General features: G+C 46.3%; 198 protein-coding genes (2 of these 198 only partly in view). 105 read left to right on the forward strand and 93 right to left on the reverse strand.

Features of this window, described 5'->3' with window-relative positions:
* From ASG33_RS04200 to ASG33_RS04220, 5 genes are all read left to right on the forward strand, one after another.
* Positions 1–276: the 3' portion of a CocE/NonD family hydrolase gene (locus ASG33_RS04200; RefSeq protein ID WP_056280722.1), read on the forward strand. Its footprint begins 1611 nt before the window's first position; only the last 276 of its 1887 coding nucleotides appear in the window; its start codon lies beyond the left edge, outside the window; it ends in the stop codon at positions 274–276.
* Positions 277–288: 12 nt separating this feature from the next.
* Positions 289–2391 (forward strand): prolyl oligopeptidase family protein, encoded by a 2103-nt coding sequence (locus ASG33_RS04205; protein WP_056280724.1) that lies wholly within the window; start codon positions 289–291, stop codon positions 2389–2391.
* 79 nt (positions 2392–2470) lie between these two features.
* Complete coding sequence (locus ASG33_RS04210) at positions 2471–4321, forward strand: T9SS type A sorting domain-containing protein (RefSeq protein ID WP_056280726.1); 1851 nt, start codon at positions 2471–2473, stop codon at positions 4319–4321.
* A gap of 238 nt (positions 4322–4559) precedes the next feature.
* Positions 4560–6683, forward strand: a complete 2124-nt coding sequence (locus ASG33_RS04215; RefSeq protein WP_056280728.1) for a bifunctional rhamnulose-1-phosphate aldolase/short-chain dehydrogenase — start codon at positions 4560–4562, stop codon at positions 6681–6683.
* A gap of 66 nt (positions 6684–6749) precedes the next feature.
* Entirely contained in the window at positions 6750–8033 is a 1284-nt protein-coding gene (locus ASG33_RS04220) for a TIM barrel protein (RefSeq protein WP_056280730.1), read from the forward strand.
* Positions 8034–8184: 151 nt separating this feature from the next.
* Here ASG33_RS04220 and ASG33_RS04225 read toward each other — a convergent pair whose 3' ends face one another.
* Both ASG33_RS04225 and ASG33_RS04230 read right to left on the reverse strand, forming a co-directional pair.
* Complete coding sequence (locus ASG33_RS04225) at positions 8185–9204, reverse strand: GntR family transcriptional regulator (protein ID WP_056280732.1); 1020 nt, start codon at positions 9202–9204, stop codon at positions 8185–8187.
* Positions 9205–9314: 110 nt separating this feature from the next.
* A complete protein-coding gene (locus ASG33_RS04230; protein ID WP_056280734.1) occupies positions 9315–10655 on the reverse strand; it encodes a DUF6600 domain-containing protein in 1341 nt (446 codons plus the stop codon).
* Positions 10656–10959: 304 nt separating this feature from the next.
* Here ASG33_RS04230 and arfB point away from each other — a divergent pair, with 304 nt between their 5' ends.
* On the forward strand, positions 10960–11367 hold the full coding sequence (gene arfB / locus ASG33_RS04235) for an alternative ribosome rescue aminoacyl-tRNA hydrolase ArfB (protein WP_056280735.1): 408 nt from the start codon (positions 10960–10962) through the stop codon (positions 11365–11367).
* A gap of 22 nt (positions 11368–11389) precedes the next feature.
* Positions 11390–12631, forward strand: coding sequence for an MFS transporter (locus ASG33_RS04240; protein WP_056280737.1), 1242 nt, complete (start codon positions 11390–11392; stop codon positions 12629–12631).
* A 3-nt stretch (positions 12632–12634) separates the two neighbouring features.
* Here ASG33_RS04240 and ASG33_RS04245 read toward each other — a convergent pair whose 3' ends face one another.
* From ASG33_RS04245 to ASG33_RS04265, 5 genes are all read right to left on the reverse strand, one after another.
* The gene (locus ASG33_RS04245) at positions 12635–12970 is read right to left on the reverse strand and encodes a DUF6984 family protein (RefSeq protein ID WP_056280739.1); all 336 of its coding nucleotides are present in this window, start codon (positions 12968–12970) and stop codon (positions 12635–12637) included.
* Positions 12967–14010 carry a hypothetical protein gene (locus ASG33_RS04250; protein WP_056280741.1) on the reverse strand — a complete coding sequence of 348 codons (1044 nt, stop codon included), beginning with the start codon at positions 14008–14010 and terminating at the stop codon, positions 12967–12969. The genes ASG33_RS04245 and ASG33_RS04250 overlap by 4 nt, the downstream gene beginning before the upstream one ends.
* 279 nt (positions 14011–14289) lie before the next feature.
* On the reverse strand, positions 14290–17724 hold the full coding sequence (locus tag ASG33_RS04255; RefSeq protein WP_056280742.1) for a HEAT repeat domain-containing protein: 3435 nt from the start codon (positions 17722–17724) through the stop codon (positions 14290–14292).
* A gap of 36 nt (positions 17725–17760) precedes the next feature.
* Positions 17761–18099 (reverse strand): HigA family addiction module antitoxin, encoded by a 339-nt coding sequence (locus tag ASG33_RS04260; protein ID WP_310589170.1) that lies wholly within the window; start codon positions 18097–18099, stop codon positions 17761–17763.
* 6 nt (positions 18100–18105) lie between these two features.
* Entirely contained in the window at positions 18106–18384 is a 279-nt protein-coding gene (locus ASG33_RS04265; RefSeq protein WP_056280744.1) for a type II toxin-antitoxin system RelE/ParE family toxin, read from the reverse strand.
* A 163-nt stretch (positions 18385–18547) separates the two neighbouring features.
* Between ASG33_RS04265 and ASG33_RS04270 the strand changes: the two genes are divergently transcribed.
* Together ASG33_RS04270 and ASG33_RS04275 are read left to right on the forward strand one after the other, a co-directional pair.
* Positions 18548–19852: a hemolysin family protein gene (locus ASG33_RS04270; RefSeq protein WP_056280746.1), complete on the forward strand. Its 1305-nt coding sequence runs from the start codon at positions 18548–18550 to the stop codon at positions 19850–19852.
* 17 nt (positions 19853–19869) lie between these two features.
* A complete protein-coding gene (locus tag ASG33_RS04275) occupies positions 19870–20280 on the forward strand; it encodes a hypothetical protein (protein ID WP_056280747.1) in 411 nt (136 codons plus the stop codon).
* Here the strand turns inward: ASG33_RS04275 and ASG33_RS04280 are convergent, their stop codons facing one another.
* From ASG33_RS04280 to atpA, 7 genes are all read right to left on the reverse strand, one after another.
* Positions 20281–20970, reverse strand: a complete 690-nt coding sequence (locus ASG33_RS04280) for an SDR family NAD(P)-dependent oxidoreductase (protein WP_056280749.1) — start codon at positions 20968–20970, stop codon at positions 20281–20283.
* Between the two features lie 22 nt (positions 20971–20992).
* Positions 20993–21856, reverse strand: coding sequence for a UTP--glucose-1-phosphate uridylyltransferase GalU (galU, locus tag ASG33_RS04285; protein ID WP_056280752.1), 864 nt, complete (start codon positions 21854–21856; stop codon positions 20993–20995).
* Positions 21857–22000: 144 nt separating this feature from the next.
* Positions 22001–22996, reverse strand: coding sequence for a mevalonate kinase (locus ASG33_RS04290; protein ID WP_056283243.1), 996 nt, complete (start codon positions 22994–22996; stop codon positions 22001–22003).
* A 178-nt stretch (positions 22997–23174) separates the two neighbouring features.
* Positions 23175–23702 (reverse strand): YceI family protein, encoded by a 528-nt coding sequence (locus ASG33_RS04295; RefSeq protein ID WP_056280754.1) that lies wholly within the window; start codon positions 23700–23702, stop codon positions 23175–23177.
* A 125-nt stretch (positions 23703–23827) separates the two neighbouring features.
* The gene (locus tag ASG33_RS04300; RefSeq protein WP_056280756.1) at positions 23828–24559 is read right to left on the reverse strand and encodes an outer membrane lipoprotein-sorting protein; all 732 of its coding nucleotides are present in this window, start codon (positions 24557–24559) and stop codon (positions 23828–23830) included.
* Positions 24560–24658: 99 nt separating this feature from the next.
* On the reverse strand, positions 24659–25543 hold the full coding sequence (gene atpG, locus ASG33_RS04305) for an ATP synthase F1 subunit gamma (RefSeq protein WP_056280758.1): 885 nt from the start codon (positions 25541–25543) through the stop codon (positions 24659–24661).
* A gap of 85 nt (positions 25544–25628) precedes the next feature.
* A complete protein-coding gene (gene atpA, locus ASG33_RS04310; protein WP_056280760.1) occupies positions 25629–27206 on the reverse strand; it encodes a F0F1 ATP synthase subunit alpha in 1578 nt (525 codons plus the stop codon).
* Between the two features lie 302 nt (positions 27207–27508).
* Here atpA and ASG33_RS04315 point away from each other — a divergent pair, with 302 nt between their 5' ends.
* The 5 genes from ASG33_RS04315 (at position 27509) to ASG33_RS04335 (ending at position 32666) form a co-directional block, all read left to right on the forward strand.
* Entirely contained in the window at positions 27509–28267 is a 759-nt protein-coding gene (locus ASG33_RS04315) for an FKBP-type peptidyl-prolyl cis-trans isomerase (protein WP_056280762.1), read from the forward strand.
* Between the two features lie 14 nt (positions 28268–28281).
* Complete coding sequence (locus tag ASG33_RS04320; protein ID WP_056280764.1) at positions 28282–30405, forward strand: carboxy terminal-processing peptidase; 2124 nt, start codon at positions 28282–28284, stop codon at positions 30403–30405.
* Positions 30406–30559: 154 nt separating this feature from the next.
* Positions 30560–31339, forward strand: coding sequence for a 3-hydroxyacyl-CoA dehydrogenase (locus tag ASG33_RS04325; RefSeq protein ID WP_056280766.1), 780 nt, complete (start codon positions 30560–30562; stop codon positions 31337–31339).
* Between the two features lie 497 nt (positions 31340–31836).
* Positions 31837–31995: a hypothetical protein gene (locus ASG33_RS25715; protein ID WP_157474572.1), complete on the forward strand. Its 159-nt coding sequence runs from the start codon at positions 31837–31839 to the stop codon at positions 31993–31995.
* 131 nt (positions 31996–32126) lie between these two features.
* Positions 32127–32666 carry a 5' nucleotidase, NT5C type gene (locus ASG33_RS04335; RefSeq protein ID WP_056280771.1) on the forward strand — a complete coding sequence of 180 codons (540 nt, stop codon included), beginning with the start codon at positions 32127–32129 and terminating at the stop codon, positions 32664–32666.
* Positions 32667–32678: 12 nt separating this feature from the next.
* Here the strand turns inward: ASG33_RS04335 and uvrB are convergent, their stop codons facing one another.
* Both uvrB and ASG33_RS04345 read right to left on the reverse strand, forming a co-directional pair.
* Complete coding sequence (gene uvrB / locus ASG33_RS04340) at positions 32679–34697, reverse strand: excinuclease ABC subunit UvrB (RefSeq protein ID WP_056280772.1); 2019 nt, start codon at positions 34695–34697, stop codon at positions 32679–32681.
* Positions 34698–34773: 76 nt separating this feature from the next.
* Entirely contained in the window at positions 34774–35625 is an 852-nt protein-coding gene (locus ASG33_RS04345; RefSeq protein WP_056280774.1) for a cupin-like domain-containing protein, read from the reverse strand.
* Between the two features lie 208 nt (positions 35626–35833).
* On the opposite strand from ASG33_RS04345, the gene ASG33_RS04350 reads away from it, so the two are divergent.
* The 7 genes from ASG33_RS04350 to ASG33_RS04380 all read left to right on the forward strand — a co-directional run bounded on the left by ASG33_RS04350 (position 35834) and on the right by ASG33_RS04380 (position 42482).
* Positions 35834–36643: a helix-turn-helix domain-containing protein gene (locus ASG33_RS04350; RefSeq protein ID WP_056280777.1), complete on the forward strand. Its 810-nt coding sequence runs from the start codon at positions 35834–35836 to the stop codon at positions 36641–36643.
* Positions 36644–36710: 67 nt separating this feature from the next.
* Positions 36711–37097, forward strand: coding sequence for a glyoxalase/bleomycin resistance/extradiol dioxygenase family protein (locus ASG33_RS04355; protein WP_056280778.1), 387 nt, complete (start codon positions 36711–36713; stop codon positions 37095–37097).
* A gap of 69 nt (positions 37098–37166) precedes the next feature.
* A complete protein-coding gene (locus tag ASG33_RS04360) occupies positions 37167–37505 on the forward strand; it encodes a hypothetical protein (RefSeq protein ID WP_056280780.1) in 339 nt (112 codons plus the stop codon).
* A gap of 21 nt (positions 37506–37526) precedes the next feature.
* Complete coding sequence (locus tag ASG33_RS04365; RefSeq protein WP_056280782.1) at positions 37527–38063, forward strand: YceI family protein; 537 nt, start codon at positions 37527–37529, stop codon at positions 38061–38063.
* Positions 38064–38194: 131 nt separating this feature from the next.
* Complete coding sequence (locus tag ASG33_RS04370; RefSeq protein ID WP_082489082.1) at positions 38195–40462, forward strand: TonB-dependent receptor domain-containing protein; 2268 nt, start codon at positions 38195–38197, stop codon at positions 40460–40462.
* A gap of 30 nt (positions 40463–40492) precedes the next feature.
* Positions 40493–41887 (forward strand): HmuY family protein, encoded by a 1395-nt coding sequence (locus tag ASG33_RS04375; protein WP_056280784.1) that lies wholly within the window; start codon positions 40493–40495, stop codon positions 41885–41887.
* Positions 41888–41906: 19 nt separating this feature from the next.
* On the forward strand, positions 41907–42482 hold the full coding sequence (locus ASG33_RS04380) for an HmuY family protein (protein ID WP_082489083.1): 576 nt from the start codon (positions 41907–41909) through the stop codon (positions 42480–42482).
* On the opposite strand, the gene ASG33_RS04385 is transcribed toward ASG33_RS04380, so the two are convergent.
* A complete protein-coding gene (locus tag ASG33_RS04385) occupies positions 42483–43106 on the reverse strand; it encodes a YdeI family protein (RefSeq protein ID WP_056280787.1) in 624 nt (207 codons plus the stop codon).
* 19 nt (positions 43107–43125) lie between these two features.
* Positions 43126–43719, reverse strand: a complete 594-nt coding sequence (locus ASG33_RS04390) for a GNAT family N-acetyltransferase (protein ID WP_056280789.1) — start codon at positions 43717–43719, stop codon at positions 43126–43128.
* A gap of 315 nt (positions 43720–44034) precedes the next feature.
* Here ASG33_RS04390 and ASG33_RS04395 point away from each other — a divergent pair, with 315 nt between their 5' ends.
* From ASG33_RS04395 to ASG33_RS04410, 4 genes are all read left to right on the forward strand, one after another.
* Positions 44035–44457, forward strand: a complete 423-nt coding sequence (locus tag ASG33_RS04395) for a hypothetical protein (protein WP_056280790.1) — start codon at positions 44035–44037, stop codon at positions 44455–44457.
* A gap of 162 nt (positions 44458–44619) precedes the next feature.
* Positions 44620–45768 carry an efflux RND transporter periplasmic adaptor subunit gene (locus tag ASG33_RS04400; protein ID WP_056280792.1) on the forward strand — a complete coding sequence of 383 codons (1149 nt, stop codon included), beginning with the start codon at positions 44620–44622 and terminating at the stop codon, positions 45766–45768.
* A gap of 30 nt (positions 45769–45798) precedes the next feature.
* A complete protein-coding gene (locus ASG33_RS04405; protein WP_056280794.1) occupies positions 45799–48954 on the forward strand; it encodes an efflux RND transporter permease subunit in 3156 nt (1051 codons plus the stop codon).
* Between the two features lie 65 nt (positions 48955–49019).
* Positions 49020–50465 (forward strand): efflux transporter outer membrane subunit, encoded by a 1446-nt coding sequence (locus tag ASG33_RS04410; protein WP_056280795.1) that lies wholly within the window; start codon positions 49020–49022, stop codon positions 50463–50465.
* A gap of 76 nt (positions 50466–50541) precedes the next feature.
* Here ASG33_RS04410 and ileS read toward each other — a convergent pair whose 3' ends face one another.
* Positions 50542–53988 (reverse strand): isoleucine--tRNA ligase, encoded by a 3447-nt coding sequence (gene ileS, locus ASG33_RS04415; protein WP_056283248.1) that lies wholly within the window; start codon positions 53986–53988, stop codon positions 50542–50544.
* A gap of 177 nt (positions 53989–54165) precedes the next feature.
* On the opposite strand from ileS, the gene ASG33_RS04420 reads away from it, so the two are divergent.
* Positions 54166–55332, forward strand: coding sequence for a PepSY domain-containing protein (locus ASG33_RS04420; RefSeq protein WP_056280797.1), 1167 nt, complete (start codon positions 54166–54168; stop codon positions 55330–55332).
* Here ASG33_RS04420 and ASG33_RS04425 read toward each other — a convergent pair whose 3' ends face one another.
* The gene (locus tag ASG33_RS04425) at positions 55333–56148 is read right to left on the reverse strand and encodes a family 16 glycosylhydrolase (RefSeq protein ID WP_056280800.1); all 816 of its coding nucleotides are present in this window, start codon (positions 56146–56148) and stop codon (positions 55333–55335) included.
* 142 nt (positions 56149–56290) lie between these two features.
* Here ASG33_RS04425 and ASG33_RS04430 point away from each other — a divergent pair, with 142 nt between their 5' ends.
* The 8 genes from ASG33_RS04430 to ASG33_RS04465 all read left to right on the forward strand — a co-directional run bounded on the left by ASG33_RS04430 (position 56291) and on the right by ASG33_RS04465 (position 64262).
* Complete coding sequence (locus ASG33_RS04430; protein ID WP_056280802.1) at positions 56291–57304, forward strand: bile acid:sodium symporter family protein; 1014 nt, start codon at positions 56291–56293, stop codon at positions 57302–57304.
* 11 nt (positions 57305–57315) lie between these two features.
* Positions 57316–57945: a DUF4230 domain-containing protein gene (locus ASG33_RS04435; protein ID WP_056280804.1), complete on the forward strand. Its 630-nt coding sequence runs from the start codon at positions 57316–57318 to the stop codon at positions 57943–57945.
* A gap of 23 nt (positions 57946–57968) precedes the next feature.
* Entirely contained in the window at positions 57969–59345 is a 1377-nt protein-coding gene (locus ASG33_RS04440; RefSeq protein WP_056280806.1) for a glutamine synthetase family protein, read from the forward strand.
* A 29-nt stretch (positions 59346–59374) separates the two neighbouring features.
* Positions 59375–59836 carry an IS200/IS605 family transposase gene (gene tnpA / locus ASG33_RS04445; RefSeq protein ID WP_056280808.1) on the forward strand — a complete coding sequence of 154 codons (462 nt, stop codon included), beginning with the start codon at positions 59375–59377 and terminating at the stop codon, positions 59834–59836.
* An 854-nt stretch (positions 59837–60690) separates the two neighbouring features.
* Positions 60691–61464, forward strand: a complete 774-nt coding sequence (locus ASG33_RS04450; RefSeq protein ID WP_056280810.1) for a glucose 1-dehydrogenase — start codon at positions 60691–60693, stop codon at positions 61462–61464.
* A 129-nt stretch (positions 61465–61593) separates the two neighbouring features.
* Positions 61594–62982, forward strand: a complete 1389-nt coding sequence (locus ASG33_RS04455; protein ID WP_056280812.1) for an aldehyde dehydrogenase family protein — start codon at positions 61594–61596, stop codon at positions 62980–62982.
* A gap of 5 nt (positions 62983–62987) precedes the next feature.
* Positions 62988–63689, forward strand: a complete 702-nt coding sequence (locus ASG33_RS04460; protein ID WP_056280813.1) for a glutamine amidotransferase-related protein — start codon at positions 62988–62990, stop codon at positions 63687–63689.
* Between the two features lie 57 nt (positions 63690–63746).
* Entirely contained in the window at positions 63747–64262 is a 516-nt protein-coding gene (locus ASG33_RS04465; protein WP_056280816.1) for a phosphoribosyltransferase family protein, read from the forward strand.
* A 148-nt stretch (positions 64263–64410) separates the two neighbouring features.
* Here ASG33_RS04465 and ASG33_RS04470 read toward each other — a convergent pair whose 3' ends face one another.
* Together ASG33_RS04470 and ASG33_RS04475 are read right to left on the reverse strand one after the other, a co-directional pair.
* Positions 64411–66357, reverse strand: a complete 1947-nt coding sequence (locus ASG33_RS04470) for a KUP/HAK/KT family potassium transporter (RefSeq protein ID WP_056280818.1) — start codon at positions 66355–66357, stop codon at positions 64411–64413.
* 86 nt (positions 66358–66443) lie between these two features.
* Positions 66444–67793 carry an Nramp family divalent metal transporter gene (locus ASG33_RS04475; protein ID WP_409012508.1) on the reverse strand — a complete coding sequence of 450 codons (1350 nt, stop codon included), beginning with the start codon at positions 67791–67793 and terminating at the stop codon, positions 66444–66446.
* Between the two features lie 154 nt (positions 67794–67947).
* Here ASG33_RS04475 and ASG33_RS04480 point away from each other — a divergent pair, with 154 nt between their 5' ends.
* The 11 genes from ASG33_RS04480 (at position 67948) to ASG33_RS04530 (ending at position 79790) form a co-directional block, all read left to right on the forward strand.
* Positions 67948–68610, forward strand: coding sequence for a metal-dependent transcriptional regulator (locus tag ASG33_RS04480; RefSeq protein ID WP_056280822.1), 663 nt, complete (start codon positions 67948–67950; stop codon positions 68608–68610).
* 13 nt (positions 68611–68623) lie between these two features.
* Complete coding sequence (locus ASG33_RS04485; protein ID WP_056280824.1) at positions 68624–69706, forward strand: LptF/LptG family permease; 1083 nt, start codon at positions 68624–68626, stop codon at positions 69704–69706.
* 2 nt (positions 69707–69708) lie between these two features.
* Positions 69709–70632, forward strand: coding sequence for a DMT family transporter (locus ASG33_RS04490; RefSeq protein ID WP_056280826.1), 924 nt, complete (start codon positions 69709–69711; stop codon positions 70630–70632).
* An 85-nt stretch (positions 70633–70717) separates the two neighbouring features.
* Entirely contained in the window at positions 70718–71668 is a 951-nt protein-coding gene (locus tag ASG33_RS04495) for a glycosyltransferase family 2 protein (protein ID WP_056280828.1), read from the forward strand.
* Positions 71661–73097, forward strand: coding sequence for a DUF6056 family protein (locus ASG33_RS04500; RefSeq protein WP_056280830.1), 1437 nt, complete (start codon positions 71661–71663; stop codon positions 73095–73097). The genes ASG33_RS04495 and ASG33_RS04500 overlap by 8 nt, the downstream gene beginning before the upstream one ends.
* A complete protein-coding gene (locus ASG33_RS04505) occupies positions 73072–74781 on the forward strand; it encodes a hypothetical protein (protein WP_056280832.1) in 1710 nt (569 codons plus the stop codon). Before ASG33_RS04500 ends, ASG33_RS04505 begins: the two co-directional genes overlap by 26 nt.
* A gap of 72 nt (positions 74782–74853) precedes the next feature.
* Positions 74854–75813, forward strand: a complete 960-nt coding sequence (locus ASG33_RS04510) for a glycosyltransferase family 2 protein (protein WP_056280834.1) — start codon at positions 74854–74856, stop codon at positions 75811–75813.
* Positions 75803–77263 (forward strand): MBOAT family protein, encoded by a 1461-nt coding sequence (locus ASG33_RS04515; RefSeq protein WP_056280836.1) that lies wholly within the window; start codon positions 75803–75805, stop codon positions 77261–77263. The genes ASG33_RS04510 and ASG33_RS04515 overlap by 11 nt, the downstream gene beginning before the upstream one ends.
* A 91-nt stretch (positions 77264–77354) precedes the next feature.
* Positions 77355–77735: a co-chaperone GroES family protein gene (locus ASG33_RS04520; RefSeq protein WP_056280838.1), complete on the forward strand. Its 381-nt coding sequence runs from the start codon at positions 77355–77357 to the stop codon at positions 77733–77735.
* 101 nt (positions 77736–77836) lie between these two features.
* Positions 77837–78859, forward strand: coding sequence for an aldo/keto reductase (locus tag ASG33_RS04525; protein ID WP_056280840.1), 1023 nt, complete (start codon positions 77837–77839; stop codon positions 78857–78859).
* 1 nt (position 78860) lies between these two features.
* A complete protein-coding gene (locus ASG33_RS04530; RefSeq protein WP_056280842.1) occupies positions 78861–79790 on the forward strand; it encodes a polysaccharide deacetylase family protein in 930 nt (309 codons plus the stop codon).
* 62 nt (positions 79791–79852) lie between these two features.
* Here the strand turns inward: ASG33_RS04530 and ASG33_RS04535 are convergent, their stop codons facing one another.
* Positions 79853–80044: a cold-shock protein gene (locus tag ASG33_RS04535; protein ID WP_031526203.1), complete on the reverse strand. Its 192-nt coding sequence runs from the start codon at positions 80042–80044 to the stop codon at positions 79853–79855.
* 109 nt (positions 80045–80153) lie between these two features.
* Between ASG33_RS04535 and ASG33_RS04540 the strand changes: the two genes are divergently transcribed.
* From ASG33_RS04540 to ASG33_RS04615, 16 genes are all read left to right on the forward strand, one after another.
* Positions 80154–81134: a YheT family hydrolase gene (locus ASG33_RS04540; protein WP_056280844.1), complete on the forward strand. Its 981-nt coding sequence runs from the start codon at positions 80154–80156 to the stop codon at positions 81132–81134.
* Between the two features lie 151 nt (positions 81135–81285).
* Positions 81286–83193, forward strand: a complete 1908-nt coding sequence (gene serA / locus ASG33_RS04545; protein ID WP_056280846.1) for a phosphoglycerate dehydrogenase — start codon at positions 81286–81288, stop codon at positions 83191–83193.
* 28 nt (positions 83194–83221) lie between these two features.
* A complete protein-coding gene (locus ASG33_RS04550; protein ID WP_056280848.1) occupies positions 83222–84295 on the forward strand; it encodes an aminotransferase class V-fold PLP-dependent enzyme in 1074 nt (357 codons plus the stop codon).
* A gap of 59 nt (positions 84296–84354) precedes the next feature.
* The gene (locus ASG33_RS04555; protein WP_056280850.1) at positions 84355–85248 is read left to right on the forward strand and encodes a hypothetical protein; all 894 of its coding nucleotides are present in this window, start codon (positions 84355–84357) and stop codon (positions 85246–85248) included.
* A gap of 85 nt (positions 85249–85333) precedes the next feature.
* The gene (locus ASG33_RS04560; protein ID WP_229238555.1) at positions 85334–86383 is read left to right on the forward strand and encodes a family 43 glycosylhydrolase; all 1050 of its coding nucleotides are present in this window, start codon (positions 85334–85336) and stop codon (positions 86381–86383) included.
* 14 nt (positions 86384–86397) lie between these two features.
* A complete protein-coding gene (locus tag ASG33_RS04565) occupies positions 86398–87564 on the forward strand; it encodes a cellulase family glycosylhydrolase (RefSeq protein ID WP_056280852.1) in 1167 nt (388 codons plus the stop codon).
* 132 nt (positions 87565–87696) lie between these two features.
* Positions 87697–88722, forward strand: a complete 1026-nt coding sequence (locus ASG33_RS04570) for a T9SS type A sorting domain-containing protein (protein ID WP_082489084.1) — start codon at positions 87697–87699, stop codon at positions 88720–88722.
* Positions 88723–88838: 116 nt separating this feature from the next.
* On the forward strand, positions 88839–89324 hold the full coding sequence (locus tag ASG33_RS04575; RefSeq protein WP_056280854.1) for a lipocalin family protein: 486 nt from the start codon (positions 88839–88841) through the stop codon (positions 89322–89324).
* 143 nt (positions 89325–89467) lie between these two features.
* Entirely contained in the window at positions 89468–90709 is a 1242-nt protein-coding gene (locus ASG33_RS04580; RefSeq protein WP_056280856.1) for an MFS transporter, read from the forward strand.
* A gap of 50 nt (positions 90710–90759) precedes the next feature.
* Positions 90760–91281, forward strand: a complete 522-nt coding sequence (locus ASG33_RS04585; RefSeq protein ID WP_229238556.1) for a gluconate 2-dehydrogenase subunit 3 family protein — start codon at positions 90760–90762, stop codon at positions 91279–91281.
* A 55-nt stretch (positions 91282–91336) separates the two neighbouring features.
* Positions 91337–93049: a GMC oxidoreductase gene (locus ASG33_RS04590; protein ID WP_056280858.1), complete on the forward strand. Its 1713-nt coding sequence runs from the start codon at positions 91337–91339 to the stop codon at positions 93047–93049.
* A gap of 229 nt (positions 93050–93278) precedes the next feature.
* A complete protein-coding gene (locus ASG33_RS04595; RefSeq protein WP_056280860.1) occupies positions 93279–93950 on the forward strand; it encodes an RNA polymerase sigma-70 factor in 672 nt (223 codons plus the stop codon).
* A gap of 42 nt (positions 93951–93992) precedes the next feature.
* A complete protein-coding gene (locus ASG33_RS04600) occupies positions 93993–95000 on the forward strand; it encodes a FecR family protein (RefSeq protein ID WP_056280861.1) in 1008 nt (335 codons plus the stop codon).
* 20 nt (positions 95001–95020) lie between these two features.
* A complete protein-coding gene (locus ASG33_RS04605) occupies positions 95021–98506 on the forward strand; it encodes a SusC/RagA family TonB-linked outer membrane protein (protein ID WP_056280863.1) in 3486 nt (1161 codons plus the stop codon).
* Positions 98507–98532: 26 nt separating this feature from the next.
* A complete protein-coding gene (locus ASG33_RS04610; RefSeq protein WP_056280865.1) occupies positions 98533–100038 on the forward strand; it encodes a RagB/SusD family nutrient uptake outer membrane protein in 1506 nt (501 codons plus the stop codon).
* 155 nt (positions 100039–100193) lie between these two features.
* Positions 100194–100688 (forward strand): hypothetical protein, encoded by a 495-nt coding sequence (locus ASG33_RS04615; RefSeq protein WP_056280866.1) that lies wholly within the window; start codon positions 100194–100196, stop codon positions 100686–100688.
* Between the two features lie 68 nt (positions 100689–100756).
* Here the strand turns inward: ASG33_RS04615 and xylA are convergent, their stop codons facing one another.
* The 3 genes from xylA to ASG33_RS04630 all read right to left on the reverse strand — a co-directional run bounded on the left by xylA (position 100757) and on the right by ASG33_RS04630 (position 104882).
* On the reverse strand, positions 100757–102085 hold the full coding sequence (gene xylA / locus ASG33_RS04620; RefSeq protein WP_056280868.1) for a xylose isomerase: 1329 nt from the start codon (positions 102083–102085) through the stop codon (positions 100757–100759).
* A gap of 135 nt (positions 102086–102220) precedes the next feature.
* Complete coding sequence (locus ASG33_RS04625) at positions 102221–104338, reverse strand: peptidylprolyl isomerase (RefSeq protein ID WP_056280870.1); 2118 nt, start codon at positions 104336–104338, stop codon at positions 102221–102223.
* Between the two features lie 118 nt (positions 104339–104456).
* A complete protein-coding gene (locus ASG33_RS04630) occupies positions 104457–104882 on the reverse strand; it encodes a hypothetical protein (protein WP_056280872.1) in 426 nt (141 codons plus the stop codon).
* A 208-nt stretch (positions 104883–105090) separates the two neighbouring features.
* Here ASG33_RS04630 and ASG33_RS04635 point away from each other — a divergent pair, with 208 nt between their 5' ends.
* Both ASG33_RS04635 and ASG33_RS04640 read left to right on the forward strand, forming a co-directional pair.
* Complete coding sequence (locus ASG33_RS04635) at positions 105091–105393, forward strand: SCP2 sterol-binding domain-containing protein (protein ID WP_056280874.1); 303 nt, start codon at positions 105091–105093, stop codon at positions 105391–105393.
* A 66-nt stretch (positions 105394–105459) separates the two neighbouring features.
* Complete coding sequence (locus tag ASG33_RS04640) at positions 105460–106908, forward strand: Gfo/Idh/MocA family protein (RefSeq protein ID WP_056280876.1); 1449 nt, start codon at positions 105460–105462, stop codon at positions 106906–106908.
* Positions 106909–106910: 2 nt separating this feature from the next.
* On the opposite strand, the gene ASG33_RS04645 is transcribed toward ASG33_RS04640, so the two are convergent.
* Positions 106911–107630, reverse strand: coding sequence for a pyridoxine 5'-phosphate synthase (locus tag ASG33_RS04645; RefSeq protein WP_056280878.1), 720 nt, complete (start codon positions 107628–107630; stop codon positions 106911–106913).
* 302 nt (positions 107631–107932) lie between these two features.
* Here ASG33_RS04645 and ASG33_RS04650 point away from each other — a divergent pair, with 302 nt between their 5' ends.
* The 6 genes from ASG33_RS04650 (at position 107933) to nadB (ending at position 114345) form a co-directional block, all read left to right on the forward strand.
* Positions 107933–108382 carry a GatB/YqeY domain-containing protein gene (locus tag ASG33_RS04650; protein ID WP_056280880.1) on the forward strand — a complete coding sequence of 150 codons (450 nt, stop codon included), beginning with the start codon at positions 107933–107935 and terminating at the stop codon, positions 108380–108382.
* Complete coding sequence (locus ASG33_RS04655) at positions 108379–108912, forward strand: CvpA family protein (RefSeq protein ID WP_056280882.1); 534 nt, start codon at positions 108379–108381, stop codon at positions 108910–108912. The genes ASG33_RS04650 and ASG33_RS04655 overlap by 4 nt, the downstream gene beginning before the upstream one ends.
* 102 nt (positions 108913–109014) lie before the next feature.
* On the forward strand, positions 109015–110067 hold the full coding sequence (rlmN, locus tag ASG33_RS04660) for a 23S rRNA (adenine(2503)-C(2))-methyltransferase RlmN (protein WP_056280884.1): 1053 nt from the start codon (positions 109015–109017) through the stop codon (positions 110065–110067).
* A gap of 86 nt (positions 110068–110153) precedes the next feature.
* The gene (locus tag ASG33_RS04665; protein WP_056280886.1) at positions 110154–111575 is read left to right on the forward strand and encodes an inorganic phosphate transporter; all 1422 of its coding nucleotides are present in this window, start codon (positions 110154–110156) and stop codon (positions 111573–111575) included.
* Between the two features lie 154 nt (positions 111576–111729).
* Positions 111730–112725, forward strand: a complete 996-nt coding sequence (gene nadA / locus ASG33_RS04670) for a quinolinate synthase NadA (RefSeq protein WP_056280887.1) — start codon at positions 111730–111732, stop codon at positions 112723–112725.
* 30 nt (positions 112726–112755) lie between these two features.
* The gene (nadB, locus tag ASG33_RS04675) at positions 112756–114345 is read left to right on the forward strand and encodes an L-aspartate oxidase (RefSeq protein ID WP_056280889.1); all 1590 of its coding nucleotides are present in this window, start codon (positions 112756–112758) and stop codon (positions 114343–114345) included.
* On the opposite strand, the gene ASG33_RS04680 is transcribed toward nadB, so the two are convergent.
* On the reverse strand, positions 114335–115684 hold the full coding sequence (locus tag ASG33_RS04680; protein ID WP_056280891.1) for a vanadium-dependent haloperoxidase: 1350 nt from the start codon (positions 115682–115684) through the stop codon (positions 114335–114337). The genes nadB and ASG33_RS04680 overlap by 11 nt on opposite strands.
* Before the next feature lie 569 nt (positions 115685–116253).
* Here ASG33_RS04680 and ASG33_RS04685 point away from each other — a divergent pair.
* From ASG33_RS04685 to ASG33_RS04700, 4 genes are all read left to right on the forward strand, one after another.
* Positions 116254–119391 carry a TonB-dependent receptor gene (locus ASG33_RS04685; RefSeq protein WP_056280896.1) on the forward strand — a complete coding sequence of 1046 codons (3138 nt, stop codon included), beginning with the start codon at positions 116254–116256 and terminating at the stop codon, positions 119389–119391.
* A gap of 11 nt (positions 119392–119402) precedes the next feature.
* On the forward strand, positions 119403–121283 hold the full coding sequence (locus ASG33_RS04690) for a RagB/SusD family nutrient uptake outer membrane protein (protein WP_056283260.1): 1881 nt from the start codon (positions 119403–119405) through the stop codon (positions 121281–121283).
* A 93-nt stretch (positions 121284–121376) separates the two neighbouring features.
* The gene (locus tag ASG33_RS04695) at positions 121377–124760 is read left to right on the forward strand and encodes a VCBS repeat-containing protein (RefSeq protein ID WP_056280898.1); all 3384 of its coding nucleotides are present in this window, start codon (positions 121377–121379) and stop codon (positions 124758–124760) included.
* Entirely contained in the window at positions 124738–126054 is a 1317-nt protein-coding gene (locus ASG33_RS04700; RefSeq protein ID WP_409012509.1) for a vanadium-dependent haloperoxidase, read from the forward strand. The genes ASG33_RS04695 and ASG33_RS04700 overlap by 23 nt, the downstream gene beginning before the upstream one ends.
* Before the next feature lie 37 nt (positions 126055–126091).
* On the opposite strand, the gene ASG33_RS04705 is transcribed toward ASG33_RS04700, so the two are convergent.
* The 4 genes from ASG33_RS04705 to ASG33_RS04720 all read right to left on the reverse strand — a co-directional run bounded on the left by ASG33_RS04705 (position 126092) and on the right by ASG33_RS04720 (position 128384).
* On the reverse strand, positions 126092–126364 hold the full coding sequence (locus ASG33_RS04705) for a Txe/YoeB family addiction module toxin (RefSeq protein ID WP_056280901.1): 273 nt from the start codon (positions 126362–126364) through the stop codon (positions 126092–126094).
* Positions 126364–126624 carry a hypothetical protein gene (locus ASG33_RS04710; RefSeq protein WP_082489144.1) on the reverse strand — a complete coding sequence of 87 codons (261 nt, stop codon included), beginning with the start codon at positions 126622–126624 and terminating at the stop codon, positions 126364–126366. The genes ASG33_RS04705 and ASG33_RS04710 overlap by 1 nt, the downstream gene beginning before the upstream one ends.
* A gap of 140 nt (positions 126625–126764) precedes the next feature.
* Complete coding sequence (locus tag ASG33_RS04715; protein WP_056280904.1) at positions 126765–127532, reverse strand: patatin-like phospholipase family protein; 768 nt, start codon at positions 127530–127532, stop codon at positions 126765–126767.
* Between the two features lie 3 nt (positions 127533–127535).
* The gene (locus tag ASG33_RS04720; protein WP_056280906.1) at positions 127536–128384 is read right to left on the reverse strand and encodes an MBL fold metallo-hydrolase; all 849 of its coding nucleotides are present in this window, start codon (positions 128382–128384) and stop codon (positions 127536–127538) included.
* A 111-nt stretch (positions 128385–128495) separates the two neighbouring features.
* On the opposite strand from ASG33_RS04720, the gene ASG33_RS04725 reads away from it, so the two are divergent.
* Entirely contained in the window at positions 128496–130817 is a 2322-nt protein-coding gene (locus tag ASG33_RS04725; protein WP_056280908.1) for a GH92 family glycosyl hydrolase, read from the forward strand.
* 148 nt (positions 130818–130965) lie between these two features.
* The gene (locus ASG33_RS04730) at positions 130966–132114 is read left to right on the forward strand and encodes an FAD-dependent oxidoreductase (protein WP_056280910.1); all 1149 of its coding nucleotides are present in this window, start codon (positions 130966–130968) and stop codon (positions 132112–132114) included.
* A gap of 4 nt (positions 132115–132118) precedes the next feature.
* Here the strand turns inward: ASG33_RS04730 and ASG33_RS04735 are convergent, their stop codons facing one another.
* Entirely contained in the window at positions 132119–132301 is a 183-nt protein-coding gene (locus tag ASG33_RS04735; RefSeq protein WP_056280911.1) for a hypothetical protein, read from the reverse strand.
* 126 nt (positions 132302–132427) lie between these two features.
* On the opposite strand from ASG33_RS04735, the gene ASG33_RS04740 reads away from it, so the two are divergent.
* Complete coding sequence (locus tag ASG33_RS04740) at positions 132428–133441, forward strand: low specificity L-threonine aldolase (protein WP_056280914.1); 1014 nt, start codon at positions 132428–132430, stop codon at positions 133439–133441.
* Positions 133442–133457: 16 nt separating this feature from the next.
* Here the strand turns inward: ASG33_RS04740 and ASG33_RS04745 are convergent, their stop codons facing one another.
* From ASG33_RS04745 to ASG33_RS04805, 14 genes are all read right to left on the reverse strand, one after another.
* A complete protein-coding gene (locus ASG33_RS04745) occupies positions 133458–133859 on the reverse strand; it encodes a DUF1398 domain-containing protein (protein ID WP_056280916.1) in 402 nt (133 codons plus the stop codon).
* A 79-nt stretch (positions 133860–133938) separates the two neighbouring features.
* A complete protein-coding gene (locus tag ASG33_RS04750; RefSeq protein ID WP_056280919.1) occupies positions 133939–134631 on the reverse strand; it encodes a DUF421 domain-containing protein in 693 nt (230 codons plus the stop codon).
* Positions 134632–134750: 119 nt separating this feature from the next.
* Entirely contained in the window at positions 134751–135161 is a 411-nt protein-coding gene (locus ASG33_RS04755; RefSeq protein ID WP_056280921.1) for a hypothetical protein, read from the reverse strand.
* Positions 135162–135533: 372 nt separating this feature from the next.
* Complete coding sequence (locus ASG33_RS04760; RefSeq protein WP_056280923.1) at positions 135534–136478, reverse strand: DUF4249 domain-containing protein; 945 nt, start codon at positions 136476–136478, stop codon at positions 135534–135536.
* Position 136479: 1 nt separating this feature from the next.
* Entirely contained in the window at positions 136480–138882 is a 2403-nt protein-coding gene (locus ASG33_RS04765; protein ID WP_056280926.1) for a TonB-dependent receptor, read from the reverse strand.
* An 89-nt stretch (positions 138883–138971) separates the two neighbouring features.
* Positions 138972–139742 (reverse strand): hypothetical protein, encoded by a 771-nt coding sequence (locus ASG33_RS04770; RefSeq protein WP_056280928.1) that lies wholly within the window; start codon positions 139740–139742, stop codon positions 138972–138974.
* Positions 139743–139880: 138 nt separating this feature from the next.
* Positions 139881–140720 (reverse strand): SMP-30/gluconolactonase/LRE family protein, encoded by an 840-nt coding sequence (locus ASG33_RS04775; protein WP_229238606.1) that lies wholly within the window; start codon positions 140718–140720, stop codon positions 139881–139883.
* Positions 140721–140873: 153 nt separating this feature from the next.
* Positions 140874–141680: an AraC family transcriptional regulator gene (locus ASG33_RS04780; RefSeq protein ID WP_056280932.1), complete on the reverse strand. Its 807-nt coding sequence runs from the start codon at positions 141678–141680 to the stop codon at positions 140874–140876.
* Positions 141681–141761: 81 nt separating this feature from the next.
* Positions 141762–142649: an oxidoreductase gene (locus ASG33_RS04785; protein WP_056280933.1), complete on the reverse strand. Its 888-nt coding sequence runs from the start codon at positions 142647–142649 to the stop codon at positions 141762–141764.
* Positions 142650–142824: 175 nt separating this feature from the next.
* Entirely contained in the window at positions 142825–143001 is a 177-nt protein-coding gene (locus ASG33_RS25720) for a hypothetical protein (protein ID WP_157474575.1), read from the reverse strand.
* Positions 143002–143016: 15 nt separating this feature from the next.
* Complete coding sequence (locus ASG33_RS04790; protein WP_056280935.1) at positions 143017–143562, reverse strand: DUF6934 family protein; 546 nt, start codon at positions 143560–143562, stop codon at positions 143017–143019.
* A 105-nt stretch (positions 143563–143667) separates the two neighbouring features.
* Positions 143668–144459, reverse strand: coding sequence for a penicillin-binding transpeptidase domain-containing protein (locus ASG33_RS04795; RefSeq protein ID WP_056283265.1), 792 nt, complete (start codon positions 144457–144459; stop codon positions 143668–143670).
* Positions 144460–144589: 130 nt separating this feature from the next.
* On the reverse strand, positions 144590–145741 hold the full coding sequence (locus ASG33_RS04800; RefSeq protein ID WP_162242724.1) for an ankyrin repeat domain-containing protein: 1152 nt from the start codon (positions 145739–145741) through the stop codon (positions 144590–144592).
* 112 nt (positions 145742–145853) lie between these two features.
* Entirely contained in the window at positions 145854–146078 is a 225-nt protein-coding gene (locus ASG33_RS04805; RefSeq protein ID WP_056280940.1) for a SymE family type I addiction module toxin, read from the reverse strand.
* A gap of 152 nt (positions 146079–146230) precedes the next feature.
* Here ASG33_RS04805 and ASG33_RS04810 point away from each other — a divergent pair, with 152 nt between their 5' ends.
* Entirely contained in the window at positions 146231–146437 is a 207-nt protein-coding gene (locus ASG33_RS04810) for a helix-turn-helix transcriptional regulator (protein ID WP_056280943.1), read from the forward strand.
* Positions 146438–146454: 17 nt separating this feature from the next.
* Here the strand turns inward: ASG33_RS04810 and ASG33_RS04815 are convergent, their stop codons facing one another.
* The 12 genes from ASG33_RS04815 to ASG33_RS04870 form a co-directional block, all read right to left on the reverse strand.
* Positions 146455–147105, reverse strand: a complete 651-nt coding sequence (locus tag ASG33_RS04815; protein WP_056280945.1) for a hypothetical protein — start codon at positions 147103–147105, stop codon at positions 146455–146457.
* 75 nt (positions 147106–147180) lie between these two features.
* Positions 147181–148176, reverse strand: a complete 996-nt coding sequence (locus ASG33_RS04820) for a glycosyl hydrolase family 18 protein (protein WP_056280947.1) — start codon at positions 148174–148176, stop codon at positions 147181–147183.
* Between the two features lie 25 nt (positions 148177–148201).
* Positions 148202–149314 carry a Gfo/Idh/MocA family protein gene (locus ASG33_RS04825; protein ID WP_056280950.1) on the reverse strand — a complete coding sequence of 371 codons (1113 nt, stop codon included), beginning with the start codon at positions 149312–149314 and terminating at the stop codon, positions 148202–148204.
* Between the two features lie 216 nt (positions 149315–149530).
* Positions 149531–149941: a PIN domain-containing protein gene (locus ASG33_RS04830; RefSeq protein WP_056280952.1), complete on the reverse strand. Its 411-nt coding sequence runs from the start codon at positions 149939–149941 to the stop codon at positions 149531–149533.
* 4 nt (positions 149942–149945) lie between these two features.
* A complete protein-coding gene (locus ASG33_RS04835) occupies positions 149946–150194 on the reverse strand; it encodes a DUF6364 family protein (protein ID WP_031526125.1) in 249 nt (82 codons plus the stop codon).
* A gap of 101 nt (positions 150195–150295) precedes the next feature.
* Positions 150296–150673: a hypothetical protein gene (locus ASG33_RS04840; protein WP_056283269.1), complete on the reverse strand. Its 378-nt coding sequence runs from the start codon at positions 150671–150673 to the stop codon at positions 150296–150298.
* A 297-nt stretch (positions 150674–150970) separates the two neighbouring features.
* Complete coding sequence (locus ASG33_RS04845; protein ID WP_056280954.1) at positions 150971–152212, reverse strand: MFS transporter; 1242 nt, start codon at positions 152210–152212, stop codon at positions 150971–150973.
* Positions 152213–152362: 150 nt separating this feature from the next.
* Positions 152363–153133, reverse strand: coding sequence for a 3-ketoacyl-ACP reductase (locus ASG33_RS04850; RefSeq protein ID WP_056280956.1), 771 nt, complete (start codon positions 153131–153133; stop codon positions 152363–152365).
* Positions 153130–154275 (reverse strand): Gfo/Idh/MocA family protein, encoded by a 1146-nt coding sequence (locus ASG33_RS04855; RefSeq protein ID WP_056280958.1) that lies wholly within the window; start codon positions 154273–154275, stop codon positions 153130–153132. Before ASG33_RS04855 ends, ASG33_RS04850 begins: the two co-directional genes overlap by 4 nt.
* 42 nt (positions 154276–154317) lie before the next feature.
* A complete protein-coding gene (locus tag ASG33_RS04860) occupies positions 154318–155142 on the reverse strand; it encodes a sugar phosphate isomerase/epimerase (protein ID WP_056283272.1) in 825 nt (274 codons plus the stop codon).
* Between the two features lie 120 nt (positions 155143–155262).
* Positions 155263–156645, reverse strand: coding sequence for a glycoside hydrolase family 88 protein (locus ASG33_RS04865; RefSeq protein WP_056280959.1), 1383 nt, complete (start codon positions 156643–156645; stop codon positions 155263–155265).
* Between the two features lie 87 nt (positions 156646–156732).
* Positions 156733–157659: an AraC family transcriptional regulator gene (locus tag ASG33_RS04870; RefSeq protein WP_056280961.1), complete on the reverse strand. Its 927-nt coding sequence runs from the start codon at positions 157657–157659 to the stop codon at positions 156733–156735.
* 154 nt (positions 157660–157813) lie between these two features.
* Here ASG33_RS04870 and ASG33_RS04875 point away from each other — a divergent pair, with 154 nt between their 5' ends.
* Entirely contained in the window at positions 157814–159586 is a 1773-nt protein-coding gene (locus ASG33_RS04875; protein WP_056280963.1) for an ABC transporter ATP-binding protein, read from the forward strand.
* A 127-nt stretch (positions 159587–159713) separates the two neighbouring features.
* Here the strand turns inward: ASG33_RS04875 and ASG33_RS04880 are convergent, their stop codons facing one another.
* The 3 genes from ASG33_RS04880 to ASG33_RS04890 all read right to left on the reverse strand — a co-directional run bounded on the left by ASG33_RS04880 (position 159714) and on the right by ASG33_RS04890 (position 164352).
* Positions 159714–162260: a penicillin-binding protein 1A gene (locus ASG33_RS04880; protein WP_056280965.1), complete on the reverse strand. Its 2547-nt coding sequence runs from the start codon at positions 162258–162260 to the stop codon at positions 159714–159716.
* A 77-nt stretch (positions 162261–162337) separates the two neighbouring features.
* The gene (gene msrB, locus ASG33_RS04885; protein WP_056283273.1) at positions 162338–162733 is read right to left on the reverse strand and encodes a peptide-methionine (R)-S-oxide reductase MsrB; all 396 of its coding nucleotides are present in this window, start codon (positions 162731–162733) and stop codon (positions 162338–162340) included.
* Between the two features lie 71 nt (positions 162734–162804).
* Complete coding sequence (locus tag ASG33_RS04890; protein WP_056280967.1) at positions 162805–164352, reverse strand: DUF5723 family protein; 1548 nt, start codon at positions 164350–164352, stop codon at positions 162805–162807.
* Between the two features lie 348 nt (positions 164353–164700).
* Between ASG33_RS04890 and ASG33_RS04895 the strand changes: the two genes are divergently transcribed.
* Positions 164701–166131: a circularly permuted type 2 ATP-grasp protein gene (locus ASG33_RS04895; protein ID WP_056280970.1), complete on the forward strand. Its 1431-nt coding sequence runs from the start codon at positions 164701–164703 to the stop codon at positions 166129–166131.
* Between the two features lie 105 nt (positions 166132–166236).
* Positions 166237–166968, forward strand: a complete 732-nt coding sequence (locus tag ASG33_RS04900; RefSeq protein ID WP_056280972.1) for an esterase family protein — start codon at positions 166237–166239, stop codon at positions 166966–166968.
* A gap of 48 nt (positions 166969–167016) precedes the next feature.
* On the opposite strand, the gene pheS is transcribed toward ASG33_RS04900, so the two are convergent.
* On the reverse strand, positions 167017–168057 hold the full coding sequence (gene pheS / locus ASG33_RS04905) for a phenylalanine--tRNA ligase subunit alpha (RefSeq protein WP_056283276.1): 1041 nt from the start codon (positions 168055–168057) through the stop codon (positions 167017–167019).
* Positions 168058–168398: 341 nt separating this feature from the next.
* Between pheS and ASG33_RS04910 the strand changes: the two genes are divergently transcribed.
* A complete protein-coding gene (locus tag ASG33_RS04910) occupies positions 168399–168797 on the forward strand; it encodes a LytTR family DNA-binding domain-containing protein (RefSeq protein WP_056280973.1) in 399 nt (132 codons plus the stop codon).
* 179 nt (positions 168798–168976) lie between these two features.
* Here ASG33_RS04910 and ASG33_RS04915 read toward each other — a convergent pair whose 3' ends face one another.
* Positions 168977–169681 (reverse strand): porin family protein, encoded by a 705-nt coding sequence (locus ASG33_RS04915; protein WP_056280975.1) that lies wholly within the window; start codon positions 169679–169681, stop codon positions 168977–168979.
* A gap of 165 nt (positions 169682–169846) precedes the next feature.
* On the opposite strand from ASG33_RS04915, the gene radA reads away from it, so the two are divergent.
* A complete protein-coding gene (gene radA / locus ASG33_RS04920) occupies positions 169847–171223 on the forward strand; it encodes a DNA repair protein RadA (protein ID WP_056280977.1) in 1377 nt (458 codons plus the stop codon).
* A gap of 6 nt (positions 171224–171229) precedes the next feature.
* Here radA and ASG33_RS04925 read toward each other — a convergent pair whose 3' ends face one another.
* Together ASG33_RS04925 and ASG33_RS04930 are read right to left on the reverse strand one after the other, a co-directional pair.
* Entirely contained in the window at positions 171230–172144 is a 915-nt protein-coding gene (locus ASG33_RS04925) for a DUF58 domain-containing protein (RefSeq protein WP_056280980.1), read from the reverse strand.
* 12 nt (positions 172145–172156) lie between these two features.
* Positions 172157–172609 (reverse strand): septal ring lytic transglycosylase RlpA family protein, encoded by a 453-nt coding sequence (locus ASG33_RS04930; protein WP_031526096.1) that lies wholly within the window; start codon positions 172607–172609, stop codon positions 172157–172159.
* A 239-nt stretch (positions 172610–172848) separates the two neighbouring features.
* Between ASG33_RS04930 and ASG33_RS04935 the strand changes: the two genes are divergently transcribed.
* Together ASG33_RS04935 and ychF are read left to right on the forward strand one after the other, a co-directional pair.
* Positions 172849–173196: a DUF3276 family protein gene (locus ASG33_RS04935; RefSeq protein WP_031526095.1), complete on the forward strand. Its 348-nt coding sequence runs from the start codon at positions 172849–172851 to the stop codon at positions 173194–173196.
* A 161-nt stretch (positions 173197–173357) separates the two neighbouring features.
* Complete coding sequence (gene ychF / locus ASG33_RS04940) at positions 173358–174458, forward strand: redox-regulated ATPase YchF (RefSeq protein ID WP_056280982.1); 1101 nt, start codon at positions 173358–173360, stop codon at positions 174456–174458.
* 68 nt (positions 174459–174526) lie between these two features.
* Here the strand turns inward: ychF and ASG33_RS04945 are convergent, their stop codons facing one another.
* On the reverse strand, positions 174527–175807 hold the full coding sequence (locus ASG33_RS04945; protein WP_056280984.1) for a DUF5103 domain-containing protein: 1281 nt from the start codon (positions 175805–175807) through the stop codon (positions 174527–174529).
* Positions 175808–175905: 98 nt separating this feature from the next.
* On the opposite strand from ASG33_RS04945, the gene ASG33_RS04950 reads away from it, so the two are divergent.
* Complete coding sequence (locus ASG33_RS04950; RefSeq protein WP_056280985.1) at positions 175906–176484, forward strand: Uma2 family endonuclease; 579 nt, start codon at positions 175906–175908, stop codon at positions 176482–176484.
* A 42-nt stretch (positions 176485–176526) separates the two neighbouring features.
* Here the strand turns inward: ASG33_RS04950 and ASG33_RS04955 are convergent, their stop codons facing one another.
* Complete coding sequence (locus ASG33_RS04955) at positions 176527–178470, reverse strand: ATP-binding cassette domain-containing protein (RefSeq protein ID WP_056280988.1); 1944 nt, start codon at positions 178468–178470, stop codon at positions 176527–176529.
* A 136-nt stretch (positions 178471–178606) separates the two neighbouring features.
* Between ASG33_RS04955 and ASG33_RS04960 the strand changes: the two genes are divergently transcribed.
* From ASG33_RS04960 to ASG33_RS04980, 5 genes are all read left to right on the forward strand, one after another.
* Entirely contained in the window at positions 178607–179215 is a 609-nt protein-coding gene (locus tag ASG33_RS04960; protein ID WP_056283279.1) for a bifunctional precorrin-2 dehydrogenase/sirohydrochlorin ferrochelatase, read from the forward strand.
* Between the two features lie 276 nt (positions 179216–179491).
* Positions 179492–182848 (forward strand): SusC/RagA family TonB-linked outer membrane protein, encoded by a 3357-nt coding sequence (locus ASG33_RS04965; RefSeq protein WP_056280990.1) that lies wholly within the window; start codon positions 179492–179494, stop codon positions 182846–182848.
* Positions 182849–182887: 39 nt separating this feature from the next.
* Positions 182888–184360, forward strand: a complete 1473-nt coding sequence (locus ASG33_RS04970; RefSeq protein WP_056280992.1) for a RagB/SusD family nutrient uptake outer membrane protein — start codon at positions 182888–182890, stop codon at positions 184358–184360.
* 12 nt (positions 184361–184372) lie between these two features.
* Complete coding sequence (locus tag ASG33_RS04975; protein WP_082489085.1) at positions 184373–185302, forward strand: putative zinc-binding metallopeptidase; 930 nt, start codon at positions 184373–184375, stop codon at positions 185300–185302.
* Between the two features lie 5 nt (positions 185303–185307).
* Entirely contained in the window at positions 185308–186612 is a 1305-nt protein-coding gene (locus ASG33_RS04980) for a DUF4302 domain-containing protein (protein ID WP_056280994.1), read from the forward strand.
* A gap of 78 nt (positions 186613–186690) precedes the next feature.
* Here the strand turns inward: ASG33_RS04980 and ASG33_RS04985 are convergent, their stop codons facing one another.
* The 4 genes from ASG33_RS04985 to ASG33_RS05000 all read right to left on the reverse strand — a co-directional run bounded on the left by ASG33_RS04985 (position 186691) and on the right by ASG33_RS05000 (position 193415).
* Positions 186691–188061 carry a RagB/SusD family nutrient uptake outer membrane protein gene (locus ASG33_RS04985; RefSeq protein WP_056280996.1) on the reverse strand — a complete coding sequence of 457 codons (1371 nt, stop codon included), beginning with the start codon at positions 188059–188061 and terminating at the stop codon, positions 186691–186693.
* A gap of 31 nt (positions 188062–188092) precedes the next feature.
* A complete protein-coding gene (locus ASG33_RS04990) occupies positions 188093–191185 on the reverse strand; it encodes a TonB-dependent receptor (RefSeq protein WP_056280998.1) in 3093 nt (1030 codons plus the stop codon).
* Between the two features lie 207 nt (positions 191186–191392).
* The gene (locus ASG33_RS04995) at positions 191393–192172 is read right to left on the reverse strand and encodes a glycosyltransferase family 2 protein (protein WP_056281000.1); all 780 of its coding nucleotides are present in this window, start codon (positions 192170–192172) and stop codon (positions 191393–191395) included.
* A complete protein-coding gene (locus ASG33_RS05000) occupies positions 192165–193415 on the reverse strand; it encodes a glycosyltransferase family 4 protein (RefSeq protein WP_056281001.1) in 1251 nt (416 codons plus the stop codon). Before ASG33_RS05000 ends, ASG33_RS04995 begins: the two co-directional genes overlap by 8 nt.
* 128 nt (positions 193416–193543) lie before the next feature.
* Between ASG33_RS05000 and ASG33_RS05005 the strand changes: the two genes are divergently transcribed.
* On the forward strand, positions 193544–194452 hold the full coding sequence (locus ASG33_RS05005; protein ID WP_056281003.1) for a class I SAM-dependent methyltransferase: 909 nt from the start codon (positions 193544–193546) through the stop codon (positions 194450–194452).
* On the opposite strand, the gene ASG33_RS05010 is transcribed toward ASG33_RS05005, so the two are convergent.
* A complete protein-coding gene (locus ASG33_RS05010; RefSeq protein WP_056281006.1) occupies positions 194453–194947 on the reverse strand; it encodes an ORF6N domain-containing protein in 495 nt (164 codons plus the stop codon). It abuts the gene before it with no gap.
* A 127-nt stretch (positions 194948–195074) separates the two neighbouring features.
* Here ASG33_RS05010 and ASG33_RS05015 point away from each other — a divergent pair, with 127 nt between their 5' ends.
* Positions 195075–196340: a nucleotide sugar dehydrogenase gene (locus ASG33_RS05015; RefSeq protein ID WP_056283286.1), complete on the forward strand. Its 1266-nt coding sequence runs from the start codon at positions 195075–195077 to the stop codon at positions 196338–196340.
* A 6-nt stretch (positions 196341–196346) separates the two neighbouring features.
* Here ASG33_RS05015 and ASG33_RS05020 read toward each other — a convergent pair whose 3' ends face one another.
* The 4 genes from ASG33_RS05020 to ASG33_RS05035 all read right to left on the reverse strand — a co-directional run bounded on the left by ASG33_RS05020 (position 196347) and on the right by ASG33_RS05035 (position 200329).
* Positions 196347–197153 (reverse strand): FkbM family methyltransferase, encoded by an 807-nt coding sequence (locus ASG33_RS05020; RefSeq protein WP_056281007.1) that lies wholly within the window; start codon positions 197151–197153, stop codon positions 196347–196349.
* A 10-nt stretch (positions 197154–197163) separates the two neighbouring features.
* Positions 197164–198066: a glycosyltransferase gene (locus ASG33_RS05025; protein ID WP_056281009.1), complete on the reverse strand. Its 903-nt coding sequence runs from the start codon at positions 198064–198066 to the stop codon at positions 197164–197166.
* Positions 198066–198680: a methyltransferase domain-containing protein gene (locus tag ASG33_RS05030; protein WP_056281011.1), complete on the reverse strand. Its 615-nt coding sequence runs from the start codon at positions 198678–198680 to the stop codon at positions 198066–198068. The genes ASG33_RS05025 and ASG33_RS05030 overlap by 1 nt, the downstream gene beginning before the upstream one ends.
* A 125-nt stretch (positions 198681–198805) precedes the next feature.
* Positions 198806–200329 (reverse strand): lipopolysaccharide biosynthesis protein, encoded by a 1524-nt coding sequence (locus tag ASG33_RS05035; protein WP_056281014.1) that lies wholly within the window; start codon positions 200327–200329, stop codon positions 198806–198808.
* 52 nt (positions 200330–200381) lie between these two features.
* On the opposite strand from ASG33_RS05035, the gene wecB reads away from it, so the two are divergent.
* On the forward strand, positions 200382–201482 hold the full coding sequence (gene wecB, locus ASG33_RS05040; RefSeq protein WP_056281015.1) for a non-hydrolyzing UDP-N-acetylglucosamine 2-epimerase: 1101 nt from the start codon (positions 200382–200384) through the stop codon (positions 201480–201482).
* Positions 201483–201515: 33 nt separating this feature from the next.
* A complete protein-coding gene (locus ASG33_RS05045; RefSeq protein ID WP_056281017.1) occupies positions 201516–202160 on the forward strand; it encodes a hypothetical protein in 645 nt (214 codons plus the stop codon).
* Here the strand turns inward: ASG33_RS05045 and ASG33_RS25870 are convergent, their stop codons facing one another.
* Positions 202161–202580, reverse strand: a complete 420-nt coding sequence (locus ASG33_RS25870) for a GNAT family N-acetyltransferase (protein WP_162242725.1) — start codon at positions 202578–202580, stop codon at positions 202161–202163.
* Between the two features lie 802 nt (positions 202581–203382).
* Here ASG33_RS25870 and ASG33_RS05055 point away from each other — a divergent pair.
* From ASG33_RS05055 to ASG33_RS05065, 3 genes are all read left to right on the forward strand, one after another.
* Positions 203383–204003 carry a response regulator transcription factor gene (locus ASG33_RS05055; RefSeq protein ID WP_056281021.1) on the forward strand — a complete coding sequence of 207 codons (621 nt, stop codon included), beginning with the start codon at positions 203383–203385 and terminating at the stop codon, positions 204001–204003.
* A 90-nt stretch (positions 204004–204093) separates the two neighbouring features.
* Positions 204094–204624 carry an RNA methyltransferase gene (locus tag ASG33_RS05060; protein WP_056283289.1) on the forward strand — a complete coding sequence of 177 codons (531 nt, stop codon included), beginning with the start codon at positions 204094–204096 and terminating at the stop codon, positions 204622–204624.
* 89 nt (positions 204625–204713) lie between these two features.
* A complete protein-coding gene (locus ASG33_RS05065) occupies positions 204714–205145 on the forward strand; it encodes a hypothetical protein (RefSeq protein WP_056281023.1) in 432 nt (143 codons plus the stop codon).
* Between the two features lie 35 nt (positions 205146–205180).
* Here the strand turns inward: ASG33_RS05065 and pgeF are convergent, their stop codons facing one another.
* Positions 205181–205963, reverse strand: a complete 783-nt coding sequence (gene pgeF / locus ASG33_RS05070; RefSeq protein ID WP_056281025.1) for a peptidoglycan editing factor PgeF — start codon at positions 205961–205963, stop codon at positions 205181–205183.
* A 202-nt stretch (positions 205964–206165) separates the two neighbouring features.
* Here pgeF and ASG33_RS05075 point away from each other — a divergent pair, with 202 nt between their 5' ends.
* A complete protein-coding gene (locus ASG33_RS05075; RefSeq protein WP_056283291.1) occupies positions 206166–207152 on the forward strand; it encodes a glycosyltransferase family 2 protein in 987 nt (328 codons plus the stop codon).
* Positions 207153–207204: 52 nt separating this feature from the next.
* Here ASG33_RS05075 and ASG33_RS05080 read toward each other — a convergent pair whose 3' ends face one another.
* Positions 207205–207720 (reverse strand): DinB family protein, encoded by a 516-nt coding sequence (locus ASG33_RS05080; protein WP_056281027.1) that lies wholly within the window; start codon positions 207718–207720, stop codon positions 207205–207207.
* A 222-nt stretch (positions 207721–207942) separates the two neighbouring features.
* Between ASG33_RS05080 and ASG33_RS05085 the strand changes: the two genes are divergently transcribed.
* Positions 207943–209172: a metallophosphoesterase gene (locus ASG33_RS05085; RefSeq protein WP_056281029.1), complete on the forward strand. Its 1230-nt coding sequence runs from the start codon at positions 207943–207945 to the stop codon at positions 209170–209172.
* Positions 209173–209198: 26 nt separating this feature from the next.
* Here ASG33_RS05085 and ASG33_RS05090 read toward each other — a convergent pair whose 3' ends face one another.
* Entirely contained in the window at positions 209199–209387 is a 189-nt protein-coding gene (locus tag ASG33_RS05090) for a hypothetical protein (RefSeq protein WP_056281032.1), read from the reverse strand.
* A gap of 175 nt (positions 209388–209562) precedes the next feature.
* Between ASG33_RS05090 and ASG33_RS05095 the strand changes: the two genes are divergently transcribed.
* Positions 209563–211023, forward strand: a complete 1461-nt coding sequence (locus ASG33_RS05095) for a gluconokinase (RefSeq protein ID WP_056281034.1) — start codon at positions 209563–209565, stop codon at positions 211021–211023.
* A 3-nt stretch (positions 211024–211026) separates the two neighbouring features.
* On the opposite strand, the gene ASG33_RS05100 is transcribed toward ASG33_RS05095, so the two are convergent.
* The 8 genes from ASG33_RS05100 to ASG33_RS05135 form a co-directional block, all read right to left on the reverse strand.
* Positions 211027–212640: a PepSY domain-containing protein gene (locus ASG33_RS05100; RefSeq protein ID WP_056281036.1), complete on the reverse strand. Its 1614-nt coding sequence runs from the start codon at positions 212638–212640 to the stop codon at positions 211027–211029.
* Positions 212641–212642: 2 nt separating this feature from the next.
* A complete protein-coding gene (locus ASG33_RS05105; RefSeq protein ID WP_056281039.1) occupies positions 212643–212924 on the reverse strand; it encodes a hypothetical protein in 282 nt (93 codons plus the stop codon).
* The gene (locus ASG33_RS05110) at positions 212914–213225 is read right to left on the reverse strand and encodes a hypothetical protein (protein WP_056281040.1); all 312 of its coding nucleotides are present in this window, start codon (positions 213223–213225) and stop codon (positions 212914–212916) included. Before ASG33_RS05110 ends, ASG33_RS05105 begins: the two co-directional genes overlap by 11 nt.
* Before the next feature lie 87 nt (positions 213226–213312).
* Positions 213313–215712, reverse strand: coding sequence for a TonB-dependent receptor (locus ASG33_RS05115; protein WP_056281043.1), 2400 nt, complete (start codon positions 215710–215712; stop codon positions 213313–213315).
* 190 nt (positions 215713–215902) lie between these two features.
* On the reverse strand, positions 215903–216313 hold the full coding sequence (locus tag ASG33_RS05120) for a cytochrome c (RefSeq protein ID WP_056281045.1): 411 nt from the start codon (positions 216311–216313) through the stop codon (positions 215903–215905).
* Positions 216314–216320: 7 nt separating this feature from the next.
* Positions 216321–217496 (reverse strand): PQQ-dependent sugar dehydrogenase, encoded by a 1176-nt coding sequence (locus ASG33_RS05125; RefSeq protein WP_056281047.1) that lies wholly within the window; start codon positions 217494–217496, stop codon positions 216321–216323.
* Positions 217497–217592: 96 nt separating this feature from the next.
* The gene (locus ASG33_RS05130; protein ID WP_056281049.1) at positions 217593–218606 is read right to left on the reverse strand and encodes an aldo/keto reductase; all 1014 of its coding nucleotides are present in this window, start codon (positions 218604–218606) and stop codon (positions 217593–217595) included.
* Between the two features lie 233 nt (positions 218607–218839).
* Complete coding sequence (locus tag ASG33_RS05135) at positions 218840–221122, reverse strand: GH92 family glycosyl hydrolase (protein ID WP_056281051.1); 2283 nt, start codon at positions 221120–221122, stop codon at positions 218840–218842.
* A gap of 249 nt (positions 221123–221371) precedes the next feature.
* Here ASG33_RS05135 and hslU point away from each other — a divergent pair, with 249 nt between their 5' ends.
* Positions 221372–222766: an ATP-dependent protease ATPase subunit HslU gene (hslU, locus tag ASG33_RS05140; protein WP_056281054.1), complete on the forward strand. Its 1395-nt coding sequence runs from the start codon at positions 221372–221374 to the stop codon at positions 222764–222766.
* Positions 222767–222902: 136 nt separating this feature from the next.
* Here the strand turns inward: hslU and ASG33_RS05145 are convergent, their stop codons facing one another.
* The 4 genes from ASG33_RS05145 to fmt all read right to left on the reverse strand — a co-directional run bounded on the left by ASG33_RS05145 (position 222903) and on the right by fmt (position 226452).
* Complete coding sequence (locus ASG33_RS05145) at positions 222903–223997, reverse strand: alpha/beta hydrolase (protein WP_056281056.1); 1095 nt, start codon at positions 223995–223997, stop codon at positions 222903–222905.
* A 42-nt stretch (positions 223998–224039) separates the two neighbouring features.
* On the reverse strand, positions 224040–224537 hold the full coding sequence (locus tag ASG33_RS05150; RefSeq protein WP_056281058.1) for a dihydrofolate reductase: 498 nt from the start codon (positions 224535–224537) through the stop codon (positions 224040–224042).
* 491 nt (positions 224538–225028) lie between these two features.
* Positions 225029–225490, reverse strand: coding sequence for an IS200/IS605 family transposase (gene tnpA, locus ASG33_RS05155; RefSeq protein WP_056281060.1), 462 nt, complete (start codon positions 225488–225490; stop codon positions 225029–225031).
* A gap of 41 nt (positions 225491–225531) precedes the next feature.
* Complete coding sequence (gene fmt / locus ASG33_RS05160) at positions 225532–226452, reverse strand: methionyl-tRNA formyltransferase (protein WP_229238557.1); 921 nt, start codon at positions 226450–226452, stop codon at positions 225532–225534.
* 232 nt (positions 226453–226684) lie between these two features.
* On the opposite strand from fmt, the gene greA reads away from it, so the two are divergent.
* The 4 genes from greA to ASG33_RS05185 all read left to right on the forward strand — a co-directional run.
* A complete protein-coding gene (gene greA, locus ASG33_RS05165) occupies positions 226685–227167 on the forward strand; it encodes a transcription elongation factor GreA (RefSeq protein ID WP_056281065.1) in 483 nt (160 codons plus the stop codon).
* A gap of 586 nt (positions 227168–227753) precedes the next feature.
* Complete coding sequence (locus tag ASG33_RS05175; RefSeq protein ID WP_056281068.1) at positions 227754–228824, forward strand: M20/M25/M40 family metallo-hydrolase; 1071 nt, start codon at positions 227754–227756, stop codon at positions 228822–228824.
* Positions 228825–228988: 164 nt separating this feature from the next.
* Positions 228989–230041, forward strand: coding sequence for a PA0069 family radical SAM protein (locus ASG33_RS05180; protein WP_056281069.1), 1053 nt, complete (start codon positions 228989–228991; stop codon positions 230039–230041).
* 109 nt (positions 230042–230150) lie between these two features.
* Positions 230151–230686: the start of an exo-beta-N-acetylmuramidase NamZ domain-containing protein gene (locus tag ASG33_RS05185; protein ID WP_056281071.1), read on the forward strand. Its footprint extends 730 nt past the window's final position; 536 of the gene's 1266 nt are visible here — the first part of the coding sequence; the start codon lies at positions 230151–230153; its stop codon lies off the right edge, out of view.

Below are 230686 nucleotides of genomic sequence, written 5' to 3' on the forward strand. Positions count from 1 at the left end.
AGATTCCGGAACAGCTTTCAAAAGCCTGAGCCGCTGGTTGCCGGTCAGGTTACCGACATTAAGTTCCGATTACAGGATGTACTTCATACTTTCAAAAAAGGGCACAAGATCATGGTGCAGGTTCAAAGTACTGCATTCCCCCTTTTCGACAGGAATCCCCAGAAGTATGTCGAGAATATTTACAAAGCTGCTGATACTGATTTTACAACTGCCACGCAGACTGTCTACCACCAGGCAGACGCGGCGAGCGCACTGGAAGTTGATATAATCAAATAACACTCCACATTCATGAAATTTAAATTAATGGCAATGAGTCTTACTGCTGCAAGCCTGAGCCTGTCCGCGCAGGAAATTACATATCCGCAGACCAAAAAAATAGAACATACCGACGAGTACCACGGGACCAAAGTTGCAGACCCTTATCGCTGGCTGGAAGACGACCGCTCTGATGAAACTGCGGCTTGGGTGAAGGCGCAGAATGAGGTTACTTTCGGGTATTTGAACAAGATCCCATTTAAGGCGAAGATTTTCGCAGATCTTGAAAAAGCATACAATTATCCAAAGTATTCGGCCCCTTCAAAGAAAGGAGAGTACTTCTATTTCTACAAAAATGATGGTCTGCAAAATCAGGCTGTTTTGTATCGTCAGAAAGGCTTGAATGGAACGCCAGAAGTGGTAATTGATCCGAACAAGCTTTCAACAGACGGTACTACCAGGCTTGCTGCATTCAGCTTGTCGAAAGATGGCGGGCATGCAGTGGTAGGTTTATCAAAAGGAGGCTCCGACTGGCAGGAATATGGCGTAATGGACATGAAAACGCTTTCCATGTTGTCTGACAAGGTGGAATGGGTGAAGGTGTCCGGTGCAGCCTGGCAGGGGAATGGGTTTTATTATAGCAGATATCCAAAACCGGATGGAAGTGCATTGGCTTCCAAGAATGAAAATCACCAGGTATATTTTCATACTGTGGGCACGCCACAAAGTGCAGACAGGCTGGTTTACAAAGACAGTAAAAACCCGCAGCGTTTCCATACAGTAGGTACCACCGAAGATGAGCAATATGCGATTCTCAGTATCAGCGATCGGGGTAAGGGAAAAGATGGGAATGGGGTTTGGGTCTTGAAAAAAGGAGAGACCAAATTCACACCAATCAAGGAAGAAATTACAGATTTCAGCTATGGCGTAATCGATAATATAGGTGCTGACTTTTTAATTGAAACCAATGAAGATGCGCCTAATAGCAAGGTAATGTTATTTGAAACAAAGACTGGAAAGTGGAAAGCCATTTTGCCGGAAAAACCCGAACCTTTGCAGGGCGCAGGAACAGCGGGAGGAAAGCTTTTCGCAACTTACTCCAAAGATGTGACTACAAGAGCTTACGTATATGATCTTTCCGGTAAGCTGGAAAATGAGGTGGCACTGCCTTCTCTTGGATCTGCAAGCGGATTCGGCGGCGAGCGGGGCGATAGCTTTGTTTTTTACACATTTACCTCATTCAATTACCCGCCGACCATTTTCAGATACGATATTGCCTCTAAAAAGAGCGAGGTATTCCGCGAGCCGGAAGTTGCATTCAAACCAGCGGAGTATGAAACAAAACAGGTATTTTATCCCAGCAAAGACGGCACGAAGATCCCCGCATTTATTACCTACAAAAAAGGATTGAAGCTGGATGGTAGTAACCCGACCATTCTTTACGGGTACGGTGGCTTCAATGTAAGTTTACCCCCTTCATTCAGTCCCACTCGCATTCCTTTCCTGAACCAGGGCGGCGTTTATGTACAAGCCAATTTGCGTGGCGGAAGTGAGTATGGTGAAAAGTGGCACGAACAAGGAATGAAGCTCAAAAAGCAGAATGTTTTTGACGATTTCATTGCTGCGGCGGAGTACCTGATCAAAGAAAAATATACCTCACCGGAAAAACTGGCCATTCAGGGTGGTTCTAACGGAGGCTTGCTTGTAGGGGCGGTAATGAACCAGCGGCCTGAGCTGTTCAAAGTAGCATTTCCGGCAGTGGGAGTAATGGATATGCTGCGGTTTCACAAGTTTACGATTGGCTGGAACTGGATCGCGGATTATGGCAGCAGCGATAATGCAGACGAGTTCAAAGCACTTTATGCATACTCACCTTTACACAATATCAAAGAAGGCGGAAAATATCCTGCAACAATGATCACTACCGCCGACCACGATGACAGGGTAGTGCCCGCGCATTCATTCAAGTACGCCGCCGAGTTGCAGGCAAAAGCTGGCGCTTCATCAGCAAATCCGTTGTTGATCCGCATTGACACCAACTCCGGCCACGGCGCCAGCAACACCAAAAAAGCGCTGGAAACACAAGCGGATATCTATGCATTTATGTTCGCGAACATGGGGCTGGTCTGGAAGTAGAGGAGTAGAAATGTAACTGGTTGTTATTTAGTGTCATGATATTCCCATTGAGGGACTACTCTTACTCTATCATGCCATTATGAAAAAACTTTTATCGTTCATTCTGCTATTATCTTCTTTTAGTACCTACTCACAAACATTAGAACAGGACAGGCTTGCACTCGTTGCATTTTTCAATGCAGCTGATGGTGAACGGTGGTTCTTTCAGCAGCGACCGTCTGATTATCCTGTGTGGCAAGTTCCAGGTAATCCGGGAGACAGCCCCTGCGGTTGGTATGGCGTGGAATGTGAGAACAACCGGGTTGTAAGTTTGACTTTAGCAGCTGAGGATCTTTCGGGCACGATTCCAAAAGAAATAGGAAATCTTACCGCATTGAAGTCACTTATTATACCAGGAGGTGGCGTTTTGGAAGGTCAACGTCCATCTCTGTACGGAACGTTGCCGGCAGAGTTTGCAAATCTGGTCAATTTAGAAACACTTGATCTGCGGAAAAACTTTTTTGACCAGGTTAACTCGGATATTATTTTCGACCTCCCTAACTTAAAATCACTATCATTTTCCGCTACCTGGCCAATTCCTGATGAGATAGGCGACCTGTCAAACCTGGAAACTTTGGTAATAGATAATGAATATGTCAACAGCTATAAAGCTAATTTGGGAGACTTTCCGATTGGAATATGCAGACTTCCCAAACTTACTTCATTAAGTGTGTCCGGTACGCACTTTCAAAGCGCTATTCCCAATGAAATTGGACAAATTACCAGTCTGACTTCGGTGTTTTTGAATGGGGCTGCTGATATTGGTACAATACCTCCTGGTATCGGCAATCTGTCAAATCTTACATCCCTTCAGATTATTGATCTTCCCGGAGGAAGCGTGATTCCAGATGAGATTGGGAATCTGATCAATTTGAGAACCTTAAACCTAACCTTATTGCTCAACTCCGGAGCTATTCCGTCGAGTATCGGGAACTTAGTAAATCTCGAACAATTGACTTTATCAGGCAATGGACACACAGGTACAATACCTTCATCCTTCAATCAGTTGACAAAAGTTTCTTCGTTGAGTTTGATTAACAATCATCTTACTGGCCCAATACCAGATCTTTCGGCAGTGGGCTTTCGTAAAATAGTTGTAAGCGTTAATGATTTTACCTTTGACGGTATAGAAAGCAACGAAACCAGATTCGCTTATTATTCAAATCAAAAGAAGATACCCGTAACGAAGAGGAATGGAATATTGTCTGTAAATGCAGGAGGAACACTGTCCAAGAATACTTACAAATGGTACAACTTTGGCAGCCTGGTAGAAACCAAAGTCGGAGACAGTACATTCACGCCTGCGGAAACGGGAAATTACCACGTCGAGGTTACAAATTCTGTTGCGACAGGATTAACGCTGATCAGCGAAAACGTAGAAAGCTCCCTCCCGGTCACGCTCATTTATTTTAAGGGAAAGCAGGAAAAAGCCAGCAATGTAATATCCTGGAAAACTGCTTCCGAAACTGGAAACAAAGGATTCGAAATTGAAAAAAGCTCGGATAGCCGCACATTTGAAAGTGTGGGCTTCATAGACGGGGGAGGAGATAGCAGGGAAGACAGAAGTTATCATTATACCGACCTCAATCCATTCCGTATTACTTACTACCGCCTGAAACAACTGGACTATGACGGCAGGAGCGATTATTCTAAAATAATAATGGTTAAAAACGAGCCGGAATTAAGCGTCTATCCCAACCCGGCACGCGACTATATTACAGTTTCAGGGCTGTCAAAACATGAAGAACTTTCTATCTTTAACATGCGTGGTGAACTTGTTTTAAAGCAACAAACAGGGATTTCAAAGCCTGTAAATATCAGCGGCCTGCCTGTTGGTGTTTACACCTTGAAAATAGGTGACAGAACAAAAAATATGGCGATTTCGAAATAACTACTAAGGATATTGTCCCTCAAAATGGTCTGCTTCATCAAAGGGGCAGGCCATTTTTATTAACTTCTTAATCTCCCATTAAATCTCAATTTATTTCTACATGCAGGATACAACAGGACGGTGTGCATAGCTAAGTTTTCTAATCTTGTGCACCTTTCCAGAGTAAGAACCGTCCGGTCAAAACCTTTCTGGAAAGTGCTATTCACCTCAAATCGACAAAATAATTAACATAAAATATATGAGCAGTTCTAAAGTGAGCCAGTATCGGTATGTAAGCTATTTGTGGGATGATGAAAAAGCAGCTTCGCTCGGCGATGACCAGGTGGCGCTTCTTCTGTACCGTTCCAACCTGTTGGGAGCAGACCTCCGGCTAACCAATTATGCTGGTGGTAACACAAGCTGTAAAACCATTGAAAAAGATCCTCTTACAGGCAATCCGGTAGAGGTAATGTGGATCAAAGGCTCAGGTGGCGATATAGGTACATTGACAAGAAGCGGGCTGGCTGGTCTGTATGTCGACAGGTTGCATAGTCTTAAAAATATATACAGAGGTCTTGAATTCGAAGACGAGATGGTGGAGCTTTTTAACCATTGTATCTATGATCTTAAATCAAAAGCGCCTTCCATCGATACGCCGCTGCACGGCCTTCTTCCATTCAAACACATTGACCATCTTCACCCCGATGCATTGATCGCGATCGCTGCTTCAAAAGAGGGCGAGGCGATTACAAAAGAGCTTTTCAATGGCGAACTGGCGTGGGTACCCTGGCAGCGTCCGGGCTTCGATCTTGGATTGAAGCTGGAGCAGGCACTGGCTGAAAATCCGGGTATACGCGGCATCGTTCTGGGCGGACATGGTTTGTTTACCTGGGGAGATACTGCTTACGAATCTTACATCAATACATTAGATACGATCGAAAGAGCTTCTGAATACCTGAATGAGAACTATGGCAAAAGCCGCCCGGTTTTCGGAGGACAGAAACTCCAGAGCGAACCACAGGAGCGCCGTACGGAGATTGCAGGTAAACTAGCCCCTTATCTTCGCGGACTGGCTTCTGAAAAGCAGGCGATGATCGGCCACTTTACCGACGATGAGCGTGTGCTGGAATATATCGCCAGCAATGATCTTGATAAACTGGCGCCACTTGGTACCAGCTGTCCCGACCACTTCCTTCGGACGAAAATCCGCCCGTTGGTACTGGATCTTCCATTGGAAAAGCTGGCGGCCGCAGATCAGGAGATACTTGATCACATCCGTCCGCAATTTGAAGCTTACCGTGCCGATTACCAGGCTTATTACGATCGCTGCAAGCACGATAACAGTCCGGCAGTACGTGACCCGAACCCGGTGATTATTTTACTGCCAGGTGTAGGAATGTTTTCTTTTGCCAAAGACAAACAAACTGCCCGCGTTGCCGCTGAGTTTTATATCAATGCAATAAATGTAATGAAAGGCGCTGAGGCGATTTCTTCTTACGTTTCACTTCCTGAGCAAGAGGCTTTTGACATTGAATACTGGTTGCTGGAAGAGGCGAAACTGCAGCGTATGCCAAAAGAGAAATCGGTGTCGCGCAAAGTGGCGTTTGTTACCGGGGGATCAGGCGGTATTGGAAAAGCGATTGCACAAAAACTGTTGCAGGAAGGAGCCTGCGTTGTGATTTCAGATATCGATGAAAACGCATTGGCAGAAACCAAAGCAGAGTTTGACGCGAAATTCGGTAAAGACTTCTCTGATACTACCATCGCCAACGTGCTTGATGAAGAGCAGATCAAAGCTGCATTGCACGCGACCAAGTTGAAATACGGCGGGGTCGATATCGTGGTAAACTGCGCAGGACTTTCTATTTCAAAACCACTTGCCGAGACTACTATCAAAGATTACGATATCCTGCAGGATGTTTTGGTGAAAGGCCAGTTTCTGGTTTCGCAGGAATCAGTTGCAATTATGCGTCAGCAAGGGTTGGGAGGAGATATTGTCAACATTGCAAGTAAGAACGGGATTGTTTCCGGTCCAAATAATGTGGCTTATGGAACCGCCAAAGCGGCTCAGCAACATATGTCGCGCCTGCTGGCAGCTGAGCTGGGCCCGGACAAGATCCGAGTGAATGTAGTTAACCCTGATGCGGTAATTGCAGGAAGCAAGATCTGGGAAAGCGGCTGGGCAGCTGGTCGTGCGAAGGCTTACGGTATCAAAGTGGAAGAACTTCCGGCATATTATGCCAAGAGAACTGTTTTGAATGCAGAGATCCACACCGAGGACATTGCTAATGGTGTGTACATTTTCGTGAGCGGATTGCTTAGCAAAAGCACCGGAAATGTGATCAATGTGGACGGTGGGGTACCTGCTGCATTCCTGAGATAAAATTGAGTGAAATGCGCCGGGGCCGAGAAGCCCCGGTTTTTTTGTTCCATATAAAAGCGCTTATCCATGAGAATTGAACAATATCAGATCGACGAGCACAACGACAGCTTGCTTGCAAAGCACGATAATCAGCTGGCGTACACAAAAAACATACTCGCTGAGGAAGGGATTAATGCAGGCGAAGTAGTAAAGGCATTATCCGATTTTCAGGTAGCTATACCAAGCTGGGCTTTGGGCACCGGGGGAACGCGTTTCGGCCGCTTTTCAGGTGTTGGAGAGCCGCGTTCTTTGGAGGAGAAAATAGAGGATGTGGGCTTGCTGCATACATTAAACCGTTCAAGTGGATCCATTTCGCTGCACATTCCCTGGGATATACCTGAAAGAGCACAATCCATAATGGACCTGGCTTCTTCCGTTAACCTCAAATTTGACGCTGTCAATTCCAATACATTTCAGGATCAGAAAAACCAGGAGCTTTCCTATAAGTTCGGTTCGCTCTCGCATGTAGACCCGAAAGTGCGGAAACAAGCTGTTGAACACAACATTGAAGTAATTAGGTATGGCAAAGAATTAGGTTCAAAAGCGCTGTCGATCTGGCTTTCTGACGGGTCTACCTTTCCTGGACAATCCAACTTTGTGCAATCTTTCCAGAATACACTTGAATCTTTGCAGGAAATATACACTGCATTGCCCGACGACTGGAAGGTATATGTGGAATACAAAGCTTACGAGCCTAATTTTTATTCAACCGTAATCCAGGACTGGGGCAGCTCGCTTCTTTTCTGCCAGAAACTGGGCCCAAAAGCCGATGTACTGGTCGATCTGGGGCACCATCTGCCGAATGCAAATATCGAACAGATCGTTGCTACGCTGATGATGGAGGGTCGCCTGGCAGGTTTCCATTTCAACGATTCCAAGTACGGCGATGACGATCTGACTGTGGGCAGCATTCGCCCATATCAATTGTTCCTGATTTTCGTAGAACTCGTGGCAGGAATGCAGCGCGCTAACCGTGCTGCGGATACGTATGCCTGGATGATCGACGCGAGCCACAATGTGAAAGATCCACTTGAAGACCTGCTGCAATCGGTAGAAGCGATCCTGATCGCGCAAGCACAGGCGTTGCTGGTTGACCGCAGCAAGCTGGAACAGGCAAGAATGGAAAACGACGTTGTACTCGCCCAGCAGATCCTGCAAAACGCATTCAGAACGGACGTAAGGCCACTGGTCCGCGAATCAATGCGTCAGAACGGCGGCGCCCTCGATCCGATCGGTTTGTTCAGGAATTTGAATGTAAGAAATGAATTAATGAACGAAAGAGGTAAACTGACCGTAGCGACGGGGTTGTAAGTTTTCAGCTGAGTTTTTTGTCACCCTGAGCGGACCGGGCCGCCGGGCGGTCGAAGTGCATGCCCTTCGAATAGCTTTTGTGCCTGCCCTTCGACTGCGCTCAGGGTGACAAGTCTTCTGCTTTGTCACCCTGAGCGCAGTCGAAGGGACCTCAAAGCGACTTTCTCTTAATCAACGTAAACGGATTTTTAATCACCGCTCTTTTATTCTCATTAATCAGCTCGGCGGCAGTTCTTCCCATTTGCTCATGATCAGTTGAAATGGTGGTGATACCGTCCAGGAGAATTTCTTTCAATGGGGTTTCATTGTAAGAGATGATCCCGATGTCTTTTCCGACTGTCAACTGCTGCTCGCGCGATTTCTTGATCAGGTTAACCAGGTCATTTTCTTCTATTACCACATACGCAGTATCTTTCACAGCCTTGTTATCCTCATGAAAATCGTACATGATCTCATGCTGGAATTCATGCTGGATACAAAAAATCCGGAATCCTTTGATGATTTCTTTCGGATAGCGGATCAGGGTTGGGAAGATCAGTACCAGCTTTTTATAGACTTTGAGCAAGTCTACCGCTTCATTCAGCGCCAGTACAATATCTTTCTCAAAGTTCTGGTATACAGACGAATGCTTTTTGCTGTTTAGTTCCAAATCCCTGTCAAGTAATATCAGCTTCTCCGGCGGGATCATTTTAAGTGTTTCAATGGCATCTTCTGCTTTTTCGTAGAAATGCGGCATGATCACGTAATAGTCGTACTCTCCCAAGCTGTTCTTGATCAGGTTCCGGAAAATGTTTGCATTGGAATGGTGGATATGCAGATCCACATTTACGTTCTTTCCCAGATTTTCAACAAATGCATTATAGACCTGCTTTTTGTAGTTGCTAATCTTGTTGAATACCAGTAAAATCCGGACTGATGTTTCAATGTCAACGCGATTGATGAAATATCCTTTTCCGCGAACCGAGATCAGTACCCCGTCTTTGATCAGGTGTTTGTAAGCTTTTTCAACAGTATCCCGCGAGAGCAGGTATTCCTCGCTGAGCTGGTTAATGGAAGGGATTTTGTCGCCTCTTTTCAGCTTTCCTTTGCTGATTGCCTGCAAGAGCGACTTGATGATCTGGATGTACTTGGGGGCACTTTCTTTGAATTCAATGTCAAATTGTATTTCCATTAAAAAGTGGGTTTAGAATAGGCTAAAAGTAACGATTTTATCCTGCATCCAATAGAAAAAACCCGCCAAAATCTATGATTCTGACGGGTTTTCAAATACACTAACACCACTTATCTTGGCCCTCTTCCGCTTCTTTCAGAGGCACCCCGCGGTGCACTTTCCTGGGAAGAACGACCATTATTTCTGGGCTCGGGAGCACTTCTTTCCTGGCGGCTCGAACGCTGCGGCGCTTCATAAGATCCGCGGCCCGGATTGACCGGCGCATCATTTGAGCGGCTTGGTCTGGCACTTCTTTCAGAACCGAATCCTGGATTAACCTCCCTGCTGCTGCGATCAGGCTGACGGGGCGCTTCGTACCGGTTATTGCTGCGGTTGTCAGAAGGAAATGACGGCTCAGCTTCCCTGGTCCGGCCTCTTCTCATATTATCAGGAGCTTCCACCGGATTACGCGGCGCATTGTTGATACGGTCGCCGGGACTACGATCAACAGGGCTACGGTCACCGCGATCCGAATTGTCGCTGATCCTTGCATTATTAATGCGTTCATCACGACGATCAGCATTTTCGTTGACCCGACCGCTGCTGATGCGGTCATTTCTGTCAAAATCGTTATTCCCACGATCCCTGCTGCTGTTATCATTATCGCCCCTTCCATTGCGGTTGGCATCAATGACAGATCCGCGGCGGTTCGGTTCGTATCTTGCACCCCGGTCGTCACCACGTGAATCGTACCGGTTATCACCTCTGCTGTTCCCGGCTACAATCACCCTGCCGCGGCCACTCGGTGTTGCATCAATTGTACGCACAGGTACGCTTCTTCGCGTCACACGCTCAATCTCATCCCGGCGCGGCCCATACACATAAGTGCGGTTGTTGCTGCGATAATAATTGTTGATAATCACAGTTTGATTGTAAACGTTTGTGACTCTCCGGCGCGGCGGGCAGTAGTTGTACCAGTTGCGGTAAGTGACATAACGTTGTGGTACAAACACCCACCAGAAGGAAGGAATGTTTACCGACACATTGATATTCACCCCGGGACCCAGCGGCGCCCAACCATAATAGCCTCCACCCGAACGCCAGTTTACCCAGGCAGGCCCCCATTCGTAATCAGGTACCCAAAACCAGCCCACGTAATCGTCGAAAGACCACCGGCCATAGTGGAACGGTGCCCAGCCCCAGTCGTAGTCGGACACCCATGTGTTACCATATTCGGTAACTTCCCAATATCCGTTGGTGGAGTAGGGTTGAAAACCTCTTGGTACGTCAGGCACCCAAATGGAGCCGAACTGCGGATTGCGCACCCACCTTCCGTAGGGTGACAATTCTTCGTAAAATGTTTGAAAAGAAATGCTTACCCCGGGTTGAGCCTGGGTTTTATTGGACACCGTAACACCGCCTAACATGAAAATGCACAGGCCGAGAATCCGAAGTATGCGCGTGGTGCTCATGGCTGTATGTTTAAATTGTTTTCTGTTTTTAAAAATCGTTTCTTGGACATCAATTTTTGCTGCCGGTTTAATGCTATTTGACAGACTACCGAACAGGCTTCAAGGTTGCTTTCAGCATTTTAATGTCAATTTTTGCAACCCTAGGGAAGGTACTTAATGTAAATTCTTCTTCCACAGCTTATTAGTAGCATTTTTAATGAAATGAATCTGTTAGCCAGACAGGTAATCTGACAATTGAACAAGCAGATAGCCCTATTTAGCCAAAAAACATTAACAAGCGTTAACAATATTTCTCCTCCTGATAATGATAAATCCGGACACACTTCACAATGAATTGACCTTCCAGACAGCCCGCAGCGGTGGCGCCGGAGGACAAAATGTTAATAAAGTAGAAACAAAGGTGGAACTGAGATTTGATATCCTGCATTCGACGGTACTTACTGACGAACAGAAGCAAATGCTCATCGAAAAACTTGCCTCCAAGTTAACGAATGACAAAGTCCTGGTATTATACCACCAGACCGAGCGCTCGCAGCTGGCCAACAAGGACAAAGTAATCGCCAAGTTTGATCAGCTGATCAAACAGGCATTTACAGTTAAAAAAAGCCGGAAACCTACCCGGCCCACCAACGCTTCCAGGCTGGAAAGGTTGAAAGACAAGCAGCGCAATGCGATCGTAAAATCGCTGCGGAAGAAAACTTTTGAAGATTAAGACTGCTCAACACATACCGATAATGCACTCCGTTACAACTGTTCAGCCCAAAATAAGCGCTGTTCTTACATTGCCCGTGATTGTAGCCTCACTCGGCTATTTCGTGGATGTTTACGACCTGCTGCTGTTCAATATCGTGCGTGTTCCAAGTCTCAAAGATTTGGGCCTGAGCGAAGAAGAAATCTCCCGGATCGGTGCCAATATTTATAACTGGCAGCAGGCGGGATTGCTGATCGGTGGCTTCATGTGGGGAGTTCTGGGCGATAAGCTGGGGCGGCGATCAGTGCTGTTTGGCTCAATACTGACCTACTCGCTCGCAAACATTGCCTGCGGTTTTACCAGTAACGTAGAGATTTACTCCTTGTTACGTTTCATCGCAGGACTTGGCCTGGCTGGTGAGCTGGGTGCGGGTATCACATTGATAGCCGAAATCCTGCCGCGGGAGCTCAGGGGATACGGAGCCTCGGTGGTAGCGAGCGTCGGACTTGCCGGAGCAATTGCGGCTTTCTTTGCCGTTAAGCTTACGGACTGGCGCACGGCGTACTTTATAGGTGGCGGAATGGGGTTGATCCTGTTGGTTATGCGTTTCAATGTGCTTGAATCCTCGGTTTTTAGTAAAAGTCTGGAAAAGCGGGGAGCCAGGCGGGTACCCTGGTGGACGTTGTTCATAAGCTGGTCGCGGCTGATAAGGTACCTTCGCTGCATGGGGATCGGGCTGCCAACGTACATGGTAATCGGTATTTACTCCACCTTTGGTAACGAATTCGCTAAGGCACTTGGAATACCAGGTGAAGTGCAGGCGGGGACCTGCGTGCTGTATACTTACATTGGTGTAGTCACCGGCGACTTTTTCAGCGGTATTCTGAGTCAGTGGTTGAAATCACGGCGCACAGCTATTCTGGTTATGATCACAATGACTTTGGCCGGGGTAGGGTGGCTGCTTTACGGGGGTATCAGGTCGGCAGAAGTATTGTATATCTGCTACGTCTGGCTTGGATTTTCAATCGGGTACATTGCGATGTTCCTGACCACGACTGCGGAGCAATTTGGCACCAATCTCCGGGCTACTGCCACTACCTCGGTAGCGAACAATGTGCGCGCTACGGTACTGATTACATTGCCCCTGTTCCAATTGCTGAAGCCTTCCTCCGGTGTATTGCATTCCGGAGCGATTGTAGGCGGCATTTGTTTTACCCTGGCTTTATTGTCGCTTTGGAAAATGGAGGAAACCTACGGCAAAGAGCTTGACTATGAGGAGCTGTAACCCTTACTTCACTGCCGGAGTGCCGAAAATCAGCTTGTCCGGGGTGGGATATACAAGCAGTTTTGTAAAATCAGTTTTCCAGAAATCCAGGTCGAGTAACCTGTTGTTCTCATCTTTTGTGAGCGTAATTACAACCGGAGTTCCATCCTGGTCCACGTATTCGACCTGTATCAGATCTCCGGCATATGCATCCACATTGCCGCCCAGACTGATACTTCCCATTACGCCGCCTTCGTATTCATCTACATTTTCATCGACCGGAAAATCGTCAGGGTTGAGGTTGATGTGTGTAAGCAAAAATGTAATAAGGTCTTTTTCGTTTTGACGGATCTGTCTCATTTAGTGGGGGTAGAAATGGTTTTATTGCGCCACTGTTCAGCCTTTCTTCCTACAAACCAGAATGAAAGTGCAAGTATTGCAAAGAAAATGCCTTTGTTGGTACGGTCCCAGAAGTACTCAAAATACCGGGTGTAAATGTTTAGCAGAAAGAAGATCAGGCACAAGTCGCGGAGGACATACAAACCTTTTTGAAATGCATAATAGAGCATTCCGGCGAGCATCAATGTAAATGCAGCTGCCCAATACCAGAAATGGCCTTGTTTCAGCAATTTCCAACCCTCCCAATCGTCATAGTTCCCGAATATAGAAAGTGTCCAGGCCGCGAGTAGGAAGAGAAAAAGGCCGATGCTATAAGTGACTTCCTGTAAAAACTTCATTGAGCCGGAGCGCTTCAAAAGGAAGGAAGAACCCCAGACAGCCAGTCCGAAAACTGTCATCCGCAGCGGATAATTCATTCCCAAAAACCGGAAACTGCCCTTTGACCAGTAATGGGTTTGCGCGCCCCACCAGCCGGCAAGTGAAATAATCATCACCGTCCAGAGCAGGGTTGAGCGTAATAGAACAGCTATGCCGCCATAAACAACCGCCGCAATCAGCAATGGCAGTGCGTAGTTGCTTTGCGCATCGGCGAAACTGCGCGTCCAGTAGGTGACAGCAATGGCGACTGTGAGGATGATCGTAATATTGTAGGCTTCGTTGCTTGCGCGTGCCTGTGGAAAGCGGATTTGTCTTCTTTTGGCAAGAAAAACAAACAATGCAGTCAGGAGAGAAAAGCCTATCCCGAAAATATTCTCGGAAATACCCCATTTCTGTCGCAGCATTTCCAGCCACTTTTCATCGATAACCAATGCGCCGAAAGCCAGCAGGCCACACGAAATGGCTGAGATCAATGCGTAAATGGCGATTGCATCCACATTCGAATTGCGCAGCTGGTAACTTCCCCGCAGCTGTTCTGCCTGTTCCCTGGATATCTGGTTACTTTCCTCCCAGAAAAGAATGGCTTTGTTAACAGTTTCGGCTTCTTTTTTATCTAATTCCATTCCGGTTTTTAGTGCATCATTTTACAAAGTCTGTGCCGATGAACTGTCAGAAGCATCACTATTGTAATACCTATTTAGCAAAAATGATAAATTTCTGCCAAGCCGCACTTGCAATCAATAGCACAATTGGTTGAAATCCACTGAATTCGTCGAAGTTTTGATCAAACCCGTCGAAAGTTCAGCCCCATTGGACGAATGTTTTTCAAGCACTCATAAGTAAAAAGCAAAAAAGGCTGCCAAGGATAACCTGACAGCCTCTTTTGCTTTTTTCAATCTCTTTTATCTCTTCAATCCCGACAAAAATTCAACTACATCTCGGATTTCCCTTTTTGACATAATTGTTCCCATTGGCGGCATGCTTGAAGGTACATTCTCCCTTTTTGCGATACGCGCCGTGGCAATTTTGAGCGGCTCGGCTTCGGAAGTTTTTAGTACCAGTTCATGCTCATTTTCCTGCGCCAGTACGCCTGCAGCTGTTGTGCCGTCCTTCAAAGTCAGGATTACCATTCCGTAACCTGGTGATAAACGCGCGCTCGGCTCGATCAACGCCTGCAATATCTGCTCGCGTGAAAGTACGTTTCCGATGTTCGAAAGAGATGGCCCAACTTCGCCACCTTGTCCGCCTATCGAGTGACAGCGCACGCATTCTGCGGCTGAGCTTGTCAGGAAGTACCGACGGCCCAGCTGCGCATTTCCGCCAAATAGTGCATCCTGGTAATCGGCAACGGTAGCACCTTTGGAACGCATTGGAGCCAGTTTCGAAATCAATGCGGTCGATTTTGTTGAGTCAATGGCCTCTCCAAGATCAAGCGCGAGACTTGGCGGAAGTTTCTTGGCTTCCATTCTGCCGATCAGATCATTCAGGATTGTTTCGGTTTTAGCGACTGGCAGGCTGCCCAGTACTTTCAGCATCTGCTGTTGCTCTCTCAAGCTGCCTTTTTCAAAGATCTGGTTTGAAATGTCAGTCAATGTTTCCTTTGACATATTCACACTTCCTACCATTCCCAATGCAGCAGTACGAACATCGGCGTCAGCATCTGACATTCCTTTTTTCATTACCGCGTCCATTCCTGTATAATTCAGCTTATTCAATGCAACCAGCATTGCCGCGCGCACCTTTGAATCCTTATTCTCATTCAGGATTTTTACCAAACTTTCATTGCTGTCAGAAATGTTCAGGTTTGTCAGGATCTGCGAAGTAGCAATTAATATAGTCGGGTCGCTTTCCTCCAAAAGGTCAGCAATGATCGGCTGTACTTTGGCTTTAATAGCAGCTGGATCTCGGGTGATAACGCCCCGGTAACGTCCATCCACACGGTCCATTACTGACGGACTTGCCCAGCTACCCAATGTTGCCAGCGCTTCTGCCCTTATTTCCTTGTCAACATCTTTTCTTTTCGTAAATGCGATCAGATCGTTCAGTTGAGCCTCTCCGCCCACTCTTAACGCCGCATTGATTGCGCGGCGAAGTAGCGGCTCAGACTTAAATCTTTTCTCGTTTAAAGTACCTGCAAGCGCCTGCAATGCACCCGGGATAGAAAGATCATCATTGATCGCACGCGCTGCCTCTGCTACGATGTACTCATCCTTATCCTGCAGGAAAATACTGATACCATCATTTTTCATCCTGCGAAGTACCAGTACCGCAGCAGTACGCACCGATTTTTCAGGATTGTTGGCCAATGCAAGGATCGGCTGGGCTTCTCCAATGCGCGATAATGCAAGCACAGCAGCGTGGCGCAGGTACACATCTTCATCATTGTTAGCCTTGATCATGCTGATCAGCGGCGCAACTCCGTCTTTGTACTTGATCCTTCCGATCGCCTGCGCAGCATAAAACTGTACACGCGGGTTTTTACTCGACAGCATTGGTACCAGCATCGGGCCGGCTTCCGCAATGCGTGCATCGCCCAGTACTTTGGCTGCCTGTACGGTAACCTCTTCGTCAGAATCTTTCAGTAATGTCATCAATACATTGGCGTAAGATATATCCTCTCTTGCCAATTGCCCCATTCCCCAAATCCCGTGAATGCGACCGAACTGATTTTCTTTTTGTGCAATTGCTTTGTTCAAAACCGCCGCGCCTTTCGCGCCGCGTGAAGCCAGCTCGAACTGCGACTTCTGCCTGATCCGCATATCCTGATTTGATAACAGCTTCAATAACATATCGTCATTTTGCTGTGCATAATCAAGCTGCATGAATTTCTTGGTCTCTGCGCGAAGTGCTTTCAGGTCGTTCTTTTCTTCTGTTACATCCAGTTTCCAAACGCGCCCGTAGTTTTTGGTATCCCATCCATTGATCCAGTCGGCTACGTACAAGGCGCCATCAGGACCGAAACGGATGCCGGTTGGAAGAATACCCGACAAAATATTTTTCTCTCCATTCAGCACGAAAGATGCGCCTTTTGGTTTGAGCCCGAAAGCCCAGATCGGCGAGCGGGCCGGGTTACCTACGAATTCTACAAGGAAAAACTTGTTCTTCCATTCAGAGCCGAGCGCAGTTCCCGGGTTGTATTGCATTCCTGTTGGTCCATTGTGGAAATTCTGGATAGGAGGGATAATGTAAGCCGCCTGACCTTCCCAGCGTGGTTTGAAGAGTTGTTCGTCCATCCACACTTTATAGCTGTTGTTTTTCGGATCGGTATACTTTCCGTACTGCCAGTTGGAGCGCCAACCTGCATCAGATCCTTCCACTACGTGCACCAAACGCTCGCTTTCGCCCGGGTGGTCACCGTCGTTGTCCGAGCTGATCAGGTTACCATATTCGTCGAATACGAATTCATGCGTATTTCTCAAACCGTGTGCAAAAACTTCAAAGTCACTTCCATCCGGATTGGAACGTGCAATGATACCCGAGTTCGGATGCTCGTGTTTTACACCTTCTTTGGTCGTAATGTTGGCACCAATATCACCAATGTTCCAGTAGATTTTTCCGTCTGGCCCCTCAATCGGGTTGGACATACCGTGACCACCGAAACCGATATGTACCCCGTATCCGTGACTGATTGAAGTCTTTTCATCGAGGACACCGTCGCCGTTTGTATCCCTTAATCTCCAAAGATCAGGCGCGATGGCAACGAATGCATCTTTGGCGCGGATCAGCACACCGCCTGCAACGTCTGACACTTCTTCAAAAAAGTCGTCAAGAATGCGCGTCGATTTGTCGGCAATACCATCATTGTCGGTATCCTGAATTTTCCAGACCTCGTCTTTTTCAACTGCAAGATCTTTCCAGTCGTGAGATCCGTCGCCATTCAAATCTTTCAGCCAGCTATTTTCCTTGCTTTTTTCGGGTGCAAAAGTACTGCGTAAAAACGCGCGGCGCTCTTCTACAGTTTGCAACCCAATGGAAGCGGTCATCCAGTTCTGGTGACCGCGGATATCGAATTCTGAGTTCTTCTGGCGGTTGGTACGGTTGAGGTATACTGCACCCCAATCGTCAACTGCAATCGCAACCGGGTCGGGAGCGAGGGAATCGGAAGCCCAGAGATCCAGTTTGAGTCCGTCTGCGAGCTTAACCGAGGTTTTTTCACGAATTTCTTTGGCCCTAGCCTTTCCTGTGGCCGCATCTTCTTTCACAATCACTGCCGTGCTGTTGGTCTTGGTAGTTTTACCGAAAGATCCGGAAGGCGACATTTTCATACACGAAACCACCACAACAGTAGTCCCGGCCAGGAGTAGTAAAGGTTTTTTTAGTTTGATTTTAGAGATCATTGAGCTGGTTCATTAACTATTATTCTTGATTTTCTTTTATGATGCAGATCTAAACTGCTCTCTGCCGCCAGGTAGAAAGTGTTTTATATCTGCTCGATTTATTTTCTTTTCTGCATGCCAAAGTTCGTAATCTCTTTGGAGCTTCAACCAGAATTCAGGAGTAGAGCCAAATGCTTCCGATAAGCGTACTGCCATCTCGGAACTAACTCCCTGATGCTCATTTAAGATATTTGAGAGTGTTTTTGCCGTTATACCAAGCCCTTCGGCAATCTGACGAATCGTGAGATCGTGTCCAGTCTCTTGCTTAATTCCTTCGATTACATCCCTTATCATTGAGCCTGGATGTGGAGGCATCATACCGCGTTTCATCATCATTTTAACTTAGTGGTAATCGAGATAATCTACTTCAGAGGCATTCCCATCTTCAAACCGAAAGATAATCCTCCAATTACCGTCGACTCTAACAGACCAGAAATCTCGTAAAGAGCCCTTTAACGGGTGCAATGCCCAGCCAACAACGTCCATGTCTTCGATCGAGCCGGCTTCATCTAATCGGTACAAAATTCTTCTTATCCGTTCAATGTGGTGTGCTTGCAACTTGGCTGGATTATCGTTTTCAAAGAATAATCTCAAACCTTTATGCCTGAAATGAATGATCATGCTATGTTCAAAAGTAACACATAAGGTTATGTGTTACAATCAAAAGAAAAAGTTAGAAAAGGATTCTGCTCAGTTTGCATGCGGGCGTCTTCAATTTCTCAATGGAACAATTTTTTGTTAACATGCAGGATAAACGAACATAAAAACGTCTACTTCCAAGTTAATGGCTATACAGGTTTTAATTACGTTGGTGCTTGTGCTCCTCAATGGTTTTTTTGTTGCAGCTGAGTTTGCAATCGTCAAGATCCGGGCTTCCCAGTTAGAGCAAAAGGCGCAGGAGGGGAATAAAATGGCGATTTTGTCTAAACAAATCGTAGCCAACCTAGACGGATACCTGGCCGCTACCCAGTTCGGGATCACACTGGCAAGCCTTGGATTGGGCTGGATAGGAGAGCCTGTTGTTTCCAAAATCCTGATCGGCGCAATGGAGCTAGTCGGTATCTCACTGGATCCTGTGCTCGCACATCAGATCGCATTGCCAACCGCATTTGCTATTATCACCGTACTCCATATTGTTTTCGGCGAGCTTGCGCCTAAGTCCATCGCCATTCAGCGGCCGGAGGCAACTACATTGGTTTTGTCGTATCCATTGCACATCTTCTTTTTGATTTTCAGGCCAATCGTCTGGATGCTTAACGGCATTGCCAACTTTATCCTGAAAACAATCGGTATCACACCATCCCACGGAAGCGACGTGCATAGCAGCGACGAGCTCCGGTATCTGGTCCAGCAGCAAAAGGAAAGCGGAATGATCGAAGCTGCCGATTACGACCTGATCAAGAATGCATTCGATTTTTCAGAGCGGCTGGCGCGGCAGGTTATGATTCCGCGTCCGCAGATCGTAGGCGTTGATATCAACGATTTTGATGAAGAAAAGCTGGAAAAGATCATTGAAGAAGGCTACTCAAGAATTCCGGTTTATGAAGATACCCTCGATCAGATCGTGGGCGTGCTGCATTTAAAAGATCTGCTGTTGAAAATGCGGCAGGGAAAAGATATCGTACTCCAGGAGCTGGTAAGACCGATTTCCACCGTACATGGTTCAAAACCGATTGGTGCATTACTTCGGGATTTTCAGGTTAACCGTCAGCAAATGGCCGCTATTGTCAATGAATATGGCGGGATCGACGGGATTATCACAATGGAAGATATACTGGAAGAACTGGTCGGCGAAATCCAGGATGAATACGATAATGAAACACCGATCATCAAAAATGAGGGTGATAAGAGCTTCATTGTACTCGGTTCCATTTCCATTGAAGACCTGAACGAACGTTTGCCGCACGATTTGTCAAAAGGAAGTGAATACGAGACTTTGGCAGGTTATCTGATCTGGAAATTTGGCAGGATACCTTCTGTCGGCGAGAAATTCAAGACCCGCAATTATGAATTTACTGTCTTAAAAAAACAGCGGAGTACGATTACGCAGGTGAAAATTGCATTGCTGGATAATCAAAGTGTCATTTGATATACTAACCTGAAACTATGAAAAGCTACGTACTTATTGTTTGTGTCCTGCTTGCGGCAATATTGTATGTCCCGAAAGCGAATGCGCAGAAGTCGAAGAAGGGGGATAGTTTCCCAACATACGAGCAAATCCGGGGAGACCGGCGCGAGATATTTGACCACGTTGCTCCCGTGCAGGTGGTCGACCAGAATGTTGCCGGGGAAACAGGAAAGCTGCACGTTCCGGTTACATTGCGGCGCTTTGATGCATTTGGATACCCGCCTGACAGCACGATCTATTACTTAAACGGGAGAAAGATCAAAAGCCAGAAAGCGGCAGAGGCGGAGCTCAGGGAAAAAGCCGGGAATGTGGAGCGGGTCTCGATCGGTGAAGTTGACAAAAAAGGAATGCGTGTGATCGAGATTGATTACGAGCTTAAAAAACAGTAATCAAGCCTGATGGTATAGTTTCAACACCGTTTCTTTCATTTTACTTCCGGTTTCGCTCAGGATAAACGCGATACTTTCGGCCATATCTTTCGGAGAGATCCACTTCGTAAAATCAGAACCAGGCATTGCTTCCCGGTTATCGGGCGTGTCAATGATACTTGGAACAACGACCGAAGCGGAGATATTGCTTTTCTTGCTTTCTGCATTGATCACATCCGCCGTTTGAAAAAGCAACGATTTTGATAAAGCATAAGCAAAACTGCCCGCGCCCTGATCAGGTACAAGCGCCGGCCGGGCACCGACCAGAATGAACTGTCCTCCACCATTTTCCTCAAAATGCGCTTTAAGAGGTTTAATCAGGTTGAATGCGGTCAGAAAATTCATGCTGATCATCTTCTCAATATCCTGCAATGTGGTCGCTTCCAGCTTTCCGGGAGCAAATCCGCCGGCCAGTAAAACGGCTGCATCGATCCTGCCAGCTTTCGCTACTGCATTTGCAGCAAACGCTTCTGCCTGTTCAGGCTTAGTGAGATCAGCTTCGTAAGTTGAAACAAAAGCCGGATCAAAGTCGCCGGCTTTTGTTGTGTTTCTCAAATTGATATGCAAACCATAACCCAGACTGATCAGTTTCCCGGCAACTACTTTGCCCAGGTTGCCCGTTGCTCCGCTTACAATGATGTGTTTTCCCATGATCAATCAGAATAGTTCTGGTTTATTTTTCAAGAATGCGGATCAGGAATTCGCGGAAAGGCTCTGCAAACTCTTTTCTTTTTAATGCAAATTCAACGGTTGTTTTGAGATAATCCAGCTTGTCACCGATATCGTGACGCTTACCTTCAATGTGGTGCGCATAAATATTTTCACGCTTCAAAAGTAGCAGCAGTGAGTCTGTTAGCTGAATTTCGTTGTTCTTCCCTTTGGGAGTTTGCTCAATGGTATTAAAAATCTCAGGAGTCAGAATGTAGCGGCCTGCAATCGCCAGGTTCGAAGGAGCAGATTCGATCGCGGGTTTCTCAACCAGCGTAGAAAGCTCCATGATGGAGTCGCTTAACGTTTTTCCGCCTACAATTCCGTACCGGTTAACCTTATTGGCCGGTACCTGTTCCACTGCGATTACCGAACCTCCGTATTGCTCGTAAGTGTCCATCAGCTGCTGCGTGACAGGAATAACCGAATCCATGATCGTATCCCCAAGCAAAACCGCAAACGGTTCATTGCCCACGTGGTGACGTGCATAATAAATTGCATCGCCCAAGCCATTTGCTTCCTTTTGGCGGACAAAATGCACATTTGCCATATCTGCCAATCGGCGCATTTCATTAAACCAAAGCAGGTCTTCTTTTTCTTCCAGCCTCGTTTCCAGCTCTACGTTCCGGTCAAAATGGTCTTCGATGGCCCGCTTACCCTTTCCCGAAATGATCAGAATATCTTCTATACCGGAATCAACAGCCTCTTGAACTACATATTGGATGGTCGGGATGTCGATAATGGGAAGCATTTCCTTCGGCATCGATTTGGTAGCTGGTAAAAACCGGGTTCCAAGTCCGGCAGCAGGTATTACGGCTTTGCGAATCATATGTTGGCTTTCGGCCGTCGGCTTTCGGCTTCCGGCTTTTTTAAGTGATAAATTTCTGCCTATGCAGGCGTATTCTCTATGAAATTATAAGTAAAAGCTTCGAGCCAGATATTCTTAGCTGATAGCTGATAGCTGATAGCTGATTTAAACTACGAACGGCTTTATGACACGTGCGTTATGCTTTTTTAATTGTACAAAAAGCTGGTTGAGCATATCGTCGTCGCGGTAAATGCCAATGATTGTGCCTCCGGATCCGGCAAATTTAGCTGACGCGCCACAAGCTCTGGCCGCATTGATCAGCCTTTTATTTGAGTCGGGTACATTGTAAATCTGACAGCGAAGATCAAAGTTTTCATTCATCAACTGGTGCAGGTCATCGGCCCTGCCTTCCAGCAAAGCTTGTCGTCCCTGTTCAGCTTTTCCGGCAATCTGCCCCAGGATATCGATAACGTGCGCTTCTCCGCGGTCGAATCTTGTGCGGACATCGCTGTGTACCTTGCCCGAAACCTTGCTGAGATTGGTGTTATAGGCGACGTAAAGTTTGGGCAGGAGTTCCGGATTAATGCGTTCATAAAGTCCGTGGCCTTTTTGTTCGATCATTGTTTTGTCGAAATCCATATACACACAACCTTCGTAACATTGGATAACACGATCCTGCAACCCTGCGGTAATGCCCAGTTCTTCGGTTTCGGTGACCATAACAAGCTGCGGCAGGATTTCCAGTGGGATTTCAACCTTATAGAACTGCATCAAAGCGCGGAAAAGCGCAACGACAATCGCGCTGGAACCCGACATCCCCACTTGTCTCGGAATGGATGAGCGGTAGCGCACTGTGAAGTTCCTGTTCGGCAGCCTGATTCCCTGCTCTTCGCAGTAATCGCCAAACTTCTTGATGCCTGCTTTGATTAATGGAATACCGCCATTATAACCCAGCATGCTTACTGTGTCACGCAGGTGGAAAATGCTACGGAATGTGCTCAGATCCTGCGGCTGGGCTTCTATATGTAGTTCCGGAGATTCGTAGAGCGAAATGGAGGCACCGAAGTTCCTGACCGAAATGGAAATTGTTTTTCCGAAAAAACCGTCAGATGGATTGCCCAGTAGCCCTGCCCGGGCGTAAGCGCGTGTCTCAATGATCAAGGTGAAGTCTTTTTTTGCCAAAAGTAATAACTTATTGACGATACAAAGACGTTTTACCCCTATACGAAATTTGCAATACGGTAAAATCCGTGTTTGGCTATCTCAACAGGCTGAAAATAAAAAAAGCGGGACAAATAAATGTCCACGCTTGTTGAAGAGACTGGTTTACTGATATATCTTATTGCTTAACTACTTGGATGTTAGCGATCAATTTAACTTCATCACCAACAACCACGCCGCCAGCTTCTGTGACTGCACTCCATTCCAGGCCAAATTCCTTACGGTTGATTTTGCCTGTTACTTCAAAACCGGATTTATTATTTCCGTAAAAGTCTGTCATGTTACCACCGTACTCTACCGCAAATTCAAAAGGCTTGGTAATCCCTTTTACAGACAGATCTCCTTTAAGTGTGTAGCTCTCAGATCCTGTTTTGGCAAGTTTGCCGGTAAAGGAAAGTTTAGGGTGTTTTTCCGATTCGAAAAAATCACCTGACTTCAAGTGCTCGTCGCGTTGCGCCTGGTTGGTGTCAACGCTCGCAGTATCTGCTGAAAAGTTAACAGTCGCTCCGTCAAAGTCCTCGGTCTCAGTTTCAACTGATCCTTCAAAGGTTCTGAAATAACCTGTAACTGTTGAAATTACAAGGTGTTTTACCTTAAACTGAATTTCTGAATGTGTTGGGTCAATCACCCATTTTGTGGTAGCCATAACGGTAGTGTTTTTGATGTATGTAATAACATTTAATGTATATACATGTAAATACGAATAATAGTTTCAAACACACAAAAAAATCCCGAACAATGTCCGGGATTTTTTTGTGATGTCTTACCAGGTCACTTCGGCATTTCGAAAATCGCGGGGTCAATTTTTGGGTTCACTTCGAGCGTCTTGATGTGCAATGCCATCTTAGTGCCAGGCATTGCGGATGTTGAAACCTCCGAAGTAAAGGGGTAGTATATTCCATCCACCTGCCGGAAGTCAGACTGCATGTTTTCAGATTCAATATCCTGGCCGTTAATATTCGTCTTCGCCACAATTTTCAGGATGTAAAATGTGTCTTTGGAGATATAGTTAACCCTTTTTACACCATTTTTCAAGGTCATCGTCACCTTGTATACCTTCGCACCAGCTAAATCTTCCTCTCCATCCAATGTCAGCTGGTAGCCTTTCTGTTTGTAGTTATATAAACCTGTAATGTCAGTTTCCGACGCCATTGACTTCACCGCTTCTTCGGGCAATGCAGTTGGTTTTGTCTCGCCTGTCATCGGGTTAATCGTCCAGCCGGTATTTCCATTGATAGCCTGCACAATAGTAGAACCTTGTACCACAGTCTCGCTTCTGAAAGCCTGGTTCTGAACGATAGTGGTATTGATAGGTACTTTCATGTTCATCACATCCATTTCGGCCGTGATTTTCATGCTTTGCAATTTGGACAGCTTATCCTCACCACCCATTGCATTAATATGTTTCGAAACAATCTCATCCACGCTCTGCGCCTGAACACTCGTAAAAATGCCAGAGAGAATCAGGAGCAGGAATATGGTTTTAACTAGTCTGTTCGTCATGATTTACATGGTTGTTGTTGTTAGTGGTTAAATATAGCAACAAAAAAACGAGCGAACAGTGCTTGTTCGCTCGTTTGAATTAGTGCAGTTTACTGCTATTTAGTTCTTCAATGCTTCGGCACCACCTACGATTTCAAGGATTTCCTTGGTAATCGCCGCCTGGCGGGTACGGTTGTAAACCAGTCTGAGATCTTTAAGAAGTTCCTGCGCATTTTCAGTTGCTTTGTCCATTGCCGTCATCCGCGCGCCCTGTTCAGAAGCGTTGGATTCCAAAACAGCACGGTACAGCTGGATTTTCAATGACTTTGGAATAAGCTCGGTTAAAATCTCTTCCTCAGTAGGTTCGAAGATATAGTTAACCTCAGCTTTTGTCGTTTTAGCGCTTTTATCTTCATTTGGGATCGGCAGGTACCGGTCTGCGTGAATGATCTGCGTAGCTACGTTTTTAAATTCATTGTATACAAGGTCCACTGCATCAAAGCGTCCATCGGTGAATGCTTTCATGATCTCTTCGGCTGCCAGTTTTACATTTGTAAAGCTTAGTCTTCCAAAAAGGTCTGTGTAACCAATATTAACAAGAAGTCCGCGACGGCTCAGCGACTCAGCGCCTTTCTTGCCAATTGCGAAAATCTCAACATTTCCTTTGCGTGCCTGCTCAGCATACCTCTGCTCGATCAGCGCAAGTGTTGCTTTAATGATGTTGGTGTTGAATGCACCGCACAGTCCGCGATCGGAGGTGATCACTACGATCAAAACCTTCTCCACCGGACGTACTGTTTTCAATGGGCTATCCCCGGAACTTTCGGCTCCGGCAGAAACAGTTGCGAGCATTTCACTCAGTTTCTGGGCATAAGGGCGCATTTGTAAGATACCATCCTGAGCCCTGCGCAGTTTTGCCGCAGCAACCATCTTCATTGCTTTGGTGATCTGCTGCGTAGAGTTAACCGACACAATGCGGCTACGTACTTCTTTTAAGCTTGCCATTATTTGGAAGTTTAAAACATATCCGGTCGATGCCGGGGGTTGATATTTGGAAAAGGGAGCAGAGATCCTGCTCCCTTTTTAAGACTTAGTGATATTTAACAGCAACTTCTCTGGCTACTTTTTCGATCACGTCAGTAACGCTGTTGTCCAGCTTACCTGCACGCAATGCAGCAAGTGCCTCTTTGTGCTGGCCGCTAAGAACGGTGAGGAAGTCTGTCTCAAACTCTTTCACTTTGTTCACGTCCACTGAATCCAGCAATCCTTTTGTAGAAGCATATACGGTAGCAACCTGCATTTCAACAGGAACTGGTGCATACTGAGGCTGTTTCAAAACTTCCTGGTTACGACGACCACGGTCGATCGCAAGCTTGGTAGCAGCATCAAGGTCAGATCCGAATTTCGCAAAAGCTTCAAGCTCGCGGAACTGCGCCTGGTCCAGTTTAAGGGTACCAGATACTTTCTTCATTGATTTGATCTGAGCATTACCACCCACACGTGATACCGAGATACCTACGTTGATCGCAGGACGGATACCAGAGTTGAACAGGTTGGATTCAAGGAAGATCTGCCCGTCAGTAATCGAAATTACGTTGGTAGGAATGTAAGCAGAAACGTCACCAGCCTGTGTTTCGATAATTGGAAGAGCTGTGAGTGAACCACCACCTTTTACCACATTTTTCAATGAAGGAGGAAGGTCGTTCATGTTTCTTGCGATGCTGTCATCAGCGATCACTTTTGCAGCACGTTCCAAAAGGCGGCTATGGAGATAGAATACGTCTCCTGGATAAGCTTCACGGCCCGGAGGGCGACGAAGCAGCAGGGAAACTTCGCGGTAAGCTACCGCTTGTTTTGAAAGGTCATCGTAAATAACCAAAGCAGGACGACCTGTATCACGGAAATATTCACCGATCGCAGCACCTGTAAATGGCGCATAAAATTGCATTGGCGAAGGATCAGAAGCACCAGCTGCAACGATTACGGTGTAATCCATTGCACCATACTTGCGAAGTGTAGCTTCGATTCCTTTGATAGTGGAAGCTTTCTGACCGCAGGCTACGTAAATACAGTAAACCGGCTCGCCTTTGTCGAAGTATTCTTTTTGATTGATAATCGTATCGATTGCCACAGCTGTTTTACCAGTCTGACGGTCACCGATAATCAGCTCGCGCTGACCGCGGCCGATGGGGATCATCGCGTCGATCGCTTTGATACCTGTCTGCAGAGGCTCAGTTACCGGCTGACGGTAAATAACACCAGGCGCTTTACGCTCGATAGGCATTTCGTAAACTTCCCCCAGAATAGGGCCGTTTCCGTCAATAGGTTCAGCGAGGGTATTTACAACACGGCCTATGATTCCGTCACCCACTTTTACAGAGGCGATTTCTTTCGTACGCTTTACTGTTGCACCTTCCTTAATGTCGCTGAAATCTCCAAGCAATACGGCGCCGACATTATCTTCTTCCAGGTTAAGAGCCAAGGCTTTCAGCCCTGTTTCGAACACAAGCAGCTCACCTGCCTGTACCTGAGAGAGACCATAAATACGGGCAACACCGTCACCAACCTGAAGAACTGTCCCTACTTCTTCGAGCTCTGCTTCTGATCTGGCGCCTGCGAGTTGTTCGCGCAGGATAGCCGAAACTTCATCCGGTCTAACAGATACCATAGTATAATTGACTTATTTAGAGTATAGTAGTAAGTTTTTGAAAACTGCCGCAAAGGTAGTGTTTAATTTTGGTAAAAACAGTATGTTCTGAATAGTATAATTAAGGAGAAAGTACGGTCCCGTAAAATTAGATTATTCCAAGTATCAAGCCTGAATGCCCTTTTAGACACGATTTACCGTTTGTAAGCTATAAGGAACATTTTTAAAACTTTTTTAGGTACTAATTGTGTTTTTGTTGTAATTGAATTCGTTAATACCACTTACATCTGAAAAGTTTATTTTATCGTCCATCAATCAGTATAATGTACAAATTAGAAAAAACCATTTTGGCAGCGTTGTTATTAGGCGCATTTGTAACAACGGAAGGCAACACACAGACTATCAAGAAAACGACCAAACCAGCTGCGGCTGTAAAGAAGGCGCCGGCAGCACCAGCAAAAGCAGCAACAACGCCTTTAGTACTCAAAACTCAGATGGATTCTTTGTCAGCGGCAATTGGAGTAAGCTTTGCCAATTCGCTATCCTCACAGGGAGTGTCAGGCATCAATACCGAGGTACTTACGAGAACAATCAATGCAGCGCTCAAAGGTAGCAAAACTACGTTCTCACCTGAGGATGCCAATGCATTTATAGGAAGCTATTTTCAAAAAATGATGGAAGAAAAAGGAGCAGTTGTTCGGATTGAGGGAGAAAAATTCCTGGCAGAAAACAAGAAAAGAACAGGTGTGACAACCACTGAAAGCGGATTGCAATATGAAGTGATCAAAACCGGCGACGGTCCGAAACCTGCTGCAACTGATAAAGTAAAAACGCATTACCACGGAACTCTGACCAATGGAACGGTTTTTGACAGTTCGGTCGACAGGGGGGAACCCGTTGAGTTTCCGGTAAATGGCGTGATAAAAGGTTGGACGGAAGCACTTCAATTAATGCCGGTCGGATCAAAATGGAAGCTATACATTCCTTATCAGCTTGCGTACGGAGAGCGGGCCGCGGGACCTCAGATACCAGCTTATTCAGCATTGGTTTTCGAGGTCGAATTACTAGAAATAATTAAATAGGAAAACGTGCGATAATGAGAAAGTACTTAATCACTCTTATACCGGTTGTGTTGCTCGGATGGCAGCGGGGCCCTGTTCAGGATCATACGGCAACAGTACCTGCTGTTGGAACGTCATCAATGGAAGATGACATCAAGCCAATCCCTGCTCAATACAAGGCGGAGGAGTTGACTACACGTATTTTGTCAAGTTATCATTATAGAAAAACCAAGCTGAACGATTCGTTATCCGAGGCGATTTTCGACAAGTATATCGACGGAATCGACCATGGTAAGCTGTATTACCTGGCCGAGGATATGAAGCAATTCGAGCAGTATAAAGATCAGTTTGATGATTATCTGCAGAAGAGAGAGCTGGATGTCCCCTTCCAGATCTATAACGTTTTCAGAAAGCGCTACAAGGAAAGAAGCGAGTATATCCAGAATTTGCTAGGTCAGGCGAAACCTTTTGATTTTACAACAGACGAATCAATGGACACTGACCGTGAAAAAGCAACTTGGGCAAAAAGTACTGACGAGCTGAATGACACTTGGAGAAAATACCTGAAAAGCGAGGCACTTGACCTTAAACTCTCCGGAAAAGCGGATACTGCAGTAATTACCACCCTGCGTGATCGGTACAAAAACCGCGACCGCGCATTGGGCCGTATCCGTACCGAGCAGGTTTTTCAGATGTATATGAATGCGTATGCAGAGTCAATGGATCCGCATACCAGCTATATGGCGCCTACCTCTGCGGATCGTTTCAAGCAGGAAATGAGCCAGTCACTTGAAGGTATCGGTGCACTGCTTGGAGAAGAAGATAATTACATCAAGATCAAAGATGTAATTCCTGGCGGACCAGCATTCAAAGGAAAGCAGCTTAAGAAAGAGGATAAGATTGTGGCGGTAGCGCAGGGTGACGAGGGTAAAATGGTGGATATCATCGGCTGGTTCGTTGACGACGCTGTGAAGCTGATCAAAGGGCCAAAATCTACCGTGGTTCGTCTGCAGGTAATCTCCGCCGACGCATTGCCAGGAACTCCTCCTAAAGAATACCGTCTTGTTCGTGAGAAAATTAAACTGGAAGAGCAACGCGCCAAGAGCGAAATCGTTTCGATCAACAACGCGAACAAAACTTTCAAAATCGGTGTGATCGACATTCCATTGTTCTATCGCGATTTTGAAGGAGCTCAACACAGAGAAAAGGAATTTTCAAGTACTACGCGTGACGTACAAAAGCTGATTACCGAGTTGCAGGCTTCTAATGTAGATGGTATCGTGATCGACTTGCGTAATAATGGTGGTGGCTCGTTGACAGAGGCTGTTTCTCTTACTGGCTTGTTTATTAACAGAGGTCCTGTTGTTCAGGTGAAAGAAGGTCAGGGCGAGATTGAGGTTCAGTCAGACAATGATCCTGCTATTGCTTACGATGGACCAATGGCGGTAATGGTAAACCGGTTTAGTGCTTCTGCTTCCGAAATCTTTGCCGCAGCTATTCAGGATTACAAACGCGGAATTATTGTTGGTGAGCAGACTTACGGTAAAGGAACGGTTCAAACTTTGATCGATCTTAACCAATGGGTACCAAAAGAAACTGACCAGCTTGGTCAGGTGAAATTGACGGTTGCTAAGTTTTACCGAATCAATGGAAGCAGCACGCAGCTAAAAGGCGTTATGCCAGATCTGGAATTACCAACCGCATTTAAAGAAAATGAATACGGTGAAGGTTCTCAGCCAAGTGCATTGCCATGGGATCAGATTCCATCATCGAAATACGAGGTTACCAATAGCGTTAATCCAAAGATGATCGAGCAGCTGCGCGATAAGTACAAGCATCGGTTGAAAACGGATGATGAATTGAAAACACTTGCAAAAACGTTGCAGGAGTTCAAGGAAGCCCGCGAAAACAAGGTGGTATCACTGCAGGAATCGAAACGTAAAATCGAAAGAGACGAAGCCGAGAAAAAAAGAGCGGCAATGAAACAGCTGGGAGAAGATGCAACTGACGGAGACGAAGATGAAGACTCGAAAGCGGTAGAAGCTCCAAAAGAGGCGAAAAAGAAAAAAGACATATATCTGACCGAAACCGGTCGCATGCTGGCTGATCTGATCGTGATATCAAAAGAGCCAAGCCTTGCAGGCGCTAAAAAGAAGTAAAAAGTACCATTCCATGAACTGAGAAGAGGGCGATTCCATACGGAGTTGCCCTCTTCGTTTTTAAGGTATAATGAGAAAAATTCTTAGATTCGTACTTCTCACAAGCATGTGATAGAAGCAGTTAATGCGCTTGGCAAGACTAAATGGAATAAGCATGCAGCTCAAAGACACAACAGCATTGGTTACCGGCGGCGCCTCCGGACTAGGAGAAGCGACAGTACGCTTATTCGTACAGGCAGGTGCTAATGTGGTGATCCTGGATCTCAATGAAGCGGCCGGACAAAGCCTCGAAGCGGCATTCGCCGGTCAGGTTGTGTTTGTAAAAACGGACGTTTCCAGTGAAAGCGAAGTGCAGAATGCGTTGGACTTAGCGCTGGGAAGATTTGGTAACATTCACATAGTTGTCAATTGTGCGGGTGTTGCTCCCGCCCGAAAGATCGTCGGCAAAAATGACGGTGTTTACGGACCGCATTCCCTGGAAATTTTTGAAAAAACAATTCGCACCAACCTCATTGGTACCTTCAATGTGATGCGCCTGGCTGCATTTGTTATGGAGAAAAATGAGCCGAATGAAGAAGGCGAACGCGGCGTTATTATCAATACAGCGTCTGTTGCGGCTTATGATGGACAAATGGGGCAGGTAGCTTATGCGGCAAGTAAAGGCGGCATTGTCAGTATGACATTGCCGGTAGCACGTGATCTTGCCAGGTCGGGGATTCGCGTCATGGCGATTGCTCCGGGCCTTTTTGAAACGCCTCTGATGCTCGGATTACCGGAGGAAGCCAGGCTTTCGCTTGGACAGCAGATTCCATTTCCATCCCGTCTCGGAAGGCCATCGGAATATGCGTTGCTAGCTAAATCAATCGTTGAGAATCCAATGCTCAATGGAGAAGTAATCCGCCTCGACGGGGCGATCAGAATGGCGGCCAAATAATGCAGGCACTTTTCAACATATTAACTACGCGGCCAACACTTTTAAAGTGGCTCTTTCTGGTGGTTTTATCTACCGGGAGCTCCCTCTTTCGGGATGCAGCATACAGCGGTGCTTTCCGCACAGAGCAGGTATATACAGCGGAAGCGCGGCAAACTGCTGGTATAACCATCAGCCTTTTCCGCTCAGCTACTTCTGTTAGAGCTTCCGTAAAAGCAGGAATAAACAGGTTTAGCTTAGCTTTCTTATTTCAATTTGCAAGAGCAACAAACACGCGGTACAAGCTGCTTGCTGTTATCTTTTTGTCCATTCTCTACAAACTCCGGCAGATCAACTCGCAGCTATACTGCCGAATTCTCCACCTGCCGGTTCCGGTTTTTTCCAGATCCTGAACAATCTGTATTGTTCTGTTGCTACGCCTGGCATTCTCGCCAGCGCGTACACATTTATGCCGTTTTCAGTTTTGGAAACGGTAAGTATCCATTTATAAAATCTGGGGAATGAATGCGGGAAAATATTTTAGCAGCGCAAGAAAATGGTTGCGCCGACTGGCTATGGCCTATATGCTTGGTTTTGCGAATGCAATCAATCAGGAGACAAAAATGATGGACGATCCATTCTTTAAAACAGAGCAGGTATTACCGGATGACAAAGATTAGCCGGATGTAAATCGCAGCGCCCGGATCAGAATGGTAGCAAGTTCGGGCGCTCAATTTTATCACCTGAGTTGCAGAATTGTTTAATAGTACCTGCACCTTATGTACTTTTGGACAAGAAACATAGCTTATAAATGAACAGGAAATCGATTGCAGTAGATATGGACAATGTCCTCGTTGACATTGAAATTAATTGGATTAACGCTTACGAGAAGGCTTTTGGAGTAAGAGTAAGCCGGGAAGCAATGCTCGGTATCCCCGAAGATCAGGCATTTCCCGATCCGGTAGCTGCCTGGGGTTTGCTGTACCAACCTGGATTTTTCCGTAACGCTCCGGTGATCGCGGGCGCTCAGGAGGCTATCCTGAAATTGCAGGAAAACTATGAGATTTACATCGTATCTGCCGCGATGGAGTTCCCGAATTCACTTCTTGAAAAACACGATTGGCTGGGTGAACATTTTCCGTCCATTCATTGGAGAAACATTGTTTTTTGCGGTGATAAAAGCGTGATCAACACTGATTACCTGATCGACGATCATTTGAAAAACCTAGACTTCTGCAAGGGAACGCCGATCCTTTTCTCGGCATCACATAATGCGGGTATCGATAAACATCGCCGGGTAAACAGCTGGGCGGAAGTATTGGAGTTGTTTGAAGAGGAGAATGCTAAATAGAATCTAGCATTCTCATTGTTCTTCTTTTACCTTTTCTTTGAGCTGTAACAACTCGTCGCGCAGCCTGGCAGCTTCCAGGAAGTCCATGTCTTTGGCTGCAGCTTCCATTTTTCGCTGGGTTTCTGCGATGAGTTTTTGCAGATCGTTTTTACCCATATACTGTACCACCGGATCAGCTGCGATCCTAATTTCCTGCGGTTCTACGTACACTTTCCGCACTTTGGAATCAGCCACCGAGGTTTGCTCCATAATCGCTTCTTTCGATTTTAGGATCGTTTTTGGTACAATGCCATTCTCAAAGTTGTACTCCATCTGAATGGCGCGGCGACGGTTTGTCTCATCGATCGCAAGCTGCATCGACCCGGTCATTACATCAGCATACATAATTACCTTCCCGCGGTCATTACGCGCCGCGCGGCCGATCGTCTGGATCATAGAGCGCGTATCACGCAGGAATCCTTCCTTATCCGCGTCCATAATGGCTACGAGTGATACTTCCGGTAAATCCAGACCTTCGCGCAAGAGGTTTACGCCCACAAGTACATCAAATATACCCAGCCGAAGCTCCCTCAAAATCTCAACCCGGTCCAGCGCTTTTACCTCCGAGTGGATGTACCGGCATTTGATACCAACGCGGTCCAGGTATTTGCTTAACTCCTCGGCCATTCTTTTCGTTAGCGTGGTTACCAGAACGCGATCGCCCATTTTGATCCGCTCAGTGATTTCTTCGAGCAGATTATCGATCTGGTTCAGACTTGGTCTGACCTCGATTTCCGGATCCAGTAGTCCGGTAGGGCGGATAATCTGTTCTACCACTACACCTTCCGATTTCCTGAGCTCATAATCCGCCGGCGTGGCACTTACGAAAATCGTCTGCGGTGTCATATCTTCAAACTCCTGGAATGTAAGCGGCCGGTTGTCCAGTGCAGAAGGAAGCCTGAAACCGTATTCTACCAAAGCCTCTTTCCTGGACCGGTCGCCGCCCCACATCGCGCGGATCTGCGGCATAGTCACGTGGCTTTCGTCCACTACCATTAAAAAATCGTCAGGGAAATAGTCTAGCAGGCAGAATGGCCGCTGGCCTGGCAGTCGCCTGTCGAAATAGCGCGAGTAATTCTCGATACCCGAGCAGTAACCCAGCTCGCGCATCATTTCCATATCAAATTCAGTACGTTCCTTCACGCGCTCCGCTTCTGCCAGTCTGCCTTCTTTGGTGAAGAACTGAATTTGCTGCACAAGATCATTCTGTATTTCTGAAATCGACTGCGTAAGTACATCGCGGCCCGTTACAAACAGGTTGGCAGGAAATATGGCCACTGCTTTTTCTGACGAGATCTTTTTTCCTGTTTCCGGCTCAATGCGCTGGATCTCCTCAATTTCATCTCCAAAAAAGATAAAGCGATAAGCAAAATCAGCATACCCCGGATAAACGTCAACAGTATCGCCTTTGACGCGGAAATTACCCCGGTTGAATTCCAGTTCGGTCCTGCTGTAAAGGATTTCCACCAGTCTGAACAAAAACTGGTTCCTGCTAAAAATATCGCCCAGCTTTGCACTTACAATGCTCTTCTTGTATTCGTGCGGGTTACCGGCACCATAAATGCACGAAACCGACGCCACGACAATAACATCGCGTCGACCGCTCATCAATGAAGAAACCGTATGCAGCCGCAGCTTTTCGATTTCCTGATTGATCATCAGGTCTTTTTCTATATACGTGTTGGTAGTGGATATAAAAGCTTCCGGCTGGTAGTAGTCATAATAACTGATAAAGTACTCGACTGCATTATTGGGGAAAAACTGCTTGAATTCGCCGTAAAGCTGTGCTGCCAGGGTTTTATTGTGGCTGAGCACCAGGGTAGGTTTGTTGACGCGGGCTACTACATTGGCGACCGTAAATGTCTTGCCCGATCCGGTTACCCCTAGTAACGTTTGTGCTGGTTCGCCAGCTTGTAATCCTTGAACAAGTTGTTCGATTGCGTCGGGCTGATCACCCGTAGGTTGGTATTGGGAAGTGAGTTCGAAGTTCATAACGCATATTAGGCCGTACCGGAAATAACGCATTTCAAAGATAGATTAGTTTCTTTGAAATGCGTCCGGAACTGCCTTATGCTTGTCTTAGAACACTTTCAGCGTTTTCAACAGCCTTTTTCTCTTTCCAGTGCTGCCATTCAAGGCCCAGCAGCTTGGTCATACTTTTATCCACAAACGTGTGACGAACCAGGTTCATGCCGCCTTTCACAGCCGTGAAAATGGAGTTGTTGGCTCTTAATGCAAGACTGAAACCACCATCGACATAACGGATATAATGCCACCACAATGAAGGAATAAAGATCGTTTCGCCGTGGTACAATGTAGTTTCATGGCCCACTGCGCCTTTCAATGCAGGAAAACGCTCGTAGTCCGGATTAAGCGGATCTACTTTGCTCATTACCGTAAAAGGGTGGTGGTATAACCTGCGGCTTTCTTCCGGAGAAAACAGGATGATCTGCTTGCGTGTTTGGAACTGCGTCAGGAATACATTGGAGCAGTCCATATCGTAGTGCAGACTGGTAATGGATCCCTCACCTCCGAAGAATACAAACTTGTAAGATTTTAAGAATCCATCCATGATCGTCGGAAAACGGATATCGTTTGCCAGCTCAGGGATTTTTTTGAAAATATCAAAAAGGAAAATACGAAGGTCGGTTGGTCCCTTCTCGATCAACGAGAGATACTCACCAAACTTCATTGTTTTCGCAATCTGGAAATATTTATCTGCATCGTGAAGATGGTTGTCAACCAGGGGAACATCCAGATTACCGTGATTCTCTCTCAACCACTCAAATGTCCATTTCTGAACTGCCGGCCAATCTTTTGCCAAATCCGTAAAAACCACCGGCTTGCTTGGTTTCAGGTAATTTTCGATAAATTCCTCGCGTGTTAACCCACTACGCTTTTCTATTGGCACTAATTTCATACAGAAACTGAGTAAATAGGTAATCAATTAGACTATAATACTGTAAACTCAACGTTTTCAGCGGCCTTGCCGATACATTTTACCTTATCTTACGCCTGGTCAAATGTATTAAAGAGAATTCAAAAATATAAATTTCAATTCATTTAATAATCATATTCTTTATTCTATATAGAATTTATAGACTAATAAGATCAAAGGCCCGGCTTCCATGCATTACTACACCATTTTACCCCCTCCCGACCTTGCCGCCTATATCAGGTGTTTCTGGGTATTGGAACATGAAGTGAGTGCCTGCAAGCCCTATTTCCATAAAACAATGGCCGATGGTTGCGCCGAGCTGATCTTCCATTACCAGGGCAGATTTGACGAAATAGCACAATCCGGCAAGACAGCGCTTTCCTTCACATCCGGGTTAAGCGGACCTTCCTCACAGTTCCGCAGGTTTTGTATAGGCGAAAGTTTCGGGATATTCGGCGTGTACCTGTTTCCTTTTGCATTGCCGGGTTTATTCAAAATCCCTGCCTGCGAGCTGGTCAATGAAATGCCTGACCTGCAAACACTGCTTGGTAAAAAAGGGGAGGAGCTGGAAGAACAGATGATGCTCGCGGAAAACAACGAGGTGAGGGTTGCGATCATGTGCCGCTTCCTGCGGAGGTGTTTGCTTAAAAGCGCACAACCGGAACCTGCTGCTTTCGCGATGATCAACCAGGTAATTCAAAATAACGGACTTACCAGCGTGGCCGGGCTTGCGGCGCAGAACAATTTATCGATCCGGCAGCTTGAACGTAAGTTCAAAACATTTTCAGGTTTCAGCCCGAAGCTTTTTTCGCGCATTGTACGCTTTCATACCGCAATGAATGCATATGGAGACAGAAACAAATCGCTGACCGAAATCGCTTACGAAGCTGGCTATTATGATCAATCGCATTTCATCCACGAGTTCAAGGCATTTTCGGGAGAGCATCCGGGCAGCTATTTTTCAGGAAATTCAGAAGCGACAGAGTACCGCGACGTTTAATGTCGTGTTTTTCCAATTTCCTGTTTTAACACTGACCTAGTTTTGTCCCAAACATAAACCAATAATCATGAGCACTGTAAAAATTCCAAATGGCCACCAGGCGGTGATGCCTTATTTAATGCTGGACAAAGCCGTTCGTTTTCAGGATTTTGTCACCCAGGTTTTGGACGGCGAAGTTGTGTCAACCCATTTTCAGGAAGACGAGCCAACGCTGATCAAGCATGCAGAGGTGCGGATAGGAGAGAGTACCATTATGTTTTGCGACAGTCGCGGCGAGTGGCCTGCCCAGCCTGCTAACCTGTTTGTGTACGTTGAAAATGCAGATGAAACCTATGCGAAAGCGCTTGAATCGGGTGCCACGAGCATGATGGAACCAGCAGATCAGGATTATGGAAGAAGCTGCGGCGTAACAGATCCCTGCGGAAATGTGTGGTGGATTACTTCTGTGATCTGAGCGCGCATCTTTTGCCTTAAAGCTGTCTTTATCGCTATATTGAGCCGCGGTAAGACAGCTTCCTTTTTTATGATCAACTACGATAACAAAGTTTTTATACCACTTTCAAACACTGAAAACGGCGAGGTGGATTTGAGTATGCAGTTTGTTTACAAGCAAGCCGGCAACATCGTTACTTCCACGTACTCAGGCGGCAGAATAATCAGCGGGCACCTGATCGCATTGGTGGACGAAGCCGGTCACCTGGATATGCGCTACCACCAGGTGAATGACAAAGGCGAGATTACAACGGGCATCTGCAAATCAACTCCCGAGCAACTGCCGAACGGAAAATTGCGTATGCATGAAAAATGGCAGTGGACTTCCGGTGACCTCTCTTTCGGGGAATCGCTTCTGGAAGAATTATAATGCCTTAGACTTGCTTGTATCATGCGCGCTTTGAAGATCTGGTTACTTGTTTTGTTACTTACTGCATTGTTCACCAATCTGCATGCGCAGGCTTCCAGAATAGTATCCGGAAGCACAAAATTCAGTGTCAAATATATTCTCGGTACCTGCAACGGGACTTTTGCTGCTCCGACAGGAACAGCAGTTTTCAATGAAAAAAGCCCGGAGAATGCCGCATTTGACATTAAGATTGCGGCCAACACCTTTGATACAAAGAATAATTCCCGCGACAAGGATATGAAAAGCGAGAAGTATTTTCACGTTGAAAAGTATCCGGATATCCATTTCAAATCGTCCCGCGTCGGGAAAAAGGAGGGTGGCTATCTGGCTACCGGTACGCTTACAATCCGCGACGTTTCCAAAACAGTTACCCTGCCTTTTGAAGCAAAAAAGAATGCTGACGGCAGCTACAATCTTACCAGCACATTCGAGGTCAACCGGCTCGACTACAGACTCGGTGAAAAGGACTGGAAACTAAAAGATATTGTAACAGTCACATTACAGGCAGTCGCCAAATAAAGTAACTTCTTTAAAATGGCAGCTTCGTTCAGGAGCTGTAAATGCACCAGCTTAAATATTTTTCTCATTAATTGTATTTAGTCTAAATAATACATTTTATTTGTATTCATAATTAGTCTAAACAAGCTCCGATGAGATCAATCTTTACTGTCTTGTGCTTGCTGGTCAGCATCGCCAATACCTATGCGCAGGTGGGAAATGGCGTGATCGAGGGCAAACTGATCTTAAAAGACGGACTTCCGGCTTCATCTGTAAGCCTGTTTCTCAAAGGGACCAGCTACGGTACCCAGTCTGACAGTGCAGGTTTTTTCAGTTTGAAGGCACCGGCAGGCAGCTACCAGCTTGTGGTAAAAAGCATTGGGAAAGCGGAAAGAATGATCAAAGTGCAGATTGAAGCGGGGAAGACCATTCAGCTCTCTGACATACAATTAGCAGAAACTCCGCTTGCATTGATGGAAATGGTTGTGACAGGCCAGTCTGAACCTCAATCACTTAGGAATTCGGTTTACCAGGTTCGTACCATTGACAGCGAGCGGATCAGAATGCGCGGGGCTACCACTTTGCAGGCTGTTCTGAATACGGAGCTGGGAATCCGGTTTTCAAATGACCTTACCCTCGGTACCAGCGACATTCAGTTAATGGGCATGTCCGGACAAAATGTGAAGGTCCTGCTCGACGGGATTCCGATGGTGGACCGGGGCAGCACGCGTGAGAGTTTAGGCCAGATCGATATCAACAGCATCGAACGTATAGAGATCGTCGAAGGACCGATGTCGGTGATGTACGGGACCGACGCGCTGGCCGGGGTTATTAATCTTATTACCAAAAAGAACCACTCCGGTTCCAATATGATCGTAAGTGCGCGTTTGCAGGAAGAAACAGCCGGCAAAGAATACGATCCGCTTACGGAGAGGGGTGCTCACAATCAAAGTCTTGGACTGACCTGGCAGAGCCAGAACCTGCAATTTTCAGGCAATGTGACACGGAACAATTTTGGCGGCTGGCAGGGGAATGCGGTCGGGCGGGAAAAAGAATGGCTGCCTAAGGAGCAGATGCTTTATACGGCAGGAGCCAGGTATCAGGGCAGCAAATGGAATGTTTGGTACCGGTTCAATGGGGCTGATGAAACAATCCGGTATTTCGGAAGACGAAATGTTGAATTAACGGCTGTTGATAAAGATTATATCAGCAAACGCTGGTTTCATCAGGTACAATCTGAATATAAGGTAAGTGAAAAGCTCAACCTCAATGCGGTGATGTCTTACACCGATTATTCACGCAGGACACTCACTACCAACGTCGATGCAAATGACCGGCGCACTCTGTCGCTTGACGCAGGCGCTCAGGATAAGTCTGTATTCACGACCACATTCTTCCGGGGAACTGCTTTTTACAAGGTATCCCACGGATTTTCGGTGCTGGCCGGGGTTGATTTCTCAAACAATGCAAGTTCCGGGGCGAGAATTTCAGGTTCGCCGACTATCGGAGAATATGCTTTGTTTATAGCGCCGGAAGTGAAAATAGGAGAGGTACTCCGGCTTACTCCCGGATTGCGCTTTCTTCAAAATTCTGTCTACGACGCGCCGCCGGTTATTCCTTCGCTGAATGGAAAGCTGACGATTTCAAAAAACCTTGATTACCGTTTCGGTTACGCCCGCGGCTTCCGTTCTCCTGCACTCCGCGAGCTGTATTTTGATTTTGTAGATGCATCCCATCAAATCTTTGGAAATACAAACCTCAAAGCCGAATACTCCGACAGCTTTAATTCATTCCTGGTCTGGCAGGCTGCCAGCAAAGCGCATCTCCGCGTAACGTCAACAATAGGCGGTTTTTACAACATTTTTCACGACCAGATTGGCTTTGCCACTGACCCGAAGGATGCCAGCAAGACCACTTATCTCAACATCCATCTGTTTAAAACCACCGGCTTTACGATTGACAATAAACTATTTACCAAACACATTCAGGCAAGTATCGGAGCGAGTTATGTGGGAAGATACAACCAGTTTTCTGCCGATCCGGAGCTTTACGGTGAACTGCCGCAGTTTGAATGGTCGCCTGAAATCAATGCGAACCTGCTGTACACTTTTACCAAAATCCGTGCGGGGATCAACCTTTTTTACAAGTACACCGGCAAGCTCCCCAACTACGAGTCAGCTGATTTGATCAGCGTCAACCTGGCTGAAACGGCAGGCTATCACATGGCGGACATTACTATCAACAAAGCTTTCGGCAAATACGTGAACCTGCTCGGAGGCGTGAAAAACCTGCTCGGGGTAACCACACTCAACAATACCTCAACAGATACGGGCAACGCGCATAGCACCGGCGGGGCAGTGCCTATGTCTTATGGACGCTCGTGGTTTCTCGGATTGAATTTTCAGTGGTCAAAAAATTAACATATACCCTTTTACATAACTCCAACCAAAATGAAGAAAATAGTTAAGTCCCTGTTGCTGATCGCCTTTCTGGGAAGCTTTAATGCATGTAATGATGACGAGCCGCCACTTCCTGATAATGTAGCCGGTTTTGAAAGTGCTGAAAAAGGGTTTGAAGGAGAGGAGACCGAGATCAGGATCACGCTTTCGCGTGCCGTGGACGTAGTTACGCCGGTCACAGTTTCAGTTACGCCCACACAGCTTACGTATGGTAATGAATTTACGACCACTCCGGCCGAAGTCAACAATGCAATTTCCCTGTCGGTACCTGCCGGGCAGTCTGCGGTATCTTTTAAAGTGACCAAAAAAGCGGGCATTCTGCTGGACGGTGATGAGCATATTGCATTCAGGATCACCTCAGTAGGAGCACCTGCATTGGCAGGCACTGCTACCGATCTCAAACTTAGCTTCAAGGCAATTGTTTCCGAAGGTACCAGTATTCAGCTCAACGGGATTGCCGACGATGAACCGGGAAGCAGCGCGGCTAATGCTGTATTCCTCGATCTGAGCAGCAATACCCAAACCGCGGTGCTGCGCGACAGCTGGGATCTTGGTTTTTACAGCGGCACTGATTTCCGCGTGATCATCAATGGAACAAATGGCGCTTCTGCATTAATGGTTAACAAATCGGATATCAATGCAGTTACAGCCGGTGATTTTGTTGCGGATTCGCTGGCAGTTGGTCAGGGAAAGGGCAAGCTAACGCTGGTTGACGATGCCAAAGGCGATTTGACCAAAACTGTAATCAAAGAAATTTCAGCTACTGATGCGGACAATAAAGTGTACATCCTCAACCGAAAAGGCGGTACTGCGAACGTACTTCCCGCTGACCAACTCTACAAAATCCGCATTGTACGAAAAGGAACGGGCTATTCTGTCCAATATGCCAAATTGAATGAGACCACATTTAAAACGATTGATGTAAACAAGGACGCGACTTCCAACTTCGAATATGTATCTCTTGGAAAAGGCGCTGCGGTCGAAGTCGAGCCCGCGAAAGATAAATGGGATTTACGATGGGGATATAGCATGTACTATACCAACTTCGGCACCGGCCTGATTCCCTATGGATTTTCAGACCTGGTTTTCACAAACAAACATGCGAACGTAGAAGCTGCCGAGGTACTCACTGCCACTGCGACCTACGATGCATTTGCCGAAAGTAACCTCGCGGGAATTACCTTTTCCAAAGATGCTGACGCGATCGGTTCCAAATGGCGGGTAACTTCCGGCGGGCCTGAGGGCGTGAAAACAGATCGTTTTTACCTGATCAAAGACCCGGCAGGAAATATCTACAAACTCCGGTTTGTGAACTTCCATCCAAACGATGGCGGTGTGCGCGGAAAGCCGAAGCTGGAATACAAGCTGGTTAAAAAGGGAGCTTAATCAATTCAAATCGTTAGCTATGAAAATGCTTTTAATATCAATATCCATTCTTGTTTCTGTATTTCAAATGAAGGTAACAAAGCGGGCAGAGCCCATTGTTGCAGGTAATGCAGCAGCAATAGTGGTGGTCAAAGACCTTGACGCAAATGCTAAGCCTTACGTTTATTTCAGCTTTGCGAGCGGAAAAGATGTGCCCGCGAGCGAAGCCAAAACCAGGAACTGGGACATTGCTTTCAGTAAAACGACCATCGCTGTTAACGGAGGAACCAGCGGCCCGGGAGAAGGCGGCGCAATGGTGGTGGAAAAACCATTTACCTCATTGACCGAGGCTCCCAAAGAAGGTTACAAGTCCGACAGTGAGGCGGGATATGCAATACCCGGCGGCAGCGGTAATTCGTGGTACAAATACGATATGGGCGTGCACGCGATCCTGCCGATTGTCGGGAGGACGATCCTGCTGAAAACGGCTGAGGGTAAGTATGCCAAAATCGAGATTATCAGCTACTATAAAGGGGCGCCGGAAGAAGTACCGACAGAAGAGTCCAGTTACTATACTTTCAGGTATGTACTGGCTGATGCTAATGGTAAGTTCTAGCTATTTGCGCTCGTATTTCCAATTTCTTGATTTACCTTCCCCTATCCACTCAATAGCAGTTTCGACGCGCTTCATGCGCGTCGTTTCTGTTTTTGCCTCTTCCAGCCACATCACATATTCCTTTTTGCCGGACTGGCTGAATGCATTGAAGTAAGTTTTTGCCTGGGGGTTTTCTTCCAAAGCTTCCAGCAGGTAGTCAGGTATCACCAGCTCCTTTTTCTCTTTCACTACTCCGCCGGCATTTTTGATCTTGACACCTTTGTCAATCAGCTCCATTGCTTCTGTAACAAACCCGGTCAAATGCTCTTCCGCAGGCAAGCTTTCCAGGCTGGTAATGCGACCGAGATGTCCCATTGAAGTTTTTTCAGTATCAGAGGCAAGTAATCCGTTCGGATCGGACAGGCGGGTGGCGAGCCAGAAGCTGAATGCGCAATGCTGTTTAAAGGAAGCCATACTGCACAATATGCTCCCATTATATTCGAAATGGGGGAAGCTCCATTTCATGGTTTCTTTTACATCCGGGCAAGCCGCGTGCACAATGCTGCGCAGGTATTCCAGTATCGGGATTGCAAAAGGCGCAGACTTGACGATGTAGGCGTCGATGCGGGGATCTGTGTGGTTCATTCTTTTTAATGCGTGTTAGTTAATCCACCCAGCCCACCGCGAAAGCGGCAATCAATGCGATCACGAGCAGCGCGAGCAGCAGATAAAGTACTCTTTTCAGTACATTATTTTTCCGGGGTATATAAATGAATTTGTATTTGACCTCGTCGATATCCTCTATGGTTTCCACGTTTTTCATTCCTGCTTTTTCCAGGACGCGAACAGAAGCCGCATTGTCTACATTTACGAATGCGATCACATTGGCTGCGTGGAGGTGGTTTTTTGCAAAATGGATCAGGCCAGAGGCAATTTCAGTCGCAATTCCTTTGCCCCAATGTTCAAATCGTATCCGGTAACCGATCTCAATATCAGGTCCGCTTTTGTCCAGCTTCGCTACTCCGATGAGCTCGGCCGACTCGGGTATTTCAATCAGGTACCTGCCCAGGTAGGTGTCGGGCCCGTATTCGCCGACAATCGTCCGGAGCATTTCATCCGACTGAATGCGATTGAGCGCATAACCTGTCACAAACTTCATCACCGCGTCATTGTTGCTGAGCAGGTAGTACTTTTCACTATCCGCAGCAGTCAGTTTGGTAAGCACAAAACGCCCGATCCTGATTGGCCTCACATCCATAAAACGGCATTATTTTCAACGTCCGGACACCATTGCACAGGCTTGTTCAGGCACTTTTGGAACTTGGATAAGAAATTTTGTGGAATCATGAAAAGTTGATGAAAATTTTGGAGAAAACCAGTTTTAACATACTTTTTATTCTAAAACAAATTTGTTAACACTCATTAACAAGGATGAAAATTTGGTTTCTACATTTGAATTGTTACATTTGACCTATTACGTACTGATATTAACATTCCGTATTCATTGTTCCAATTAATCTTGAATTCATTATAAAAGTATGAATTTTTTAATGTACTGATTACAATCAGCATCATGATAAAAAGAGCTTTTGTATTGTTTTTCTGCCTTGCGCACTTCCTTGTTTCTCCTGTACTGGCGGAACAATCGGGCTCGGTGTGCAAACTGGAACTTGGTACCAGCAACTTCTCCATTCATATTGGTTTATCGGCCGAAGAAGACGATAACTTCGTCATTGAGGACGATACTTTGCCCAAAAATCAGGCAATTGTCAGGGCTGATGAGTTTGAATGGAAAGAGAGTTTAGCGGACCTGTTACGCCACCGGCATTCTACTTACAGGTTCATTACGATTGTTGCCCAGCAGGCTACCCTCGAATATCACATTACCCAGATCTCCAAGGTTGTCCGGGAGTCTGTTACATTGCCTTCCATTGCCAAAGGTACCCTTGTGCTACCTGGCTACTACGGTTTTCTTCACCGTCTCTGCCCGTTCTGACGTCTCTTTTCAGCTCCCTATAATTTCCGTTTGATACACAACGGACAGGATCACCGCGTGGCTTCCGGCCGCCTGGTCCTGTGATCATTTACTATGTGCCCTGCCGGGCGCCTGGCTATTTCTATTCACCCCAACCACATTACCACCATTTCAACTACTCTCATGAAAAATTTAAAATGGCCGCTTTTCCTGTTTATCAGCGCATTTGCATTTGGCTGTGCATCGAAAAGTGAAACCACTTCGGGAATGAGCGACAGCGTTCGGACCATTCCGGTAACCGAACTGAAACCACAGAAAACAGACCTGCACCGCGAATACGTCGGTGATATACACGCAGTCAGAAACGTTGAGATATATGCCCGCGTGAAGGGATACCTGGAAGAAGTATATGTTGACGAAGGCAAGGAAGTGAGAAAAGGACAGATACTTTTCCGGATTAACAATGAAGAATATGAAGCCCAGCTTGCCAAGGCAAAAGCGAATCTGCAGAGCGCCATCGCAGAAGCAAAAGGAGCTGAGCTGGAAATGAAGCGGGTTAAGGTATTGGTGGATAAAAACGTAGTCGCTAAATCTGAAATGGAAGTGGCAGAAGCCAAGCTGGCTGCTGCACATGCCCGGATTGAAGAGGCGCGTTCCGAAAAATCCAATGCATCAATCCAGCTGGCCAGGACCGAGATTAAAGCGCCTTTCGACGGGATTATTGACAGGATACCGCATAAAATGGGCAGCCTGATCGACGAAGGGACACTTTTGACCACGTTATCGGACACAAAGGCTGTTTTCGCCTATTTCAATGTATCTGAAAACGAATACCTCGAATATGTGCGTGCAAGAGGCGCTACCAACAAAGGCGCGATCGTTGAGCTCGAACTTGCCGACGGATCTTTCTTCAAACACAAAGGGACTATTGAAACAATGGAAGGTGCCTTTGATGAAGGTACAGGCTCCATTGCGTTCCGCGCGCGTTTTTCAAACCCCGACAAGCTTTTGAAGCACGGTTCGACAGGTACCATCAGGCTCACTAACACGGTTGAGAATGCAATCCTGATCCCTCAGAAAGCGGCATTTGAAATTCAGGATAAGAACTTTGTCTATGTTCTGGGGAAAGACAATAAAATCAAGACGCGAAGCTTCGTGCCGAAATCAAGGCTCGCAGGCTATTATGTTGTAAAGTCAGGACTGGAATCAGGTGAAACGATTGTGTGCGAAGGACTTCAGGGATTGAAGGACGGAGCGACGATCAATCCGAAAACCATTACAATGGACAGCCTCAAAACAGGGGCAAGCAAGATCGAGCTTACAGCCCGGTAGGATCTATTTGTTTCACCTGAATTAACAATCATGTTTCAAAAATTCATAGAGAGACCAGTGCTGTCACTGGTTATCTCCATTTTTATAACCCTCCTCGGGCTTTTAGCATTTACAAGCCTCCCCGTTTCGCAGTTTCCGGATATTGTGCCGCCTTCGGTGGTGGTAACTGCGACTTATACCGGTGCCAACTCCGAGGTTTGCGTGGATGCAGTAGCAGTACCGCTCGAAAAAGCGATCAACGGTGTGCCGGGCATGACTTACATGACCAGTGTATCCGGTAACGATGGTGTTACCACCATTACCATTTCATTTAATGTGGGAGTAGATCCCGACCTCGCTGCTGTAAACGTTCAGAATCGGGTACAAACTGTTATTGACGAGCTTCCCGAAGAAGTAATCAAGGCTGGTGTGACTACGGAGAAAGAGGTGAACAGTATGCTGATGTACCTGGACATTATGAGTTCAGATACATCCATTGCCGAGGATTTCGTGTACAACTTCGCCGATATCAACATTCTTAAAGAGCTGAAAAGGATTGACGGTGTGGGCCGTGCTCAGATTATGGGCAGCAAGGATTATTCGATGCGCGTTTGGCTCAAACCCGACCGGATGAACAGCTACAATGTGTCTGCTGATGAAGTCGTACAGGCGATCCGCGACCAGAACGTGGTTGCAGCTCCCGGGAAAACAGGTGTGGCGTCGGGTCGTGAGCAGCAGGTTTTACAGTATGTTTTAAAATATACCGGAAAGCTTTTCGAACCTGAGCAGTACGATAATATTGTACTGAGGTCAAATCCGGACGGTTCGATGCTGAAATTGAAGGATGTCGCCGACATTGAATTTGGTACGCTGGAATATGATATGGCCTCCAAATCCAATGGAAAACCGTCTGCTTCGATTATGATCAAGCAGCGGCCCGGCTCCAATGCGCAGGAGGTAATCCAGAACATTAAAGACAAGGTTGCCGAGCTGAAAACGACCACTTTCCCGCCGGGAATGGACTACTTTGTTTCGTACGACGTTTCGCGGTTCCTCGACGCTTCTATCCACGAGGTTGTACGCACACTGATCGAGGCATTTATCCTCGTAATCATCATCGTATACCTGTTTTTACAGGATTTCAGATCGACTATCATTCCTGCATTGGCAGTGCCTGTTGCACTGGTAGGTACCTTCGCTTTCATGCAGCTGTTCGGGTTTTCGATCAATTTGCTGACGCTGTTTGCATTGGTACTGGCAATCGGTATTGTGGTAGATAATGCCATTGTCGTCGTCGAGGCAGTGCATGCAAAAATGGCTGAAAAGCATCTGGATGCACGCGAGGCGACCATTGAATCCATGAAAGAAATGAGCGGCGCTATCATCGCGATTACACTGGTAATGTCTGCGGTGTTTGTCCCTGTTGCATTTATGTCAGGTCCTGTCGGCATATTTTACCGGCAGTTCTCCATTACGCTGGCTATTTCCATTGTTATATCGGGTATTAATGCGTTGACGCTTACTCCGGCACTTTGTGCATTGATGCTGAAAAACACGCACGGTCAGCCTTCGAAGAACACGCTTCTTGACCGCTTCTTCCGTGGTTTCAACAACGGTTATAATGGCATTTCAAACAAGTACCGTAACCTGCTTTCGGTAATTGTAGGCAGAAGAATGATCACGATCGGACTGCTGCTTGCATTTTGCATCGGTACCTACGGAATCAATACAATACTGCCGACCGGCTTTATCCCGACAGAAGATCAGGGTGTGATTAACGTGAATGTAACCACACCGGTGGCGGCTACTGTGGAGCGTACCGAGGCTGTTTTGGATGAAATTCAAAAAGTAGCACAGTCGCTTGAACCAGTAGAATCTGTGTCTTCACTTTCGGGATACAGTCTGATCACGGAATCAGCAGGTTCGTCTTACGGAATGGCAATGATCAACCTGAAACCCTGGGACCAGCGTACAGCTTCCGTTCAGGAGGTTATTGCGCAAATGGAGCAGAAAACGAAGCATATCACGGATGCAGACATTCAGTTTTTCCCGCCGCCGACCGTTCCTGGTTTTGGTAACTCAAGCGGATTTGAGTTGCGGGTCCAGGATCGTACGGGAAGCGACGACCTTCAAAAAACAGCTGAGATAACCAACCAGTTTGTGAAGGATTTGATGGCCGCGCCCGAGATCGCCAGTGCATTCAGCAGCTTTGATGCAAGCTTTCCTCAATATATGATCCACGTGGATGCGGACATTGCCTCTAAAAAGGGAGTGTCTGTGGATAAGGCGATGAGCACACTGCAGACGCTGATAGGAAGCCTTTATGCCTCCAACTTCATTCGTTTTGGTCAAATGTACAAGGTGATGGTGCAAGCCGATCCTAGTTTCCGTCGCAGTCCGGAAGATATCCTGAAACTATACGTCAAGAACAACCGGGGAGAAATGGTACCGTTCTCGACATTCATCCGCCTGGAAAGAGTTTACGGACCTGAGCTCCTGACGCGCTACAATATGTACACTTCGGCGATGATCAATGGAGACGCAGCGCCGGGATACAGTAGCGGCGATGCGATCAAAGCCGTGGAAAGAGTAGCAGCAACCAGCCTGCCGAAAGGATTTACATACGATTGGTCGGGTATGACGCGTGAAGAAATCCTTTCCGGGAATCAGGCGATTTACATTTTCGGTATCTGTCTGATCTTCGTTTACCTGCTGCTGGCTGCCCAGTACGAAAGCTTCCTGCTTCCATTGCCTGTAATACTTTCATTGCCTACGGGCGTTTTCGGTGCATTCCTGGCTTTGAAGTTGATGGGATTGGAAAACAACATTTACGCGCAGGTTTCGCTCGTCATGCTGATCGGTCTCCTAGGTAAAAACGCGATTCTGATCGTTGAGTACGCGATTATCAGGCAAAAAGAAGGGCGCTCCGTGATCGACGCAGTACTCGAAGGCGCCACCGAAAGGCTTCGTCCCATCCTGATGACCTCATTTGCATTTGTAGCCGGTTTGATCCCGCTCGTGGTAGCATCAGGTGCAGGGGCCATCGGTAACCGTTCCATTGGTACTGCCGCAGCAGGTGGTATGCTCATCGGTACGGTGTTCGGGGTCATTATTATCCCCGGATTGTACGTGCTCTTTGCAAGCATGGTCAAGCCCAAAAAGACTAAAAAGGTAAGTTCAGACCACGAGGAGCCGGTTCTTGGCTAACGAAAAACAGACGTCGGCAGCCGGCATTACGCTGGCTGCCTTTTCATACATTTTACAAAATATTAATGAAAACCTCCCATAGGCTACATTCCGTGTTGCTGATAGTCAGCACACTATTGATATTATCAGGATGCAAGCTCACCAAACCCGTAGAGCAGGCAGCCAAAATCGGCACGCCGCAGCACTTTGCCGACCAAACGGATTCTACTGGCATTGCGGCTATTCAATGGAAATCCTTTTTCAAAGACCAGCATCTGATCGCATTGATCGATACTGCATTGCAGGGCAACCTGGATCTGCAGATGGCATCTCAGCGCATTGAAATGGTGCGTACCAATATCCTGATCGCCCAGGGTGCGCTACTCCCTTCCGTTTCGGCAGAAGTGACGGGCGGCGGGCGGAAGTTCGGTGATTATACGATGGACGGAGTCGGTAACTATGATACCAATTTCTCGGGGAACATCGATGCAGACCGAAAAATCCCATTGCCTTTCCTGCCTGACTACTTTGTGGGACTGCGCAGTTCCTGGGAAATTGATATCTGGGGAAAATTACGTGCTCAGAAAAAGGCTGCCTATCACAGGCTGCTTTCCACAGAAAAGGCGCGCCACGCTATTGTTACAGGCTTAATAGCCCAAATCGCGAACTCCTACTATGAGCTTGTTGCACTCGATACCGAGCTGGATATTATCCGTAAGAACATCAACCTGCAACAAACTGCGGTGGAAACGGTGAAGATCCAGAAAGAAGCCGGCCGGGCCAATGAGCTGGGGGTACGTCAGCTTACGGCACAGCTTCTGAATACACAAAGTCTTGAATTTGAAGTGCAGCAAAAGATCATACAGGAAGAAAACAATCTGAACCTGCTGCTCGGCCGCTTTCCACAACCGATTGTGCGTGGCAATGCGCTGGATCAGGCTTTTCCTGCAACGATCAGCGCGGGTATCCCTGCTACAATGCTGAGAAGAAGGCCGGATATCCAGCAGGCACAACTCGACCTGCTCGCCAACTATTCAGAGCAGCAAGCCGCCCAGCTGGCTTTCTTACCCTCACTGAATATTACCGCATTCCTTGGTTTCAGTTCATTCAAGAGCAATTTGCTGTTCTCCCCGGGTTCGCTGGCTTACAGCGCATTGGGCGGACTGGCTGCGCCACTGGTTAACAGAAAGGCATTGAAAGCCGGACAAAGAAGGGCAGAAGCTGCGAGCAGGGAAGCCTTGCTGGCTTATAACAAGTCGGTGTTAACGGGCTTTCAGGAAGTAAGTACCAGCTTGAAAAAGATAGAGAATACGAGAAAAATCAGTGATTTGAAGCGACAGGAGGTAGAGGTGCTGCAACAATCCATTGTCACTTCAAAAGATCTTTTCCAAACCGGATATGCATCTTACCTGGAAGTGATCACAGCGCAAAGAAGTGCGCTGGAAGCCGAATTGAACCTTACCAATGTTCAAAAAGAGCAATTTCTTGCATTGATTGAGCTGTACCGCTCGCTAGGCGGGGGTTGGGAATAGTTGGTTAAAAAGTAAGGCTATCGATGCTGCCATCGATAGCCTTACTTTTTGTATTAAACTGATCTTATTACTACATTCACGAAGCAACTTCAATCTTGACCTTCAGCAGGAATTCATCCATTTCAATCTCGCTGGCTTCTCCGTTCAGGTCTCCAACCAAATTCAGGTCGAGTGCCTGTACTTCCTGGCAAATGTATTCCTTATTAGCAGTTACCGCGCTTGCCAGCAATGCATCGTTGTTTTGCAATGTAATGCGGATCTTGTCAGTGACTTCAAAACCGCTGTCTTTGCGCAGGTTTTGAACACGGTTTACGAAATCCCGCGCGATACCTTCCAAACGAAGTTCATCGGTTACGGTAATATCCAGTGCAACCGTGAGGCCGCCTTCGCTCGCTACCAGCCAGCCCGGCACATCTTCTGCTATAATTTCCACATCGGTCAATGCAATGTCGAGCGGGCCGCTTGCGCCTTGTAGCGTAATGCCGGAGTTGCTCTCGATCGTCTTGATCTCTGTCTCGTTCATCGCCGAAATCGCCGCAGCTACTTCCTTCATTTTTGGTCCGAATTTGGGACCAAGTGTTTTGAAGTTTGGCTTGATCTTCTTTTTCAGGATACCGCTGTCATCGTGCACAAACTCGATGGTTTTTACATTCACTTCCGTGAGGATAATGCCCGATACCTGCTCAATCTGGCTCTTTGTCTTTTCACTCAAAACAGGAATCAGTATTTTCGAAAGCGGCTGACGAACTTTCAGCTTATGTCCTTTCCGGATGGAATGCACCAGTGAGCTGATCCGCTGCGCAAGCTCCATTGATTCTTCCAGGTCGGCATCCACATATTCCGTCTCGATCTTGGGCCAGTAAGTCAGGTGAACTGAATCATACTTGTAAGCAGAATCGTGCTGCACTGCAAGTTCGCGGTCTCCGTCCGTCAGGCTTTTGTACAACCATTCTCCAAAGAATGGGGCAATTGGTGACATTAACTGCGAAACAGTGACCAAACAATGCTGCAAAGTCTCGTAAGCAGCCAGCTTGTCGTCGGTAAGGCCCGTACCTTGTTCCTGCGATGGATTCCAGAAGCGGCGACGGTTTAGACGGATATACCAGTTGGACAGCTGATCTGTTACAAAATCCTGCACCAGACGCCCCGCTTTTGTCGGGTTATAATCATCAAACTGCGCGCCTACTTCTTTGATCAGCGTATTCAGTTTGGATAAAATCCAGCGGTCTAGCTCCGTTCTTTTCTCAATCGGAACAGAATTAGCCTCATGGAACTCATATCCGTCCAGGTTGGCATACAATGCAAAGAAGTTGTAGGTATTGACCAGCGTTCCGAAGAATTTCCGCTGTACCTCGCCAATTCCATCGATATTGAATTTCAGGTTATCCCAGGGCTCTGCATTGGTAATCATGTACCAGCGCGTCGCGTCAGGACCATATTGAGCCAGCGTCGAGAATGGATCAACTGCATTTCCGAGGCGCTTGGACATTTTATTTCCATTTTTGTCCAAAACCAAACCTGTCGAAACCACATTCTTGAATGCAACAGAATCGAAGAGCATTACAGCAATCGCGTGCAGGGTAAAGAACCAGCCGCGTGTCTGGTCCACACCTTCTGAGATAAAGTCGGCAGGATAGCTCTTGTCGAATATCTCCTGATTGTCAAAGGGATAATGCCACTGCGCATAAGGCATCGCACCTGAATCAAACCAAACATCAATCAGATCCGGCTCGCGGTGCATGACGTGGCCTTGCTTCGAAACCAGTACCACATTGTCCACATACGGTCTGTGCAAATCAGCCTCGCCGTTTTCCAGTTTCAGCAGGTATTCGGAGTTATGCCACGCTTGTTCTTTGGTCAAATGGCCTGAAATGGCTGCTTCTTCCAGCAGATCTTTCAACTCTGCTACTGATCCCACGCACACTTCATCGCCGTAATCGTTCCGCCAGATCGGCAGGGGAGTACCCCAGTACCGGGAGCGCGACAGGTTCCAGTCAACCAGGTTTTCGAGCCAGTTACCAAAGCGGCCGGTACCGGTGCTTTCAGGTTTCCAGTTGATCGTTTTATTGAGTTCAACCAAACGGTCTTTCAATGCCGTTGTACGGATGAACCAGCTATCGAGCGGGTAGTAGAGCACGGGTTTGTCAGTCCGCCAGCAATGCGGATAAGGGTGCTCGTACTTCTCCACTTTGAATGCTTTTCCTTCTTCTTTGAGCCTGATCGCGATCAACACGTCAGTAGCCCTGAACTCAGGATCATTCTGCTCTTCTTCGGAGTAATATTCAGGCTTGACAAAACGGCCAGCGTAATCTGTAATTTCTTTAACAAAACGGCCTGTACGATCTACAATAGGTACTTCCTTGCCATTTTCATCCTTTACCATGATCGCCGGAATTCCATTGGCCTGCGCCACCCGGAAGTCGTCAGCACCGAAAGTAGGTGAGGTATGTACTACACCAGTACCATCTTCGGTAGTCACAAAATCGCCCAGGATCACGCGGAATGCTGGTTTATCATTTGGGCCGACGGTTGGCTGGATGTACGGCATTAATTGTTCGTACTCAATGCCTTCGAGGTCTTTTCCTTTGAATTCTTTCAGGATAGTCCACGGAAGTTGCTTTTTGTCACTGGCTGCGTATCCTTCGAAATCACCGTTCTGACTTTTTTCGCTGAAATATTTTCCAATCAAATCCTTCGCAAGCACCACTGTCGCAGGCTCGTGGGTGTATGGATTGAAGGTTTTTACCAAAACATAGGTAATGTTACCGCCCACAGTCAATGCAGAGTTCGCTGGTAATGTCCAGGGTGTGGTGGTCCATGCGAGGATCCGGATATCCTGGTCAGCCGCGTCGGCGAATACCGGCCACTTACCGGCCTCTTTCACCTTGAACATCGCCACAATGGTGGTATCCTTTACATCCTTATAAGTACCCGGCATGTTCAGCTCATGCGAAGAAAGGCCTGTGCCAGCTGCGGGTGAATAAGGTTGAATGGTGTAACCTTTGTAAAGCAAGCCTTTGTCATACAGCTTTTTGAGCAAATTCCAGAGGCTCTCGATGTACTCGCTTTTATAGGTAATATAAGGATCGTCCAGATCCACCCAGTAGCCCATCTTTTCAGTCAGATCATTCCATTGATCTGTGAACTTCATGACCGTCTGGCGGCATCTTTCATTATATTCTTCAACAGAAATCGTTTTTCCGATATCTTCTTTGGTAATCCCAAGCTCCTTTTCGACTTGTAATTCGACAGGCAAACCGTGAGTATCCCAGCCGCCTTTGCGTTTTACCTGAAATCCCTGCAATGTTTTGTACCGGCAAAAAATATCCTTGATCGCCCGCGCCATGACGTGGTGAATGCCCGGCGTTCCATTCGCGGAAGGCGGTCCTTCAAAAAAAGTAAAAGTAGGTGCGCCTTCGCGGGTGTTTACAGACGCTTCGAAGATCTCCCGGTCTTTCCAGAATTTCAGTACTTCGTCACCGATTTGCGGATAACTCAGATTTTTATATTCGTTGTATTTCATATAAGCTGTTAGCGTCCGGCCGCGGCCCTGGCTGTTCAAGTAAATGGCATTATAATAACCCTCTACGGATTTTAAGAGTGCAAAATTACTACTTTTTTTCTGCTAAAAGGATGCTGCATTTGGAATGAAACCTTACATTCGTATCTTGATTCAGTCTAATTAAGATCGCAGGCTTCCATGAAAAAACTGTTAGGCAAACTTCACCTTTACCTGGGCCTTGTTTCGGGGGCGCTTGTTTTTGTGATTTCGGTTACGGGATGCATTCTTGCATTTGAGCAGGAAATCAAGAGTTTTACCCAGCCTTACATGTTTATTGACTTGCCGAAGCAGGGCAAGCTGCTATCTCCTTCGGTGCTGGCGGCTGAGGCCGAAAAGTTTCTTCCCGGCAAGAAGGCAAATGGCGTGCTTTATGATGTTCCTGGAAGAAATGCGCAGGTAGGCTTCTACAATCTGGATCCTGAATATTATTATGTCGTTTATCTCAACCCTTTTACCGGAAAAGTAGCGAAGGTTTGGAATGAAGACGGTGACTTTTTCCACTTTATACTTCACGGGCATTACTATTTGTGGCTGCCCGAAAAAATCGGCCAGCCTGTTGTGGCATCGGCTACTTTGGTCTTTTTCGTGATGATGATCACCGGACTGGTGCTTTGGTGGCCCAAAAACAAGGCGGCTTCAAAGCAACGGTTTTCTGTTAAATGGAATGCGGCCTGGCGCCGGAAAAACTACGATCTGCACAATGTGCTGGGTTTTTACATTATGTCAATCGGCGTGATCCTTTCATTGACCGGGCTGGTCTGGGGGTTCCAATGGTTTTCTCAGGCAGTTTACACCGCTACGGGTGGCGAAGGTTCTGATGTTTACTATAACCCTGCTTCCGATACACTTGCAGTTTCCAGGGTAGGCGCGCCAGTGCAGGCTGTGGACCATGCCTGGAACAGGCTGCGGGCACAATATCCCAAATACTCCAGCCTGAACATTTCGATTCCGCACCTGAGGTCGGAGTCCATTTTCTCTTATGTGAATTTCCGCGAGGGTACTTATTATAATGTGGATTACCATTATTTTGACCAGCATACCCTGAAAGAAATCAAAGCGACAGGGCCTTATTCAGGCAACTATAAAGATGCCAATTTCGGGGAAACACTGCGCCGGATGAACTACGATATCCACGTAGGCGCCATTTTGGGGCTGCCGGGCAAAATACTGGTGTTCTTCGCGAGCCTGATCTGTGCATCGCTGCCGGTCACCGGATTTCTGATCTGGTGGGGCAGAAGAAATAAGGCTCCGAAACCTGTGAAACGGAGCCTGAAAAGGATTAAGCCCGACCTGGTAAGCAGGTAATTACTTCTGCTGATAAACCCGCACATAGTCAATCTCGTACCTGGCAGGGAACTCTGTGCCTGCGGGATCGCCTCCATTGTCACCTCCGATCGCCATTCCGACCAGAATATAATGCGGCTGATGAAAAGGTGAAACCTGCTTATTGGCGAGGTTCATTTTCGGGTCGGTATCCTGAGAAGCCAGCAATATGTCGTCAACATACAGCTTGATCGATTTTTCGTCCCAGTCCATTCGCCAGGTGTGGAATTTGTTTGACCAATCAGGATCATTGAATTCCTTCACAGGCTTCCTGACAGAGTTCCAAACGGGCTTGTACCTTTCTTTGGAGCCCCACGCAATGTTTGCCAGCAACATACCGCGGTAATATTCCATGATATCGATCTCGCCATTGTCAGGCCACTCGCCAGTTGTTCCGAGTGTCCAGAAAGCGGGCCACAAACCGGCTCTGGTGTCTATTTTGGCACGCATTTCAAATCTCCCGTACTGAAAGCTTTGCTTGCCCCGGGTAATCAGACTGGCGGAGGTATATTCAGAAACTTCGCGGCTTTCGTTCCATTTCTTGCTTCCTGCCTTGTAAGCCGGATTTTTCACCTGTTCTTTTTTGGCCTCAATGATCAGGTAACCGCCTTTACAATAAGCATTCTGCGCCTGGTAGAATTGCAGCTCGTGGTTTCTCACAAACCCTTCTTCCGCTTTCCAGTTTTTGTCGTCTGGCGCGCCTTCACTGTCAAATTCATCGGCCCAGACCAGCTTCCATTGGGCAAAACAAGGAGCGGCTAACAAGAGGAAAATAGCGCTGAGAAGTATATTTTTCATATTTGGATTGAGTTTGGAACCAGTATTGCTGGTTTGGGCGTAAATCTAATAAGCAGAAGCGGGATTTTGTTTAATCAACTTTTATCCTTCTTTTGCGGGCAGCGCAGGAAGTCCGGAGAAATCCGGAGATGAATAACCAACTATGAGTAAAATACTTTCAACAGCTAAAAAGGCGGGATTAGATGGTTTCATGCTCGCATTGCTCAGCATGATATTCCTTGCCTGGCTCTGGCCGGCGCCGGGGATGAAAGATAGTCCGGTACCACTTTCGGATATCTCCACGTATGCAGTCTCCATTATTTTCTTTTTTTACGGACTCAGGTTAAGTCCCGACAAGCTGAGGGAGGGGCTGACGAACTGGCGGCTGCATATCATGGTGCATTTATCCACTTTTGTCCTTTTTCCATTAGTTGCACTGGCGTGTCGCCCGTTGTTCGCAAGTGACGAAAGCCGCACGCTCTGGCTGGGTATCTTCTTTCTTACTTCCCTGCCTTCTACGGTTTCGTCTTCTGTGGTAATGGTTTCCATTGCAAGAGGAAATATTCCCGCGGCAATTTTCAATGCAAGTATTTCAAGTCTGATCGGTGTTTTTGTCACCCCGCTCTGGATGGGAATGGTAATGGATACCGGCCCTGGACATTTTGATCTGTTTTCGGTAGTAGGAAAGCTCGCATTGCAAGTATTATTACCGGTATTCGCGGGTATCCTGCTTAACAAACGATGGGGACATTTTGCCGAAAAGAACAAAACATACATTCGTTATTTCGACCAGTCCTCTATTTTGCTAATCGTGTACACTTCATTTTGCGAATCTTTCGGGGAACACCTGTTTAGTTCGCTTGGATTGAAAGAAATCGTATTTTTAGGAATGGGAATGCTGGCGCTGTTCTTCGCGATCTATTTCCTGCTGACATTCATCAGTAGTCTGCTGAGGTTTAACCGGGAAGACAGGGTTACTGCTGTTTTTTGCGGGTCAAAAAAGTCGCTGGTACAAGGCGCGGTAATGTCCAAAGTGCTGTTTGCGGGTCCTCAGGCCGGTATTATGCTGCTCCCGATCATGATCTATCATGCATTGCAGCTGATCGCCGCCAGCATTATCGCTCAAAAAATGGCGAAAGAAGCTGAGGATCAGGACAGGTTAGAAGTTTCGAGATAAAACAGAATTCAATGCGATTGTTATCCTGGGTAGTGCGTTTGTTGGTTTTGGTCCTGCTGATAGCCGGAATTCAATCGTTGTGGTCCAATTTCCGCTCCGGTAACTGGGCACCTGACTGGTTTGGGTTTGGAATGGAAGATCAAACAGAGACTACGCACACGATTGTTTTGCAGGAGATCAGCGCAATGGGAAAGCTGGAACTGGTGAAGTATAACTTCAAAGATGTGGTCGAGCGGGAGGTAGTGAAAACCTGGCTTCCGAATGCAAAAGCAGTATTAATCGTGCAGGGGGAGGCAATTGGTTGCATAGACCTGACGCAGGTGGAGATCGCGGATATTTCTTCCGAAGACGAAACGCTGGTCGTCAATATGCCGGAACCTGAACTTTGTGTTTTCAAGATCGACCATAGCAAATCCAAAATCTACAATACCGAATTTGCATTCAGTGAAGAGGGGAAGCTGGTGGAAGAAGCATATAAGGAAGCCGAGAAACAGATCCTGAAATCGGCGCAGGATATGGGTATTTTGGAGCAAACCAAAGAAAATGCCCGCAAGATACTGACCCCGGTTCTTGAAAAGGCTTCTGGAAAAAAGGTAGTATTGAAATTTCCAATGAATGTCAAGATTGATAAATTACGCTAGCTGATTCCCTTAACCCCTTTTCAATGGAAAAACGAGGATTTCTTACAATAGAAGAACTGAGGAAAAGAATTGGTGAGGGCTTGATAGAGACGGTTATAGTTGGTTTTACAGACCATTATGGGCGGTTAATGGGAAAGCGCGTCGACGCGGAGTATTTCCTGGACTCCATGCTGGAAGACGGTACCCACGCCTGCAATTACCTGCTTACCACAGACGTGGCCATGGAGCCGGTGCCGGGTTATCAGTATGCCAATTGGGAGCTGGGTTATGGCGATTTTCACCTCGTACCCGATTTCAATACCCTGCGCATCGCCGACTGGCTGGAAAAAACTGCGCTGGTAATCTGTGACGTGTACAATGAAAAGTCCCACATTCCTGAATCAATAGCACCGAGATCCGTTCTCAAAAAACAGCTGGACCAGCTCGCAGGAGACGGAATGCAGTGTTTCGCGGCTTCCGAGCTCGAATATTATCTGTTGGAAAATACTTATAAACAAGCTTTTCAGCAGGGTTATCAGAACCTGTCGCCAGCGGGGTATTACCTGGAAGACTATCATATTTTGCAGGGAACACGGAATGAAAAATTCACTTCAGTTGTAAGAAGGCACCTTAAAAATTCGGGCATTCCGGTGGAAACCTCCAAAGGAGAGTGGGGTCTCGGCCAGCACGAACTGAATGTGAAATATGCGGATGTACTTTCCATGGCCGACAACCACGTGGTATATAAGCAATGCATGAAGGAAGTCGCTGATGCAATGGGGCTTTCGGTAACGTTCATGGCCAAATTTGCAACAGACCAGGCCGGATCTAGCAGCCATATTCACATGAGTTTGTGGCAGGATGGAGAGAATGCATTTGCAGGAGATCAGGAGTTTGGCCCGGTAAAAGGATCTGACTTGTTCCGCTGGTTTCTCGGCGGCTGGATAAAGCACGTACCGGATGTGATGCCATTTTACGCACCAACAATCAATTCATATAAACGTTTTGTAGACGGATCCTGGGCGCCGACGCGCCTGGCTTGGAGCTATGATAACCGGACAGCCGGGTTCAGAGTGGTAGGGAGCGGGAAGAGTTTGCGTATCGAGTGCCGCATTCCGGGTGCCGATTGCAATCCTTATCTGGCATTCGCCGCCTCTCTGGCTTCGGGCTTGGCCGGGATCAAAAACAAGGTAGAGCCACCGGAGTGTTTTGTCGGCGATATTTATGCTGCTGCGCATTTACCGCGGGTACCCTATACTTTGGCAGAAGCAGTAAATATGTTCGAGCACAGCGAATTTGCCAAAAATGCTTTCGGACAAGAAGTAGTGGCACATTACACGCATTTCTTTCGCACGGAACAAAGAGCATACGATACTTCGGTCACAGACTGGGAACGAAAGCGCTACTTCGAGCAGATATAGTTTTCGATATTTAACACACACTTCATTTAATGGCAGATACCTTTTCACAGATTTACCTGCATTTTGTTTTTAGCGTTAAAAACAGGCAGAGCTTAATACCCCAGGAACATAAGGAAGAGTTGCACAAATACCTGACGGGACTGGTACAGAGTCGTAAGGCAAAAATGCTGGCTGTGCATTGTATGCCTGATCACGTGCATATTTTTGTAGGTTTCAAGCCAGTGATTTCCATCTCTGACTTTGTGAAAGAAATCAAGGTAGAGAGCAACGAGTTTATCAACGCGAAAGGCTGGTCAAAGTTTAAGTTTGCGTGGCAGGAAGGCTTTGGTGTTTTTTCGTATTCCCATTCACATATAGATTCGGTAGTGAAGTATATTTTGAACCAGGAGGAACATCATCGTGAAAAGCCTTTCCAGGAGGAGTACAAGGCATTTTTAGAAAAGTTTCAGATCTCGTTTAAGAGCGAGTATTTGTTTGAATTTTTTGATTGAATACCAAGTTCAGTTTTCCGCATACATGCAAATCAATTGATCCGTAAATTGAGTAAACGATGTTGCGTGGATAATGAAAAGGTGCAGAAGTGTTCTTTTATCAATAAACAAGATGCTCCCCGGTGCATTCTCAGCCCCAGCGGGGCTTCCTGTTTATAGAAAACGGTAGTCCGGTTGATGTTTGGGCTCCCGCGGAGCCTCCTAACATATCGAATGCAAGATAGACAGGAGGCTCCGCAGGAGCCTAGGGCTTGATTGTCACGGGGGGCTTTTCTATAAACAGGGGGCTCCCTCTGGAGCCTCTTATGACTTGTAGCGGAACATTTTATAAACAGGGGCCTCCTCTGGAGTCTTATTCGACTTTTGGAGGAATGTTTCTGTAAGCCCGGTGCTCCACGAGCACTTGCAGCCCCAGCGGGGCTTCCTGTTTATAGAAGGCAGATTTGCCGTTGATGTTTTGGGCTCCGGCGGAGCCTCCTAACATGTCAATGCGGGATAGACAGGAGGCTCCGCAGGAGCCTAGGGCTTGATTGTCACGGGGGCTCTTCTATAAACAGGGGGCTCCTCTGGAGCCTCTTAAGACTTGTAGCGGAATATTTTATATAAAGGGGGCTCCTCTGGAGCCTTATTCGACTTTTGGAGAAATGTTTCTGTAAACCCGGTGCTCCACGAGCACTTGCAGCCTCAGAGAGGCTTCCTGTTTATAGAAAACGAATTTGTCGTTGATGTTTTGGGCTCCGCAGGAGCCTCCTGACAACAAACAATATGGAACATACCCAACTTCTACCGCGATCGATATAACATATTTTGCACTCAATTACTTAAAGATTATACATCCATAAATACACAAACCAATGCGTTTAGAAGGTAAAATTGCCCTTATCACAGGCGGAAGCGGCGGAATTGGCCGTGAGACTGCCATTTTGTTTGCCAAAGAGGGTGCCCAGATCGTGGTTACCGATGTAAATGACCAGGCCGGGCAGGAAACTGCCGATGCGATCGTAAGTGCAGGGGGAGAAGCCTTTTTCCTTCATTCCGATGTATCCAAAGCCGCAGACTGCGAGGCGGCAGTGGCTTTCGCAGAAGAGAAATTCGGTAAGCTGAACATTATCTTCAACAACGCGGGGATTATGCACAGTGATGACGACAATGCGGTTACGACAGAGGAATCTGTGTGGGACTTAACGATGAACATCAATGCAAAAGGTGTATTTTTGGGTTGTAAATATGGAATTCCGGCTTTGCAACGCGCAGGCGGGGGATCAATTATTAACACTGCATCTTTTGTCGCCATTCTGGGCGCGGCTACTCCGCAGGTTGCTTACACGGCAAGTAAAGGCGCTGTGCTTGCATTGACCCGCGAGCTGGCGATTATTCACGCACGGGAAAATATCCGCGTGAATGCATTGTGTCCGGGACCGCTTCGTACAGAGCTTTTGATGAAATTTCTGAATACCGAAGAGAAGAAACAGCGCCGCCTCGTACATATCCCGATGGGAAGGTTTGGGGAAGCAAAAGAAATGGCCTACGCCGCATTGTTCCTGGCTTCCGACGAATCCTCATTTGTTACCGGTACTGACTTTCTGGTAGATGGTGGGATCACATCCGCTTACGTAACTCCTGTTTGAAAAAAGGAGGAAAGGGAGGATGGAGGAAGGGGAGGAAGTGAAAAGCTATATACCAGCTATTTTTTCAATTTCTTATCTTTCTTCCATTCTCCATCCTCCCTTTCCTCCGTCCTCCCTTTCTAAAAAAAAATGATTCAAAAAACGATAAGTCCGATTGATGGTTCTGTGTATGTGGAGCGTACATTGGCCGATGATGCTGCTGTTGAAAAGGCCCTGGAAACCGCAGTGGTGGCGCAGAAGTCCTGGCGTAAAACTTCATTGGAACAACGTGCCGCGATTTGTTTGAAAGCGGTTGAATATTTCCTTGATAATGCCGACGAAATTGGATTGGAACTCACCTGGCAAATGGGCCGGCCGATCAGGTACACAGCCAATGAGATCAGAAAAGGTTTTCAGGAACGTGCCAGGTACATGATTGCTGTTGCCGAAACTGCATTAGCTGACGTTGAGGTGGAGCAATTGCCCGGATTTAAAAGATTTATCCGTCGTGATCCGCTGGGTGTCGTGTTTGTGGTGGCGCCTTGGAACTATCCTTACCTCACTTCGGTCAACTCTGTCATTCCGGCAATTATGTCCGGGAATGCGGTGATCCTCAAACATGCGCAGCAAACGCCGCTTTGCGCTGAACGTTATGCAGCCGCATTCGAGTATGCAGGATTACCGGCAGGTGTTTTTCAATTTTTGCATTTAAGTCACACGCAGGTTGCGCAGGTGATTGGGGATAGTCGCATTGACTACGTCGCATTTACCGGGTCGGTTGAAGGCGGACAAGCGGTACAACGCGCTATCAACGAAAGGTTTATCGTAGGCGGACTTGAACTAGGCGGGAAAGATCCTGCCTATGTACGCGCTGATGCAAATCTGGCCGATGCTGTTGAAAACCTGGTCGATGGTTCATTCTTTAACTCCGGCCAATCTTGTTGTGGCATTGAGCGCATTTATGTGCACCAGGATGTATATGATGAATTTGTGAGTGAATTTGTAAAACTGACAAAAACCTACACGCTGGGAAACCCTACTGAGCAGGAAACTACATTGGGGCCAATGGTGCGGACTGCAGCTGCGGACTATGCGCAAAAGCAGGTTGAAGACGCGATCGCGCAGGGAGCTACTCCGCTGATTGATAATAGCTTGTTTTCCTCTCACCAAAAAGGAACACCTTACTTTGCGCCGCAGGTGCTGGTGAATGTGGATCATTCCATGGAGATCATGACAGAGGAAACCTTCGCTCCCGTTGTCGGGATTATGCCGGTAAGTGGTGATGAAGAGGCGATCAGGTTGATGAATGACAGCCAGTACGGACTAACAGCATCTATCTGGACAACCGATATGGATGCCGCGCTGGCGATAGGGGAGCAGGTAGAGACTGGTACCTGGTTTATGAACCGCTGCGACTACCTTGATCCTGCATTGGCGTGGACCGGCGTGAAAAACTCTGGTCGCGGCTGTACATTATCTAAAATCGGCTACGAAGCTTTAACCCGGCCGAAATCATTTCATTTAAAGATCAACAGCTGAGTAAAATGAAAGTTGGCTTGCTGGAATGCGACCACGTCAGGGACGATCTGACGCACATTGCCGGCGACTACCGGCAAATGTTTCCTGCGTTGTTCTCGCAGGTTGCGCCGAATTGGGAGTTTGTTTTCTACGATGTTTGCAATGGAATTTTCCCTGCTTCGGTTCACGAATGCGATCTGTACATTTCCACGGGTTCCAAATCCTCCGTTTACGATCAGGAAGACTGGATATCTCTGTTGAAAGTCTTCATAAATGACCTTTATAGATCGGAGAAAAAGTATGTGGGGATATGCTTTGGACATCAGATGCTTGCGGAGGCACTGAGCGGGAAAGTAGTAAAAGGAAGTCCGGGCTGGTGCGTGGGGGTGCATTCATTTTCATTGATCCAAAATGAAGAATGGATGAAGCCCGAAATGGAAGATTTTAATCTCCTGATGATGTGCCAGGATCAGGTGGTACAAATGCCGCCAAGCAGCACTTTGTTAGCCAAAACAGCCGATTGCCCGGTAGGTATGTTCCAGGTAGGTTCGCATATGCTGGGCATACAGGCACATCCCGAGTTTCCCGTACCTTACAACCGGGCATTGATGGAGCTGCGTGTGGAACGTATCGGGCAGGCGAAAGTGGATGCAGGTATTGCCAGCCTTGCATTACCTACGCATGAATTAACAATTGCAACGTGGATAAAGAATTTTGCGATGCTATGAACTAGCCTGCTCTATGCTTAATTTTACCTGACATTCCTGTTACGAATCCTATTTTCAATGACAAACAGTACCAATAGTCCCCGCCAGATACTAAGCTCTCATCAGACAAATCAGAAAATCAGGAGAATTGCTTTTGAGATTTATGAACATAATTTTGAAGAACCCGGCGTGATCCTGGCGGGAATAGCAGGCGAAGGTTATGCATTTGCCAGTCGCCTCGCTGCTGAACTGTCTGCTATATCCCCATTAAAAATAGATCTGATCGAGCTGCGGTTTGATAAACACCTGCATCACCAAAGCCCCGTTCTTTTTGATAAAGATATTGACATTGAAAACCAGGTAATTATTCTGGTCGACGATGTATTGAATACCGGTCGCACGCTTGCATTTGCATTGGAGCCTTTCCTGAAAGTACCGATGAAAAAGGTTCAGGTAGCCGTGATCGTGGACCGCAGCCATCATTTATTTCCCGTACACGCCGATTACGTAGGTTACTCACTTAGTACCACATTAATGGAGCACGTGGAAGTTGTATTAAGTAAGGAAGGAGAAGAAGGGGTATTTTTGAAATAAGCTTTCGGCTGTCGGCAATCGGCTTTCGGCTTTAAAGTACTTCTAACTTTTGAGGAATTTTTATACTGCTCAGAGTAGATAAAGTGACTTTGCTTTTTCATACAAGCCGACAGCCGACAGCCGACAGCCGACAGCCGACAGCCGACAGCTAAGTATACACTCTCCTCAGCTTCACGTTCTCCACTGGTCTGATAATCAGTGGAACTTTCTCGATTTTTACCGAGCTGCTGTCCAGACCGAACCATTTGTCTTCGGGGGTAGTGAAATCTTTGACAAAGAAGTAGGTTTTCATAACCAGCTGCTCAAATAGCGGCAGGTCGTTTTCGAATGAGAGGAATCTCTCCAGTACAACAAAGCGGAAGTCGCCCGTAATATTCTGCTTACTTAGCGATTCGTAGCGGCTGGTAATGTCCACTTCCTTGTTCATTACCATATCTTCCACCACTTTCCGGAAAAACATGTTGATACGCTGATCAACCCGAAATCCCAGCCTGAAATTGATTTTGATTACATTGTCATTGTTGTCATCGTCGGACAACACCTTGTATTCCATTGTGTACGGATCATCGGTAATATCCACGTGGATAAACCAATATACATCGGCCCTTTTGGGTCTTTTCTGGAAAATGGAGTAGATAACTTTTGTTTCAATTTCCGTAGCACGGGATGCATTGGTCATAAAAACGAGGTGAGTAGTGTATTTAGGGATACTGATATCGCGGCTCAACTCATGCAATGCAGGCAGGTATTTTTCAAGCTTGGTGTATTCAGTAAGCCGGAGCTTAATGTAAAATGCCCTGAGCCAGACGGTCATCAAACCAGCCACTAACGTGCCTATCATAATTGTAAACCAGCCTCCATGCGTAAATTTCAGCAGGTTTGCGCCGAGGAACATTCCCTCAATGAAAAGATACAGCAGCATAAATACGATCACAATCCACATGTTTACTCTCTTGATGTAGAGGTAATAGGAGAAGAGGATCGTGGTCATGATCATGGTAAGCGTGATCGCCAGTCCGTACGCCGCTTCCATATTCGAAGACTGCCGGAAGTACAGCACTACTCCCGTGCAGCCCAGCCACAAAAGCCAGTTGATACTCGGCACGTAAAGCTGGCCTTTCTGGTCACTCGGATAGTTAAGTCTTACTTTTGGCCAAAAATTCAACCTGATCGCCTCGGATATCAATGTAAAGGAACCGGTTATAACGGCCTGGCTCGCGATAATTGCAGCCAGTGTCGCAATTACAACTCCCGGCAACAGCCACCATTCGGGCATGATTTCGTAAAAGGGCTTCCGCGCATTCAGGAGGTTACCCATTTCGGTGATCAGCCAGGCACCCTGCCCAAAGTAGTTGAGCAGCAAGCATATTTTTACAAAAATCCAGCTTACCCGGATATTCTCCCTGCCGCAATGCCCAAGATCGGAATACAATGCTTCTGCACCGGTTGTACAAAGGAAAACGGCGCCGAGTATCCAAAAACCGCCGGGATGTTTGGTGATCAGATCGAAACCGTAAATGGGGTTTACGGCTTTCAGGATCTCGGGGTGTTCCATAATCTGGAATAATCCCAGCACGCCCAGCATAACAAACCAGGTGATCATCAGCGGCCCGAATGCACGGCCCACTACCTTTGTTCCAAAAGCCTGAATGATAAAAATCAGCGTGAGAATGCCGATTACAATGGGTATAGTCTGAATGTTGGGGTAAATCAGCTGCAAACCTTCTACGGCCGAGGATACCGAGATAGGCGGTGTGATAATACCGTCGGCCAGCAGCGTACTGCCCCCGATAATGGCCGGGACAGTGAGCCACTTGGCGTGTTTGCGCACAAGGGCGTACAATGCAAAAATCCCACCCTCGCCTCGGTTATCTGCGCGCAGTATCAGGATTACGTATTTAACGGTAGTTTGAAGTGTGAGCGTCCAGAAAATGCAGGATATTGCTCCGTAGATAATTTCTTCAGTTATCCTTTCATTCAGGATAATGGCCTGCATTACATAGAGCGGCGAGGTGCCGATATCTCCGTAAATAATACCAAATGCAACCAGCACACCAGCCGCTGTTACCTTATCAATTTTGTGCTTTGATTCCATTCATTTTGCTGAAAAAACAGCGAAAGTTAGGAAACGGCTTGCAAAGAAGATATTGTCAAAGTCAAATTTAATTTAGTTACAAAAAATCAACCCAGAAATGTGTTGAAAAGCAGGTATCCATTTAGCAGGATGATGATCAAAGTAATCGCCCAGCTTATTACGGTGAGGATCTTCGAATTTGCAAATTTTCCCATAATGGACGATTTCGAAGTGAAGAAAACCAGTGGTACCACGGCAAAGCTCAGTTGAAGCGAGAGGATTACCTGGCTGAACACGAGCAGTTCGGCGGTACCTCTTTCACCGTAAAGGGAGGATACGATCAGTGCGGGGATAATGGCAATTCCGCGGGTAATCAATCTTCTCAACCAGGGTTTCAGGCGAATGTTAAGAAACCCTTCCATTACAATTTGTCCTGCCAGCGTACCGGTAAGTGTGGAACTCTGCCCGGATGCAAGAAGCGCCAATGCGAAGAAGATACTTGCCAGGCTGACCCCTAAAACCGGGTCAAGCAAATGGTAGGCGTCGGTAATATCAGCTATTTCAAAGTGTCCGTTGGCATGAAATGCAGTGGCCGCGAGGATCAGAATGGAGCCGTTGATGAAAAAAGCAAGACCCAGGGAAACCGTCGAGTCGATCGTAGCGAATTTGATAGCAGAACGTTTGCCGGCTTCGTCCCGCTTGAATGCGCGGGTTTGCACAATACTCGAATGCAGGTATAGGTTGTGCGGCATAACGGTTGCGCCCAAAATCCCGATTGCGATATAAAGCATTCCCGGGTTGGTAACAATCTCGGTTTTAGGGATCAATCCGCCCAGCATGCCCGCCACAGAAGGTTGTGAAACAAACATTTCATACATAAAGCTCAATAAAATAATCCCCATCAAGCCGGCGACAATGCTCTCTATAATTCGAAAACCCTTTTGTTGAAAATACAAAACAAGCAGTACATCCAGTGCAGTGAAGACCACGCCCACAGGCAGCGGCAGACCAAAAAGAAGGTTTAATGCAATGGCTGAGCCGATTACTTCTGCGAGGTCCGTAGCGGCAATGGCGACTTCAGATAATACCCACAGTACAAAGGAAACAGGGCGGGAGTAATAATCCCGGCAAGCCTGGGCAAGGTCCCGGCCCGCCGCAATTCCCAGTTTGAGCGATAAATGCTGTAACAGCATCGCAAAAAGGTTGGAGATCAGGATCACGGAAAGTAATGTATAGCCAAATCTCGAACCGCCTTCAATGTCCGTCGCCCAGTTGCCCGGGTCGATATAGCCCACTGCCACCATCAGGCCGGGGCCGGTAAACGCCATCATTTTTTTCCAGAATCCAGCTCCTTCCGGAACTGCTATACTGGAATGTACCTCTGACAGTGATGCCAGCTGATTCTTATTATCAAGCGCCTCTTTGCGTAGAAATTCTTTCACTTTTAGACCGTCCATCATTTTAGCTGCAACCGAAACAGTAATGAATATTACGAAATCAAATATAAGAAAAATCTCAAAAAAAATTTAGGCTAGGCTAAATTTTTTATTTTCCGCTTTCCAAATCGTACTTTTGCTAATATTCGGATCATAAATCCCTGGTTTCCGCGCAATGCAGAATTCGTTCACAGAAGAAAACTATTTAAAAATCATACACGCGCTTTCCGGCAGGGACGGTGGCGAGGTAAGCACCAATGCGCTTGCCGAAAGCACCGCCACGCGCGCAGCTTCCGTGACAGATATGTTACGTAAACTGGCGGAAAAAGGATTAATCAATTATAAAAAATACCAGGGCGTAACACTCACGGAGCAAGGGGAGAAGGTAGCTATCAAAGTGATCCGCAAGCATAGGTTGTGGGAGGTGTTTCTGGTGGAAAAGCTGGGATTTGGCTGGGACGAAGTGCACGACATTGCCGAGGAGCTGGAACATATTCCATCTGAAATTCTGGTTGAAAAGCTGGACAATTTTCTGGGACATCCGCGCTTTGATCCTCACGGAGATCCGATACCCGACGCCAAAGGGAACTTAACTGAGCCTGATTACAAGGTGCTTACTGATGTTCATGTGGGAGAAAAGGTACGTATGATGGGTGTACTGGACCACGCGCCTTCGTTCCTGCAGCACCTGGACCGTTCGGGGATCAAGCTTGGATCTGTAATAGAGGTAAAAGAAATTAATGAGTACGACAAGTCTGCTTCTGTACAAATAGACGGCGGGCAATCGTTGTTTATCAGTCTCGAAGTATCAAAAAACCTATTGGTACAACGCCGATGAGACACTGCCAGCCATGAGATTTAAAATTCTGGATCGTTACCTGATCAAAAACTTCCTGATCACCTACGTTTTCGTAGCGTTTGTCATCGTGCTTATTATCTGCATGATCGATTACACGGAGAAGGTCGACGATTTCCTGGAAAAAAAGGCCCCACTCAGGGAGATCCTGATCGATTACTACCTCAACCTGATACCTTACTGGATCAATTACATCAGTCCGCTGATGGTATTTATAGCCACGGTATTCTTCACGTCGCGCATTGCAGCGCGGACTGAGATCATTGCTATTCTGAGCAGCGGGATCAGTTTCGGGAGAATGCTGCTGCCTTACATGGTGGGAGCGATGATCCTGGGAGTTGTTACCTTTTTACAGGTGGGCTGGATTTTGCCAAAAGCTAATAAAATCAGGAATAGCTTTGAGAAAACGTATGTAAAAGACCAGTTTTATTTCAGCGGGCACAATGTGCATATTACCATTGCACCCGACGTGTATGCCTATCTTGAAAGCTACAATAACAGCAGCAAGACAGGCAATAAGTTCACAATGGAGACCATTAAGGGTAACCAGCTTGTCCAGAAGTTTTATGCCGATAAGATCGTGTGGCAGCCCAAAAAGGGTAAGTGGACAATGCAGAACTACCAGGTACGGACGCTGGACAGCCTGGGTGAAAAGCTGAGCCAGGGAATGGAGATAGACACGGCGATCAACCTGTCGCCCAAAGACTTTGAAAGCGATTATAACCTTTTTGAAACATTTACATTACCTGAGCTGAATGCGCATATCGACTTGCTGAAAAGCCGGGGCTCGGACGGACTTGAAGTTTACCTGATCGAAAAATACATTCGTTTTACGCAGCCTTTCGCCATTCTGATCCTCACAGCGATCGGTGTTATTGTTTCGGCGCGGAAGAGCAGGCGAGGGGTTGGCTGGCAGATCGCGCTCGGCTTTATGCTTGCATTTATTTATATACTCTTCTTTCTTTTATCAAAAGGCGTGGCTGAGGCGGGTACCATTAATACGCTGTTCGCTGTTTGGCTGCCAAATATCGTTTTCTCGTGCATCGGAGTGATTTTATATAAAACATTGCCGAGATAAGTATGTTTACATCTGCCACGCTGCGCTCTTATTTGCACCTGCATTTCCTGGTACTAATCTGGGGATTTACCGCGATTGTAGGTCTGCTGGTCACTATTTCACCTATCGCACTCGTTTTTTACCGGACACTTTTCGCCTGTCTGGGGTTAGGGATTATCATTTTATTTAAACAAAAGCGCTTCCGGACAAATCCTGCAGACTTGCTGCGGATGTTTGGGGTAGGGTTTATTTTATCGGCACATTGGATGCTGTTTTTTGCTTCTGCCCGCGTTTCCACAGCTTCGGTATGTCTGGCCGGAATGGCTACGACCTCTTTGTGGACCAGCATCATAGAGCCTCTGGTGAACAAAAAAAGCATCCGGCCGCTGGAAGTAGGATTGGGGATTCTGGCTTTTGCGGGATTGTATGTGGTATTCCGGTTCGAGTTCGATCACGCGCTCGGGTTAATGCTTGCGCTGGCTTCTGCGCTTCTTGCTGCCATGTTTACAGTGGCCAACAGCCGGCTGGTACAGCGCATTGATGCTTATGTGATTACTTTTTACGAGATGGCAGGTGCGACCTTCTTTTCATTGTTGTCGCTGTTTGTTGCAAAAACATTTCACTGGACCGGCGATGCGCCTTACCGACCTGAATCGGGTGACTGGATCTGGATTTTGTTCCTTGCCTGGATTTGCACAGTTTATGCAAGTACCATGGCCACACAGCTGATGAAGCAGTTTTCGGCTTACCTCATCAACCTGACTATCAACCTGGAACCGGTTTACGGAATTGCACTGGCGTTTCTGTTTTTTGGTGAAAAGGAAAGAATGACGACCGCATTTTACTGGGGTACCCTGCTGATTTTGCTGGCTGTATTGCTGTATCCGCTGCTCTCAGGAAGTGTTCTGGACAAAGGCAGCCGGAAGATAAGTGAGGTCAACAAATGAATGATTATAAACGCCCCTGTCCGCGGGAAAGAAGCATATTAACTTATTACTGCTATTTTTGTCGATTCAATCCACACGGTAATATATGAATCCAGCACGACTACTTTTAGTAATACCATGTTACAATGAGGAAGCTATTCTGAATCTTACCTACTCCAAACTGAACATTTATTACAATAGTATCAAGCAGCAGGGCCTTATTGCCGAAGACAGCCGGATCTGTTTTGTCAATGATGGCAGCCGCGACCGAACCTGGAAAATCATTGAAGAGCTCTGTCAGTCAGATCCCGATGTGATTGGTGTTGGATTATCAAGGAATTTCGGCCACCAGAGTGCTATAATGGCTGGCTTGGAGCAACATGTGGACCAATTTGATTGCTTTATCACCATCGACGCCGACTTGCAGGATGATATCAATGCGATTACCGGCATGATAGAAAGGCACCGCGAAGGCGCAATGGTCGTTTACGGTGTGAGGAGCGATCGCAGTTCAGACAGCTGGTTCAAGCGTGTTACTGCTGAAAAATTCTATCTCTTAATGCAGAAAATGGGGGTTCCGGTCATCTTCAATCATGCGGATTTCCGTTTGATGGACCGCAGGGTTTTGCAGGAGCTGGGTAATTTTAAAGAAATCAACCTGTTCCTCAGGGGCATTGTTCCTCTGATCGGTTTCAGAAACGATAAAGTATATTACAGCAGGCTGGAACGCGAAGCTGGCGAGACCAAATATCCCCTGAGCAAAATGCTGCTTTTTGCGTGGAATGGAATTACTTCTTTTTCCACATTCCCAATGCGGCTGGTACTTTACTTCGGGCTTTTCAACTTTCTGATCGCGATGCTCATCGTGGTTTATATCCTCTTTTCCTTCCTGATCGGGCATACCGTGCCGGGCTGGACATCGACGATGCTGCCGCTTACCTTTTTCAGCGGGTTCAATATGATGGCGCTGGGACTGATTGGCGAGTACATTGGAAAGATCTACGAAGAAGTAAAAGGCCGCCCGAGATACATTATTGAAAAAACTGTCAATGAATAGATTTTATAGAAAATACAGGACTGTTGGCAACTGGATCAACATTGCATTGCTGATCGCAGTGCTGCTTCCGCTGCTTGTGCTCTCATATTACAACCATCCCTCAGCAGCTGACGATTATTGCTACATTGATACCGTGCAAAAAGTGGGCTGGTTTGGTGCAATGAAGTTGTACTACACCACCTGGACGGGCCGCTATTTCGGTGTCCTGCTCAATCACAGCAATCCGTTGCTCTTTCACTCTATTACCGGTTTCAAGATATTGCCGGCGGTTCTGTTGGGCGGGACGATCTTTGCATTATACAGCTTGTTCCGGCATTTAACGCCTACTTTGTCGAGAGTCGCGCATTTGGGTTTTGCAGGCGCTGTCTTCTTCTTGTTTATACTGAAAATGGCCAGCCTTGCCGAAGGTTTTTACTGGATGGCGGCATTTGTAACTTACACGATCCCCAATATGCTGACGCTGTTCTGGATTGTGCTTGTGCTCAGATGGTACCGGCAGGATACGCAATCGGCAAGGATACTGGTCGGCGTACTGGCAGGTTTTCTCGTGTTTGCAGCAATCGGTTGCAGCGAGCAAAACATGCTGACAATGGTATTGCTGGTAGGGGCCTGGTGGGTTTACCGGCTTATTTACCACCGGAAAGTGGACGCATTTATGATTTCAATGCTGGTTGTTACGGCATTATCCTGCTACGCACTGCTCGGCTCGCCGGGTAACCAGGCAAGGATTGGCGGTAACCCGCTGGGTGGTAACATTCCATTCTCGGTGGTTTCAACGATCAAAAAACTGGCGGTACTTGGCTACGAATGGATCTTTACAACTCCATTGGTATTTTTCACGGCCGTCTGGCTGGTAGTTATGTCGCGGCTGTCTGAGGGAGCACGCAACTATTTCTCAATCCCGATCTGGTACGCAGTACTGCTTTTCATTGGCGTACTTTCTGCGCAACTTTTTCCGTCCTATTACGGAGTGGGTATTGAGCCTACGCATAGGGTTGTAAACAGCGCGTATTTCTTTTTCCTGATTGGCTGGTTCTATGTTTTTGGTGTGGTCTTCCATTATTTTAAGCAACATCGGTTTGCGGTTTTCCAGTTTACCGTCGCCCGTTTTGTAGGACTTTACGTAATACTGCTGGCATCCACTGCGCTTTCTTTTTACCGGAGCGGCAATGTAAAGCTGATTTATTCAGATTGGCTCAGAGGTACTGCTGCTGCTTATGATCAGGAAATGTATGCGAGATACGAAATCCTGAAAAACAGCAAAGAGGAAGTCACATATCTTCCGCCGATCCGTTCCAAAGCATTCTCGATTTATGTAGAGGACGATCTTACCTCCAATCAAAATCACTGGTGGAACAAATGTATGGCGGGCTATTATGGCAAAGGTGCCATCATTTTGAAGGATGTTTCAGGTGAACAAAACAAATAAGCTTTTTCCGGTTACCGTCGCGCTTGTCCCCATTCTTATCTGGGTATTTGTGATATTATACTACTCGGTGGACCTGCCCTGGCTCGACGATTTCGATCCATTTCCCGATTTCCTGCACAAATGGATCGGGGCTTCATCGGCATCGGGCCAACTCAGACTGCTCTTTCAGCCTAATAACGAGCATAGAATGGTGGTAGGCAAGCTGGTCACGCTGGCTTATTATTGGGTTACCGGAAAGCTCAATTTTACATTCCTGCACATTGCGGGAGCGTGTTTCACATTAGGTACATTATTCATTTTCTGGCGGGTGTTCCGGCAGACGAAGTTGAATATCTGGTACTTTCTGCCCATTCCCTTCCTGTTGTTCCAGCTGCAATATCACCTGGTTTTCCTTTGGGCAATATGCAGCCTGCAGCATCAGCCCGTGGTACTGTTCGTTTGCTTGTCAATGTACTTGCTTGCCAATAAGCGCTTTACCCTGGCCGCATTGTCCGGGCTTTGTGCGACTTATGCAATGAGCAGCGGTATTTTTGTCTGGCCGGCCGGACTAATGGTCTTGTTGTTGAGCGGGCGCTACAAGCAGCTTGCGATCTGGTGTTTGATCGCCGTGGCTGGTGTGAGCCTGTACTTCTATGGCATGTCGGCCCAGGGAAATGAGTCGAGCTTTGAGTTCTTTGCCAAATACCCGCACCTGTCTTTCCTTGGCTTTTTTGCCTTTCTGGGCGGTTTGTTCGACCTGTTTCCTGAAAAGCGCATTGAAGTACGCACTGCCTTGCCAATCTTAATGAGCTTTCTCATCATGATCTGGATAGTGCGCTGGTTATGGCAATTGTTCTCGGAATGGACAGTCAGAGCATTCGGCTGGCCTGGCAGAACAAGTTCGAAATCAGTCAAAAGCGATGAGCATGAATACAGTCCGGTGCAGATGTTCTTGCTGGGCGTTATTACATTCCTGCTAGTTAATGCGATTATCATCGGGTTGTTGCGGCCTCGTTTCGGGTTTTTCGTAATGGTAGTGAGCAACTACAAAATGTATCCTGCGCTATTCCTGGTTGCAGCTTACCTGACATTCATTACCTCGAACCTGGCAGAAACAAGTCGTAAGCTTTTGTTCAGAGCTGCATTGGGTGTAAGTATGCTGATTTGGATCGTTTCGGCGATCAACTATCTCCCTGTTATCTCGGAGCGGTCAAAGTACCTGACGATCAATGGATACAATCAGGAATTTAACGGGTTCGGACTTGGTCACGTACCATTTTCGGCGGGTGCTGCCTATGTGGATAGTCTGATGAAGGGAATGGTTGAAATGGGAGTGTACCAATATCCGGAAGGAGGAAAGGCGATCGCACAGCGGGTGGATGCACTTGATGCAAAACCGGCTTATTCCAATATTTTGGTAAAAGAAGAAGGCAGCCAGATTTATATCAATGATCCCGCCGGTTCGATTACACTATCCAAAGACAAAGGAGAATATGTGTTTTTGAAAAATCCGGAAAGAACTTACCTCTTCAAAATGGAGCCCAGGAAATATGCAGGGAGAAATATTTTCCGGCAATACGAAAAGGGTGCTGATATTGCCATTCCTAATTCTGCTATGCTTCCCGGATCTTACAATGTAGGAATTATCAGGACCGGCAATCCTGTTCCCGAAGGAGGCATTCTTCGAAAAATCATAATCCCTTAGCTCATACATTTTTTCGATAATAGCCCGAAAGGTGTATTTTTGCCAATATTGGTCATTGAAAATCCCTGAATATTGAAAACTCCTCAGATATCCATTGTAGCGCCGTTATATAATGAATCCGAGTCACTCCCGCTACTGGTGCAGCGGATCAATGCATTGATGGATTCAAGTCCCCTGGCGATTGAAGTAGTGTTGATAGATGATGGAAGTAAGGATGATACTGCATTAAAAATCAAGCAGGTAGCATTAATGGACGAACGTTACCACGGTGTGTTTCTGTCCCGGAACCACGGTCACCAGCTTGCATTAACTGCGGGTATCTCTGCCGCAAAAGGAACGGAGGCGCTTTTCGTGATCGACGGTGACTTGCAGGACCCGCCAGAACTCTTACCTGAGTTTTACAAGCTGCTCAAAGAAGGAAATGACGTTGTTTATGCAGTCAGGAAGAAGCGAAAGGAAGGTTTTATCAAACGGACAGGTTATCATTTGTTTTATCGCATTTTACGCTCTATTTCCTATGTGGATATCCCATTGGATAGCGGCGATTTTGCATTGGTTAGCCGCCGCGTGATCGATGTAATGAACAAAATGCCCGAAGAAAGCCGCTACCTCCGCGGAATGCGTTCCTGGATCGGGTTTAAGCAAACCGGTTACGAGTATGAAAGAGATGCACGGGTTGCCGGAGAATCTAAATATTCATTTAAACAGCTTTTCCGGCTTGCGTATAACGGGATCTTCAATTTCAGCGAATTCCCGATCAAGTTCATGAGCCGGGCGGGCATTGCGGCGATCATGATTTCTCTGGCTTACTTTTTAGTTGTAGTGGCCAAAAAGTTGTTTTTTGCCCACGTAATCGAAGGTTTTACTTCATTACTTTTCGTCATTATTCTATTTAGCGGAGTGCAGTTGCTGGCGCTTGGCATAATCGGGGAATATGTGCTCCGGATATTTTTTCAATCCAAAAACAGGCCTTTGTTCATTATCAAAGAAGAGATAGTCAACAGAGAGTACATTTCGCCCGATGCTGTTTAATACAATTCAGTTCCTGATTTTCTTCCTGGTTGTTACGCTGGCATATTTCAGTTTGTCCTGGCGTGGCCGCTGGATCCTGTTGCTTGCTGCGAGCTGTTATTTTTACATGGTTTTCAAGCCGGTATTCATATTGATCTTGTTTGGAACCATTGTAATTGACTACTATGCAGGTATTTGGATCGAGAAGTCGCAAGACCCGCGACAGAAAAAATGGCTTCTGATTATCAGCCTCATTTCCAATATCGGCATTCTTGCCTTTTTTAAATACTACGATTTTTTACAGGATTCTATCAACGGACTCCTCGCGAGCGCCGACCTGCGGCCACTCGTGCCGCCCTTGACGCGCCTCATTCCCGCTCAATTTGCTCAGTGGATTACGACAGGCTCAGGTAAGATTTTACTGCCGATCGGTTTGTCGTTCCACACATTTCAGGCAATGAGCTACACCATTGAAGTGTATCGCGGGCATCAGAAGGCAGAGCGCCACTTCGGGATCTATGCACTTTATGTGATGTTTTACCCTCAGCTTGTCGCGGGGCCTATTGAGCGGCCGCAGAATATGCTTTTCCAGTTCCATTCATATTTCAAATATGATTTTGAGCAGGTAAAAGAAGGGTTAATGCAAATGGCATTCGGGCTTTTCAAGAAGATCGTAATCGCCGACAGGCTCTCGATGTTTGTCGATTACGCCTACGATCCCGGCAGTGAACAAAACGGACTTACCCTCCTTACGGCCACTGTTTTTTACTCCTTCCAGATCTACTGCGACTTCTCAGGTTACTCGGATATGGCGATAGGCGCGGCGCGTGTGATGGGATTTACGTTGATGGACAACTTCAAAGCGCCTTATGAAGCCAGGTCTATTAAGGAGTTCTGGGGGCGCTGGCACATTTCACTTTCCACCTGGTTCAGGGATTACTTGTATATCCCGCTTGGAGGAAATAGGAACGGGGAATTTGCCCGATATCGGAATCAGATGATCGTTTTCCTGGTAAGCGGGTTGTGGCATGGTACGAGCTGGAGTTTTGTGATTTGGGGCGGGTTACACGGTTTTTATCAGGTCGCAGCTTCTCTGCGGGATAAGTGGCTTGAAAAAGCCGGTATCCGCTTTCCCGACAATGCATTAACCAGGATAATCAACCTGATTGTGACCTTTTTACTGGTTTCGCTAACCTGGGTATTCTTCCGTAACTCGATCAGCCGCTCCATCGAAATATTGAAAGGGATAGGGAACCTGTCTTTCTCCGACAAAATCATGTCACCGCTGAATGCATTTGAAATGTGGTTCTGCGTATTCCTGATCGCATTTTTGCTGATTAAGGAGCATTATTTTGAAAAAATACCGACCAGAAATACGGTAGCCTTTTTCATCCTGTTTCCCTTACTTGCATTCCTCACTTACATACTCTGTGTAGTTACTGAAAAGCAGTTTATCTATTTCCAGTTTTAAAAAGGAAGTATTGGGTAAACAATTGCTTTCAAATATTTGTTAGTTCATCTCGAAGGGCAGTTTCACGTCCATATTCTATTTTGTTTTAAAAATGTACGAAGTAACATCTGACAACCGATTGAAAAGTCTAATTGTTGTTGGTGACAGGGTTTTGATCCGTCCCAAAAGTCCAAGTGACAGAACAAACAGTGGCTTATACCTTCCGCCGACCGTCACTGAAAGAGAGCAGGTGCAAACAGGCTACGTGATCAAAGTCGGCCCGGGCTATCCCATTCCGGTGGCAGTAGAGGAAGAGCCATGGAAGGAAACAGAGGAAAAAGTGAAATACATGCCGCTGCAATCCAGGGAAGGCGATCTCGCGATTTACCTGCAACGGAATGCGATCGAACTGGAATACGACGGCGAAAAGTACGTTATCGTGCCCCAATCCTCCATCCTGATGCTTGAACGCTCGGAGGATTTGTTTGATTAGAGTTTATGAGTTTAGAGTTTGAAGTTTATGAGTGTAAATCTCAATTTAAAACTCTCCAACTCTAAGCTCATGAACTAATAGACTCATAAACTTATAAACTCATGAAATACAAATTTCTAAGCAATACCGGAGTGCTGGTTTCAGAGCTTTGTTTTGGGACGATGACATTTGGTGGAGAAGGATATTGGGAGGCAATTGGCCGACTGCAGCAGGAAGAAGGGACCGCGCTTGTTAAAACTGCTTTTGACAGCGGGATCAATTTCTTTGATACTGCCAATGTATATTCTTATGGTAAGTCCGAGATCATTTTAGGTCAGGCGCTGAAAGACCTGGGCATTAAGCGCAATGAAGTGGTAATTGCTACCAAAGTCCGCGGCAGAATGGCGCCTGGCGCAAACCAGATCGGTTTGTCGAGATTGCATATCATGGATTCTGTAAATGAAAGTCTTGAAAGGTTAGGAACTGACCACATTGACCTGTTTTATGTCCACGGTGTGGATGTCGAAACTTCACTGGAAGAGACGATGCGGGGACTGGAAGACATTGTGCGGTCAGGTAAGGTGCGGTATCTGGGCGTAAGTAACCACGCGGCCTGGCAAATTATGAAAGCAAATGGGATTGCTGAGAAAAACGGCTGGACCAAATTCGTGGCTTGTCAGCATTATTATACAATTGCCGGTCGCGACCTGGAAAGGGAACTGGTACCTATGATGAAAGACCAGAACCTTGCATTAATGCCGTGGAGCCCGCTTGCAGGAGGATTTTTGTCAGGCAAATACACGCGTGATAACCAGTCTACCGGAGATAACCGGCGCGACAGTTTTGATTTTCCGCCTATTGATAAAGAGAAAGCATACGATATTATAGATGTTATTCAGCCCATTGCCGAAGCCCATTCCGTTTCGGTGGCGCAAATTGCATTGTCCTGGCTCTTGCATCAGCAAAGTGTAACGAGCGTTATTATTGGGGCGAAAAAGCCTGATCAGCTGAAAGAAAACATTGCTGCAACTTCTGTGGTACTTACTTCGGAAGACCTCGAAAAGCTGAATGCGATCAGTGCATTGAAAACAGAATATCCGCAGTGGATGTTTGAGCGTCAGGGCAGAGACAGGATACCGGGCTGATATGTTCAACAACATAATTACTATCCTTGCTCTATTGCTTTTTGGGAATGCCGCTCAGGCGCAGAAAAGCGTTGCGATCACCATTGATGATGTGCCTAATGTGCAGATTGTAGAACGCGATGGAGGTTCTCGCTTGCTGAAAAGACTGGATTCACTGCATATCCCTGTCGCCATTTTTATTAATGAGGCAAATTTGCTGAAAACCGGCCATGCAAAACAAAATCAGCAATTGTTGAAAAGTTGGCTTGTCAGCGATTTTATCACCCCTGGCAATCACACCTATTCGCATCCTAATTATGGCGAAGCAGGTTTCAATGCATTCAGCGAGGATGTGATCAAAGGAGAAAAACTGACGCGCAAGATTTTGGCGGGTACCGGCAAAAAGCTGAGTTACTTTCGCTTTCCTTTTAATGCAATGGGGAAGGATAGTCTGGCGCATTTGCAAATGCAACAGTTTCTGGTGCAAAAAGGGTATAGATTAACACCATTCACGGTGGAGAGTGAAGACTGGCTATACAACGAGCTGTACGAAAAAGCTTTGCGCAAAGGAAATAGTGCACTAGCCGATTCGATTGCAGATCAATATATTACGATGAGCTTGAAGCTGTTCAGCTATATCGACAGCATTTCAGTCGCTATGTTCGGGAAAGAAGTCAGGCATATTTATCTCTGCCACGATAACCGGCTAAATACAGATTATCTGCCGGTATTGATTCAGAAATTAAAGGATAACAGGTACCAACTGGTCAGCTTGGACGAGGCGATGGAAGATCCTGCCTATAGATCCATTGATTATTACCATGGAAATGCAGGGTTTTCGTGGCTTTACCGGTGGATGAAGCATGCAGATAAACGAAAGGCAGCAATGCGCGCGGAACCTCTCAATCCAGGCATACAGCGGGCTTACGACGAAATGAAAAAGTCGGAATAGGCTAAAAACAAAAAAAGCATGCAGTGAATGCATGCTTTCGAAATGTCTTAGTATGACTAAACTTAGATAACGCGAACGTTAACTGCGTTTAGACCTTTTCTTCCATTTTCCACGTCGTAAGACACTTTGTCGTTTTCACGGATATCGTCTTGAAGACCTGAAACGTGAACGAAAATGTCTTTTTCACCTGATGCTGGTTGGATGAATCCAAATCCTTTGGAATCATTGAAAAACTTAACTGTACCTTCTGCCATTAGAATTGATCTTATATTTTTAAAAATCAAATGTATATAGAAAAAATATATAAACAAGATTAAAATTTAATTTGCTTAGAATTATTCTTAATAATTTAACAAAAAATGAATGTCTGTAATTGACGTCAACAGCCTGATTTCACCTTTTTGGTTACCTAACGGGCACTTTCAGAGCATATATCCGGCATTGTTCCGGAAAGTGAAAGGAGTAAAATATTTCCGCGAAAAAATTGTAACTCCGGACGAAGATTTCCTGAATCTCGACTGGTCCGGCGCAAATAGTAACCGATCGGACACGCTTGTGATACTTACCCACGGGCTCGAAGGGGATAGTTCCAGGCAATATATGCTGGGCCTGATCAAGCTTTTAAATAAAAACGGTTTAGACTGCCTGGGATGGAATTTCCGTAGCTGCGGAGGTGAAATGAATAATGCTTTGCGGTTTTATCACAGCGGGGCAACCGACGACCTGGATCTGGTAGTACAGCATGCATTGCTGAGCGGATACGAGAATATCTACCTCGCCGGGTTTAGCCTCGGTGGTAACCTCACACTTAAATATCTGGGTGAATACGCCGCGCAACTGGACAGCAGGATCAAAAAGGCATTGGTTTTTAGCGTGCCGATGGATTTGAAAGCATGTAGTCTGGCGATTATCAAGCCCGAGAACAGGGTATATATGCAGCGGTTCCTAAACACACTCAGTCCGAAAGTTGCGGCGAAAGCAGCGTTGTATCCCGACCATATTTCGATTTCTGATTATAAGCACGTAAAAACGCTTTACGACTTTGATCACATTTATACAGCTCCGTTGCACGGGTTCAAAGGCGCAGATGATTATTATGCGCAATGCAGCTCCATGCATTTCCTGAAAAATATTCGTGTGCTGACCCAGATTATCAATGCAAAAAATGATCCGATAGTCCCGTTTGCGAGTCTGCCGCTGGACGAATTACGGATACATAATCACGTTTCGCTGATCGCAAGCAGTGAGGGCGGACACTGTGGATTCAGGCCTGCGCGGCTGGTTGATGAGTTCTATTGGTCGGAAAAGCGGGCTCTGGAGTTCTTCCTGGCAGAAAACGGGTGAGTGAACCGGCGACGCACGCGTCCTAAATTTTAAACTGTTCGAATCATTATTTTGTTAGCGTCATATCTAATATGATTCGTAATTTTGCCGCCCGGATCCTTAGATAGGTATTTCTTTTTGACCCGATTATTATTCAGTTATTCCCTGCTTCATGTCCACATTAACACTCAATCCGTTACCGTACATTATCATTGATTTCGACAGTACTTTTACCAAAGTAGAAGGCCTCGACGAACTTGCAGCGATCGCATTGAACGGGCATCCTGAAAAAGATCAGGTTGTTCAGAAGATCACCGATCTCACGAACAAAGGAATGAATGGCGAAATGTCGTTTGCAGAAGGACTTCGTCAGCGCATTGCATTGCTGAAAGCCAATCGCTCGCACATCGGTGAGCTGGTTAACCTGCTCAGGACCAAGGTTTCGGATTCTTTTAAACGGAATGCGCACTTTTTGACTGAAAATACGGATCAGATTTATATCGTTTCAAGCGGGTTCAAGGAGTTTATCGTTCCTGTTGCTACTGAGCTGGGTATCCGTGCGGACCATGTTTATGCCAATGAGTTTGTGTTTGATGAAGAAGGTAATATCATTGGAATAGATGAAGAGAATGAGCTATCGACTGACGGAGGGAAAATCAAGGTATTAACTGCATTGAATTTACCGGGCGACGTGTACGCGATCGGCGATGGTTATACAGACTACGAATTGAAAGCATCCGGGCTTGCGAACCGCTTTTACGCATTTACCGAAAATATAGAACGGCCGCGGGTCACCGCAGTAGCCGATCACATTGCGACTTCGTTTGACGATTTCCTTTATGATAACAAGCTGAGCAGAAGCCAGTCTTATCCAAAAAGCCGCATTAAAGTATTGTTGCTGGAAAACGTGCACCCGGCTGCATTACGCGCTTTTAAAGAAGAAGGTTTTAGTGTAGAATTCGTCAAAGGCGCATTGGATGAAGATGAGCTTTGCGAGCGGATCAAAGATGTTTCTATTATAGGTATCCGGTCTAAAACCAATATCACGAAACGCGTTCTTGAAAATGCCAACCGCTTGATGGCGATCGGCGCATTTTGTATCGGTACCAACCAGATTGACCTGGAAGAGGCTGCGAAAAAAGGAATAGCTGTTTTTAACGCGCCTTACAGCAATACGCGCTCGGTAGTGGAGCTGGCTGTTGGTGAAATGATCCTGCTGATTCGGAATATAGTTGGCAAAAGCAACCAGCTGCACCAGGGGATCTGGGACAAATCTGCGAATGGAAGTTTTGAAATCCGTGGGAAAAAGCTCGGGATGGTCGGTTACGGAAGTATCGGAACACAACTTTCGGTAGTAGCCGAGGCGCTGGGGATGGAGGTTTACTTCTATGATGAAGTGGAGAAGCTTTCAATTGGTAATGCCAAAAAATTGAATTCACTGGAAGAACTGCTTTCCATTGCGGACGTGATCAGTATGCACGTTGACGGACGGAAAGAAAATACCAATCTGATCGGCAAGCGTGAATTCGATCTGATGAAAAATGGAGTCATTTTTCTGAACCTTTCACGGGGCCACGTGGTCGATATTCAGGCTTTGGCTGATGCTGTAAAAAGCGGAAAAGTTGCCGGAGCGGGTGTCGACGTTTTTCCAAAAGAGCCTAAAACCAATGATGAGCTTTTCGAGAGCGAGTTACTTGGTTTGCCCAATGTGATCCTGACACCGCATATCGGAGGAAGTACAGAAGAAGCCCAGGAGAATATCGGCCATTTTGTTCCTTCAAAGCTGCTTGAATTCATGAATAACGGCAGCTCTTACGGTAGTGTTAATTTCCCGGAAGTACAGTTGCCCAAGTTGAAAGACTCACACCGGCTGCTGCATATCCACGCAAACGTACCGGGTGTTCTGGCCAAGCTGAACCATATTTTTGGTAAAAACAATATCAACATCACCGGCCAGTACCTCAAAACCAATGAGCATATCGGATATGTTATTGTGGATATCGAAAAGGGATATACAGAGGAATTTATTCAGGAAGTTAAAGAGCTGGAAGGTACAATCCGGTTCCGCATGCTTTACTAATTAAAGCGAAATACACTTATCCAATACCATGTCGCTCACCTTCTTTACTCCGGGCCCTGCCCAGCTTTATCCAACATTTGAAAAGCACCTGCAGACTTTTGTTTCCAATCAGCTTGGATCAATCAGCCATAGAAGTCAGCAGTACCGCGATTTACACAAGTTCACAGTTGATCAGCTCCGCACCCTACTCAATGTGCCTGATACGCACGCGATCCTATTTCTTGGCTCAGCGTCGGAAGCTTGGGAAAGGATACTTTTCAGCTGTGTGGAACTGGAAAGCTTCCATTTGGTGAATGGTTCTTTTTCGAAAAAGTTCTACGACTACTCCAATGCGCTGAATAAGTACGCGCACAAGTTTGAAAAGCCAATGGGAAGTGGGTTCTCGGCGGCAGAAATCGAGGTACCTGAGTACGCAGAGTTGATTTGTGTTACCCACAATGAAACGAGCTCGGGAGTACAAATGCCGGTTTCGGAAATCCACAAGTTGAAGCAGAAAAATCCGGGCAAATTCATTGCTGTGGATATTGTATCCTCTGCACCTTACCCCGACCTGGATTATACATTAATAGATACCGCATTCTTTTCTGTTCAAAAAGCATTCGGTCTTCCCGCCGGATTGGGCGTCTGGATTGTCAGTGAAAAATGCCTGGCGAAGGCTAAAAGCATCAAAAATCAATATTCAATAGGTGCACACAACGATTTGCCGACACTCTGGAAAAATGCACAGAACAATGAAACGCCAGCGACACCCAATGTAATGGGAATATATTTGCTGGGGAAAATTGCAGAGGAGTTCAACCAGATCGGAGTGCAAACCATGCGCAAGCAAACCGAGCAGAAAGCTGCATCGATCTATAAGTTTATAGAGAAAACAGCGGGCTTCTCGTCATTTGTGAAAGAAAAGCCGTACCGCTCACAAACAGTTATTGTGGCTGATACCGAACAGCCTTCTGCTGACATCATTAAAAACATCAAGGAAAAAGGAATGGTAATTGGCAGCGGATACGGAGAATTTAAAGCCTCTCAACTGCGTATCGCCAATTTCCCGGCTACCTCAGCGGAAGAAGTTGACAAGCTTCTTTATGAATTAGGAAAATTGTAGGATCTCCATTGTGACCAAGCGCTTGTTTGAACGTCTAAATTCAAACAAGCGCTTTTTTTGTGTATACCAACGATATACTTTGGAAATCGATCCTGGAAGATACTTTTGAGGACTTCCTGGTGTTCTTCTTTCCCGAATCTCATTCATTGTTCGATTTCAGCAAAGGATTTGAGTACCTGGATAAAGAGCTCGAACAGCTCTTTCCGGTAGATGACTGCATAGGTGGGGTCAAGTTTGTGGACAAGCTGGTGAAGGTATTTTTGCTTGACGGGAATGAAGAATGGATCCTGGTACACGTAGAAGTCCAGGGTTATGCAGACAAAACATTCGCCGAAAGAATGTTCACTTACTATTACCGGATCTGGGATAACTACAGGCGCCGGATTACAGCATTCGCTATCCTGACTGACGAGAATGCTGCTTTCCTACCGGAGAGATTTGAACAGGACTTTCTCGGTACCCGTCTGACTTTTCAATTCAATGCATACAAGATATTGGAGCAGTCTGAAGAAGCATTGCTTCGCAATACCAATCCTTTTGCGCAGGTTATTCTGGTAGTTAAATCTGCAATGCGTGGTAAAACGCTCGAAAAAGAAGATTTACTCTCACTGAAAATCGCATTAGCCAGGAGATTACTCGCGATGCAAATTCCGAAGAGGAAAATTGGAAAGCTGATGAAATTTCTGAAACTTTATGTCAAGTTGGATAAGCCTTATATGGAGGATAAATTCAATGACGAAATTTATAAAATCACTAACACACAAAAAGACGCTATGGGAATTGATGATGTCTATGAGCAGTTATGTATTGAGCAGGCTGTTGAAACGCAGGTTGTAAGAGTTATACGAAATATGCTCCGCGAAACTTCCTTGGATAATAGTATGATTGCCAAACTTGTCGAAGCGCCGGTCTGGTTTGTTGAAGAAGTTAGAGAAAGAGAAAAGTACCTTTAACGCTCTATATTTACATTGCATTAAAGCGTAGAATCAACGATTCTGCGCTTTTTGTTTTTTAGTTCATTCACAAATCAATCTATTAATGACGCTCTACAAACAATTCCTGGCTGCCACCATGATTTTGTCGACGTTCGCTGAGGCCTTTTCGCAGACCGCGACGACAACAGAGCTATCCTACAAAAACCCGGTCTTTGAACCTATTCTTGCCGACCCGACTGTTGTCAGGGCGGAAGACGGCATGTTTTATGCCTACGGAACAATGGATAACTGGGGGGATGGAAATGGTGCGCACTTAGTGCCAATTATCAGGTCAAAAGATCTGGTGCACTGGACCTACCTTAAAGATGCATTTACCAAAAAGCCAGCCTGGAAAGAGAAAGGTGGTATCTGGGCACCTGAGGTGGTGAAGGTTGATGGTAAGTACCACATGTATTACGCATTTTCAACATGGGGCGACGCCGACCCAGGTATTGGTCTTGCAGTTGCAGATTCGGCTGCCGGACCGTTTACAGATGCAGGTAAGCTGTTTTTAAGCTCAGAAGCAGGTGTTCCCAACTCCATTGATCCATTCTACATGGAGATTGACAACAAAAAATACGTATTCTGGGGAAGTTTCAGCGATGCTGCCACCCAGGGAACCTATGGTGTCGAGCTGAGCAAGGACGGCAGGTCAGTTCCGGATTTGTCCAAAAAAATCAAAATTGCCGCAGGAGACTTCGAGGCGGTAATGATTCAGAAAAAGGGGGAATATTACTACTTCTTTGGCTCAAAGGAAAATTGCTGCGAAGGTGCCAAAAGCAAATACAACATTCGCGTGGGCCGCTCCAAAAATCCACTCGGACCTTACGTCGACAAGGAAGGAAAGGAGCTCACGCAGCGCTGGACAGGTACATTACTGGTTCATCCCAGCGAACAATACGCCGGCCCCGGGCACAATGCCCGGTTTGTTACCGACGATAATGGTACAGACTGGCTGCTTTATCACGCTATTGACAAGAAAAAACCACATGTATCCACAGGCGCAAATCGCAGAGTGCTGATGCTCGACAAACTTACCTGGCCGAATGGATGGCCGGAAATTGCAGGTTTGGAGCCAAGTAGTTCTGAAAACAAAGCGCCCATTTTTAAATAAACCTTTTAGTTAAAATGAAGTTATTCAAATCGACAATCCTTGCGGTATTTGCCGCATTGCTCACTTTTGGCTACGCGAAAAAGGCAGAAGAAAATAAAGAACAAGCCGCTGCATCAGACAGTAGCCAGGCGGCACGGGCAATCTGGTCCAAGCAACAAGCCAACGATTGGTATGCCAAACAAGGCTGGCTGGTAGGTGCAGATTTCCTGCCCAGCACAGCGATCAACCAGCTTGAAATGTTCCAGGCAGCTTCATTCGATACTGCCACGATCGACAAGGAACTGGGTTGGGCGGAAGAAATCGGCATGAACACCATGCGCGTTTACCTGCACGATCTTTTGTTTCAGGAAGATTCAGCAGGTTTTGTAAAGCGTCTCGATACATTTCTGGATATAGCTCAGAAGCACAAAATAAAACCTATGTTCGTGCTTTTTGATTCTTGCTGGGATCCATTTCCAAAACTGGGAACGCAACGCGCACCGAAGCCGGGCGTACATAATTCCGGCTGGGTTCAGAGTCCGGGATTGGAAGCATTGAAAGACAGTACGCAATATCCGCGCCTGGAAAGATATGTAAAAGGGACTGTTGCTGCATTCGCAAATGACGATCGCATTCTTGCCTGGGATGTCTGGAATGAACCAGATAACCCAAATACGAGCTCCTATGGAAAAGTGGAATTGCCTAATAAGGTTGACTACGTGCTGCCTTTGCTGGAAAAATCATTTGCCTGGGCGCGCTCCGTAAATCCTTCTCAGCCACTTACTGCCGGTGTTTGGAATGGAGACTGGACTTCGCATGAAACATTGAAACCCATTGAAAAAGTAATGATTGATCAATCGGATATCGTCACTTTTCATAATTACGAAGATGCAGCGGATTTTGAAAAACGCATCAAGCAGTTGCAACAATACGGTCGCCCAATGATTTGTACCGAGTACATGTCGCGTGGAAACGGAAGTTTCTTCAAAGGATCATTGCCTATTGCCAAGAAGTATAACGTAGGCGCCATCAACTGGGGGCTTGTAAGCGGAAAATCCCAAACAATCTATCCTTGGGACAGCTGGAAAAAAACATATACGAGCGAGCCGGAACTGTGGTTTCACGACATTTTCAGAAAAGATGGTACACCTTACAAAAAGGAGGAAACTGATCTGATCAAGCAACTTACGGCCTCTAAGTAGGTCAAGGTTCCCAGGTAACTGCCTTGAGATTTTAACAAACAGAACAGTTAGGCAAAAGATTTTTAGAAATAGCGCCTGCTACTAAGTTACTATTACAAAGAAGTTACGTCTAAAAGCATAAACGCCCGGTTTATGCAAACACATTACAGAATATTACAGAAAGCACTGTTCCTGGTGCTTTCTGTTTTTAATTTCAGTCAAGCCCAGACAATCTACTTTCACCAGGATTTTGCAAAAACAACTTCCCTGGTCAATCCGCTTCCTGACACCGGGCAGTTCAGCCATATTATTCTGACGGCACCGCAATTATCTTATCACAAGTTTCACAAGGGTTACGTAGAGTTTGTCAGGTCTCAGCAGGATTCTGCTACTGGCGGGATCATTCGTGCAATGCGGGCGACACCATTTGAACCCAGTCCGAAAACGTTGTTTATTCAGATTAAACTGGCTGCTGAGTCTGTGCAGTCCAGCGCCGTTAATGCTGTTTATTTTTATGCAGGCGAGGATTTTAACCCTGTCAATAATTCATTCCCGGGAAATGGGATTATGTTCTCCAAGTTCGTGATCAACTTCAAAGAAGACTCCATTTGCATTAAAGATTCAGAAAGCCAAAAAACAAGTCGCTGGCTTCCTGAAAAGGAGGTAGTTACCCTTACCTGGGTGCTCAACAATGCAGCCAAAGATCTCATTTATGAAGCGCCCGATAGCAGCGGGGAAGTGACAGTCGGCCCTGGTACTTACGATTTGTGGCTGAATGGAGAGCCGGTAAGTCTGGGAAGTAAGGGATATCCAGGCAACTCGGTTTTTTCTCCGACGAAGCTTTCCAATTTCGAGTTAAGGTTCAGGAATGGACTCGGCAAGCTCCGCATTTTCGATATTCTGATCAGAGATGGAGAAAAAGAAGATGCAGCTTCAAATCCCATTGCATTTCCTAATCCGGTGGCGCAACGTGTGTTTCAGATTAGGTCGCAGGGTATTGATGTCAGTACGATCCGCCTGATCTCGTCTTCCGGCAATTCGGTTGCTGCTAAAACAGAGGCTTTACAAAATGGTACAGTGCAGGTGCGGATACCTGAATATCTTACGTCAGGAATATACATTGTCCGGTATAGAGACCGGTACCAGGTGCAAAGACAGTTGAAGGTACTCGTGCAATAATGGTAAGCTGACTGAAAACCACTTACTCAAAAGCGCAACCGCTTACTCGAAACGCCTTTTTCGCTGGCCTTGCACCTTATACTTTCGTGATTATTTACAATCAAAAACAAATAGTCATGAAAAAAATGTCTCTTAAAAATCTGTCAGCGCTGCTACTCTCTCTTGTACTTGTTGCAGGTGTTTTCTCGTGTAAAGATGATTCTGAAAATCCGAAGCCAAATGAACCTGTCAATGAAAACAAAGTAGAAGGTTCATGGAAAATCAAAGCGATGACCATTGAACCGGCGGTAAATGGAATCACAGATATGCTGGCTTTCTATGAAGCTTTGGCCGGTAATAACTGCCTTTCACAAACAACAATCACATTCAATGGCAACGGAAAGGTTACCGGTGCTGTTCCTGCGGGTTGTGTGGAAGATGATGATTCTCCCGTTGTAGGTACAGGTGCAACCTGGAAAGTAGTCGGTAACAAAATCCAGATTATGGAAGATGGTGAAACAGACGAGTTTGATCTGGAAGTAAAAGGGAATGAAATGAAATGGTCTGTATCGGAAACAGAAGATGGTCAGACGTTCAAAACTACATTGGTTTTTAAAAAGTAAAGCATTGTAAATGGTGCGGCAATAGATTGGCTTAGCACAACTTTTCTCTTTAAATTTTCGAAATTATCAAACAAATAGCCGGTCTTTTGTCCGGCTATTTGCATAATATTGCAGATATTCCTTAGAAACCCATATTATTTGAAATGAATTCTGTAACAGCACCTCGTTCAGATGCTTCCCACCTTTTTAGTGCCCCAGTCATTGTTGCCGCACTTGGTTATTTTGTAGATATCTATGATTTGCTGCTTTTTGGGATCGTCCGGATACCCAGCCTGATCGCACTTGGGCTGTCGGACGCCGAAATTTCCATTACCGGGGCCAGTATTCTCAACTGGCAAATGACCGGCCTGCTCTTAGGTGGAATTCTCTGGGGAATTCTTGGTGACAAGAAAGGGCGCCTTTCCGTACTCTTCGGTTCCATTATCACTTATTCACTTGCCAATATCGCCTGCGGTTTTGTTCAGGACGCGGATGTGTACAAAATCCTTCGGTTTATAGCCGGAGTAGGTCTGGCTGGTGAGCTGGGTGCGGGTATCACATTGGTTTCCGAGATTTTGCCAAAGCACCTGCGCGCGATCGGAACTTCGCTGGTGGCGGGTATTGGTCTGCTAGGAGCTGTTGTGGCTTATTTTACGGTTGAGTTTTTCAGCTGGCGCTATGCTTATTTCATTGGCGGAGGTTTGGGGATCTCGCTGTTGCTGCTGCGGATCGGCGTATTTGAGTCAGGTATTTTCAAAGATATCAAAGACCAGAAACATGTCGAAAAAGGCAATTTTTTCGCCTTGTTTACCAATAAAGACCGGCTTGCCAGGTATCTAAGATGCATTGGCATTGGTCTGCCAACGTGGTTTGTAATTGGTATTCTTGCCACTTTCAGCAACGAATTCGGGAATGCATTGGGCATTGCCGAGCCTATCAAGCCAGGGTTGTCCATTATGTGGTGTTATGTTGGTCTGTCCATAGGCGATCTTGCCAGCGGATTTATCAGTCACTGGCTGGAATCGCGCAAGAAGGCTGTATTTTATCTGATGATTTTTACGTTAATAGGAAGCTTGATTTACCTGTACGCCGGAATTACTTCTCCGACTTACTTTTATGCTACTGCTGCATTGCTCGGTTTCGGGATCGGGTACTGGGCTATGTTTGTGACAATAGGAGCGGAACAATTTGGTACAAATCTGAGAGCAACAGCCGCGACTACAGTGCCGAACATGGTACGTGGAACTGTGGTGTTAATGACAACATTATTCGCTAATTTTAAAGACTCTTTTACGGTAATCAATTCAGGTGCGCTGGTGGGGGTAATATGCTTCGCAATAGGTATTTACTGCATTTTGACAATACCCGAAACACACGGAAGGGATCTGGACTTTTTGGAAGAATAGATAGAGGCTATCCTCGGAACATTGAATTTTCACAATCAAAAATATATGTAATGGAAAGACGCGTAGCGCTGAAAAGCATGGCGTTGGCTGTGGGTGCATTGGCAAATCTGCCGGCCTGGGCATCGGGATGGAACAAGGAATCACTTACCGGAACCGGCTTCCTTTCTGCTGACCAGTCCAAAACCCTTGCAGCAATTGTAGAGACCATCATTCCCAAAACGGATACGCCGGGCGCAGGCGAGCTTGGGGTAGGTGACTTTGTGCAGAAAATGGTTAAGGATTGCCACGATAGCAAGACACAAACCAGCTTTGCGAGCGGAGTATCTAATCTGGACGAGCAAAGTGTGCAGAAGTTTGGCAAGTCATTTGCCGAAGCAGGCAAAGATCAGCGCCTGCAGCTGGTACAGTCCCTGGAAAAAAGCCAGGATGTTAGTGACCGTGGTTTTTTCAGTCTTCTTAAAAATCTGACAATCCAGGGTTACATGACCTCAGAATATGTAATGACCAACATAACCCATTATGAAATGGTACCAGCGCGTTTCCACGGCTGTGTGCCTGTTACTAAGGGATAGAAGGGAGAAACCTCCCTTTCCTCCATCTTCCCTTTTATCCCTTTCTTCTCAAAAAATGGCAAATTTCAATATAGACAGTAAAAAGGCCCGGACTTACGATGCGATCGTGGTAGGTTCCGGGATCAGCGGCGGCTGGTCGGCCAAGGAGCTGACGGAAAAAGGGATGAAAACCCTTCTTCTTGAACGCGGCCGGAATGTAGAGCATATCAAGGATTATCCGACCACGAACATGATGCCGTGGGAGTTTGAACACCGCGGACGTTTGCCCAAAGAGATAACAGACGCCAACCCGATTGTCAGCAAGTGCTATGCATTCGGCGAATCGTCGGCGCATTTTTTTGTGAAAGACAATGAGCATCCTTATGTGCAGGAGAAACCTTTTGACTGGCTCAGAGGATATCAGGTAGGAGGAAAATCATTGCTCTGGGCGCGTCAGACGCAACGTTGGAGTAAATACGATTTCGAAGGACCAGCACGTGACAAGTTCGCTGTTGAGTGGCCGATCAGTTATGATGACATTGCTCCCTGGTACAGCCACGTAGAGAAATTCGCGGGCATTACCGGAAATAAGGATGGACTCGACGCACTTCCTGACGGAGAGTTTCTTCCGCCGCACGAACTGAACTGCGTTGAGAAATACTTCAAAGAGCAAGTTTCTAAAAATTACAAGGACCGCCACATTATTATTGGCCGGGCCGCGCATATCACGGAACCGCAGCAGGTACACCTGGATCAGGGACGTGCCAAATGCCAGCATCGTACCATGTGCGAGCGGGGTTGTCCGTTTGGAGGATATTTCAGCAGTAACTCCTCTACCATCCCCTGGGCCTTGAAAACAGGAAATCTTACCTTACGCCCGCATTCGGTTGTTCATTCCATTATTTATGATGACAAGAAGCAAAAAGCTTCCGGTGTGCGGGTGATAGATGCTACGACGAACGAAATGATGGAATTTTATGCAGATATCATTTTCGTGAATGCAGCTGCATTGAACACAAACCTGATCCTGCTGAATTCGACGTCAAGCCGCTTCCCGAATGGATTGGGGAATGACAGTGGCGTGCTGGGCAAGTATGTGGCTTTCCATAATTACCGCGCGAGCATTTCCGGTGAGTATGAGGGTTTCCTGGATTCTACAACCGACGGGCGCAGACCTAATGGTGGTTACATTCCGCGGTTCCGTAATGTTTATAAACAGGAAACTGACTTTTTGAGAGGATACGCGGCTGGCTTTACTGCTTACCGCCAGACATACAATGACAAAAATGGTGTAGGCGAGTCGCTGAAAGCGGGGCTGCACGAGACAAAATACGGTAACTGGGGTGTGGGCTCACACATGATGGGCGAAACCATTCCGAAGGAGAGCAGCTATGTGGCGCTTGACAAAACGCAGAAAGATGCTTGGGGTATCCCGCTTCTGAAAATCGATGTGGGTTATGACGACAACGACGAGAAGATGATCAAGGATTACATTGAGCAGGTGAGCGAGATGTTTAGCAATGCGGGTTTCAAGAATGTGAAAGCACATGACGGAAAACGCAACCCAGGTAATGATATCCATGAAATGGGTGGTGCCCGAATGGGAAAAGATCCTAAAACTTCCATCCTGAACAAATGGAATCAGGTACACGCTTGCAAGAATGTGTTTGTTACTGATGGTGCAAGTATGACTTCCACTTCAACGCAAAATCCATCACTCACTTATATGGCGCTTTCGGCGAGAGCTGTTGACCATGCAGTGAAAGAAATGAAGGCGAAGAATTTGTAAAATTCACCTTCGTAGTTATACGGCCGGTACAGCAATGTGCCGGCTTTTTTTGTGTCAAATAACTCAGAATAAACATCCTTTTTACATCAGATTACAAAAGAGCGACAGAGCAGGATAGTTGTGTTTTGCGCTTTAATTATGATTAATAAAAGTTTTAATTTTTTTATACCAAGACTAAGGGCATCCGGGTACAAAAAAGTCTTTCCATTATTACATAAACAAAGACTCAATGCACGATCCTTTGCTTAACCAGGAACTGAAACGCTCCGGCCCTTTTGTGTCTGTACTGCACGAAGGAAAGAACGATGTGAGTGAAATTGATTCTGCCTCATTCCTTAAACTGACTTTTGAACAAAATCCGGCAAAAGGGCTGGAATTGCTCTTTAAGAGGTTCTATACTCCGCTTTGCAGCCACGCTGTAAGATTTGTTTACTCCAAACAGCTCGCCGAAGATCTTGTCAGTGAAGTCTTTTTTCAGTTCTATCGCACGAAAGCTTACGAGAATATTAACACTTCGTATACCAGCTATCTCTTCCGCTCCGTGCGGAACGAATGCTATACGTATATGCGACGGGAGTTTGGCAAAACAGACACACTGGATGTAACCGAGGAAAACACCATTTCGTGTTACCAGCAACTACCCGACGCCGAGATCCATTATAACAACTTGTTTATAAAAGTCAATGAGGTAATTGCCCGCTTGCCGACGCAGTGCCAGAAGGTATTCCTTCTCAGCAGATTTGAGAACAAGAAGTACAATGAAATCGCCTCCGAGCTTCACATTTCACCTAAAACGGTGGAAGTACATATATCCAAAGCATTGAAACACCTGCGCTCTGCGCTCCATGGCGAGTGGATGATTTCACTTGCTCTGGCCCTGTTGACTTTTGCTTCTCTTTAAGAGACTGCGTGGGTTGGTGTTGTACTTCGAAATTCTAGCAAAATGAAAACACTTATATCGAGATATAGCCTGTTTGAGTATCTGGCCGGTCGGGCGAATCCGCTGGAAAAGCAGCTGATTGAAGACTGGATCATGCAAAAAGAGAACAGCGAACAGTTTCACCAATGGTTGATGGAGTATGAGATCAGCCACCCGCAATTTGCACCGGAACAGGATACCGCGCTTGAGAACCTGCTCAATCGGCTGAATGAAGACCTTCCTGAGCAAGAGGAAAAGGAAAGTCCGGCACCCGCACAGTTGAAGTCTTCTTTTCAGAGTTTTGGAAATCGCTTCTGGCTTATTGCGGCTTCTGTGATTTTAGTTGTAGGCTGCTGCCTGTGGTTCAGGGATGATATTCAGTATAAAACGTATCAGACCGGCTACGGAAAAACAACGGATATATACCTGGAAGACGGCAGCAAAGTGGCGCTGAATTCGAACTCGAAACTTAAAATCCCAAGGTTTGGATTTGACAGGGCGCTGCGCCAGGTCATGCTGGAAGGCGAAGCCGAGTTTTCAGTCAGTCACACCGTTGACAGCAAGAAGTTCATTGTAAAAACATCAGATAAGTTCAAGGTCGAGGTACTAGGTACCACCTTCTCGGTTTACGCACGGCCGCGCGGCACGAAGGTATCGCTCACCAGCGGAAGTGTGCGCATTGATTACTCCCGCGATGAGCAGCACAAGAATCTGATGATGGTACCGGGGGACCTGGTCACGCTTGACAAGGCTGGCGAGGTACAAGTGGCGCGTAAGCAGGATACCAAAACGTTTGCGACCTGGAAGGAACAGCGGTACGTATTCAATGCCACTTCAATGCAGGAAATCGCTGCGCTGCTTGAAGAGAATTTCGGGCAGAAGGTCACCCTGGCCGACTCGGCTATTGCACAAAGGACTATCACCGGGAATTTCAAAACCAGGAATGCAGAAGAACTTTTACGGACGATCTCGGAAGTGCTTGATATGAAAATCGAGCGTAATGGCAGCACCATCTCTTTAATGAACAACTGATTATTCTTAACCACTTACTTATGAATCTAATGCTATCAGCTAAGCAATGGGTAAGCGTTGGACTTGTGCTCATGACGCAGGTCCCACGACAAGCCCAGTCCCAGGTAATTGCATTTGCCTCCGCACCGGCTAAGCAGCACAATGCTTATGCACAGGAGATGAAACTCAAGAATGTGCTTTTGGATTTGCAAAAGCACTATGGGGTTGAAATCGTATTCGAAGATCGTTTGGTTGGTTCAATTAATGTAGCTGCCAGCGCGCTTGACCTGAGTCAGCCAATCGAGAAGAACCTCGGTATCATCCTCGCTCAGAACGGGTTGAAATATAAAAAAACCAGAAAGAATACATTTGTTATTACCGAGGAAAAAGCCCGGGAGAATGCGCCAAAAGATGAGAAAAGTACGTCAGCGGCGGTACCTGATCAATCCGCAAGTAATGAAGGTACCAGTAGCATTGGTACGGTTCAGCAGGTCGCTGTGGACCGTACTATTAAGGGGAAAATCTCGGACGAATCCGGAACGGGATTGCCTGGCGTAAGTGTGGTTCTGAAAGGTACGCAGCGCGGTACTTCTACAAGTTCAACCGGAGAATTTGCATTGGATATCCCCGATGGTGGAAATCCTGTATTGGTTTTGAGTTTTGTGGGATATAAATCTCAGGAGATCAGCGTAGGCAGCCAATCGGAAATAACTGTATCAATGGCGCCTGATGAGAATGCGCTGGATGAGATTGTAGTTGTAGGTTACGGGTCAGTCAAGAAGTCTGACCTGACTGGCGCGGTAGGAACCATCAAGGGGGAAGTGTTACAGGAGCGGCCCGCTTCTTCGCTGAACCAGGGTCTTTCCGGTCGCATTGCCGGGGTGAATGTATCGTCTAACTCCGGCCGGCCGGGCGGGCGGGCCAATATCCGCATCCGCGGTGCGAGCTCCATTAGCGTTTCTAATAACCCATTGTATGTGATAGACGGGGTTATTCTGAATGCAGTAGATCTTGCAAACGGAAGTACGCCCATTGACTACATCAACCCTAACGATATTGCGTCTATTGAAGTTTTGAAAGATGCTTCTTCGACAGCTATCTATGGAGCCCGCGGTGCAAACGGGGTGATCCTTGTAACTACAAAAAGAGGTACTTCGACAGGTGGGAAAGTGACTTACGATACTGACTTCAGCATTGGTGTTGCTCCCAGGAAGTTGCCTGTCCTGAATTCCCGCGAGTTTTTGGCTGTGGAAGAACTGGCTTACGAGAATGCGAAAAAGTTTGATCCGGTAGGCTGGGCGACGGGAACAAAATACACTGATCCAAAGACGAAACGGACCAACCCGCTGCTGTTTGATTCCAATGGAAATCCATTGTATGATACTGATTGGCAGGACGAAGCGTTTCAAAAAGCATTTACCCAAAATCACCAGCTCGGTGTTACAGGAGGTAGTGAAAAAGGCAGTTTCGGCGCATTCCTGAACTACCGCAATGAGAATGGGATCGTGCGCGAATCCTGGCAGAAGCGATATGCCGGCCGTTTTGTGTTTGATAGTCAGATCAAAAGCTGGTTGAAAATAGGAGGTACCCTGGGCTACACAGACCAGAATGAGAAGCAGATCGATCAATTGGGCGGCGGCGGAATTACCGCTATGCGCCAGGTATTGGAAGCGCTTCCTATTATTCCCGTTAAATATCCAGACGGCCGCTGGGCCAGTAACCGCGACTATCCCGGAATGGAAGGTGGCGACAGTCCGCTGCGGGTTGCACAGGAAAGGCTTTCCTATCTGCGCACGCAAACCATGCTGGGGAATATGTATGCAACAATAAGCCTGGCGCCTGGCCTGGATCTGCGCTCGACAGTTGGTACCAACATTATCAATCAGCGGGAAGATTATTTTGCTGCTGCGGGGTTGCAGTACATTTCAAACAATGGGGATGCGAGTGTCAACAACCGGCGGTTCAATTCGTGGCAGTTTGAAAATTACCTGACGTATTTCAAAGAGTTTGGTAAAATCCATTCGATCAATGCCATGCTCGGATTGTCCTGGCAACATGTAGACCGTTTCGAGAACCTGGCCAGAAGTCAGAATTTTACAGACACTTACTTTCAGTTCAATAACCTTGGAGCAGGTGCCACTGCACTTGCACCCAGCTCTTCCGCTTCGGCCTACGGACTCAATTCCTATTTCGCGCGGCTTAATTACGGGTTAATGGACAAATACCTGGTTACATTCACCGGCCGGATCGACGGATCTTCAAAGTTCGGTGCTGCCAACAGATATGCATTTTTCCCATCGGCTGCATTGGCCTGGCGGGTATCTGAGGAACAATTCCTGAAAACAAGCACGGTTATATCTAACCTGAAAATCCGCGCGAGCTACGGTGCAACGGGTAATTCCGAGATCCCGGCTTACCGTGCTCTAGCAGGTATGACCAATAACATTTCCAATGTTGTGGATTACAGCGTCATTTTTGGTGGTACCCGGAACATTGGTACCGGTATCAGCCGGATGTCAAACTCTAATCTGCAATGGGAAAAAACACAGCAGGTCGATCTGGGTATCGAACTGGGACTGTTTTCAAACAGGCTGAGCTTCGAGCTGGACCTTTACCGCAGGAAAGTAAATGAAATGCTCCTCGATGCCCCACTTCCGATGAGCAGCGGTTACAGCAGCATATTTACGAATATCGGAAGTATGGAAAACAAAGGGGTTGAATTTGCAGTCAATTCAATGAACGTCAAAGCCGGCGATTTTTCATGGAGTACTACTTTCAATATCTCGGTTAACAAAAACGAGGTACTTGCGCTGTCAGGTGGAAGCGACATTTACTCGGGGGCTACTGTTATCCGGGTAGGCGAGCCGGTTGGTTCATTCTTCGGAAGGGTTCACCAGGGTACCTATTCTACTTCGGAAGTGGAGGAAGCTAAAAAGTACAATATGCTTCCGGGAGACGTGAAGTACCAGGACCTGAACGGGGACGGTACGATTAACGACAACGACCGCACGATCATCGGAAAAGGTATCCCTGACGGTTTCGGGACATTCCTGAACACATTCCAGTACAAAGCGTGGTCGTTGACGGTTGATTTGCAATACATGTACGGAAACGACGTACTTGACAGAAGTATCCACTCGGCGGAGGACAGACAAGGTATCGCGAACAGCTACAAAACGGTTTTGAATGCCTGGACCGAGACAAATCAGAATACACCTATCGCGCAGATCCGCCCGATTAACGCATATTATACAACCAATAATGATAGCCACAAGGTTACAGATGCATCCTTTATCAGGGGCCGGAACCTGCTGCTTGCCTATGCATTCCCGGCTGATGTAGTGTCCAAGTTGAAGCTTGACAGGCTGCGGGCTTATGCTTCGATTCAGAACTTCTTTGTAGTTACCAAATACAAAGGTTACGATCCCGAAGTTTCCAACTCAGGTTCTCCATTTGATCAGGGATTCGGGTTGTATGACTATCCAAAGCCAAGGGTATTTATGCTTGGTCTCAACATTGGTTTGTAACATCTTGACCTTCATTCTGAATTAATATGAATAGGATATCAAAAAAAATCGGATTGTTAACTGCGGTAATGAGCATGTTTTGTGCCGCAGGCTGCTCGGACTTTCTTGAAGAGACGGATCCAAGCAATTTTACCACTGATAGTTATTTTACTGAACCTGCGCAGGCCCGAAGTGCCGTGAACTCGATCTACGCCAGCTTACGTGAGCCACTTGGAAGCGGTTTTGGTGGTGGGGCCTGGATGATGACCGAATTCGCAACTGGTCTCGCCAATACCGATCTTGGGCAGGCTGTGAACAGCTATTTTGTAAAAGACCTGCGAAATACCTCTGATAATGGTTACGGCCAGACTTACTGGGCAGCTTACTACCGGGGCATTGCCAATGCGAATTTGTGCATTGAGAAAATTCCCGGCATTGCTACCATGAATGCAGCCGAGGGACAGAAGCTGATCGGTGAGGCCCGTTTTCTTCGCGCATTTTACTATTTCAATCTCGTTCGGATGTTTGGTAAAATCCCATTGGTTACTGAATCAGTGAATTTGCAATCGGAGCAGCTCAGACCTTCGCAGGCGACGGAAGAGGAAGTTTACAACTATATCGTGGAAGATCTGAAAGCGGCAGAAGCTTCGGGTTTGCCTTGGCTGGATACTTCCGGGAAGGTGAGTATGGGGGCTGTCAAGTCTCTTCTGGCGCAGGTATACCTCACGATGGCAGGGTTTCCATTGCAAAAAGGCGCTACCCATTATGATCTTGCCGCAAAGAAAGCGGAAGAGGTAATCGATTCGAAGCAGTTTAAACTGTTCACGACTTACAATGATCTGCATGATCCGAACAAGAAGAATGTCGAGGAAAATATTTTTATGATCCAGTTCAGAACGCAGATCTTACCTTCCGGCTGGCAAGTTTCCATTATTCCTTACAACAAAAATATCTCCCAGTACTCGGATGAAACGGGTGGTATTTACGCCACAGCCGATTTTGTTAAATCCTATGATCCGGGTGATCTGCGTGCCAAGGAGAAGCAGTTTTTCTTTACCAAATTCACCAATGAGGCTGATCGTACGAAAGAGGTAGACCTGGGTGGTTATTTTATTTACAAACACTTTGACGTAGTTGCGCAAACCAGTACCGCGAACAGCGACCTGAACTGGCCGGTGATCCGGTATGCAGATGTTCTGCTGACGTACGCGGAAGCTGCAAATGAGGTAGCTGGGCCTTCTGCCAAAATTTACGACGCGGTGAATGCAGTACGAACAAGAGCGCAGCTGCCTGCACTTGCCGGTCTTACAAAAGATGTACTCCGCGAATCAATCTGGAAAGAAAGATGGTATGAGCTGTGTTTCGAAAACACCACCTGGTTTGATATGGTACGTTTGCGGAAGGCATTCAATGTGACTACCAAAAAGTTTGACAATTATGTAGGGCATAAGTTCTCATACGGTCCCACGGTGACTGACCGCGAGCTGTTGTTTCCAATTCCGACTTCTGAAATGCGGAACAACACGAATTTGCGCCAGAACGCCGGTTATTAAGCACGAATTGTATTTAGGTTAATGATTAGGCTTGTAAAAGCAGATAGGTCCCTGATCGCATTTCGGGGACCTATTTTTTTGTAAAAACCGGCGTGGCATTACTTTTTTGAACTAACGGTTTTAAAACGAACAATTTCATTGACAACTGAACAACTATGAAAAAGACAGTAAATGTTTGGGTGCTGAGCGCGATGGTAGTAATGGGTGCTTCACTTGCGAGCTGCAATTCGGCAGAAAAGGACAGAAAGGAACTTGCCAATGCAGAAGAAGATGCACTTAAAGCTGCTGAGGAAACTTCGGCAATGGGCGATACCAGCAAAGAAGAAATGGCAGACGCGAAAGAGGATTTGCTTGAAGCGAATGCAAAGTTGAACGAGAAGCAGCAGGATTATCTGAATTCCCTGAAAGAACGTGAAGCTAAGATCCAGGAGCGCATTACAAAGCTGGATGAAAAACTCAAGTCGGCAGATGGTAATTCCAAACAGCGACTGACTGAAAGAAAGGATAAGTTTACCAAAGAGCGCGACTTATTACAGGCTAATATCCTTGAAATGCAGAAACCAATGGAGGATAAGCGACTTGAAACTGTGCAGAAAGAAGTGCAGCAGCGGGTTGTTGCTATTGACAAGGAGCTAAGTCAGCAGGACTAATTTGAAGATATAGAATAAAAAATGGCCGGTTTATAGCCGGCCATTTTTTATTTATAATGCTGACAATCTTAGATATAACGGTTGATCAGATTTTCCAGGTACTCCTGTCTTCCTGATGTGATCGCCGGTTCGCCATTTGCAGCTGCCAGCTCAAAAAGATCTTCCAGTTTTAATGCACCTTTTTCAAACTCAGCACCTTTGCCGCCGTCGAAGCTGGCATATCTGTCTGTGCGGATCTTGTCGTATTCTCCATTCTGGATGATTTTGTCGGCAACAACAAGTGCTCTTGCAACTGTATCGACACCACCAATGTGTGCATGGAATACATCTTCCATATCAGTCGAGTTACGACGACGTTTCGCGTCAAAGTTGATACCACCACCTTGTAGTCCGCCTGCTTTAAGGATTACCAGTAATGCTTTTGTCCATTCTGCAAGATCGTTCGGGAATTGGTCAGTATCCCATCCATTCTGGTAGTCTCCACGGTTCGCATCGATTGATCCGAGGATACCTGCATCAGCTGCAACCTGCAATTCGTGCTCAAAAGTATGTCCGGCAAGTGTCGCGTGGTTTACTTCCAGGTTCAATGCGAAATCGCCGAGCAGATCGTGCTGGCGAAGGAAGCCGATTACTGTTGCTGCGTCGTAGTCATACTGGTGTTTCGTTGGCTCGCAAGGTTTTGGCTCAATGAAGAATTTACCTTTGAACCCATTGGCACGTGCATAAGCTACTGAGATTTTAAGCATTTGCGCAAAGTGCTCCTGCTCTCTCTTCATGTCAGTGTTCAAAAGCGTCATATATCCTTCACGACCGCCCCAGAAAACGTAATTTTCTCCACCTAATGCGATTGTTGCATCTAATGCCATTTTAACCTGCGCGCCTGCGTGAGTTACTACTGCAAAGTCAGGGTTGGTAGAAGCGCCATTCATGTAACGGTGGTGGCCAAACAAATTGGCTGTACCCCAAAGCAATTTAACTCCCGATTCCTTCTGCTTCTGGCCCAGGTATTCGGTCAGAGTTTGCAGGCGTTTTTCGTTTGTTTTAACATCATCTGCATAATCCACTACGTCCACGTCATGGAAGCAGTAGTAAGGCAGACCCAGTTTCGTAATCAGCTCAAATGCAGCGTCAGCTTTGTCTTTTGCCCGGTCTACCGCGTCAGACTTCTGGTCCCACGGGTAGAATAGGGTAGGACCTCCGAACGGGTCGAGGCCCGAGCCGCAGAATGTGTGCCAGTAGGCCACTGCAAACCGAAGGTGCTCCTTCATGCTTTTCCCCGCGATCACACGGTTTTCGTCATACCACCGATATGCCAGCGGATTATCCGTTTCGGGACCTTCATAAGCGATTTTCCCGACTCCTTTAAAGTACTCCTGTTCTCCGAGTAAGATGCTCATTTTAACTATAAGTGTAAGATTGACATTTTATAATACAATACTATTACTTTTTTCTGAATTTATTGTAAGTCTGAAATAAAAAGAGGAGCAGAAATCATTTCTGCTCCTCTCAACCTAAGATTTTTTTATTTGATCTCAGAAAAACTTAGCTCTGTTATCTTCGATTTTGGCGTGCTCACGAATCGCTTCGTTTACTAGATATGACATTCTGCTTTCGAGAGATTGCGTCAGTTGTGTTTTGTACTGCGTGAAATCTGCAATTTTCGGAGCTTCTGTTTTATTAAGAAGTTCAACAATGAAGACACCATTTTCACCTGTAAATACATCTGATTTCTGACCTGCCTTCAAGCCAAAAGCTTTACCCAATGCGATAGGATCGAAACCTGCGCTTGTAAGGAAGCCGGTAGCCAGTGAAATATCGTTTGCAGATTCAACCAATGCGCCGGCGCCGTATTTTTTAGCAATTGCATCCAGGTCGCCGGTTGCACCTTTCAATTTGGCAGTGATCTGTTCAGCTTTGATCTGGTTTCTTACCTTGGTAGTAAGCTCGTCGCGGAAATCGTCTACTTTCACTTCTTTCGCGTCAGACTTACCAGTCAGCACTGCTACAACATATTGTTCCTCAGTTTCAAACACAGGAGAAACATCATCTACGTCCGAGTCTTTCTTGAATGCCCATCTTACGATTTCACGTCCATTCTGAATCGCATTGATATTCGTTGCTGATTCAGGAACGCGGTTAGCAGTAGCAACTACCAGTGCTTTGTTCTTTTTAACAGCTTCCTGGAATTGTTGTCTTGTTTTTACAGAGTTTACAAACTCGTCAGCTCTTCTGTAAGCTTCGTCACGTGTTGCCTGGCTCGGAGCGATTGTTTTTCCGATTGCGGCAATGTGGTATAATGTGTTCGATTTTGGATCTGTTACCTTGATAATATGGAATCCAAACTGGCTTTCTACAATTCTTGGGATCAGGCCCGGAGCAGTAGCTGAGAAAACAGCGTCTTCAAATGGTTTCACCATTGCGCCGTTGTTCTGGAAATAATTCAGGTCACCGCCACGCTGTGCTGATCCGGGATCTGCGCTGGAAGTAGCTGCAAGTGCTTCAAAGTTCGCTCCCGCTTTGATCTGCGCCAGGATACTTTCTGCTCTTGTACGTGCTGCTGCCTTCGCTGAGTCAGACTGGTTTTCAGGACGGATCAGAATGTGGCTTGCTCTTGCAGAAGCTACTGTATCTTTTCTTGTACCGCCGTATTTGTAGATATAATAGGTATTTCCTTCGCGGTAAGGTCCGTAAACGCCACCTGGAACAAATGTCTTCACAGCTTCTTTCAACTGGTCTGACATATTTGCCAGTGACATATTGATCGGAAGCGGAATGTCCGAATTCATACTTGCGAATGCAGAATCGTTAGGAGCAGCCGCCAGACCTCTTGCGAGTTCTTTGATTTCGGAGTAAAGCGCCGCGCTGTCATCTTTCGCTGGCTGAACCGGGAAGGTAACGTACTCGATTGAACGCGTATCCGTTCCTTTGTATTCTTTCCGGTGTGCGCTCAGGTAGTCCTGAAGCTGCGCGTCCGTTACTTTAATGGTAGTATCAACAACCGAGAAATAAGGTACATACAAATAGCGCAAATTGGCTTTGGTATTTTGTGCTATGTATTCTTTCTCTGCCTGTGCTTTCGGAGTATAGGTAGAAAGTCGCAGCAGGTTTTCGTATTTGGTACGGGTGCGTTCTTCGCGAAGGCTTTTCTCGAAGTTCTCCCATGATTTCTGTTGTTCAATCGGAAGTGTTTTCAGGTTTTTCAGGTAATTGATAACTGCATTTTTATCAAACTTTCCTGTTGTAGGATCTGAAAAAGCCTGCAAGATCGAGGGACTGATGTGATTTCCTTGTACCATATCGTACAATTCTTCATCTGTCACAGTAAGACCGAGCTCATCAAATTGTTTCTTATATGCAATATCAACCACAAACTGGTTCCAGGCCTGGTCTCTCAGTGAAGCGAGCTCATTTTCGTTCAGGCTGCGGCCCGACTGTGCTTCATAGTTCTGGCGAAAGCCGTCAACCCGACTTTGAAAGTCCTTGATATTGATTTCTTTGCCGGCGATCTCACCTACAACCTGGTTATTACTTCCGCCCAGCATTGAATTGGGACCTAAAAGATCGCCCCCAACCATAAAAAGAATTAAACTGATAGCGATTACCGTCACGGCAACCCCGGATTTCTCTCTGATCTTGTTAATTAAAGCCATTTTCTCGATTCAAAATTAGTGCGCAAAATAAAATCTTTTCTTCGTGGAAAGCAAGAGCTTACATTCCAATTTCAAGATAATGAATGCTATGTGATTGAGGCGAATGCCGGGGGGAAGTTCAGTACATATGCTTCAGGTTGAAAGCATACAGGATTGCCATAAAAGTACTGATCAGAACTCCTGCCATTGCTGTAATTACTCCCAGCCAGCCGCCAATGAGGAAAAGCGGTGCAAGAAATGCAACTCCGATGCCCGCCAGGTAAAGGTAATATCCCTTTTTTTGAAGGTTCCACATCAGGTAAGCAGCATAAAGAGAGAGTGATTCGAAGATCAGCATGATAATCGCGCCTGTTTTGATGGATTCCGGTGTGGTTTGCTCGATCACTGCTTCGAACATCTTGTCCATTGTCTCGGTGTCGGCAGTTGTGTTCTGCTTATCGACGCTCTCTCTGACAGTTTCAAATGTTTCCCGGGTCCTGTCTGCCATTACTCCCGGACTCCATAATCTTTCTGATTGTGTCCAAAGCCCTGAAACAGAACTCATGAAGGTGAGAAAACACAATATTGTAAGGAAAGTCGGACGTTTTACGGGATCACTCATTGAGTAGGATAATCAGCAGATCAGTTCGTTCTGCTTTGTAAAATTTGCGGATTTCGATGAAAAGACCAAAGCGATTTGAATATTCTTACAGTCAAATATACTTTTGTCCTTTCAGTTTCACTTAATACATAACAACGAAAAACTACTTCTGATGAGCCTTCAAATTCTGACCGAACGCATTAAAAATATTCTTGGAACCGATAGCGGCCTTGGTGCAACTGCCAAGTTTGTGACCGAAGAAGGTGTGGTTTACGTCGATGGGAAATCCATTCCGAATGCAGTTTCCAACGATGATACCGAAGCCGATGCCACCTTCGAGGTATCTACAAAAAACGCATTGAAACTGATTGATGGCGACCTGAACGCGATGATGGCGCTGATGACGGGCAAGCTTAAAATAGACGGTGATATGGGTGTTGCGATGAAAATAGCTGAAACTTTCGGCGGCAAATAGTAGGGCTGGAAATCGGCAGGCTTTTTCGGGTAAGCGGGTTAGTTTAAAAAGCCCGTGTCCGGACCAATGGAAGATCAAAAGTCAAGCTCACAGGATCACAGCCGCAGGGCATTTGTAAAAGCAGCGGCACTGGCGGCCTCAGGCTTCATGATTGTGCCCCGCCACGTTTTAGGGAAAGGATTTATCCCGCCAAGTGACAAATTAAATATAGCTGCGGTAGGCTGCGGTGGAAAGGCGGATGTGAATATCCGGCAATCCTATAATAATGGAGCCGAAAACATCGTCGCGCTTTGCGACGTAGACGACCGGCAATCCGAAAAGTACAGAAAGCAGTTTCCGAATGCTCCTTATTATAAAGACTACCGGAAAATGTTGGAAAAGGAAGCAAAGAATATTGACGCTGTCCTGATCACAACACCGGATCACATGCATTTCCCGATCGCCAATTCTTGCATTGAACTGGGAAAGCACGTGTATGTGGAAAAGCCGCTTACCAAAGACATTTGGGAAGCCAGAACATTAACCCAGGCGGCCGCCAAATACAAGGTGGTAACTCAAATGGGAAATCAGGGCAGCAGCAGCGACGGTACCCGGCAGACAGAAGCGATTGTGCAATCGGGTGTGCTGGGTGATGTATATAAGATTGAAGTATGGACCGACCGGCCGGTGTGGCCGCAGGGTGTAAAATCACCTAAAGACAGGGGCGAATCTCAGCCTGTGCCTAAGGAGGTCGACTGGGACCTTTGGCTCGGTACTGCACCGAAGCGCGATTACCATGAAGCATATATGCCGTTTAGATGGCGTGGCTACTGGGATTTCGGTACAGGTGCATTGGGCGATATGGGTTGTCACTTCATTGATGTGCCTTTTCGTGCCATGAAGCTGGGTTATCCTACTTCTGTTGAATGCAGCGTCGGTTCCGTGTACGCGGATTTTTTCAGTCAGGCTTTCTTCGACGATGTATGTCCGCCTTCGACTTCCATTCACCTGAAATTTGCATCCAAAACCCCAGGAAAAGAAATCAGTTTCTCTTGGTACGACGGCGGCATCCGGCCGCAGCTGCCCGACGGTTGTGATTATAAAACGGTCTTCGGCAGTGTGGATGGCGGAATGTTGTTTATAGGTACAAAGGGGATATTAAGTGCAGAAATGTTCGGTGAAAATCCGAGACTCTGGCCTGAGAAGAAATTCGAAAATGTAAGGCTGAATGTGAAACCCAGGGCTCTGGTAGCCGGAAACTGGCAGGGGCACCAGCAGCAGTTTGTGCAGGCTTGTAAGAAAGGTTACGGTGCGTACACCAGCTCTTCTTTCGACCAGGCAGGCCCACTAACGGAGATCGTTTTAATGGGTAACCTAGCCGTAAGATCTTACCTGCACCGCGAAGCCAAAGCAGATGGAAAAGGATTTACATTCCCTGGCCGGCAAAAACTGATCTGGGACGGGGCTAATATGAAGATCACCAATTTCGATGTCGCCAACCAATTTGTAAAGAGGGAATATCGCCAGGGCTGGTAAATCTATAATTCCAGCTCCCGCAAATACATTTGGATTGTGTTTTCAAGACCCAGGTACAATGCATCCGAGATCAGGGCGTGGCCGATGGAAACTTCGTCCAGCCAGGGAATACTTTGTTTTAGAAAACGCAGGTTATCGAGGCTGAGGTCGTGGCCGGCATTCAAACCTAACCCAACTTCTCTGGCAGTTTCAGCTGCTGCTACGAATGGTATGACTGCTTTTTGTCTGTTTTCAAAATAACCTGCGGCATAAGGTTCCGTATAAAGTTCCACACGGTCTGCGCCGCATATTTTGGCGCCTTCCACCATTTTCTCGTCGGGATCTACAAAAACGGATACGCGAATGCCGGCAGACTTGAAGATGTGGATCAGATCTGTCAGTTCACTTTTATTATTAATAGTGTCCCAGCCTGCATTGGAAGTAATTGCGTGCAATGCGTCAGGAACCAGCGTTACCTGGTCGGGTTTGTTTGCTAGAACAAGCTCTACAAACTTCTTTTCTGACGGATTTCCTTCGATGTTAAATTCAGTAGTTACTACCTCTTTCAAGTCGTACACATCCTGGTACCTGATGTGTCGCTCATCGGGCCTGGGGTGAACTGTTATTCCCTGCGCACCAAACCGCTCACAATCCAGCGCGACTTTTAATACATTAGGATTATCACCGCCGCGTGAGTTACGAAGGGTGGCAATTTTGTTGATATTAACGCTTAGGCGAGTCATTGTTTAATGAGTGAATGAGTGAATGATTGAATGAGTGAATGTTTGAATGTGTGCTTTCGAATTATCAGGTAGTGCTAAATTAGGGTTAATTGGGAGGATTATTTTAGTTTTGTTGCCGGCAAATTTCACCAGAAGCTTGTCAGAAACGCTTCGTACAAACAACTAACCCATCCTCAATACAAACACCAAACCTTTGTAAAGATCGAAAAACCAACCTATTCGCTCATTAACATACCCATTAATTCACTCCTTCAAAAGATATTCACTCATTCACTCAATCAGTCATTCAACATTAAAAAAACATGTCTCTAAAAACACAAGTCGAGTCGGGAATAAAAGATGCAATGCGGGCCAAAGACCAGGATAAGCTCCGGGCGCTGCGTGCGATCAAATCGCTTATCTTATTGGAAGAAACAAAAGGCGGCGCCAGCGGCGAGCTTTCTGCTGATGACGAACTAAAATTGCTGACCAAAGCTGCCAAACAGCGTCGTGAATCTGCGGATATCTACAAAACCCAGAATCGCGCCGACTTGCTGGAAAAGGAAGAAGCGGAACTGGCGATAATCGAGCAGTTTTTACCTAAGCAACTTTCCGAAGAGGAAGTGAAAGCGAAATTGCAGGAAATTATAGCCAGGGTAGGCGCATCAGGGCCTTCTGACATGGGCAAGGTAATGGGCGTTGCTACCAAGGAGCTTGCGGGACAGGCAGAAGGTAAAGTCGTTTCAGCATTGGTGAAGGGATTGCTCGCATGAAGTTACTGGATGTGATCATCCTCATTCCGCTCCTCTGGGGAGCTTTGCATGGTTACCGTAAAGGTTTGCTGATCGAGATCATCGGGATAGCCGGATTTGCGGTGGCGATGGTACTTGGATTTAAGTTTTTAGGGCTGGGCATGGAAGTGCTCACGCCTTATTTCAGCGATAATATGGCGAAGAAAATCTTGCCTTACATTGGATTTTCGGCGATTTTCTTTCCTACCATATTTTTGTTAAACCAGTTTGGCTACATGATCCGGCGCTCACTCCGGTACTCTATCCTGGGTACTTTCGACAGTTTTGCCGGCGCTATGGTGGGCATTTTTACCTGGGTTTTTGGGATCAGTGTGTTTTTCTGGCTGGTGGATATGATCGGGGTGAAAATACCCGCGCACCGCACAGACGATACTTACATTTACCCGCTCGTAGTACCTATTGCCCCTAATCTGATCACCAAAGCCCTGGCGCTGATGCCCGACGGTACGGCGCTGATCAGTGAATGGAAGCGTGAATATCTGGACGATTGAACTTTCAGAATCTGCCCAGGGTTAAGCTTTCGATATTGATTTTCAATAACTTTGCAGTTAAAACAGGTTGAATGCACCCCGCATTTGACCAAATAATATAAAATGACCGGATTAGAGGAAAAGCAGGATATCCGCAAAATGAGCGTTGATCAGCTGAAACAATGGATGGCGGAGCATGGTGAAAAAGCTTTCAGAGCGAAACAGATTTATGAATGGATCTGGAAAAAATCTTCGCATTCATTTGCCGAAATGACCAATCTTTCGCTCGGTACCCGCCAGTTGATGGACCAGCATTTCGTGATCCGATCAATGGAAGTTGCCAAGCAGCAGCAAAGCAACGACGGTACGATCAAGTCTGCCTTCCGCCTTTTTGACGGCAACCTTGTAGAAGGTGTGCTGATACCCGCAGCGGACAGAATGACTGCTTGTGTTAGCAGCCAGGTAGGATGTTCCTTAACCTGTAAATTTTGCGCTACCGGTTATATGGACCGCAAACGTAACCTTGAAGCAGGTGAGATATATGACCAGGTAGTCGCCATTGCCAAGCAGGCAGAGGGGAGCTTCAATGCGCCTCTTACCAACATTGTTTACATGGGAATGGGCGAGCCGCTTTTGAACTATACCAATGTTTTAAAATCCATCGAGCACATTACCTCTCCCGAGGGCTTGAATATGTCGCCGAAGCGGATCACGGTTTCTACTGCTGGTATTGCCAAAATGATCAAAAAGCTGGGTGATGATGAGGTGCGTTTCCGGCTTGCATTGTCGCTGCACGCGGCCAACGATGCAAAAAGAAATCAGATTATGCCGATCAACGAATCCAATTCACTGGAAAACCTGGCGGAGGCTCTGAATTATTTCTACCGAAAAACAGGTAACCGTATTACTTTCGAATATATCGTTTTTAATAACTTCAATGATACTTTGCAGGATGCGAAAGAGCTTTGGGAGTTTACGAAGAAAGTGCCTGCGAGAGTGAATATCATCGAGTACAATCCGATTGCAGAAGCTGATTTCAAGAACACAGAGGGGGATAAGCTTGATAAATTTGCGGGCTTTCTGGAAGATCGGGGAGTGTCAGTACACGTAAGAAGAAGTCGTGGAAAAGATATCGATGCAGCTTGCGGTCAGCTGGCTAATAAGGAAACGGCCTAGGAGTTTGGCTTAACAATTTGTTAATATTGCATCGCTTAAGAATAAGTAGCTTTGTGCTGTTATAGATAAACTTATATACTTCTTCTATGTTTGGTCTTGAAACCGACATTTTTATTCTCCTCGCTTTTAGCATTTTAGCAGCCTGCGCATTCGAATTTGTTAACGGTTTTCACGATACTGCCAATGCAGTAGCAACTGTGATTTATACAAATTCACTAAAACCGAATGTAGCCGTTATCTGGTCGGGTTTTATGAATTTCTGCGGTGTTTTCTTTGGAGGGATTGCAGTTGCAATGGGAATTGTTAACCTGCTACCGGTCGAACTGCTGATCGACCAGAATGTGTACCACAGCGCCGCCATGGTCTTTGCATTGCTTTTCAGCGCGATCATCTGGAACCTGGGCACCTGGTATTTTGGCTTGCCGAGTTCAAGTTCACATACATTGATTGGCTCCATTCTGGGTGTGGGACTGGCTTTCACATTCATGCCTGAAAATTCAAATGCTGCCGGTGTCAACTGGTCCAAGGCGAAAGAACTCTTCATGTCGCTGCTAACCTCACCGATTTTCGGTTTTGCACTTGCGATTATTATTATGTTCATACTGCGCCGCTCGCTCTCCAAGCCGCTGCGTGAGATCGTTTTCAGCGAACCCAAAAAGAATCAGGCGCCTCCGATCTGGATACGTGTGATTTTGATTACTACCTGTACGCTTGTAAGCTTTTTCCATGGTTCCAATGATGGTCAAAAGGGAGTTGGACTGGTAATGCTGATTTTGATCGGAATTGTTCCTGCTCATTTCGCATTGGACAACAGTCTGGATCCAAGCAAAATGAAGTCAGACCTGATCGGAATAGAGCAGGCAGTGGGCAGAATTGATTCGTCAAGACTGTCTGTAACGGACCGCCTGCATCTGGCCACTATCAAACAGGAAGTCGCAAACCTCACAGTGCAGATAAACGATTCACTCCCGGAGCATAAGTTGCCCATGGAAAAAAGAATGGACGCCCGTCGCTCATTGCTTTTGATCAGCCGCAATACAAAGACAATTCTGGACAATGGTCACGCCAACCTTAACTCTGCTGATGTTGCATATTTGAAAATGCAGTCTGGCAGTGAAAACGGGATCAGGCGCTATACGGATTATGCCCCAGACTGGGTTATTCTGATGATTTCCCTCTCACTTGGTTTGGGAACAATGGTGGGCTGGAAGCGGATTGTTGTAACGATTGGCGAGAAAATCGGAAAGCAGCATTTGACTTACGCCCAAGGGGCATCTGCGGAGCTGGTAGCAGCGAGTACAATCGGCGTTTCATCTTATATGGGGCTTCCGGTAAGTACCACGCACGTACTTTCTTCGGGTATTGCGGGTTCAATGGTTGCAAGTAAAGGTGTGAAAAACCTGCAAGGCGGCACGATCAGGAATATTGTGATTGCTTGGATACTTACATTGCCGGTTACCATGCTTTTGTCAGGTACACTCTATGCATTTTTCCGCTGGATTTTATAGTAAATAGATATCGATAGTCAATAAAAAGCCGCAGGGATCGCCTCTGCGGCTTTTCATTTATCCGGGTGCCGCACTTTCTTTGCCCTGGATTGGTTTTAATGTTGTAATTTCGAAATAGAGTTTTAAGATCCATTAAAGCCAATTATTCACCAGAATGACTACTATTGAAGATCAGGTAAACCGTTACGGCTACGTTACGGAGGCAGTTGCAGAAGATATCGATTTGATTGCCGAGATCAAGAGATTAAAGGAAGAAAAGAATGCGGTTATCCTCGCACACTATTATGTAGATGCTGAAATACAGGATCTGGCTGACTACATTGGCGACAGTCTGGGCCTTTCCCAGCAGGCAGCAGCTACCGAGGCGGATATGATCGTGTTTTGCGGAGTGCACTTCATGGGTGAAACTGCCAAAATCCTGAGTCCTGATAAAAAGGTGGTCATTCCTGATCTGAATGCAGGCTGCTCACTCGCTGACTCTGCGCCTGCTGATAAATTCGCTGCCTTCAAAGCCCAGTATCCGGATCACATTGTAATCAGCTATATCAACTGCTCAGCGGAGATTAAGGCGCTGACAGATATTGTTTGTACTTCTTCGAATGCATTGCAGATCGTGGAAAGTCTGCCGAAAGATCAGAAAATTATCTTCGCTCCCGACGCAAACCTGGGCCGGTACGTGGCTCACAAAACAGGCCGCGAGATGGTTTTATGGGATGGAGCCTGCATTGTGCATATTGATATTTCGCGTGAAAAGTTAAAGCAGCTTCAGGAAGAAAACCCGGATGCATTGCTGATCGCGCATCCTGAATGCAAAGAGGATATCCTGAAACAAGCCGATTTCGTAAGTTCAACAACGGGACTGTTAAAGTTTGTAAAGGAATCGCCGCATACCAAGTTTATCGTGGCGACCGAAGCCGGTATTTTGCATAAAATGAAACAGTCGGTACCGGACAAAAAGCTGATACCTGCGCCCGGCTCTGATAATAATACCTGTGCCTGTTCAGAATGTCCCTACATGAAGATGAACACATTAGAAAAGGTGTATAATGCACTTTATTATGAGCAGCCGGAGATTTTTGTGCCGGAGGATGTCAGGTTAAAAGCCTATGAATCAGTCGCCCGGATGCTTGAACTGAGCAAAGGTATCTGATCAAACAGTTATGTAATTTTATTCTGATTTATGCCCCAGTTTGATTTTCTGATCATTGGTTCGGGAATTGCCGGACTTAGTTATGCAGCCAAGCTCGCCCGACATTTCGATTCGCTGAATCAGGAAAAGTCTATCGCGGTAATTACCAAAGTTCAGGCCGATGAAACCAATACCAAGTATGCACAAGGCGGCATTGCGGTAGTCTGGGCTGAGTCAGATTCGTTTGAAAAACATATCCAGGACACAATGGACGCGGGTGACGAGGTCAACAAGCGGAACATCGTGGAAATTGTGGTGAGAGAAGCGCCCGAGCGGATACAGGAACTGATCGATTATGGAACCCGCTTCGATAAGGAAAGCGGAGGAGAATACGACCTGGCCAAAGAAGGCGGGCATTCAGATCACCGGATTTTACATTTCAAGGACATTACAGGCGCCGAAATAGAGCGCGCATTGCTTGAAGAGGTAAACAGGCACAAAAGCATTCAGATTTTTACGCATTATTACGCCGTCGAGTTGATCACCCAGCACCATTTGGGGGAAACAGTTTACCGGTATCAGGAAGATATTAAATGTTTTGGCGCGTATGTGCTGAACAGGCAAACTGGAAAAGTCGAGAAATTCGTTGCCAAAACGACCATGCTCGCTACCGGCGGCATCGGAAATATTTACCAGAGTACGACCAATCCCACGATCGCAACCGGCGACGGCATTGCAATGGCGTACCGCGCCAAAGGTATTTGCGACAACATGGAGTTCATCCAGTTTCACCCTACCAGCTTTTACAAGCCCGGACAAAAACCCTCATTCCTTATTTCGGAAGCAGTACGTGGTTTTGGGGGAATATTAAAAAGGGGGGACGGTAGTACTTTCATGGAAAACTACGATTCGCGACTTTCCCTGGCGCCCAGGGACATTGTTGCGCGTGCGATAGATTCAGAAATGAAAAAGAATGGGGTAGACCATGTTTATCTCGACGTGCGGCATTGTGACTACGAGAAGTTTGTCGAACATTTCCCAAATATCACAGAATACTGTCTGAACGAAGGTATCGACGTAAGAAAAGACATGATCCCGGTTGTTCCGGCGCAGCACTATATGTGCGGCGGGATCAGGGTGAATGAGTGGGGGAAAACCAATATTGACTTCCTTTATGCAGTAGGTGAATGTTCCTGTACTGGTTTGCACGGTTCCAACCGGCTCGCCTCCAACTCGCTGCTGGAAGCGGTCGTATTTGGTCATCGCGCTTATGAAGATACACTTGCGAGTTTCGAAAGAGCACAAACACCGGGGAACATACCGGAATGGGACGATTCGGGCACCACGCATCCCGAAGAGCAGGTGCTGGTAACCGAAATGACGCGCGAGCTGAACAGCATTATGTCCAACTATGTTGGTATCGTACGCACCGATCGCAGGATGAAACGAGCCTACGACCGGCTTGAACTATTACATGAAGAGCACGAGCAGCTTTACCGCGAGTCAAAGGTATCTGTTGCCATTTGCGAGCTCAGAAACATGATATCCGTTTCTTATCTCATTATCAAAATGGCGATGGCGCGGCGCGAGAACATTGGTCTGCATTATAATTCTGACCACGTTCATCAGGCTACTTTTTAGCCAGCGTTTCCCTGTTTTTCCTGGTGATTACGCGTTTTAATACGTTTTCGCCGATCTTTTCACCGAGGTGTGTCCCTTCTTCAACGCCGTCGCGGTAGTGTATACCGCCGTAAACCCGGCTAATGGAAGCATCCCAGTAAGCTTCTTCAAATGACTTGAAGGATTTTACGCCGTGTCCGTATTTCTTTTCCGTAGTGTCCGTAAAAGCTACATTAGCGCCGATCAGGTGTGTCAATACGGTTCCGCAGGCTGCCGAAATGGAGCTGTGGCCGCTCACATATTCGGGGAATGCGGGTGTTTCCAGGAATGGACGCCACTCGGGTGCCCAGTTATTGTTTATCACAGTTTCTGGCCTGATCCGCACTGTCCGGTACTTTTCGTCCCAGCAAGCCACAAAAGCATCGAATATAGATAGTGCGCCAAGGGTGTAAGCTTCGGTCGCCTGCATCAGATCCAGCTTCTTGTCGGTTGTCACTGTACGTATGATCGCAAGCCAGTGACCGGCCGGTGTCATTTTCTTGTTGGCGAACATTGCATGCCCCACGACATTGGTTACAAAAGCATTGTCATCCCAGAAATAGGCAGTTGCTTTCTGATCATCTGTGAGGTTATTACCTGTATCATATACTTCCATTGCCAGCTTCATGAACTTGCTGTTTTTGTCAAGATCGTATTTAGCCGGGGGAGGACAGCGAAACTGTGTGACAGAATCCAGCGTGAATGTCCGAACCGTGTTCCACATAGGTTCGCAAGCATCTGCATAGGCGGGCGGCGTAGGTACCCAGGTTCCTGGTGCATTGGTAACTGTGTACCGGTAACCACGGATTTCCTTGTAATGGTCTTTCGAAGAATAACGGATCACGTGTTTGGCAACAGAATCCCCGTATGCAAGTGACCGCGTATATACATCTTCGGGTATGCCCATTTGCGCATACTTCTCAAACAAATCCTTCTCGTATTTATCCCACATATCACCCGAGAATGTCAGCGTGCGGCCTACGGAGGTGAATGCCTTGATACTGGCCAGCGGGTAGCAATATGCCAGTGAAGAATCGGGCTTTGGCGGAGCTTCAAATTTTACGAGCTGGCCTGCAAGTGACTTATATTCAGGGTATCCCGGTGCAAGTGCTTCATAGGCAGCAAGGAAAGAATAGCTGTAAATGCGGCTGGCAACAGGGGGCTTGAAGATATCGTGAATAATGACATCAGTGAGATATGTTGCTGTTTGGTGAAATAGCTGCGGATCGGCTGCTTTGGCATTGTACTCGGCTGGCGACAGCTCTTTCCGGCAGCTGAAAAACAGGGGAACAAGGATCAGGGAGAGTAAGCGAAATCTCATTAGCAATATGCAGGTGGATCAGGATGTTTTTGAATGAATATACGAATATAAGTAAGATTGGAAATGTTACCAATTCTGGATTAAAGAACGAATAATTGTAACTTATATACTACTAAATCCGGCCATTTTAGCCTAAAACAGCCATTTCATTGTTATTTTTTAATAAATTATATACCTAAATTAAGAACCCTTTTTTTTGTGAAAAAATTAATATCTTTTTGTACAAACAAACGAGTAAAAAAGATTTCACCACGCTTATGCTACCAGTTTTTGGCGGTGTTGCGAACCGAATTGTGTTATAAGTACACCCTTTCATATCAGTGCCCGGCTATCTACTCACCTAACAATTAACCTATGTAATAAACTTTCCGAACTACTCCTTCCGATTTGTAGACCGGCTTCCCGGAGATGGAAGCAATGCAAGCTCTACGTTCCGTGCTTATACGGTTAAGCAATTTTCAATACCACTTTCTAACTCTAAATTTTAATCTATGAGATTTTCTACTGAATGGATACCTCGTGTCATTTCGCGCGGTGTTTTTTCACTTATCCTTCTCGTTGCGACTGTCATGATCGCTCATGCGCAGAACACAGTCAAAGGCAGGATCAAGGATGAGCAAGGCCAGGCGTTACCGGGCGTGAGCGTTGTTGTCAAAGGGACCACAGCAGGAACTGTTACCGATAATGAAGGCAATTACTCCGTAAATGCGGACAGAAATTCGACATTGGTGTTTTCTTTCATTGGTTACCTGACCCAGGAAATCGAGATCGGAACCAGAAATAATGTTGATATCACATTGGCTGCCGATACCAAAGCACTTGAAGAAGTGGTGGTTGTAGGTTATGGTACTGCCAAAAAGGCAACATTGACAGGTTCTGTAACAGCTGTAAAAGGAGCTGAGCTTCAAAAAGCACCTGCTGCCAACCTTTCCAATACATTGGGCGGCCGTCTTCCGGGTATCTCAGCGGTACAAAGCAGCGGTGAGCCTGGCTACGATGGTTCTGCGATCCGTATCCGCGGTACCAACTCACTCGGTAACAGTAACGCGCTAATCGTTGTGGATGGTGTTCCCAACAGAAGTGGTGGTTTGGACCGTATCAATCCTGCTGACATTGAAAGTATCTCCGTTTTGAAAGATGCAGCAGCTGCGATTTACGGTTCACGCGCAGGTAACGGGGTAATCCTGATTACTACCAAACGTGGAAAAACCGGCAAGCCGCAATTGTCTTACGATATGAACTTCGGGGTTTCGCAGCCAACGCGTACACCTGAAATGTCGAATGCATCTGAATATGCAACCATCCGTAACGAATTGCAGATTTATGATAACCTTCCTGTGGGAGAGTGGCAAGGTGCATTGCAAGGCTTTAATTCAACCGGATCTTACAAAAGAATCGATAACGGAAACGTGATCAATGCGGTTTTCAATCCGGATGATATGAAGAAGTTTGCTGATGGTTCTGATCCCTACCTGCACCCAAATACAGACTGGTATGGTTCAGTTTTGAGAAAATGGGCTCCTCAGCAGCGTCATAATGTGCAGTTGACAGGTGGTAGCGACAATATCAAATATCTGGCGTCTCTGGGCCACATTAATCAGGATGGATATTATGTGAATTCAGCGACTGGTTACAAGCAGTACGATATGCGTATCAATTTGGATACAAAAATCAATAAGTATGTAACTGCAAACCTAGGATTGACGCTTCGCGAAGAATTCCGTCACTTCCCAAGCGGAGGTAACAGTGCGGGCGCAATCTTCCGTATGCTGATGCGTGGTAAACCAACTGAAATCGCAATCTGGCCAGACGGAAGCCCGGGCCCGGATATCGAGAATGGACAAAATCCTGCGGTAATTACTACCAATACAACAGGTTACAATAACGACAAGAGAGATTACATCCAAACAAATGGCGGTCTTGAAATTCAGGTTCCTGGCGTACCAGGTTTGAAAATCAATGCAATGGCCGCATTGGATAAGCAACTTCGTCGTCAGAAAAACTTTGAAACTCCCTGGACGCTTTTTTTCTGGGACAAAAAGACTTACGAAGCTGACGGAAAAACGCCTTTTATCACAGGTACAGTTCGTTCAACTTTCAAAGACCCGCGTATCAGAGAAAGTGCTTCTCAGGAACTTTCCATTCAGCTGACCGGCCAGGCTTCTTACGAAAAATCGATCGGCGGACACAACTTCAATGTAATGGCGGGTATCCAGCGTGAAAAAGTGGATGCAGATGGATTCTTCGCTTTCCGTCGCTATTTTATCTCGCCTGTGGTTGACCAGCTTTTTGCGGGTGGTACTGCTGAGCAGGATATCAACAACTTTGATCTTTACAAAAGAGCCCGTTTGAGCTACTTCGGACGTGCAGGTTACAACTTCAAAGAGAAGTATCTTGCTGAATTCCTGTGGCGTGTAGACGGTTCGTATGTATTTCCAAAAGACGGCCGTTTCGGTTTCTTCCCTGGTATCTCAGCAGGTTGGAGGGTTTCGGAAGAAGATTTCTGGAAGAACAATATCCGGTTCATGAACAACGTGAAAGTGCGCGGATCATGGGGACAAATGGGTGCTGAACCTTACATTCTTGGAACAGAAACCCTGGCTGAATACCAGTATTTGTCAACAATGGGCTTTGGTAGCTACATTATCAATGATCAGGTTGCCAAAACATTGCTTGAATCCCGTGTGGCCAACAGCGCATTCACATGGGAAGTTGCCAACAACAGCAACTTCGGTATCGAAGGTACGCTGCTGAACGACAAGGTTTCATTCGAGTTTGACTACTTCGTAAACAACCGTTCTAACATCCTGATCCCGAAAACAGGTACTACACCTTCGTCTGCGGGTATCGACGGCAAGCTTCCTCCTCAAAACCTGGGTAAGCTTCAAAACAAAGGATGGGAGTTTAAAGTGAGCTACGATGGTAATGCAGGCGATTTCACTTACTCTGTGAGTGTAAATGGCGGTTATGCCAAAAACAAGATCAAATATTGGGATGAAGTTCCGGGAGCTCCTTCTTATCAGCGCTCAACCGGTATGCCTTACCAGTCGTTCCTTGTTTACACTTTCGACGGTGCATTTAAAGACCAGGCTGAAATTGATGCTAACAAACTTGATTATACACCAATTACAGGTAACCTGAGGCCTGGTGACATGAAGTTCAAAGACATCAATGGCGATGGAAAGATCAGCGCTGATGACCGTATCCGTACGCAGAAAGTTCAGCGTCCATGGTTTACCGGCGGTGCCTCGATCAACCTGGGCTACAAAGCATTCGATCTTGCTGTTCTGTTCCAGGGCGCATTTGGCGGCTTGCAGCTGGTAGGCTTGACTGAGTCCGGCGACATTGGTAACTACCTGAAATATGACTACGATCACCGCTGGACAATCGACAACCCGACTGACAAGTACCCACGTTTGACCAACCGGAACAACAGGTACTATACCAACACAGGTCAGGCAGGTTTCAACGATTACTTCCTGAAAAGCAACAACTACGTGCGTTTGAAGAACATCGAGCTTGGTTATAACCTACCATCTGAGATTGGTTCTAAAATTGGCCTGAGCAATCTGCGTGTTTACGTAAATGGATTGAACCTTCTGACTTTTGACAAAATCAAGATCTGGGATCCGGAATCTACCAACACAAGCGGTCAGTACTATCCACAGGCAAGAGTTGTGAGCGCAGGTCTACGTCTAGCATTTTAATGAAAATCAATATGAAATTTAGCTATAAAAGTTTGTTTATAGTTGCTCTGATGACTGCCGGTGGTTTGTCATCCTGCGACACTGAATTTTTGGATGTAACGCCACCAACCGAAATCCCAAGCGAAGAGGTTTGGAAAGACGGCGCATTGGCCGAGGGTTTTGTGACAGGTATTTACCAGGGCTTGCAGCAGGGTGGTTTCAGCGAGCAAATGCTTGCTTCCCTTACTGATGAAGCGGTATTTACCCACACAGGCCGGAACATCAATACGGTAAACGAAGGCAGTTTGAGTCCGTCGAACCTTGGCTGGGTAGATGATACCTACGGTTGGGGCCCGATGTATACGCGAATCCGTGCTGCGAACATCGCGATAGCAAACCTTGCTACGGCTACGTTTACTGATGAAACGCTTAAAGCCCGCCTGAAAGGGGAAGCTTATTATATGAGAGCTTACTACTACCAGCAGCTGGTGCGCTACTATGGTGCTGTTCCCCTGATCAAAAAGGTTTATGCATTGAATGAAGACTACTCTACACCTCGTAACACTTACGATGAATGTGTGAAGTCTATCGTAAGTGACCTTGACAGTGCTGCATTATTGCTCGAAGGAAAAACGCTGGTAAAAGGCAGGGCTTCCAAAGTAGCAGCTTTGGCCTTGAAATCACGTGTGTTGTTGTATGCAGCAAGTGATCTTCACGACATTCCAACGGCGAAAGCGAAGTCAAGCGTTATCTCAGGATATCCGAATCCTGAATTCCTGGGATACCTTACCGGCGATCGCGCTGCACGCTGGACTGCTGCTCAGGCAGCCGCAAAAGCTGCATTGGATGCAAGTAACGGTGGATATAAGTTAAACCTGACCGCGCCGGTTTCTGCTGAGCAAGGAAAGCTTAACTACATCTCCGTAGCAATGGCAGGTGCAAGTGCTGATAAAACGCTTGATCCGACTGGTGCAAACGAGCTGATTTTTGCAAGATACTTTACACCAAGTCTTGGTGAAGGTGCCCGTCAGACTGGCTTGAACAACGGACCAAATGGTTACCACAACTGGGCTGGAAATACCCCGATCGGTTTGCTGGTAGATGATTACGAAATGATGGACGGAACTCCGTTTGCCTGGACAAACCCTACGCACAAAGCTGCTCCCTACACAAACCGTGATCCACGTTTTTACGCAACTGTGATGTATGACGGAGCTCCCTGGAAGCCACGTCCATCGGATGCAAAAGATCCTGCGAACCAGATTCAAACCGGCGCTTATGATCTGCTGGACGATAAAGGTGCATTGATTAACCGCAAAGGATTGGATACCCGCAGCAGCTCAATTGAAGACTGGAACGGTAGCCGCACAGGTTACTACATGCGTAAGTTCATCGATCCAAACCCTGCATTGTACGATAACACCGACCGTCAGAATATTCCATGGCCTTTTATCCGTGTAACTGAGGTAGTGTTCAACTACATCGAAGCAAGCATTGAATTGGGTCAGGATGCAGTTGCATTGGAATGGCTGAACAAGATCCGTTTCCGCGCTGGTATGCCTGCGTTGAAAGTATCTGGCGCAGCTTTGAGAGACGCTTATCGTCATGAAAAACGCGTTGAAATGGCATATGAAGAGCAACGTTACCACGATGCACGTCGCTGGATGATCGCCGAGCAGACTTTGGGCCGGCCGCTTCAATACATTAACGTAATCGGTAAGTTCAAGCCAGGTAAGTCAATGAAAGAGCCTTATCATTATGATACAACGGTTTACGATTATACTTACACGCCGGTGGAAGAGAAATCTCATGAAAACCGGAAGTGGGTGGATAAAATGTATTTCCGTCCGTTCAGCCGTGATGAGATCAACCGGAATGCGAAGTTGGTTCAAAACCCGGGCTACGACAAATAGTAATATTTTATTGATTATTTTTACTGAAACTATGTCTTCGATGAGGAGACATAGTTTCTTTTTTCTATCCCTTTATAAATCTTCTTTCGCTGTATGAAGCGCTTTAAATCCTGGAAATCAGGTGTTGTGGCTGGGTTGGTAGGTCTGAGTCTCGTTTGCTGTAATAAAGAGGCTGAAAAGGAAAAGCAGGAAGAAAACAGCAGCCCGCCACTTTTTACATCGCTGTCTCCCGAAAAAACCAAGGTCGATTTTAGTAATACACTCACGGAAGGTTTGAATACCAATGTGTTGATGTACGAATATTTCTATAATGGCGGCGGGGTAGCGGTCGGGGACGTGAATGGAGATGGGCTCGACGATATCTACTTCACAGGAAATATGGTGTCCAATAAGCTGTATCTCAACAAAGGGAATATGGTTTTTGAGGATATCACAGCACAGGCGTTAGTTGGTGGCCGGGAAAAACCCTGGAAAACGGGAGTTACAATGGCCGACGTGAATGGCGACGGGAAACTGGATATTTACGTTTGCTACTCCGGCAACGTTTCACCCGAAAGCTTGCGTAACCAACTGTTTGTCAATAAAGGAAATAATGCAGCAGGAATACCGCAGTTTGAAGAAATGGCAGGCCAGTATGGTCTGGCCGATCCGAGTAATAGTACGCAGGCTGCCTTTTTTGATTTTGACAAAGACGGCGATCTGGATATGTTTTTGCTCAACCATAATCCTAAGTCGCTGCCCATTCTCGATGAAGCCAGTACAGCCGACCTTCTGAGTAAAGATGATCCTGTAACTGGCGTACGTTTATTCCGCAACGATCCGAAAGGAAGCGCGCCTTTCTTTACGGATATCACCAAAAAAGCCGGCATTCACAGTTCTCCGCTGACATACGGACTTGGGATCGGTATTGCAGATATCAACCAGGATGGCTGGCAGGATATGTACATTTCCAACGATTATTCCGTACCTGATTTTTTATACATCAATAATAAAAACGGCACTTTCACCGATGTGCTGGATGAAAGTATCGGTCACACTTCGCATTCGTCAATGGGCAGCGATATTGCCGATTTCAATAACGACGGGCTGCCGGACATTTTTACGCTGGATATGTTGCCAGAAGACAACCGGAGACAAAAGTTGCTTTCCGGTCTGGATAACTACGAACTCTTCGACTTCAATGTAAAAGTGGGCTTTCATCACCAGTATATGCGCAATATGCTGCAAATGAATGAGGGGACAAGCAAAGGCTCGAAGGTGCCTGTTTTCTCGGAAGTAGGTCAGCTTGCAGGCGTTTCAAATACGGATTGGAGCTGGGCTACGCTGTTTGCAGATTACGACAATGACGGCTGGAAAGACATTTTCGTCACAAACGGAAACTTGCGTGATTTCACCAATATGGATTTTGTCAAATTCATGGGAGATCATTTGAAACGCATTGAAGGACAGGTTAAGCGGGAAGATGTGCTGCAATTGGTGTACCAGATGCCTTCTTCAAACATGAAAAATTACCTTTTCAGGAATGGTAAAAACCTTACGTTCAGTAATGTAGCGGATAGCTGGGGGCTGGGTGAAATATCGAATAGCGGCGGAGCAGCTTACGCAGACCTTGATAATGACGGCGACCTGGATCTGATCGTCAATAACATCAACAAGCCGGCTTTTATTTACCAGAATGAAGGAAATAAGCTTTTGCAGAACAATTACCTCAAAATCAAGTTAGAAGGAGAGGGGAAAAATACTTTCGGAGCGGGTGCGAAAGTGACTATTTACCAGAAGGGTCAAAAGCAATTCCTGGAACAAATGCCGACACGCGGGTACCAGTCGAGCGTGTCGCCTATTCTCCATTTTGGTTTGGGTAAAAATGGCCATGTTGATTCCTTGTCGGTGACCTGGTTGAGCGGCAAGCAGCAGAAAATCGTTTCACCAAAAGTTAACCAGCAACTGGTACTCTCTGAGGTAAATGGAAAAATGACCAAATCGTTTCCACCAAAATACAATCCTGCATTTAACCCGATTCCTTCTCCGATTGCATTCAAAAGCCCTTCGATTACAACCAATGATTTCAAAAGGCAGCCGCTGCTGATCAACCCGATTTCATTTTCGGGACCTTGTCTGAAAAAGGGCGATATTAATGGCGACGGACTGGAAGATGTGTATGCAGGCGGGGGCGCAGGTGAGCCGGCGAAGCTGTATATCCAGCAAAAAAATGGTTCGTTTACCAGCAAGCCGGTACCCGCATTTGAAACAGACAAACAATCAGAAGACACAGATGCATTGTTTTTTGACGCCAATGGAGATGGTTTTCAGGATTTGTTCGTGTGCAGCGGCGGATATGCCAGCTTTATGCCCGAAGATCCTTTGCTGCAAAGCAGGTTATATCTGAATGATGGAAAAGGGAATCTGACCAGGAGCATTTCATCGCTACCGAAAATGCTGACAAGTACCAGCTGCGTGCGGGTTGCGGATCTGAATGGGGATGGTAAGCCCGATTTATTTGTCGGCGGGCGGGTAATTCCCGGCCGGTACCCCGAAGCGCCAAGAAGTTATGTATTGATCAATGACGGGAAAGGGAATTTTTCGGATCAGACTAAAAAGTGGAATGCGGATCTTGAAAAAATAGGACTGGTAACCGACGCAGCCTGGACAGATTTGAACAATGATAAAAAGCCGGACTTGATTTTGGTAGGCGAGTGGATGCCGGTAACTGTTTTTATCAATACAAATGGAAAGCTGGAAAATAAAACCGCGGACTATTTTGCCAAACCTTACAAAGGATGGTGGAATAAAATACTGGTAGAAGATTTCAATGGTGACGGAAAGCAGGATCTGGTCATAGGCAATATGGGGCTGAACACGCAATGCAAAGCCAGCGATTCTGAGCCTGTTCAGATGATCTACAAGGATTTTGACGATAACGGATCGATCGATCCGATTATGAGTTTCTATATCCAGGGTAAAAGCTATCCATATGTAACGCGTGATGAGTTACTGGATCAGATGAGCATTATGCGGACCCGTTTTCAGGATTATAAAAGCTACGCTGATGCTTCGGTTAAAGAGATTTTTACTGCGGAAGAATTACAAGGCGCGCAGGAACTCGAATCGAATTATCTGAAAACAGCCTATTTTGAATCCAATGCGGCAGGTAAGTTCGTTGAGAGACAGCTTCCGCTGGAAGTGCAAAGTGCGCCGGTTTACACCATTACCAGTCTGGATTACAACGGTGACGGCCACAAGGACCTGCTGTTTTGCGGGAATGTGAGTAAGGCGAGACTGCGGTTTGGTAAGTACGACGCCAATTACGGGATACTATTGAAAGGGGACGGAAAAGGAAAGTTCGCCTACATCCGGCAGACTGATTCGGGTTTTAGCCTGAAAGGGGATGTGAGAAGCGTGCTGCCGATTGGCAATAAATTGTTGTTTGGGATAAATCAGAAGGAAATAAAAGCATATCAGATTGGTAAAGTTCAGTAAAATCATTGCGCTGCTGCTCGCACTTGGGATTTTGGCGGGGTGCAGTAAACAGCAAAAGGAATACAACATTAGTCCGGAAACGATTGGCCAGGTTACCCTACAGATGACCGACGTGATGGTGCATGATGTAACTAATCCGCCATTGAGCGCCCGGTTTTTTGCCTACGCCTGCTTGGCCGGGTATGAGACAGTAGCGCAGCATGACAGTGCTTACAAAAGCATGCACGGTGTGTTAAACGATTTTCCCCAAATTACGAAACCGGCCATTGAAACATACTCCTACCAACTGGCGGCAGTAATGGCGATGCTGGAAACTGCCAAGAAAATGCAGCCTTCTGGCGCACTCTTGCAGAAGTACCAGGACCGACTGCTTGATTCGTGCAAAACACTTGGCTGGGATGAGGATGTGCTCGCTGGTTCCCGGGAGTATGGAATTGCGATCAGCAAGCAGATCCTGAAATACGCCAAAGCGGACAAATACAACCTGATCAGCAACTATCCGCGGTACGAGCCGCGCAACACGCCAGGTACCTGGTACCCGACGCCGCCGGGATATTTCCCGCCGGTCGAGCCTTTTTTTAGCACGGTAAGGCCGTTCACGCTTGACTCTTCTTCCCAGTTCATCCCGCCTCCTCCTGTTGCATTTTCGGAAAAGAAAGACTCTGAGTTTTTCAGGTTGATGAAAATGAATTATGATGATAAAAAGGAGCAGGAGCATTTAGTTACTGCCGCATTCTGGGATTGTAATCCATTTGCATTGGAAAACAGAGGCCACTTGCTGGTAGGAATGAAAAAAATCTCGCCCGGCGCGCATTGGATGGGTATAACGGATATTGCATGCAAGCAGGCGAAGACAGATTTTTGCAAAACTTTGCTGATCAATACCAGTGTTGCGATTGGCTTAATGGATAGTTTTATGACTTGCTGGGATGAGAAATACAGAAGTAACCGCATTCGTCCTGAAACCGCGATCCGGAAATTCATCGATCCTACCTGGAAGCCCTTTTTGCAAACGCCTCCATTCCCCGAGTACCTGAGCGGCCACTCTGTGATATCAACTTGCTCAGCTGTTATACTCACGCATTACCTCGGAGAAAACTTTGCTTATACCGATTCGGTTGAAGAACGTTTCAACCTGAAAGCACGCAAGTTTCCCTCATTTAAGGCTGCCGCATTGGAATCGGGCGCTTCAAGATTCTACGGCGGAATCCACTTTATGGATGCGATTACAAATGGGCAGAAGCAGGGAGAGCAGGTAGGAGAGTGGGTTGTGAAAACTTTGGAGAAGCGCTAGGAGGAAATTGAAAGCGCTTGAATTAGACAATAGATAGTTATTTATCGTCATAATGTCCTCTTGCAGAAAGTATGTCAACAGTGATGATATCATCATTTACAGAATAAACCAATCTATGTTTATCTGTGAGTTTTCTTGCGTACAATCCTGCCAGGCCATAACCCTTTAAGGTAGGTTTTCCTCTTCCGGTTCTCGGATGCTGCTCAATTTCTTTCAAAAGCAAAACCGCTTTTTTATAGACCTTCGGCTCAGATTTTAAAAGGTTGTATAGATCTTGCTCAGCTCTTTTTGACAGAACAATTTTATACATTATAGTGACTCAAAGTATTTATTCATTTCGTCAACGCTGTTGAAGGATATGTATTTCCCCTCTTTAATCTCTTGTTGAGCGTCTTTGATCCGCTGGATCATTTCCGGAGTGAAGTACAAGTCATCCTCGGAAATTGGAGTGAGTACATATGTTTGTTTACGGCCTCTCCTAATCACCACTTTTTCCCCTTTGTCGGCTAGCTCGAAAAAATCCTTCTGCCGCTCTCTGAATTGCCTGCTAGTTGTTTCTATGATCGCCATGATGTACATTTTTTGGTACACAAATATATCGATATTGAGCGATAAACTGTATGGTGGAACTCAAGCCAATACAACCGATTTTAATATTAGCTTCAACGCCTAACCTAGTAAATCCAAAGTTCAACTTTGGATTTACTAGGTTAAATGCCTTTCAAACTACTTACATCAGTACTTTGCAGCAACTCCGATGTATATGCATATCCCGCATCAAACAACGCTTTTGCTTTTCTGAAATCAAAAATACCGAAGCGGTTCAAGGCGGGGGGCTCTATAAGCAGGTCGCATTTTTTAAAACGTTCCCGGTTTTTGGTATGCATAGCCAGGATCAGGCTGCGGTAAATGATCTCGGTAGTTGTTTTCAGTAGTTTATTCAAACTGAATGGGTTACAGTGACTGCCAATAATAATGTCAGCCTCGCCTTCGATGTGTTCCACAGGTAAGTTATTAAGCACGCCGCCGTCGACAAGATCGCGACCATTTACCTGAATGGGACTAAAAAGACCGGGGATGCAGCATGAAGCGAGTAGTGGTAATGCAAGTTCACCATTTCGAAAAATGACAGCCTCGCCGGAGACTATATCCGTCGCATTAATTACAAGTGGTATTTGTAGCGATTCAAATGTGTTTTCGGGAATGTACTGACAAATCACGGTTTCAATACGCTTCATTTGCAACAATCCGCTTGCTCCGAAGCCCGGCCGCAGATATGGATAAAAGCTGGTTTGTATGATCTTATCCAGAATGTCGGCAGGTTGAAAACCATAGGCGATCATTGCTCCGACAAAGGCACCCGAGCTCGTCGCGCTGATGATACCCGGCTTTATACCATGTTCCTGCAAAGCCTGGATCACTCCAAGATGCGCAATCCCGCGCGCTCCGCCGCCCGATAATACCAGCCCGATCTTCATACCTTATTCTCCTATAAAATCACTCAACTTCCCACGCTCTCTGATCCTGATACCTTTTTCGGTATGTTCCACAATGCCGGCTTCGTAGAGCGGATCGTGTTCGAAAAGCAGGATATGATTTTCGTCTGCTGCATTTTTTAGTATCTGTTGCTTTTCGTCCATGGTTTGCAGCGGCCGCATATCATAGCTCATAATCCATGGGAGCGGAATGTGAAATGAAGAGGGGAGCAGGTCCGCGACGTAGATGAGCTTCCGGTCATTATAGGAAATCACAGGCAGCATCATCTGTTCCGTGTGACCGTCAACATAGATGAAATCCAGTTTTTCAAAAGGGGAGGTTTTATTTTGGATAAACTGCAACTGCCCTGACTCTTGCAGTGGAAGTATGTTTTCTTTCAAAAACGAAGCTTTTTCACGCGGGTTCGGATTCACCGCCCAGTTCCAATGCGCTTCATTGGACCAGTAAGTAGCATTCGGAAATGTAGGGAGCAGCTGCGAATTGTCTTTGCTGAAACTCACCGCGCCACCTACGTGATCAAAATGCAGGTGCGTCAATAGCACATCTGTAATATCAGCTGGCTCAAAACCCTTGTCCCGAATGGAGCCCAGCAGCGTAGCATCGCCGTGCAAATCATAATGCCCGAAAAACTTTGTATCCTGCTTGTTGCCCATCCCGGTATCAATCAGGATCAGCCTTTCTCCATCCTCAATCAACAAACAGCGCATTGCCCAGGAGCAGAGATTCTTCTCGTCCGCAGGATTTTGTTTGTTCCAAAGCGACTTCGGGACAACACCAAACATAGCGCCGCCGTCGAGTTTAAAAAAGCCGGTATCGATGATGTGAATGTTCATAAGGGATGAATGCTTTTTGATCGTCTTCAATGGGAAGGGCCGAACATTGTGGTGGTCTAACATAGCATTATTTTCTCGATCTTCCGACTTTGAAAGCCAATAAGCCTGACTATGCAATTTAAACATCTACCCTTTTCTGCCTGCTTAACAGCGGCAATATGTCTTTTTACCAACGCATTTGCACAAAAAACACCGCTTCAATATGTTGAAACGCGGATTGGTAGTGCGCCTTCCACCACGGAAAGTGCGAAGGCGCATAGCGAGGCAGGAAGTGAGCTGAAAGGGCAAACTATTCCGGCAGTCGGTGTTCCCAACGGAATGACACAATGGACACCTCAAACGCGCTCGACTGAGACCAAATGCATTTCGCCATACTATTATAATGATCAGAAATTTCAGGGATTTCGTGGTACGCACTGGCTGAACGGTTCCTGCGTACAGGATTACGGCACGCTTACGATTATGCCAATGTCCGGCGAGCTGATCACCAATCCGGAGCTGCGCGCAAGTACTTTCTCGCACGAAAAAGAACGGACTTCGCCCGCTTATTACGGAGTTTATCTGGAAGATGAAAAGATTGACGCTGAGGTAACAGCTTCCGCCCGGGCTGCTGTTATGCGGTTCCGGTTTGAAAGCGGTAGTGAAACATTCATCGTCATCGAGCCGAACAGCGACGAGGGACAAGGTTTCGTGGAGGTATTTCCGGAGAAAGGCGAGGTGGCAGGCTATAATCCTGTGCACCGGATTTACCAGGGTTCAGGCCAGCCGGCAGGGTTCAGCGGGTATTTTGTGATGCGGTTTGATAAAAAAATCTTTCAGTCCGGTGTCTGGCTGAACGACACAATTTCGCCAATGAGCCGCACTTTGACCGGTAAGGGAAAAGGGGAGAAGCTGGGTGCTTATGTAGGTTTCGGCGAAGGCGTGCAGACTGTCACTGTTAAAATCGGGACTTCATTTACGAGTCTGGAAGCAGCCCGGCAGAACCTGGATAAAGAAATCGGCAGCAAAGATTTTGAAAGTGTCAGAAAATCAACCGAAAAGATTTGGAATGATGCATTGGGGAAAGTTCAGGTGAAAGGTAGTGAGAATGATAAAACGCTTTTTTACAGTGCATTGTACCGCACGAAGCTGCTGCCCAGGCTTTTTTCAGATGTAGCCGGGACTTACCCTTCATTTGCAGGAGGTACGCCGCTGCAAAAGGCGGAGGGTTTCGATTACTATTGTGATTTCAGTTTATGGGACACTTTCCGTGGCGCTATGCCGCTTGGTATCCTGCTGGAACCTGAGAAGGCGGGAGATATGATGCAGTCGCTTGTTAAAAAAGCGGAGCAGGGAGGCTGGATGCCCATTTTTCCATGCTGGAATCATTATACCGCAGCAATGATCGGCGACCACGCCATGTCAGTAGTCGCAGATGCGTACAGCAAAAACGTTCGCAATTTTGATGTGAATGCAGCCTATACCGCGCTACGTAAAAACGCATTTGAAGTAAACAGCGATGCGAAAAGTTATGCTTCGGGCAAGGGCAGGAGGGCGCTGGACTCCTATCTGAAATACAACTATGTGCCGCTGGAAGACAGTGTGCCGCTTGCATTTCACAAGCGTGAGCAGGTTTCCAGAACGCTGGAATATGCATATGATGACTTTTGTTTGTCTGTGCTAGCCAGTGGAATCGGCAAAACGGAAGATGCGCAGGTATTGCGGAAACGCGCTCTTAACTACAAAAATGTCATAGATCCAGCAACGGGTTATGCGCGTGGCCGCTACGCAAATGGTGGCTGGATTGCAGATTTTGATCCGTTTGCCAAACGGGCCAGCTTTATTACAGAAGGTTCGCCTGCGCAGTATACCTGGTTTGTTCCGCAGGATATCGCCGGTTTGCAGAAGATCATTGGCGGTGAAAGTGCCTTTATTAATAAACTGGACACGCTTTTTAATCAGGGGCATTACTGGCACGGGAATGAGCCCAATCACCAGATTGCTTACCTGTACGCATTTGCCGGACAACCCTGGAAAACGCAGCAATGGACACGCAAGATTATCCGTGATGAATATGATACCGGCATGGGCGGGTTGAGCGGCAATGAGGATGGAGGCCAGATGTCGGCCTGGCTGGCATTTAGTATGATGGGTTTTTATCCTGTCACGCCAGGTATTGATCAATATGTACTTGGAAGTCCGGTGTTTGAAGAAATGACAATTCAGGGTGCAAAAGGCAGGAAATTCAGTGTTATCGCGAAGAATGTGGCTGACAATGCACCTTACATTCAATCTGCCACCTTGAATGGAAAGCCATTTAGCCGCACTTACCTCACCCACGAAGAGATCGTCAAGGGCGGTAAGCTCATTCTGCAAATGGGAACAGAACCAAATAAAAAATGGGGCTCGGAAGCGGCGAATGCACCATTTTCTCTTTCAACCAGCGGATTGTAGTCTGGTATAATCAATAGTAATTTTTGGATTTATAAACAGAAGTAAGTGTTTTCTTCTGAATTTCGCCGGGTATGCAGTAGGATATTTGTGATTATTGGTCAATGTCATTAATTTCAGTCAAATCCATTCCTATTTTACACCAACCCAGATGAACCGCAGAAACTTCTTCGAGAAAGCAATTCCCGCCACTTTTGCATTAGGTACCATTGCTGCTTCATGCGCACCCAAAACGCAGCAGTATTATCCTGACAAGCACTTTCATATCAGTGGGGGCTACCATCAGATTCCTAAGCTGCGGCTCTCCATGGACCGGATTCTGAAGGAAACGGTGGGCTTGCGGCCATTCCGGGCGTCGGGGCCGCGGCTCGATGTGGAGCAGCTGGGTAACAAAACGCTTGTACATAATTACGGACACGGAGGAAGCGGCTGGTCGCTGTCTTGGGGTACGGGCAATATTGCGCGGAATAATGTGCTTAAAACCGGCGAGAAGAAAATTGCGGTACTCGGTTGCGGAACAGTCGGCATTGCTACTGCCCGGCTTTTACAGGAAAGTGGCTGCGAGGTGACGATCTATGCCAAAGATGTTCCGCCGAATATTACAAGCAACCTCGCGACAGGTACCTGGTCGCCTGCATCGCGGGTTTGTGACAAGAAAGTAGCCAAACCTGAATTTCAGGCAATCTGGGAAGAGGCGACGCGGTTTTCACACCGCCGCTTTCAGTTTCTGCTAGGAATGAACGATATCGCCTGCTGGGCTGAGGAATACAGTGTTTTTAACCAGGCTCCTGTTTACGCGCCCGGCGCAGGCGGCGAAGATTTTGAAGTGGAAGGGTTGCTTCCGGAGCGGGTGCGGCTTACTTCCAAAGAGCACCCGTTTAAAGCTGACTATGTGACACGCCGCTCCAATATCATGTTCAATATCCCCACTTACCTGCGTCACCAATTGCAGGATTTTACGATGTTTGGCGGAAAAGTAAAAATTCACGAGATCAAGCGATTGGAAGATATTGACGCATTGCCGGAGAAGGTAGTTGTAAACTGCATGGGCCTCGGCGCCAAGCCCGTATTCAATGATGAAGAACTTACGCCGGTTTCAGGCCAGCTTTCCTGTCTGATCCCGCAAAGTGATATCAATTACAAACTGTACACGCAGGGAGCTAATTTTATCTCACGCAAAGACGGAATTTACATCGGGAGCAATGGCATTGTAGGTAACTGGGATACCACGCCAAGCAAGGAGCAAACCGAGAAAACGGTTGGTATTTTAATGAAACTTATGGAGGATATGAAAGGCTAGTGGCCTAATCCTCTTTCACGTGATATCTTCTTCTGATTTCGTTGATAAGAAACTTCTTGTGGGCAGTAAAACTTTCCGGGTGCATTGTTTCAAATATGCTGCGCCACTCCTGAAAACGGGCATTGTCTGCCTTTTGGAATGTTTCCGGGTCTATCTTTTTTGACGTTAAGTACTCTTCAAACTCCATATCTCAGATTTTTGACGCAATATATCGGTTTAAAAGTATTTGCAACTTATCATCACTACTTCCGTTATTCGTTGATATTTGGATTTGCAAAGTTTCAGGCAGCAATACTTTTGATTTAATACTAAAATGAAAATTGACTTACGCAGCGACACGGTCACCAAACCTACCCTGGGAATGCAGCAGGCCATGTGGGCCGCAGAGGTAGGGGATGATGTAATGGGCGATGATCCGACCGTGAATGCATTGCAGGAAAAGGCCGCGCAGCTTTTTGGAATGGAGGAAGCATTGTTCTGCGCGTCGGGTACATTGACGAACCAGCTCGCTATCCGCGCGCATACACAGCCCGGAAGCGACGTGATTTGCGATAAATACTCTCACATTTACCTTTATGAAGGTGGCGGGATCATGCTCAATGCGCTTTCCTCGGTGAAGCTGCTCGACGGCGACAGGGGCAGGCTAACGGCGAGCCAGGTAGCAGAAGCGATCAGCCCGGAGCACGATATACACTCCACAGTAACCCGGCTTGTTTCTTTGGAAAATACGATGAACAAAGGAGGCGGCAGCTACTACGATTTTGAGGAGATCCGTGCAATCAGGCAGGTTTGTGACACAAAAGGAATTCCATTGCACCTGGACGGCGCCCGTCTGTTTAATGCATTGGTAGAAACACGCGAAGAGCCCGCAAAATACGGTTCGGTTTTCGACAGTATCAGTATTTGTCTTTCCAAAGGGTTGGGCTGCCCGGTAGGTTCATTGCTGATAGGTACCAAGGAAGTAATCCAAAAAGCACGCCGTTTCCGGAAAGTAATGGGCGGCGGCTGGCGGCAGGCAGGTTTTCTGGCGGCGGCAGGGATTTACGCATTGGATCACCAGGTAGAAAGATTAAAGGAAGATCACCTGCGTGCCCGGGAGATTGGAGCCATTTTCGCTGCGAAGCCGGAAGTGGAAGAGGTATTTCCCGTGGATACAAACATCGTTATTATCAGGCTTGCGCCGGGGATATCAGAAGCTGAGTACGTACAGCAACTGGCGCAAAGAGATATTCTTGCTGTTACCTTCGGAAAAGGACTGGTGCGCTTTGTCACGCACCTCGACTTTACTGATATGCATCTGGAAGAACTAAGAAAAAGAACAGCCTGAACGATAACGTTGCAGGCTATACTTCCGGGATTGTTTCCTCGTATTCATACTCTGAATTCGGTCCCTGATAAATCACTTTCATTCCCGTGAGGTCGGCTACGTAGGTATGTATGCCTGCGGCGCCTATCTCGCGTAGGAAAGTTGGATAATCCGTTTCACCTTCCTGTGAACGCCTGATCGCATTTTTCACCTCTTCCAGCTCGAAAGCTTCGGCACATTCAAATTCCGGGAGCTCGCCCGGGATCATCAGTTTGTCCCCGTTCGTGGCCGTGTAAGTACGCTGGTAATTCCTCACTTTTACCTCGTAATTATCTACCCCGATCGCTTTCAGGTTCTTTACAAAATAAGGATATGGCTGTCCAGCAGATCGTTGCTCTGCCGACCGGATCAGTTCTTCCGTTAATTCGATCATTTCCATAGCTATGTGTTTTTTTAAATCCCCAAACCCTTAAAATAGCTGTGCCAGGCCCGTATTCCCAAATGTACAGCAACAAAATTCAGGCAATTCTCGCCGTGTTCAGCGAAGGTACCCACTCGTCACGGTTACAAACCCGACAAATATGTGCCCCCGACTTCAACACTTCGGTGTTGCCGCAGAATGAGCACGAATGATAACCGTCGCTTGAAATCGTTTTGCTTTTCTTGTAATACAAAGACGGCAGCAGCGGCAGTCCGTATTTCACTTCTTCATCCTTGTAAAAAAAGATACTTACCTCACCGGAAGGTTCCAGCAATGCAGTTCTTACCTGACCAAGATGTTCAATGCTTTTTGACCGCAATTCAGAAAAAAACTCATCCTGCGCAAGTGTTTCCTTCGAAAATTCAGAAATGGAAAAGCGGCCTTCATTGATCAGGCAGACTGTTTTTCCTTCTACTATTTTCTCGAAAAACTTGCTCTTTCCCGTAAGCCAGGTTACCAGCCTGTAAAGCATGATAATCGTAGCAAACACCACCAATGCCGGTATAATACCTACATCTTCATAAAACATCGGATCACCTGCTGCGGAGCCCAATGCGATGATAATGACCGTCTCAAAAATGGAAAGTTGCCTGACTCCCCGTTTGCCTGTGATTCGCAGGGCAACAAGAAGGAAGACAAACATGATGGTCGATCGCAGGAGTACTTCCAGCAGAAAAATGGGAGGGAGTTCGTTGAACAAAACCCGGTCCCATTCCAGAATTTCAGTCATTTAGCAGCAGATTTAGTAGAAAGGTTTAAGCAAATGAAAAGATGTTACTTTACACCTTTCGGGTAATGTAACATCTTTTTGCACTTGTTTAGTCGAGATATAGTGTGATTGACGCATTTTTAATGCGCTATATCTTCATCGTCGTGGTGTACGATCAGAGAACTTCTTGTATCAAGTTTCTTGATCATCTCATTTGTCATGCTATCGGCATAAACCCCATAGCTGCTGATCAATGTACCTTTCAGACCATCTTTCGACTCAATCGCATAGAGGATCGACATATCGCCCGGGTCGGTCATCCCTTCGAATCGGTATACCTGAACAATGTCAAAATCTTCCGGCGAGAGGTTCAGGCAGATACCGTCTTCCTTGTGCACTTCCAATGCGTGTGCAGTCAGGTTGAAATCGTAGGTAAACCCGTCCTCTTTCAGATCTTCAAGTGTTTCGAGCAGGGTATCCGGCTCCGACATGTTTTTATTGGAAGGATTTTCCTTTTTGGTTTGATCCTTATCAGTTCCTTGCAAGTCCATATCTAATTTGTTTAAGGTTATAATCAGGATATCATATCTTCCGATATGTATGTATATAAGCCTCGTTGTGATCGGAGGCAGTTTGTTGTGCTAGTTTAAAAAACGCTACGCTGTTTGAAGGGTGAACAGAAAAAAGCATGCCTTTCAGCTACAATGTCACCAGGCAGTTATTAAGAAACTACTGTAATCTGTTCAGCGCATTTGAAATGTGCATTTTAAAACCGCTGAATGCTGCGTTTCTGCTGTTTTGGAATTCGATATGTGCAGTAATTTCTTGCAAATATTTTAGAAATCATGCGAACATTTTGAGGTGCTTTGACCTCAGTTTGTCTTAAAATGTAGAAAGAAAAATGCCCTGAGAGAGGCAGGAACTTACTTTGGCCGGTAAATCAGCTGTCCGGTGTGGTAAGCGGCAAAGCATCCGAGTCCGCCCTCAATATTGGTGAACACCAGTGAAGGTTCTACGAAGGGATTATCAGCGTTGCGTGCATTGTCCAGAGACTTGTGATACCTGAAATAATTCTCATCCGTATTTAACACCTCCATAGTCATGGAAATGATCTTGGCTTTTGGATAAACCGTAAAATACGATCCGTCACTTGTGCCGAAACCTGTGGGGCCGGGCAGCCTCAATGTACCTGTTGGCGAGGTGAAAACCGTTCCGTCCAGATTGACGTCGCTTTGAAAATTGTCGCGGCCGATGGTTTCTTCCCAGTTCACATTGAAACGGTTCCGCACGCGGCGCTCACTGTATTTACCACCTCCAAGACCGTCGGGAATGCTGTATTCGAGGTCAACAAATGCCCGTACGCGATAGTAATTTCGCTCACCCGGGATGTCAGTCCACTTCATTTTCAAACGAAGTGTCGTATCTGAAAAGCTGGTATATGCAGTGTCCAGTTCGAAAGTCATTGGCACCACCGCTTTTGCCGGTACAGAGCAGGTTGAGGTCACTGTCCGGCCTCCCTGAGATACGGTGATCTTGTAGGTCCGGCCGGCTACGACAGGAAACCGGGCTTTGTCCGTCACGTACAAATCGTTGGTTGAGTCAAATGGAACCGTTACCTCGCGCGTCTCGTCGGAAAGTTTTACTACTGCATTTCGGATAATTCCCTCGGTTGTATTAGGCTCTCCGAACAAGGGACGCGATTGTGTGACTGCTACAATAATGCGTGGATTTTCGGGAGACAGGAAAGCCTGAACCGTCAGTCGCGATTCGGTTTTTGGCAAATCAGCATCGTCGATCTCCGTCACCAGCGACTCGCAGGCCGACAGGCTGATCCATAAAATGAATGCGATTACAATGTTGATTTTCATATCAAAACTTGAAATTGTAGCTGAATGAGGGAAGGATAGGGAATAGTGAATAGCGTTTCAACGTTTTCCTGCTTCTGACTGACGAGCCTTCGGTCACGTTTTCACTATCGATATTATAGAAGAATGGATTGCGCCTGTTATAAACATTGTAAATGCCGAACTCCCAGGTCCGCTCGTGCCTTTTCTTCTTTTTGTGAAACTGGATAGCCACGTCGCCTCTGTGGAAAGGCTCTGCACGAAAGCTGTTTTTCTGGCCGTATTCATTCACTTCCCTGCCGCCCCAGTCGATAACTGTTTGCCCTTCCGGAGTAACACGCGGCACAAAATTGTCTCTGAGGCCGGTGTAAGTCGAGATTGGGAGGGTCAATGCATTTCCGGTTCCGTAAACCCAGGTTGCACTCAGGGTAATGCGCTTGCTTAGCTCATAAATGCCCACAACCGACAAATCATGCCGCCTGTCGTAACGCGGAAAGAAGGTCCGGCCAAAGTTCAGCTCGGGAAATTTCCAGTAAGTCCAGGACAAAGTGTAGCCGATCCATCCTGAAAAGCGCCCAGTTTTCTTCTGGATCAAAAATTCGGCACCATAAGACCAGCCTTTACCGGCAGTAACATTTTCTTCCCAGCTCAGTTCATTTGCATTTTCTCCATTAAAACTTAAAAAAGACGATCCTTCCTTGTAGTTTAAAATGTTGTCCATTGCTTTGTAATAACCTTCCAATGTCAATGTAATGGCAGGTTTTTCGAGGTCTTTGGCAAAACCGACTGCTACCTGTCTGGACTGCTGAGGAGCAATGCGATCGGTGGTAGGTACCCAGAGGTCGGTTGGAAGTCCGAGGCCGGTATTGGAGAGCAAATGCACATACTGGTTCATTTGTGCATAGGAAGCTTTAAACGAGAAATCTTTCGCCAGCCTTAATGCAGCTGAAAACCGTGGCTCCGGCCTGATATAGTTTTTGGTTTCGGTCTGAAATGAGCTTAACCTGAACCCTGCATTTATTTTGAATGCTTCAAGCGCCTGCCAGGTGTCTTCAATGTATAACCCGGCTTCAAGCGAGTTGACGGGCCTGACCGATCTTTCAATGGAGTTATCGATGAATGAACCCTCGATTGCAAGCGCCGAAGGTACAAACCGGTGGAAAGTCGCAAGTCCTCCGAATTTGACTGCATGTTTGGTCGATGGGTAAAAGTCGAAATCGATCTTGCCTCCAAAATCACGTATTTTCGAGTTATAATCGAGGCTGAATTCATCGGTATCATTTGCATTGATTTCTTTGGTGTAACTCGAAACTCCAAAGTCGAAATTGCTGTAAATCAGTGAAGTGTTGACAAAAAGCTTCTGATTCAATACGTGGTTCCAGCGCATGGTTGCGGTTGCATTCCCCCAGGCCAGGCCTGCGCGGGTTTCCGAGTCAGAGCTTTTTTCATTAGCATGAAACTTGTCTCTCCCAAAATACCCGCTCACGTAAAGCTTGTCCTTTGAGCCAAGATCATAGTTCATTTTTGCATTCAGATCATAAAAATAATAGCCGGGCTTCACCTGACTATCTGATCCCTGCTGCGACTGGGCGATAAATGGCGCGGCCAGAATATCAATGTAAGTACGCCGTCCCGAGATCAGAAAAGAGGATTTACCTTTTGAGATAGGCCCTTCCAATGTAAGTCGGGAGGAAATTAACCCGATACCACCTTCACCGTGCAATTTTTCTTTGCTGCCTTCTTTCATATTCATTTCCAGAACCGAGGAAAGCCGGCCACCATAACGCGCAGGAAAACCACCTTTTGTGAGCTCCACACTTTTCAGCGCGTCGCTGTTGAAAATGGAAAAGAAGCCGAAAAGGTGGTTTGCATTATATACCACTGCATCATCGAGAATGATCAGGTTCTGGTCCGGTCCGCCGCCGCGTACATACAATCCGGTTTGTCCCTCGGTCCCTTTCTGTACACCCGGCATAAGCTGCAAGACGCGGAGTACATCCTTTTCACCAAAAAATGCGGGTATCTTTTTAAGCTGCTGGATCGGAATCTCGACCTTGCTCATTTGCACATCGCGGCTTACATAATCTTCCTGTTTTCTCGCAGAAACCACTACTTCTTCGAGCTGGGTAATGGTTGCGAGAAAGATATTCAGCTCTGCATCCCGAAGTAAGCTCATGGGGCGGGTTACTTTTTCATATCCGACAAAGGAGAATGAAATGCGGGCAGAGTCGGTTCGGGGAAGGGTGAGCGAGTAAAATCCGTAGGTGTTGGTGACGCTCCCGTAAGGTGAATTTTCAATGTACACATTCACGCCCGGCAATTGCTCCTGGCTCCCGCTTTCCTTCACGAAGCCGCTGATGGTAATCCGGTCCTGCGCCAGCGCAGCAATTGTTACAAGAAAAAGGAGAGGAGTAAACAAAAATCGCATAGTGCGGGAGCTGGTTCGCTTTTGTAACGACCCGATAATATTTATAGTATGATCCGTTTTTCGCGCATTACCAACTCCGGGGGGCATTCTTAATGCATGCTTATTGTATTGTCATCCATGTTGTTGCGGAGCATCAACCCGGAAGATACGCTTGCGAGAACGAGTTTGAGATTCGGGTCAAGCTCTTTTTTAAACCACACTTTCCCATTGTTAATCGTGGATACGGCCGCTACTACTTTTCCATCCCATGTAAATTGATAGCCGTATACGTCATTTTGGGTCAAAAATGAAGTGGAGCCTTCCAGCTCGCGAATGCCTTCAATTTCTATTTTAATGTGGTTGGAGCGGACAAAACCGACAGTGCTGTTCTTGCTTAAACTCCGGCTTGCTCCGTCTACGTTATGAACCAGAAAGTCCCACGATTCACTGGATTCTGCAATTTTGACCGTACCTGCAAAGTAGTTTTTGTATTTGAGAGAAATAGAGAAGTAATCCTCTAAAGGCGCATATTCGCTTTCCTTAAACCGGCTCACAAGCGCCACATCAGCAGTAGTCCCATTTAAGCCAAATTGCTGAAAGCTGATCTTTTCGCGCGCTCCGTTGAACTTAACGATAAATGGAAGCGAATAGCTGAATGTCCACCCACGCTTGACTTTGCTGGTTTTGTAATCTCCAAATGACAGTACCTGGCCAATTTGAAATCCCTGACGACCTTTTACCTGGTAAGTTTCGGTATCCGTTTTAAGTTGATTATTAACTGCAACTTCGGCAGTCCGGCAGGAAAAAATGAGAAGAGAAAATGCGGCCGTAAAAAGAAGGCCTTTCACAATGTGTAAAGAGGATTTGAATCGCTGGTTCATGGAAATAAATAGAGTTTTTATTTCCAGAAACAAGAAAGGATACGAAAGTTGCAGGCGAAAGATAAATTTTGTGTAAACGGCAAAGGAGGCTCATTTGAGCCTCCTTTAAAGCTGATCGCCGAAAGCCAATAGCCGAAGTTACTTCACCCCTTTAACCCTCATTTTCAAACCATAAACCGCAGTTTCGGCAGTTATAAACAACAGGTCCCGGTTTTTTCCTCCAAAACAAAGATTGGCTGTCCAGCCATTATGTGTTGGAAAGTGCGCGATTTGTTCGCCATTTTTATCGAAAACCGTAACGCCTTTTCCGGTAATGTACAGGTTTCCTTCTTCGTCCAGGATCATACCATCGGAGCCTTTTGAAACAAAAAGGGTTCTGTTGGTCAGTGTTCCGTCATTCTGAATATCGTATTTGTAGGTCTTGTTATCACCAATGTCCGCTACATACAATGTTTTGCCGTCGGGCGTACCGATAATACCATTTGGCTTTTTGATCTTCTCGTCAACGCGGGTTAGTTTTTTGTGGTCGGGACTTAGATAATATACGTGCTCACCGTCCTGCTGCATTGCCGGGTCACGCTTCCAGTAATCGCGTTTGTAAAGCGGGTCTGTCAGGTAAATGCCGCCTTTTGCATCTACCCAGAGGTCATTTGGTCCATTTAGCAGCTTGCCTTCGTAGTCTTTGACAAGCACAGTTGCTTTTCCGTTTTTATCAAAAGACCAAACCTGATTGTCTTCATCTGAGCAGCTGATCAGGTTTCCCTTGCTATCGAAGTACATTCCGTTAGCCCTGCCTGCTTTATCCGAAAAAACAGAGAATTTACCCGTTTCTGCGTCCCAACGGATGATTTTGTTGTTGGGTTGATCGGTGAAAAATACGTTTCCGTCTTTGTCTGGGGTAGGTCCTTCAGTGAATTTATAACCTTCACCAAGTTTTTCAACCTGTGCTCCGGGAGCTGCTATTGATTTGGAATCCATCATTTGTGCTGAAAGTAAAGCCGGAAAGAGCAAAGCTGTTAATCCGGAAAAAATAGAAAATATACTTGCTGATCGTTTCATAGTAAAAACAGTGCCGGGTTGTGTTGATGCGGCCTTGTTCTAAAAAGCCGGTCAGCCTTGGTTCCTTACTTGTCAAATTCTCGAAGGAGCGACGCCATAGGCTTTTTTGAATGCATAGGAAAAATGGGAAAGGTCTTCAAAACCAATTTCCAGGTAAACCTCAGATGGCGCCTTGCCTTTCTCCCTGATCAAATAATAGGCTTCTTCCAGCCGGCGTTGCACCAGCCAGCGGCTTGGAGAAATGTGAAAAATCTTTTCAAAATCACGCTTGAATGTAGCCAGACTTCTTCCGGTCAGATAGGCAAACCGTTTCAGCTGCACATTGAAATGGAAATTCTGGTTCATGAAGCCTTCCAGGTCAATTTTTCCAGGTTCACTGAAATCGAAAAGAATGTCTTTCAACTCCGGGTTGGTTTGTAACAGAATCAGCAGTGCTTCACGTAATTTCAGCGAAACCAAATCCGGATTATCGGGTTGATTTGTTTCGTAGTAGGGTATAAGCGAGAGTATATAGCTTTTCAGCAACTTGTCAGGACGCAATTCGATTACCGAAGCGTGATTTTGATGCGGCGCTGCAGTGTACCCGTATTCAATGCTGAAATTGCGCAGCGTTTGCTGATCGAAAAAGATGGAAATGGATTTGAAATCGCCGTTTTCCGGCGGATACTTATTGAATTTAATCAGGCTGTTTCTCCTGCTGAGCCTGAAATCGCCTTCATTGCTGATGTATTCGCCGCGCCCATCATTAAGCACAAGCGAGCCGGCAATCTGAAAGCTGAAAGCATGTTCTTCAACAAACTGCTCCCCCTCGCGGCTCCTTGCGTGGTAGCAGGAGTATACAATCTGAGATAACTCGGAGCCTTGAACCGGGTTTGTCATTGTTTAAATTATTTCAAAGAAACAGCATTGCAGCACTGATTTGTTCTGCAAGCTGTCTCTGATTTCAAAATGCGAAATCTGTTAGATACCTTTCATAATCTGGTAAACCTTACCGGCCTTCGATTCAAAAAAGTTTTCAGATTCGTCGTGATCTGTGGAAAGACTTACCTGCATCCATTTTTCGAGTTCTGCCTGCCTGGTTGCATCGGCGCGTTGCAGAATGCCGATCGCCTCGCTTCCAAGTACCAGATGTAACGGAGGTTCCGGATGGTTGGCTAAGTCTACCATCACCTTCGCGGCTTTATCAGGATCACCTACAGGGACAAATGCCCCGCTTTCCAGAAACTTTCGGATGCCGCCTACCGTTTGCTCGTAGCCTTCAATTTCCGGCGCAAAACTCATGGAGGAACCAGCCCAATCCGTGCGAAAACCGCCGGGTTCAATGCATGTAACTTTGATATCTAACGGTGCTACTTCCTTTGACAATGCCTCGCTGAATCCGCTTAGACCGAACTTTGCAGCCTGGTACATGGTGAGCCCAGCACCGCCTACCCGCCCGCCAATGGAGCTGATCTGAAGAATGCGGCCAGATCGTTGTTTCCGCATGTGCGGAAGTACGGCGCGGGTGACTTCTATGGGTGCGTACAAGTTGGTAGCCAGTTGACTTTGGACCTGTTCGTCGGTAAAAGCCTCTGCTGCACCAGTAATCCCGAAGCCGGCATTGTTCACCAGTACATCGATTCTCCCGAAATGTTGGACAGCGTCACCTACTGCTGCATGGATTTGCTCCTTGTTCGTTACGTCCAGCCTGATGGGATGTACCTGATCGGGATACCGGCGGACGAATTCATCTAATTGTTCCGTATTTCTTGCAGTTGCAGCTACTTTATCGCCGCTTTTAAGTACTGCTGCAGTGAGGCTCTTTCCCAATCCGCGGGAGCTGCCTGTGATAAACCAAACCTTTGTCATCGTTCTGTCTTTTTAAATTACGATAGCAAAGGTCAGGGGAAATGAATGTGACAGTTTTGTTGAAAAGCTCAAATGTGCTTTGTTCAAAAGCTCGCATTGGTAAAATCTGGAGTGATTTCGGAATGCGCCGAATGTTGCGATAATAAAAAAGGTGCCGTAAGTGGCACCTCAATAACTATGGGATCAAACGTTGCTGGCTTTTTTCAAGACCTTCCAAAAACTGCCGGGCCCGGGCTGTTTTTTCTGGAAAGAGATCGCGGTCACCGATTTTTATCAGTAATTGCCTCAGAAATTCAGCTCGCTCTTCCGGGTCATTTGGAATGACAGATGGATTTTTTTCTTTTGTTTCCATATCTTAAAGTTACAACTATTTTCTAAAAAAGAGAATGGCATCATATAACCGCCCTGGTATGTAAAGTTCAGTGGTGAGGCTTCTGTTTTCTCTTAAAAATCCACCTAAAAACCAGTAGTGTAGACCCAGAACCTGGAAGTTTTTCTCAACATAATTGCGATAAAGTGTGATCCGCTGGTTGAACTTGCGGCAAACCTTGGTGCAGCGTCTAATGCATGTTTCTCTGCATTTCTCAGCAAAGTCTGTTCGGCTGTCGCTTCCTTGTACCATAATGATTGCTTCCGGGAAGTTCTCGAAGAATGGTGGAATAGTGGACAAAACGGTGCGAAATACCTTATATGCATCTCCGTTGTTGGACTTTGCCTGATCAATAATGTGATCGAATTGCGGATCATAGTCTCCAAATCCAAGATTGTATACGTTTCTGCCTTCAAACTTTCGAACATAAGTGTACTGCACAGCTTTAATTATATTATCGGGGCCTTCACTCGTAAACATGAGTTTGTATCCAATTGGTAGTTTGATTTCCTGAGTCTTATAAGCATCGGATAAATTTGCCATTCAGAAGATTTTACATGAATGGGCAGAAGTTAGGAAGGCGATTAAACTTCTTTGCATTCAATTAGCAGAAGGCAATTGCTAAATGATCGTTCGGTTTGACACGTTTCAGAACGCACCAAGTTGCCGCAGCACTTCCCTGGTGATGGTCTTGCGGCAATTCCCAAATTCCGGGTTGGGCGTACTTCGCTTTTTGGTTACACGTGTGGCAAAAAAATAGGTGTTGTCTTTTCGTTCTACGTAGCCAACCCACCAGCCAATGTCATTTCCGTCCACCCGCGTCCAGCCTGTTTTAGCGCGGAGCGTATAGTCAGCAGTTTGTTCATTGACCATCACCTTTTTGAGAATATCAATATTGCGTTTTGAAAAGGGTACTTTCCCTGCGTAAACCGCCGCGAGAAAAGTGACCTGATTGCGTGGTGAAACACCGAATGCACCAAAATTCCAAAAGTCGTCGCCTTTTTCAGACAGGTTATTATTCCCGTATTTTGCAGCTTTCAGGTAATGTAGATACTGTTTCCAGCCAATCTTTTTCGCTAGTTCAATAAACGCCCAACCCGCCGACACTTCGAATGCTTCTTTGACCGAAATGTCATGGTATATTTCTGGCCTGTATCCATACAGCGTCGTGTCGGTAGAACCCGGCCACTTGACAATCTCATTTTCATCCTTAATCACACCTGTTTCAAGTGCAATGAGCAGGTTAATGATCTTGAATGTAGAAGCAGGCTGAGTCTCCCGGCGTGAATCTTCCTCATCACTGGTCAGCCATTTCCCTGTTTTATCGTAAATGGTAATGCTGCCTTCGAGGTTGCAGGATTTGAATGGGGTGGTGAGGTCCACCTGAGCGAATGCTGAGGAAAAAGAGAATAAAAAAGCAGTTATAATCTTAACTTTCATTGCCTTGAAGTGGCTGTTCACTGTAAAATAGCAGGGTTTTTTTGAGAGTGAAAATACAGGTAAACCGTCCATAATAGTTGAATAGGGCCTGCATTCTTTACTTTCGTAATTCAAATCGTCACCTGTTTAACTATATGACTTGGATTTCGACTACGAACTCCAAAACAGTATTGTTACGGAGAATAGTAGCTATCATTGTATCTAGGGGCCTCTTCCGGGCGATCACTTCTATTAGTTCCTGTATCGAATTCACAGGCTGGAAATCTGCTCCGATAAGAATGTCATGTATCCGAATGCCCGCAGCATAAGCGCTTCCAGACACGGTGTTATCCAATATTTCGACAAGTATGCCTCCTCCGGTGTATGTTGATCCACTCAGACCGATGAACGGGCGCAGAATAGCTCCCCTTGAAACCAAAGCTTCCCCAATTTCTTTATTTCGTCGCCCGAAAGCCAGCTTTGCAGCTGTCCAGCCATTTTTATCTTTGTAGTGAATGTCTGCCCCGCTATCAAGCAGAAGCTTCGTAATGTCATAATTTTTATGGATGATGCTGTACATCAAAATAGTACTGTCCCCGCGCGAGCCCACCTTTTCGTCAATTTGAGCTCCTTGCCTGATGAGAATATCTGCCAGATCGGTTAATCCGTTCATAGCGCACCGGGCCAACGGAGTATGATTGTTCGTGTCTCGCAGGTCGATTGCAATTCCTGCTTTAATCAAAATTTCTGCAATGGTAAGATCCGCAGTAGTCGTCTTGTTTTGGGATGAAAGAAGATGGAGCAGATTGCCACCTTGTAAATAACTATCTTTTGTGAAACGGTGGTTCACAGATGCATGTTTTTCAATGAGGGACTGAACGAGTTCAGGAGATTTTATGAAAACAGCTAATCTTAGTGGAGATTGTTCCTCGGCCGCCAGATGATTATGTGATCGAAAAGACTGAACCTTAATGAAATTTACATCCCGCACCTGATCTATAAATCCAAATAAGGAAGCTTTCCATTGAGAGGCTGACGCGCTATCAGGTGTATCATACTGTTCGAAGGCAGCTCTGTCAGTCAATTCAAAAAAGTGTTCGGGAGAAAGTTCCCTTAAAGCCAACCCGTTAAAGACTGCTCTTACCTTCTCAAGTGAACCGTTGCGAATGGTATATAGAATAATACTATTATGGTTTTTTAGTTTTTCGAAAATCCCAGCTTGGATGAATAGATAAAATATGGTGTCCGCATCACGGCTGGAAATGGATCGCCTGAAGGCGGTTATCGTAAAGTCGATACCCATATTCCGAAGTGTATCTACAGCAAGTGCTTGTGATAGCATGAGATGTGTAATAGTGATAATATCGCCTATAAATTCCGTTGTATTAAAGAAGATAAAGAATGGAGCAAGCAACTCAACTCCAAATCTCCAACTGCGGATTCTTCCTCAACTCGCCAACCGGTTCAATAATCAACTTCTCTCCTTCCAGCCGCACCGTAATGTGTTCGCCGTAGTCGAAACCCATATCTTCCAGCCATTTGCCACAAAGACGGATTTCGGGAACGAACTTGCTCCTCCACTGGGACGTTTGCTGGTATTTTGGATAAATTTTTAACTGACGTTCCTTGAATATTGGCATACGAATCTACAATTAAGTTTTCGTAAAACTAAAATAAAATTTCGTTTTGCGAAAATTTTGTTTCGTTTTGTACATATAAATGAGCGTTAAGGTTCTCATTATCATTAACTTAAAGTTTTCACTAAGTTTGCGTCAAACGAAATCTCCGGCTCATGCCCAAGCAGAAGTACAACAGAATAAAGATTGTTCTTGCAGAGAAAGAAAAATCGTCGAAATGGCTTGCAGAGGTAACTGGCAAGGATAAATCAACGGTATCCCGTTGGTGTACAAATGATATGCAGCCTACGATTGAGACTTTTTTTGAGATAGCGAAGTTACTTGACGTGGATGTGAAGGAGTTGCTCGTTTCGAGTAAATAAGACATTTAAAAGTTGATTTATTTATTTCTCGTTTTCAATTCCTCAAATTCGACAACGCTTTTGTTAATTACATTTTGCAGAAATCCTCCAATAGGGTTTAGTATTTGGTCGAATTCAGTGCCAATGCTTATACCCTCGCTCCAAGTAATATCATATATTACATTAAGTTGTTCAATTGAGGATCTATCTCTATGTGCTATCGAAACATTTCGAATCTTTTTCAATGAATGCTCCCTGGTCGACTTGAAAGTGTTGAGCCTCGAAACATTTGTATTAAGCTCATCAATAAATTTTTCATGATTTGAAAGTGTTGATCTGGTTCTCCGAAAGGTTTTGCCTAGTAACTCTAGTAGATCATTCATTCCTTCATAGGCGAGTAGTGCTAGTTGTCTGACAAAATATCTTTTTTCCCATTCCTCTTTTGCAAGTACAAGATTCTTGACAACAACTTTAAGGTCGTAAGATAATATGTTCACATATCCTGCAACATTCCAAATTATCTTATTACTGTCAAACCGATTAAAGTCAGCGTGTCGAATGGATTTGGAAATTAGATCCAATGTTTTTTCTTGGATTTCAAAATTTTTAGAAAAGGTAGTGGCTAATGAAGCCCTATCCTTGTTAACCATTTTTTGTAAATCCTTGTCTTCTGATGTGATTTTATACATGTAGCTTTAATTAATTAGCAATAAACTTCGCGAAATTCCTAAAAACATTAAAGTTGTATAAACGGCTTATTATGATCATCTCCCCTTCACCACCCCATCAATCTCCCCCAGCAGCGACTTCACCCCCGTGCTATCCTGCAACAACTGCCAGATCATCACGCCGCCAACTTTGTCTTTCGCCAGCTCTGTTTTCTTCCGGATGGTAGGTAAGCCATTATAGTACACAATCCCGCCATTCAAATGCATTTGATCCTGATTCACCGAGTCGGGATATTGGCGGAGAATGCTTTTGTAGGACATACTTTCCGGAGCATTGCCGCCAAAGCCGTAGCCGTAGAAAGGCACGCCCAGGGTTAGTTTTTCTTTGAGGATTTTGCGGGTGTTCAGCCAGTAGTCGAGGTCTTCCTCAGCCATGGAGTAGGGGGCGTGCGGACCGGGTGTTTCGGGCCGCCAGGGACCGGTGCGGTCGTAGGACATGATATTTACAAAATCGAATTGCGCCAGTGCTTTGTCGGTGAACTGATCCTTGTAAACAGTCGCAATGGCGGCGGTGATTTGTTTGTTTTTCTGCCTTAATGCAACGGCAAGGTCGATCACAAAGTTTTCATAATTTGAGTCAATCAATGCACCTTCCAAATCCACATCAATGCCGTCGAGGTTATTGTCAACTGCCAGATTTACCAGGTCTTTGATCAGCTTATTTTTCTTCTCCCCAACCAAGAACGAAGGATAATACTTAGGAGCACTGCCTCCGCCGATGGAGGCCACGATTTTTACGTTTTTCGAATGGGCAACCACGGCCGTTTCTTTCAAACCTGCGGTTCGTGTAAGATTTCCCAACGAGTCGGGGTTGATAAAAGCGATGTACAAATGTGTGATCTTACCAAAGTCGACCTGGTTGGCAGAAGCTTGTAAATCATTACCGTTTGGTAAATAGCCGATTACTTTAAAGCGATTGTCTGTGTCACCACTTTTCGAAACAGTGGTGCTTTTTTTACTGCAGCTGGTACTTAATGCAAGAATCACCATGAAAACGGAAATGCCTTGTTTGAACAACTTTTGAGAATTCATGGTAATTCCTAATGATTTTAGATTGCTATTTACCCGCTAACATAATCTTTGCGCCGCCTTTCAGAATGGACTCATAAACCGCATCTACGACGATCATATCTTTCAAACCTTCTGCACCACTTACATTAGGATCGGGCTTATTGTTCAGGATAATGTCGGCAATACCGTCCATTTGCAAGGTTTGGTGGGTCACTACTGGCTGGTCCATCGGACCTTTGTGTGTCCGGCCCTTAATTGGACCGTAGCTGAATGCGGGACTGAGTTCCACAAAACCCTTCTCTCCAACCACATATAATCTTTCGTAGTTATTGAAATTGTAAGTTGTGCCGCAGCTCGCGATTACGCCACTTGGAAAGCCCAGCTGGAACATAATTGTTTCGTCCACCTCTTTGAATTTGACAGGATCGGTTTTCGATTCCTGCGCTGTCACCCAAATCGGCTCTTCGCCTGTGCAATACCTGGCTCCATTTAATGCATAAATGCCCACGTCCATCATCGCGCCGCCGCCAGCCAAAGCCTTTTTAAGCCTCCACTGATTTGGATCGCCGGATTTGAAGCCCATATAATTGTTCACATGCATGATCTTGCCCAGCTCGCCTGCCTCACGCATACGGATCAGCTCGCGGGTATGCGGCTCGAAGTGCATCCGGTAGCCAATGTAAAACTTCACTCCAGCCTTTTCACAGGCGGCGATCATTTCACGCGTCTGCTTCGCATTATCTGCGACCGGTTTTTCACAAAGTACATGCTTGCCTGCTGCCGCGATTTGCAGCACATGTTTGTGATGCAGCGAGTTAGGAGTGGTAATGTACACCAGATCAATGTCCGGATTGTTCTTGATCTGAGCGACCGTCTCGTAATTGTACGTGTTCTTTTCAGGAATGTTGTACTTCTTTTTCCATTCTTCCAGCTTAGCTGGTGTGCCGGAAACGGCACCGACCAAAGTTGCCATTTTGCAATCTTTCATCGCCTCAGCCACGCGAGTTCCATAGCTGCCCAGACCCATGATCGCGACGCGCAACTGCTTGTCGGCTTTCGGGCCGGAGTACAATTCCCTTGCTGCGGCAGGCAGGTCTGCCAATGCAGTAGCACCAATTCCAAAACCTAATTTTTGCAGAAAATCACGACGTGAATCCATAGTAGTAGGGTGTTGTTTTTTGTTGATAAATACTCTTGCTCAATTCTTGTGCGAGGATGCGTAAATCGCATTTACCACGATCATGCATAGTTACTTACATGCATAATCTTGCCAAATCCCCCAGCCACGCGCATTCTGGTTGGTTCTTTGGTGTGAGGTTCAAAATGCAACCGAAATTCTGAACAATTAAAAAAGGGGTGTAGAGATTGTATCTCCTTATAAGAAGGCGAGATATGCTTCAGGCGTTACTATTCTTATTTCTGCCAATTTATAATCCTTGAGATTTCTGGTGATCAGCACATGAATGCTATTTTCGATCGCCGTATTATATTGAATTGCGTCTTCAAAGTCGGCAAAACCGGAAGCAATAGCACGATCTATCACTTTGCTGTCCACGGATAGTATCGTAACCAGTGTTCTGAAACGCGCAATCAACAACGTCGGCTCTTTAACGCTATACTGGGCATTTAAAACATAATGAATATTGGATATCGAAAGTGCGGAAATACAGATCTCAATCTTTCCTTGCTCTGCCAATGTGAACAGTCGCTCGGCGAAACTATTGAAAGGTTTCCGTCCGGATAGCAGATCAATACAAACATCAGTGTCAACAAAAACCTTTTCCAAATTGCTATTTCGAATATTTTTCTAGTATGTGTTTTTGATATGCTTCCTTTTCGTCGTACTTCTCAGGCAGCGTGACTGCGCCGGAAAGACTTTTTACAAACGGCGTTATATCAGAAGACTGCTCGTCGACAGTTGTTACGAAATTCAAATAATTTTCAATCAAATGCGATAGGCTCACCTTCTTGGTTCTCGCATAGTTCTTTGCACGTTCAATGGTTTCCGTGTCAAGTCTTAAAGTCAGTTTAGTGTCCATATCTTTGAGTCTATACGTCTAAATATAACTTATTTAGACGTATAAACAAAAAAGCTCCCGAGGAGAACCCCGGGAGCCTTTTTGAACCCTAACTAAATGAATTATTTCACAGTAACGATACGTTCTACTTTCTGTTCTGACAGCTGGAAAGTTTTGGATTGAACTTCACCTCCGCTGATCACGTCCAGCTTGTACTGTCCGGCTTCCATGCTGTCGAGATTCAAAGTGCGACCGAATTTTTGTTGTCCTTTACTAACTGTCTCGCGGTAAACAACATCACCGCTCTCGTTTTTAAGCAACAAAATAGTGCTTGATTCTGTGTTTGCTTTGTCTACCAATACATTGATCTTGCCTGCTTTGGTAGGGTAGATACCTGTTCCCAATGCTGCTTTTTTGGCTTCTTTGTCTTCTGCGTTGGCAGTGAAAGATGCAGCTACGAATGCGAAAGCTAATGCGAAGAATTTGAATGAGGTTTTCATGGCTAATTTATGTTTATGGCTGTTGTTTTGATTTTCTTTTTTGTCCCTGAGGACATAACAAAGGTGGTGCAAAACCCAGTACTATGTATTACAAAGTACAGGAATGGTGGTTTAAGTAAATGAGTGGCGGATATCTTTCATGAGTAATTAAATGGTTTGATGTGGTGGACTCAATTTCGGTCTAATGATGGGCGTATGAAGGTGAAAGTTGCTTGGTGGAATGTTAATAACTGTTAAAAAAAATGGCTGCCCGCGGTGCAGACAGCCATTTCCTGGTAAAACAATTAAGAACAGGAACTATTCCTTCTCTACAAAATCCATGTCTTTCGTAAAAGTTTCTTCCAGATAATATAAGGCAAGCAGCGCTACTGCAGACGTAGCTACTCCGATGACAAGCCCGCTTTGGATCACACCAAGGTCCGGTTTGAAGTTGACAAATAGCGCCGCAAGTGGAATAGTAGCTCCCCGTACAAAGTTGGGGACAGTAGTAGCAACAGTTGCACGCAGGTTTGTTCCGAAAAGCTCAGCGGCGATGGTGATGAACAATGTCCAGTAGCCGTTACAGAAACCAAGTAAGGCACAAAGCAGGTAGAATGAGAACAAATCAGTGATCGGAATTAACAGATAACCTACTACCATCGCCAGTGAAAGCAGGATAAATAGCCTGATCACCTTTTTGCGACTTTTCAGATATTGACTTAGTAAACCGCTCACTATATCTCCCCCAACCTGGCCAGAAAATGCAAGCATTACTGCTTTCCCTGCATTGATGCCCTCAATACCTTTTGCAGCACCAAACTCCGGCGAGAACGTAATCAGGATACCTACCACAAACCAGATCGGAAGTCCCACCAGGATCGCCATCATATATTTACCAAATCGTTTTCCATTGGTCAGGATCATCATGATATTCCCCCGGTCGACCGACTTTTCCTTCACGTGCTTGAACATACCGGACTCAAATACATTGAATCGCAGTACCAATAGCAGCAAGCCCATTCCACCACCGACGAAATACGAGATCCGCCACGCAAACAAATCTGCCACAAAATAAGCCAGAATAGCACCCAGCACACCCAAAGTCGCCACGAGCGTAGTTCCATAACCTCTTATCTCTTTTGGCAAAACCTCTGTTACCAGCGTAATTCCCGCACCCAGTTCACCTGCCAGACCCACTCCCGCTATGAAGCGCAGGATTGCATACTGATCAAGTGAAGTGACAAAACCGTTTCCGATATTGGCAAGGGAATACATGATAATCGAGCCAAAAAGCACCGATAAACGGCCTTTTTTGTCAGCTATAACGCCCCACAAAACGCCACCAATCAGCATTCCCGCCATTTGGTAGTTCAGCAGACTGATACCTTCGGTGAGCAGCTGGTCTTCCGGCACATTCAGCGCCTTCAAACTCGGGACACGCACGACGCTAAACAAAAACAGGTCGTACATATCGACCAGGTAACCCAGTGCCGCCACAATAACCGGCACCTGCATTAATTGCGATAAAAGAGAAGGACGGGAAGTAGGAAGTTCGGACATGGAGCGGTTGGTTTACTTCGGCTGTCGGCTATCGGCAGTCGGGTTTTTGTTTTATTTCGGCTTTCAGCTATCAGCGGTTGGCCTTTGAATTTCATTCATCCATTCAAGACAATAAAGCCGATAGCTGATAGCCGACGGCCGAAAGCCAAATCACAATCTATCAATCAACATTCCCCCATCTACACCAATCACCTGGCCGGTGGAGTAGGGGAAGTCGCCTCTTGTGAGGGAGGCTACGGCTTTACCTACGTCGTCGGGGGTACCCCAGCGTGGTTGTAATGCAATACCGCCTTGAAAAAGATTATCGTATTTTTCCTGGACTTTGGAGGTCATATCAGTCGATATAATGCCGGGGCGAATCTCGAAAACGGGGATATTGAACTCGGCCATTCTTACTGCGAAAAGTAGGTTTGTCATCGCCAGTCCCGCTTTGGAGACGCAATATTCTCCCCGGTTGACGGAAGCCACAGTTGCAGAAATGGACGTAACGAAAATGATCGTCGCCTCAAATGCATGGTTATTCTGCTTCGTATGCGCCATTCTTTTGGCAATGGCCTGCGTGAAGAAGAATGGACCCTGTAAGTTGGTGGTCATCACTTCTTCGTAGTTCTCAATGGTAGTTTCAAGAATGTCGAGTCGCACGCGTGGCGCGATCCCTGCATTATTGACCAGGACATTGATCTCTCCCAGGCCAGAATAGGCTTTTTCTATAATTGACTCGCGGTCAGTTGCGGAGGCGATACTTCCCTGGCAGTAAACCACTTCTGCGCCAAGGCTGCGTAGTTCGTCCAATGCTTCGGTTACGCTTTCTTCATCACGCACACCATTGATCGCCAGATTGTAACCTTCTTTCGCCAATGCTTTTGCAATACCAAAACCGATTCCGCGGCTTCCTCCTGTTATCAGAGCGGTCTTTTTCATAGCTCCTCAATGTCAACCCAGGCGCGTTTTGCCCAGCTTTCAAGACCTTTTTCCGCCAGCTGAACACCTCTTGCACCTGCTTTCAGGTCCCACGGGAATGGCGTATCTTTTACAATATGTTTTAAAAACAGCTCCCACTGCGCTTTGAATGCATTATCAAAAAGTTCTTGCTCAGGTACTTTCGCCCAGCCTTCGAAGAATGGGATTGGCTGCGGAATATCCGGATTCCATACCGGCTTCGGCGTATTTCCGTAATGCTGAATATGGCAATCGCGCAAACCAGCTACTGCTGAACCGTGCGTACCGTCGACCTGCAAAGTCAGAAGATCGTCGCGGCGCACGCGCACTGTCCACGAAGAGTTGAATTGTGCGATTACGTCACCTTCCAGCTCGAAAGTTGCATAGCAGGCATCATCCGCAGTTGCCTTGTAAGGGTTTCCGTTTTCGTCGATTCGCTCGGGAATGTGGGTGGCGCCGAGGCAGGAAACCGATTTTACCTTGCCAAAAAGATTATCCAGTACATAGCGCCAGTGGCAAAGCATATCTACGATAATCCCGCCATCATCTTCTTTACGATAATTCCAAGAAGGCCGCTGAGCAGGGATACTATGCCCTTCAAAAACCCAATAGCCAAATTCGCCGCGCACAGAAAGGATCTTTCCAAAAAATCCATTTTCCATTAAACGCTTCAATTTGAGCATACCCGGCAGCCACAGTTTGTCCTGTACCACACCATTTTTTAAGCCTGCGGCAGTTGCCAGTTCGTAAAGCTCCAACGCTTCCTCGGTAGTAGTACCTGTTGGTTTTTCACAATAAATGTGTTTCCCAGCCAAAATCGCTTTCTTCACGGCAGCAGCGCGGCGGCCGGTTACCTGTGCGTCAAAATAGATCTGATAATTCGGATCTGACATTACGGAATCCAGGTCAGTCGTATATTTCTCCACACCTGATTGCTTGCACAGTGCCTGCAATTTCGATTCGTTTCTGCCCACGAGAATAGGGTCCGGCATGATCACTTCGTCTGCCGAAAGTTTTACACCACCTTGTTCCCGGATCGCCTTGATAGAGCGCAGTAAATGCTGGTTCGTCCCCATTCGGCCGGTCACGCCGTTCATGATAATGCCGATGTTATGTGTTGTCATTTTTTTGGCTGTTAGATTTTAGCTATTAGCAGTTAGTTTTTTTTATACTGTTTTTAAGAAAGCTTCCGTGATTTCTTTCAGGAAAATATGCTGGTCTTTGGCCCAATGGATATTTGAAAAGATTTCGACTTCGCAGAAACCTTTAAAGCCCGTTGCTTCCACCCAGCTTCTGATTTTTTTCAGGTCAATGCAGCCTTCGCCCATTAATCCGCGGTCATTTAGTAAGTCGATGGTATTGACTTTCCAATCGCAAACGTGGTAAGCAAACAAATTCCCTTTTGCGCCACAGCGCGCTATTTCTTTTTCAAGATCACCGTCCCACCACAAATGGTAAACGTCTACGGCAACTCCTACGAAAGGTGAGTTGAAATACTCTGCGAGATCATTTGCTTGCGCCAGCGTATTAATTGCCGAGCGGTCGGCCGCGTACATGGGATGCAGCGGTTCGATGGCGAGTTTTACATTCAATTTTTCAGCAAGAGGCAGTATCGCCTGGATACCTTCTCTGATCTGCTCCCTCGATTTTTCAAGAGATTGATCGGGCGAGGCACCACAAACGAGTACGATCATCGGCGCGCCCAGAGCGGCTGCTTCTTCAAGTAATTTTTTGTTATGATCAATCGCCTGCGCGCGGCCTGCGCTGCTGGTGTGCGGGAAAAATCCGCCGCGTACGTAAGAAACGATTTCAAGTCCGGCAGATCGCATCAGCTCTCCGGCATGGTGAGGACCGATCCGTTCTATTGAATTCTGCCAGACGCTTATTCCTTTGACCCCCGCCGCCGCATACTTTTCCACCGCCTCGGAAAGCTCCCAGGGCTTGGTAGTTATCGTATGAATGCAGCACCGGTCGAGTGTTATGTTTTCCAAGGTTTGTTTTTGTTTTAATGAATGCTTTTGTGCCTGCCCTTCGACTGCCCGGCGGCCCGGTGCGCTCAGGGTGACAAGTGCTTTTGTCACCCTGAGCGCAGTCGAAGGGCAGGTACCATGCTACCTTACAGCGCCTAAATACGTATAATAAGGCAATCCTTTATTAATCCTGTCCAGGTAAAGCGCCAGTTCTCTTGCGTGGTAATCGCCCCACATGCTCGACTCTCCATTCGGGATTTTTTGGCCTGCCGGGATGTTATCCCAGCCATTCGGGCGGTGGTAGATTGAGTGTAAAATCAATCCCTGGTGTGCTGGGTCTGTTGACAGGTAGGGTTCTGCAAAGAGTGAATCCGCTGCTGTGAGTCCTGCCTGCCAGTATTTTCCGCCTTCTTCCTGCTGGCCTTTGCTTTCCAGATATTTACCTAATCTCAATAAACCCTGCGCACCGATGGCGGCAGCTGAGCTGTCGATTGGTTCAAATTCATTGTAAGGATCCGAAGTGCGGCTGGTGTAATCGCCTAATTTATGGAGTTGCGGTGCGCCGGTATCCCAGTAAGGAATGCCATCTGCGGCTGTATTTTCAATGTAAAAATCACAGGTAGCTTTGGCTGCTTTGAGGTATATTCTTTCAATTTCCTCCCTGCCGCCTAGTGCTGCAAGTTCTTCGTTGTTGAAGCTTGAAAGCGATTCCAGCTGTTCGGCGAATCCGAGCATAGCCCATGCTAACCCGCGCGTCCAGGTAGTAAATCCGGAGAAACCCTGCTGTGAATTCGGGCAGCGGTAATTGCCGTCGTTGGTGTTGAAGACGCTTTCATGCGCAGTGCGGCCCCACAAATCATAACTGTCGCGGCCTTCGCCATAGTAAACTGCATAGTTGGCAGTAGCAATGGAGTGCAATGTGCCGCGTTCCAGCAGACTGGTTTTTACATCATTCTCACCCATTAAACTGTGGCCCATTAAATGCGAGACCATCAATGCACGAACCGAGCGGATCGTGTCGACGAATAGGGAATGGGGACCATTGAACGAATGAATAAAACCTTGTCCATTCTTAGTATTTGTCCAGCGTTTGGCTTGTACAGCTCCTGATATTTTCAGGGCAATTTCGTAGAAGTTGCGTTCCCATTCATTTTCAGGAATGCGCCCCTCATTCATCAATCTCAAAAGATTGCCGTAAGTACTTACATTATTAAATCCGTGATCATGAACACCGAAATGGCCCACGTGCGAAGCCATATATCCGACTGTCTTCTTTTTAGCTGAATCCAGAAAAGCGGTATCGCCGGTAGCGTCAAACTGCAACACCTCAGCCCCGTATTGGAAACCCTGTGTCCATTCTGTCCAGCCTCTTAGCGTATATTTACCATTTACCGTAAATACCGGCGTGCCTTTCGAATTGTCATACTCCTTATTAATAAGGTTGATTTTCTCGGCGGAAACCTGCCAGAGTCGGTCCAGTTTGGATTGAAGTGATGCGGCGGTGAGGTCGTTCCTGATCTGCATAGTATCCTTATAGTATTATTTAGTATTTTCTTAATAGGATAATACAAAGATATTATGGCCAAAAAACCGGATCAAGGTACAAATCGGCTAATGGATGGTACTTTTCCGAACTTGCTCGCGGTATTCGTTTGGGGTAAGACCTGTTTTCTTTTTGAAGATGCGGCTGAAATAGGAAGGGTCGTCGAGGTGAATGTGATAGGCTATCTCTTTACTGCTCAGGCCCGTAAAGACAAGTAGTCGCTTGGCTTCGAGCAGCAGTTTGTCCAGTATATATTCCTGAGAAGGTGTTCCGAGGTACTTTTTAGTGATTTTACTTAAATAGTCGGGAGAGACCGAAAGGGCATTGGCATATTGCTGAACTTCATGTATCTGCAGGAAATTTTTCTCCACCATTTCCTGAAACCGGCCAACCAGTTCGGGAATAGGCTGTGCTGCTGATTCTTCCGGCTGCGTATTTTGCTGACTTAGCAGCGCACATTTTTGTAAAAAAACACCGAGGTACCTGCCAATCAGCGCCTGATCTGCTTCATTGCTCAAATGATCAGAAACCATATTTTCCAAAATATTATGGAAATACCGCTTCTCCGATTCTGATAACGTGATAATGGGCTGGCGGCGCGCTGGCTGGAAGAATGTATACTGGGAAAGCGGCTGACTGACCGGATTATAAAATTGGTAGAAGTCCTCGGAAAAGGCAACTATAAAGCCTTGAAACGAACTGGAAAAAGTGAGCAAATGCACCTGGCCCGGCGTAAGAAAATGCAGCCCTGCGCCGAATACGTTGTAGGAACGAAAATCAATCTCATGAAACCCCCGGCCTTCTTCCACAAATAATATCTCGTAGTAAGTGTGCCTGTGGGGCGTATCGGTTGGTAATGGAGTGATCGGGAGCGGAATAGCGAGCTCTTCATTGATCTCCACGCTGTTTTTGAAGCGGAATATTTTTAATGCAGAAACCTGACTGGGTGTTTTCGGCAGGGAATGAACCGGTATTGCGTCTGACACGGGAATCATAATCTACTTTTTCAGTTGCTACAATGTTTTAAGAAGCCGCAGAATCACTAAAACTACCAGCAGAGGGAGTTTTTTGAAATCGTTGGTGACGTTTTTATAATTTACTTTGTTGGTTATTGACACTAGTCTACAACCACAACCATTCCATTTCAAGGTGAACCAGGAAACCAAGAGCGGCCAAATATTCGATCTTCCTACATTAAGACGTCTATATGCATTCGTTCGCCCTTACCAGCGCCAGTTTTATTTATTGATAGGGATCATCCTGCTTAATGCCTTGCTAGCTCCTCTGACGCCGCTGCTCATTAAGTACACCATTGATACGCCCATTGCAAACGGCGATTTTCAGCAACTGACAATCATGCTGGTCGTGATGGTGGTTGTTACTATTTTTCAGGGAGTTGCGCAGTTTTGGAATACCTATATGTCGGGCTGGCTTGGACAGTTTATCATCCGCGATATCAGAGTGCAGCTTTACCGGAAAATAATCGGATTAAGATTAAAGTTTTTTGACAATACCCCAATCGGCCGGCTCGTAACACGTACTATTTCCGATGTGGAAACACTTTCGAATGTATTCAGTGACGGAATGGCGGCAATTGCCGGGGATATCCTGCAATTGATACTGATCATCGCCGTGATGTTTTATACCGACTGGAAGCTGTCGCTTATCAGCTTGTCGATGATCCCGCTCATGCTGATCTGTACCTATATATTCAAGGAGAAGATCAAGGACTCATTCAATGAAGTGCGTGCAGCGGTGTCTAACCTGAACTCGTTTGTGCAGGAGCACTTAACGGGAATGGGCATTGTGCAGATTTTCAGCAGCGAGGATATTGAGTATAAAAAATTCAGGGAGATCAATAAGGTGCACCGCAATGCGAATATCCGGTCTATCCTTTATTACTCCATTTACTTTCCGGTAGCTGATGTGATCGCAGCTGCGGGTACTGGTCTGGTAGTCTGGTACGGATCAAAACAGATACTGGATAGCGAAGTGACTTTCGGTACTGTTACCGCATTTGTGATGTTTATCAACCTTTTTTTCCGCCCGATCCGTCAGCTTGCCGACCGGTTCAATACTTTGCAAATGGGTATTGTGAGCACAGACCGTATTTTGAAAGTGCTCGACAGCGATGAATATACCTCCAACGAAGGCACTTATGATCCCCAGATGATAAAAGGTAATGTCGAATTCAAAAATGTCTGGTTTGCCTACAATGAGGAAGAATATGTTTTGAAGGATATTAATTTCAAAGTAAATGAAGGTGAGACCATCGCGCTTGTTGGCGCAACCGGTGCAGGGAAATCGTCTATCATCAATTTATTAACCCGCTTTTACGACATCAACAAAGGGAATATTTATGTAGATGGCGTGGAGGTGCATGATTATGAACTGAATGCACTTCGCAGGAACATCGGCATTGTATTGCAGGATGTTTTTCTTTTCTCCGATACAATTGAAAACAATATCCGGCTCGGCGACTTTTCAATCACCCACGAAAGGATAGTGGAAGCTGCTAAACTGGTGGGCGTGCACGATTTTATCGAGCGGCTGCCCGGCGGATACAGCTACAATGTAATGGAGCGTGGTGCAACACTATCCGTTGGTCAGCGCCAGTTAATTTCATTTGTCCGCGCGATGGTACATGAGCCTAAGATTATTGTCTTGGATGAGGCAACCAGCTCGGTAGATAGCGAGACCGAAGAATTAATCCAGCACGCGATTGAAACACTAATGAAAGGCCGCACCGCCATCGTTATCGCGCACAGGCTCTCAACGATTCAGGAAGCTAATAAAATTATTGTCGTAGATAAAGGACGCATCGTCGAAGAAGGCAACCACGAGCAGCTACTGGAAAAAGAAGGAGCTTACGCGAATCTGTACCGGATGCAGTACAAGGAAGTATTAAAGATCGGGGCGTAGAATTAGGCTTTCCATAGCCTTCGGCTTCTTCCTTATCGCCCATTTTTGTCACCCTGAGCGCAGTCGAAGGGCGGGCGTTATCGCTCCTCCCTTCGACTGCGCTCAGGGTGACAACGTTTAAAATCAGCTAGTTCCTCCCTCCCGTATCCAGTGGAATAGGTGGCGGGCCGATTAAAAATTCATCTTCTGCGCTTCTTCCGGCAGGCGTGCTATCGCCTTCAATGCCCAGCGAATCAATTGAACTTGGCAGGTACAGGGTAGGGCAGTTGTAGTTTTTGGTAATCTTGAAGCTCGGTTTCGAGAATGGGCCGGGTTCATAGCCGATCGATTTATCTCGGTATACCTTCTCTAAAAAGCTTCCTACAATCGGTAACGCAGTTTTAGCTCCTTCTCCCAGGTTTGTTGTACGGAAGTGGATACTGCGATCGTCACCACCCACCCAGGCGCCTACTACCAGGTCGCGCGTAATGCACATAAACCAGCCGTCGGAGTTATTGGATGTAGTTCCTGTTTTGCCGCCCAGTTCGTTTCCGTTACGGGTTACATCAAATTTCCAGCGAATGCTGCCGGAAGTACCTCCCGGCTCTTCCACTCCGGCTTTCAGCATTTGAACCATCAGGAATGCGGATTCCGGCCGGATTGCCTCTCGGTGCTCTGCCTGGAATTCTTCAATCACTTTCCCGTTGCTGTCTTCAATTTTCGTTACTAAAATGGGCTGTGTGTAGGTTCCGTTATTTACAAAAACACTGTAAGCGGCTACCATATCGTAAAGCGAAACATCAAATGGACCCAAACCAATAGAAGGTAATCCTTTAAGCGGCGTAGTAATACCCATTTTCTTGGCGTATCTGGCCACATTATCCGCGCCAACCTGGTCCGTAAGCTCTGCTGTAACCGAATTGATTGACTGTGCCAGGGCGCGCCGCAATGTCATGCTTGCATAGGAAAAGGTACCCGTTGCATTGCGCGGTCTCCATTCCTTTTGCTCGCCGTCTTCCATATAAATCTTCTCAAACGGCTTATCTACAATCTGATCACAGGGGGTCATATTGTAAGTAGTATCATCAATCGCCGTTGTATAAACGAAGGATTTGAATGTCGATCCCGGCTGCCTTTTGCCTTGCTTTACCGCATCGTATTTGAAGTAATTATAATCCAAACCACCCACCCAGGCTTTGATCTGGCCGCTCTGCGGGTTCATAGCCATCATACCTGCGCGCAAAATCCGCTTGTAGTAATCCAGCGAATCCATTGAACTCCAGTATTTCTTCATCTCACCACTGTTTTTCCAGTCGTAGACTGTCATGGTGTCTTTTTTATTCAGGTAATAATTGACGCTGTCCGGATTGTTCGGAAATTTGGCGGCAAGCGATTTGTATTTGCTGGTCCGTTTTACCACGTTTTGAAGAAAGTCAGTGATTTCCTTGCCTTGTTCGTCTACCCATGGATTCTGGTTTCGCCAGTGATCTTCAAACACGCGTTGCAGCTGCTTCATCTTCTGCGTCATCGCTTCTTCGGCTTTTTCCTGCATCCGAGAGTCGATCGTCGTATAGATTTTCAGTCCATCGGTATAAAGGTCATAACCATTTTCGTCACCCCACTTTTTAACAAAATCAACAACTGCATTCTTGAAGTAATTGGCATTGCCGTCGTATGGTGTTTCGAACTTGGTTTTTAGCTCAATAGGTAGCGCGCTGATCGAATCCGCTGCTTTGGCGCTGATGTACCCGTATTTCTCCATTTGCGCAATTACCACATTCCGGCGTTCAAGCGACCGCTTCATGTTGCGGATCGGGTTGTAGGTGGTAGTCGCCTTTTGCAAACCCACCAAAACCGCCGATTCCTGCACATTGAGGCTGTCGGGCGATTTACTGAAATACGACTTCGCTGCCGTATTGATCCCGTAAGTATTGTTACCGTAATCAACCGTGTTGAAATACATGGTCAGGATTTCTTCTTTGGTAAAGTTCCTTTCCAGCTTAATGGCAGTCAGCCATTCTTTTGTTTTATAAATTAAAATGCTGAAACCGGGAATGTAGCTTAGCACTCCGCGTGCACCCGATTTTCTTGTTTTAAATAATTTCTTTGCAAGCTGTTGTGTGATAGTACTGCCTCCCCCACGATCCGTCGCGCCGGTTACAATGCCCATTGCCACGCTCGCCATTGCTTTATAGTCGATTCCCGAATGTTTGTAAAAACGTACATCTTCGGTCGCGATCAAAGCTTTTACCAGGTTCGGAGAGATCATTTTGAATGTTACCGGAGTCCGGTTTTCGGTATAAAACTTACCGATCATTACTCCGTCTGCTGTGTATATCTCCGAGGACTGGGCAACTTTTGGATTTTGTAGATCTTCAACGCTCGGCATACTTCCCATCAGCCACAGGAAATTGGTTTCCACACAAAAAATGTAAAGTGCAAATGTCAGAAACCCGTAAGCAAAGGTTTTCCAGATAAACATGATCGGCCGGTAAAAACGGGAATTGGTATCCACATTGTTTTCCCACCAGCGGCGCAGGGATCTTTTGTTTTGACGATAGGAATGGAACAGGTTATCAGCGCGTTTTTTGCCGGTAACCAATGAAGTAAGCTTGTATGCGATACGGTTGATGAGTGTGGCAATGAATCTGAAGACTGCCTTTATTTTGTTAAAAAACGATCGGATAACTTGCATCAAACGTTATGGTTCGTAAGAATTCAAAGATAAGAAAAGCCGGACATTTATGATTGTGTCCGGCTTTTACGATTATACTATTCGGCTTTATTGAATTTCAAAGCAGCGCCATTCATGCAGTATCTGAGTCCTGTTGGCTTTGGACCGTCATTGAAAACGTGCCCCAAATGTCCCCCGCAGGTTCTGCAAACTACTTCAGTCCGGATCATACCGTGACTTTTATCGACGATTTCCTCCACACTCTCCTTTGCAACCGGCTGAAAAAAGCTCGGCCAGCCCGAACCTGATTCATATTTCGTTTCGGAGCTGAACAACGGGGTGCCACAAGCTGCACACACGTAGGTACCCTCTTCCTTGTTATCATTATAGGGATGTGAAAATGGGCGCTCAGTCCCTTTTTCAAACAGCACAAAACACTGTTGTCCAGTTAGTTCCTGCTGCCATTCTTCTTTTGTTTTCTGTACTTCTCTCATTTTATCCGGATTTGAAGATATGTTACGTTTAGAAAAATTGTACCACATTATACGTAACGCAAGACAGCCCTTTATCGTTTAGAAAAAATGCGTCTGATCCATGAATCTTCGCGTGGCCAGCACTGGTTGGGCGACTCGGGCGGGCGGCGGAAAAGGCCGGCCGATATCCCGAAATAAAGATTAAATGCTTTTGGATTGCCAATGTTCAACAGTCCTGTCAAATGATCGGTGCCAATCCACAAAGGTCCCGCGCGTCCAGCCAGCCCGATTGCCGGTGATCTGTACCGGTTCATCAAAGATACAGGTACAGACAATTCATACCATTTATGCTCAATGCGCGGTGTTACCGCAAGAAAAGATTCTGCTTTCATACCGAATGCACCCTGACTGATCAGGTTCTGTACCCACAATCCGCTCACATAAATTTTTGATTGAACATGGTAATCAACACTCGCCTGAAACGCCATTGGCAACACCGACTTGAAGTTAGGCGCCATTGTAGGTCCTCCGTCCAGCGATGAATTGATCGCATTAAACAGTCCCTCGGACCCCTGCAGTTTCTGGAAAGAGTTAAAACGGAATTCCTTGTCCCTGGTGTGGGTTTCCTGTTGCAGCAAATAAGCCGGATTTTTGAAATGGACCCGCCCAATATCGGTCAGCGAAACTGCGACGCGGTACAAATACTTATTCTTGGAAGCATCACGTTTTCGCTCACCACGTTCTGTATAAGAGTATTTGTTGATATCCGGCCGGTATTCGTATACGGCGCCGATATCAAAGCCCCACCCGCTTCCCGGAGGCGCACCGCCTAGCAGCCAGGCCGGTGAAGGTTTGATATTCTGGAAACCTTCATCCCGGGTAATCGCATACTTTACATTGATCTGCTGCACATTGATATACTGGCGGCGGTTTTCGTAAGCTTCGTCGGGCAGGATATTGTAAGTCGAATTGTCAATGATCGCATGTGCATTGTACAGTCCTATCAGTCTTTTTACGGTAAAACCAACTTTGAGGAACTCCGTTTCGTTATCCACCACAATGCCGCCCAGCGTCAATGCAATTTCTCCCAATGCATTAAAGTGTAACTGGCCTGACTGGTTCTCGAATGTGCTCCCCTGAAGTTCTTTCATCTGCGCGGTTTTGCTGATCAGTCGGGCAAGTGGCTCGGTGAGCTGGGTCGTATTCAGTATGTACCGTGCCCTCGTTGATATACCCACGCCCATTTTACCTTTCAGCAAATTGAACATCACAGACGGCAGCCGCGTATCTCCGCCTGCGTTCAGATATTTGTAATTACCGTTAAGCTTTTCCTTCAAATAGGAGCGCGGGAACATGAGAACACCGCGTTCATTCCTGTATTGATCCGGCACTGAGTTAGTCATCAGGGAAAGGAAGGAAAATGGCGCATCGTACTTGACGTGGTTGTTACCTGTATAAAACTGGGTACCTACCAGGTTCACGTGGATAGCATAGCGGCTATCGGCGACAAAGGCAGGATTATGGTACAATGCATTGGTACCCGCGTAATTTCCCATCGCAACGCCAGGCAAGTGCTGGGCCGATCCATTCAATGCTATCCCAAGGAAAATAAAGGATGCGAGTATCAGACTTTTGGGCATAGTCACTAGAAAACGTTGAATCGGCGAATTTTATATTCGTGTGCAAAGAAAAGCGGAACTGCACGGAGTTGCAACGAATGTTCTGCGATTCAGAATATTTAATCTTGCGTCAGCGGCATGATTTTAATGCGCTCCAAATCGAACAGAAGTGCTGAATATGCTATTATCCCAAGAAAAAATGTGCGCGCTTTTATAAAATAGTCTGAAAAAGGATGAAGGCTTGTGTTTGCCGTTTTAAGCAATTAGGTACGATCAGGAAGTGAATTCCAGATTGTTTTGTTAATTAAAACATAGACCATATATTGTTTTGTTAAAAACGGATATAGGCTTTTTCAAATTTTGTATTGTATGAATTTCTCTTTTTCAAATTATCAAAGTGAAAATTTCTTCGATGAAATGTTTTCCCCCGACGGACAGACGCGCCCAGGGTACGAGCATTTGAAGAGCAAATTTGAAAATCTGACCCACGAAGACCTTACCAATCGCCAGCTTGCTACCGAGCGGGCGCTGCTTTCGATGGGAATTACTTTCAATGTCTATTCCGAAGGAGAGGGAACGGAGCGTATTATGCCGATCGATATCATTCCACGCGTGCTGCCCAATGCAGAGTGGGAGTGGCTGGAAAAAGGCTTAAAACAACGTATTAAAGCGTTGAATATGTTTATCGATGACGTTTACAATGAACAGAATATTCTCAACGACGGCGTCGTACCGCGCGAGCTGATCGAGTCGAGTAAGTGCTTTTTGAAACCCTGTCTTGGACTTAAACCGCCCAAAGGTATATGGTGCCACATTACTGGTACTGACCTGATCAAAGGTGACGACGGTACTTTCATGGTTTTGGAAGATAACCTCCGCTGTCCGTCAGGTGTATCCTATATGTTGGAAAACAGGGAATTGTCCAAGCAGATTTTTCCGGATGTTCTGGCAAGAACCGGCGTAAGGCCGGTTTCCGATTATCCTACGCGCCTGCTGCAAATGCTGCAGCACCTCGCCGACCGTCCTAACCCGACTGTGGCGGTTCTTACGCCAGGTATCTATAATTCAGCATATTTTGAACATTCGTATCTGGCGCAACAAATGGGCGTTGAGCTGGTGGATACGCGCGATCTGGTAGTTTCCGACGGTTATGTAAAAATGCGGACTACCAGCGGGTTACAGATTGTAGACGTGATCTATCGCCGGATTGATGATACGTTCATGGATCCCGAAGCATTTAACCCTGATTCGCTGATAGGTATCCCCGGTATTTTCGAGGTTTACAAAAAAGGTCGTGTGGCACTTGCAAATGCGCCTGGTACCGGTGTGGCCGACGATAAGGTGGTGTACGCCTATGTGCCGCGTATCATTAAGTACTACCTCAATGAAGAAGCCATTATCCCGAATGTGCAGACCTACATTTGCGGCGAAGAGGAAGATTTCAATTATGTGCTTGAAAACATCAGCGAGCTGGTTGTGAAGGAAGCCAACGAGGCCGGCGGTTATGGTATGCTGATCGGGCCGAAAGCGACGGAGCAGGAACATGAACTTTTCAGACAAAAAATCCGGAATAATCCGAGAAACTACATTGCCCAGCCTACCATATCTCTCTCCCGCGTACCTTGCATGGTCGACGGCCACGCAGAGGGCAGGCACGTGGATTTGCGCCCGTACATCCTGTATGGCGATGATATCAGCGTAATCCCTGGCGGGCTGACGCGGGTTGCATTGCGTAAAGGTTCTTTGGTTGTTAACTCGTCACAAGGTGGCGGAGGTAAGGATACCTGGGTCTTGTATTGATTTATTACCACAGTTACTGGCAGGCTGTTGGTGATAATTGGTTCGAATATTGAACCGCGTTTGAATCATGCCTGTTAATCGTTAAGTAACTTAAATGGTAAAGAAATGCAACGCGAGGTAACCGGTTGGTATAGTCCGGCGCTAAATGAACATATGGATATTGCGGTTTACGGACATTATGGGTTTGCACTCCTGCTGATCCCGACTGCCGCTTCAAATTATATGGAGTATGAGGAGAATGGCCTGATTGAAAGTATCCGTCCGTTTATTGATTCCGGAAAAGTCAAAGTCTATTGCATTAACAGCATTAATTCAGAAAGCTGGCTGAATCCCTACATGCACGGTTATGACAAGGCAGTAAGGCACCAGTTGTTCAATGATTATGTGATCAAAGAAGTAATCCCATTTATTAAGGACACATCCAGCCAGACTAATGAGATCATAGCCGGCGGCGCTTCTTTTGGTGCAATGCATGCAGCTAATCTTTTTTTCAGGCACCCGGATTATATTCACGGGATTATCGCCATGAGCGGTTGTTATGACCTGAGTGTTTACACCGACGGATATTATGATGACAATGTGTACTTCAACTCGCCTGTCCATTATCTGCCGCAACTAAAAGCAGAATGGCATTTATCCATGTACCGCGACAGTCGCCACATTCATTTTATATCGGGCTCGGGTGCGTATGAGGTGCCGGAATATTCAAGACAGATTTCGGCTATTTTAACCTCGAAGAATGTTCCGCACGAATTGGATATCTGGGGAACTGACATTCCACACGAATGGTGGTCCTGGAAGAGAATGCTTCCTTATTACCTGGAAACAAGGTTTTAAATATGAAAATGTTTCGGGCAAACAGGCGCTTGCCCGAAACATTTTCATTTATGCTCCCTCGAACTGTCTGAGAAAGCGCACGTCATTTTCTGTGAATAAACGCAGGTCATTGATCCCGTAACGCAGCATTGTAATACGCTCGATACCCATTCCGAAAGCGAAACCTGTATACTCCTCACTGTCTATCCCGCAATTTTGCAGCACATTGGGATCCACCATGCCTGATCCTGCGATTTCTACCCAGCCGCTGTACTTGCACACATTGCATCCTTTTCCTTTACATATAAAGCAACTTACATCAATCTCGGCACTTGGCTCGGTAAATGGGAAGTAGGAAGGACGAAGGCGGATTTTTGAATCTTTGCCAAACATCTCCTTTGCAAAATGATAAAGTGTGTCTTTCAGATCTTTAAAGCTCACATTCTTATCTACATACAAACCTTCAACCTGATGAAAAACGCAGTGAGCGCGGGCAGAAATGGCTTCATTCCGGAACACGCGACCAGGCATGATCGAGCGTATCGGAGGTTTTTGCCGCTCCATTAAACGTACCTGTACATTGGACGTATGTGTGCGGAGTAACACATCATCCTTCACTTCACCTTCGCTTTTGGATATAAAGAAAGTATCCTGCATTTCCCGGGCAGGGTGGTTATCGGCAAAGTTCAATGCGCTGAAATTGTACCAATCTTTCTCGATTTCTGGTCCGTAAGACACATTGAAGCCCATTCTTTCGAAAATTTCGATAATGCGGCGGCGTACAATGGTAAGCGGGTGCAAACTACCCTGTAAGTTGGGCACCACAGGAAGGGTAAGATCGATCACCATTTCAGGATTGGCGTCCGCCGCATTTTCCAATGCAGCCGAAAATTCCTGAAAACGGCCCTGCGCAAGGTTTTTCAGGGTATTAAGTTCCTGCCCGACCGCGCGCCTTTCTTCCGGCGCTATATTTTTCAGTCCGTCAAACAGCTCGGTAACAACTCCTTTTTTGCTGATATATTTTAACCTGAAAGCTTCCAGCTGTTCTTTATTTTCAACTGTGACTTTCTCAATTTCCGATACTAGTTCTTTTACCTTTTCGGTAATCATAACGCATTTGATGTTGTTGGTAACAGACTTATTTATCGCCCGTTTTGGCAAAACTGACTGGCGAAATCATGGTAAAGATAATCAAAGTTCAGGCGCGTGTAGACTGGTAATCTTGCTTCATTGCCGATTTCATGCGTTTAGAGCGTAAAATGGTGCTTTTTGGGACTACGTAAAATTACGCATTTTGCTAAGGTCTGTTACGTCATTTCACCTTTCGCTCAATGGTAAATACCTTTAAATCAGTGAATTGAAAAAGAACACGTAGTTCTACGTATTTTATTTAAGCTGCACTATTGACTAATTTTGAATCAACAATCAAACATTATTAGTCATACGTTACCATGAAAAATTTCACATCATTTACTCGTTCCAACATTTCTGAAAGAACTTACAACGACAGCCGCAACTCCATTTCGGTACAATCAATGGGGCGGACTATCTTTTTGACTCCCGACGTGATCACCTTCCTGGAAGGTGAAGGCAACTATACATTTATATATACAAACACCGGCAAGAAATATCTGGTGTCAAAAACATTGAAATCACTTGCAGAGCAGCTTAATGCTAATTTCATGCGGGTACACAAATCTTACCTGGTTAACTCGGATTACATTGTAGAGAGACTGGAAGACGATCGTATGCTGAAATTATCCTGCGGAAAAGAAGTAGCGGTTTCACGCAGAAAGATCAAAGAAGTAAGTGGTATTCTCAACCACAACAGTCTGCGCATTACCGCATAACTGTTAAGATTTTAGTGAATTAAATTAGTGGGTTATTCATAAAAACAGCAGCCATCGCTTGATCGAAGGCTGCTTGTTTTGTTTTTAGGAAAGGTATAATGGAGGAAGGAGGAAAGGGCTGTATGTTCATGATTTCTCAAGTTTATTTCCATCTTCTCCTTCCTCCTTCTTCCATTCCTTTAAAATAGCTTCAATCCTAGCGTTACTTGCCAGGAACTGATCTTCTGTTTTACATCTCCTCCCTGACCATCGGCATTGAACGAGGCTACATTGGTGAAAGATCCTTCCTTGCGCACATCCAGACTAAAACTTCCCAGATCAAGTCCGCCGCCGAGCTGGTACCCGAAAGTCGCCTGTGACAGTGCATTGTTCAGATCAGACGTGTAATACTTGAATGCATCCCGAAGCTTCTGATTATCGCCGATCCGGAATGAGGTAACCGGGCCAGCCAGTATCCGAAAAGGTCCACCCTTTAAACCGATCAAAAGCGGCACATCGATGTTGCTGTACTTAATATTGATTGTCTTGGAAATAGGCTGTTCTTTATCCATTTCAACAATTTGAAATGATCCTCCTTTTGTAGACACCAAAACTTCCGGCTGAATAAAAAGTGTGCGGCCGAAACGTGCATATATACCTCCAACTGCGCCTGTTTTTGTGTCAAAACTTTGTTTAAGGTTGTCCCTCACCGCCTTTCCGTCATATCCCAGATAGGGATTTCCTGCGTCGTCATACCGCGTTGTAAAAACATCTCCCATCGTAAGGCGTGATAAATTCACCCCTCCTTTGATACCGAACGCGAAACCTTTTTTCTGAGCTTGTGCTGATCCAATCGCAACAATGCATAACATACAAATACAAGCTACTTTTGTCAGGATGTTCATGGATAATATCATTTTTTAAGTAAGACGGATAATAACGCCGAAAAACAAAAAACTATACCTTACCTATATTCTTTTTGATTTTGTGGCTTAAACATCCAATTTTCGATTTCGGATCGATATTATCAGCTTAGTTGTTATACACTTACAAATTAGATTATTCTACTTATGGCCAAAGCCAAGACTGCCTACTTTTGTCAGGAATGCGGGTACAATTCACCAAAATGGGTGGGGAGATGTCCATCATGCGGTGAGTGGAACACGTTTGTTCAGGAGGTGATTGAAAAGGAAGATCCGAAGACGGCGGTTTCCTGGAAGTCGGTGAACCTGGCCAGCAGGCCGCGCGCCATTTCAGAAATCGAATATCAGAATGAACCGCGCATTAAAACCTCGGACGAAGAATTGAACAGGGTGCTTGGCGGCGGTATCGTGCAGGGTTCTTTGGTACTGATCGGAGGAGAACCCGGTATCGGCAAGTCTACCCTGATGCTGCAAATCGCATTGACACTTTCGAATAAGAAAGTACTCTATGTTTCGGGTGAAGAATCCGATCAGCAGATCAAAATGCGGGCCGAGCGAATGGACGCGAAAAGTGACAAGTGCTACATTCTCACCGAAACTCATACACAGAATATTTTCCGGCAGATCGAAGATTTTCAGCCCCAGGTTTTGATCATTGATTCCATTCAAACCATGCAATCGACATACATAGAGTCGGGCGCCGGCAGTGTGTCGCAGGTTCGGGAGTGTACTGCCGAATTTATGAAATATGCCAAAGAAATGGGTGTGCCTGTTTTCCTCATAGGGCATATTACCAAGGATGGTTCATTGGCCGGACCCAAAGTATTAGAACATATGGTCGACACAGTTTTGCAATTTGAAGGCGACCGGCATAATACTTACCGCATCCTGAGAACTGCAAAAAATCGCTTTGGAAGTACCTCGGAGCTGGGTATTTATGAAATGCACGGAACTGGTCTGCGGCAGGTAAGTAATCCCTCCGAAATCCTGATATCACAGCGCGAAGAGCCCGTTAGCGGCATTGCAATCGGTTCGATGATGGAAGGCAACCGTCCTTTGCTGATCGAGATCCAGTCCCTGGTGAGTGTGGCCACATACGGTACTCCGCAGCGAAGCAGCACGGGCTATGATGCGAAGAGATTGCAGATGTTGTTGGCTGTACTCGAAAAACGGGGCGGGTTCAGGCTTGGTACGCAGGATGTTTTCCTGAATGTAGCCGGCGGATTAAAAGTGGAAGATCCTGCGATTGATCTTGCCGTTGTGGCGTCACTTGTATCCTCGTATGAAGACAAATATATTCCGCCGTCGGTATGTTTTGCCGCCGAGGTTGGTTTGGGAGGAGAGGTAAGAGCGGTGAATAGAATTGAAAACCGGATTTCGGAAGCGGAAAAGCTGGGATTTAAGAAAATGTATATCTCTAAATATAACAGCAAGGGACTTGAATTGAAGAGAGGAAACATTGAAGTGATCCCGGTAGCGCATCTTGATCAGCTTTTTATGTCTTTGTTCCTGAACGAACTTTAACAGAATTTACCGCATCTTGGCATGTTTAACCAGATACGCCATTAAGATGGGATCAAAACCCTGCGCAATGTCAGCCTCAATGAAATCGATTTTGTATTGGCCGCATTTGAGTTTGAGTTTTTGATAAAAGTCACTGACAAACTCTTTGTAAGAGTCTCGGACCTGATCAGGCTGGACCTTGATTTTCTCGCCTGTTTCAAGGTCTATGAATTCATACGGGCGGTTTTCAAAAGCGAAGTTTTCCTCCGTTTTCCTGTCGGTCACATGAAAGAGCAATACTTCGTGCAGATTGTGGCGTAAATGCTGAAGAGAGGAGAATATTTTATCAGCGTTTTCCAGATTGTCGAACATATCACTGAAAATCACCACGAGTGAGCGTTTATGGATCTTTTCGGCAATCTGGTGCAGTACTTCGGATACTGAAGTTTTGAGAAGAGGCCGGCTGCTTGTAAGCTGGTTTTCAAGTTCCAGCATGATCTTGTGAACGTGTGAGGGAGTTGACTTGACAGCTGTCTGCACTTCGATTTGCTCCGAAAATGTGCAAAGACTTACTGCATCTTTCTGACGTTGAAGTAAATACGTCAGACTTGCCGCTGCCATCACACTGAATGTCATTTTACCAAAATTCTCTTCCGGGTAGTACATGGAAGAGGAAGTATCCAGTAAGATATGGCAGCGGAGGTTTGTTTCTTCCTCGTACCGTTTTACATATAGCCGGTCGGACTTTGCGAAAACCTTCCAGTCAATATTTCTGGTTGATTCTCCTGTATTGTAGAGTTGATGTTCTGCAAATTCCACAGAGAAGCCGTGGAACGGAGACTTATGCAAACCGGTTATAAATCCTTCAACGAGCTGTTTGGCAAGGAATTCAAGATTTCCGAATTCTCTTACTTTGGCTAAATCAAGCTGCCGGTTGCTCATTGAAGTTTTACATTATTGTTTGCCTCTCATTGCGATCACTTTGCCGGATTTGGGATCAATATGTTCATTGGATTCCAGCAGTACCATTCCCTCCATTCCTACAACGCGTACTGAAACAGCTGCTACACCTTTTGCAACGATACCGAGCAGCCTGGCAGCTTCCTTACTCAGGTCAACGATCCTGTTGCGGGAGAATGGACCTCTGTCGTTTACTCTGACGATCACTTTTTCGTCATTTTCAAGATTCGTGATTTCCAGCATCGTATTCAGCGGATAACTCCTGTGTGCGGCTAACAATTCAGTGCTTTTGTGCACTTCTCCGAAAGAAGTTTTTCTTCCATTAAACATTGACGCATAATAGGAAGCGTGACCTGTTTCTGTTTTGCCTAATTTGACCTGAGCGAAAACTTCAGGCGAGGCAGCGAATGCTAATAAGATGAGAATCAGAATCCGACGATAAGTCATATCTCAGGATTTAAGTGAAACATAATAAGGAAAAAACGCCCTTACTTGATACTTGTTGCCCGGTTCTTCGTAGGAAATGAAAGACCAGGAATTTCAAATGTAATGGAAAAAGATGAGAAATGAACAAATGTTAAGGTTAAAGTACAACTGAAGAGTCGAATAGTGTAGTTGTAGCCCGCGCGCTCTTTAATATGTCTTTGTTTTTTTTGTTCGCAGCAATAAACGTTTTATTTTAGCGTTTGAAAACCTATTTAAAACTAAACATAGTGGAAGACAGAGAGCAAATCTACTCCAAAAGGGTTAGGGCGGGAAAACGGACTTACTTCTTCGATGTTCGCTCTACGCGATCTAACGATTATTATCTCACCATCACTGAAAGCCGTCGCCACCCACAGGGAGACGGATTTACGTACGAAAAGCACAAGATGTTTTTGTACAAAGAGGACTTTGATAAATTCGTGGATGCTTTGAAAGAGGCCGTTGACCACGTGAAGACAGAGTTGATGCCAGAAGTTGACTTCTCTCAGTTTGAAACCAAGGCCGACGAGGTGGATGTGGTTGGAGAGTCGGATCTTAAGTGGGATTAAAAACATTACATGAATAGAAAAGCCTTTGCAATCAATTGCGAAGGCTTTTGGTTTTTGTACTCGCTAAATGGTAATTTTGCAAAAAATTTAATTTAGCAGACAGGAGTTCTTTGCTTTCCAACAAGAAGAATGCCTGCTATTCACTGCATACTTCTTAAAATATGAGTCTTCAATGCGGGATCGTCGGGTTGCCAAACGTAGGTAAATCCACTCTCTTTAATGCGATTTCTACCGGCAAAGCCGAAGCCGCCAACTATCCATTCTGTACAATTGAGCCCAATGTAGGTGTTGTTACTGTTCCTGACGAGCGTCTGGAAGTTCTTACTACACTTGTGAAGCCTCAAAAGGTAATCCCTACAATCATTGAGTTTGTGGATATCGCCGGTCTTGTAAAAGGTGCCAGCCAGGGCGCAGGGTTAGGTAACAAATTTTTGGCCAATATCCGCGAGGTTGACGCGATTGTGCACGTGGTCAGGTGTTTTCAGGATGAAAATGTAGTGCACGTGGAAGGGCGGGTTGATCCTGTTTTTGATAAAGAAATTATCGACGCGGAACTGCAGCTGAAAGATCTTGAGTCCATTGAGAAAAAGATCCAGCGTACTGAAAAAGGCGCCCGCGCAGGCGACGCTAAAGCAAAAGCTGAATTGGAGTGGTTGAAAAAATACAAAGCCACGCTTGAAGCCGGTAACAATGCAAGAAGTGTCGAAATAGACGAAGAGACGAAGGAGGCCGTAATCGGCGATTTGCAGCTGTTGACGGCAAAACCTGTTTTGTATGTAGCCAATGTGGATGAAGGCTCGATGCTTACGGGTAATGAATATTCCGAGAAGCTGAGAGAGACTGTGGCCAAGGAAGGTGCCGAAGTGATCGTGCTTTGTGCTGCCATCGAATCGCAGATTTCAGAAATAGAAGATCCTGAGGAGCATGAAATGTTTCTGGGAGAATATGGTTTGAAAGAGTCGGGGTTGAGCAAGCTCATTAAAGCTTCTTACAAACTCTTGAACCTGATTACTTACTTCACGGCAGGTGTGAAAGAGGTACGGGCCTGGACAATTGTGAAAGGCTGGAAAGCACCGCAGGCCGCCGGTGTCATCCATTCGGATTTCGAAAAAGGTTTTATCCGCGCGGAAGTGATCAAGTTAGCCGATTACGAGCAATATAAGACGGAAGCGGGAGTGAAGGAAGTTGGCAAAATGGCAGTAGAAGGAAAGGAATATGTTGTTGCCGACGGAGATATCATGCATTTCAGATTTAACGTCTAGCTATTTATAAATTCATATAAATTCAAAAGAAAAGAGCAGCCGGATAGGTTGCTCTTTTCTTTTGAATGCTATCTGCGCCGATTCCATTCCACTGTGCGGTAACCTACCAGTAAATCGGCCCTGCCGGCCGGTGGGCGATGATAGATCAGAATATCGTAGTCGTTTTCCGTAGCTCCGTAATTTCCTTCAATAAATGACTCGTCCGGCTTCCCATTGCCTGTTTTCATGATGTAGTCGTAGTTGATTACGCCCTGTTTCAGCATGATTTCCGCTTCGTAAGCCTGCGTGTCCGCATTGTAGGTCATTTTGTTGCGTTCATTCAGCTGCCAAAGATTAAATGCGCCATTTACATAAAAAGCAGCATCAGGTTCTTCGGCTATTTTCAATGTGAAAAATACCGGCGTATAATCAGCCTCCACACTTCCCCGACCAGATTCTCTTTGATCTACAATATAATTTCCGTTAAAATCATCGACCTGAATGTAAGCGCCACTTGACCTTGGTTTATCAGGAAACAGGTGCAGACTTGTAAATTCATTGGTACGCTCCATTTCATTAATCCCGAAACCTCTCGCGGATAGCGTCCGGCTGTCGAAATAACGGAATTCATTACCCCCCGGAAACGTATTTTCAAGATCGAAAAAAGTGTATTCAAGCAGCCGGTCAAAGGGCTTTACGCTAGTGGGTTTGAAGCCGCTTTTCATCTGGTCAAACCGGAAGTTTTTGCGGATAAATACTCTCAGATCAGTCTGTGGGGCAATCAGCTCGTATCCCTTGTAATCTACGGAAAAGTCAATCTGCTGATCAGAAAATTGCTCCTGAATGCCCTGCGAGAACCTTGCTTTTGCATTGATACTTACCCTGTTCTCAAAAAGCATAAATCTCCTGCTCAAAACGGGTTTTCTGTCCCTGTCTGAATATACATAAATCACATAATTGCCTGACAGCTTCAATCGCGGCAATTCGAGCCGGTAATGAAAATAGGGCACTTTGGTGCTGAATGCCTGTTCGGGACTATTGACAGGGTATTCGTTGAATTCATAGGTGAATTCAATATCATTCAAATTCGACTTTGTCCAATCTGCATTGCAATGGACAATTTTGGCCCGGTAACTATTGAACTCTGCGGACAGATCATCAAATTCCAGAACAAACGGCGAACCGCCATTGAGCTGCTTAACCGGTGGCGTGAGCAGGCGCGTAGGGTTCTCGGGATCTTCCAGCGCCGGGTATAGTAAAACCGTCCGGATTTTTTCATCATAGATATAGTCTTCCAGACGCAGCCCATTCGGCTGCGCCTGTGCCTTTAAGGCACATATGGTAAGACAAATTACAAGCAGTAGTCGCATTGGAGATTTTTGAAATAGTAACGTTACTTTTCGGGTCAAGGTACGTATAGTAAGTAAAAGTGATTTGAACATTATTAACTATTTTTGTTTACACACGTATGACAGCACAACCTATCACCATGTATTCAGCAGAAGAGTATCTCGAACTAGAAAGAGCCGCAGATTACAAAAGCGAGTACTACCGCGGGGAGATTTTTGCAATGGCCGGAGCCGGGCGGAATCACAATCGTATTAAGGAAAACTTGTCAATTGAAATTGGGTCTTTCCTGAAAGGCAAGTCCTGCCAAAGTTTTTCCAGTGATATGCGGGTGCATATTCCGGAAAGTACATTGTACACATACCCGGACTTACTGATTTTATGTGGAAAGGCAGAATTTCTGGACCGGCACACTGATACCCTGCTCAATCCGTCTGTAATCATTGAAGTGTTGTCTCCAAGCACCGAAAGCTATGATAGAGGTAAGAAGTTTCGATTTTACCGCGGCATCGACTCGCTGGTAGAATATATCCTGATAGATTCCACCGAGCTCAGCGCAGAAGTGCATCGTAAAGAAACCGGTGATGTTTGGGTTCTTTCGTCTGCTGCATATGATCTAGAAAGCAGCATTGAAATCAGCCAGGTAGGTCTCACGTTGAAGATGTCCGACATCTATTCTCAAACGGAAGGCATATTCTAAGTACAAAAAAGGAGCTATTTCTAGCTCCTTTTTTGGATAAGTTTATTTTCCTGCAAGCTCTTCCACTTCCATCATCAGGTTTTCCCAATCCTCTGTGGTTTTTTCCAGCTTTTGTTTGATATCGGCATAAAAGCGGTTCATTTCGGCCAATGCAACAGAATCATTGTAAATCGTCGGATCTCCCAGCTTTGTTTCTGTTTCCGCTTTGCGGATTTCCAGATTGTTGATGGTCGATTCCAGTTCTTCGATCTGTTTTTGCGCTTTTTTCAGCTTGGCTGCATCCTCACTCGAATGCGGTTTGGGAGCACTCTTTGCAGGCGCAGCTTGCTGTGCAGACTTCTGAGGAGGCGCGCTGCTGACAGTTGCTTTCTCGCTCACAGCAGATTGCAAGCCTCTTTCTTCAACCCATATTTCATATTCCTGATAAGTACCAGGATATTCTTTGATCTGATGATCTTCAATGTACCAGATCTTGTTTGCAATGTTTTCAACGAAATACCTGTCGTGGGAAACGACAATGTAGCTGCCTTCATATTGCTGCAAAGCCTGGATCAGGATATTGACAGACTGCATATCCAAGTGGTTGGTAGGCTCATCGAGCAGCAGGAAGTTAGCCTGTGACAACAATACCTTCGCTAATGCAACCCGCGATTTCTCTCCTCCCGATAATACTTTGATTTTCTTGAAAACATCGTCCCCGGTGAACAGGAAGCAGCCCAGTACAGTCCTGAGTTCGGTTTCTGTTTTGGTAGGGTTCGCATATTTCAGCTCCTCGATCAGGTTGTGTGCAATATTCAACGATTCAAGCTGGTGCTGCGCGTAGAATGTAAACGATACATTGTGTCCCAGTCTTCTTTTGCCTTCAATAGGTTCGGTACCTGCCACAACGCGGAGTACAGTAGATTTCCCACGACCATTTGCTCCGATCAATGCAATTTTGTCGCCCCGCTCCATACTGATGTTGGTGCTGTCCAAAATGACCTTCTCTCCGTAGGCTTTAGACGCGTCTTCCAGCTGAAAAACGTGCCTGCCGGGCTGGGTAGTGAATTGAAAACGGAAATGAACTTTCGCGTTCTCATCGACAACCGCATCCACAACTTCCATTCTGTCCAGTGCCTTTACACGGCTTTGTACCTGACGCGATTTGGTCGCTTTGGCCTTGAACCGCTCGATAAAACGCTCAGTCTGGCGGATTTTAGCCTGCTGGTTCTCGTAAGCGCCCCGCTGAATTTCATTACGCTCTTCTTTTTCTTCCAGATAGTAAGAGTAATTCCCCGCATAGTAGATCAGCTTTCCACCTGATACTTCTATGGTCGTGTCGATTGTATTATCAAGAAATTGCCTGTCGTGGGAAACAACGATCACAGCTCCTTCGTAAGACTGAACATATTTTTCAACCCATTGAATCGAGGGTAAGTCAAGGTGGTTGGTTGGCTCATCGAGCATGAGCAGCGAGGGTTTTTGCAAAAGCAGTTTCGCAAGCATTACACGCATTCTCCATCCACCCGAAAATAACCTGAGCGGCTGGTTCAGATCGCCGGTGGAAAAACCAAGTCCTTCGAGTATCGCTTCCGCCTTCGATTGAACAGAATATCCGTCGAGCGCCTCGAATTCGTCCTGCACTTTCGCCAGCTTGTCTACCAGCGCATCTGTATAATTATGCTCCATATCGTGCAAAATCTTGTCGATCTGCACTTGCAGCTGATTTTGTCTTTCGAAAGCCTGCATAGCTACCGAAAGTATAGAATCGTCACTTTGGTAGGAAAGCAGGTCCTGGTTCAGAAACCCGATTGTGCAATCACCTGACTTGGAAATATGTCCCTCGTCGGGCTGGAATTCTCCATTGATCATTCGCAGGAGTGTCGATTTTCCTGTTCCGTTCAGACCAATGAGGCCAATTTTCTGTTTCGGCTTTATATGCAGCGATGCACCGTCGTAAAGTGCTCTGTCGCCAAGGAAATAACTGATGTTGGTAATTGCGATCATAGTACAAAGTTACACGGAAAGAAGCAGATAGTAAAAGTAGGATTGTTGGAATAGTTATAAACCGGACCCGACAGGTAGAATCCAAACTTATTTTATAGTAAATTTGATTATAATCCATTCATCCAAACAACAGGCCGTGAACGAGCTTTTCCCTATTTTTATCAAGCTTGAAAACCTGCATACATTGATTGTAGGGGGAGGTTACGTGGGGCTCGAAAAGATCACCGCAGTACTGGACAATTCACCCCGGGCTACCATCACACTTGTAGCGCCCGAGATCCGGCAGGAGATTGCCGACCTGGCTGCGGAAAATGCAAGAATCACATTGATCAGGCGCGTTTTTGAAGATCAGGATCTTGACTATAAAGACCTGGTTATTGTGGCTACGAACGATAAGGAAGAGAACAAGCGTATCTGGAATACGGCCCGGGCGCGGCATATACTCGCCAATGTGGCCGATACTCCCGCTATCTGCGATTTTTATCTTTCTTCGGTTGTCAGAAAAGGGAACCTGAAGGTCGCTATTTCAACCAATGGAATGTCGCCTACTCTGGCCAAAAGATTAAAAGAAGTGCTGGGAGAGGCGCTTCCAGATAACCTGGAAACAGCAATGCAGCAATTAAAGGAAGTCAGGGATATGCTCAAAGGGGATTTCGCCTATAAGGTTGACGAGCTGAATCGCATTACCTCTGTTTTGACAAACCCGGTAAAAAGTGCTGAAAACAATTTGGAAAGCGATAAATAACGCCTCTGATGGTTACAATAAATCTTGCGCTAAATTGTTTTAATAAAGATCTTTATACCAGTACTTACCGCACCCTCTAAATCAGTTTCAGTTTCTGCGTACCCCGGATTATTAACTCCGGAACTGAAATTCCATTCATCGTTTGCATACTCTTGCCGAAAGCGAAAAATTGAGTTCGTTTTTTAAGACTATAATATGTATTATTGAACATACTAATTAACCAACGCCGAGCAGTCGGAAGCCCTTAATTTTTGAGATAGACTTATACACAAACATATGGATCGTTTTTACCGGAACAGTGGCCAGGGTCGGCTTTCGTTGTGGCTTCTTGGTGTTTTCTTCTTTTCACTCTTTCTTTTTTCCCATTCATCGTCTTCTGCTGCGCTCGCTTTTGAAGTGAGAGGTATTGTCAAAAGCAGTACCGGTGAAGTGTTGATCGGTTCTACGGTGCGCGTCAAAGGCACTCAGAAAGGGACGGTTACCAATGAAAGGGGCGAGTTTGTTATTTCTGATGTGAATGAAGGTGCCACGCTGGTCGTGACGATGATCGGGTTTTTACCAAAAGAACTTCCTGCCGCACGTAATATGACGATTGAGCTGGCTGAGGATGCAGTTGGTTTGCAGGATGTGGTCGTAACCGGTTTTCAGCAGATCGACAAGGATAAGTTTACGGGCTCGGCGGTTACGCTTAAAACAGACGATGTAAAAATCGACGGACTGCCTGACGTGAGCCGGATGCTCGAAGGCCGGGCTGCGGGAGTTTCCATTCAGAATGTATCAGGTACTTTCGGAGCAGCACCCAAGATCAGGATTCGCGGCGCCACTTCTTTGAATGGAGATAATAAGCCACTTTGGGTGATTGATGGTGTCGTTCAGGAGGATATTGTGAATATTTCAAATGACCAGCTTTCCAGTGGCGACCCTACTACATTGCTGGGTTCGGCAGTGGCGGGACTTAACCCCAACGATATTGAAACATTTGATATCCTGAAAGATGCTGCTGCGGCTGCATTGTACGGAGCCCGCGCAATGAACGGGGTAATCGTGATCACTACCAAAAAGGGAAAGAGCGGCAAGCCGGTGATTACTTATTCTGGTAATTTCAGCACGCAGCTTACGCCTTCCTACCGCAATTTCAACATCATGAATTCTGCCCAGCAAATGTCGGTTCTGGGTGAACTGGAAAGGAAAGGATACCTGAATTCGGACATTCTTTCCAAGCCTGATTTTGGTGTTTATGGCAAATATTACAACTCGCTGAATGGAGACAGTCAGGGTAATTTCCCGATCCCGAATACGCAGGATGCCAAGAAAAACTACCTGCTGAGATATGCCAAAGCCAATACTGACTGGTTTGATGTACTCTTCAAGCAAAATTTTATCCACGAACATTCGCTCAGCGTTTCATTTGGAACAGATAAATCAAGTTCCTACGCATCGGTAAGTTACCTCGATGATAATGGCTGGACCATCGCCGACAAGGTGAAACGCTACACATTGAACTTCAATAATACGTACCAGCTTTCTGACAGGTTAAGTGTGGGCCTTACTACCCTCGCTTCCGTGAGGAGGCAGCAGGCGCCCGGCTCGCTCAGCCGCAGAAGTAATCCCGTGGAAGGTAAGTTTGACAGGGACTTTGATATCAATCCATTCAGTTATGCATTGAATACCAGCCGCACCTTAACTGCATACGACGAGAATGGCGATCTGGAATACTTCCGTAGAAACTTCGCGCCATTTAACATTGTATCCGAGCTCGCCAATAACAGGATCAACCTGAACCTTGCGGATATCAAACTTCAAGGGAACCTTTCCTACAAGCTTACAGACCATATCAGCTACGATTTCCTGGGTGCATTGCGCTACATTCAAACGGGCCGCGAGCATATTATTACCGAACATAGCAATATGGCGAATGCCTATCGCGCTGCTGATAACTCTACGATTGCTCTGGCCAATAAATACCTGTATACTGATCCTGATGTGCCTAATGCTTACCCGGTGATTGTGTTGCCAAGCGGAGGTTTTTACAACCGGAATGAAGATCAGATGCTGTTTTACAACATCCGGAACAATTTCAGGTTCAACAAAATGTTTGCGGAAAGGCACCAGATTGACCTGCTCGCCGGTCAGGAGATCAAGTACACAAACCGCCAGAATTCAAATAATACGGGATATGGATTTCAGTATGACCAGGGAGGAACTCCATTCGTAGACTACCGCATTCTGAAACAAACCATTGAAACAAACTTCCAGTACTACGGAATGCGCATGGATTATGAGCGTTTCGCCGCATTCTATGGAAGTGCGGGGTACACGCTTGACGATAAATACAACTTTACCGGATATATCCGCTACGATGGTTCCAATGGTTTTGGTAAATCGGCAATCGCACGCTGGCTGCCAACTTATACCATCGCCGGATCCTGGAATTTTGACCGTGAAAATTTCATCAAAGGCTTCAAATGGCTGAGTATGGGAAGATTGAGGGCCAGCTACGGACTTTCAGCGGATACCGGCCCCGCTACAAACTCTGCCGTTTTGTTCCAAAGTATTATCACCAGGCGACCTTATGCTGATGAAAAGGAATCGGCTATCGCATTGTCCTCACTTGAAAACACCGAGTTAACCTGGGAGAAATTGTATAGCGGGAATGTAGGACTTGATCTGGGGCTGTTTGCCAACCGTGTTAACCTGACTGTTGATGGTTATTTCCGGAACAGCTTTGATCTGATCGATGAGATAAAAACATCGGGTATCGGCGGACAGATTTACAAAGTCGCCAACTACGCGGATATGCAGTCTTACGGCGTTGACTTTTCGCTTGACGGGGTTTTGTACAAAACCAAAGACTGGGATTTCAGATCGAGAATCACAGTGGGTTATGCTAAAACCCACATCACCAATGTTGATAACTCGCCCGGAATTTTTGATTTGGTAAAAGCGGAGGGTGCAAATGTAAAAGGCCGCCCCGTGAGGAGCCTTTTCTCTATTGACTACCGCGCATTAAACCCGAAATCGGGTGTTCCGATTTTTGTGAATGAAAATGGCGAGGTTAATTCAGATGTTTACCTGCAGGATCAGAATGTATCCTATCTGAAATACGAAGGCCCGGTGGATCCACCCGTAACTGGCGGGTTCAACAATACCCTTGCTTATAAAAACATTACACTCAATGTGTTTTTAACCTATCAATATGGTAACAAAATACGCCTGAATCCATTGTACAAGGCTGCATTCAGTGACCTTGATGCCATGCCCAGGGAGTTTCTGGATCGCTGGCTGATTCCCGGTGAAGAAGGTGTGACGCCAGTAGCGTCAATTCCTGACAAGTTAGAAGCTCAATATCTCGCAGGTACCTATCCTTATAATATTTACAATTACTCAACTGAGCGCGTGGCGAAGGGAGATTTTATCAGGTTGAAATCCGTTTCACTATCCTATAAAGTTCCCGTTTCCGTTGCGGGCAGATATGGTCTCAAAGGAGCAAGTATCCAGCTGTCGTCGATCAATCCCTGGTTGATTTATGCCGACAAAAAGTTAAAAGGGCAGGATCCCGAATTCTTTAACTCGGGCGGGGTCGCTCAGCCCATTCAGAAGCAGTTTACAGTTGCATTGAAACTGACATTGTAACGGGGACTTAGACTAAGATTTTGATTCAAGATATTTCATATGAGCACATACAAACTTTTCAAATACCTGAGCCTCGTCTTGCTGGTCATTATTTCGGCTGGTTGTGAAGACTTCCTGTCTACCGAGCCGGACAGTACGCGCGCTTTGATCAATACGCCAAAGCAAGTGTCACAGCTGCTTACTACTGCTTATCCGCAGGGTGGTTATGTGGTGTTTGCGGAAACAATGAGCGATAATGTAACAGATAAGGGAACAGGACAGGATGATAAGGTCAACCGGTTTTCGTTCCTGTTTGAAGAAGTGGAGGCAACTGTTGATGATCAGGATTCACCCGACCAGTACTGGGCAGAATGCTACCGTGCCATTTCCGTAGCAAACGAGGCACTCGACATTATCAGCAAGGCTGAAAACCCGGAAGAGTACAGCGCGCAAAAAGGGGAGGCGCTGGTCGCACGTGCTTATGCGCATTTCATGCTTGTTAACTTTTTCAGCAAATTTTACGATCCCGCCCAACCAAATACCGACCCAGGGATTCCTTATGTAACCGAGCCCGAGCGTGTGGTGTTGAAACAATATGAGCGGAAAACGGTTGCTTATGTTTACGAAATGGTTGAAAAGGATTTGCTTGAAGGGTTGCCGCTGATCAGCGACGGATCTTACACTATACCTAAGTACCATTTCAACCGTGCAGCTGCCAACGCATTTGCAAGCCGGTTTTATCTTTTCAAAAAAGACTACCAAAAAGTAGTACAATATGCGAATGCAGCGTTTCCTGGAGGGAATATTGGTGAGAACCTGCGGCCGTGGAATACGACCTATAAAAGTTTGTCACCTGCTGAGCTGTATAACACCTACTCCCGCGCCAGCCAGAATGCGAATTTGCTGCTGGCAGAAACTTCGTCTTTATACGGGAGGTACGTGGCCCAATATCGTTACGGTATGAATTTCAGGAAGTGGCAGGAAGTTTCAGAAGGGGAAGGTATTATTGGCGGCAATGCAAGCTGGGCTTATCCATTGTACACTCAGGGCGATAACAACTATTTGATCCCAAAGCTGAATGAATATTTTGTGCGTGAATCCGTGAATGCGGAAATCGGCTTGCCTTACGTAATGCTGCCGTTATTTACAGCAGAGGAAGTTTTATTCAACAAAATTGAGGCAAATGCGTATCTCAATAATACAAACGAGAGTATTGCCGACCTTAACCTGTTTGTGAGCAAGCGGGTAGCTAACTACAATCCCTCTACGCATACGGTAACAGCTATAAGAATGCGCAATTTCTTCAATGTGACTTCTACGCGTTCAGCGATCGTGAATACGGTCCTAGCTTTTAAAAGGGTCGAATTTGTACAGGAGGGAATGAGGTGGTTTGATTTGCAGCGATATGCGATACCTGTGGAGCACGAAACATCCTCAGGGCAAGTGATTGCAGTTGCCGGCAATGATCCGAGGAGAATTTTGCAGATTCCGCAATCGGCAACTTTGGCAGGTTTAGAACAGAATAGCAGATAATTGACACATACAATGATCACAAAGGTATTATCAAAAATATCCCTGGCCGGAATGCTGGCGCTCAGTACGCTGCTTACCTCCTGTAAGGAAGATGAAATCGGCGAAGTGGAAGATATTCCCGGACTGGGCGGTGACGAATGGGTTCAAGGGCCGGTGGACAAGTGGATACTTGATAGTCTCACCACACCTTACAATATCTCTGCGAAGTATAAGTGGGACCAGTTTGAGTTTGGTAATATCACCAAAACGCTCGTGCCGCCAGATGAAGCCCAGGTAGTTCCGCTGCTGAGCACAATCAAGAAAGCTTGGACGATTCCTTATGTTCAGGAAGCCGGGAAAGTGTTTTATAACCGGTTTTCTCCCAAATTCTTCATTTTGTCAGGCAGCAACGAGTATAATGCAGAAGGCTCTGTCACGCTTGGTACCGCAGAAGGTGGCCGCAAAGTGGTTTTATTTGGGGTTAACCTCTTTAAAATAAAGGGAATGCAGGGGTACAATGCAGCCCGGGATTCATCTTTTGTGAAAGACTGGTTCCTGCATACGATCCACCACGAGTTTGGTCATATTCTTCACCAGACCGTACTTTATCCCGTGGAATACCGCAATATTACGAAGTCGCTGTATCAGGGAGGAAACTGGATCAACTGGTCGGATGCCGATGCGCGACGCGACGGGTTTGTTACTGCTTACAGCTCGCTTAATTTTGATGAAGATTTTGTGGAAATGATTGCGATGATGCTTACGGAAGGAAAGGCAGGTTTCGACAAGATCGTGAATTCCATTCCCGAAGGAACAAGTCCGCACGGAGTGACCAAGGCGCAGGCACAAGCTTCACTCCGGCAAAAGGAAGCGATTGTGGTGGCATATTATAAGAATACCTGGAATATAGACTTTTACAGCCTGCAAAAAAGGGTGCGGGGGTCGATGAACCAACTTTTTTAGGATTGATGAAAAAAATCGTTTTATATCTTCTGGTTGCGTCGGCGGGCCTTTTTTCCTGCGAGAACAGCGACGATACATTGTTTGAAGAATCAGCCGATACACGTCTGAATGCAGCCCTGGCTTCTTACCAGAAAAAGCTGGTGGAAGCGCCTTATGGCTGGAATGCTGTGATTTACCTGGCGGGTGGAGGCAGTTACGGATTTTACTTCAAATTCAATGATCAGAACAGGGTAGTCATGTATTCGGATTTTTCAGCTGCTTCTGCCGCAACTGCCAAGGAAAGCAGCTACCGGCTCAAAGCAATGCAAACGCCTTCGCTGATTTTTGATACCTACTCATACCTGCATGTCCTGGCTGATCCTGATGAAGAGGTAAATGGCGGAACAAGGGGCGAAGGATTACAATCTGATTTCGAATTCAGCATATTCCCGGACTCGCTGGGGGAAGATCGGGTTGCATTTGTAGGTCGTAAAAACCAAAGCAGGCTGGTTCTTACCAAAGCTACGCAAGCCCAGGCGGCCGCCTTTACCAATGGAGATCTTGCCAAAGCATTGCTTTTCAATAATATCGCCAAATACCAGGCCTACTTCAAAAGGATCATAGTAGGAAATGTCACTTACGAGGTGACACCCAATTTGAAAGCACGCACCATTAAGCTGACCTGGCTGGATGGGAGTACGCCAAAGAATTTTACCACTGGCTATTATTTCAGCGGAGGCAATCTTGTCTTCCTTAATCCGCTCGTAAATGGATCGCAGACGATTAATGGATTCAATAATTTCAGCTGGACCGAAAGCACAGTTCAGTTAAAGTTTAATGCGGGAAACGTAGCTACAACCGTGCAAAGTGCTATCAAACCGCTCGCGGTAGATCTGGCAGCTTCAAGAAGATGGTGGCAGGAGCCAATCGAATCAGGGCGCGACTGGCGGACCAGGGATGTTTTCCATGTTAACGGTGTAGATGACGCACTTGGAGTAAAAGATGTAAAGTATGGAGAGAGTATATATGCCTATTTCACTTATCAGCCCGGGGTTGACAAAAGATATGATATTTTTGGGCCGATTTTTCTTGGCGAAGAATCGTACATTTTTGATTACGCCTTTGCGCCTGCCAGACCTACCTTTACCGCTGACGGCCGGATAATATTCAAAGAATATGCGAAGTTTGGAGCGGTTCCCGCAACTGGTCCAATCGCCAAAACGGCTGAGCTGTTATACGAGCCAAATGGATTCTATCTCATTCAAACTTCGGAAACAACTTATGATATGGTAAGTGCAAAGGATGCGAAAGCCTGGATCAGCTGGCAGTAAGATATTCAGTTTAGAGGACCAACAAAAAAGCACTTCGTTGAGAAGTGCTTTTTTGTTGGTAGGTGTGGCTATTCGGGATTAATATCCTTCGTTTTGCACCAGCTTTTTATTTACATCGATCTCGCGCTGCGGAAGCGGCAGGATCAGCCTGGGTGAATCGTAAGGTAGCGCGCCTACATTGCCTTTGTTACGTTTGATATCGTGCAGCATGTGGCCTTCAAATGCAAGTTCCAGGTGTCTTTCCTTCAAAATGGCAGGTAGAGTCAATGTTGTCAAATCCTTTATACCTGCACGTTTGCGGATTCGGTTGACATCAGCAAGCGGAGTTGCGCCCACAGCTGTTCCAAGACGGAAATTCGCTTCCGCGCGTGTCAGGTACATTTCTGCTGAACGGAATTGCAATACATTGCCAAACTGATCAATGTGCTTCTGCGTGTAAGTATTAATGGAGCTTACAAAAAACTGACCGCGTACATCGCCTGCTTCGTACAGGTTGCGGTGCCGGGGAAGTACCCTGATATCACCACGTCCGGAGCTGCCCGGAATATCGTCGATCGTAGCGCCGAAGTAGGTGTTCAGGTCATTGATCCCATCCTGCTGCGTTACAACCATCGAGAAAATGTACTCTCTTGGATTAGCTCCTCCATTTCTCATGAAAGTGTAAAACAATGAATTAAAGTCCGTTGCAAGAGGATACTCACCTGATTCGATGATTTCATTCGCCTCGTCACGCGCTTTTGCAAAATTGGATTGCATTAAATACACACGGGAAAGCTGGGCCGCCGCGACAAATTTATTGGCGTAAATGGTGTTACCCTCAGGGAGAAGCGACTTTGCCGCATTCAGATCTTCCAGGACCTGCTGGTAAACTTCCGCAACTGAATTCCGCGCAATTTGATCTGCTTCTGTTACTACGCGTGTTGGTTTGAGTACAATCGGTACACCTGGATTTTGGGCTGCATCTCCATCGCCCCAGGCTCTTGCAAACAGCCTTACGAGATCGAAATAAACAGAGCCACGGATAAACCTGGCTTCTCCTTCAATGCGTGCACGTTTGTCTTCATCCACGATATTCAATGCAGAAAGCACATTGTTACACCGGTTGATCGTCACATAGGAATCTCTCCATGTAGCCAGTGAGGTTACATTCTGTGTGGTAATTTGCTTGTTGTACATTTCAAGCAAATTTTGGAAAGTTCCACCAAAACCCAGCTCATCACTGTTACCAAGCAGTTCGGAAGAATATTGGAAAGCGCCTCCGTAAACATCAGGATCCTGCAATGCATCATAGGCGCCGATCAGCGTCACCTCTACGTCACGGGAAGTACTTAGCGCAGCTTCCTCGTCAATACTTTGGGTTGGGGCAACGTCGAGTCTGTTGTCACAGGCTGTCAGTAGAAAAGATCCCGCGGCAAATACCAGGGAGTATATATATGTTCTTTTTTTCATAATTCAGATGAATTGATAAGCTGAATGCGATTTAAAAACCGACGTTGATACCAAACATGATCGTGCGTGGCTGTGGTGCTGTATAAAAGTCATTTCCCAAAGCAAATTTTGTATCTGCCTCGGCCAGATCGTCCGTGTTAACTTCGGGATCCCAGCCTTTGTAGTTGGTAAATGTCGCCAGGTTAAGTCCTGATACGTAAACACGCACACGCTCCATTTTGATTTTGCTTGTAATGCTCGAAGGCAGGTTGTAGCCCAGTGTCACCGAGCGTAAACGCAGATAAGATCCGTCAAGAATGTAGCGTGTAGACGCCTGGTTTCCGTTTCCACGATAAAAACGCGCCTCAGGAACATTCGTGTTCGGGTTTTCAGGAGTCCATGCATTCATCTGGTCGGCAGTCTGGTTATCCTCATAAATCCCGTTTGCAGAAGAATACTGGCCTACTCCGTAGAAATTGATCTTATTACCTGCAACTCCGTTAAAGAAGACATTCAGGTCCAGCCCTTTGAAAGAGAATGTATTGGTAATACCACCCACAATTTTAGGGTTTGGACTTCCTGCTGCGATCCTTTGTGCGCTGTTATACAGGTTGTTGGTAACTGTGCCGCGGGGGTCGTTTTCTGTATTTTTGTAAAAAAGGGCATCGCCGTTTGCAGGATCAACACCAGCATATTCCACTGTGTAAAAAACGCCAACCGGCTGACCTTCCATGACGCGGTTCATATTGCGGATACCGCCTTCAATAATCTGTCCCTGAATGTCAGTAACCTTGTTTTGGTTGGTCGCAAAATTGAGCGAAGTGTTCCATTTAAACTTGCCGATCAGGTTTTGTGTGTTCAGTACAAATTCAAAACCTTTATTTTGCAGCTTGCCTACGTTGGCCACTTTGGTAGAGAAACCGGTTGTTGCAGGAACGTTCACTGCAAGCAATAAGCCCGTAGTTTTCTTCTCGTAGTAGTCAATCTCTCCATTGATCCGGTTGTTGAAAATACCGAAGTCGATACCCAAATCAGCTTGTCTGGTTGTTTCCCATCTCAGGTCAGGGTTTGCCAGTTGTGAAGGACGCTGTCCGGCTGCTCCTGCATAACCTGCATCACCCGAAAACAAGCCCAGTTGCGGAAAGTCGCCGATTTCAGAGTTACCTGTTGAACCGTAGCTCCCTCTCAGTTTCAGGAAGCTGAGAGTAGCATTATCTTTCAGGAAGTTCTCTTCTGTAAGCACCCAACCCGCAGAGACTGACGGGAAAAATCCATAACGTGAATTGACACCGAAACGGGAAGAACCATCGATCCTCGCGCTGGCATATAGCAGGTACTTGTCAGAGAACTTATAGTTTACCCGGAGGAAGTACGAAAGGAAACGGTAGTTGGTTTCGGATGAGCTACCGCCTGATTTCGTAGCCGCACTCGCGATCTTTTTGTATGAATTGGAAGGAAACTGGGTTCCTTCGACAAAGTTCTCCCTGCTTTGTGATTGCTGGTAAGACATACCTAATGTACCGTCGAAAGTATGGTTGTTCACCACCTTCTCGTATGAGAAGAAGTTGTTGGTATTATAGTTGGTGATAAACGTTGCAAAATTCTCACCCAACCCGGCAACCGCTGTACTAACGTTCCTGATATTCTGCGTTTGGTAGTAACTCTCTTCGTTCTGGTTCAAAATGTCAATTCCCAGCTCACTTCTGAATCTCAGGCCAGGTACCAGGTTAATCTGCGCGTATGCATTGGTCAGGTTCCTGGAAGTGGTCGCAACGAAGCTCGCATATTTGATGGAGATCATCGGATTGAAGTACAGCGGCACGCCAACTTCTCCCGGAGGGGTACCAGTAGGTAAGCCCGTTTCAGGGTCATTGAATGGTGTCAATGGCGTTAATGCCGCCATTTGCAATGGATTAGAAAACGCATTGTCACCAGGCAGACGTTTGTTTACCGTTCTTGCCAGACCCATTGAAAGGCCTACCTGTAACCATTTATAAGCCTGGTGGTCAAGGTTGATGCGACCTGAAAGGCGATCCAGCTTGTTTCCGATGATGGTTCCTTTTTGATCAAGATATTGGCCGGAAATGAAGAATTTGGTTTTTTCATTACCTCCATTCATTTGAAAATCGAGCTGCTGCTGGGGCGCTTTCTGGAAAGCCTGATCTTGCCACAGGTACTCTTTCTGATCGGGAGTGCCGTACGTTCCAAGGCTATAATTATCTAAAAATCCACCTTCGCCCAGCATGTATTGCGTGTACGAATCAGGATCATTCGGGTCCACACCGTCAATGCGGTCGCGGTTGTTAGCCGCCATTGTATAGAATTTCACATACTGTTCCGCATTCAGGAAGTCAACCCGGCGGGTGGCTTCCGAAGAACCGATCTGGTAATTAACACTTACATTGGTTTTTCCAGCCTTCCCTCTTTTGGTCGTGATAAGTACCACGCCATTTGCTGCACGTGAACCGTAAATAGCTCCCGCAGAAGCATCTTTCAGGATTTCAATGGATTCAATATCATTGGAGTTAAAGTCTGCGAGCGGGTTGGTTGCCCCACCGGTGCTATTGCTTACATCGGAGGTAGTTACCGGCATTCCATCGATCACATAGAGTGGCTGGCTGCTTGCGCTGATAGAAGAATTTCCACGCACCCGAACATTGATCGCCTGTCCAAGCTTCCCTGTTCCGCTGTTTACATATACACCTGCTGCTCTTCCCTGCAATGCAGCGTCGACACTTGCAACAGGCATATTCTGGATTTCGGTACCCTTCACCTGGGCGATATTTCCGGTCACATCACGCTTGATCTGTGAACCAAAACCGGTAACAACCACCTCGCTCAAATTGCGGGTATCGCTCACCAGCTTTACATCGATCACACTTTGGTTACCAACAGCGATCTCCTGTGAGGTCATTCCCACAAAGCTGAAAATCAAGATGGATGAAGAATTTGGAACACTGATGGAATAATCTCCCTGTGCATCTGTCTGCGTCCCGTTGGTGCTCCCTTTCACCTGTACGGACGCCCCCGGTAGTCCCGAGCCGTCGTCGCTTGTTACTTTTCCTGTGACTCTAACATCTTGGCCGTTTGCTGACACCCATGCAATCACACAGAAAAAAAATGCAAATAGCAGAATTTTTTTCATAACGATAGGTTTGGTTATTTATATAATTGATAAAACAAATATATCGTTAATGAAAGTTGTACCAAATTTTGTTAGGAAAAATATGGGATTTTAAGCAAAATTTGCATATTAGGATTTTGGTAAAAAATAGGACAACAGCTAGTCTAAACCCGTTTTCCGAGTCCAATTTGCTAGAAATGAAAAATAGGAGTAAAAAAAGAAGGAAGCTTACCAGTACCTGCCCCTGCGCATCGTAAAAACGGCCCCGCGCCAGAAAATGCGGAGGTGATTGAAACTCGCCTGGATCGTTCCGAAATGTTTTTGCAAGACCAGAAAGCGGTCGACAAGCGAGCGGCGGTGATTTTGAACGGAGGTGCCGCCCATTAGGTACCGACATAGAACGAACGGCAGAAATTGCACTCGGCCAGCACGTTTGAGACACGTAATTTCCCAATCAATATCTGCACTCAGATTGGAGATATCATAAATAGGAGCGACTTGCTTCCGGGCAATAAATGCCTGGTGACAAATTTTCATCCCTAATGCAAAATCTGTCCATTGAATGTTCTCCGGCAAGGAGTGCGGCGTAAACTGGCTCCGGAGACCATGTTCACGGTTGCTTTCATCCACCATCATTGCGTCGCTGTAATATACATCGGCTCCCGTGGCAGTTGCCGAAAGCAAACCGGCGAGTGCCTTGCTATCGAAAATCTCGTCGCCGGCATTAAGGAACCAGAGATATTGTCCGCCCGCCAACTGCATTCCTTTGTTCATCGCATCATAAATCCCCCGGTCTTTTTCTGAAACAATCCGGGAAATAATGGACGAATACTGGTGGCAAATCGACAGCGTAGTATCCTTTGAAAGCCCATCGATAATCAGGTATTCGATCGGTGAGGGATCAGCAACTTGTGAAAGTGCCGCTTGTACGCTGCGCAATGTGCGCTCCACGTACTTTTCTGCATTGTAGGTTACTGTTATGATCGTTATAATCGGCTGGCTATCCATTCAATAATGAATTGTAAATAGCCTGGTAGCGCGAAGCGATCAGGCTTTCTGAATAATGATTAACAACTTTTTCGCGGGCGGCCGCTGACAAGGCAGGCGATCCGTTTTGTTCCAGCACCCAGCTGATCCCGGCTGCAAGTGAATCGGCAGACCTTTGTTCAGCAACAAATCCATTTAGCTGATGATCGATCATTTCCGGAATTCCCCCGGTATCAAATCCAACCGCAGGAGTGCCGCAGGCCATTGCCTCCATGATTGTATTCGGCAGATTATCTTCCAATGATGGTACTACGATCAGGTCAGCGGCATTATAAGCATTCACCATCGTTTCTGTATCGCTGATCTTGCCTATATAATGTACGGGAACGGGGAAATCCGAGAAGCCGGACACATCTGCTTTTCCAAAGAGCATCACCTCAATTCCTGCCGAAACGGACTTCATGCACTCCAAAGCTTGTTTGAAATAAACGAAGCCTTTTCTTTTATCCTGAATGTTTGCTCCGGTAAACAGGATCAGCTTTTTATCAGCAGGCAACCCGAATGCGTGGCGCGCTGCAAGCTTGTCTACCGGCCTGAACAAGGTAGTGTCAATGCAGTTTGGAATGCAAAATGAGTTGAGATTCCTGGTAAGCGCCGCTTTTTTGGCGAGTGTATCCAGCCACAAGCTGGGAGAGATCAGGGCTGTTTTGGCCTGCGAATAAAGTGCCTTTTTTGCTTCAAATTGTGTAAAGGAAATGTCGTAAATGTCGGGCTTTGCCAGATAAGGACAGTATTGGCAATGTGACAGAAACCGCTCGCAGCCGCGGTTGTAATGGCAGCCACCGGTCATTGTCCACATATCGTGCATTGTCCATACAATGGGTTTATTTAATGCAAAAAGCTTTTCGAGAGATTGGAGTGAAAGAAACCCGAAGTTGATCCAATGCAAATGCAGGATATCTGCCTTTCTGACTAATGGATGTGCGCTAATATCTGCTCCAATCCCAGCAGGGGAGAACGCAAACCTCACTGACTGATCTGCTTCCTGCGGGTAAAAAAGGAGCCGCTCGGCGGTAAACCGGGCCCACATTTTTCGCAGGTCCCATTTTGAATTGCCTAATCCATAAACATTTTGCTCCTCTTTTGAAGGAAATGCAGCAAGCAGACTGGATTCGATACCCGACTTTAATAATGCCTGATGCAACCGGGCAGCTGCCACTCCTGCGCCTCCTTCCAAATGAAACGTACTTAAATGAAGTACCATGTAAATGAACTTTGCCGACGGTTTCCGAAGGGATGTTAATGTTTGATAGCGGTAAAATTAAACAGTTCCTCGCTTAAAAATTTTATTCGTTGATCTATCTTTATCCTGAACTAAGTAAACTGACGATAATGTCTAATGAAAAGCGCAGCCACGAGGCGCATTCGGAATGGTACGATGTCCAATACGCGACAAAGGAGGCGAAAGACAGGGCTATTGAGCTGTGGGAGTATGATAATCAGCATAAAACCATCAACCACTGGATTCACCAGCGGATGCTTACATTGACTGATCCTTTTGTAACAGAGTCGAAAACGTGGCTTACAGTAGGGGATGGTTACGGTTTTGATGCCAATCACTTTTACAAAAAGGGGCTGGATGTGACTGCTACCGACATTTCAGAAGCTTTTCTTCCATTATCCAGATCGCGGGGGTTTATTGAAAAATATGCTGTCGAGAACGTTGAAAAACTCACTTTTCCTGACGGTAGCTTCGATTATATCTTTTGTAAAGAAGCCTATCATCACTTTCCCCGCCCGTATTTGGGCGTTTATGAAATGCTCCGCGTTGCCAGAGAGGCGGTCATACTGGTCGAGCCCCACGACCCGATTTCTAAAATGCCCTTTTTATTGGCGCTACGAAATATTTTCGATCGTTTTGATACAAATGCTTTACAAAAATATTGGAAGAACAGGTATTCGTTTGAGGAAGTCGGCAATTACGTTTTCAAGCTCTCGGAGCGGGAGATGGACAAGCTTGCAAATGGTATGGGTCTCCCGATGGTTGCATTTAAAGGCATTAACAATAACTATTACCACCCTTCATACAGCCAGGAAAAGGCAGATGATTCGTCTCCTGCTTTCAGGAAGATAAAGCGCAAGCTGGCGTTTCACGATTTTCTTACGAAGGCTACGTTAATGCCCTCACAGGTACTTTGCGCAGTCATTTTTAAGAAAGTACCCTCTGCACAGGTTTTAAGTGCCATGCAAAGAGAAGGCTTTCAGGTACACGTTTTTCCACCAAATCCTTACGCCAGGTAATCATTCGCCTGACTTGAAACCAATGGTCGCGCGTGCTGGCTGGGGCGGATCAAGCAGGTATTGCAATGCCTGGTGGATATCCTCAAACTTTGTCTCCATTTCGAGCTCAATGGCTTCAATTCGCTGCCTGAGTTCGGCAGAGTCCAGGTAATTCTGCCGCATTCTAACGAATGCACGCATAATCGTAATGTTTACTTCCAGCGCTTTCGTGCTTTTCAACACGCTGGAAAGCATAGCGACACCTTGCTCGGTGAATGCAAATGGCAGGTACCTGTTACCGCCTGGACTTGAGGTCACATTTTGTGACCTCAAAACCTGGTACTCCTTTTGCGTCAGCTCGAACATAAAATCGGGCGGGAACCTGTCCATATTCCTTCGGACGGCCTGTTTCAGTGCTTTGGTTTCGATCTTGTACATTTCTGCCAGATCGTAGTCGAGCATTACTTTACAGCCGCGAATAACAAATACTTTGTTTTGAATGATTTGTAAATCCATAAACGTATTTAAGATGTTCTATACAACCAATACGTCGGTTTTTAGCTTTGGTAACGGGGTAAATTGAAATTTTTTGGTAGGTTGAAATATGCATAGTTTTATGCCCGACATTAAACATGCACACAGAATGCTTCCTGAATTTGAAGGTAAAATCGCGGTAATAGGATTGGGTTATGTAGGTCTGCCGCTGGCAATCGCGTTTAGTCAAAAATACGATGTACTGGGTTACGATATCAACAGCCAGCGGGTAGCTGAGCTGCGTCGTGGTGACGATGTAACAAAGGAGATTTCTACGGAAGATTTAGCAAATGCGTCCAAGCTGCGCCTTTCAGAAAGTGAGCATGATTTAATGGAATGCAATGTTTTCATTGTAACAGTTCCCACTCCGGTTGATAACAACAAAAAGCCGGACTTGATACAGCTGCTCGCAGCAAGCAGTACCATTGCAAAGTACCTTAAAAATGGCGATATCGTCATTTATGAATCTACGGTGTATCCGGGTTGTACGGAAGAAGACTGTGTTCCCGTGCTGGCTGCGCATAGCGGACTCAGGTACAATGTTGATTTCTTCTGTGGTTATTCCCCCGAGCGGATCAATCCGGGAGATAAAGTGCATACGTTTACCAAAATCAAAAAGGTAACTTCGGGCTCAACTCCTACCACAGCGCGTTTAGTTGATCAGCTTTATAATTCTGTGATTGAAGCAGGAACGTATCTGGCACCAAGTATCAAAGTTGCGGAAGCCTCCAAGGCGATTGAAAATGCGCAGCGCGATGTAAATATTTCCTTCGTAAATGAGCTTGCACTGATATTTGACAGAATGAATATTGATACAACGGAGGTGCTTGAGGCTGCTGCGACCAAATGGAACTTTCTTAAATATAAACCCGGGCTGGTTGGCGGGCATTGTATCGGAGTTGATCCTTATTACCTGGCTTACAAAGCGGAGTCGCTCGGCTATTATCCGCAGGTAATTTTATCGGGAAGGCGTGTTAATGATACAATGGGCGTGTTTGTCGCCAATAAACTGGTAAAGCTCCTGATCAAAAAAGGCCATAAAGTGGAGGGGAGCAGGGTACTGCTGCTGGGTATCACATTTAAAGAAAATTGTGCGGATATGCGTAACACACGCGTTGTTGACGTGTATCGGGAGCTGTCTGACTTTGGCTTACAAATCGATATTTACGATCCCTGGGCTTCGGCAGAGCAGGCACTGTCAGAGTTTGGTATCCAGCTTGCGGCTGAGCCTGAGGGGAGGTATGAGGCAGTTGTACTTGTGGTGGCCCACGACATTTACAATCAGCTTGATTTCAACAGCTTTACGAATGCCGAATCCGTCATATTTGATCTGAAATCGGTATTGCCGAGAGAAATGGTTGATTCCCGGCTTTAATCCAACTTATTCGCGCCAGCCGAAAATGTTTAGCTGCAGGTCCATGATCTCGTTGCCGCGGTACTTGTGGTTTGTAAATGGTTTAAGGCGGTGCTGATTAGTATCGATGTAGTACCTGAACCCGTTTTTCTCGAAAACAGTAATTACTGCCGCCAGGTCTTGCGGATTGTTGACGTAAGAATGGAACTCTACGAATAAGTTTTGAACATGCTGCAAGTGATCCTCGCAATCGTTTAAAACTTCTTTCTCTGCGCCTTCAATATCTATTTTAAGAAAATCAATGTGCTTTTCAGCAAGTAAATAGTCGCGCAAACGGATAGATGCAATCTTCTTTTTTGCGGATGTGGAGTAAATAGAGGACGAATCAGCGGACTCGCTGCCAAACCAGATACCTTCTTCGTCGGTCCACACAGCTTTATCCACGATTTCTACATCACCTATGGAGTTCGCGGACAGGTTATTCCGGAGCAGCGATGCAATTTCCGGCTCGGCTTCAAATGCTGTGATCTTCGCATTTGGATAAAGTTTCTTGAAATACAAAACACTCATACCAACATTAGCACCGCAGTCGAATATTACGGGTGCAGAGTTTGGTGTTTCGAAGTAGTAGAATTCGTCAGCGAAAATTTCCTTGTGCTGCCAAAGAAATGACATGGTATCCGGCACTGTCAGCTGGTATTTCCCGAAACTGACCTGCGTGCGCTTGTGTCTCGGACTGTTTCCATATTTAAACAACAATCCGACAAACTCCCGTCCGGCAGGTGTATGGAGTGAATTGTAAGGTTCTTTCAGCAGATAGCGCAGCCAGTACATATAAGTGGGGTCAAATGCGGTATTTGATCCAGTTTTTGATTTTGACAGAAACCGGTAGATTGTAATACTTCCGGAACTGGTTGATTAGCAATTCGTCAGGTTCCAAATGCGGGTCCATACTTACGTTCCCTATTTTCAGTTCCTGTCCGTACCCGGTAGATTTGAATGTAAAATTAGTGCCGCTGCCGTCTGTTCCAATGTTTTTTATTTTTGAATGGACCGGATAGAGCCCGTAAGCCTGATTTTTGGCCTGTGCCAGTGTCCATCGGATCGCCCAGGAATCGATGATACCTTTCTGCTGCTTGATGAGCATCGGCCAGAGATCGTCCCCGCCTTTAATCAGGGCTTTTTTTAATGCGGCTGTTTTTTCAGGATCAGAAAAATCCTGCATTCCCCAATCTGCTTTCTCCCATTTATGCGCCCACGTACCCCAGCCCCAGGAGCTCGCGCGCGGCACCAGGAACAGATCATTCCGGTAAGTTTCGGGAATTGAAATTGGGGGCGTGTAGCCCGTAACAGAGAAAATATCGTGACGCGCTTCAAAGACATTCAGCGCCTTATTCATAAAGTCCAGAAAGTCGGGTGTAGTGAGCATATCGTCTTCCAGCACGATCACCTTGCGATATTGTTCGATCACCTCAGTAACCCCCTTTATGACAGAAGCAGCAAGTCCCTGGTTATGCTCCGACCTGATAATGGTAATTTTCCTGAACCCGTTTAGCTGGTCGAGATAGGCTCTGATTTGCCGGATCGCATTCTGGTCTTCTTGATTTTTCGGACCGTCGGAGTAGATAAAAAGCTCACTTCTGGTCGCCAGCGTATTTGCCTGTAACGATCTCACTGTCTGTTCCAGGTGCCAGGGGCGGTTGTAGCAGAATAAAACGATCGGAGCAAGCTGGTCAGACAAATCCATTAATTTTTGAATGCGTCGATAATCAATGAGGTATAACCAAGCTTTCCGCCTTTGTTGCGGTCGTCATGGTCGGCGGAGCGTCGTACCATTCCGTCTTCCACCTTCCAGGGATTTTTATGAAACTGACCGTGCTCATCGAAATATTCCAGTGGCTTAACTGAGAAGCCGATCTCTTGCAGGAAGCCGGACATCAGCTGGTAATTGTAAAGGATCTTATGATCATCGGCACCTTCACCGGTCCCGCCAGGTCGCACGTAGTTGATATAATCAGGATCGGGATGATAACCGTCGGGCACGGCTACACGAAGAAATCCGCCTGGTTTCAGGAATTGATAGCAATGCAGGAATGCCAGTTTTCCCTCTTCAGGTGTCAGGTGTTCCCAAACGTGTTCAGCCAGGATCCTGTCAATGGAGTTTTCATCAAAATACTTTTGCCAGTCGCTTTTCTTCAACAGGTTCAATGTCTCGATATCAGAATGTATCCAGCCTTTGTAAACGGAATACATAGAACCGACCACCATATTTATGGGTTTGCTGCGGTCGTAAGTAGTTAATTGAAACTTGCTGAAAGGCTCTTTCAACAGGCCGGCTACTATTTTTTGTTTAAATGACATTGAGAAGATGAAATTTTAAATGTGCCCGAAAGCTCAGGCGGCTGATAGTCAAAGATAGCAAAGTTAAAAACACAAATGCCAGAAAGGAAAAGCACATCCCAGGTGCGCGGGCGTCTGCAACAAGGTTATTTTCTCTTCAAAACCCCTGTTTTTACAAAACTCCAACCTGTTCCGATGCCCGTCGAAATATCCTCGGAAACCTTCCAGGCCAGAATTCCTCCCCCGAAAATAACCGTCACGATAACGGATCTCAGCAGTACGTCGATGATCACCGCATAGAGGTTTTTCTGGTCAGTCGGGTGGGGGATAAAGTAAACTGCCAGGTAAGCCAGCGCCGCCAGTACAGCCACTTTTGCAGTGCCGGCTGTAAAGGGTTGGATGCCCATTTTACGCTTGATAAAAAAGAGCTTTATAAAGTTGTATGTAATCGTGGAAAACAGCGCGGCCGCAGCAGCTCCATTGTAGCCAAACATCGGGATCAATATCTGGTTACTGAAAAGCAGTAAAATCGTGAAGAAAAGCATGAAGACGATATCATACCGGTAAAATTTCGAATTGGTAAGTATCTCCGAGTTCAGGCCCGTCGCCATATCCGCAATGCGGGATACGCCCACCATCAGTACCACCCACTTTCCCTGCGCATAAATGTCAGATTTGGGGATCAGTCCGAAGATAGAATCGATGTTGCACCAAATCCCGAGGAAAAGGAAGGTGCCGATAATGAAAAGATTCAGCGAGGATTTTTTGTAAATACTGTCGATGTGGCCGATATCATTTTTGGCGTAAGCTTCTGAAATAATAGGCGCACTGATCATCACGATACTGTTCCGGGGAATGGAGATCACGAGCGCGATTCGGGAGGCAATATCAAATATGGCAGTGTTCCCAAGTCCACCTTCGAAGGCGGGCAAAAGCACTTTTTCGATGTGCGGGAGCAATGCGGCACTGGCTCCTCCAAGTAATACCCAAAGTCCGTAGCGATACATCTCGTGGAATGCAGGATGCTTGATAAACCCGAAATCCAGCGAAGTGTAAAGTCTGTTCTGAAAATATAGATAGACGAGCATCGCAGTGATTGCGAGTGCATAGCTCAGGACAGTGAGCCACACCATTGTATCAAAATTGATGATTTTGAAACCAAATAAGATAACCAGCAAACTATTCGCCAGCCTCAGGCCCACTTCGCGGATCAGAGAAGGTACAGCAATGCGCAGGTTAATGCGTGAGTAGGATTCCAGCGCCAGTAAATAAACCATCCCGACCGTTAGGGGAATGAAAACGTAATAGTACTTAACCAGCAGAGGAGAATGGTCGAGGTAAAACTTTAAATAGAGAGGTTTGAAGAGCAAATACAGCGATACAAATGCTGCCAAACCCACCAGCGGAGTCACAATGATGAATGTAAAAAGCTGCCGCCGGGCCACTTCATCCTGAAACCGGCTGTGAAAACGCACTGCCACAGAAGGCACTCCGAGCAGCGCGAAAGACATATAAATCACGGGGAAAGTGAGCAGGGTAGAGGCATAAAGGCCAAGCTGCTCCTGCGTCATAAACTGGTTGTAGAGGATCAGTATATTGAAAGTCCCTATGATTACTCCGACATAAGAAACAATAGAACTTTTAAATCCCTGACGAACAATAATCCCCATTTGATGAACTTGATTGGCAGGACGAAATAAGATAAAATGCAGCAGATAGCCTATGAAAATACTGATTGTCGCAGGTGCGCGGCCTAATTTTATCAAAATAGCACCTCTGTACCGCGCTTTCAATGCATGCCCTGAATTTACGACGCAACTGGTACATACCGGGCAGCACAGCGATTTCTCAATGTCGGGTATATTCTTTCGCCAGCTGGGTTTGCCGAAGCCTGATTATTTCCTGAATGTAGGGGCAGGGACCCAAACCGAGCAGACAGCGAAGATCATGCTGGCTTTCGAGAAAACTGTGAAGAAGCAAAGGCCAGACCTGGTTGTTGTGGTAGGTGATGTAAATTCGTCGCTTGCCTGCGCACTTGTCGCTGCCAAACTGCATGTGCCCGTGGCGCATGTCGAAGCAGGGTTGCGCTGCGGAAACCGTCAAATGCCGGAAGAGCTGAACCGCATGATGATCGATGCGATTTCAGAGGATCTGTTTGCAACGGAAGCAGCTGCTGTTGAGAATTTGCGCAAAGAAAATATTCCCTCAGAGCGCATTCATTTTGCCGGAAATGTGATGATCGATTCTTTGGTGCATTGCATGCATGAAATAGATCGTGTCGAGCTGCTGGAATTGCAGGGTATCACGGATCCTTATGTGTTGCTTACCATGCACCGGCCACAAAATGTTGACAGTAAGCCGGAGCTCGAAAAGTTGCTGGACCTGATCCGGGTCTTGTGCAGCAGGTATCACGTAATCTTCCCGGCGCACCCGCGGACGTTTAATAATATCAATCAGCTCAATCTGTTATCGGCATTCACTGAAATCAAAAATTGTAGTTTACTTCTTCCGGCGGGATATTTTGAGTTTACAAACCTGATCAAGAATGCGAGACTGGTTGTCACAGATTCGGGTGGCATACAGGAGGAAACTACATTTTTGCGCATCCCCTGCATTACGCTCCGCAACGAAACCGAGCGACCGGTCACGGTAATGGAAGGCACAAATCACCTTGTCGCTGATTATACTGCGAAGAAAGTCGTAGCTGTGATAGATAGGATTCTGTCGGAGCCGATAAAAGAGACTCCATATCCTTTTGGTTGGGATGGAAAAGCAGCAGAGCGCATTGCGGCAGTTTTGAGAGAAAAGTACATTAATTCGTAGGTTTGTGGCAAACAATGCCTAGCAGATCGATCAATGTTAAAACAAATAAAAAATAGCGCGTGGGGTTTATTGAATAAGGTAGGTCTCGGCGGAGTTGTCCAGCTTCATCTTGACGGGGCCTTAAAGCAATATGGCTGGTTCAAAAGCTTTCATTCAAAACAGTCCGTCGACGCAAACGGAAAGCCGCTTCCCTGGTACACTTATCCATTTATACTTTTTCTAAAACCCAGGTTGAAACCAGAGTTTCGTGTTTTTGAATACGGATCCGGTAACTCTACAATCTGGTATGCAGGTCTGGTGAAGCACATCACAGCTGTGGAACATGAAAATGCATGGATCAGACAAATTGGTCCCCGGCTCCCTGTAAACACAACCTTGCTGGAAAAACCGCTGGGAGATAGTTACATTCAGGCAGTAAAATCTACGGGTGAATCATATAATATCATTGTCGTTGACGGTCGCAACAGGGTTAAATGCGCCATTTTCGCTTCCGACTTTCTTACTCCGGACGGTGTGATCATTCTGGATAATTCAGAAAGGGAATGGTACCAGCGCGCAAAAGAACATCTCGCACAAAAAGGGTTTCGCCGGCTTGATTTCATAGGTATGACGCCTATCGTAGGTATCGAAACTTGCACGAGCGTGTTTTACCGGGACGGAAATTGTCTGGGTATCTGATTAAATCTCGCAGCGATATGTGATTTTCATGCACTCCCTCGCTCCAAGATTGCGCTTAAACCGGCTTAACGATTCTTTTTCGTTGCCAAGATGATCGAGGGAAGTCCCGAGGTCGAGGATCTGGCAATCTTCCTGCTGGCAGTGTTCGTATAAGCACTGCGTGAGAAGAATAATGGGACTGAATGCAGCATATGCATTGTCGTAGTCGGACAGGAAAAGATAGAGTACGTGTGGTGCTACACGTACGGCGATGATGACAGCTACAATCACACTTTTGTGGGAGGCAGTGAATGTCAGGAAGTGGTTGGGGAAAGTTTGCGTCAGTTTAGCAAGCTCTTCCTGCGAAACCGGAAGCGGGTATCCTTTTTGCGTATGACACTTATAGATAAACGAGTATATCTGCGCAGAAGGAGTGTTCATGTCTAGTGTGGCCTTGAAACCTGCGTTTAGAGTTTTTCGTAATCTACGCGCCGCAGTACTGCTGATTACGGTTGTGAATTGTGTTTCGGTTACAAGAATATATTGGTTTATAAGGGTACGAAATGGATTGAAACCAGTATTTATATAATTCCAATGCGTTTTCTCGTGAATTTCGAGATAATAACAGGAGGGAGGGGTTTTGATAATTAGAGTTTTACACGAACTTCGTGCAAGCCAGTCCCTGATCGAATGCAGCATGAAAATCAGCTCGCTGTTTGTGCAGTTTTCCTGAAAAGTAAGTCCTCCAAACGGAGCTTTCAGCAGTGAAACCCAGCAGCCGGCAACGTCTACATTACAGTGAAATTCGGCTATGATCTGATGAGAACAATTTCTAGCCATTAAAAAGGTCTGAACAGGAGAGTTTGTCAATTGAAGATGCGAACCCTTGAAGAACAGAAAATCAGAAAGTGAGGTCTCGTGACTGCAAAGGGGGTATTCGTCAAACACCATCATAGTTATTCGACCATTGTCACAAGAAAAAATAGGTGCCTTTTGTAAATCCCGAATGAACAAGCGTGTGTAAGCGTTATTTGGAAATAAATGGTATACTAATTTGATATTTTTTATGTTTAATACAATGCAGATTACTATTTTTGTTAATTATTCAAACAGTCCGGTTCGAGTGTACGGTAATTGCATAGGTTGGTAATCAGGTCTTTGAATTTAGTTGTTAAGTGTACACAAGCGGCGCTTAGCTTTAATTTAATCAGATTTCATACATATAATTGGCCCGAGCCCATCCATGAAACACATACTTATCGCCGAAGATCATGCAGTAGTGAGAATCGGTACGAAGCACCTCCTCAAATCATTGATTCCGGACTCTACCATTTCGGACGTTGACGATTTTGATAAGATACTTCAGGAAATTGAAGTAAAAGCATACGACCTTCTGATCCTGGATATCAATATCCCAGGAGGCAATACAACTAAAATGGTTGAAACCATTCGTCAGAAATCCCCGGGAACGAGGATACTGATGTTTTCCAGCTACGATGAACAGCTATACGGCCTGATGTACCTTCAAGCAGGTGCAGACGGTTATCTGTCCAAAGATGCGCCGGAAGAAGAGTTTAAAACAGCTGTAATGAGCGTTTTGAACAACAAAAAATACATGAGCGAGGATATGCAGCAGATGAATATCAACCGTCTCATTAACCCGAAAGAGTATCTTCCGGACCCGATCGTAAGTTTGTCACCCCGCGAGACGGATGTGATGAACCTCTTGAAAGAAGGCTTGGGAACAGCTAAAATCGCTGAAAAGCTCAACCTGCAACTTTCAACGGTAAGTACCTATAAAGCAAGGATTTTTGAAAAGCTGGGTGTTAAAAACATTGTTGAGCTGATCACGAAAATCAAGTAAGAACTCAGAAAATTTAATGCGGCTCCTGGATATGATTCAGGAGCTTTTTTATTTATGTGCGATATTGCGCATTCAGAATAAATGAAAAATATGCGAAAGCTGGAAGTTGAGGAAATGAATCGCCTGACGGTCGAGGAGTTCAGGGAGGCTGAGAAATTTCCTTTTGTGATTGTACTTGATAACATCAGAAGTTTAAACAACGTAGGCTCCTTTTTCAGGACTGCGGATGCATTCCGTGCCCAAAAGATATTCCTCTGTGGCTACACACAGGAGCCGCCGCACCGTGAAATCACCAGAAGCGCGCTGGGGGCCGAGCTCTCTGTAGAATGGGAGAAATGCGCCAGTGCAGTTGATACTGTAAGACAACTGAAAGCAAGCGGGTATCAGGTGTGGTGTGCCGAGCAGGCAGAAGGCAGTACCTATCTGCAAAATTTCGAACCATTAAATGGAAAACCCTGCGCCTTTGTATTTGGTAATGAGGTAGAAGGCGTAAACCAGGAGGTGATTGCGGAAAGCGACGGCTGCATTGAAATCCCGCAGTTTGGTACCAAACACTCTTTCAATGTATCGGTCTCTGCGGGGATCGTAATTTGGGAATTTGTAAGAAAAAATTTAACATAAATATAACACCAAATATTTGGTCATTGTCGCCGAATAAATGCTAATTGCAGGTTCAGCATTGTTCTTTGTCTACACAGAAAATCAGATTTATGAAATCGGCTACAAAAAAGTTGTCAACTGAACTTGCGGAAACGCTTACAGGTAAAATCGAAGCAGTTTCGGCAGGATCGAAGAAAATAAAGAAATCCATCGAAAAGGCAGCCGCTAAACTAGCGAAGAAGGTTGCGAAATTTGAAAAGGAAACTCAGAAGAAAAAGGCAAAAGAAGCGAAGAATGCAGAGAAGAAAATAAAGCAGAAAACAGATAAAAAAGAAGGTAAAAAGGAGAAAACGGAGAAAATTGCGGCACTCGTAGCGGCAGCTTCTTCGAAAGCACCGGTTGCTGCACCTGTAAAAGCTGTTAAGCCTGTTTCAACCAAAGTGGCACCCGCCAAATCAGCGGCAAGGACCGCTGCTCAGAAACCGGCTTCAACACAGCCAGCTCCTGTACAAACGGAAACTACTTCTGCTGAACAAGTCTAGAATTTGCATGAGCCGGCCTGAAAGCCGGCTCTTTTTTATTTAAGCTCTCCGGTTGTAAACCCGATTGTAGCCAGCATTCTGCCGGTTACCCCATTTTCGTTCCGGTACGAAAAATAATCTTCGTTGTTCAAAACCGTTGAATAAGGCGATATTTCGATGTTTTCAGCAGGCAGACCTACTTCTAGTAGCTGGGCCTGATTGCTTTTTTTGAGATCAACAAAGAACTTCCTTTTCTCATCGTCCCATCTTTTGCAGGTATCGTCAAAATGCTGCGCGACGTCTTCGCCCACTTCAAATGAGCACTCGTCGATACAAGTACCGATGTAAGCAAGGCAATTTTCAGGTTTGCTACCGTATAACTCCTGCATTTTCAAAACCGTTTTAGCAACAATTTTCCCTACTGTTCCCCGCCAGCCCGCGTGAATCGCCGCAGCCGCATTGCCTCTGGGATCGAGTATCAGGATCGGCGTACAATCAGCTACCGTTACCGCAAGCTGGATCCCTTTTATTTGCGTGATCAATGCGTCGTAACCTTCAAATCTACCGGGTTCTGTCACGTTTAAAATCTCTGTCCCATGTACCTGGTGCGATTTTGCTACTGTAACAAAAGGAATATGCAAAGCCTCAAAAAAGAGCTTGTTGTTTTCAAGTACATTTTCATAACTATCCTGCGTTCCGCCCAGGTTAAGTGAATGGAATGGCGCGGGGCTCACACCTCCGTGCCTGGTACTTTCAGCGGCTACCACATTCGTGAACTGACTGAAAATTGCAGGTATGCGGAATAAAGGCTTGGTTTCAGATTGTGTGGATTCGTTCATACTGCTTTGTGTTTGTTCAAAAATAGAGCATTCCGGTGAGCAGGTTTGCTGTTCTGAATTTATTTTGAGTATAAAAGGTTGCTTGAACAGCCGACGGGACGTGCATATGCGTTACCGCCGCTAAACCGGCAGGTTCGGCGATTGACAAATAAATGCGCTAAATTTGCCCCCGGTGAATGCCCAAATTGATGATGAAGTGATTATGATAAAAGTAAGCGTCTGCGTTGTTACCTATAACCACGAGAAGTTTGTAGCTCAAATGCTGGATTCTATTCTGATGCAGCAAACTACATTTCCCTTCGAAATTGTGGTAGGCGATGATAATTCGAAGGATAACACAGCGGCTATTTTGAAGGAATACCAACAACGTTACCCCGATCAAATCAGGCTGTTGCTGCACCCGAAGAATATGGGCCTCAATGGTAAATACAATGCACTGTCCACCTTCGCTGCCGCAAAAGGGGAGTATATCGCCCAGTTTGACGGCGACGATTATCTGATTTCGCCGTTCAAGCTTCAAAAGCAGGTGGAAATGCTGGATGCGAATCCGCATTACTCCGCTTGTTACCATAATGCCCGCGTCATTTTCGACGACAATGCAGCGCCGCCTTACCTGGTGAATACGCTGAAAAAACCTGAGATAACAGTAGACGATCTGATCGGGGAGGATGAGCTTTGTTTTATAGCGACTTCCAGCCTGATGTTCAGGAGAGAGGATTTTGCGAAAAACCCTGATCCGGAATGGACTAACCTGTCAACGAGTGGAGATATCCCGCGTAATATCATGTTCGCAACACGCGGACCGATCGGCTATATCGATGAAGTAATGTCGGTTTACAGGAAAAACAGGGGAGGAGCCAGTTTTGCCGACAACCATTACGGTGCCGATTTCCTTTTCAACCGCATTCAGCTGTACGAGAACATCAACAAGGAGTTGAACTACAAGTATGATGACCGCATCAAGAAAAATCTGAGCGTATATTATTACAAGCTGCTGTTTTCAAAAGAATACGGCAATACCTACTGGCCGCGGTTGAAATATGCACTGAAATATCTTTCCCTGGCCGAGCCGGCCCCTGAAAAGAAAAAGGAGGTGATACGTGACTTCGTCGTACCGGGATTTGCCATGAAAGTTTACAGTTTCATAGCACTCAGCCTTTATAATCTGAAAAGCAAGGCAAAAGCTTAATGCAAATAGATGGTACAAAACAAGAGGGTCGGCATGCCGACCCTCTTTGTTTTTAAAATAACATCTCCTGCGGCGGAGTTGCACCTTTCATCCGAATGTAAGGTGTGGTTTGTCCGCGATGGTGGGTTTGGTGTTCAAATGCTTTCTCGAAAGCCTCTCCCAATGTGATATCCCTGCCAAAAACCTTCACGCTTTTGTTCCAGTCAGCTTCGGCTACACCTTGTAAAGATGTAATTACAAAATCGTAGCTCGCCATTACAGCTTTGGTGACAGACGCTTTTGATTGGTCAGCCATTTTCTCTGCAGATCCTTCAAGTGGTCCTTTTTTGCCGGTTGCTGATGCTATAAATCCAATGTTGGCGTCGGCCAGGTGGTCCATTTGTCCGGCGAAGGAGCGGATCTCAGGCGTAGGTTTGAATGCATAACCGTCTTCCGGCATGGCGTCCAGATATGCTTTCGTGTAGGCTTTGGCTCTTTCCCAATCCTTAACCTGCTTTGTGATGGTACTTTGCGCGAATACTGAGCAGGTTGTCAGCAGCATTAAACAGATGATAGTGATTTGTTTCATTCGATTTTGTTTTGGTGGTTAAAAAAACGCCCGAAAGGTAGCTTTAAGTGGTACGATTGTCAACAAGAGCGGAGACTAATTAACTTTCGGCAGGTTTCGGTGTCCCAATGCCGTTCCTCAGGTGCATTTTCACCGATTAATCATTTTATTGCGGGATAAAGGCTGGTATCCACCGGAACGGATTTTTGAGATACTGCAATTTGCCAATTGTATTTACAGATTATGCCTGAAACTCCCCAAGAGCGTGCACAAAAATACCTGGACCTTGGTCACAGCGAGGCCGAAAACCACGCAAAGGTCCAGCTTGAACTTTATGAAAAGCGGGTCAAAGACACAGCTTCGGCAACCAATGTGATCTCCGAGTTTTTCAAAACAAACCTGATCGATTTCGCCTGGCATTACCTTAAAAGCCGGTTTGGACCGCGCCACCCGTACCAGGCATATCCCAAGAATGGCGACACCGGCATATATCCCCTGCAATCCTCCATTCCGTCCCGCGAGGGGATCAGCATTGCATTGATGTCCGACTGGGCGAGTGATACTGCTGAGTCTGACAAAGTAGCCAACCTGGTTTCGCGGTACGCGCCTGATTATACCATTCACATGGGGGATATCTACTTCGTAGGAACGCCCAAAGAAATTGAAGAGAACTTTACGGCACCGCACGCTTCCTGGTACTATGGTGCGTCCGGGAGTCTCGCATTGTCGGGAAATCACGAGATGTACTCCAATGGAAACGCCTACTTTCAACACCTGCTGCCGGCCATGTATGCGTTGGACGGAGAAGTGAAGAAAACACAGCAGGCAGGTTTCTTTTGTCTTGAAAATGCGCATTGGCGGATTATAGGGATTGATACCGGCTATACTTCGGTAGGGCGGCCGCTGCTGGAAATCATTTCGCCGCCTGATTGTCACCTGCGAAAAGAACAGCTCGCGTGGCTGCGTGACGTAGTCAGGCTGGGTGATGTAAATGACAAGCGCGGATTGGTTTTTCTGAGTCACCATCCTTATTTATCTGCATTCCGGGAGGAGTATGTAAAGCCTGGTGAACAGATCAGGGAGTTACTTGGTGAAGCGGAAAGGCCGGTGATCTGGCTGTGGGGCCACGATCACAGATTGGTTATTTATGAAAAAGTAAAAAATGGGAACGGACCTGTCGCCTACGGCCGGTGCATTGGGCACGGTGGCTTGCCGGTAGAGATCAAAATGCCCGATCCGAAGGATATCGGTAAAATCAGTCTGTACGATCGCCGCGTAAGAACTGTGATCAAAAGGCATTCACTCGGCTACAATGGTTTTGCGAGAATGCAGTTGAAAGGCGAAAACCTGAATATAGAGTATCGTGATCTGGAAGATACCTGTGTGTACGAAGAGTGCTGGACAGTGGATAAAGAGAATGGCCAGCTCTCGTGGGAAGTGATTCAGGCACTTCCGGAGCTGGCCATTCGGTAATGTTGCTGTTATCAGCCGGCAGTATGTCAGTGGTGCCCGGCGTCGTGGCTGTTGTCACGGTAGAATGCGGCAAAAGTGACCACAAGCCCGATTGTTCCGACGATGAAAACGAACAAATCTGCAAATACTGCGAGGATAACAAACAGGATTACAAATGCAGCAACGTATGCAAAGCTGGATAATCCGGTGGTTTCGGTATGTGGTGTTTCAGACATTTTATAAAGCTATTATTGAGATCGATTCCTTCGCGAAAATAATAATTACTGCCCAAGTTTCTGGTTTTTGGGACTGTTTTTTTGATAACAGTTGTTATTCCATAGTTTTGTTTGAGTAAAATTTGCGGCTAATCCGATTCAAAAACTGATCCTGCTGCTGCTAAAATGACGTGCAATGCCCTACATGATCGGTTGTGATATCGGCACAACAAACGCCAAGTCCGTTGCTTTTGATTCAGTTACGGGTAATATCCTGGCTGTTCACAGTGAAGGTTATGAAATGAACCATCCCAAGCCGGACTGGAGTGAGGAAGATCCTGAGGAAATTTTTCAGGCTGTTTGCAATACATTGAAAAAAGTCACGCAGGAGGTTGGCAAAAGCAATGAGCTTCTTGGCATCTCGTTCAGTGCTGCCATGCACGGTGTTCTGGCATTGGATGCAAATGGAAAGCACCTGACCGCGCTGGTTATCTGGGCCGACAACCGCAGTTCCGATATTGCCGTCAAATTGCGCGCTTCGCAAATCGGAAAGAAGATTTATAACAACAACGGTACCCCCATTCATGCGATGGCGCCGGTGTGTAAGTTGTTGTGGTTCAAAAAGAATGAGCCGGAAATATACCGCAAGGCAAAACGATTTGTAAGTATCAAGGAATACGTGATCTATCGCCTCACCGGCGCGTTTCTGATCGATTATTCCATTGCATCGGCCACGGGTATGTTCAATATCCGCGAATTGCAGTGGGATGCTTATACCTTGAAAAAGTTGGGATTGAAGACGGAGAAGCTTTCAAAAGCAGTCTCGCCTTACCACATTGAAGAAATCCCAGGCAAAAATTCTGCGGGATTGCCGGCGGGCACCAAGCTCATCATGGGCGCGAGCGACGGCTGTCTGGCAAACCTCGGCAGCGGGGCGATCAGTCCCGGCTCAATGGCGGTTACGATCGGTACCAGCGCGGCAGTTCGGATTTGCTCCGATAAACCTTATTCAGATCCGTTAATGCAGACTTTCTGCTATTTGCTGGATGAGAAAACCTACATCGTAGGTGGGCCTTCCAACAATGGCGCGGTCATTTTTGAGTGGCTGGTCAATACATTTTTCCCAAATGAAGAGTTTGATGCAGTGATCAAAGAAGCTTCCGAAGTACCGGCCGGGGCTGACGGGCTGCTATTTTATCCTTACTTACTGGGAGAGCGGGCGCCGCTGTGGAGCTCTACGGTGAGAGGCGGGTTTTCGGGCCTTGATATATCGCATACACGCGCCCATTTCGCGCGGGCTGTGATGGAAGGGATTATGCTTAATCTATATGGCATTGCTAAAATCCTGCCTGATATGCAGACTATTAAAACCATTTACGCCAATGGTGGTTTTGCCAGGAGTGCGGTTTGGGTTCAAATGCTTACTGATGTTTTCGGCATCAAAGTAAAGTTGAATGAAACCGTCGAAACCGGCGCAGTAGGCGCGGCGATGATCGGACTGAAAGCGCTGGGTATTTACGAGCAGTTCTCAGATATGCAGTCTTTTACAACTGTCGGGCAGGAATTTGATCCCGGTAAAACGGCGCACGATGTTTATGAAGATCTGAACAAGCAATTCAACAAAGGCGCGCAGCTCATGCTTTCACACGCGGTTTGATCGCTACAATTGAAGAGCCTTCTTTTTTACAAATCCCCCTTGCTCTCCGGCCTGCGCCGGAATCTGTGCTGGCCTGTTATGCATCATTCCGGCGAGTGCAAGTGACGTAATTCCCGTAACGAGCCAGAAAAGGTCTGTAAAAGCTACATACAGATTGCCTTCGGCCAGCATTTTCCAAAACCAGTCTCCTGTTGTAATGCCATTTACAAATGGTATAAGAATCGAGAATGCGCCTCCCGCCAGTAAATTGAACCAGGTAAGCCGGGCTTCTGTCCTGAAAAGCAGGCTGACTACCGCCAGTACCAGCCACGATACGAAAAAGGTTGTATTAACCAGGAATACATGATTTTTCAATGCAGGCATCAGCAACTCACTGTTAAACAAGATTGCAACCGCCGGAAAAAGGGAGAAGCAAATAGCCAGGTAGACCATGGTAACCCGGTGATGAAAACGCTTTTGTTCTGTGGTATAATTCTTCTTGTTACGTGCTTCCTTCCACAACAATATGCCGCTGATGATTACAAAACAGGTAAAAAGTGCCAGCAGGAAGTAGATGCTTTTTAATAAAAACCCACCGAATGTGGCGAAATGCAGCTTGGCAATGCCAAACAGTACCGACTGTGTATAGTTTTTCTTTCCGGGCAAAAGATCAAGTTCTGTTTGTCCCGTTTTTAACCTTACGGAAATGTAACCGTCGCTTGTGAACGACCGGTCATTGGACATGGCGAGAGTAAGGAGCGCGTCTTCCCTGTCGTAGTTTTTAAGTTGTAAAAATCTGAAATGCAGGTCAGGATGCTTTCGCTGAATATCTTCCAGGATTGCTGAAATGCCTGGCGTGAATGTACGGGCCGGAGCATTCGCATTGATGGCGATACCTTCGCTTGGTCTGATCATTTCAAAAACCTTCTTCTGGTCGCCGCCATAAAACACCATCACCACCGGGAGTAAAATCAGGATGGAAAGCATGTAAAAGGCCCCGGTCACTGCGTACATCAGCTGAAAGGGTAACCCGATCATCCCGAATACCGTATGTGCATTGGTCCAGATCTGTTTCCAGGTTCCTTTGACCGAAAACCCGTAAAACTTGGAGAAGATATTACGCCAGTGAACCAGTACTCCTGTGATGGTGGCGAACAGGAAAAACAGCGCAACGAAGCCAGTGATATATCGGCCGATGTAAAAAGGCACCTGATCAAAAAAGTGCAGGCGGTAAAGCGTTTCACCTGTTGTTGATGTTCCTTCTTCGCTGAATGTTTTAGTCTGCGGCGAGTATGCGGTGCTGTAATGCTCTTCCGGTTTACCTTTTGGTACAGTTAAATGTCCGTAGATCATCATGTGCGGTTCTTTCTCCGACGGAATGCGCACGGTGATATCTTCGGTGAAGTCAAACCGCGGATTGTTTTTTTTCAATGCAGAAAGTACCTGATTGTAATCAACAGGTTCAGTTAGCTTCTGCCTCGCAACCGGATTTTCCCATTGATAAAATTCACTCTTGAAAAGGGAAAATGCCCCTGCAAAGAATATCACATACAACCCAAAGCTTAGTACAATGCCCGACACCGTGTGCGTGTGGAAAAATATGTTGTACAGCCGGTTTGAAAGACCTTGTAGCTTCATAACTATCGGAGAAAATAGGTGAATGCGGACAAAACAGAAATCGCAAGCAGGTAGTATCCCCACACTTTTAGGCCGCTCCTGGCAGCAAAAGCCAGTACCATAAACGCAACCCAGAGAATGAAAAGGGAGAAGGTTGCGGTCATCATCACTTCGGATTTGAATGGAAGCAATGCGGCAGCAAACAAATGGATGGCGAGAGAAAGAAAATAGCCGCCGAGCAGTCCGGCCGTGATTTTCAATGCGCGCTGTCCGCGGGTGGTCAGGTATTCCTTTTTAGCTGGCATAAGTGAAAATGTCGGCGACTAGCAGGATGTGGACGAGTACCGTTAATATGATAAAATAACGCTTTCCTAAAACCGCTGTAAACGGGATCAATGTCATCGCAAGTCCGCAGGCCACTAGTGAAAGCAATAATCCGCTCGCCCATTCTTCGTGGTAAACAAAGCGCACAGTTCCGGCCAGGAGCAGCACATTACCTGCTATCCTGGCGCTCTTTACCGGAATTTTGATGAGGTAGGAGGGACAATACTTCGATCTGGAATAATGGAAGTACACGCCCAGCAGGATCAGGTAAAATGCAACCATAACAGTGTTTCAAATCAGGTGAGGATTCTTTATAAAAACAGTTCAGGCTATAAGCCCGAACCGTTTTTGCAACTTCATGAAATTCACTTAAAACTTATAGGACACGCTCAGACGATAGTTTCTCGGTGGCTCAGCCTGCCAGTAATACGAGGTAATCGGGTCTCCTTCGGAGGTTGAAAAATTGTAAGTACCACCCGTGTACAGGTATTTGTCAAGGATGTTGAATACATTCAGTGTAAGGCGGATCTTATCTTTTTCCCAGAATAGGCCACCATCCAGTTTGAAGTAATCAGGAAGGTTGTAAGTAGCGTCTGTATTGCTCCACGTGGAGGTAGCACGGTCGACCAGGTAGGTGAAGCCGCCGGAAATTCCTGCACCTTTCAGCGCTCCATTCTGAACTTTATAACCCAACCATCCATTGGCAGTATGTTTTGCAAAGCCTGGAACCGGATCTCCCACTTTGGCCACTTCCACGCCGTTTGTCACTTTGGTCACCTCGGAATTGGTATAAGCGTAATTGGCAGTCAGGTTCAAGCCCGGCAGGATCGTTCCGCGAAGGTCAAATTCGATTCCCTGCGCTCTTTTCTGACCAAGTTCCACGCTGAAACCTGAGTTGGCGGGCTTGGTAGGGTCGCCCGTCAGCTCATTGCTTTTAAGAATGCGGTAGAATGCAAGCGTCGTGTTCCAGCGCCCATTGGCCCAGTCTCTCTTCAAACCGAACTCGGTATTATTGCCGGTAATCGGCTGTACCTTCCCGCCACCGCTCAAACGGCCCGACTGCGGCAAAAATGCCTGGTCGTAAAGTGCATATACCGACGTGTTTTTACTGATTGAAATACTTAACCCGAGGCGGGGTGTGAAATGCTTGGCTTTATCCGGCGCAGCGCCCCATTGTGCCTGGCTCAGATTGGTGTAGCGCCCGGCAATCGTCAGCCTGATCTTATTGTCTATAAACCCGAGCTCATCCTGCAGGTACAAGCCCGTATACTTTTGGTCCATTAAACCACCGGCCGCAACAGCCCGCGCTTCCAGGTTCAATGAGCGGTCAAAAACAGGATAACCATTGTTGGGAACTCCGTAGAAAGGATTTTTCTGATCAAAAAGTCCGCCCAAAGTGTCCAGTGCGAGCGACTGTGACCAATCTGCAAAATATTCCTTCGTACCTACATCAATACCTCCCAGCAGGCGGTGCACCACGCCTCCTGTATTCACTTTACCATTCACAAACACCTGTCCGAGCGTCATTTCGCTCTTGGCGTCCCACAATCCCACACCACGCTGAATGGTCGCGTCCTCATTGACCAGCTTCGGCCACTGGCTGCTGCCGGCCATTTTGTAATTCAGGTAAGCCAGCTGACCAGTGATTTTCCAGTCTGCATTGAATTCGTGCTGCAGATTTACAAAAATGCTGTGGTCTGTAATTTTGGTCGGATTGAGTCCGGTGGGCGTTGAGGTATATTCCCTTGGCAGGGTTGCATATCCTTCGGGAGAGAATACGTAGAAAGAACCTACGTCCGTCATTTTGGCGTATTGCAATGCGTACTCTGCGGTCAGCTTCGTTTTCTCGTCAATCTGGTAAGTAATAACAGGTGCGATGCTGTAACGGTTATTGTATTCGTTTGGCCGGAAAGAACCTTTGTTTTGACCAGCGAGATTGAGGCGGTAAAGGAATTTCCCATCCTTGCTCAGCTTCCCGTCAAGATCAAGCGTCGCGCGGTACAGATCGTAGCTGCCGATTGTAAATGAAGCTTCTCCTTTCGTTTCGCCGGTAGGCTTCTTGGTTACTACGTTATACAAACCACTCGGGTCGCCGTTTGCCAGCATGAACCCCGCTGGTCCTTTTACAAATTCAATGTGGTCTACAAAACTCATATCCTCGGTCAATGGTCCCCAAAACGAGTTTACTACATTGAATCCGTTGCGAAAAGCCTGTATCTGCGAGCCACGCATAACGATATTGGTATACATATCACCCCAGTGTTCGAGGCGCGCCGCACCACTTACGTTGCGGATCAAACCATCACTCATACTGATAATCTGCTGGTCTTCCAGCACTTTGGAAGTGACTACCTGAACGTTCTGCGGCGTTTCGAGAATGGGTGTGAGCAGTTTAAGGCTGGACGATAAATTATCGTTTTTGTAGGTATTACCCCCCTTTACAATCACCTCCTGCAACTCGTTTGCACTTTCGGCCAGGGTAAATGATACTTCCGTGGTTTCTCCGGCGACAACATCAACCGGTTTTTCCTGAGTAGCCGATCCCACAAAACTGATCAGCAGAATATGCGAGCCTGGTTTAACGCGCTCAATTGTGAATTTTCCTTGAACGTCCGAAACCGCGCCTTTTGAAGATCCTTTGATGCCGACCGAAACAGACTCGGCAGGCTGACCGTCGGAGCTCAGTATCTGCCCTGAGACTCTGCCATTTTGCGCAAACGCTACGGCCGTCGACAATAGAAATAAGATAAGAATGTATACCTTTTTCATCTAAGTGTAATTGGACTTTTGAGTTAATGAGTCGCAAAGATGAAACGCGGAATTTTTCAACACAAGTTTTTATTTAGATTTATTTAAAATAACAAAGTGCGGCTGCGGAAGGTGATATCCTGTTTTTTTCCAAATAAAAAAGCCGCACAGTCAGGTCGACTGTGCGGCTTTGTCCCATTCGAAGGAAGAGCTACTTTTTCTCTTCTACCTCTTCTACCATTTTCTCGGTAACCATCTTTTTGTCAGAAGAATTGCCCCAGGAGTTCATGATGTAGTTCATCACGTCGGCAATCTCGTCGTTGCCGAGCCCGGGGTTGGGCATCATATTGTCGTATTCCACTCCATTCACCTTGATTTTCCCCATTAACCCAAACTTGACGGCTTTGATCCCGTTTTCAGGTGTTTTCATGAAGTAATCCGACTTGGCCAGGGGAGGGAAAGTGCCTGTAACACCCTCACCGGTTCCCATGTGGCAGGTAATGCAATTCTCGGAATAAACCATTTTACCACGCTCAATGCTTTTGGCAAGCTCGTCATCCTGCTGCGGGAAAACGGCTGAGCAAAAGATCACTGCCGAAAGTAATGTCAGGATAATTTTCATGTATTAACTAGCTTTTCGGACTGATACGCACCACTTTACCGGAGTTTTCAAGAACGACATAGATATTGCCATCCCAACCCTGGCGCACGTCGCGTACCCGGCCAATTTTGTCAAAAATCACTTCACGTTTGGTCACCTTGTTGCCTTTGATGGTCAGGTGGTGCAATTGCATGAATTTCAATGAGCCCACGATCAGGTCACCTTTCCAATCCTTGAACTTATCGCTGGTCACGAAAGTCATTCCGCAAGGTGCGATAGACGGTCTCCAGAAGATAACCGGCTGCTCCATTCCTGCTTTTGCAGTATCTTTTGAGATAATGCTGTTGTCGTAATCGATACCGTAAGTAATGAGCGGCCAGCCGTAATTTTTGCCTTTTTCAACGATATTCAGCTCGTCACCACCTTGTGGTCCATGCTCGTGCTCCCAGATTACGCCGGTAGTAGGGTGGATCACCATTCCTTGCGGGTTACGATGTCCGTAGGTCCAGATCTCAGGTCTTGCGCCTGCTGTTTTTACAAACGGGTTATCAGTAGGAATTTTACCATCTTCAAACAGACGAACTACTTTTCCCTGGTCCTTACCCAGATTCTGAGAGTTTTCCTTCTGGCCTCTTTCGCCCAGAGAAAGGAATACGTAGCCTTTTTTATCAAAAACAATGCGGCCACCGAAGTGTACATTACCCTTTACATTCGGAATCGCCTTGAACAGCTGCTGAATGTCTGTCAGTTCTTTTCCTTTCAGTTTCGCGCGCATCAATGCAGTATTTGCTCCGCCATCGTCACCTTCTTCTCCATCTTTTTTAGGAGAAGAATAGCTGATGTAAATCCAGCCGTTTGTTTTATAGTCCGGGTGCAAAGCAATGTCAAGCAAGCCGCCCTGGCCTTTGTACCAAACTTCCGGAATACCTGATATAGGTGTGGCATCCAGCTGTCCTTTGGAAACGAGCCGCAATTTACCGCCGCGCTCTGTTACCAGGAGGTCACCGTTTGGCAGTAAAGCAGAAGCCCACGGCATAGTAAGTCCGGTTGCTACAGTGTCCACTTTCAGGTCAGACTCAGCAATGCTTTTCTTCGGGCTGTCAGTTGCATTGTTGTAGCTCATCAGGCCCACAGAAGCCGTCATTAACAAACCTCCGAGTGCGACAGGGAGGTACTTTTTTAGAATAGAAGTTTTTCCGTTCATAGGTTATGGTGAATAAAAAGCTTGGTTTTTGGGGTTAACTGTTGGATAATAAATGTAGTGAAAAAGAAGCGCGCTGTGAATGCAGCGCGCTTGCTCTTATTTAACTAGTTCCAGCTCATTTAAGTGTGCTGTAATGGTATTGATTTCGTCAGTACTCAGTACAATGTCAGCCGCAGCGGCATTTTGCAGTGCCTGCTTCGCGTCGCGTGCGCCTGCCAGTGCAATGGTAATGCCAGGTTGCTGAATGGTCCATTTCAAAACAAGCTGACCAAGCGACACGTTCTTATCATCGGCGATCGGTTTGATCTTCGCCAGGAATGAATCTACACGTTTCAGGTTTTCGTCTTTGAAAAAGTGCAGGGAAGCGCGGTGGTCGTTTTCAGCAAAGTGGTGGCCCGGCTTCATTTTGCCGGTCAATAAGCCACGTTCCATCGGGCTGTAAGCCAGGATCGCTTTTTCATGTTCAATGCAATAGGGTACAAGCTCCTTCTCGATCTCTCTTTTGACCATACTGTAAGGAACCTGATCAGAAACGAGATTAATGTACTTCGATGCTTCGCGCATGAGCTCCACATCGTAGTTGCACACACCTGCATAACGCACTTTTCCCTGCTGAATAAGCTGGCTTACCGCCTCCATTGTTTCTTCAATGGGTGTGGTTTTGTCGTGCCAATGAATTTGGTAAAGGTCAATGTAGTCTGTGCCGAGGCGGGTCAGGCTGTCTTCACATTCTTTAATAATACTGTCTTTTGCAGCATACTTATAAATGTCAATATCTTTTCCCTCATTGTTTTTACTGTGCATGGCAAAATCGCCTTGCGCAACATCCCAGCTCATACCGTACTTGGTAAGTATCTGGACTTTGTCACGGGGAATATCTTTAATTGCCTCGCCAACAATCTCTTCGCTGAGACCTTGTCCGTAAACGGGTGCTGTATCAATAGAGGTAACACCTACGTCAAACGATTCGCGAATCGCCTTCACGGCATCGTTCCGTTCAGATCCGCCCCACATCCATCCACCTGCTGCCCAGGCGCCAAATGTGATCACAGACAATTCAAGATCCGGTTTTTCAGGATGATCAGAGTTTCCAACTTTGCGGTATTGCATGGTTTTTGGGGCTATCGGCTTTCGGCAGTCAGCCGTCGGCTTTTTAGCGTTTAGTTAGGATGAAAGTTATTGTGGCTTTCGGCCGTTGGCTGTTAGTTCTTGGCCGTCGGCTTTCGGCAATTGGCTTTCAGCTTTTTTTAATTTTGAAAATTATAGCTTTCAGCATTAGTTTGAACTTCTTTAAGCGTATCCAATTTTGATAACAGCTAACAGCTAACAGCTGATAGCCGAAGTCATTTCGTCAACGAAAACGGTGCTGCTTCCGGCTTGGTTCCCCATGTTTTGGATGGTTTGCTGCCCATGTTGAACTGCACTGTGCCTCCTTTTTGAATGTCAGCATGTTCCAGATAAGTGTTTCCATAGCTTTTTCCATTAAGGTTAGCTGCCTGGATATAGATATTGGACCCGCTGTTTTCAGGTGCCTGTATCGTGAACTTCTTTCCATTCTCCATTGTCAGCGTAGCTTTTTTGAAAAGCGGCGAGCCGATTACGTATTGTGTTGTGCCAGGTGTTACCGGATAGAAACCAAGTGAAGAAAAAACGTACCAGGCAGAAGTTTGCCCATTATCCTCGTCTCCGCAGTATCCGTCGGGCGAAGGCTGGTACAACCTGCGCATTACCTGCCTCGACCAGTACTGAGCCTTATCCGGCGCGCCGGCATAGTTGTACAGGTAAATCATGTGCTGGATCGGCTGGTTGCCGTGCGCATAGTTACCCATATTCATGATCTGCATCTCACGGATCTCGTGGATCGGGAATCCGTAGTAGCTGTCGTCGAAAATAGGAGGTAATGTGAAAACGGTATCGAGTTTCTGCACAAAAGCTTCACGTCCGCCCATTAGTCCGATCAGACCCTTCACATCCTGGAACACAGACCAGGTATAGTGAATGCTGTTTCCTTCGGTAAATGCATCGCCCCATTTGAATGGATTAAAAGGTTTCTGAAACTGACCGTCCTTGTTTTTGCCGCGCATCCATTTGGTTTCGGGATCAAACAGGTTACGGTAGTTCTGGCTTCTTTTCAGGTACAGATCTACCTCTTTCTGGGGTTTCTTCAATTCTTTTGCCAGCTGCGAAATACAGAAGTCAGCGTACGCATACTCCAATGTACGTGCCGCATTTTCATTCACTTTTACATCGTAGGGAACATAGCCCAGCTCGTTGTAATATTCATGTCCAAACCGGCCGACTGAACTTACCGGGCCTGCATTTTCAGTGTTTTTCAGGATCGCTTCATACAGCTTATTGATATCGTACCCACGGATTCCTTTCACGTAAGAATCGGTAATGAGCGAAGCTGAGTTGGATCCTATCATACAATCACGGTGACCAGGGCTGGCCCATTCAGGCAGGAAGCCGCTTTCGTCGTATGCATTGGCCAAACCTTCCATGATCTGTCCGTTCAGGGTTGGGTACATCAGCGTAAAGAATGGGAAAACCGCGCGGAATGTATCCCAGAAACCATTGTCCGTAAACATGTAACCCGGCCTTACCTCGCCATTGTACGGACTGTAATGCACTACTTTGTTGGCTTTATCCAGCTCGTAAAACTTCCTCGGAAATAAGAGTACCCGATAGAGGCAGGAGTAAAAAGTCCGGATCTCGTCTATATTGTCACCCTCCACCTGAATCCTGGAAAGTTCATCATTCCAGATTTTCTCGCCTTTGGCTTTTGTAACGTCGAAGCTGTCATTTGCGAGCTCGCGTTGCAGGTTGAGCTCAGCCTGTTCGGGACTTATGAAAGACGAAGCTACTTTGAGGCCTACTTTTTCACCTCTTTTGGTTTTAAATCCGATTACTGCGCCTACGTGATTTGCTTTCAGCTCCAAAGTATCCTTCGCCAGCTGCTTGCCGCGGAAGGCAGAAGAAAATGTAAATGCTTTGTCAAAAACCAGAACAAAATAGTTTTTGAAATTGGCAGGAACACCGCCGCTGTTTTTGGTGGTATAACCAATGATTTTACGTTCGCCAGGGATGATTTTTACATAAGATCCTCGGTCAAATGCATCAAGCAACACATAGGAACTATCCGATTCGGGGAATGTAAAACGGAACTGGGCAGCCCTTTCGGTCGGAGCAATTTCAGTGGTGACGTCGTAATCAGCGAGGTACACTTTATAGTAATGCGGCTTGGCTGTCTCGGCCTTGTGAGAAAACCAGCTTGCGCGGCTCTCCTCGTCGATCTTCAATTTTCCGGTGATCGGCAGGATCGAAAATTGGCCGTAATCATTGATCCAGGGACTTGGCTGGTGCGTTTGCTTGAATCCCCTGATTTTCTCGGCATCGTACATATAGCTCCATCCGTCACCCATTTTGCCGGTCTGCGGCATCCAGAAGTTCATCCCCCAGGGAAGTGCAATAGCAGGGTAAGTGTTACCGGCCGACAAGCTGAATTTAGATTGGGTACCCATCAGCGGGTTTACATAGTCAACAGGCTTTGGCTTTTCAGCCGATTGTCCGAAGAGCACGGAGGCATTTAACAGAAAAAGTAAAAGGTAATAGCAGTTTTTTTTCATTGAGCTGATATAAAAGAATTCTTTGATGCGAAACCGTGACAAATGTAATGGAAGGGCGTCTAAGAAGAACAGAATCAATCAAGAATTGCAAATGACCGCAGTATGACATTTTGTACCGGCATAGTTCTTTTTGCATCCAGGCAAATGCATCAGGTTTGGCGCTAGTCGACTTTTGCCATTTTTATGCTGCTTTATTCCTTTAAACCAGCTTTTATACTGACATTATTATAACAATCGATACACATTAAAATGACTGAACACTTAAATCGCCTGACTCCCAGCCAAATCGTTTTTGAGCTTGACCAGTACATAATCGGACAAAATGACGCAAAGCGGAACGTTGCGATCGCATTGCGGAACAGGTGGAGAAGAATGAACAGCCCTGCAGATATTCAAAAGGAAATTATTCCGAATAACATATTAATGATCGGGGCCACCGGGGTAGGAAAGACAGAGATAGCACGCCGGCTCGCGAAAATAGCAGATGCGCCCTTTGTGAAGGTAGAAGCTTCCAAGTTTACCGAAGTAGGTTACGTGGGCCGCGACGTGGAAAGTATGGTGCGCGACCTGGTGGAGCAGGCTGTTGGAATGGTACGGATGCAGAAGAAAGAGGAAGTGAAGATCAAAGCCGAACAGGCTGTTGAAGACATTATTCTTGATGCGCTTATTCCGCCGGTGCACGGCTCCGGCATACCCCGCGTACGCCCTGAAGGCGGCGCAGACGATATGCCGGAAGACGATGGCGAACTGAACCAGCGTACACGTGAACGTTTCAGAGAAAAGATCAGGAACGGTGAGCTGGACAGCCGGAAAATCGAAATTGAGGTACAGCAAAATCAAATGCCGAATGTAGGTATGATCGGAGGTACTGTCGATGACGTGTCGATGATGAATATCCAGGAAATGATCGGTAATATGATGCCGCGCAGGGGTAAAAAGCGGAAGGTAACCGTAGAGGAAGCCCGTAAGCTGCTGCTCGATGAAGAAGCGTCCAAGCTGATTGATATGGACGAGGTGAAGCTGGAAGCGATCAAAAAAGCCGAGAATCTGGGTATTATCTTTATAGATGAAATTGACAAAGTCGCTTCAAGCAGATCAAATGGTGGCGGTGGGCCGGATGTAAGCCGCGAAGGTGTGCAACGCGATTTGCTCCCCATCGTGGAAGGCAGTGCGGTGAATACAAAACATGGTGTTATCAATACAGACCATATTTTGTTTGTAGCAGCCGGTGCATTTCACGTTTCGAAACCTTCGGATCTGATCCCCGAGCTGCAAGGCCGGTTTCCGATACGCGTAGAGCTGAACAGTTTGACAGAATCAGATTTCTACCAGATCCTGAAAACGCCCAAGAATGCATTGACAAAGCAGTATGAGGCGATGATGGAATCGGAAGGAGTAGAGCTGATTTTTGAAGATGGCGCGCTGCGTGAAATGGCGAAGATTGCTTTTGAGGTGAACAGCGAAGTTGAAAACATCGGAGCAAGACGCCTGCAAACAGTAATGAGCCTGCTTTTGAATGATTTTATGTTCGATATCCCTGACGTGATCGGCGCAGACTCTCAAATCACTGTTACCGCAGAAATGGTGAAAGAAAAGCTATCGCATTTAGTAAAAAACCGCGATCTGAGTCAGTATATTCTTTGAGAAGGAGAATGGAGGAAGGGGCGACTTTGTCAGTCTGAGTGGAGTCGAAGACATCTTGCACCGTGTCTTCGACTGCGCTCAGACTGACAAGCGCTTTCCTTCCTCCATCCTCCCTTTTCTCCTTCCTCCTTCTTTCTTACTCTCCAAAAAAAAGCCACTTCAATGCGATTGGGAATTCTTTGCTCCAGTGTTTTTCGCTGTGATCTGCTTTGAGATTGGTGCTGGTTTTTATCTGTACCCGATCGTAGCCAAATCGCTGATTTTCCAGAGCTTCTGTTAACTTATTGAAGTTCGGGATCATGTTGGAGCCTTCTTTTCCACCTGCGTATAGGTAAATGCGTGTGGCAAAAGGCTCGAAAAAGTGGATTACGTCAAAATAGATGCGCTGGGAAATCCATAAGGATGGTGAAAATGCCATAATTCTCCCAAAAAACTGCGGAAACATCAATGCAGCATAAATACTCAGCAAGCCACCTACCGAACTCCCGCCGATGCCTGTATTAAGCCGGTCGGGCTTGGTACGGTACTTCTCGTCGATGTGCGGTTTCAATGTTTCAGTGATAAACCTGATAAATAGCTCGCCTTGTCCCTTCCCGAGTTTCGGATTGGTATAAGGTGAAAATTCCATGATACGGTCTACATTGCCGTGGTCGATCGCCACTATAATAACGCCGGCTTTATCTTCCCCGGCCAGTTTGGTCAAGCTCTTATCGATACTCCAGTTGCCATATTCTGACCCTTCGGCAAACAGGTTTTGCCCGTCTGTCATATACAAAACCGGAAATGATAGATCGGGGCGGTCGTAATAATCGTGAGGGAGCAGGATCTGTACCCGGCGCGTTTTGCCGAGCTGAGGAATTTCAAATGCTTCGGAAACAAGCTCAACAATGGGAGATATATCGGTTTTTTTCAAAACGTCAGTTTGCCAGCGCAGTACTGTATCCTGTATTAAGGTATCTTTTTCCGTAATCACCCGGTTTCCGTAGGGATTGCCAAAGCGATCAAGTTCAACCTGGTCCCAACCTCCGCGGGTGTATTTGTATTCAACCGGGAAAATCAACTCCGCGTCTTCGGGAAACTGAAAGGTATATTTACCCGGCGACACCAGCGTCATTCTGTATTCTTCGAGGTCCGGCAGCCATTTGCAAAAGTTACCGGTAATGTAAACGGGACGCTTGTCAACAGGTGTGGTACTTAATTCGATAGTCAGGGTATCAACTAATACTTGCATTTTTATAGAGTCACATGGGTTACGTGACAGCAAAAATACTTATTAATCAGGTCTCTTTGAATAATTAACGAATTCAAATTTAAATGCGTGCTTATCGTCGTGCTCGTGCACAGTACGTTCTGTTTCGATCCAGGCGGAAGGATCGTTAACATGAAAATGGGTGTCGCCTTCGATCTCCGTATGCACTTCGGTTACATACAAGCGGTCGGCAATGGATTGCGCCTGCTTGTACAATTCACCTCCGCCGATGATGAATGCTTCCTCGTTTTCGATTTGCCGCGCAGCTTCGAGTGCTTCATCCAGGGAGTGGACTACCATAATGCCGTCGGAAGCGAAATCTGCATTGCGGGTCACAACTATGGACGTGCGCCCGGGGAGCGGTTTACCGATCGATTCGAATGTTTTTCGTCCCATGATCATCGGGTGACCCAGGGTCAACTGTTTGAACCTTTTCAAATCATCGGGCAACCGCCACAACAACTGATTATCTTTTCCAATAACGCCGTTATCGGCTACTGCAACTACGATCCCTATTTTCATCTACCAATGTTTTATCGCTCTGCGATTTTTTGTTTGTACCATCTTTTATCGCTGCGCGATTTGTTTTCTTTGACACCTTTTAGGTGTTTTATTGCTAGGCGATTTTTTGTTTGTGCCTTCTTTTATTGCTGCGCGATTTTGTTTTCTTTGATACCCTTTAGGTATTTTATTGCTACGCAGTTTTTGTTTGTACAACACTTTTTAGGTGTTTTTTGCGCTACGCAATCTTTGTTTGTGCCTTCTTCTATTGCTAGGCGACCTTTCTTCTTAGCTTTCATCTTGCTTCCTGCCAGATGATCGACGCAAATAAATCGCGTAGCGATGAAACCTCGGTAACAAGCAGGCTCTCGATCCCGCCACCAGTCGCGTAGCGACGCCACATCGGTAAAAGGTGTGCTGAGTCCCCTCAGTCGCGTAGCGACGCAACATCGGTAAAGATGTGCTGAGTCCCGGCAAGTCGCGTAGCGACGTAATATCGGTGGCACCTGTCGCTACGATGGTGCTTTGAAGATATATGCTTCGTTGTAGTCTACTTCAAACTTTTCCAGGATCGATTTGTATTCGTCGAGGAAGCCTACTTTGCGATGATGTTCTTTTTGTCTTTGAATATACCGGATTACATTGCTTACTGCCGATTTACTATATGAAAATACACCGTATCCTCCCTGCCACTCAAACCTTGAATCACAATATCCCCGGCTATTGATCCATTGTGAAGAATCAGCTTTGACATCCTGCATTAATGCTGCGATACTCTGTGTCATCTGAAGTCCGATCAGCATGTGCACGTGGTCGGAAGTTCCGTTAATCGCAAGCATCTTGTGCTTGTTCTTCTGGACTATGCCGGTGATGTACCTGTACAAATCATCTTCCCAATCGGGATCAATCAGTGCTGCGCGGTGCTTTGGCGTGAAAACGAAATGCAGGTGAACCTGGGAGTAAGTGTTGGCCATGATGATAGTGTTGTAGTGTGTAAATATTTCAACTAAGCTGCTCAGAGCCGGTAGCCTCTGAGGAAATCGCCGATTTGCATTTTCTTTTTTCCTTCCAGCTGTAAAACCTCAATCCCGATCCAGCCGTCACCTGTTTTGATATGAAGAAAAGATTTCTGGTCAGTCCTGAATTCGCCTGCTTCTCCCGGCTCGTCTGAATGGATCAGGGTCGTTTTGAAAATCTTGCAGGAGAGTCCGTTCAGGGTAGTCCAGGCGGCGGGGTAGGGTGATAAGCCTCTTACAAAATTGTGTATGGCAACGGAAGGATTGTTCCAGTCGATCTCGCAGGTTTCACGGAATATCTTTGGTGCCAGTCTGATATTTTCAGGTTCTTCCTGAGGCACCTGTGGGTAGTCGCCTGCTTCGATAGCTTTTACCGTTTTCACGACCAGCGCAGCTCCTTTTTCCATTAATCGATCATGCAAAGTTCCTGCATCATCTTCAGGAGAAATGGGCTCTTTGTCCTGGAAAATGATTTTACCCGTATCAATATCTTTTTCGATAAAGAAAGTCGTGACGCCTGTTTCAGTTTCCCCGTTGATCACCGCCCAGTTGATCGGTGCGGCGCCGCGGTAATGCGGTAGCAGCGAGCTGTGCAAATTGAACGTTCCTTTTGGCGGCATATTCCAGACCACCTCGGGCAGCATCCTGAATGCGACCACCACCTGCAAGTCGGCATTGAATGCACGCAATTGTTCGAGAAATTCCGGGTTGCGAAGCTTTTCGGGCTGCAAAACAGGGATTCCCTGCTGCTCAGCGTAGATTTTGACCGGCGAAGCTGTCTGCTTCTGGCCACGGCCCGAGGGTTTGTCGGGCACAGTAACCACAGCTACAACATTAGAATTGCTTTCGACCAGACTTTGTAAACTTGGAACCGCGAAATCGGGCGTTCCCATGAAGATTATCCTTAGTGATGTTGACATAGAGACCTGCTGCTTTTGCAGAATTATGGTGTTACCATTCACAAATATTGTTATTTTTGTCGTTCTTAAAAGCAAAATATGGTGTACTCCAAATCACATAGTAACCGAAAAGACGAGGTCTTCTAGCCTTTTTCTACGAGTGTAGTTACTCTTGTAGAGCGGTCTTAGAGCCGTTCTTTTTTTTTATCTGACAATTCAAAAATTTAATAAGACTTAAAACCAAAATAAGGTCATGGCTAAAATTTCATACTATACGGAAGAAGGATTAACAAAGCTGAGGAATGAGCTGAATGATATGAAAACCAAAGGCCGCACGGCCATTGCTGCACAAATCGCAGAGGCTCGTGACAAAGGAGATTTGAGTGAGAATGCTGAGTATGACGCAGCAAAGGATGCGCAGGGAATGCACGAAATGAAAATCGCCAAGCTGGAAGAAATCCTGTCTAATGCCCGGGTAATTGACGAATCTGCAATCGATAACTCCCAGGTTTCCGTTCTCTCCAAAGTGAAGATTAAAAACCGTAAGAATGGAATGGAGGTAACATACACGCTGGTATCAGAAGAAGAAGCCGATCTGAAAGCAGGCAAGATCTCGGTAGGTTCCCCGATCGGAAAAGGATTGCTGGGCAAAAAGGTAGGCGAAACAACAGAGATCAAAGTTCCAGCCGGTTTAATGGAATTCGAAGTACTGGATATCAGCCGGTTTTTGGAGTAAGCAGAATTGGTAAATGAAGGATCGCCATGGTTGATTAGCGTGGCGGTCCTTCTTTTTTGTATTAGCTGTTGGCTATTAGCTATTAGTCCTTCTCTGTAAAGTCATCTGCTTTCTTATACAGAATTAGCTAAGAGCTAAAAGCCAATAGCTAACAGCTAACAACCCACAGCCGAGTCTTTCCACGCCATGACCCCCAAAGGCATTATCCTCACTGTTTCCTTCCTCTGGGTTGAGGCTATGGCCTTTTTTCCTTTTATTTTATTAAAACATAAATCCCCCAGCCGGTTCCTGATCAATCATGAGCGCATTCATTTGAAGCAACAAATCGAGCTTGGGCTGATCGTTTTTTACCTCTGGTACTTCGCCGAATATTTTATACGGCTGGTTCAGTACAAAAAACATTATTTAGCCTATCTTCATATTTCCTTTGAACGGGAAGCTTTTCAGCATCAATCCGATCTGGCATATCTTGAAAAAAGGCGTTTCTGGGCTTTTTTGAAGTATTTGCGGGATTAATAACGTACTCTGAAAGCCAATCCGCTTCAAGGGAAAACGTACATTTTAGTCGCAATTTTAAAATGAAAATATGGCAGACAAGAGCGTAGATTTTCTTTATAAGTATCTAAACAATGCATCGCCAACCGGCTTCGAATCAACCGGTCAGCAAATCTGGCTTGACTACATCAGGCCCTATATTGAAGAGGAAATCATTGACACTTATGGTACCGCAGTTGGTGTAATCGGGCCGGGGCAGGATTACAAAGTGGTGATTGAGGCGCATTCCGATGAAATTTCCTGGTTTGTAAATTATATCTCCGACGACGGCTACATTCACGTTCGCAGAAATGGCGGTTCGGATGCAGCTATCGCGCCTTCCATGCGGGTTAACCTGCATACTGCAAAAGGTGTTGTAAAAGGTGTATTTGGCTGGCCTGCCATTCACGTGCGCGATGTTGCCAAAGATCAGGTGCCCAAAGTACACGAGCTTTTCATCGATGTAGGCGCTGCCAAGAAAGATGAAGTTTTTGAAATGGGCATTCATGTCGGTACCGTGGTAACCTTTGCCGACGGGCTCGATGAACTGAATGAGAAATACTATGTTGGTCGCGCACTCGATAACAGAATGGGCGGCTACATGATCGCCGAAGTGGCGCGCATGCTGCACGAGAACAATGTGAAGCTTCCGTTTACATTGTATGTTGTAAATGCAGTACAGGAAGAAATCGGTCTGCGGGGTGCAGAAATGATCGCCCGCAGGTTGAAGCCCGATCTGGCAATTTGTACGGACGTAACCCACGACACCCAGTCGCCGATGTACAACAAAAAGGAGCAGGGCGACCTCAAAGCCGGAAACGGACCGGTAATCTGCTACGGACCGGCGGTACAGAACAATGTGCGCGAGCTGCTCATCAACGTTGCCAATGAGAAAAGCATTCCGTTCCAGCGCCAGGCAGTGAGCCGGTCTACCGGGACAGACACCGATTCATTTGCATACTCAACAGAAGGAATTGCGTCTGCATTGATTTCACTGCCTCTGAAATACATGCATACTACCGTGGAAATGGTGCATAAAGAAGACGTGAAAAATGTAATTCAGCTGATGTACGACGTACTTTTGTCCCTCAAAGGCAACGAGGATTTCAGGTATATTAAGTAACTTCTGTCACCCTGAGCGCAGTCGAAGGGCATTGTGCACGCCCTTCGGCGGCCCGGTGCGCTCAGCCTGACAAGCCTAAAAGTAGCTTTGGCCGCGCTTAGGATGACAAACAAAGGACCCAAACAACCCATTTAAACATCAACAACTATGCAAATCATTAACAAATGGACAATCGTGTTCGCGGCAGGGGAGCCGCCATCAATCCCCACAACAAATTCTTCAAACAAAGCACGGAATATACTTCCGAAGACTGGCAGCAATGGGAAGAGCCAGAGGTAAATCCCAAAACCCAGTTCATTGAGGAGCAATCCAAAACTTTATTAAGCGTATCAGACAGTCCCGATCTGGGGGCTTTCCATTCTCTTAACCCCTACCGGGGTTGTGAGCACGGTTGTATTTATTGTTACGCCCGCAACTCGCACGAGTACTGGGGCTACTCCGCAGGACTTGATTTTGAAACCAAGATCATTGTCAAGAAGAATGCACCCCAGCTGCTGGAAAAGCTTTTTAACTCCAAAAAGTGGGAACCTAAAAGTATTCACATTTCCGGGAATACAGACTGTTATCAGCCCGGCGAGAAAAAGTACAGACTTACCCGGCAGTTGCTGGAAATATGTCTGCGCTACCGCAATCCGGTAAGTGTACTGACCAAGAATGCATTGATCCTGCGGGACCTGGATGTGCTGGAAAAGCTGGCGAAGCTGAACCTGGTCCACGGCGCTATTTCCATTACTTCGCTGAATGAGGACCTGAGACACAAGCTGGAACCCCGGACAGTAACCGGAAAGCGCCGCTTGCAGGTGGTGAAAGCCCTTAGCGAAGCAGGAGTACCTATGGGGGTGATGACTGCGCCGATCATTCCCGGACTAAATGACCATGAGATTCCAACGATCATCGAAGCTTCTGCTGAGAGCGGTGCATTATGGGCCAATTATACCGTTGTGAGGCTAAACGGTGCAATAGCGACCTTATTTGACGAGTGGGTTCACCATCATTTCCCGGATCGCGCGGCCAAAGTTCTGAACCAGATCAAAGAATGTCACGGCGGACAGGTGAATGATTCCCGGTTCGGCTTGCGAATGGTAGGAGAGGGGAGTTTTGCCGAACATATCAGGCAATTGCACGATCTGGCTTGCCGCAAGTATTTCAAGGGAAGAGAACTCCCGCCGGTAGATACCAGCCAATTTATGCGCGCCGGACAAATGCGACTGTTTTAGATTTTGCCACGAATACACGAACGGTCACGAACAGTCTCAGGAATTTTCGTGACCTTTCGTGTATTCGTGGCAACAAAAACTTAGTTTTAACACAAACAATCCCGATCCCATGAAAACCTTATTAACCGCATTTAGTCTGACACTGAGCCTCGGCTCGCTGGGCAACTGCGTCAATTCCTCCGCTTCCAAAAGCCCGGTACTTTCAGCAAATGATTCCATTAACACCGGCGGAGTTGAACAGGCAGCCAAGGCACCGGTGACTGCTGCCGACCAGATTTCACAGTATATCGGTTATCTCAAAGGTAAAAAGGTAGGGATTGTGGTAAACCAAACTTCCATTATAGGAAGCAAACCGATGGTGGACAGCCTGGTTGCGCTTGGCGTCAACATCGTAACCATTTTCGGACCTGAGCACGGCTTTCGTGGCTCAGCCAGCGCTGGGGATAAGGTAAGTGACAGTGTAGACCCGAAGACGGGGATACCCGCGATTTCATTATACGGAAAATTAAAGCGGCCGACTAACGAACAAATGGCGAAGCTCGACCTGATCGTTTTCGACATCCAGGATGTAGGCGCTCGCTTTTATACTTATATCAATACGCTCGGTCACGTTATGGAGGCTTGCGCCGAGAACAACAAGGAAAT

It is taken from the genome of Dyadobacter sp. Leaf189, from assembly GCF_001424405.1.
GTDB lineage: Bacteria > Bacteroidota > Bacteroidia > Cytophagales > Spirosomataceae > Dyadobacter.

Bases quoted from the DNA above. Each gene is read 5' to 3' on its own strand.
- ASG33_RS04205 (WP_056280724.1), top strand. From the start codon at position 289: ATGAAATTTAAATTAATGGCAATGAGTCTTACTGCTGCAAGCCTGAGC.
- ASG33_RS04210 (WP_056280726.1), top strand. From the start codon at position 2,471: ATGAAAAAACTTTTATCGTTCATTCTGCTATTATCTTCTTTTAGTACC.
- ASG33_RS04215 (WP_056280728.1), top strand. From the start codon at position 4,560: ATGAGCAGTTCTAAAGTGAGCCAGTATCGGTATGTAAGCTATTTGTGG.
- ASG33_RS04220 (WP_056280730.1), top strand. From the start codon at position 6,750: ATGAGAATTGAACAATATCAGATCGACGAGCACAACGACAGCTTGCTT.
- ASG33_RS04225 (WP_056280732.1), bottom strand. From the start codon at position 9,204: ATGGAAATACAATTTGACATTGAATTCAAAGAAAGTGCCCCCAAGTAC.
- ASG33_RS04230 (WP_056280734.1), bottom strand. From the start codon at position 10,655: ATGAGCACCACGCGCATACTTCGGATTCTCGGCCTGTGCATTTTCATG.
- arfB (WP_056280735.1), top strand. From the start codon at position 10,960: ATGATAAATCCGGACACACTTCACAATGAATTGACCTTCCAGACAGCC.
- ASG33_RS04240 (WP_056280737.1), top strand. From the start codon at position 11,390: ATGCACTCCGTTACAACTGTTCAGCCCAAAATAAGCGCTGTTCTTACA.
- ASG33_RS04245 (WP_056280739.1), bottom strand. From the start codon at position 12,970: ATGAGACAGATCCGTCAAAACGAAAAAGACCTTATTACATTTTTGCTT.
- ASG33_RS04250 (WP_056280741.1), bottom strand. From the start codon at position 14,010: ATGGAATTAGATAAAAAAGAAGCCGAAACTGTTAACAAAGCCATTCTT.
- ASG33_RS04255 (WP_056280742.1), bottom strand. From the start codon at position 17,724: ATGATCTCTAAAATCAAACTAAAAAAACCTTTACTACTCCTGGCCGGG.
- ASG33_RS04260 (WP_310589170.1), bottom strand. From the start codon at position 18,099: ATGATGATGAAACGCGGTATGATGCCTCCACATCCAGGCTCAATGATA.
- ASG33_RS04265 (WP_056280744.1), bottom strand. From the start codon at position 18,384: ATGATCATTCATTTCAGGCATAAAGGTTTGAGATTATTCTTTGAAAAC.
- ASG33_RS04270 (WP_056280746.1), top strand. From the start codon at position 18,548: ATGGCTATACAGGTTTTAATTACGTTGGTGCTTGTGCTCCTCAATGGT.
- ASG33_RS04275 (WP_056280747.1), top strand. From the start codon at position 19,870: ATGAAAAGCTACGTACTTATTGTTTGTGTCCTGCTTGCGGCAATATTG.
- ASG33_RS04280 (WP_056280749.1), bottom strand. From the start codon at position 20,970: ATGGGAAAACACATCATTGTAAGCGGAGCAACGGGCAACCTGGGCAAA.
- galU (WP_056280752.1), bottom strand. From the start codon at position 21,856: ATGATTCGCAAAGCCGTAATACCTGCTGCCGGACTTGGAACCCGGTTT.
- ASG33_RS04295 (WP_056280754.1), bottom strand. From the start codon at position 23,702: ATGGCTACCACAAAATGGGTGATTGACCCAACACATTCAGAAATTCAG.
- ASG33_RS04300 (WP_056280756.1), bottom strand. From the start codon at position 24,559: ATGACGAACAGACTAGTTAAAACCATATTCCTGCTCCTGATTCTCTCT.
- atpG (WP_056280758.1), bottom strand. From the start codon at position 25,543: ATGGCAAGCTTAAAAGAAGTACGTAGCCGCATTGTGTCGGTTAACTCT.
- atpA (WP_056280760.1), bottom strand. From the start codon at position 27,206: ATGGTATCTGTTAGACCGGATGAAGTTTCGGCTATCCTGCGCGAACAA.
- ASG33_RS04315 (WP_056280762.1), top strand. From the start codon at position 27,509: ATGTACAAATTAGAAAAAACCATTTTGGCAGCGTTGTTATTAGGCGCA.
- ASG33_RS04320 (WP_056280764.1), top strand. From the start codon at position 28,282: ATGAGAAAGTACTTAATCACTCTTATACCGGTTGTGTTGCTCGGATGG.
- ASG33_RS04325 (WP_056280766.1), top strand. From the start codon at position 30,560: ATGCAGCTCAAAGACACAACAGCATTGGTTACCGGCGGCGCCTCCGGA.
- ASG33_RS25715 (WP_157474572.1), top strand. From the start codon at position 31,837: ATGAATGCGGGAAAATATTTTAGCAGCGCAAGAAAATGGTTGCGCCGA.
- ASG33_RS04335 (WP_056280771.1), top strand. From the start codon at position 32,127: ATGAACAGGAAATCGATTGCAGTAGATATGGACAATGTCCTCGTTGAC.
- uvrB (WP_056280772.1), bottom strand. From the start codon at position 34,697: ATGAACTTCGAACTCACTTCCCAATACCAACCTACGGGTGATCAGCCC.
- ASG33_RS04345 (WP_056280774.1), bottom strand. From the start codon at position 35,625: ATGAAATTAGTGCCAATAGAAAAGCGTAGTGGGTTAACACGCGAGGAA.
- ASG33_RS04350 (WP_056280777.1), top strand. From the start codon at position 35,834: ATGCATTACTACACCATTTTACCCCCTCCCGACCTTGCCGCCTATATC.
- ASG33_RS04355 (WP_056280778.1), top strand. From the start codon at position 36,711: ATGAGCACTGTAAAAATTCCAAATGGCCACCAGGCGGTGATGCCTTAT.
- ASG33_RS04360 (WP_056280780.1), top strand. From the start codon at position 37,167: ATGATCAACTACGATAACAAAGTTTTTATACCACTTTCAAACACTGAA.
- ASG33_RS04365 (WP_056280782.1), top strand. From the start codon at position 37,527: ATGCGCGCTTTGAAGATCTGGTTACTTGTTTTGTTACTTACTGCATTG.
- ASG33_RS04370 (WP_082489082.1), top strand. From the start codon at position 38,195: ATGAGATCAATCTTTACTGTCTTGTGCTTGCTGGTCAGCATCGCCAAT.
- ASG33_RS04375 (WP_056280784.1), top strand. From the start codon at position 40,493: ATGAAGAAAATAGTTAAGTCCCTGTTGCTGATCGCCTTTCTGGGAAGC.
- ASG33_RS04380 (WP_082489083.1), top strand. From the start codon at position 41,907: ATGAAAATGCTTTTAATATCAATATCCATTCTTGTTTCTGTATTTCAA.
- ASG33_RS04385 (WP_056280787.1), bottom strand. From the start codon at position 43,106: ATGAACCACACAGATCCCCGCATCGACGCCTACATCGTCAAGTCTGCG.
- ASG33_RS04390 (WP_056280789.1), bottom strand. From the start codon at position 43,719: ATGGATGTGAGGCCAATCAGGATCGGGCGTTTTGTGCTTACCAAACTG.
- ASG33_RS04395 (WP_056280790.1), top strand. From the start codon at position 44,035: ATGATAAAAAGAGCTTTTGTATTGTTTTTCTGCCTTGCGCACTTCCTT.
- ASG33_RS04400 (WP_056280792.1), top strand. From the start codon at position 44,620: ATGAAAAATTTAAAATGGCCGCTTTTCCTGTTTATCAGCGCATTTGCA.
- ASG33_RS04405 (WP_056280794.1), top strand. From the start codon at position 45,799: ATGTTTCAAAAATTCATAGAGAGACCAGTGCTGTCACTGGTTATCTCC.
- ASG33_RS04410 (WP_056280795.1), top strand. From the start codon at position 49,020: ATGAAAACCTCCCATAGGCTACATTCCGTGTTGCTGATAGTCAGCACA.
- ileS (WP_056283248.1), bottom strand. From the start codon at position 53,988: ATGAAATACAACGAATATAAAAATCTGAGTTATCCGCAAATCGGTGAC.
- ASG33_RS04420 (WP_056280797.1), top strand. From the start codon at position 54,166: ATGAAAAAACTGTTAGGCAAACTTCACCTTTACCTGGGCCTTGTTTCG.
- ASG33_RS04425 (WP_056280800.1), bottom strand. From the start codon at position 56,148: ATGAAAAATATACTTCTCAGCGCTATTTTCCTCTTGTTAGCCGCTCCT.
- ASG33_RS04430 (WP_056280802.1), top strand. From the start codon at position 56,291: ATGAGTAAAATACTTTCAACAGCTAAAAAGGCGGGATTAGATGGTTTC.
- ASG33_RS04435 (WP_056280804.1), top strand. From the start codon at position 57,316: ATGCGATTGTTATCCTGGGTAGTGCGTTTGTTGGTTTTGGTCCTGCTG.
- ASG33_RS04440 (WP_056280806.1), top strand. From the start codon at position 57,969: ATGGAAAAACGAGGATTTCTTACAATAGAAGAACTGAGGAAAAGAATT.
- tnpA (WP_056280808.1), top strand. From the start codon at position 59,375: ATGGCAGATACCTTTTCACAGATTTACCTGCATTTTGTTTTTAGCGTT.
- ASG33_RS04450 (WP_056280810.1), top strand. From the start codon at position 60,691: ATGCGTTTAGAAGGTAAAATTGCCCTTATCACAGGCGGAAGCGGCGGA.
- ASG33_RS04455 (WP_056280812.1), top strand. From the start codon at position 61,594: ATGATTCAAAAAACGATAAGTCCGATTGATGGTTCTGTGTATGTGGAG.
- ASG33_RS04460 (WP_056280813.1), top strand. From the start codon at position 62,988: ATGAAAGTTGGCTTGCTGGAATGCGACCACGTCAGGGACGATCTGACG.
- ASG33_RS04465 (WP_056280816.1), top strand. From the start codon at position 63,747: ATGACAAACAGTACCAATAGTCCCCGCCAGATACTAAGCTCTCATCAG.
- ASG33_RS04470 (WP_056280818.1), bottom strand. From the start codon at position 66,357: ATGGAATCAAAGCACAAAATTGATAAGGTAACAGCGGCTGGTGTGCTG.
- ASG33_RS04475 (WP_409012508.1), bottom strand. From the start codon at position 67,793: ATGGACGGTCTAAAAGTGAAAGAATTTCTACGCAAAGAGGCGCTTGAT.
- ASG33_RS04480 (WP_056280822.1), top strand. From the start codon at position 67,948: ATGCAGAATTCGTTCACAGAAGAAAACTATTTAAAAATCATACACGCG.
- ASG33_RS04485 (WP_056280824.1), top strand. From the start codon at position 68,624: ATGAGATTTAAAATTCTGGATCGTTACCTGATCAAAAACTTCCTGATC.
- ASG33_RS04490 (WP_056280826.1), top strand. From the start codon at position 69,709: ATGTTTACATCTGCCACGCTGCGCTCTTATTTGCACCTGCATTTCCTG.
- ASG33_RS04495 (WP_056280828.1), top strand. From the start codon at position 70,718: ATGAATCCAGCACGACTACTTTTAGTAATACCATGTTACAATGAGGAA.
- ASG33_RS04500 (WP_056280830.1), top strand. From the start codon at position 71,661: ATGAATAGATTTTATAGAAAATACAGGACTGTTGGCAACTGGATCAAC.
- ASG33_RS04505 (WP_056280832.1), top strand. From the start codon at position 73,072: ATGTTTCAGGTGAACAAAACAAATAAGCTTTTTCCGGTTACCGTCGCG.
- ASG33_RS04515 (WP_056280836.1), top strand. From the start codon at position 75,803: ATGCTGTTTAATACAATTCAGTTCCTGATTTTCTTCCTGGTTGTTACG.
- ASG33_RS04520 (WP_056280838.1), top strand. From the start codon at position 77,355: ATGTACGAAGTAACATCTGACAACCGATTGAAAAGTCTAATTGTTGTT.
- ASG33_RS04525 (WP_056280840.1), top strand. From the start codon at position 77,837: ATGAAATACAAATTTCTAAGCAATACCGGAGTGCTGGTTTCAGAGCTT.
- ASG33_RS04530 (WP_056280842.1), top strand. From the start codon at position 78,861: ATGTTCAACAACATAATTACTATCCTTGCTCTATTGCTTTTTGGGAAT.
- ASG33_RS04535 (WP_031526203.1), bottom strand. From the start codon at position 80,044: ATGGCAGAAGGTACAGTTAAGTTTTTCAATGATTCCAAAGGATTTGGA.
- ASG33_RS04540 (WP_056280844.1), top strand. From the start codon at position 80,154: ATGTCTGTAATTGACGTCAACAGCCTGATTTCACCTTTTTGGTTACCT.
- serA (WP_056280846.1), top strand. From the start codon at position 81,286: ATGTCCACATTAACACTCAATCCGTTACCGTACATTATCATTGATTTC.
- ASG33_RS04550 (WP_056280848.1), top strand. From the start codon at position 83,222: ATGTCGCTCACCTTCTTTACTCCGGGCCCTGCCCAGCTTTATCCAACA.
- ASG33_RS04560 (WP_229238555.1), top strand. From the start codon at position 85,334: ATGACGCTCTACAAACAATTCCTGGCTGCCACCATGATTTTGTCGACG.
- ASG33_RS04565 (WP_056280852.1), top strand. From the start codon at position 86,398: ATGAAGTTATTCAAATCGACAATCCTTGCGGTATTTGCCGCATTGCTC.
- ASG33_RS04570 (WP_082489084.1), top strand. From the start codon at position 87,697: ATGCAAACACATTACAGAATATTACAGAAAGCACTGTTCCTGGTGCTT.
- ASG33_RS04575 (WP_056280854.1), top strand. From the start codon at position 88,839: ATGAAAAAAATGTCTCTTAAAAATCTGTCAGCGCTGCTACTCTCTCTT.
- ASG33_RS04580 (WP_056280856.1), top strand. From the start codon at position 89,468: ATGAATTCTGTAACAGCACCTCGTTCAGATGCTTCCCACCTTTTTAGT.
- ASG33_RS04585 (WP_229238556.1), top strand. From the start codon at position 90,760: ATGGAAAGACGCGTAGCGCTGAAAAGCATGGCGTTGGCTGTGGGTGCA.
- ASG33_RS04590 (WP_056280858.1), top strand. From the start codon at position 91,337: ATGGCAAATTTCAATATAGACAGTAAAAAGGCCCGGACTTACGATGCG.
- ASG33_RS04595 (WP_056280860.1), top strand. From the start codon at position 93,279: ATGCACGATCCTTTGCTTAACCAGGAACTGAAACGCTCCGGCCCTTTT.
- ASG33_RS04600 (WP_056280861.1), top strand. From the start codon at position 93,993: ATGAAAACACTTATATCGAGATATAGCCTGTTTGAGTATCTGGCCGGT.
- ASG33_RS04605 (WP_056280863.1), top strand. From the start codon at position 95,021: ATGAATCTAATGCTATCAGCTAAGCAATGGGTAAGCGTTGGACTTGTG.
- ASG33_RS04610 (WP_056280865.1), top strand. From the start codon at position 98,533: ATGAATAGGATATCAAAAAAAATCGGATTGTTAACTGCGGTAATGAGC.
- ASG33_RS04615 (WP_056280866.1), top strand. From the start codon at position 100,194: ATGAAAAAGACAGTAAATGTTTGGGTGCTGAGCGCGATGGTAGTAATG.
- xylA (WP_056280868.1), bottom strand. From the start codon at position 102,085: ATGAGCATCTTACTCGGAGAACAGGAGTACTTTAAAGGAGTCGGGAAA.
- ASG33_RS04625 (WP_056280870.1), bottom strand. From the start codon at position 104,338: ATGGCTTTAATTAACAAGATCAGAGAGAAATCCGGGGTTGCCGTGACG.
- ASG33_RS04630 (WP_056280872.1), bottom strand. From the start codon at position 104,882: ATGAGTTCTGTTTCAGGGCTTTGGACACAATCAGAAAGATTATGGAGT.
- ASG33_RS04635 (WP_056280874.1), top strand. From the start codon at position 105,091: ATGAGCCTTCAAATTCTGACCGAACGCATTAAAAATATTCTTGGAACC.
- ASG33_RS04640 (WP_056280876.1), top strand. From the start codon at position 105,460: ATGGAAGATCAAAAGTCAAGCTCACAGGATCACAGCCGCAGGGCATTT.
- ASG33_RS04645 (WP_056280878.1), bottom strand. From the start codon at position 107,630: ATGACTCGCCTAAGCGTTAATATCAACAAAATTGCCACCCTTCGTAAC.
- ASG33_RS04650 (WP_056280880.1), top strand. From the start codon at position 107,933: ATGTCTCTAAAAACACAAGTCGAGTCGGGAATAAAAGATGCAATGCGG.
- ASG33_RS04655 (WP_056280882.1), top strand. From the start codon at position 108,379: ATGAAGTTACTGGATGTGATCATCCTCATTCCGCTCCTCTGGGGAGCT.
- rlmN (WP_056280884.1), top strand. From the start codon at position 109,015: ATGACCGGATTAGAGGAAAAGCAGGATATCCGCAAAATGAGCGTTGAT.
- ASG33_RS04665 (WP_056280886.1), top strand. From the start codon at position 110,154: ATGTTTGGTCTTGAAACCGACATTTTTATTCTCCTCGCTTTTAGCATT.
- nadA (WP_056280887.1), top strand. From the start codon at position 111,730: ATGACTACTATTGAAGATCAGGTAAACCGTTACGGCTACGTTACGGAG.
- nadB (WP_056280889.1), top strand. From the start codon at position 112,756: ATGCCCCAGTTTGATTTTCTGATCATTGGTTCGGGAATTGCCGGACTT.
- ASG33_RS04680 (WP_056280891.1), bottom strand. From the start codon at position 115,684: ATGAGATTTCGCTTACTCTCCCTGATCCTTGTTCCCCTGTTTTTCAGC.
- ASG33_RS04685 (WP_056280896.1), top strand. From the start codon at position 116,254: ATGATCGCTCATGCGCAGAACACAGTCAAAGGCAGGATCAAGGATGAG.
- ASG33_RS04690 (WP_056283260.1), top strand. From the start codon at position 119,403: ATGAAATTTAGCTATAAAAGTTTGTTTATAGTTGCTCTGATGACTGCC.
- ASG33_RS04695 (WP_056280898.1), top strand. From the start codon at position 121,377: ATGAAGCGCTTTAAATCCTGGAAATCAGGTGTTGTGGCTGGGTTGGTA.
- ASG33_RS04705 (WP_056280901.1), bottom strand. From the start codon at position 126,364: ATGTATAAAATTGTTCTGTCAAAAAGAGCTGAGCAAGATCTATACAAC.
- ASG33_RS04710 (WP_082489144.1), bottom strand. From the start codon at position 126,624: ATGGCGATCATAGAAACAACTAGCAGGCAATTCAGAGAGCGGCAGAAG.
- ASG33_RS04715 (WP_056280904.1), bottom strand. From the start codon at position 127,532: ATGAAGATCGGGCTGGTATTATCGGGCGGCGGAGCGCGCGGGATTGCG.
- ASG33_RS04720 (WP_056280906.1), bottom strand. From the start codon at position 128,384: ATGAACATTCACATCATCGATACCGGCTTTTTTAAACTCGACGGCGGC.
- ASG33_RS04725 (WP_056280908.1), top strand. From the start codon at position 128,496: ATGCAATTTAAACATCTACCCTTTTCTGCCTGCTTAACAGCGGCAATA.
- ASG33_RS04730 (WP_056280910.1), top strand. From the start codon at position 130,966: ATGAACCGCAGAAACTTCTTCGAGAAAGCAATTCCCGCCACTTTTGCA.
- ASG33_RS04735 (WP_056280911.1), bottom strand. From the start codon at position 132,301: ATGGAGTTTGAAGAGTACTTAACGTCAAAAAAGATAGACCCGGAAACA.
- ASG33_RS04740 (WP_056280914.1), top strand. From the start codon at position 132,428: ATGAAAATTGACTTACGCAGCGACACGGTCACCAAACCTACCCTGGGA.
- ASG33_RS04745 (WP_056280916.1), bottom strand. From the start codon at position 133,859: ATGGAAATGATCGAATTAACGGAAGAACTGATCCGGTCGGCAGAGCAA.
- ASG33_RS04750 (WP_056280919.1), bottom strand. From the start codon at position 134,631: ATGACTGAAATTCTGGAATGGGACCGGGTTTTGTTCAACGAACTCCCT.
- ASG33_RS04755 (WP_056280921.1), bottom strand. From the start codon at position 135,161: ATGGACTTGCAAGGAACTGATAAGGATCAAACCAAAAAGGAAAATCCT.
- ASG33_RS04760 (WP_056280923.1), bottom strand. From the start codon at position 136,478: ATGAAAATCAACATTGTAATCGCATTCATTTTATGGATCAGCCTGTCG.
- ASG33_RS04765 (WP_056280926.1), bottom strand. From the start codon at position 138,882: ATGCGATTTTTGTTTACTCCTCTCCTTTTTCTTGTAACAATTGCTGCG.
- ASG33_RS04770 (WP_056280928.1), bottom strand. From the start codon at position 139,742: ATGAACCAGCGATTCAAATCCTCTTTACACATTGTGAAAGGCCTTCTT.
- ASG33_RS04775 (WP_229238606.1), bottom strand. From the start codon at position 140,720: ATGGATTCCAAATCAATAGCAGCTCCCGGAGCACAGGTTGAAAAACTT.
- ASG33_RS04780 (WP_056280932.1), bottom strand. From the start codon at position 141,680: ATGACAAACCCGGTTCAAGGCTCCGAGTTATCTCAGATTGTATACTCC.
- ASG33_RS04785 (WP_056280933.1), bottom strand. From the start codon at position 142,649: ATGACAAAGGTTTGGTTTATCACAGGCAGCTCCCGCGGATTGGGAAAG.
- ASG33_RS25720 (WP_157474575.1), bottom strand. From the start codon at position 143,001: ATGGAAACAAAAGAAAAAAATCCATCTGTCATTCCAAATGACCCGGAA.
- ASG33_RS04790 (WP_056280935.1), bottom strand. From the start codon at position 143,562: ATGGCAAATTTATCCGATGCTTATAAGACTCAGGAAATCAAACTACCA.
- ASG33_RS04795 (WP_056283265.1), bottom strand. From the start codon at position 144,459: ATGAAAGTTAAGATTATAACTGCTTTTTTATTCTCTTTTTCCTCAGCA.
- ASG33_RS04800 (WP_162242724.1), bottom strand. From the start codon at position 145,741: ATGGGTATCGACTTTACGATAACCGCCTTCAGGCGATCCATTTCCAGC.
- ASG33_RS04805 (WP_056280940.1), bottom strand. From the start codon at position 146,078: ATGCCAATATTCAAGGAACGTCAGTTAAAAATTTATCCAAAATACCAG.
- ASG33_RS04810 (WP_056280943.1), top strand. From the start codon at position 146,231: ATGCCCAAGCAGAAGTACAACAGAATAAAGATTGTTCTTGCAGAGAAA.
- ASG33_RS04815 (WP_056280945.1), bottom strand. From the start codon at position 147,105: ATGTATAAAATCACATCAGAAGACAAGGATTTACAAAAAATGGTTAAC.
- ASG33_RS04820 (WP_056280947.1), bottom strand. From the start codon at position 148,176: ATGAATTCTCAAAAGTTGTTCAAACAAGGCATTTCCGTTTTCATGGTG.
- ASG33_RS04825 (WP_056280950.1), bottom strand. From the start codon at position 149,314: ATGGATTCACGTCGTGATTTTCTGCAAAAATTAGGTTTTGGAATTGGT.
- ASG33_RS04835 (WP_031526125.1), bottom strand. From the start codon at position 150,194: ATGGACACTAAACTGACTTTAAGACTTGACACGGAAACCATTGAACGT.
- ASG33_RS04840 (WP_056283269.1), bottom strand. From the start codon at position 150,673: ATGAAAACCTCATTCAAATTCTTCGCATTAGCTTTCGCATTCGTAGCT.
- ASG33_RS04845 (WP_056280954.1), bottom strand. From the start codon at position 152,212: ATGTCCGAACTTCCTACTTCCCGTCCTTCTCTTTTATCGCAATTAATG.
- ASG33_RS04850 (WP_056280956.1), bottom strand. From the start codon at position 153,133: ATGAAAAAGACCGCTCTGATAACAGGAGGAAGCCGCGGAATCGGTTTT.
- ASG33_RS04855 (WP_056280958.1), bottom strand. From the start codon at position 154,275: ATGACAACACATAACATCGGCATTATCATGAACGGCGTGACCGGCCGA.
- ASG33_RS04865 (WP_056280959.1), bottom strand. From the start codon at position 156,645: ATGCAGATCAGGAACGACCTCACCGCCGCATCACTTCAATCCAAACTG.
- ASG33_RS04870 (WP_056280961.1), bottom strand. From the start codon at position 157,659: ATGATTCCCGTGTCAGACGCAATACCGGTTCATTCCCTGCCGAAAACA.
- ASG33_RS04880 (WP_056280965.1), bottom strand. From the start codon at position 162,260: ATGCAAGTTATCCGATCGTTTTTTAACAAAATAAAGGCAGTCTTCAGA.
- msrB (WP_056283273.1), bottom strand. From the start codon at position 162,733: ATGAGAGAAGTACAGAAAACAAAAGAAGAATGGCAGCAGGAACTAACT.
- ASG33_RS04890 (WP_056280967.1), bottom strand. From the start codon at position 164,352: ATGCCCAAAAGTCTGATACTCGCATCCTTTATTTTCCTTGGGATAGCA.
- ASG33_RS04895 (WP_056280970.1), top strand. From the start codon at position 164,701: ATGAATTTCTCTTTTTCAAATTATCAAAGTGAAAATTTCTTCGATGAA.
- ASG33_RS04900 (WP_056280972.1), top strand. From the start codon at position 166,237: ATGCAACGCGAGGTAACCGGTTGGTATAGTCCGGCGCTAAATGAACAT.
- pheS (WP_056283276.1), bottom strand. From the start codon at position 168,057: ATGATTACCGAAAAGGTAAAAGAACTAGTATCGGAAATTGAGAAAGTC.
- ASG33_RS04910 (WP_056280973.1), top strand. From the start codon at position 168,399: ATGAAAAATTTCACATCATTTACTCGTTCCAACATTTCTGAAAGAACT.
- ASG33_RS04915 (WP_056280975.1), bottom strand. From the start codon at position 169,681: ATGAACATCCTGACAAAAGTAGCTTGTATTTGTATGTTATGCATTGTT.
- radA (WP_056280977.1), top strand. From the start codon at position 169,847: ATGGCCAAAGCCAAGACTGCCTACTTTTGTCAGGAATGCGGGTACAAT.
- ASG33_RS04925 (WP_056280980.1), bottom strand. From the start codon at position 172,144: ATGAGCAACCGGCAGCTTGATTTAGCCAAAGTAAGAGAATTCGGAAAT.
- ASG33_RS04930 (WP_031526096.1), bottom strand. From the start codon at position 172,609: ATGACTTATCGTCGGATTCTGATTCTCATCTTATTAGCATTCGCTGCC.
- ychF (WP_056280982.1), top strand. From the start codon at position 173,358: ATGAGTCTTCAATGCGGGATCGTCGGGTTGCCAAACGTAGGTAAATCC.
- ASG33_RS04945 (WP_056280984.1), bottom strand. From the start codon at position 175,807: ATGCGACTACTGCTTGTAATTTGTCTTACCATATGTGCCTTAAAGGCA.
- ASG33_RS04950 (WP_056280985.1), top strand. From the start codon at position 175,906: ATGACAGCACAACCTATCACCATGTATTCAGCAGAAGAGTATCTCGAA.
- ASG33_RS04955 (WP_056280988.1), bottom strand. From the start codon at position 178,470: ATGATCGCAATTACCAACATCAGTTATTTCCTTGGCGACAGAGCACTT.
- ASG33_RS04965 (WP_056280990.1), top strand. From the start codon at position 179,492: ATGGATCGTTTTTACCGGAACAGTGGCCAGGGTCGGCTTTCGTTGTGG.
- ASG33_RS04970 (WP_056280992.1), top strand. From the start codon at position 182,888: ATGAGCACATACAAACTTTTCAAATACCTGAGCCTCGTCTTGCTGGTC.
- ASG33_RS04975 (WP_082489085.1), top strand. From the start codon at position 184,373: ATGATCACAAAGGTATTATCAAAAATATCCCTGGCCGGAATGCTGGCG.
- ASG33_RS04980 (WP_056280994.1), top strand. From the start codon at position 185,308: ATGAAAAAAATCGTTTTATATCTTCTGGTTGCGTCGGCGGGCCTTTTT.
- ASG33_RS04985 (WP_056280996.1), bottom strand. From the start codon at position 188,061: ATGAAAAAAAGAACATATATATACTCCCTGGTATTTGCCGCGGGATCT.
- ASG33_RS04990 (WP_056280998.1), bottom strand. From the start codon at position 191,185: ATGAAAAAAATTCTGCTATTTGCATTTTTTTTCTGTGTGATTGCATGG.
- ASG33_RS04995 (WP_056281000.1), bottom strand. From the start codon at position 192,172: ATGGATAGCCAGCCGATTATAACGATCATAACAGTAACCTACAATGCA.
- ASG33_RS05000 (WP_056281001.1), bottom strand. From the start codon at position 193,415: ATGGTACTTCATTTAAGTACGTTTCATTTGGAAGGAGGCGCAGGAGTG.
- ASG33_RS05005 (WP_056281003.1), top strand. From the start codon at position 193,544: ATGTCTAATGAAAAGCGCAGCCACGAGGCGCATTCGGAATGGTACGAT.
- ASG33_RS05010 (WP_056281006.1), bottom strand. From the start codon at position 194,947: ATGGATTTACAAATCATTCAAAACAAAGTATTTGTTATTCGCGGCTGT.
- ASG33_RS05015 (WP_056283286.1), top strand. From the start codon at position 195,075: ATGCTTCCTGAATTTGAAGGTAAAATCGCGGTAATAGGATTGGGTTAT.
- ASG33_RS05020 (WP_056281007.1), bottom strand. From the start codon at position 197,153: ATGTACTGGCTGCGCTATCTGCTGAAAGAACCTTACAATTCACTCCAT.
- ASG33_RS05025 (WP_056281009.1), bottom strand. From the start codon at position 198,066: ATGGATTTGTCTGACCAGCTTGCTCCGATCGTTTTATTCTGCTACAAC.
- ASG33_RS05030 (WP_056281011.1), bottom strand. From the start codon at position 198,680: ATGTCATTTAAACAAAAAATAGTAGCCGGCCTGTTGAAAGAGCCTTTC.
- ASG33_RS05035 (WP_056281014.1), bottom strand. From the start codon at position 200,329: ATGGGGATTATTGTTCGTCAGGGATTTAAAAGTTCTATTGTTTCTTAT.
- wecB (WP_056281015.1), top strand. From the start codon at position 200,382: ATGAAAATACTGATTGTCGCAGGTGCGCGGCCTAATTTTATCAAAATA.
- ASG33_RS05045 (WP_056281017.1), top strand. From the start codon at position 201,516: ATGTTAAAACAAATAAAAAATAGCGCGTGGGGTTTATTGAATAAGGTA.
- ASG33_RS25870 (WP_162242725.1), bottom strand. From the start codon at position 202,580: ATGAACACTCCTTCTGCGCAGATATACTCGTTTATCTATAAGTGTCAT.
- ASG33_RS05055 (WP_056281021.1), top strand. From the start codon at position 203,383: ATGAAACACATACTTATCGCCGAAGATCATGCAGTAGTGAGAATCGGT.
- ASG33_RS05060 (WP_056283289.1), top strand. From the start codon at position 204,094: ATGCGAAAGCTGGAAGTTGAGGAAATGAATCGCCTGACGGTCGAGGAG.
- ASG33_RS05065 (WP_056281023.1), top strand. From the start codon at position 204,714: ATGAAATCGGCTACAAAAAAGTTGTCAACTGAACTTGCGGAAACGCTT.
- pgeF (WP_056281025.1), bottom strand. From the start codon at position 205,963: ATGAACGAATCCACACAATCTGAAACCAAGCCTTTATTCCGCATACCT.
- ASG33_RS05075 (WP_056283291.1), top strand. From the start codon at position 206,166: ATGATAAAAGTAAGCGTCTGCGTTGTTACCTATAACCACGAGAAGTTT.
- ASG33_RS05080 (WP_056281027.1), bottom strand. From the start codon at position 207,720: ATGAAACAAATCACTATCATCTGTTTAATGCTGCTGACAACCTGCTCA.
- ASG33_RS05085 (WP_056281029.1), top strand. From the start codon at position 207,943: ATGCCTGAAACTCCCCAAGAGCGTGCACAAAAATACCTGGACCTTGGT.
- ASG33_RS05090 (WP_056281032.1), bottom strand. From the start codon at position 209,387: ATGTCTGAAACACCACATACCGAAACCACCGGATTATCCAGCTTTGCA.
- ASG33_RS05095 (WP_056281034.1), top strand. From the start codon at position 209,563: ATGCCCTACATGATCGGTTGTGATATCGGCACAACAAACGCCAAGTCC.
- ASG33_RS05100 (WP_056281036.1), bottom strand. From the start codon at position 212,640: ATGAAGCTACAAGGTCTTTCAAACCGGCTGTACAACATATTTTTCCAC.
- ASG33_RS05105 (WP_056281039.1), bottom strand. From the start codon at position 212,924: ATGCCAGCTAAAAAGGAATACCTGACCACCCGCGGACAGCGCGCATTG.
- ASG33_RS05110 (WP_056281040.1), bottom strand. From the start codon at position 213,225: ATGGTTGCATTTTACCTGATCCTGCTGGGCGTGTACTTCCATTATTCC.
- ASG33_RS05115 (WP_056281043.1), bottom strand. From the start codon at position 215,712: ATGAAAAAGGTATACATTCTTATCTTATTTCTATTGTCGACGGCCGTA.
- ASG33_RS05120 (WP_056281045.1), bottom strand. From the start codon at position 216,313: ATGAAAATTATCCTGACATTACTTTCGGCAGTGATCTTTTGCTCAGCC.
- ASG33_RS05125 (WP_056281047.1), bottom strand. From the start codon at position 217,496: ATGAACGGAAAAACTTCTATTCTAAAAAAGTACCTCCCTGTCGCACTC.
- ASG33_RS05130 (WP_056281049.1), bottom strand. From the start codon at position 218,606: ATGCAATACCGCAAAGTTGGAAACTCTGATCATCCTGAAAAACCGGAT.
- ASG33_RS05135 (WP_056281051.1), bottom strand. From the start codon at position 221,122: ATGAAAAAAAACTGCTATTACCTTTTACTTTTTCTGTTAAATGCCTCC.
- hslU (WP_056281054.1), top strand. From the start codon at position 221,372: ATGACTGAACACTTAAATCGCCTGACTCCCAGCCAAATCGTTTTTGAG.
- ASG33_RS05145 (WP_056281056.1), bottom strand. From the start codon at position 223,997: ATGCAAGTATTAGTTGATACCCTGACTATCGAATTAAGTACCACACCT.
- ASG33_RS05150 (WP_056281058.1), bottom strand. From the start codon at position 224,537: ATGAAAATAGGGATCGTAGTTGCAGTAGCCGATAACGGCGTTATTGGA.
- tnpA (WP_056281060.1), bottom strand. From the start codon at position 225,490: ATGGCCAACACTTACTCCCAGGTTCACCTGCATTTCGTTTTCACGCCA.
- fmt (WP_229238557.1), bottom strand. From the start codon at position 226,452: ATGTCAACATCACTAAGGATAATCTTCATGGGAACGCCCGATTTCGCG.
- greA (WP_056281065.1), top strand. From the start codon at position 226,685: ATGGCTAAAATTTCATACTATACGGAAGAAGGATTAACAAAGCTGAGG.
- ASG33_RS05175 (WP_056281068.1), top strand. From the start codon at position 227,754: ATGGCAGACAAGAGCGTAGATTTTCTTTATAAGTATCTAAACAATGCA.
- ASG33_RS05180 (WP_056281069.1), top strand. From the start codon at position 228,989: ATGGACAATCGTGTTCGCGGCAGGGGAGCCGCCATCAATCCCCACAAC.